Source organism: Phytopseudomonas punonensis, assembly GCF_900142655.1.
Taxonomy (GTDB): domain Bacteria; phylum Pseudomonadota; class Gammaproteobacteria; order Pseudomonadales; family Pseudomonadaceae; genus Aquipseudomonas; species Aquipseudomonas punonensis.
This window is the reverse complement of the sequence record NZ_FRBQ01000002.1, coordinates 310261-538360: the sequence shown is the minus strand read 5'-3', so window position 1 is coordinate 538360 and position 228100 is coordinate 310261. Positions and strand designations below refer to the sequence as shown.

At 61.6% G+C, this 228100-nt stretch carries 222 protein-coding genes, 2 tRNA genes and 1 pseudogene (2 of these 225 running past the window's edge); 123 read left to right on the top strand and 102 right to left on the bottom strand.

Annotation, left to right across the window (positions count from 1 at the left end):
- From glgA to BUC40_RS09125, 16 genes are all read left to right on the top strand, one after another.
- On the top strand, positions 1–1535 hold the 3' portion of the coding sequence (glgA, locus tag BUC40_RS09200) for a glycogen synthase GlgA (protein ID WP_073264887.1). Its footprint begins 4 nt before the window's first position; the window shows 1535 of its 1539 coding nt (coding positions 5–1539); its start codon lies off the left edge, out of view; its stop codon occupies positions 1533–1535.
- A complete protein-coding gene (gene treZ / locus BUC40_RS09195) occupies positions 1535–3271 on the top strand; it encodes a malto-oligosyltrehalose trehalohydrolase (RefSeq protein ID WP_073264885.1) in 1737 nt (578 codons plus the stop codon). Before glgA ends, treZ begins: the two co-directional genes overlap by 1 nt.
- The gene (gene malQ, locus BUC40_RS09190) at positions 3268–5346 is read left to right on the top strand and encodes a 4-alpha-glucanotransferase (RefSeq protein ID WP_073264883.1); all 2079 of its coding nucleotides are present in this window, start codon (positions 3268–3270) and stop codon (positions 5344–5346) included. Before treZ ends, malQ begins: the two co-directional genes overlap by 4 nt.
- Positions 5339–8143 carry a malto-oligosyltrehalose synthase gene (locus BUC40_RS09185; RefSeq protein WP_073264881.1) on the top strand — a complete coding sequence of 935 codons (2805 nt, stop codon included), beginning with the start codon at positions 5339–5341 and terminating at the stop codon, positions 8141–8143. Before malQ ends, BUC40_RS09185 begins: the two co-directional genes overlap by 8 nt.
- Positions 8140–8475, top strand: a complete 336-nt coding sequence (locus tag BUC40_RS09180; protein WP_073264879.1) for a DUF2934 domain-containing protein — start codon at positions 8140–8142, stop codon at positions 8473–8475. The genes BUC40_RS09185 and BUC40_RS09180 overlap by 4 nt, the downstream gene beginning before the upstream one ends.
- Before the next feature lie 18 nt (positions 8476–8493).
- On the top strand, positions 8494–10626 hold the full coding sequence (gene glgX / locus BUC40_RS09175; protein ID WP_073264877.1) for a glycogen debranching protein GlgX: 2133 nt from the start codon (positions 8494–8496) through the stop codon (positions 10624–10626).
- Positions 10623–11657, top strand: coding sequence for an acyl-CoA dehydrogenase family protein (locus tag BUC40_RS09170; protein ID WP_139272145.1), 1035 nt, complete (start codon positions 10623–10625; stop codon positions 11655–11657). The genes glgX and BUC40_RS09170 overlap by 4 nt, the downstream gene beginning before the upstream one ends.
- Positions 11654–12412, top strand: coding sequence for a PIG-L deacetylase family protein (locus tag BUC40_RS09165; protein ID WP_073264861.1), 759 nt, complete (start codon positions 11654–11656; stop codon positions 12410–12412). The genes BUC40_RS09170 and BUC40_RS09165 overlap by 4 nt, the downstream gene beginning before the upstream one ends.
- Entirely contained in the window at positions 12409–13035 is a 627-nt protein-coding gene (locus BUC40_RS09160) for a class I SAM-dependent DNA methyltransferase (RefSeq protein ID WP_073264859.1), read from the top strand. Before BUC40_RS09165 ends, BUC40_RS09160 begins: the two co-directional genes overlap by 4 nt.
- Positions 13032–13676, top strand: coding sequence for a glycosyltransferase family 2 protein (locus BUC40_RS09155; RefSeq protein WP_073264857.1), 645 nt, complete (start codon positions 13032–13034; stop codon positions 13674–13676). Before BUC40_RS09160 ends, BUC40_RS09155 begins: the two co-directional genes overlap by 4 nt.
- A 136-nt stretch (positions 13677–13812) precedes the next feature.
- Positions 13813–14076, top strand: coding sequence for a hypothetical protein (locus BUC40_RS09150; protein WP_139272144.1), 264 nt, complete (start codon positions 13813–13815; stop codon positions 14074–14076).
- 73 nt (positions 14077–14149) lie between these two features.
- On the top strand, positions 14150–15061 hold the full coding sequence (locus BUC40_RS09145) for a DUF72 domain-containing protein (protein ID WP_073264847.1): 912 nt from the start codon (positions 14150–14152) through the stop codon (positions 15059–15061).
- Positions 15058–15837: an endonuclease/exonuclease/phosphatase family protein gene (locus BUC40_RS09140; protein ID WP_073264845.1), complete on the top strand. Its 780-nt coding sequence runs from the start codon at positions 15058–15060 to the stop codon at positions 15835–15837. Before BUC40_RS09145 ends, BUC40_RS09140 begins: the two co-directional genes overlap by 4 nt.
- On the top strand, positions 15834–17066 hold the full coding sequence (gene clsB, locus BUC40_RS09135; protein ID WP_073264843.1) for a cardiolipin synthase ClsB: 1233 nt from the start codon (positions 15834–15836) through the stop codon (positions 17064–17066). The genes BUC40_RS09140 and clsB overlap by 4 nt, the downstream gene beginning before the upstream one ends.
- Positions 17063–18055 carry a lysylphosphatidylglycerol synthase domain-containing protein gene (locus BUC40_RS09130; protein WP_073264841.1) on the top strand — a complete coding sequence of 331 codons (993 nt, stop codon included), beginning with the start codon at positions 17063–17065 and terminating at the stop codon, positions 18053–18055. The genes clsB and BUC40_RS09130 overlap by 4 nt, the downstream gene beginning before the upstream one ends.
- A gap of 76 nt (positions 18056–18131) precedes the next feature.
- Positions 18132–18278, top strand: coding sequence for a DUF3079 domain-containing protein (locus BUC40_RS09125; protein WP_244160626.1), 147 nt, complete (start codon positions 18132–18134; stop codon positions 18276–18278).
- Here the strand turns inward: BUC40_RS09125 and BUC40_RS09120 are convergent.
- Both BUC40_RS09120 and pdxR read right to left on the bottom strand, forming a co-directional pair.
- Positions 18275–19501 (bottom strand): PrpF domain-containing protein, encoded by a 1227-nt coding sequence (locus BUC40_RS09120; protein WP_073264837.1) that lies wholly within the window; start codon positions 19499–19501, stop codon positions 18275–18277. The genes BUC40_RS09125 and BUC40_RS09120 overlap by 4 nt on opposite strands.
- A gap of 274 nt (positions 19502–19775) precedes the next feature.
- Complete coding sequence (gene pdxR, locus BUC40_RS09115; protein WP_073264836.1) at positions 19776–21248, bottom strand: MocR-like pyridoxine biosynthesis transcription factor PdxR; 1473 nt, start codon at positions 21246–21248, stop codon at positions 19776–19778.
- A gap of 90 nt (positions 21249–21338) precedes the next feature.
- Between pdxR and BUC40_RS09110 the strand changes: the two genes are divergently transcribed.
- From BUC40_RS09110 to BUC40_RS09100, 3 genes are read left to right on the top strand one after another with little or no spacing between them, the layout of a single operon-like run.
- Complete coding sequence (locus BUC40_RS09110; RefSeq protein ID WP_073264835.1) at positions 21339–21968, top strand: FMN-binding negative transcriptional regulator; 630 nt, start codon at positions 21339–21341, stop codon at positions 21966–21968.
- Positions 21969–21982: 14 nt separating this feature from the next.
- Positions 21983–22420: a GNAT family N-acetyltransferase gene (locus BUC40_RS09105; protein WP_073264834.1), complete on the top strand. Its 438-nt coding sequence runs from the start codon at positions 21983–21985 to the stop codon at positions 22418–22420.
- A gap of 14 nt (positions 22421–22434) precedes the next feature.
- Entirely contained in the window at positions 22435–23121 is a 687-nt protein-coding gene (locus BUC40_RS09100; protein ID WP_073264833.1) for a GNAT family N-acetyltransferase, read from the top strand.
- A 191-nt stretch (positions 23122–23312) separates the two neighbouring features.
- Here BUC40_RS09100 and BUC40_RS09095 read toward each other — a convergent pair whose 3' ends face one another.
- From BUC40_RS09095 to BUC40_RS09085, 3 genes are all read right to left on the bottom strand, one after another.
- Entirely contained in the window at positions 23313–23918 is a 606-nt protein-coding gene (locus tag BUC40_RS09095; RefSeq protein WP_073264832.1) for a LysE family translocator, read from the bottom strand.
- A gap of 46 nt (positions 23919–23964) precedes the next feature.
- A complete protein-coding gene (locus BUC40_RS09090) occupies positions 23965–24804 on the bottom strand; it encodes an AraC family transcriptional regulator (RefSeq protein WP_073264831.1) in 840 nt (279 codons plus the stop codon).
- Positions 24805–24882: 78 nt separating this feature from the next.
- The gene (locus tag BUC40_RS09085; protein WP_073264830.1) at positions 24883–25971 is read right to left on the bottom strand and encodes a DUF1615 domain-containing protein; all 1089 of its coding nucleotides are present in this window, start codon (positions 25969–25971) and stop codon (positions 24883–24885) included.
- A gap of 228 nt (positions 25972–26199) precedes the next feature.
- Here BUC40_RS09085 and BUC40_RS09080 point away from each other — a divergent pair, with 228 nt between their 5' ends.
- Positions 26200–26484, top strand: coding sequence for a hypothetical protein (locus tag BUC40_RS09080; RefSeq protein WP_073264829.1), 285 nt, complete (start codon positions 26200–26202; stop codon positions 26482–26484).
- A 98-nt stretch (positions 26485–26582) separates the two neighbouring features.
- On the opposite strand, the gene glgB is transcribed toward BUC40_RS09080, so the two are convergent.
- From glgB to BUC40_RS09045, 7 genes are all read right to left on the bottom strand, one after another.
- Positions 26583–28787, bottom strand: a complete 2205-nt coding sequence (gene glgB / locus BUC40_RS09075; RefSeq protein WP_073264827.1) for a 1,4-alpha-glucan branching protein GlgB — start codon at positions 28785–28787, stop codon at positions 26583–26585.
- Positions 28784–30418, bottom strand: coding sequence for a putative maltokinase (locus BUC40_RS09070; protein WP_073264825.1), 1635 nt, complete (start codon positions 30416–30418; stop codon positions 28784–28786). Before BUC40_RS09070 ends, glgB begins: the two co-directional genes overlap by 4 nt.
- A 115-nt stretch (positions 30419–30533) precedes the next feature.
- Positions 30534–32543: an alpha-1,4-glucan--maltose-1-phosphate maltosyltransferase gene (locus BUC40_RS09065; protein ID WP_073264823.1), complete on the bottom strand. Its 2010-nt coding sequence runs from the start codon at positions 32541–32543 to the stop codon at positions 30534–30536.
- A gap of 409 nt (positions 32544–32952) precedes the next feature.
- Positions 32953–35526, bottom strand: coding sequence for a DNA ligase D (gene ligD / locus BUC40_RS09060; RefSeq protein ID WP_073264821.1), 2574 nt, complete (start codon positions 35524–35526; stop codon positions 32953–32955).
- An 11-nt stretch (positions 35527–35537) separates the two neighbouring features.
- Positions 35538–36362 carry a non-homologous end joining protein Ku gene (ku, locus tag BUC40_RS09055; protein ID WP_073264819.1) on the bottom strand — a complete coding sequence of 275 codons (825 nt, stop codon included), beginning with the start codon at positions 36360–36362 and terminating at the stop codon, positions 35538–35540.
- Between the two features lie 118 nt (positions 36363–36480).
- Complete coding sequence (locus BUC40_RS09050) at positions 36481–36723, bottom strand: hypothetical protein (protein WP_073264817.1); 243 nt, start codon at positions 36721–36723, stop codon at positions 36481–36483.
- A gap of 65 nt (positions 36724–36788) precedes the next feature.
- The gene (locus BUC40_RS09045; protein ID WP_425272919.1) at positions 36789–37277 is read right to left on the bottom strand and encodes an MgtC/SapB family protein; all 489 of its coding nucleotides are present in this window, start codon (positions 37275–37277) and stop codon (positions 36789–36791) included.
- A 208-nt stretch (positions 37278–37485) separates the two neighbouring features.
- Here BUC40_RS09045 and BUC40_RS09040 point away from each other — a divergent pair, with 208 nt between their 5' ends.
- The 3 genes from BUC40_RS09040 to BUC40_RS09030 are packed head-to-tail and all read left to right on the top strand — an operon-like array spanning position 37486 to position 38549.
- A complete protein-coding gene (locus BUC40_RS09040) occupies positions 37486–37704 on the top strand; it encodes a hypothetical protein (RefSeq protein ID WP_073264793.1) in 219 nt (72 codons plus the stop codon).
- A gap of 9 nt (positions 37705–37713) precedes the next feature.
- Complete coding sequence (locus BUC40_RS09035) at positions 37714–38304, top strand: NAD(P)H-binding protein (protein WP_073264791.1); 591 nt, start codon at positions 37714–37716, stop codon at positions 38302–38304.
- Entirely contained in the window at positions 38301–38549 is a 249-nt protein-coding gene (locus BUC40_RS09030) for a hypothetical protein (RefSeq protein WP_073264789.1), read from the top strand. Before BUC40_RS09035 ends, BUC40_RS09030 begins: the two co-directional genes overlap by 4 nt.
- A gap of 387 nt (positions 38550–38936) precedes the next feature.
- On the opposite strand, the gene katE is transcribed toward BUC40_RS09030, so the two are convergent.
- The 3 genes from katE to BUC40_RS09015 all read right to left on the bottom strand — a co-directional run bounded on the left by katE (position 38937) and on the right by BUC40_RS09015 (position 44203).
- Complete coding sequence (katE, locus tag BUC40_RS09025) at positions 38937–41108, bottom strand: catalase HPII (RefSeq protein WP_167369147.1); 2172 nt, start codon at positions 41106–41108, stop codon at positions 38937–38939.
- Between the two features lie 220 nt (positions 41109–41328).
- Entirely contained in the window at positions 41329–43785 is a 2457-nt protein-coding gene (locus tag BUC40_RS09020) for a glycogen/starch/alpha-glucan phosphorylase (RefSeq protein WP_073264785.1), read from the bottom strand.
- A gap of 19 nt (positions 43786–43804) precedes the next feature.
- Entirely contained in the window at positions 43805–44203 is a 399-nt protein-coding gene (locus tag BUC40_RS09015; RefSeq protein ID WP_073264783.1) for a DUF2513 domain-containing protein, read from the bottom strand.
- Positions 44204–44423: 220 nt separating this feature from the next.
- Between BUC40_RS09015 and BUC40_RS09010 the strand changes: the two genes are divergently transcribed.
- A complete protein-coding gene (locus tag BUC40_RS09010; RefSeq protein WP_073264781.1) occupies positions 44424–44801 on the top strand; it encodes a Rho termination factor N-terminal domain-containing protein in 378 nt (125 codons plus the stop codon).
- Positions 44802–44812: 11 nt separating this feature from the next.
- Positions 44813–45070, top strand: coding sequence for a YgaP-like transmembrane domain (locus BUC40_RS09005; RefSeq protein ID WP_073264779.1), 258 nt, complete (start codon positions 44813–44815; stop codon positions 45068–45070).
- Between the two features lie 44 nt (positions 45071–45114).
- On the opposite strand, the gene BUC40_RS09000 is transcribed toward BUC40_RS09005, so the two are convergent.
- The gene (locus BUC40_RS09000) at positions 45115–45507 is read right to left on the bottom strand and encodes a hypothetical protein (protein WP_073264777.1); all 393 of its coding nucleotides are present in this window, start codon (positions 45505–45507) and stop codon (positions 45115–45117) included.
- Between the two features lie 220 nt (positions 45508–45727).
- Between BUC40_RS09000 and BUC40_RS08995 the strand changes: the two genes are divergently transcribed.
- A complete protein-coding gene (locus BUC40_RS08995; protein ID WP_073264775.1) occupies positions 45728–46177 on the top strand; it encodes a MarR family winged helix-turn-helix transcriptional regulator in 450 nt (149 codons plus the stop codon).
- A gap of 191 nt (positions 46178–46368) precedes the next feature.
- Positions 46369–46797 carry an organic hydroperoxide resistance protein gene (locus BUC40_RS08990; protein WP_073264773.1) on the top strand — a complete coding sequence of 143 codons (429 nt, stop codon included), beginning with the start codon at positions 46369–46371 and terminating at the stop codon, positions 46795–46797.
- Positions 46798–46856: 59 nt separating this feature from the next.
- Here BUC40_RS08990 and BUC40_RS08985 read toward each other — a convergent pair whose 3' ends face one another.
- Together BUC40_RS08985 and BUC40_RS08980 are read right to left on the bottom strand one after the other, a co-directional pair.
- Positions 46857–47132, bottom strand: coding sequence for a putative quinol monooxygenase (locus BUC40_RS08985; RefSeq protein ID WP_073264771.1), 276 nt, complete (start codon positions 47130–47132; stop codon positions 46857–46859).
- Between the two features lie 59 nt (positions 47133–47191).
- A complete protein-coding gene (locus tag BUC40_RS08980; protein WP_073264769.1) occupies positions 47192–47929 on the bottom strand; it encodes an SDR family oxidoreductase in 738 nt (245 codons plus the stop codon).
- A 276-nt stretch (positions 47930–48205) separates the two neighbouring features.
- Here BUC40_RS08980 and BUC40_RS08975 point away from each other — a divergent pair, with 276 nt between their 5' ends.
- Positions 48206–49117: an AraC family transcriptional regulator gene (locus tag BUC40_RS08975; RefSeq protein WP_073264767.1), complete on the top strand. Its 912-nt coding sequence runs from the start codon at positions 48206–48208 to the stop codon at positions 49115–49117.
- Positions 49118–49341: 224 nt separating this feature from the next.
- Here the strand turns inward: BUC40_RS08975 and BUC40_RS08970 are convergent, their stop codons facing one another.
- From BUC40_RS08970 to dnaX, 6 genes are all read right to left on the bottom strand, one after another.
- Entirely contained in the window at positions 49342–51801 is a 2460-nt protein-coding gene (locus tag BUC40_RS08970) for a TonB-dependent siderophore receptor (protein WP_073264765.1), read from the bottom strand.
- A gap of 115 nt (positions 51802–51916) precedes the next feature.
- Positions 51917–52864, bottom strand: a complete 948-nt coding sequence (locus BUC40_RS08965; protein WP_073264763.1) for a FecR domain-containing protein — start codon at positions 52862–52864, stop codon at positions 51917–51919.
- Between the two features lie 3 nt (positions 52865–52867).
- Positions 52868–53374, bottom strand: coding sequence for a sigma-70 family RNA polymerase sigma factor (locus tag BUC40_RS08960; protein ID WP_073264761.1), 507 nt, complete (start codon positions 53372–53374; stop codon positions 52868–52870).
- A 127-nt stretch (positions 53375–53501) separates the two neighbouring features.
- A complete protein-coding gene (gene recR / locus BUC40_RS08955; RefSeq protein WP_073264759.1) occupies positions 53502–54101 on the bottom strand; it encodes a recombination mediator RecR in 600 nt (199 codons plus the stop codon).
- 262 nt (positions 54102–54363) lie between these two features.
- Positions 54364–54690, bottom strand: a complete 327-nt coding sequence (locus BUC40_RS08950; protein ID WP_042555660.1) for a YbaB/EbfC family nucleoid-associated protein — start codon at positions 54688–54690, stop codon at positions 54364–54366.
- Positions 54687–56759 carry a DNA polymerase III subunit gamma/tau gene (dnaX, locus tag BUC40_RS08945; protein WP_073264757.1) on the bottom strand — a complete coding sequence of 691 codons (2073 nt, stop codon included), beginning with the start codon at positions 56757–56759 and terminating at the stop codon, positions 54687–54689. The genes BUC40_RS08950 and dnaX overlap by 4 nt, the downstream gene beginning before the upstream one ends.
- Positions 56760–57204: 445 nt before the next feature.
- Here dnaX and BUC40_RS23130 point away from each other — a divergent pair, with 445 nt between their 5' ends.
- Positions 57205–57426 carry a hypothetical protein gene (locus tag BUC40_RS23130; protein ID WP_073264755.1) on the top strand — a complete coding sequence of 74 codons (222 nt, stop codon included), beginning with the start codon at positions 57205–57207 and terminating at the stop codon, positions 57424–57426.
- A gap of 93 nt (positions 57427–57519) precedes the next feature.
- Entirely contained in the window at positions 57520–57807 is a 288-nt protein-coding gene (locus BUC40_RS08935; RefSeq protein WP_073264753.1) for a DUF3509 domain-containing protein, read from the top strand.
- Positions 57808–57867: 60 nt separating this feature from the next.
- Here BUC40_RS08935 and BUC40_RS08930 read toward each other — a convergent pair whose 3' ends face one another.
- Complete coding sequence (locus BUC40_RS08930) at positions 57868–58443, bottom strand: DUF1287 domain-containing protein (protein WP_073264751.1); 576 nt, start codon at positions 58441–58443, stop codon at positions 57868–57870.
- A gap of 173 nt (positions 58444–58616) precedes the next feature.
- Between BUC40_RS08930 and BUC40_RS22875 the strand changes: the two genes are divergently transcribed.
- Complete coding sequence (locus BUC40_RS22875) at positions 58617–58793, top strand: PA1571 family protein (RefSeq protein ID WP_167369142.1); 177 nt, start codon at positions 58617–58619, stop codon at positions 58791–58793.
- Between the two features lie 24 nt (positions 58794–58817).
- On the opposite strand, the gene pdxB is transcribed toward BUC40_RS22875, so the two are convergent.
- Positions 58818–59969, bottom strand: a complete 1152-nt coding sequence (gene pdxB / locus BUC40_RS08925; protein WP_073264749.1) for a 4-phosphoerythronate dehydrogenase PdxB — start codon at positions 59967–59969, stop codon at positions 58818–58820.
- 114 nt (positions 59970–60083) lie between these two features.
- On the opposite strand from pdxB, the gene BUC40_RS08920 reads away from it, so the two are divergent.
- Positions 60084–61472 (top strand): MATE family efflux transporter, encoded by a 1389-nt coding sequence (locus tag BUC40_RS08920; protein ID WP_073264747.1) that lies wholly within the window; start codon positions 60084–60086, stop codon positions 61470–61472.
- Positions 61473–61918: 446 nt separating this feature from the next.
- On the opposite strand, the gene tusA is transcribed toward BUC40_RS08920, so the two are convergent.
- Positions 61919–62161, bottom strand: coding sequence for a sulfurtransferase TusA (tusA, locus tag BUC40_RS08915; protein WP_070887113.1), 243 nt, complete (start codon positions 62159–62161; stop codon positions 61919–61921).
- A 70-nt stretch (positions 62162–62231) separates the two neighbouring features.
- The gene (gene rlmM / locus BUC40_RS08910) at positions 62232–63287 is read right to left on the bottom strand and encodes a 23S rRNA (cytidine(2498)-2'-O)-methyltransferase RlmM (protein WP_073264745.1); all 1056 of its coding nucleotides are present in this window, start codon (positions 63285–63287) and stop codon (positions 62232–62234) included.
- A gap of 241 nt (positions 63288–63528) precedes the next feature.
- Here rlmM and acnA point away from each other — a divergent pair, with 241 nt between their 5' ends.
- The 11 genes from acnA to BUC40_RS08860 all read left to right on the top strand — a co-directional run bounded on the left by acnA (position 63529) and on the right by BUC40_RS08860 (position 72722).
- On the top strand, positions 63529–66267 hold the full coding sequence (acnA, locus tag BUC40_RS08905) for an aconitate hydratase AcnA (RefSeq protein WP_073264743.1): 2739 nt from the start codon (positions 63529–63531) through the stop codon (positions 66265–66267).
- A gap of 354 nt (positions 66268–66621) precedes the next feature.
- Complete coding sequence (locus tag BUC40_RS08900) at positions 66622–68187, top strand: methyl-accepting chemotaxis protein (RefSeq protein WP_073264741.1); 1566 nt, start codon at positions 66622–66624, stop codon at positions 68185–68187.
- A 246-nt stretch (positions 68188–68433) separates the two neighbouring features.
- A complete protein-coding gene (locus tag BUC40_RS22665) occupies positions 68434–69069 on the top strand; it encodes a hypothetical protein (RefSeq protein ID WP_139272142.1) in 636 nt (211 codons plus the stop codon).
- 457 nt (positions 69070–69526) lie between these two features.
- Positions 69527–69847: a hypothetical protein gene (locus BUC40_RS22660; protein ID WP_139272141.1), complete on the top strand. Its 321-nt coding sequence runs from the start codon at positions 69527–69529 to the stop codon at positions 69845–69847.
- Between the two features lie 314 nt (positions 69848–70161).
- Positions 70162–70485 (top strand): hypothetical protein, encoded by a 324-nt coding sequence (locus BUC40_RS22655; RefSeq protein WP_139272140.1) that lies wholly within the window; start codon positions 70162–70164, stop codon positions 70483–70485.
- Positions 70486–70665: 180 nt separating this feature from the next.
- On the top strand, positions 70666–70824 hold the full coding sequence (locus BUC40_RS08885) for a DinB family protein (RefSeq protein WP_244160625.1): 159 nt from the start codon (positions 70666–70668) through the stop codon (positions 70822–70824).
- 42 nt (positions 70825–70866) lie between these two features.
- Positions 70867–71205 (top strand): DUF6966 domain-containing protein, encoded by a 339-nt coding sequence (locus BUC40_RS08880; protein WP_073264737.1) that lies wholly within the window; start codon positions 70867–70869, stop codon positions 71203–71205.
- 37 nt (positions 71206–71242) lie between these two features.
- Positions 71243–71575: a hypothetical protein gene (locus BUC40_RS08875; RefSeq protein ID WP_073264735.1), complete on the top strand. Its 333-nt coding sequence runs from the start codon at positions 71243–71245 to the stop codon at positions 71573–71575.
- 77 nt (positions 71576–71652) lie between these two features.
- Complete coding sequence (locus tag BUC40_RS08870; RefSeq protein ID WP_073264733.1) at positions 71653–72075, top strand: GNAT family N-acetyltransferase; 423 nt, start codon at positions 71653–71655, stop codon at positions 72073–72075.
- 38 nt (positions 72076–72113) lie between these two features.
- A complete protein-coding gene (locus tag BUC40_RS08865) occupies positions 72114–72275 on the top strand; it encodes a DUF2986 domain-containing protein (RefSeq protein ID WP_073264731.1) in 162 nt (53 codons plus the stop codon).
- A 141-nt stretch (positions 72276–72416) separates the two neighbouring features.
- Positions 72417–72722 carry a hypothetical protein gene (locus BUC40_RS08860; RefSeq protein ID WP_073264729.1) on the top strand — a complete coding sequence of 102 codons (306 nt, stop codon included), beginning with the start codon at positions 72417–72419 and terminating at the stop codon, positions 72720–72722.
- 246 nt (positions 72723–72968) lie between these two features.
- Here the strand turns inward: BUC40_RS08860 and BUC40_RS08855 are convergent, their stop codons facing one another.
- A complete protein-coding gene (locus BUC40_RS08855; protein ID WP_073264727.1) occupies positions 72969–73349 on the bottom strand; it encodes a hypothetical protein in 381 nt (126 codons plus the stop codon).
- A gap of 202 nt (positions 73350–73551) precedes the next feature.
- Complete coding sequence (locus BUC40_RS08850; protein WP_073265180.1) at positions 73552–74232, bottom strand: alpha/beta family hydrolase; 681 nt, start codon at positions 74230–74232, stop codon at positions 73552–73554.
- A 99-nt stretch (positions 74233–74331) separates the two neighbouring features.
- Between BUC40_RS08850 and ccoN (BUC40_RS08845) the strand changes: the two genes are divergently transcribed.
- The 15 genes from ccoN (BUC40_RS08845) (at position 74332) to hemN (ending at position 88904) form a co-directional block, all read left to right on the top strand.
- Positions 74332–75771, top strand: a complete 1440-nt coding sequence (gene ccoN, locus BUC40_RS08845) for a cytochrome-c oxidase, cbb3-type subunit I (RefSeq protein ID WP_073264725.1) — start codon at positions 74332–74334, stop codon at positions 75769–75771.
- A complete protein-coding gene (gene ccoO, locus BUC40_RS08840) occupies positions 75771–76379 on the top strand; it encodes a cytochrome-c oxidase, cbb3-type subunit II (protein WP_073264723.1) in 609 nt (202 codons plus the stop codon). The genes ccoN (BUC40_RS08845) and ccoO (BUC40_RS08840) overlap by 1 nt, the downstream gene beginning before the upstream one ends.
- Before the next feature lie 4 nt (positions 76380–76383).
- The gene (locus tag BUC40_RS08835) at positions 76384–76569 is read left to right on the top strand and encodes a cbb3-type cytochrome oxidase subunit 3 (RefSeq protein WP_111463437.1); all 186 of its coding nucleotides are present in this window, start codon (positions 76384–76386) and stop codon (positions 76567–76569) included.
- A complete protein-coding gene (gene ccoP / locus BUC40_RS08830; protein ID WP_073264720.1) occupies positions 76566–77495 on the top strand; it encodes a cytochrome-c oxidase, cbb3-type subunit III in 930 nt (309 codons plus the stop codon). Before BUC40_RS08835 ends, ccoP (BUC40_RS08830) begins: the two co-directional genes overlap by 4 nt.
- Positions 77496–77646: 151 nt before the next feature.
- Positions 77647–78096, top strand: a complete 450-nt coding sequence (locus BUC40_RS08825; protein ID WP_073264718.1) for an REP-associated tyrosine transposase — start codon at positions 77647–77649, stop codon at positions 78094–78096.
- Positions 78097–78423: 327 nt separating this feature from the next.
- Complete coding sequence (ccoN, locus tag BUC40_RS08820) at positions 78424–79878, top strand: cytochrome-c oxidase, cbb3-type subunit I (protein ID WP_073264716.1); 1455 nt, start codon at positions 78424–78426, stop codon at positions 79876–79878.
- Positions 79875–80483: a cytochrome-c oxidase, cbb3-type subunit II gene (ccoO, locus tag BUC40_RS08815; RefSeq protein WP_073264714.1), complete on the top strand. Its 609-nt coding sequence runs from the start codon at positions 79875–79877 to the stop codon at positions 80481–80483. The genes ccoN (BUC40_RS08820) and ccoO (BUC40_RS08815) overlap by 4 nt, the downstream gene beginning before the upstream one ends.
- 4 nt (positions 80484–80487) lie before the next feature.
- Complete coding sequence (locus BUC40_RS08810; RefSeq protein WP_073264712.1) at positions 80488–80673, top strand: cbb3-type cytochrome oxidase subunit 3; 186 nt, start codon at positions 80488–80490, stop codon at positions 80671–80673.
- Entirely contained in the window at positions 80670–81617 is a 948-nt protein-coding gene (gene ccoP, locus BUC40_RS08805; protein WP_073264710.1) for a cytochrome-c oxidase, cbb3-type subunit III, read from the top strand. The genes BUC40_RS08810 and ccoP (BUC40_RS08805) overlap by 4 nt, the downstream gene beginning before the upstream one ends.
- A gap of 180 nt (positions 81618–81797) precedes the next feature.
- Positions 81798–83201 (top strand): cytochrome c oxidase accessory protein CcoG, encoded by a 1404-nt coding sequence (gene ccoG / locus BUC40_RS08800; protein WP_073264708.1) that lies wholly within the window; start codon positions 81798–81800, stop codon positions 83199–83201.
- A 339-nt stretch (positions 83202–83540) separates the two neighbouring features.
- Positions 83541–84047 (top strand): FixH family protein, encoded by a 507-nt coding sequence (locus BUC40_RS08795; protein ID WP_073264706.1) that lies wholly within the window; start codon positions 83541–83543, stop codon positions 84045–84047.
- Positions 84047–86485: a heavy metal translocating P-type ATPase gene (locus BUC40_RS08790; RefSeq protein WP_425272924.1), complete on the top strand. Its 2439-nt coding sequence runs from the start codon at positions 84047–84049 to the stop codon at positions 86483–86485. The genes BUC40_RS08795 and BUC40_RS08790 overlap by 1 nt, the downstream gene beginning before the upstream one ends.
- Positions 86482–86685 carry a cbb3-type cytochrome oxidase assembly protein CcoS gene (gene ccoS / locus BUC40_RS08785; RefSeq protein WP_073264702.1) on the top strand — a complete coding sequence of 68 codons (204 nt, stop codon included), beginning with the start codon at positions 86482–86484 and terminating at the stop codon, positions 86683–86685. The genes BUC40_RS08790 and ccoS overlap by 4 nt, the downstream gene beginning before the upstream one ends.
- Entirely contained in the window at positions 86678–87361 is a 684-nt protein-coding gene (locus tag BUC40_RS08780; protein WP_073264700.1) for a sulfite exporter TauE/SafE family protein, read from the top strand. The genes ccoS and BUC40_RS08780 overlap by 8 nt, the downstream gene beginning before the upstream one ends.
- A gap of 160 nt (positions 87362–87521) precedes the next feature.
- On the top strand, positions 87522–88904 hold the full coding sequence (hemN, locus tag BUC40_RS08775; RefSeq protein WP_073264698.1) for an oxygen-independent coproporphyrinogen III oxidase: 1383 nt from the start codon (positions 87522–87524) through the stop codon (positions 88902–88904).
- 40 nt (positions 88905–88944) lie between these two features.
- Here the strand turns inward: hemN and BUC40_RS08770 are convergent, their stop codons facing one another.
- Positions 88945–89427 (bottom strand): hypothetical protein, encoded by a 483-nt coding sequence (locus BUC40_RS08770; RefSeq protein ID WP_073264696.1) that lies wholly within the window; start codon positions 89425–89427, stop codon positions 88945–88947.
- 142 nt (positions 89428–89569) lie between these two features.
- Between BUC40_RS08770 and fnr the strand changes: the two genes are divergently transcribed.
- Together fnr and BUC40_RS08760 are read left to right on the top strand one after the other, a co-directional pair.
- Complete coding sequence (gene fnr / locus BUC40_RS08765; protein ID WP_073264694.1) at positions 89570–90304, top strand: fumarate/nitrate reduction transcriptional regulator Fnr; 735 nt, start codon at positions 89570–89572, stop codon at positions 90302–90304.
- A gap of 26 nt (positions 90305–90330) precedes the next feature.
- Positions 90331–90879, top strand: coding sequence for an adenine phosphoribosyltransferase (locus BUC40_RS08760; RefSeq protein ID WP_073264692.1), 549 nt, complete (start codon positions 90331–90333; stop codon positions 90877–90879).
- Positions 90880–91056: 177 nt separating this feature from the next.
- Here BUC40_RS08760 and BUC40_RS08755 read toward each other — a convergent pair whose 3' ends face one another.
- The 3 genes from BUC40_RS08755 to BUC40_RS08745 all read right to left on the bottom strand — a co-directional run bounded on the left by BUC40_RS08755 (position 91057) and on the right by BUC40_RS08745 (position 94107).
- On the bottom strand, positions 91057–92010 hold the full coding sequence (locus BUC40_RS08755; RefSeq protein WP_073264690.1) for an ABC transporter substrate-binding protein: 954 nt from the start codon (positions 92008–92010) through the stop codon (positions 91057–91059).
- 91 nt (positions 92011–92101) lie between these two features.
- Complete coding sequence (locus tag BUC40_RS08750; protein WP_073264688.1) at positions 92102–93025, bottom strand: ABC transporter substrate-binding protein; 924 nt, start codon at positions 93023–93025, stop codon at positions 92102–92104.
- 17 nt (positions 93026–93042) lie between these two features.
- Positions 93043–94107 (bottom strand): LLM class flavin-dependent oxidoreductase, encoded by a 1065-nt coding sequence (locus tag BUC40_RS08745; RefSeq protein ID WP_139272152.1) that lies wholly within the window; start codon positions 94105–94107, stop codon positions 93043–93045.
- Between the two features lie 399 nt (positions 94108–94506).
- On the opposite strand from BUC40_RS08745, the gene BUC40_RS08740 reads away from it, so the two are divergent.
- The 13 genes and pseudogenes from BUC40_RS08740 to BUC40_RS08685 all read left to right on the top strand — a co-directional run bounded on the left by BUC40_RS08740 (position 94507) and on the right by BUC40_RS08685 (position 108379).
- Positions 94507–95109 carry a cysteine dioxygenase family protein gene (locus BUC40_RS08740; protein WP_073264684.1) on the top strand — a complete coding sequence of 201 codons (603 nt, stop codon included), beginning with the start codon at positions 94507–94509 and terminating at the stop codon, positions 95107–95109.
- Positions 95106–96689, top strand: a complete 1584-nt coding sequence (locus tag BUC40_RS08735) for a rhodanese-related sulfurtransferase (RefSeq protein WP_073264682.1) — start codon at positions 95106–95108, stop codon at positions 96687–96689. The genes BUC40_RS08740 and BUC40_RS08735 overlap by 4 nt, the downstream gene beginning before the upstream one ends.
- A 436-nt stretch (positions 96690–97125) precedes the next feature.
- Complete coding sequence (locus BUC40_RS08730) at positions 97126–98019, top strand: LysR family transcriptional regulator (RefSeq protein WP_073264680.1); 894 nt, start codon at positions 97126–97128, stop codon at positions 98017–98019.
- A gap of 276 nt (positions 98020–98295) precedes the next feature.
- Positions 98296–99495, top strand: coding sequence for an acyl-CoA dehydrogenase family protein (locus tag BUC40_RS08725; protein ID WP_073264678.1), 1200 nt, complete (start codon positions 98296–98298; stop codon positions 99493–99495).
- A complete protein-coding gene (locus BUC40_RS08720) occupies positions 99492–100442 on the top strand; it encodes a D-isomer specific 2-hydroxyacid dehydrogenase family protein (protein WP_073264676.1) in 951 nt (316 codons plus the stop codon). The genes BUC40_RS08725 and BUC40_RS08720 overlap by 4 nt, the downstream gene beginning before the upstream one ends.
- Positions 100443–100473: 31 nt before the next feature.
- On the top strand, positions 100474–101268 hold the full coding sequence (locus BUC40_RS08715) for a class II aldolase/adducin family protein (RefSeq protein ID WP_073264674.1): 795 nt from the start codon (positions 100474–100476) through the stop codon (positions 101266–101268).
- Positions 101269–101350: 82 nt separating this feature from the next.
- Positions 101351–102109: pseudogene (locus BUC40_RS08710) on the top strand (ABC transporter permease subunit); the annotation flags it as partial.
- A gap of 3 nt (positions 102110–102112) precedes the next feature.
- The gene (locus BUC40_RS08705) at positions 102113–102907 is read left to right on the top strand and encodes an ABC transporter ATP-binding protein (protein WP_073264670.1); all 795 of its coding nucleotides are present in this window, start codon (positions 102113–102115) and stop codon (positions 102905–102907) included.
- Positions 102908–102922: 15 nt separating this feature from the next.
- Positions 102923–103057 (top strand): hypothetical protein, encoded by a 135-nt coding sequence (locus tag BUC40_RS23230; protein WP_279627125.1) that lies wholly within the window; start codon positions 102923–102925, stop codon positions 103055–103057.
- Positions 103058–103275: 218 nt separating this feature from the next.
- Positions 103276–104904, top strand: a complete 1629-nt coding sequence (locus tag BUC40_RS08700) for an ABC transporter substrate-binding protein (RefSeq protein ID WP_073264668.1) — start codon at positions 103276–103278, stop codon at positions 104902–104904.
- A complete protein-coding gene (locus BUC40_RS08695; protein ID WP_073264666.1) occupies positions 104901–105851 on the top strand; it encodes an ABC transporter permease in 951 nt (316 codons plus the stop codon). The genes BUC40_RS08700 and BUC40_RS08695 overlap by 4 nt, the downstream gene beginning before the upstream one ends.
- 3 nt (positions 105852–105854) lie before the next feature.
- A complete protein-coding gene (locus BUC40_RS08690) occupies positions 105855–106757 on the top strand; it encodes an ABC transporter permease (RefSeq protein ID WP_073264664.1) in 903 nt (300 codons plus the stop codon).
- On the top strand, positions 106754–108379 hold the full coding sequence (locus tag BUC40_RS08685; RefSeq protein WP_073264662.1) for a dipeptide ABC transporter ATP-binding protein: 1626 nt from the start codon (positions 106754–106756) through the stop codon (positions 108377–108379). The genes BUC40_RS08690 and BUC40_RS08685 overlap by 4 nt, the downstream gene beginning before the upstream one ends.
- Positions 108380–108444: 65 nt before the next feature.
- Here BUC40_RS08685 and BUC40_RS08680 read toward each other — a convergent pair whose 3' ends face one another.
- Complete coding sequence (locus BUC40_RS08680) at positions 108445–109767, bottom strand: LLM class flavin-dependent oxidoreductase (RefSeq protein WP_073264660.1); 1323 nt, start codon at positions 109765–109767, stop codon at positions 108445–108447.
- Between the two features lie 335 nt (positions 109768–110102).
- Here BUC40_RS08680 and BUC40_RS08675 point away from each other — a divergent pair, with 335 nt between their 5' ends.
- The 3 genes from BUC40_RS08675 (at position 110103) to BUC40_RS08665 (ending at position 113613) form a co-directional block, all read left to right on the top strand.
- Entirely contained in the window at positions 110103–111086 is a 984-nt protein-coding gene (locus BUC40_RS08675) for an ABC transporter substrate-binding protein (protein WP_073264658.1), read from the top strand.
- A 19-nt stretch (positions 111087–111105) separates the two neighbouring features.
- Positions 111106–112440, top strand: a complete 1335-nt coding sequence (locus tag BUC40_RS08670) for an LLM class flavin-dependent oxidoreductase (RefSeq protein WP_073264656.1) — start codon at positions 111106–111108, stop codon at positions 112438–112440.
- 66 nt (positions 112441–112506) lie between these two features.
- On the top strand, positions 112507–113613 hold the full coding sequence (locus BUC40_RS08665) for an LLM class flavin-dependent oxidoreductase (protein WP_073264654.1): 1107 nt from the start codon (positions 112507–112509) through the stop codon (positions 113611–113613).
- 89 nt (positions 113614–113702) lie between these two features.
- On the opposite strand, the gene sppA is transcribed toward BUC40_RS08665, so the two are convergent.
- From sppA to rluC, 3 genes are read right to left on the bottom strand one after another with little or no spacing between them, the layout of a single operon-like run.
- The gene (gene sppA / locus BUC40_RS08660) at positions 113703–114680 is read right to left on the bottom strand and encodes a signal peptide peptidase SppA (protein ID WP_073264652.1); all 978 of its coding nucleotides are present in this window, start codon (positions 114678–114680) and stop codon (positions 113703–113705) included.
- A complete protein-coding gene (locus tag BUC40_RS08655) occupies positions 114670–115365 on the bottom strand; it encodes an HAD-IA family hydrolase (RefSeq protein ID WP_073264650.1) in 696 nt (231 codons plus the stop codon). Before BUC40_RS08655 ends, sppA begins: the two co-directional genes overlap by 11 nt.
- Positions 115358–116311, bottom strand: a complete 954-nt coding sequence (gene rluC, locus BUC40_RS08650) for a 23S rRNA pseudouridine(955/2504/2580) synthase RluC (RefSeq protein ID WP_073264648.1) — start codon at positions 116309–116311, stop codon at positions 115358–115360. The genes BUC40_RS08655 and rluC overlap by 8 nt, the downstream gene beginning before the upstream one ends.
- Positions 116312–117052: 741 nt before the next feature.
- Between rluC and rne the strand changes: the two genes are divergently transcribed.
- Positions 117053–120280: a ribonuclease E gene (gene rne, locus BUC40_RS08645; RefSeq protein WP_073264646.1), complete on the top strand. Its 3228-nt coding sequence runs from the start codon at positions 117053–117055 to the stop codon at positions 120278–120280.
- A gap of 236 nt (positions 120281–120516) precedes the next feature.
- On the opposite strand, the gene murB is transcribed toward rne, so the two are convergent.
- From murB to BUC40_RS08590, 11 genes are all read right to left on the bottom strand, one after another.
- Entirely contained in the window at positions 120517–121536 is a 1020-nt protein-coding gene (murB, locus tag BUC40_RS08640) for a UDP-N-acetylmuramate dehydrogenase (protein ID WP_073264644.1), read from the bottom strand.
- Positions 121533–121997, bottom strand: coding sequence for a low molecular weight protein-tyrosine-phosphatase (locus BUC40_RS08635; RefSeq protein WP_073264642.1), 465 nt, complete (start codon positions 121995–121997; stop codon positions 121533–121535). Before BUC40_RS08635 ends, murB begins: the two co-directional genes overlap by 4 nt.
- Positions 121997–122761, bottom strand: a complete 765-nt coding sequence (gene kdsB / locus BUC40_RS08630) for a 3-deoxy-manno-octulosonate cytidylyltransferase (protein ID WP_073264639.1) — start codon at positions 122759–122761, stop codon at positions 121997–121999. The genes BUC40_RS08635 and kdsB overlap by 1 nt, the downstream gene beginning before the upstream one ends.
- Position 122762: 1 nt before the next feature.
- Entirely contained in the window at positions 122763–122948 is a 186-nt protein-coding gene (locus BUC40_RS08625) for a Trm112 family protein (RefSeq protein WP_073264637.1), read from the bottom strand.
- Positions 122949–122989: 41 nt separating this feature from the next.
- Positions 122990–123997 (bottom strand): tetraacyldisaccharide 4'-kinase, encoded by a 1008-nt coding sequence (gene lpxK, locus BUC40_RS08620; RefSeq protein ID WP_073264635.1) that lies wholly within the window; start codon positions 123995–123997, stop codon positions 122990–122992.
- Positions 123997–124425 carry an ExbD/TolR family protein gene (locus tag BUC40_RS08615; protein WP_073264633.1) on the bottom strand — a complete coding sequence of 143 codons (429 nt, stop codon included), beginning with the start codon at positions 124423–124425 and terminating at the stop codon, positions 123997–123999. The genes lpxK and BUC40_RS08615 overlap by 1 nt, the downstream gene beginning before the upstream one ends.
- Positions 124422–125078 carry a MotA/TolQ/ExbB proton channel family protein gene (locus tag BUC40_RS08610; RefSeq protein WP_073264631.1) on the bottom strand — a complete coding sequence of 219 codons (657 nt, stop codon included), beginning with the start codon at positions 125076–125078 and terminating at the stop codon, positions 124422–124424. The genes BUC40_RS08615 and BUC40_RS08610 overlap by 4 nt, the downstream gene beginning before the upstream one ends.
- Before the next feature lie 72 nt (positions 125079–125150).
- Positions 125151–127397: a DNA internalization-related competence protein ComEC/Rec2 gene (locus BUC40_RS08605; protein ID WP_139272139.1), complete on the bottom strand. Its 2247-nt coding sequence runs from the start codon at positions 127395–127397 to the stop codon at positions 125151–125153.
- Positions 127398–127510: 113 nt separating this feature from the next.
- On the bottom strand, positions 127511–128755 hold the full coding sequence (locus BUC40_RS08600; protein WP_073264629.1) for a lipoprotein-releasing ABC transporter permease subunit: 1245 nt from the start codon (positions 128753–128755) through the stop codon (positions 127511–127513).
- Positions 128755–129459, bottom strand: coding sequence for a lipoprotein-releasing ABC transporter ATP-binding protein LolD (gene lolD / locus BUC40_RS08595; RefSeq protein WP_073264627.1), 705 nt, complete (start codon positions 129457–129459; stop codon positions 128755–128757). The genes BUC40_RS08600 and lolD overlap by 1 nt, the downstream gene beginning before the upstream one ends.
- Positions 129452–130702 carry a lipoprotein-releasing ABC transporter permease subunit gene (locus BUC40_RS08590; protein ID WP_073264625.1) on the bottom strand — a complete coding sequence of 417 codons (1251 nt, stop codon included), beginning with the start codon at positions 130700–130702 and terminating at the stop codon, positions 129452–129454. Before BUC40_RS08590 ends, lolD begins: the two co-directional genes overlap by 8 nt.
- A 95-nt stretch (positions 130703–130797) precedes the next feature.
- Between BUC40_RS08590 and BUC40_RS08585 the strand changes: the two genes are divergently transcribed.
- The 4 genes from BUC40_RS08585 (at position 130798) to BUC40_RS08570 (ending at position 133020) form a co-directional block, all read left to right on the top strand.
- Positions 130798–131370, top strand: coding sequence for a PilZ domain-containing protein (locus tag BUC40_RS08585; RefSeq protein WP_073264623.1), 573 nt, complete (start codon positions 130798–130800; stop codon positions 131368–131370).
- Positions 131367–131663 (top strand): phosphodiesterase, encoded by a 297-nt coding sequence (locus tag BUC40_RS08580; protein ID WP_073264621.1) that lies wholly within the window; start codon positions 131367–131369, stop codon positions 131661–131663. The genes BUC40_RS08585 and BUC40_RS08580 overlap by 4 nt, the downstream gene beginning before the upstream one ends.
- 9 nt (positions 131664–131672) lie before the next feature.
- The gene (locus BUC40_RS08575) at positions 131673–132392 is read left to right on the top strand and encodes a glycerophosphodiester phosphodiesterase (protein ID WP_073264619.1); all 720 of its coding nucleotides are present in this window, start codon (positions 131673–131675) and stop codon (positions 132390–132392) included.
- Positions 132393–132501: 109 nt separating this feature from the next.
- On the top strand, positions 132502–133020 hold the full coding sequence (locus BUC40_RS08570) for a P-loop nucleotide/nucleoside kinase family protein (protein WP_073264617.1): 519 nt from the start codon (positions 132502–132504) through the stop codon (positions 133018–133020).
- Between the two features lie 166 nt (positions 133021–133186).
- On the opposite strand, the gene sthA is transcribed toward BUC40_RS08570, so the two are convergent.
- The 11 genes from sthA to BUC40_RS08515 form a co-directional block, all read right to left on the bottom strand.
- The gene (gene sthA / locus BUC40_RS08565; RefSeq protein WP_073264615.1) at positions 133187–134581 is read right to left on the bottom strand and encodes a Si-specific NAD(P)(+) transhydrogenase; all 1395 of its coding nucleotides are present in this window, start codon (positions 134579–134581) and stop codon (positions 133187–133189) included.
- Positions 134582–134707: 126 nt separating this feature from the next.
- The gene (nqrM, locus tag BUC40_RS08560; protein WP_073264613.1) at positions 134708–134941 is read right to left on the bottom strand and encodes a (Na+)-NQR maturation NqrM; all 234 of its coding nucleotides are present in this window, start codon (positions 134939–134941) and stop codon (positions 134708–134710) included.
- A complete protein-coding gene (locus BUC40_RS08555; RefSeq protein ID WP_073265174.1) occupies positions 134938–135861 on the bottom strand; it encodes an FAD:protein FMN transferase in 924 nt (307 codons plus the stop codon). The genes nqrM and BUC40_RS08555 overlap by 4 nt, the downstream gene beginning before the upstream one ends.
- 104 nt (positions 135862–135965) lie before the next feature.
- Positions 135966–137189 carry an NADH:ubiquinone reductase (Na(+)-transporting) subunit F gene (gene nqrF, locus BUC40_RS08550; RefSeq protein ID WP_073264611.1) on the bottom strand — a complete coding sequence of 408 codons (1224 nt, stop codon included), beginning with the start codon at positions 137187–137189 and terminating at the stop codon, positions 135966–135968.
- Between the two features lie 15 nt (positions 137190–137204).
- Positions 137205–137813, bottom strand: a complete 609-nt coding sequence (nqrE, locus tag BUC40_RS08545) for an NADH:ubiquinone reductase (Na(+)-transporting) subunit E (protein WP_073264609.1) — start codon at positions 137811–137813, stop codon at positions 137205–137207.
- Positions 137813–138487 carry an NADH:ubiquinone reductase (Na(+)-transporting) subunit D gene (locus tag BUC40_RS08540; protein WP_208605765.1) on the bottom strand — a complete coding sequence of 225 codons (675 nt, stop codon included), beginning with the start codon at positions 138485–138487 and terminating at the stop codon, positions 137813–137815. The genes nqrE and BUC40_RS08540 overlap by 1 nt, the downstream gene beginning before the upstream one ends.
- The gene (locus BUC40_RS08535) at positions 138484–139272 is read right to left on the bottom strand and encodes a Na(+)-translocating NADH-quinone reductase subunit C (protein WP_073264605.1); all 789 of its coding nucleotides are present in this window, start codon (positions 139270–139272) and stop codon (positions 138484–138486) included. The genes BUC40_RS08540 and BUC40_RS08535 overlap by 4 nt, the downstream gene beginning before the upstream one ends.
- On the bottom strand, positions 139265–140476 hold the full coding sequence (locus BUC40_RS08530; RefSeq protein WP_073264603.1) for an NADH:ubiquinone reductase (Na(+)-transporting) subunit B: 1212 nt from the start codon (positions 140474–140476) through the stop codon (positions 139265–139267). The genes BUC40_RS08535 and BUC40_RS08530 overlap by 8 nt, the downstream gene beginning before the upstream one ends.
- 3 nt (positions 140477–140479) lie before the next feature.
- Entirely contained in the window at positions 140480–141817 is a 1338-nt protein-coding gene (locus tag BUC40_RS08525; RefSeq protein WP_073264601.1) for a Na(+)-translocating NADH-quinone reductase subunit A, read from the bottom strand.
- A gap of 310 nt (positions 141818–142127) precedes the next feature.
- Positions 142128–143102, bottom strand: a complete 975-nt coding sequence (locus BUC40_RS08520; protein ID WP_073264599.1) for an arsenic resistance protein — start codon at positions 143100–143102, stop codon at positions 142128–142130.
- A gap of 128 nt (positions 143103–143230) precedes the next feature.
- A complete protein-coding gene (locus BUC40_RS08515; RefSeq protein ID WP_073264597.1) occupies positions 143231–144679 on the bottom strand; it encodes a glyceraldehyde-3-phosphate dehydrogenase in 1449 nt (482 codons plus the stop codon).
- Between the two features lie 152 nt (positions 144680–144831).
- Between BUC40_RS08515 and mfd the strand changes: the two genes are divergently transcribed.
- On the top strand, positions 144832–148275 hold the full coding sequence (gene mfd, locus BUC40_RS08510) for a transcription-repair coupling factor (protein ID WP_073264595.1): 3444 nt from the start codon (positions 144832–144834) through the stop codon (positions 148273–148275).
- 263 nt (positions 148276–148538) lie between these two features.
- On the opposite strand, the gene nagZ is transcribed toward mfd, so the two are convergent.
- Positions 148539–149549 carry a beta-N-acetylhexosaminidase gene (gene nagZ / locus BUC40_RS08505; protein ID WP_073264593.1) on the bottom strand — a complete coding sequence of 337 codons (1011 nt, stop codon included), beginning with the start codon at positions 149547–149549 and terminating at the stop codon, positions 148539–148541.
- Positions 149550–149857: 308 nt separating this feature from the next.
- Positions 149858–150562, bottom strand: a complete 705-nt coding sequence (locus tag BUC40_RS08500; RefSeq protein WP_073264591.1) for a TetR/AcrR family transcriptional regulator — start codon at positions 150560–150562, stop codon at positions 149858–149860.
- Between the two features lie 272 nt (positions 150563–150834).
- Here BUC40_RS08500 and lexA point away from each other — a divergent pair, with 272 nt between their 5' ends.
- Both lexA and sulA read left to right on the top strand, forming a co-directional pair.
- The gene (gene lexA / locus BUC40_RS08495) at positions 150835–151446 is read left to right on the top strand and encodes a transcriptional repressor LexA (protein ID WP_073264589.1); all 612 of its coding nucleotides are present in this window, start codon (positions 150835–150837) and stop codon (positions 151444–151446) included.
- A gap of 11 nt (positions 151447–151457) precedes the next feature.
- On the top strand, positions 151458–151913 hold the full coding sequence (gene sulA, locus BUC40_RS08490; protein WP_073264587.1) for an SOS-induced cell division inhibitor SulA: 456 nt from the start codon (positions 151458–151460) through the stop codon (positions 151911–151913).
- A 98-nt stretch (positions 151914–152011) separates the two neighbouring features.
- On the opposite strand, the gene BUC40_RS08485 is transcribed toward sulA, so the two are convergent.
- The 6 genes from BUC40_RS08485 to fadB all read right to left on the bottom strand — a co-directional run bounded on the left by BUC40_RS08485 (position 152012) and on the right by fadB (position 159685).
- The gene (locus BUC40_RS08485) at positions 152012–152248 is read right to left on the bottom strand and encodes a hypothetical protein (protein WP_073264585.1); all 237 of its coding nucleotides are present in this window, start codon (positions 152246–152248) and stop codon (positions 152012–152014) included.
- 112 nt (positions 152249–152360) lie between these two features.
- A complete protein-coding gene (locus tag BUC40_RS08480) occupies positions 152361–152882 on the bottom strand; it encodes a DUF6586 family protein (RefSeq protein WP_073264583.1) in 522 nt (173 codons plus the stop codon).
- A gap of 54 nt (positions 152883–152936) precedes the next feature.
- Entirely contained in the window at positions 152937–155540 is a 2604-nt protein-coding gene (gene topA, locus BUC40_RS08475; protein ID WP_073264581.1) for a type I DNA topoisomerase, read from the bottom strand.
- A 268-nt stretch (positions 155541–155808) separates the two neighbouring features.
- Positions 155809–156045 (bottom strand): DUF1653 domain-containing protein, encoded by a 237-nt coding sequence (locus BUC40_RS08470; protein WP_073265172.1) that lies wholly within the window; start codon positions 156043–156045, stop codon positions 155809–155811.
- A gap of 286 nt (positions 156046–156331) precedes the next feature.
- Positions 156332–157507 carry an acetyl-CoA C-acyltransferase FadA gene (gene fadA, locus BUC40_RS08465; protein WP_073264579.1) on the bottom strand — a complete coding sequence of 392 codons (1176 nt, stop codon included), beginning with the start codon at positions 157505–157507 and terminating at the stop codon, positions 156332–156334.
- A gap of 30 nt (positions 157508–157537) precedes the next feature.
- A complete protein-coding gene (fadB, locus tag BUC40_RS08460) occupies positions 157538–159685 on the bottom strand; it encodes a fatty acid oxidation complex subunit alpha FadB (protein WP_073264577.1) in 2148 nt (715 codons plus the stop codon).
- Positions 159686–160114: 429 nt separating this feature from the next.
- On the opposite strand from fadB, the gene BUC40_RS08455 reads away from it, so the two are divergent.
- Positions 160115–160930, top strand: a complete 816-nt coding sequence (locus BUC40_RS08455; RefSeq protein WP_073264575.1) for a hypothetical protein — start codon at positions 160115–160117, stop codon at positions 160928–160930.
- 32 nt (positions 160931–160962) lie between these two features.
- Here BUC40_RS08455 and BUC40_RS08450 read toward each other — a convergent pair whose 3' ends face one another.
- On the bottom strand, positions 160963–161400 hold the full coding sequence (locus BUC40_RS08450; RefSeq protein WP_073264573.1) for a hypothetical protein: 438 nt from the start codon (positions 161398–161400) through the stop codon (positions 160963–160965).
- 87 nt (positions 161401–161487) lie between these two features.
- On the opposite strand from BUC40_RS08450, the gene BUC40_RS08445 reads away from it, so the two are divergent.
- Positions 161488–161931: a universal stress protein gene (locus BUC40_RS08445; RefSeq protein WP_073264571.1), complete on the top strand. Its 444-nt coding sequence runs from the start codon at positions 161488–161490 to the stop codon at positions 161929–161931.
- A gap of 72 nt (positions 161932–162003) precedes the next feature.
- Here BUC40_RS08445 and BUC40_RS08440 read toward each other — a convergent pair whose 3' ends face one another.
- Entirely contained in the window at positions 162004–163929 is a 1926-nt protein-coding gene (locus BUC40_RS08440) for an ATP-binding cassette domain-containing protein (RefSeq protein WP_073264569.1), read from the bottom strand.
- Between the two features lie 377 nt (positions 163930–164306).
- Between BUC40_RS08440 and BUC40_RS08435 the strand changes: the two genes are divergently transcribed.
- On the top strand, positions 164307–166232 hold the full coding sequence (locus BUC40_RS08435; RefSeq protein WP_073264567.1) for a transglycosylase SLT domain-containing protein: 1926 nt from the start codon (positions 164307–164309) through the stop codon (positions 166230–166232).
- A gap of 93 nt (positions 166233–166325) precedes the next feature.
- Here BUC40_RS08435 and BUC40_RS08430 read toward each other — a convergent pair whose 3' ends face one another.
- From BUC40_RS08430 to moaB, 5 genes are all read right to left on the bottom strand, one after another.
- Positions 166326–167132, bottom strand: a complete 807-nt coding sequence (locus tag BUC40_RS08430) for an MOSC domain-containing protein (protein WP_073264565.1) — start codon at positions 167130–167132, stop codon at positions 166326–166328.
- Positions 167133–167204: 72 nt separating this feature from the next.
- Positions 167205–168134 (bottom strand): chemotaxis protein CheV, encoded by a 930-nt coding sequence (locus BUC40_RS08425; protein ID WP_073264563.1) that lies wholly within the window; start codon positions 168132–168134, stop codon positions 167205–167207.
- Between the two features lie 122 nt (positions 168135–168256).
- Positions 168257–169153, bottom strand: coding sequence for a lipid kinase YegS (gene yegS / locus BUC40_RS08420; protein ID WP_073264562.1), 897 nt, complete (start codon positions 169151–169153; stop codon positions 168257–168259).
- 105 nt (positions 169154–169258) lie between these two features.
- Positions 169259–170470, bottom strand: coding sequence for a molybdopterin molybdotransferase MoeA (locus tag BUC40_RS08415; protein ID WP_073264560.1), 1212 nt, complete (start codon positions 170468–170470; stop codon positions 169259–169261).
- Positions 170467–171006, bottom strand: a complete 540-nt coding sequence (gene moaB / locus BUC40_RS08410) for a molybdenum cofactor biosynthesis protein B (protein ID WP_013792019.1) — start codon at positions 171004–171006, stop codon at positions 170467–170469. Before moaB ends, BUC40_RS08415 begins: the two co-directional genes overlap by 4 nt.
- Before the next feature lie 68 nt (positions 171007–171074).
- Here moaB and mobA point away from each other — a divergent pair, with 68 nt between their 5' ends.
- From mobA to BUC40_RS08395, 3 genes are all read left to right on the top strand, one after another.
- On the top strand, positions 171075–171647 hold the full coding sequence (gene mobA / locus BUC40_RS08405) for a molybdenum cofactor guanylyltransferase MobA (protein ID WP_073264557.1): 573 nt from the start codon (positions 171075–171077) through the stop codon (positions 171645–171647).
- Between the two features lie 108 nt (positions 171648–171755).
- Positions 171756–171977 carry a YgdI/YgdR family lipoprotein gene (locus BUC40_RS08400; RefSeq protein ID WP_073264555.1) on the top strand — a complete coding sequence of 74 codons (222 nt, stop codon included), beginning with the start codon at positions 171756–171758 and terminating at the stop codon, positions 171975–171977.
- Positions 171978–172081: 104 nt separating this feature from the next.
- Positions 172082–172158, top strand: a tRNA-Pro gene (locus BUC40_RS08395).
- 220 nt (positions 172159–172378) lie between these two features.
- On the opposite strand, the gene BUC40_RS08390 is transcribed toward BUC40_RS08395, so the two are convergent.
- From BUC40_RS08390 to BUC40_RS08370, 5 genes are all read right to left on the bottom strand, one after another.
- Positions 172379–172546, bottom strand: a complete 168-nt coding sequence (locus BUC40_RS08390) for a hypothetical protein (RefSeq protein ID WP_244160622.1) — start codon at positions 172544–172546, stop codon at positions 172379–172381.
- 245 nt (positions 172547–172791) lie between these two features.
- Positions 172792–174120 carry a dicarboxylate/amino acid:cation symporter gene (locus tag BUC40_RS08385; protein ID WP_073264550.1) on the bottom strand — a complete coding sequence of 443 codons (1329 nt, stop codon included), beginning with the start codon at positions 174118–174120 and terminating at the stop codon, positions 172792–172794.
- Positions 174121–174404: 284 nt separating this feature from the next.
- Positions 174405–175715 (bottom strand): ATP-binding protein, encoded by a 1311-nt coding sequence (locus tag BUC40_RS08380; protein WP_208605764.1) that lies wholly within the window; start codon positions 175713–175715, stop codon positions 174405–174407.
- A gap of 56 nt (positions 175716–175771) precedes the next feature.
- Positions 175772–176449: a response regulator gene (locus BUC40_RS08375; protein WP_013792025.1), complete on the bottom strand. Its 678-nt coding sequence runs from the start codon at positions 176447–176449 to the stop codon at positions 175772–175774.
- Between the two features lie 71 nt (positions 176450–176520).
- Positions 176521–177129, bottom strand: coding sequence for an outer membrane protein (locus BUC40_RS08370; protein ID WP_073264546.1), 609 nt, complete (start codon positions 177127–177129; stop codon positions 176521–176523).
- Positions 177130–177342: 213 nt separating this feature from the next.
- Between BUC40_RS08370 and BUC40_RS08365 the strand changes: the two genes are divergently transcribed.
- A complete protein-coding gene (locus tag BUC40_RS08365) occupies positions 177343–178065 on the top strand; it encodes a 4'-phosphopantetheinyl transferase family protein (protein WP_083593406.1) in 723 nt (240 codons plus the stop codon).
- A 57-nt stretch (positions 178066–178122) separates the two neighbouring features.
- Here BUC40_RS08365 and BUC40_RS08360 read toward each other — a convergent pair whose 3' ends face one another.
- Together BUC40_RS08360 and BUC40_RS08355 are read right to left on the bottom strand one after the other, a co-directional pair.
- A complete protein-coding gene (locus tag BUC40_RS08360; protein WP_073264544.1) occupies positions 178123–179889 on the bottom strand; it encodes a sodium:solute symporter family protein in 1767 nt (588 codons plus the stop codon).
- A 10-nt stretch (positions 179890–179899) separates the two neighbouring features.
- Positions 179900–180166: a DUF4212 domain-containing protein gene (locus BUC40_RS08355; RefSeq protein ID WP_073264542.1), complete on the bottom strand. Its 267-nt coding sequence runs from the start codon at positions 180164–180166 to the stop codon at positions 179900–179902.
- Between the two features lie 272 nt (positions 180167–180438).
- On the opposite strand from BUC40_RS08355, the gene BUC40_RS08350 reads away from it, so the two are divergent.
- The 5 genes from BUC40_RS08350 (at position 180439) to BUC40_RS08330 (ending at position 187154) form a co-directional block, all read left to right on the top strand.
- Positions 180439–181728, top strand: coding sequence for a M18 family aminopeptidase (locus BUC40_RS08350; RefSeq protein WP_073264540.1), 1290 nt, complete (start codon positions 180439–180441; stop codon positions 181726–181728).
- 7 nt (positions 181729–181735) lie between these two features.
- Complete coding sequence (gene lpcA / locus BUC40_RS08345; protein ID WP_073264538.1) at positions 181736–182323, top strand: D-sedoheptulose 7-phosphate isomerase; 588 nt, start codon at positions 181736–181738, stop codon at positions 182321–182323.
- 63 nt (positions 182324–182386) lie between these two features.
- Positions 182387–184549: a mechanosensitive ion channel family protein gene (locus tag BUC40_RS08340; RefSeq protein ID WP_425272917.1), complete on the top strand. Its 2163-nt coding sequence runs from the start codon at positions 182387–182389 to the stop codon at positions 184547–184549.
- A gap of 104 nt (positions 184550–184653) precedes the next feature.
- Positions 184654–185250: a LemA family protein gene (locus BUC40_RS08335; RefSeq protein ID WP_073264534.1), complete on the top strand. Its 597-nt coding sequence runs from the start codon at positions 184654–184656 to the stop codon at positions 185248–185250.
- 17 nt (positions 185251–185267) lie between these two features.
- Positions 185268–187154: a M48 family metallopeptidase gene (locus BUC40_RS08330; RefSeq protein WP_073264532.1), complete on the top strand. Its 1887-nt coding sequence runs from the start codon at positions 185268–185270 to the stop codon at positions 187152–187154.
- A 164-nt stretch (positions 187155–187318) separates the two neighbouring features.
- On the opposite strand, the gene BUC40_RS08325 is transcribed toward BUC40_RS08330, so the two are convergent.
- Positions 187319–188197 (bottom strand): CAP domain-containing protein, encoded by an 879-nt coding sequence (locus BUC40_RS08325; protein WP_073264530.1) that lies wholly within the window; start codon positions 188195–188197, stop codon positions 187319–187321.
- Positions 188198–188303: 106 nt separating this feature from the next.
- On the opposite strand from BUC40_RS08325, the gene stpA reads away from it, so the two are divergent.
- From stpA to BUC40_RS08305, 4 genes are all read left to right on the top strand, one after another.
- Positions 188304–189560 carry a glucosylglycerol 3-phosphatase gene (stpA, locus tag BUC40_RS08320; RefSeq protein WP_073264528.1) on the top strand — a complete coding sequence of 419 codons (1257 nt, stop codon included), beginning with the start codon at positions 188304–188306 and terminating at the stop codon, positions 189558–189560.
- A gap of 83 nt (positions 189561–189643) precedes the next feature.
- Positions 189644–190543, top strand: a complete 900-nt coding sequence (locus BUC40_RS08315; RefSeq protein WP_073264526.1) for a bestrophin family protein — start codon at positions 189644–189646, stop codon at positions 190541–190543.
- Positions 190544–191021: 478 nt separating this feature from the next.
- Positions 191022–191348 (top strand): hypothetical protein, encoded by a 327-nt coding sequence (locus BUC40_RS08310; RefSeq protein ID WP_073264524.1) that lies wholly within the window; start codon positions 191022–191024, stop codon positions 191346–191348.
- A 184-nt stretch (positions 191349–191532) separates the two neighbouring features.
- Positions 191533–192093 (top strand): MFS transporter permease, encoded by a 561-nt coding sequence (locus tag BUC40_RS08305; protein ID WP_073264522.1) that lies wholly within the window; start codon positions 191533–191535, stop codon positions 192091–192093.
- A gap of 87 nt (positions 192094–192180) precedes the next feature.
- On the opposite strand, the gene BUC40_RS08300 is transcribed toward BUC40_RS08305, so the two are convergent.
- On the bottom strand, positions 192181–193227 hold the full coding sequence (locus BUC40_RS08300; RefSeq protein WP_073264520.1) for a DUF2167 domain-containing protein: 1047 nt from the start codon (positions 193225–193227) through the stop codon (positions 192181–192183).
- A gap of 115 nt (positions 193228–193342) precedes the next feature.
- Complete coding sequence (locus tag BUC40_RS08295) at positions 193343–193606, bottom strand: DUF2798 domain-containing protein (RefSeq protein WP_073264518.1); 264 nt, start codon at positions 193604–193606, stop codon at positions 193343–193345.
- Positions 193607–193751: 145 nt separating this feature from the next.
- Here BUC40_RS08295 and BUC40_RS08290 point away from each other — a divergent pair, with 145 nt between their 5' ends.
- From BUC40_RS08290 to BUC40_RS08275, 4 genes are all read left to right on the top strand, one after another.
- Complete coding sequence (locus tag BUC40_RS08290; RefSeq protein WP_073264516.1) at positions 193752–194675, top strand: LysR family transcriptional regulator; 924 nt, start codon at positions 193752–193754, stop codon at positions 194673–194675.
- Positions 194676–194757: 82 nt separating this feature from the next.
- Positions 194758–195039, top strand: coding sequence for a peptidylprolyl isomerase (locus BUC40_RS08285; RefSeq protein ID WP_070886824.1), 282 nt, complete (start codon positions 194758–194760; stop codon positions 195037–195039).
- A gap of 141 nt (positions 195040–195180) precedes the next feature.
- Positions 195181–196323 (top strand): zinc-binding metallopeptidase family protein, encoded by a 1143-nt coding sequence (locus tag BUC40_RS08280; protein WP_073264514.1) that lies wholly within the window; start codon positions 195181–195183, stop codon positions 196321–196323.
- Positions 196324–196355: 32 nt separating this feature from the next.
- Entirely contained in the window at positions 196356–196772 is a 417-nt protein-coding gene (locus tag BUC40_RS08275; protein ID WP_073264512.1) for a GFA family protein, read from the top strand.
- Position 196773: 1 nt separating this feature from the next.
- Here BUC40_RS08275 and BUC40_RS08270 read toward each other — a convergent pair whose 3' ends face one another.
- Positions 196774–197604, bottom strand: a complete 831-nt coding sequence (locus tag BUC40_RS08270) for an inositol monophosphatase family protein (protein WP_073264510.1) — start codon at positions 197602–197604, stop codon at positions 196774–196776.
- Between the two features lie 96 nt (positions 197605–197700).
- Between BUC40_RS08270 and BUC40_RS08265 the strand changes: the two genes are divergently transcribed.
- Entirely contained in the window at positions 197701–198435 is a 735-nt protein-coding gene (locus tag BUC40_RS08265) for a sulfite exporter TauE/SafE family protein (protein ID WP_073264508.1), read from the top strand.
- Positions 198436–198451: 16 nt separating this feature from the next.
- On the opposite strand, the gene dgt is transcribed toward BUC40_RS08265, so the two are convergent.
- The gene (gene dgt / locus BUC40_RS08260) at positions 198452–199924 is read right to left on the bottom strand and encodes a dGTPase (RefSeq protein ID WP_073265168.1); all 1473 of its coding nucleotides are present in this window, start codon (positions 199922–199924) and stop codon (positions 198452–198454) included.
- A 114-nt stretch (positions 199925–200038) separates the two neighbouring features.
- Here dgt and BUC40_RS08255 point away from each other — a divergent pair, with 114 nt between their 5' ends.
- Positions 200039–200227 (top strand): hypothetical protein, encoded by a 189-nt coding sequence (locus tag BUC40_RS08255; protein WP_073264506.1) that lies wholly within the window; start codon positions 200039–200041, stop codon positions 200225–200227.
- 10 nt (positions 200228–200237) lie between these two features.
- Here BUC40_RS08255 and BUC40_RS08250 read toward each other — a convergent pair whose 3' ends face one another.
- The gene (locus tag BUC40_RS08250) at positions 200238–200483 is read right to left on the bottom strand and encodes a DUF2789 domain-containing protein (protein WP_073264503.1); all 246 of its coding nucleotides are present in this window, start codon (positions 200481–200483) and stop codon (positions 200238–200240) included.
- A 144-nt stretch (positions 200484–200627) separates the two neighbouring features.
- Between BUC40_RS08250 and BUC40_RS08245 the strand changes: the two genes are divergently transcribed.
- The 9 genes from BUC40_RS08245 to BUC40_RS08205 all read left to right on the top strand — a co-directional run bounded on the left by BUC40_RS08245 (position 200628) and on the right by BUC40_RS08205 (position 207045).
- Positions 200628–201884: a serine hydrolase domain-containing protein gene (locus BUC40_RS08245; protein WP_073264501.1), complete on the top strand. Its 1257-nt coding sequence runs from the start codon at positions 200628–200630 to the stop codon at positions 201882–201884.
- Positions 201885–201975: 91 nt separating this feature from the next.
- Positions 201976–202485: a hypothetical protein gene (locus BUC40_RS08240; protein WP_073264499.1), complete on the top strand. Its 510-nt coding sequence runs from the start codon at positions 201976–201978 to the stop codon at positions 202483–202485.
- Between the two features lie 227 nt (positions 202486–202712).
- Positions 202713–203414: a YebC/PmpR family DNA-binding transcriptional regulator gene (locus BUC40_RS08235; protein WP_073264498.1), complete on the top strand. Its 702-nt coding sequence runs from the start codon at positions 202713–202715 to the stop codon at positions 203412–203414.
- A 124-nt stretch (positions 203415–203538) separates the two neighbouring features.
- Positions 203539–204129, top strand: a complete 591-nt coding sequence (locus BUC40_RS08230) for a hypothetical protein (protein WP_073264490.1) — start codon at positions 203539–203541, stop codon at positions 204127–204129.
- 3 nt (positions 204130–204132) lie between these two features.
- On the top strand, positions 204133–204555 hold the full coding sequence (locus tag BUC40_RS08225; RefSeq protein ID WP_073264482.1) for an NUDIX hydrolase: 423 nt from the start codon (positions 204133–204135) through the stop codon (positions 204553–204555).
- A 98-nt stretch (positions 204556–204653) separates the two neighbouring features.
- Positions 204654–204908, top strand: a complete 255-nt coding sequence (locus BUC40_RS08220) for a hypothetical protein (protein WP_073264480.1) — start codon at positions 204654–204656, stop codon at positions 204906–204908.
- 143 nt (positions 204909–205051) lie between these two features.
- Entirely contained in the window at positions 205052–205384 is a 333-nt protein-coding gene (locus BUC40_RS08215) for a DUF2025 family protein (RefSeq protein ID WP_073264478.1), read from the top strand.
- A 73-nt stretch (positions 205385–205457) separates the two neighbouring features.
- Entirely contained in the window at positions 205458–205856 is a 399-nt protein-coding gene (locus BUC40_RS08210) for a GNAT family N-acetyltransferase (RefSeq protein WP_073264476.1), read from the top strand.
- A 148-nt stretch (positions 205857–206004) separates the two neighbouring features.
- The gene (locus BUC40_RS08205) at positions 206005–207045 is read left to right on the top strand and encodes a GGDEF domain-containing protein (protein WP_073264474.1); all 1041 of its coding nucleotides are present in this window, start codon (positions 206005–206007) and stop codon (positions 207043–207045) included.
- 359 nt (positions 207046–207404) lie between these two features.
- Here BUC40_RS08205 and BUC40_RS08200 read toward each other — a convergent pair whose 3' ends face one another.
- The 4 genes from BUC40_RS08200 to BUC40_RS08185 all read right to left on the bottom strand — a co-directional run bounded on the left by BUC40_RS08200 (position 207405) and on the right by BUC40_RS08185 (position 210479).
- Positions 207405–209060: a cation acetate symporter gene (locus BUC40_RS08200; RefSeq protein ID WP_073264472.1), complete on the bottom strand. Its 1656-nt coding sequence runs from the start codon at positions 209058–209060 to the stop codon at positions 207405–207407.
- Positions 209057–209368 (bottom strand): DUF485 domain-containing protein, encoded by a 312-nt coding sequence (locus tag BUC40_RS08195; protein ID WP_073264470.1) that lies wholly within the window; start codon positions 209366–209368, stop codon positions 209057–209059. The genes BUC40_RS08200 and BUC40_RS08195 overlap by 4 nt, the downstream gene beginning before the upstream one ends.
- Before the next feature lie 117 nt (positions 209369–209485).
- Entirely contained in the window at positions 209486–209827 is a 342-nt protein-coding gene (locus BUC40_RS08190) for a hypothetical protein (protein WP_073264468.1), read from the bottom strand.
- 79 nt (positions 209828–209906) lie between these two features.
- Complete coding sequence (locus BUC40_RS08185; RefSeq protein WP_073264466.1) at positions 209907–210479, bottom strand: flavin reductase family protein; 573 nt, start codon at positions 210477–210479, stop codon at positions 209907–209909.
- A gap of 208 nt (positions 210480–210687) precedes the next feature.
- Here BUC40_RS08185 and BUC40_RS08180 point away from each other — a divergent pair, with 208 nt between their 5' ends.
- The 6 genes from BUC40_RS08180 (at position 210688) to BUC40_RS08155 (ending at position 217613) form a co-directional block, all read left to right on the top strand.
- Positions 210688–212388 carry an amidase gene (locus BUC40_RS08180; RefSeq protein WP_073264463.1) on the top strand — a complete coding sequence of 567 codons (1701 nt, stop codon included), beginning with the start codon at positions 210688–210690 and terminating at the stop codon, positions 212386–212388.
- Positions 212389–212529: 141 nt separating this feature from the next.
- Complete coding sequence (locus tag BUC40_RS08175) at positions 212530–213243, top strand: AzlC family ABC transporter permease (RefSeq protein ID WP_073264461.1); 714 nt, start codon at positions 212530–212532, stop codon at positions 213241–213243.
- Entirely contained in the window at positions 213240–213551 is a 312-nt protein-coding gene (locus BUC40_RS08170) for an AzlD family protein (protein WP_073264459.1), read from the top strand. Before BUC40_RS08175 ends, BUC40_RS08170 begins: the two co-directional genes overlap by 4 nt.
- 783 nt (positions 213552–214334) lie before the next feature.
- Positions 214335–215267 (top strand): retron St85 family RNA-directed DNA polymerase, encoded by a 933-nt coding sequence (locus tag BUC40_RS08165; protein WP_073265166.1) that lies wholly within the window; start codon positions 214335–214337, stop codon positions 215265–215267.
- Positions 215260–216876: a retron Ec78 anti-phage system effector ATPase PtuA gene (gene ptuA, locus BUC40_RS08160; RefSeq protein WP_073264456.1), complete on the top strand. Its 1617-nt coding sequence runs from the start codon at positions 215260–215262 to the stop codon at positions 216874–216876. Before BUC40_RS08165 ends, ptuA begins: the two co-directional genes overlap by 8 nt.
- Positions 216873–217613 (top strand): retron system putative HNH endonuclease, encoded by a 741-nt coding sequence (locus BUC40_RS08155; protein ID WP_073264454.1) that lies wholly within the window; start codon positions 216873–216875, stop codon positions 217611–217613. Before ptuA ends, BUC40_RS08155 begins: the two co-directional genes overlap by 4 nt.
- A 520-nt stretch (positions 217614–218133) precedes the next feature.
- Here the strand turns inward: BUC40_RS08155 and BUC40_RS08150 are convergent.
- The 4 genes from BUC40_RS08150 to BUC40_RS08135 all read right to left on the bottom strand — a co-directional run bounded on the left by BUC40_RS08150 (position 218134) and on the right by BUC40_RS08135 (position 222247).
- Positions 218134–218952 carry a hypothetical protein gene (locus BUC40_RS08150; RefSeq protein ID WP_073264452.1) on the bottom strand — a complete coding sequence of 273 codons (819 nt, stop codon included), beginning with the start codon at positions 218950–218952 and terminating at the stop codon, positions 218134–218136.
- A 303-nt stretch (positions 218953–219255) separates the two neighbouring features.
- Positions 219256–219417 carry a hypothetical protein gene (locus BUC40_RS22870; RefSeq protein WP_167369141.1) on the bottom strand — a complete coding sequence of 54 codons (162 nt, stop codon included), beginning with the start codon at positions 219415–219417 and terminating at the stop codon, positions 219256–219258.
- Between the two features lie 569 nt (positions 219418–219986).
- The gene (locus BUC40_RS08140) at positions 219987–221933 is read right to left on the bottom strand and encodes a hypothetical protein (RefSeq protein WP_073264447.1); all 1947 of its coding nucleotides are present in this window, start codon (positions 221931–221933) and stop codon (positions 219987–219989) included.
- Positions 221930–222247 carry a hypothetical protein gene (locus BUC40_RS08135; protein WP_073264445.1) on the bottom strand — a complete coding sequence of 106 codons (318 nt, stop codon included), beginning with the start codon at positions 222245–222247 and terminating at the stop codon, positions 221930–221932. Before BUC40_RS08135 ends, BUC40_RS08140 begins: the two co-directional genes overlap by 4 nt.
- A 616-nt stretch (positions 222248–222863) precedes the next feature.
- Here BUC40_RS08135 and BUC40_RS08130 point away from each other — a divergent pair.
- Positions 222864–223106: a hypothetical protein gene (locus tag BUC40_RS08130; protein ID WP_073264443.1), complete on the top strand. Its 243-nt coding sequence runs from the start codon at positions 222864–222866 to the stop codon at positions 223104–223106.
- 885 nt (positions 223107–223991) lie between these two features.
- Positions 223992–224345, top strand: coding sequence for a hypothetical protein (locus tag BUC40_RS08120; protein WP_073264439.1), 354 nt, complete (start codon positions 223992–223994; stop codon positions 224343–224345).
- Positions 224346–224534: 189 nt separating this feature from the next.
- Here BUC40_RS08120 and trfA read toward each other — a convergent pair whose 3' ends face one another.
- From trfA to BUC40_RS08090, 6 genes are all read right to left on the bottom strand, one after another.
- Positions 224535–225401, bottom strand: coding sequence for a plasmid replication initiator TrfA (trfA, locus tag BUC40_RS08115; RefSeq protein WP_244160621.1), 867 nt, complete (start codon positions 225399–225401; stop codon positions 224535–224537).
- Between the two features lie 14 nt (positions 225402–225415).
- The gene (locus tag BUC40_RS08110) at positions 225416–225628 is read right to left on the bottom strand and encodes a helix-turn-helix transcriptional regulator (RefSeq protein ID WP_073264435.1); all 213 of its coding nucleotides are present in this window, start codon (positions 225626–225628) and stop codon (positions 225416–225418) included.
- A 114-nt stretch (positions 225629–225742) separates the two neighbouring features.
- A complete protein-coding gene (locus tag BUC40_RS08105; RefSeq protein ID WP_139272137.1) occupies positions 225743–226465 on the bottom strand; it encodes a hypothetical protein in 723 nt (240 codons plus the stop codon).
- Positions 226462–227679: a phage integrase central domain-containing protein gene (locus BUC40_RS08100; protein WP_073264430.1), complete on the bottom strand. Its 1218-nt coding sequence runs from the start codon at positions 227677–227679 to the stop codon at positions 226462–226464. Before BUC40_RS08100 ends, BUC40_RS08105 begins: the two co-directional genes overlap by 4 nt.
- A gap of 165 nt (positions 227680–227844) precedes the next feature.
- A tRNA-Thr gene (locus BUC40_RS08095) sits at positions 227845–227920 on the bottom strand.
- Positions 227921–227987: 67 nt separating this feature from the next.
- On the bottom strand, positions 227988–228100 hold the 3' portion of the coding sequence (locus BUC40_RS08090) for a CvfB family protein (RefSeq protein WP_073264428.1). It continues 727 nt past the right edge of the window; the window shows 113 of its 840 coding nt (coding positions 728–840); its start codon lies off the right edge, out of view — the gene reads right to left on this strand; it ends in the stop codon at positions 227988–227990.

Genomic DNA, 228100 nt, shown 5'->3' with positions numbered 1-228100 from the left:
GAAACGCTGTTGCGGCAACGCGGTTTGATCAGTCGGTATCGGTAGAAACACCCCTCAAGCCACACAACACAATTACCAATCTGCACGCTGCGAAGAAGAAGGTGCTGTTCGTGAGCCCGGAGCTCGCCGACCTGATCAAGGTGGGCGGCCTGGGTGATGTCTCAGCGTCACTGCCAAGGGCGATGAACGCGGATCACGATGTACGCGTGCTGATTCCCGGCTATCGCCAGGTCATGGAAAGCGGCCACGCCATCCGCGATGTCGGCAGCGTGCCGGGCCATGCTGCGCTGCCGCCGGCACGCATCGGCTGCATGACCCTTCCCGATGGGCTGGTCGTTTACGTACTGATGTGCCCCGAGCTGTATGACCGCGACGGCACCCCGTACGGCGACAGCCAGGGCCGCGACTGGCAGGACAACCACATTCGCTTCGCCCGCCTGGGCTTGGCGGCCGCCGAGATAGCCGCTGGCACCGCGTGCCTGAGCTGGTGCCCCGAAGTGGTCCACGCCAATGACTGGCCAGCCGCGCTGACGCCGGCCTACATGAGCTGGCGCGGGCAGACCACGCCAACCGTGTTCACCATTCACAACCTCGCCTACCAGGGCCTGTGCAGCCTGGAATGCAGCCCGGAACTGGGCCTGCCCTCCTCGGCTTGCGGTCATCAGGGCATGGAGTTCTATGGTCGCCTGTCCTTCCTCAAGGCTGGCCTGGTGTATTCCGACCATGTGACCACCGTGAGCGAGAACTACGCGCGCGAAATCACCACCACCGAGTTCGGCTGTGGCCTGGAAGGCATGCTGCAGTTCAAGGTGCAGCTCAATCAGCTCAGCGGCATTCCCAACGGCATCGACGACAGCTGGGATTCGCTCAACGACCCGCATCTGGTACAGGGTTTCGAAGCCCACGACTGGGAAGGCAAGCGCGCCAATACCCGTCACGTCGAGCAAATGTTCGGCCTCGAGCAAAGCGATGGCCCGCTGTTCGCCGTGGTCTCGCGCCTGGTGCAGCAGAAAGGCATCGACATGACCCTGGAGATAGCTGACGCCATCGTCGCCGAAGGCGGTCGCATCGCGATCATCGGCCGTGGCGAGGAGCATCTCGAAGAAGCGGTTCGCGAGCTGGCCCGTCGTCACCCCGGCAAGGTTGGCGCCAACGTCGGCTTCAACGAGGCCGATGCACGCTGCATGTTCGCCGGCAGCGACTTCCTGCTGATGCCCTCGCGCTTCGAGCCCTGCGGCCTCAGCCAGATGTACGCCCAGCGCTTCGGCTCGCTGCCGATTGCCCGTGCCACAGGTGGCCTGGCTGACACCATCGAGGATGGCGTCAGCGGTTTCCTGTTCCAAGAACCAACCAGCGAGAGCTACCTAGCCGCAGTACGCCGCGCCATGGCGGTGTTCCGCAATAGGGAACTGCTTAACGCCATGCGCGCTCACGCCATGGCATCGCCGCTGTATTGGAAGCAGTCGGTGGAGCCCTATGCGGCGCTCTATCGCAAGTTGCTGGCTGCACAGAGATCAGGTGGGAAATTGGTGTGATGCAAGAAGCAAAACGACGACACGGCGCCTGGCCAGACGACAACGGCCACACCCAGTTTTCACTGTGGGCGCCGGACGCCAAAAGCGTGGCAGTACAACTGCAAGACCAGACTCAGCATGAAATGACAGCCGGCGAAAACGGCTGGTTCACCACCACCCTGCCGGCGCCCGCCGGCACGGATTACCACTACCTGATCGACGGCCACCTGCCCGTGCCAGACCCCGCTTCACGCTGGCAGGCCGGCGATGTGCACGGCCCCAGCCGCGTCATCGACCCAAAGTCCTACCCGTGGCGCAGCAACGATTGGCAAGGCCGCCCCTGGCAGGAAACGGTGCTCTATGAAGTGCATGTGGGCACGCTGGGCGGCTACGCGGCAGCCGCAGACAAACTGCCGGCGTTGGCCGAGTTGGGTATCACAGCCATCGAACTGATGCCGCTGGGCGAATTTCCCGGTGGCCGCAACTGGGGTTACGACGGCGTGCTGCCCTTCGCTCCGGACTCCTCCTACGGCACGCCAGACCAGCTGCGTAGCCTGATCGACCGCGCTCATGAGCTAGGCCTGATGGTCTTCGTCGACGTGGTGTACAACCACTTCGGCCCGGACGGCAATTACCTGGGCCAGTACGCGGGCGACTTCTTCCGCGAAGACGTGCACACGCCCTGGGGCCCGGCCATCGATTTTCGTCGCCGCCAGGTGCGTGACTACTTTATCGACAACGCCCTGATGTGGGTGCAGGACTACCGCATCGACGGCCTGCGCTTCGATGCGGTACACGCCATCGGCGAGCGCGATTTCCTGACTGAAATGGCCGAACGCCTGCACGCTTCGATCCCCTCCTCGCGCCATCTGCATCTGGTGCTGGAAAACGAGCACAACGACGCCGAGTTGCTGCAACAAGGCTTCATCGCCCAATGGAACGACGATGGCCACAACGTGCTGCATCATCTGCTGACCGGCGAGCATGAAGGCTATTACGCCGATTTCGCCGACGATGCCACAGGCAAGCTGGCGCGTTGCCTGCGCGAAGGTTTCATCTATCAGGGTGAAACCACCCGCCATGGCACCGCACGCGGCAGCAGCAGCGGCCACCTGCCACCGAGCGCCTTCGTGCTATTCCTGCAGAACCACGACCAGGTCGGCAACCGCGCTGTCGGTGAACGCCTGCGCACGCTGGCCGATGACGATGCGCTGAAGAGCGCCACTGCCCTGCTGCTGCTCAGCCCGATGATTCCGCTGTTGTTCATGGGCGAGGAATGGGGCAGCGAGCAGCCCTTCCAGTTCTTCACCTCGCACAACGACGAGCTCGGTGAAGCGGTGCGCAAGGGCCGCCAGAAAGAATTCAAGGACTTCTCCAAGTTCTCCGGCCAGGCGATCCCTGCGCCGAATGACGCGAGCACCTTCGAGACCTCGATGCCCGACTACCACAACCGCAACACGGCAGATGGCAAAGCCTGGCTGGCGTTCTATCGCGAGCTGTTGAGCCTGCGCCACCGGCACATCGTGCCGCGCCTGCAAGGCAGCAAAGCACTGCATAGCGAGGTGCTGGGCGAAGCGGCCGTGGCGGCGAGCTGGCAGCTGGGTGATGGGCAAAGGCTGCACATCGCCCTCAACCTGGGCAGCGAGGAGCTCACCGCCGCAGCGCCAGCGCGTGCACAACCGCTGTTCAGCTACCGCGCCAGCGGCGATCAGTTGCCGGCACGCAGCGTTCGAGTTCTGCTGGAGGGCGCAGCATGAGCGATGCACGCCTTGCCGAGCTGAGCAAAGCCGCGGGGCTGAGCGTCGACTGGATCGACGCCGACGGCAACGCGCAATCGGTCAAACCCGAACACCAGCGCCGCCTGCTCGAGGCCCTTGGCTACCCGGCCGCGGACGATGAGCAGATCGAAGCCAGCCTGGCACGCCTGCAACATCAGCATGACACCCTGGCCCTTGGCCCACTGGTCACTCTGGACCAGCAGCAGGCCCTGGATCTGACCCGCTACTTCCCGCCGGGCACGCCGTTCGAGATCCAGCTGGAACAGGGCGAACGCCTGGAAGGCCGCCTGGATGACAGTGGCCGACTGCCGGTGATCGGCACCACCGGCTACCACCAGCTGCGCATCGATGGCGGCGCAGTGACCCTCGCCGTGGCGCCATCCGCCTGCCCGAGCGTGGCGCAACTGGCTGGCCGTGCCGATGCCAAGATCTGGGGGCTGAGCGCCCAGCTGTATTCGCTGCGCCGCCCGGGCGACGGCGGTCTGGGCGATACCCAGGCCCTCGAATCCTTGGTGCGCAGCGCTGCTGCACGGGGCGCCGATGCCCTGGCAGTCAGCCCGATGCACGCCATGTTCAGCGCCAACCTGCACACCTACAGCCCCTACTCGCCATCCAGCCGCCTGTTCTTCAACGTGCTGCATGCCGCACCGGCCAGCGTGCTCGGTGAGGCGGCCGTGCAGCAGGCAATTCGCACTTGCGGCCTGAGCGAGGAACTGGAGCGCCTGGAAGGCCTGGAGCTGATTGACTGGCCGGGCGTTACCAGTGCGCGGATGCAGATTTTGCGTCAGTTGCATGCCGACTTCGCCGCCAGCCTTCACCCGCTACGCGCTGATTTCGAGGCGTTCCGCCAGGCCGGCGGCGATGCTCTGCGCCAGCACTGCCGCTTCGAGGCACTGCGTGGCTTCATGGATCTCAACGGTCTGCCGGTCGATTGGCGCGCTTGGCCGGAACAGTACCGCGACCCGAACAGCGAGGGCGTCGAACAATTTTGCGAAGGCCACGGGCACGAGATCGAATTCCACGCCTTCGCCCAGTGGCTGATTGCCCGCTGCCTGCATGGCGCCCAGAGCGCCGCCCGCGATGCCGGCATGGCGGTCGGGCTGATCGCCGACCTGGCGGTGGGCGCCGATGCGTCCGGCAGCCAGGCCTGGGGCCGGCAGGCTGAACTGCTGCAGTCGGTCAGCGTCGGCGCGCCGCCGGACATCCTCAATCGCTCCGGGCAGAACTGGGGCGTCTCGGCGTTCTCACCACAAGGGCTACAACAAAACGGTTTTCGCGCCTACATCGAAATGCTGCGCGCCAACCTGGCCCACGCCGGCGGTATGCGCATCGACCACGTGATGACCATGCGTCGCCTCTGGGTGATTCCCGAGGGCGCGGACTCCTCTGCCGGCGCCTACCTCAACTATCCGTCCCAGGATCTGCTGCGTCTGTTGTGCCTGGAGGCAGAGCGCCACCGTGCACTGATCATCGGCGAAGACCTGGGCACGGTACCCGACGGCCTGCGCGAGGAGCTCGCTGCGCGCAACATCCTCGGTATGCGCGTGCTGCTGTTCGAGCAGAGCAACGGCCATTTCCACGCTCCTGCCCACTGGCCGCGCGACGCCCTGGCTACCACCACGACTCACGATTTGCCGAGCATTCGCGGCTGGCTCACCTCCCGCGACATTTATTGGCGCCAGGCTGCGGGCCACCGCAGCGACGCCTACACGGATCAGGATCATCAATTGCGCGCCCAAGAAACCCGAGCACTGCACCAGGCCCTACATGAGCATGGCCACGCGACCGCTGAACAGATGGATGACGGCCAGCAACTGGACGCCAGCATCGCCTTTATCGGCAGCACGCCCGCGCCGCTGGTTCTGCTGCCCCTGGAAGACGCCATGGCTGCCAGCGAGCAGCCGAATCTGCCCGGCCCAGGCGACGAACACCCCAACTGGCGCCGCCGCTGGGCCGAGAATGCCGACAGCATGCCCGATGCACCAACCGTAGCCCATCGCCTACAGCGCCTGCAGTGGGCGCGCAATCTGGTCGAGGGCATCGGCCATGACTGAGTTACGTGCCAGCGTTCGCCTGCAGTTTCACAAGGGTTTCACCCTCGATGATGCCGTGCCCCTGGTCGACTATTTCGCGCGCCTGGGCATCAGCCATATCTACGCCTCGCCGCTGCTCACTGCACGGCCGGGTTCGATGCACGGCTATGACGTGGTCGACCCGACCCGCGTCAACCCGGAGTTGGGCGGCGAAGCGGCCCTGCAGCGCTTGGTCAAGACCCTGCGCGGCAAAGGCATGGGGCTGATCCTAGATATCGTTTCCAACCACATGGCGGTCGGCGGCGATGCCAACCCCTGGTGGCTGGACGTGCTCGAATGGGGCGCCAGCAGCGCCCACGCGAAGTTCTTCGACATTCACTGGCAATCCCATGACCCGCTGCTGCGCGGGCAACTGCTGGTGCCGTTCCTGCGCAGCGATTACGGCGAAGTGCTGGCCGCTGGCGAAATCGAGCTGCACTTCGATGCCAAGCGCGGCCTGTTCTACGCCAGGCATTACGACCATCGTTTCCCGATCAACCCGCCGACCTATGGCGACATCCTGCAGCACAGCGGCCACCCGGAACTGCAAGCCCTCGGCAAGCGTTTCGCGGCCCTGGACGACAGCGCCGATGGCCAGCGCCAGGCCGCCGCGCTGTTCCGTGAACTGGTGGCCCTGGCCAGCAAGGCCGGGCATGCCATCGACCGCGCGCTGAACAGCTTGCGTCCCGTTGACGGGCAGAATTTCGAGGCGCTGCATCAACTGCTCGAACGCCAGCACTATCGCCTGGCCAGCTGGCGCACCGCGGCAGACGACATCAACTGGCGGCGCTTCTTCGACATCAACGAACTGGGCGGCCTCAAGGTCGAGCGCCACGACGTGTTCGAAGCGACCCACGCGAAGACTTTCGAGCTGATCGAAAATGGCCTGGTCGATGGCTTGCGTATCGACCACGTCGATGGTCTGGCCAACCCACGCGCCTATTGCCGCAAGCTGCGGCGCCGCGTCGAACGCTTGTTGGCCAAACGCCCTGCCGAGCTGCAGGGCAGCCGCTTTCCGATTTACGTCGAGAAGATTCTCGGCGAAGGCGAACAGCTTGCCCGCGACTGGGGCGTGGACGGCACCACCGGCTACGAGTTCATGAACCAGGTGTCGCTGCTGCAGCATGCGCCTGACGGTGAGCCGGTGCTGGCGCAGCTGTGGAGCGAATCCAGTGGTCGTGGCGCGGACTTCATGGCTGAAGTACGCGAGGCGCGCCAACTGGTGCTGACCACCTCCCTGGCCGGCGATCTGGAGGCCCTGGCTCAAGGCCTGCTGCTGGTCGCCCGTGACGATATCGCCACCCGCGACCTGACCCTGGGCGCCATTCGCCGCGCGCTGCTGGAGCTGATCACCCATTTCTCGGTGTACCGCACCTATGTGTCGGCCGCCGGGCGTAGCGCCAATGATCAGGCAGTGTTCGATCAGGCGCTGGAAGGCGCGCGCACCACGCTCGCCGAAGGCGATTGGCCGCTGCTCGAACACCTCGACAGCTGGCTCGGTGGCCAGGCGCTGTCCGAACTGCCGCCGAGCTCGCAGCGCAAGCGCCGGGCGAAGATGATCGAGCGCTTTCAGCAACTCACCTCTCCGGCTGCCGCCAAGGCCGTGGAAGACACCGCCTGCTACCGCAGCGCGGTGCTGCTGTCGCGCAACGATGTGGGCTTCGACCCGCAACAATTCAGTGCACCAGTGGAGGCCTTCCATGACGGTTGCCTGGAACGGGCCCGGCACTTCCCAGCCAACCTGCTGACCACCGCCACCCACGACCATAAACGCGGCGAAGACACCCGCGCCCGCCTGGCGGTACTCAGCGAGCGTGCCGAGTGGTTCACCGAGCGCTGCCAGCACTGGCGCGAGATGGCCGCACCGCTGCGTGAAGAACTCGACGACGGCCTGGCACCTTCGCCGGGTGACGAGCTGATGCTGCTGCAGATCCTGCTGGCCTGCTGGCCGCTGGACCTGCAAACCGATGACGCCGATGGCCTGCACAGCCTTACCGAACGCCTGACTGCCTGGCAGGAAAAGGCCGTACGCGAAGCCAAGCTGCGCAGCACTTGGAGCAACCCTAACGAGCGCTACGAGCAGGCCTGCAGAAATTACCTTCACACCTTGCTGGGCAGCGATCAGGGCGCCGCGTTGCGCGACGAGATTCGCAGCGCCGCCATGGAAATCGCGCCCGCTGGCGCCCTCAACAGCCTGGCGCAGAGTCTATTGCGTATGTGCGTGCCGGGCGTGCCCGATCTGTATCAGGGTTGCGAGTTCTGGGACTTTTCCCTGGTCGACCCGGACAACCGCCGGCCGGTGGATTACGCCGCTCGCGGGCAGGCTCTGGCAGATGCCGAGCCGCTCGGCCAAGCGCTGGAACACTGGCACGATGGCCAGGTGAAACAGACTTTGATCGCCGCCACCTTGCAAGCCCGCAAGGCCCATCAGCAGCTGTTCGCGAGAGGCGACTACCAGCCGCTCGAGGTTCAGGGTGAACACGCCGAGCGAGTCGTCGCCTTCATGCGCAGCCTCGGCAATCAATACGCGCTAATCGTCGTGCCGCGCCTGACAGCTGCACTGCTCGGCGACAGCACCACGCCACTGATCCGCGCCGAGCAATGGGGCGACACCCGTATCGCCCTGCCCGTCGCGCTGGCCGACAAGGCCCTGCACAGCGCCTTCGATTCCACTGCCCCGTTCGCCCATAGCGGTCACCTCGCGCTGCGCGATGTGCTGCGTGACACCCCCGTCAATTTGCTGATCGCCCATAGCCCATCTCAGGAGTCACAACCATGAGCGCCAAAAAAGAAGACCGCATCCGTGAGTTCGCCTACCAGATCTGGGAATCCGAAGGGAAACCCAATGGCCAGGCCAAACGCCACTGGGAAATGGCCACCAAACTCGTCGAAGCCGAGCAAAGCCCGGACAAAGCCGCGCCCAAACGCGTGAGCAAGCCCAAGCCCACCGCTGGTGAAGCCGCACCTGCGGCACCGATCAAACCGCGCGCCAGCAAGGCAGCGCCAGAGGCTGAAGCCGAAAAACCTGCCCTGCTCAAACCCGCCAAGGCACCTGCCAAGGCCAAGCCCAGCACTACCCCCAAGCCTGCCGCCAAAAAGCCCAAGGCCTGATACCAGGAGCCATCCAGAATGAGTCAACAACGCTCGCGTATAACCGAAGGTCAGCCCTTTCCGTTGGGGTCGACCTGGGATGGTTTGGGCGTCAACTTTGCGCTCTTCTCGGCTCACGCCACCAAGGTCGAGCTATGCATCTTCGATCCCGATGGTCTGGAAGAGATCGAGCGCATCGAATTGCCGGAGTACACCGACGAGATCTGGCACGGCTATCTGCCCGATGCACACCCGGGGCTGATCTACGGCTACCGCGTGTACGGCCCCTACGAGCCGGAAGCCGGTCACCGTTTCAACCCCAACAAGCTGCTGATCGATCCCTACGCCAAGCAACTGGTCGGTGAGCTGAAGTGGTCCGAAGCGTTGTTCGGCTACGAGATCGGCCATCCCGATGGCGACCTCAGCTTCGACGAGCGTGACAGCGCCCCCTTCGTGCCCAAGTGCAAGGTCATCGACCCGGCTTATACCTGGGGCAAGCACCGCAGCCACCGCGTCGACTGGGACAAGACGGTGTTCTACGAAGCCCACCTGCGCGGCCTGACCATGCGTCATCCGTCGGTGGCCGAGGACAAGCGCGGCACGTTCGCCGGGCTGATGAACGCCGACGTGATCAAGCACATCCGCAAACTGGGTGTCTCGTCGGTCGAGTTGCTGCCCATCCATGCCTTCGTCAACGACCAGCACCTGCTGGAAAAGGGCATGAACAACTACTGGGGCTACAACAGCATCGGCTTCTTCGCTCCGCACCCGCGCTACCTGGCCAGCGGCCACATCAACGAGTTCAAGGAGATGGCCGCGCACATGCACGATGCCGGCCTCGAGCTGATTCTCGATGTGGTCTACAACCACACCGCCGAAGGTAACGAGCTGGGCCCGACGCTGTCCATGCGCGGCATCGACAATGCCAGCTATTACCGGCTGATGCCCGACGACAAGCGCTACTACATCAACGATTCCGGCACCGGCAATACCCTCGATCTGAGCCACCCCTGCGTGCTGCAGATGGTCACCGACTCGCTGCGCTACTGGGCCACCGAGATGGGCGTGGACGGCTTCCGCTTCGACCTGGCGACCATCCTCGCCCGCCATCACGATGGCTACGACGAGCGCCACAGCTTCCTGGTCGCCTGCCGTCAGGACCCGGTGCTGAGCAAGGTCAAGCTGATCGCCGAGCCCTGGGACTGCGGCCCTGGTGGTTATCAGGTGGGCGGGTTCCCACCGGGCTGGGCGGAGTGGAACGACAAATTCCGCGACAACGTGCGCAGCTTCTGGAAAGGCGACGAAGGCCAGCTGGCCGAACTGGCCAGCCGCCTTACCGCTTCGGGTGATCTGTACAACCAGCGTGGCCGTCGGCCGTTCTCGTCGGTGAACTTCATCACCGCCCACGACGGCTTCACCCTCAATGACCTTGTCTCCTACAACGACAAGCACAACGAGGATAACGACGAGAACAACGGGGACGGCAGCAACAACAACATGTCCTGGAACCATGGCGTCGAAGGCCCGACCGATGACGAGGCCATCAACGACCTGCGTTTCCGCCAGATGCGCAACTTCATGGCCACGCTGGTTCTCGCCCAGGGCACGCCGATGCTGGTGGCCGGTGACGAGTTCGCGCGTACCCAGCACGGCAACAACAACGCCTACTGCCAGGACAGCGAAATCGGCTGGATCAACTGGGACCTCAGCGAGCGCGGCAAGCAGTTGCAGGCCTTCGTCACCCGGGTGATCAAGCTGCGCATGAGCTACCCGATCCTGCGTCGTGGGCGCTTCTTCGTCGGTGCCTACAACGAGGAGCTGGGCGTCAAGGATGTCACCTGGCTGGCACCCAACGGCGAGGAGATGAGCGAGGAAAACTGGCACGATCCCCATGCGCGCTGCATGGGCATGCTGCTCGATGGCCGCGCGCAGCCGACCGGTATCCGCCGCAGCGGCGCCGACGCGACGCTGCTGATGGTGGTCAACTCGCACCATGACGTGGTCAATTTCCGCCTGCCGGAAGTCGCCCAGGGCAGCCACTGGACGTGCATGCTCGACACCAACCGCATCGACGAGCCGGAAGAAGACGAAACCTTCCAGTTCGGTGACGAGTTCACCGTCACCCATCGTTCGCTGGTGCTGTTCGAGCTGCAGAAGGACAACGTGGCATGACCGGGAGCGGCACCCATCTGCTGGAGCGCCTTGGCGCCCTGCTGGACGAGTGGCCGCACCCGCCCCCGCATTACCCCGTGGCCCTCGTGCGCAACCTGCAATGGTTGTGCAACGAGGGCCTCGACAAATTACCCCCACCCGGCGGTGGCCAGACCCTGCAACGTTGGCAGGCGCTGGCCACGGTCGCCGCACAGGACCTGAGCCTGTGCAAACTCTATGAAGGCCACACCGACGCCCTGGCGATCCTCGAGCACTACGCTGCACAAGTGCCGGCGCAGACGACCTGGGGCATGTGGGCCGCCGAGCCACCCCACGCGCGGGTGACGCTGGACGCCGCGCAGCGCGACGGCAGCGTGCGCCTGCACGGCCGCAAGGCCTGGTGCTCGGGCGCCACGCTGCTCAGCCACGGCCTGCTCACCGCCTGGAACGAGCGCGGCGAACAGCAGCTGGTGGCCGTGGCCCTGCAACAACCCGGCGTGCAGGTCACCGAGGACGGCTGGCAGGCCGTGGGCATGGCAGCCACCCAGAGTGTCGAGATCCTGTTCGATGATGCCACCGGCCTGCCCGTTGGCCCGGCCAATGGCTACCTTGCCAGGCCCGGCTTCTGGCAAGGCGGCGCGGGGATCGCCGCATGCTGGTACGGTGCAGCGAGCCGCCTCGGTGAAGCACTGCGCAGCCATTGCACCGAGCGCGACGAGCCCCACGCCCTCGCCCACCTTGGCCAGGTGGATTGCGCCCTCACCGCAGCCGCCAGCGCCCTGCAGGGCTGCGCCGCGTGGATCGACGCCAACCCCGGAGCCGACGCCGAACTGCCGGTGCGCCGCGTGCGCGCCATCGTCGAGAGCAGCGCCAGCGCGGTGATCGAGCATGTCGGCCGCGCCCTTGGCGCCGCCCCCTACTGCCGTGATGCTGGCTTGGCCAGGCTGTTGGCCGATCTGCCGGTGTTCCTGCGCCAGAGCCATGCCGAACGTGACTTGGCGGCCCTCGGCAGTCTCGCGGCACACCAACTACAAGAGAGCTGGAAGCTATGAACACCAACCCGATCCAGGGCCAGGGTACCTCGCCGCGGGCATGGAAGACCTCCCGACGCCTGGCTCAGGTGGCCGATATCCACTGCACACAGCTGGTGCCCGAAGGCTGCCGCGCGGTGATCATCGCCCCACATCCGGACGATGAAATTCTCGGCACTGGCGGCCTGCTGCAGCTGCTGGCCCAGGCGCAGCGGCAGATCCTGCTGATCTCGGTAACCGACGGCGCGGCCAGTCACCCTGGCTCCACTTACTGGACGCCACAAAGGCTGAGCATCTTGCGCCCGCAGGAAAGCGCCGACGCCCTCAAGCGCCTAGGCCTGCCAATCACCAGGGTGCAATGGGTGCACGGCGGCTTTCCCGATACCGGCGTTGCCGCTGCCGAAGCAGAGCTGCGCGAATTTCTGAAAACCTATCTGCAACCCACCGACGTAGTGTTCACCACCTGGCGCGAAGACGGCCACGCCGACCACGAAGCGGTTGGCCGTGCCTCGCTCAGAGCAGCCCTGGAATGCGGCGCCCGCGCTCACGAAATACCGATCTGGGCTTGGCATTGGGCGAGCCCCGAAGATCCGCGTATCCCCTGGGAGCGTGCCCGCAAGCTGCAACTCGACAAATGGGCACTAGCCCGCAAGCGCCACGCCATCCAGGCCTTTGCCAGCCAACTCTACGAGGACCCCGACACCGGTCACGCACCGGTGCTTTCCAGCACGGCGGTGGAACGCCTGCAGCAGCCGTTCGAGGTGGTGTTTCTATGAGCGTTGCCGACAATTACTTCGAGAAACTCTACAAGGGCAGCGAAGATCCCTGGTCGTTTCGCGAGCGCTGGTACGAGCAGCGCAAGCGCAACCTGACCCTCGCCGCCCTGCCACGCAGCCACTACGGCAGCATCTTCGAACCAGGCTGCGCCAATGGCGAACTCAGTGCGCGCCTGGCCGAGCGCTGCACCACTCTGCTGTGCAGCGACACCTCGGCGATCGCCCTGGAGCTGGCACGCAATCGCCTGGCGCACCGCAGCAACGTGCGCCTGCTGCAGACCCGCCTGCCGGAGCAATGGCCGGCCGGACGCTTCGACCTGATCGTACTCAGCGAGCTGTGCTACTACCTCGATGCACAGGATCTGGATCGCGTCATCGACTGTGCCCGGGCCGCCCTCAACACCGGCGGCAACCTGCTGGCGTGCCACTGGCGCTGGCCGATCGATGAATGCCCGTTGAGCGGTGATGAAGTGCATCAGCGCCTGCACGAACGCCTCGGTCTGCCGCGCCTGTTACGCCATGAGGACGCCGACCTGCTGCTCGAAGTTTGGGGCACCGAGGCCACCTCCGTGGCGCAGCGCGAGGGCCTGGCGCCAGAGACTGCGCAGGAGCCTTTAACTTGATTGGCATCGTGATTCCCGCCCACAACGAAGAGCAGAACCTGGATGCCTGCCTCACCGCCCTGCTCGACGCCGCCGCACACCCGCAGCTCAGCGTGCCGGTACGCATCCTGGTGGTGCTCGATAGCTGCGATGATGGCTCGGCCAGTGTGGTCGCCAACTATCCGGTTCACAGCCTGGCGCTGCAGGTGCGCAATGTCGGTCGTGCGCGTGCGGCTGGTGTGGCCTGGCAGCTGGCCAGAGGCGCCACCTGGCTCGCCTGCTCGGATGCCGACAGCCAGGTCGCCCCGGACTGGCTGCTGCGCCAGCGCCAACTCGGCGCCGACATGGTCTGCGGCATCGTCGAAGTCGCCGACTGGGGCGCTCTCGATGAAGACGTGCAAAACCGCTACCTGAGCGCCTACCAGGATCGTGACGGCCATCGGCACATCCACGGCGCCAACCTGTCGTTTAGCGCCGATGCCTACCGCCGCGCTGGCGGTTTTCAGGACATCGTCGTCGACGAAGACGTACAGCTGGTGGCCGCCTTCGAGCGCGCCGGCGCCTCAATTGCCTGGAGCTCCTTGCCCCGGGTTTATACCAGCGCCCGCCTGGATTGCCGCGCCCGCGGCGGCTTCGGCGATTATCTGCGCTCGCTGCTCTGAACGCGCCGCGCCAGCGGCAAAAACCTTGAACCGCCTCCTCGCCGCTCCAGTCGGAAATTTAACGACGCCCACGCGCCTATTGCGATTGCGCCAGGGCAACTCGCTCAACCACTTCGAGCAGCGCCAGGAGGAAGAAATGAAAGTCAGCGATCTGATGCTTCCCGGCGTGCAGACCGTCACGCCGAGCCAGGCCATTCATGACGCGCAGGCCTTGGTAGCAGACGGCGGTTACCCTGCGCAGCCAGGCGAGTATGACGAGCTGCTAGAGCTGCTCACCGAGCACGGCACCTGCACAGACGGCGTGCCAAACGCCGAGCTGGTCAGTGGCGTGATCGGCGGCGTCTTCGCCAATGAAGACGGCCCGTACAGCGCGCGCAACAAGGCTGGCGAGCACTTATGAACAGTGTGCAAACGCGAGACAGTGACGCGAGCGCGCAACTGCGCATTGGCCGTTCGGCCCATGGTGCCTTTCGATGAAACATATCCATATCGGCATTTCCGGCTGGCGCTATGCGCCCTGGCGCGGCGACTTCTACCCCGACGGGCTGAAGCAGCGCGAGGAACTGGCGTTCGCCTCGCGGGCAGTGAGCAGCATCGAGATCAATGGCTCGTTCTACGCCCTGCAAACGCCCGAGCGTTACGCCGGCTGGGCCGTCGAGACGCCGGACGATTTCTGTTTCGCGGTCAAGGCACCGCGCTATATCACCCATATCCGCCGCCTGGATAACGTAGCCACGCCAATTGCCAATTTCTTCGCCTCAGGGCCGCTGCAGTTGGGCGACAAGCTCGGGCCGATCCTCTGGCAATTTCCGCCGAGCATGGCCTTCGACGAGCAGCGCTTCGCCGACTTTCTCGACTTGCTGCCGAAGGACACCGAGCAGACCCTGCGCAGCGCGAAGAAAGCCGATCGTCTACAGGACGGCAGCCTGGAAGTACGCAATCACCAGAAGCTGCGCCATGCCGTGGAAATCCGCCACGACAGCTTTCGTGATCCGGCCTTTATCAAGTTGCTGCGCAAGCACAAGGTCGCCTTGGTGTTCGCCGACAGCGCCAGCAAATGGCCGTACGCCGAGGACCTTACCGCCGACTTCGTGTACCTGCGCCTGCACGGCAACAAGAGGCTCTACGAAAGCGGTTACGACGCGGACGCCATCGACCACTGGCATCAGCGCATCGCCACATGGAGCCGTGGTCAGCAGCCCGGCGACGCGCAGCTGATCGACAGCCACAAGCCGCGCGCCAGAAAGTCGCGCGATGTGTACTGCTACTTCGATAACGACCTCAAGGTGCGTGCGCCCTACGACGCGTACGCGCTTCTACAGAAGTTCGACCTGGCCAGGGAGCTGCCCAACGCGCCCGGCCGATCGCCAGGAGCAAGCCTATGACCACCCATCAACCGGCACCGACGGAGCTGGCCAGCGCGGTACATACGCTGAAGATTCTCACGGTCAACACCCACAAGGGTTTCACCGCCCTCAACCGGCGTTTCATCCTGCCGGAGCTGCGCGATGCGGTGCGTACGCTGTCGGCTGACATGGTGTTTCTGCAGGAGGTACATGGCACCCACGAGCACCATGCTAAGCGCTACGAGAATTGGCCGCCGACCCCGCAATATGAATTTCTCGCCGACAGCATGTGGCCGCAGTTCGCCTACGGACGCAACGCCGTGTACCCCCATGGCGACCACGGCAACGCGCTGCTCTCCAAATTCCCGATCCTGCGCCACGAGAACCTGGATGTTTCGATCGGTACCCAGGAGCAACGTGGCCTGCTGCACACGGTGCTCGACGTGCCGGGCCACGCCGAGGTGCATGCCATCTGCGTGCACCTGGGACTGCGTGAGGTTCATCGCAAACAGCAGCTCGGTCTGCTCTGCAGGGTCATCGACCGCCTGCCGCCCGATGCCCCGGTGATCGTCGCCGGCGATTTCAATGACTGGCGCCAGCGCGCCGATGGCCTGCTGGCCGCCAGCGGCCTCAAGGAGGCGTTCGTCAGCGAATACGGCAAGCCGGCCAAGAGCTTTCCGGCGCGCTGGCCACTGCTCTGCCTGGATCGCATCTACGTGCGCAACGCGACCACTCAAAACCCGCAGGTGCTCTCGACCCGCCCCTGGTCGCACCTGTCGGATCATGCACCGTTGGCTGTGGAGATACGGCTATGAAGTACGACTGGCGTGATGGCAACCAGGTCGATTTGCTGATCAACGGCGAGGAGTTCTACCCCGCCGTGTTCGAATCCATCCGCAACGCCAAGCAGGAAGTGCTGCTGGAAACCTTCATCATCTTCGAAGACAAGGTCGGCATGGAGCTGCAGCAGGCGCTGATCGCCGCTGCCCGCAATGGCGCCAGCGTGGAAATCACCGTGGACGGCTACGGCACCGCGGACCTGTCCCTCGAATACATTGCTGCGCTCACCGCTGCCGGTGTTCGCGTACACATGTTTGACCCCGGCAAGCGCCTGCTCGGCATGCGCACCAACCTGTTCCGCCGCCTGCATCGCAAGATCGTGGTGATCGACAGCGAAGTCGCCTACATCGGCGGCATCAACTTCGGCGCCGACCACCTCGGCGACTACGGCCCGATGGCCAAGCAGGACTACGCCGTGCGCGTACGCGGCCCGATCGTCGCCGATGTGCACACCGCCGCCGAACGCCTGCTGGAGGCGCGCGATGACCGTGAGGTGGCCAAGCGTCGGGTCAACCAGCCGGGCCAGCACCGGCATGCCGGCAACAGCCGCCTGCTGATGACCATCCGCGACAACGGTGACGACACCAACACCATTGAACAGCATTACCTGGACGCCATTCGCAACGCCCAGCATCGGCTGATCGTCGCCAACGCCTATTTCTTCCCCGGCTACCGCCTGCTGCGCGAACTGCGCAACGCCGCCCGCCGTGGCGTGAAGGTGACGCTGATCCTCCAGGGCCAGCCGGACATGCCGCTGGTGCGCCTGTGCTCGCGGCTGACCTACAACTACCTGCTGCGCGACGGCGTGACCATCTACGAGTACTGCCAGCGGCCGCTGCACGGCAAGGTCGCCCTGGCCGACCACGAGTGGTGCACCGTGGGTTCGAGCAACCTCGACCCACTGAGCCTGTCGCTCAACCTGGAAGGCAACGTGATCATCCGCGATGCGGCCCTCAACCGCCGTCTGTACGAACATCTTTCCGAGCTGGCCGCGTCGAGCTGCAAGTCGGTGCCGCTCAAGCGGGTGATGCGCGGCTACTGGTGGCGCGCGCCGCTGATCTTCCTGTGCTTCCACTTCCTGCGCCATTTCCCGGCCATCGCGGGCTGGTTTCCAGCCCACTCACCGCGGCTCAAGCTGCTCAAGCCCGATATCGAAGCGCCGCAGTGCGGCACCTTGCAGGTCGACCAGGAGAAAGTTTCGTGAGCAACCCCGACGACAAACAGGGCAAACCGGCCTGGCGCTGGGCTAAGCGCCTACTGACCCTGTGCTTTTTCATCCTGGTGCCGGCGCTGTTGTTCATGCTGGTCAAGAACCTCGACTGGCAGGAGGTCAGCCAGGCGCTGCGCAGCTACAGCCCCACCATCCTGCTCGCCGCCGTCGGTGTGACGGTGCTGAGCTACGCGGTGTATTCGAGCTTCGACCTGATCGGCCGCGCCTACACCCAGCACGGGCTGCCTACCCGGCAGGTGCTGCCGCTGACTTTCGTGTGCTACGCCTTCACCCTCAACCTGAGTTCCTGGGTGGGCGGCGTGGCGCTGCGCTATCGGCTGTATTCGCGCCTGGGGCTGAAGGTCTCGACCATCACCCGGGTGCTGAGCATGAGTCTGATCACCAACTGGCTGGGCTACATCCTGCTGGCTGGCGTGCTGTTCACCTTCGGCCTGCTGAAGCTACCGGAGGGCTGGGCGATCGGTGCCACGGGCCTGCGCATCATCGGTCTGCTGCTGCTGGCCATCGGCCTCAGCTACCTGCTGGCCTGTCAGTTCTCCAAGCGCCGCAGCTGGACCATTCGTGGCCACGAGCTGACCTTGCCCGCCCTGCCCATGGCCTTGCTGCAAGCAGGGCTCGGCGCCCTGAACTGGTCACTGATGGCGCTGATCATCTACCTGTTGCTGCCCGAGGAAGCCTTCTACCCGACCATTCTCGGCATCCTGATGATCAGCAGCATCGCCGGGGTTATCACTCATATTCCGGCAGGCCTCGGCGTCATCGAAGCGGTGTTCATCGCCATGCTGCAGCACGAGATGTCCAAGGGCAGCATAGTCGCCGCGCTGATCGGCTACCGGGCGATCTACTTCCTGCTGCCCCTGGCGGTGGCCTGCGTGGTGTATCTGGTACTGGAAAAACGCGCGAAGAAGTTGCGCCAGAACAGCAATCAGCAGGACGCCAACGAGGCAACCGATCCGGCCTGACGGTCATTACGGAACGCGGCCCCTGTCCTGGCAATGCTTGACCCCGGTCAAGGGCCGCGCTGACGAGCGCGCTAGCCTGAGCCCTGTAGCTCAGGAGTGCGGCAACGGCGCCGCGCGAACCCAACACACCAGCGAAATGCTTGGTGATGACTGGTATCTGCATGGCGACTGGGGCATCGAGCCGCCGGATGCGCAGCAAAAACCCAAGCAGCGCAAGGTTTAACGCCCAGTCAGTGGCAGCAATGCGGCAATCAGCTCTGGCGAGGCGCGGTAGAGCGGCACATGCCCCCGTAGAAGCACCTGAGCCGTTCGCCGATAGGCTGCGCTGCTGATCTCCAGCTTGCCGTCACGCTCACGCGCCACCACGGTGGTGGCGAGGATGCCGGCCGGGTTTTCGATGGCCACCTCGATATCGGCGAATTCACCTGACGGCGCGGCAATTCCGGTCGCAACCTGCCAAGCCACTGAGCCTGGGATCAGTGCTGCGGCAGCTAGGCAGCAACCGCCAGAAACGGCCATCGAGGCATGTACCGATTGCGGTGTGAAGTAGCGCACCGCGAGATTCCCCTCGCCTTGCGGCGCGCCAACGATGCACACCTTCGGCTGGGTTTCGCTGCGTGCCAGTTCATCAACGGTCATCAGTTCGCCGTCGCGGCGGCGCAATCCCATGCGCAGGCCCGCCTCGACCCACACAAGGCGCAAGTCCGCCATGAACGCCGTATCGTTTTGCAGCTCATCCAAAGGCTCATGGGCGGTCTTGCCGAAGTCGCTGGCCAGGGCGATGACCATCGGCACGGCCACATCGACACAGGACACAGTACGGCCATCAACCTGCTCGACCACCTGCCCGGTCGGCAGCAATTGCCCGGTCTTGGCGCCCACGGGCTCATGCAGGAACAGATCGACGGCCGGAAATTCACCGTTCACTCCAGGGATAGACGCGCAGGCCAGCGCGCCGTCGGCTACACGCCCGATACGCCCGGTGCTGATCACCCCGGTATTGGTATTGCGGATGCTGAGGTCGCAGGTTTCGCCGGGCGCGGCGGTTGCCAGGCCGACATCCAGCGCCCACAGCGGCAGCGCGCTGGAGAGGTTGCCGCAGTTCACGCTCCAGTCGACCGCCGCATGGTCGCCCGCCAGTTGCGCCAGGGTACTGACCAAGCGCTCACCGTCGCGGGTGGTTTCCCAGTCGGCGAAAAACACTTTGTTGCTGGTCGGCGCGCCTCGCCCCAACCCAGTGATCTGCCGGTTACCAGGCTGCGAGCCCGTCAGCGGCACGCCCATCAGGTGGCGCAGCAGCTCTTCACGCAATACCGTGTCGGCCGGCGCGAACGGCTCCCAGATCACCAGCCCGGTCGAGGTGCCGCCGCGCACATGGTGCACTGGAAACTCGATCAGACCATCACGCACACGGGGCCGGAATTCGGCAGACTGCAGCAGGTGCATGGGCATGTCCTCGTACTTGGGTGGGCGGCTATCTTAAAACCTGTTCACGATCCTTGCTTAGTCGCCAGATGGGAACCCGAATCCGTATGACCCGCAGCAGCAATGCAAAAGCAGACATCCAGCGACTCGTGGGAGCGGCTTTAGCCGCGAGCTCTTTGGCCCTGCATATAAAGTTCGAGGCTAAAGCCTCTCCCACAAAAGCGCTGTTTACCGGCCCCATGCCACGCTGCTGCCATCGCATGTGATACCTCGTCGAAAGCACTCGAGCGGGCCCTTAACCGTGCAGGTTCCACGCACCACGCAAAGCCTGCAGCGCCTCGCCGATGATCCTTTCCGGCACAGCCGCGAAACCGAGTACCAGCCCGGCGCGTTCGTCCGGCACCGTGTCACCGTCAGGTAGCCACTGCACGCTCAGCGGGTTGATCTCCACACCTACCGCCGCAGCGCTGGCAATCAGCTCACGCTCGCGCTTCAGGCTATCGCAGCGCACGCTCAGGTGTAGGCCCGCATGCACCGGCGGCAGTGGCGCGCAGCCAGGCAAATGGGCTGGCCAGCCTGCCAACAGCACATCTCGGCGAGCGCGAGCGGCATTGCGCATGCGGCGGATATGCCGCTGAAAATGCCCGGCGGCGATGAATTCGGCCATCACGACTTGGGTGCCGATTTCGGAATGGCGCATGTCCACCGCACGGCGCCGGGCAAAGTTCTGCGCGAGCCGCGGCGGCAACACCAGATAACCAAGACGCAGCGCCGGAAAGGCGATCTTGCCAAAGGTGCCGACGTAGAGCACACGCTGGCAGCGGTCCAGCGCGGCAAGCGGTGCCAGGGGTGTGCCGCTGTAGCGGTACTCGCCGTCGTAATCGTCCTCGATGATCCACGCATCGTTGCGCTCGGCCCAGTCGAGCAAGGCCAGGCGCCTGGGCAGCGACAGCGTTACGCCGGTCGGGTACTGGTGCGAAGGCGTAAGGTAGGCCAGCCGGCACACCTCGCCCCGCTCCAGCGCCGCGACATCCATGCCATCGGCGTCGATTGCTATGCCACGCAAGCGCGCCCCGGCGACCCGGAACGCATGGGCGGCGGCTCGGTAACCCGGGTCTTCGATGGCCACCGCGTCGCCGGGCTCGATCAGCAATTGCGCGCACAGACTGATCGCCTGCTGAGCGCCGCAGGTGACCACGATCTGCGACGGATCGCACTGCAACCCTCGGCTACTGCGCAAGTAAGCGGCGATCAGCTCGCGCAGCTGCGGGTCACCCGCCGGGTCGCCATAACCGAGCCGCGCCGGCGACGGCTTGCGCCAGAACTTGGCCGACAGCCGCGCCCAGGTCTCGAATGGAAACAGATCGAAGGCCGGCACGCCGACCCGAAATGCCCGTGGCGGCCCGGGCAATGGCGCGGGCAGGCAGTTCGCTTCGAGCAGCTGCATCAGCGCGTTAGCCACAACGGCTGGCGCCTCAATGACTGCGGGCGGCGCTACCGCTGCAATGTCGGCCACATAGGTGCCATCGCCGACCCGCCCCTGCACGTAGCCTTCCGCGTAAAGCTGATCCAGCGCGCGGTTCACGGTATTGCGCGAGATGCTCAGGCGCTCGGCCAATTGCCGGCTGGCGGTCAAGCGAGTGCCGCCTGGCAAGCGCCCATCGAGGATGCGTTCGCGCAATGCCTCATAAAGCTGGCGGGCCAAGCCCTGCCCTGGCTGCAGACGCAGCCCCGACAAATCGACCGGCAACGGTGCTGAAGATGCCATGAATTGGCCTCATGAAATTCACTGATAATGGATCTTACAACAGACCAATAGCAGTTCTAGCATAGGCGCATCCACTGATTGGAACGCCCCATGTACGTACCCGCCGCCTTCCGCCAGAACGACCTTTCTGCCTTACAAGAGGAGATTACCGATTGCCGCCTGGCGACCCTGATCAGCAGTGGCGAGAGCGGCCTGCAAGCCAGCCACCTGCCCTTGCTACTGCGCGCCGACGAAGGCCAGTACGGCACGCTGTACGGGCATCTGGCGCGGGCTAATCCGCACGCGCAGGTGCTGGCCAAAGGCGGCGAAGCGCTGGTGATATTCCATACCACCGATGCCTACATCAGCCCGTCCTGGTACCCGGCCAAGGCCGAGCACGGCAAGGTGGTGCCGACCTGGAATTACATCGCTGTGCATGCTTACGGGCGCGCTGAGGTGTTCGACGATGCCGAGCGCCTGCTGATTCTGCTCCGCGAGCTGACCGACCGCCATGAGAGACCTCGGCCGCAGCCCTGGGCGCTCGACGATGCACCGCGTGACTACATCGACGGCATGCTGCGCGCCATTGTTGGTTTCGCCCTACCCATCGAGCGCCTGGAAGGCAAATGGAAACTCGGCCAGAACCGCAGCGATGCTGATCAGGCCGGCGTAAAGAGTGGCCTCGATGTCAGCACTGATCCTCGCGACCGCGCCCTGGCGCGGCGCATGACTGATCGATAACAGGAGACCGATTCATGGAAATACGCGCCGTAACCGCTGACGATCACGCAGCCTGGTGGCCACTCTGGCAGGGCTACCAGCGCTTCTACGCCACGGAAATCCCGGAGGCTACCAGTGCACGGACCTGGCAGCATTTTCTCGCCGCTGACGAGCCGATGTATGCGGCTCTCGCCTGCCAGGACGGCCGTGCCATTGGCATGGTGCACTGGATATTCCATCGCTCCTGCTGGACGGATGGCGACTACTGCTACCTGCAAGATCTGTTCGTTGACGAAAGCATTCGTGGCAGCGGCGCCGGGCGCGGGCTGATCGAACACGTCTACGCTCAGGCCAGGCTTGCCGGCGCTTCGCGGGTGCACTGGCTGACCCACGAGAGCAACACCACCGCCATGCAGCTGTACGACCGCATCGCCGAGCGCCCCGGCCTCGTGCAATACCGCAAGAAGTTGTGATCAGGAGCCCGACCATGACAAACACCCTGCTCGACTGGAAACCCGTATCACCGCCACCTCGCGCGCCCATTGATGGTCGCTATGTTGGTTTGCAGCCGCTGGCTGTGACGCTCCACGGCGATGATCTGTGGCACGCCCTGCAAGGCCCGGATAGCGATTCGGCGCTCTGGGATTACCTGCCATATGGCCCCTTTACCGAACGCAGTACGTTCGATAGCTGGCTGCAGGACAAGCAAAGCAGCAGCGACCCGCTGTTCTTCACGGTGATCGACAAGGCCACAGAGCGGGCCGTGGGGTTGCTCAGCTTCCTGCGCATCGCACCGGCCGACGGCTGTATCGAAATCGGCCATATTGCTTTTGGCGGCGCCATGCAGCGCTCGCCGGCCTCCACCGAAGCGATCTGGCTATTGATGAGCCTGGCCATGGACGATCTCGGCAATCGCCGCCTGGAATGGAAATGCAATGCGCGCAACGCACGGTCGATGCGTGCCGCCGAGCGCCTTGGCTTCATGCAGGAAGGCCTGTTCCGCCAGCACGCGGTGATCAAAGGCCAAAACCGAGACACTGCCTGGTTCTCGATCATCGACAGCGAATGGCCGCAGTGCCGGGATGCCCTGCAGCGCTGGCTGTCGCCGGAGAATTTCGATGCACAGGGCAAGCAGCGGCAGCGCCTGGAAGAGCTGCGCGAAACTCGTCAGTAGGCTCGCTTTAAAGCGGTGCTCCCAGCCAGGCGGAAGCCAGCAGACCGGTAGGATGGGTGCAACCCATCAACGCCAGATGGGTTTCACCTACGCGGCCCGATCCATCCTACGAGCTATTTCGCGCGCATGGCGCGCTCCCACACAGGGTCACCTTTGCTACTGCCCTGGCAGTAACCTGCACGATCCACCCCTTAAAGCGGTGCGCCGAGCCAGGCCGACGCCAGCAGCAGCACGGCCATGGCCTGATTGAAACGGGTCATGGCGCGCGCCGAGCTGAACAGCCGTGCGGCGCCGCGGCCGAGCAGCGCCCAGCAGCCCAGACATGGCAGCGAGATGGCCAGGAAGATCGCCGCCAACAACGCCACCCGCATGGCCTGTCCAGGGCCGGGGGTGGCGAATACGCTGACCACCGCTAGGGCCATCATCCAGGTTTTCGGGTTGACCAGTTGCAACGCCGCCCCTGCCAAAAGACCCACCCGCCGCTCCTGTGTCGGCACCGCTGAATCATCAAGCGCCGCAGCCGGGCCCGTGAAAATCCGTACCGCCAGATAGCTCAACCACAACACGCCAAACCAGGCCATCGCCCATTGCAAGCGCGGGTGCTGCTGTAGTAATTCGCCCAAGCCGAGGCCGACCGCCGCCACGATGGCCGCCGCGCCCACACAGGCGCCGATCACCAGCGGCAAAGTCGCTGCCACGCCATAGCGGGCGCTGCTGCCGAGCACCAGCACATTGGTCGGCCCGGGCGTGATGGAGGCGACGAAAGCAAACAGCATAAAGGGCAACAACTGACTCATGGACAGGCTCCAGACAAAGCGAGCGCTGATGATGAAGCTGCCGGGCTCAGGCGTCTGGAAGGTTTGAGCAGCGACGCTGGTAATGGGCAGGCGTCATCCCATAAGCGCGGCGAAACCAGCGGCCTAGGTGGCTCTGATCGGCGAAGCCGAGCACCGCCGCTACCTGCACAGGCGGCTCGCCACGGGCCAACAGATGCCGGGCCCGCGCCAAGCGCAGTTGCACCAGATAGGCATGGGGCGCCAGGCCGAAGGCAGCCTTGAAGGCGCGGCTCAGACGAAAACGATCGACGCCGCAGACAGCGGCCAGGTCGTCGAGGCCGATATCGCGGCTGTGCTGATCATGCAGAAAATCCCGTGCCCGTTGCGCAACCAGCGGCAAGCGCGGGTCAAGGTTCAGGCGACGACGCCAGTGCAAGTGTTCGGTCAGACGCGTCAGCAAAGCATCGAGCGAGGCCTGCCTGACCATGCGTATCTCCTGGCGATGCAGCGCGCCGAAGGCGCCGGCCACGGCTGCCAAAAGCGTCGGCTCGCTGGCCAGGGTGGTGCTGAAACCGGGCAGGCAGTCGGCCGGCGCCTGCTCGAACAGGCTACGCAACTCGCGCTCCAGCCACTGGCTATCCAGGTAGAGCATCGAGTAAGTAAAGCCTTCCGGCTCCGGTGCGTGGCCGTCATGCAGCTCGCCAGGTTCGAGCAAGAACACCTGGCCCGCCAGGCTGCTGTTCAATTGCTTGCGGCAATGGAACTGCTGCACACCCTGCTCGGTAAAACCGACCAGATAGGCGTCGTGCCAGTGGGGATCGTAGGCGTGCCCGCGAAAATGCGCGCGGATGGTCTCGATGCCGGTGTCTTCGTCCTGGGCCAGGTCGACCCAACTCTGCGCGCTCATGCCTGCTCCAGCGCCATGCTCTGCGGGTCGCCTATGCTACCTGAGCCGTTGCGCAAATTCTGGAAGGTTTGTGCAGCGCTAGCGCGCCCGCGCCATGCAGCGCTGATGGCGCGTATCGACGCGCTCGGCGAACCAGGCCGTGGTCAGCCGGCGCGTGATCTTCGGGCTTTTCAGCACGATGCCGGGTAGAAGCTCACGCGGCACGGGTTTGCCTTCGGCCTCATCGGCCAGAGCGAACACGCGCTCGTAAAGGCGACTCTCCTCGAAATCCAAGGTATCCCCCTGCTCCAGATCCCGGCGAATCGCCCGCTCGCTCATATTCAGGCGCTTGCCCAGCGAACGCACAGCAAGCTCGGTGGAACCCGCCTTGCTGCTGCCATGAATGATCAGGTCGCCATCGAGCGCCAGGGGGATGCCCGAGGCACTGGTGACGGCATTCTGAAACGCCGCGTTGCGGCTGGCGTACCAGCCGGCGTTGAAGTCGGCGAAGCGGTACAGCGGTTTGGGGTAATTGGCCGGGTAACCGAGCAGATGGGCAATGCCGAAATACATGCCGCCACGGCGGCTGAAGACTTCGCGACGAATCGAGCCGTCCGGCGGATACGGATAGCCCTCGGCATTGGCCTGGGCGAAGGCGATGCTGACCTGCATCGGCCCGCCCGTACGCACCGGATTGAGAGTGCCGAACAGCTGGCGGCCGAGCGGCACCATGCCGGTGAAGTCATCGAATATCTCGCTCAGTTGCTTCTCAGTGCGCACGCTGTCGAGGCGCTGCTGATAGGTCTTGCCGGTTGGCGATTCAATGCGCAGCGCCGCATTCACCAGCAGCCGCGGCACATGCAGGCTGGCGGCGCGGCGGTCGATTTCGGCGCGGGCGATCTTGGCCAAGCCCGGCACCTGCGGGTCGGCGGTAAAGGTCGACTCCTGCTCGGTCACCGCCAGCACGGCGCAGATGTTCTCGGTGGTCGGCGCGATTTCCTGGGCGGCGAAGGCAGCATAGATATCAGCGGCCCAGCCTTCACGATCAGGCGTATTCATCGGCATCAGCCGAACGATCTGCGCGCGCACTTCTGCCGGTTTGGGCGCCGGCTCGCGCGGCTGGCTAGCGCAACCAGCCAGTAGCAGGGCCAGCAGCGCAGCGGGTGAACGCAGGAAAAGAGACGGCACCGAGAAGTCCTCAGAATGGGCAGGTTTGAGCCTCTGACAACGCGGGCGCCGCGCCGTCCGCGATTATTTCCTGGGCGTGCCTGCATGCAGCGCTTTTCTGACCGGAAAAAAGGGTTCGAACCGACTAACAAGCGAAGCGGTCAACCTTTCACAACGGCCGGTATTCTCCGGCCTGCGGACGAGGAGCGAGTTGCGCTCCAGGATCGATATGAGCAAGGAGATCCACCCATGGTTACCCATTACAAGATCGACGGTCATCTCGCCTGCGGCACCCATGGCGAGAAACTCGCCTCCAGCAAGGAACTGAACCAGGTCAAATGCCGCAACTGCCGCAACACTGAGGTGTACAAGCAGGCACGTCGTGATACTCGGAATGCCGCACGGCGAGCCTCCCGCAAGGCCAAGGTCGCGCAGCCGCGTACCGACTGGCGCACCTCCTGGCAGCAGCGCCTGACCGATCTGCCAAGCCGCAACCGCCTGCCGCGTGGTTTCGCCGCGCAGCCATACGTTTAAGGTTAAAAGGCTTCTGAACAAAGCCTGAGGTCGTGGACGATGATCCGCGCCTGAACGAAGAAGGGGTGGGCCGAGAGATCGGCCCACCCCTTCTCGCTTTACTGAGGTTTGAGCACCAGCGTGGCCAGCGGTGGCAGATCCAGGCTCAGCGATTGTGGCTGGCCATGGCTGGCCACCGCCTCGCTGAATAGCCCACCCTGACTGCCGGCATTGGAGCCAGCGTAGCGCTCGGCATCGCTGTTGAGTAACACGTGCCAGGCGCCCTCTTTCGGTACGCCGATGCGATAGCCGTTGCGCGGCTCCGGCGTGAAGTTGTGCACCACCAGCAAGGGTAAGCCGTCCTTGTCGTGCCGCAGCCAGGCGAACACGCTGTTGGTGGCATCGTCACCGATCAGCCAGGCGAAGCCTTCGGCACTGCCGTCGAGCTGGTGCAGCGCCGGCTCATGACGATAGAGGCCGTTAAGGTCGCTGACCAGTTGCTGCACGCCCTTGTGCTCGCCGTAACGCAGCAGGTACCAGTCCAGCTCGTGGTCGTGGTTCCACTCGCGCCACTGGCCGAACTCGCAGCCCATGAACAGCAGCTTCTTGCCCGGGTGGCTCCACATGAAGCTCAGGTACAGACGCAGGTTGGCGAACTTCTGCCAGCGGTCACCGGGCATCTTGTCGAGCAGCGAGCGCTTACCGTGCACCACCTCATCGTGGGAGATCGGCAGCACGAAGTGTTCGGAGAACGCATACAGCAGGCCAAAGGTCAGCTGGTGATGATGATGCTGGCGATGCAGGGGATCTTCGGCTGCGTACTTGAGGCTGTCGTGCATCCAGCCCATGTTCCACTTGTAGGCGAAGCCCAGGCCGCCTTCCTGGGTCGGCCGGCTAACGCCTGGCCAGGCGGTCGATTCTTCGGCAATCACGAGCGCGCCGGGCACTTCCTGAGCGACCACGTCGTTGAGGTGACGCAGGAAATCGATACTTTCCAGGTTCTCGCGGCCGCCATGACGGTTGGGAATCCACTCGCCGTCCTTGCGCGAATAGTCGCGGTAGAGCATCGACGCCACGGCGTCCACCCGCAGCCCATCGATGTGATAGGTGCGCAGCCAGTGCAGCGCCGAGGCCAGCATGAAGCCGTGCACTTCGGTGCGGCCGAGGTTGTAGATGTAGGTGTCCCAGTCCTGGTGGAAGCCCTCGAACGGGTGCGCGTATTCGTACAGCGCGGTGCCGTCGAACTGACCGAGGCCGTGGGCGTCGGTAGGAAAATGCGCCGGCACCCAGTCGAGGATCACGCCAATGCCGGCCTGGTGGCAGGCGTCGACGAACGCGGCGAAATCCGCCGGGCTGCCATGGCGTGCCGTGGGCGCGAACTGCGAGAGGAGCTGATAGCCCCAGGAGCCGCCAAACGGGTGCTCCATGATCGGCATCAGCTCGATATGGGTGAAACCCAGCTGCTGCACATAGGGGATCAGCTGTTCACCCAGCTCCTTCCAGCTCAGCAGGCGGCCCTCTTCGCCGCCCTCGCGGCGCCAGGAGGCGGCGTGCAATTCGTAGATCGACATCGGCGCCTGGTAACCCTGCTGGGCCTGGCGCTGCTGGAGCCACTGATCATCGTGCCAGTCGAACTGCAGCGGTGCGGACACCACCGAACCGGTGGCCGGCGGCAACTCGGTAGCCAGGGCCATGGGGTCGGCCTTCAGCGGCAACAGGCCGTCGCGACCAAGAATTTCGTACTTGTAGACTTCGCCCGGCGTCAGGCGCGGGATGAACAACTCCCACACGCCACTTGGCTGGCGCAGGCGCATCGGGTGACGGCGCCCATCCCAGCCATTGAAGCCGCCCACCACCGACACCCTACGGGCATTCGGCGCCCATACCGAAAAGCGCACGCCCTGCACGCCCTCGTGAGTGGTGAACTGGGCACCCAGGCTCTTGCCAAGCTCGCGGTGATTGCCCTCGGCAAACAGATACAGGTCCATTTCACCAAGCAGTTGGCCGAAGGCATAAGGGTCCTCGGTTTCCTGAACCCCGGAGCTCCAGGTGATGCGGTAGCGATACGGCACCTGCTGCTCGATGCGGATGCTGAACAGCCCAGGCACGCTGGATTGCTCAAGGCTGCCGAGCACCTCGCCGCTCACTGCGTGAATCAGCTCGACGCCCAGAGCGCCGGGCAGGTAGGTACGAATCGTAAGCCCATGGGCGAACGCGTGGGGGCCCAGAATCGAAAACGGGTCGCCATGTTCGCCCCTGATCAGGGCCTCGACGGCAGCGCGCTCGATACCCGCCACCTGGCGATCGGTTTCTCCATTGCTCATCGTTTACCGCTCCCCAAAAGATATTTGCTCAGCTCTATCAACCCTTGCACCGGAACTTCCAGCCAATCGGGCCGATAGCGCGCTTCATAAAGAATTTCGTAAGCCGCTTTTTCGATGCAGAACAGCGCCAGCGCTGCCACTTCACCTTCGCGGTCATGCCAGGCGTGGGGCAGATCAGCTGCCGCCAGCCGGTAGGCTTCGTTGAATGCCGTTCTGGCCTGGCTGCGATACAGCTCGGCGATATGCAGACGAGCCTGCTCGCCCTCAGGCGTTGCCTCGGCGCTCTGGGCGCTGCGCGTGGCCATCGCGGCGGCATAGTCGAAGGAGCGCAGCATGCCGGCGACATCCTTGAGCGGACTGTAGAAAGCGCGGCGCTCTTCCAGCGTGCGTGTCGGCTCACCCTCGAAATCGATCAGGTAGGCATCGCCCTGCACCACCAGCACCTGGCCCAAGTGCAGATCGCCATGCACGCGCATGCGAATGCCGCCCGCCGAACGCTGCGCCAGGTCGTCGACCCGTTCGAGAATCTGCTCGTGGCGCGCTGCCAGCCAGTCTGCTTGGTTGGCCGCCTCGCCCGGCAGATGCCCGCGCCCATCGGCAATCACTTTCAGCGCCTCGCGTACCTGGGCAGTGATGTTCTGCGACCACTCGGCCACTTCGGCGTCGCCGGTTTCACGATAGCCGAAATCCGGGTTGTCACTGGCCTGGCCGAGCGCCACGTGCATCTCGCCCAAGCGCTTGCCCAGCAGGCCCGCGAAGGTTTCCAGCTCGGCCAGGGCACTGTGCGAGTTGCCCTGTTCGGCATGCCCGCCAGCCAGTTCCTCACGGACCGCGCGTTCCAGTTTGTTCAATGTCCACTGCCAGGCATCGCCCTGATTGTTCAGGTAGCCCTGCAGGATCATCAATGTGTGGGGCACGCCTCCCTCGTCCACGCGGCGCACTTCGCCAAGCAACGGCGCGATGTGCTCGAAGCCGGCGGCAGTCAGGTAGCCACCGATTTCCGCCTCGGGGTGGATGCCCGGCAGCACGCGGCGCACCAGCTTGAGCACGGCCTGCTCGTTGATGATCGCCGAGCTGTTGGATTGCTCCGCGGAGATCAGCTTGATCTCCGCGGAGGTCAGGTCGCCCAGTTCCTGCAGGCGCGCGGTGGGCACGAACTGAATCTCGCTGCCCTGCCAGCCCAGCACGCTGCGCTCGCTCAGCTGGCCCATCACATGGCGCACGAAGCCCGGCAGCGTGAAGCCATCGGTGAGCAGCCCCACCTGAACACCGCGACGCAGCCGGGCCAGGGCCAGTTGCTGCGGCAGACCACTGCCCGCTTCTCTCTCGCCAACATAGCCGAGTGGCACTTGGTAGTGCTCGCTGCTACCGGAATGGCGGACGACTTCCACTTCACTAAGCACGTAAGGCTCGTCCGCGCTGCCGAATGGAGTGGCGTACAGCAGCTTGACCTGCTTGACGTCCCCGGCCCCACCGGAGAACCAGCGGCGCTTGGGCAGATAGGCGGGCAGCGATTCCTGCTCAAGGGTCGCGCGGGCGGGTAATTGCAGCAGCTCGCCGAGTTGGTTGTTGATCACCAAAGTGGTCAGCTCCGGCGTGGGGTTGGCCGGTGATATGTGCGAGCTGGTCATTTGCGCCTCCTCGGCGAGAAGAAACCGGAAGCCATAGGGCGGCCAAGTGAGCAGACCATTGAGTGGTCCGATCCGCTGCGGTCATTGAAAAAGGTGCAGGCCATCGACCGCTTCCTCAGCTCGCCACACGGATGCGCCAGATGCCGAACGGCTGGTGCCAGGGCTCGATGCGCATCCATTGGGTCTTGCCGTGCCACTGCCAGGTGTGGCCGGTCATCAGGTCCTCGCCATGGGTGGTGGCGTGGTCATCCAGGCCCAGCTCCCACAGCGGCAGCTCGAAGTGGGCTTCCTGGGCATTGTGTGGATCGAGGCTGACGGCCACCAGAATGAAGTTCTCGCGGTCGGCGGTACGTTTGCCGAAGAACAAGATGTTGTCGTTCCAGCAGGGGTAAGCCTTGAAGCCCAAGTGGGTCTGCAGCGCCGGGTTCTGCCGGCGAATGCGGTTGAGCTGGGCGATCTCGGCAACGATATTGCCCGGCGCCTGGTAGTCGCGAACGCGGATCTCGTACTTCTCCGAGTCCAGGTACTCCTCCTTGCCCGGCACCGGCAGGGACTCGCAGATCTCGAACCCCGAATACATGCCCCACAGCCCCGAGCCCATGGTCGCCAGGGCGGCACGGATCAGGAAGCCGGCGCGGCCCTTGTGGTGCAGGAAGTACGGGTTGATGTCCGGCGTGTTGACGAAGAAGTTCGGCCGGTAGCAATCGCGCCATGGCGCTTCGTTGAGTTCGGTCAGGTAGGTTTCCAGCTCGGCCTTGGTATTGCGCCAGGTGAAATAGGTGTAGCTCTGGGTAAAACCCACCTTGCCCAGGCGCGCCATCATCGCCGGGCGGGTGAAGGCCTCGGCGAGGAACATCACCTGCGGGTGGCTCTTGCGGATGTCGGCGATCAGCCATTCCCAGAACGGCAGCGGCTTGGTGTGCGGGTTGTCGACGCGGAACTGGTACACGCCCAGCTCCACCCAGCCGCGCACCACGTCGCGCAGCGCCAGCCACAGGTCGGGCACGGCGTCCTTGGCGTAGAAGTCGACGTTGACGATGTCTTCGTACTTCTTCGGCGGGTTTTCCGCATGGCGGATGGTGCCGTCCGGGCGCCAGCTGAACCAGCCCGGATGCTGCTGCAGCCACGGGTGATCGGGCGAGCACTGGATGGCGAAATCCAGGGCGATCTCCAGGTCGTGGTCACGGGCTGCCTCCACCAGCGCGACGAAATCCTCGCGGGTGCCGAGCTGCGGGTGAATGGCCTCATGGCCGCCGTCGGGGCTACCGATGGCGTAGGGGCTGCCAGGATCGTCCGGGCCCGCCGTCAGCGAATTGTTGCGGCCCTTGCGGTGGGTGGTGCCAATCGGGTGGATCGGCGGGAAATACAGCACGTCGAAGCCCATGGCCTGGATCGCCGGCAAACGCTTGATCACGTCACGGAAGGTGCCATGGCGCGCCGGGTCGTCGGTTTCCGAACGCGGAAACAGCTCGTACCAACTGGCGAACCGCGCCAGCGGGCGCTCGACGTCGAGCAGATAAGTCGCGCTGCGGGTGCGATGCGGGTGGCCCTCGGCGCGGCGCACCAGCGCCACGGTTTCCGCGGCCAGCAGCAGCGCGACGCGCTCGTCGAGGCTTTGCAGCTCCACCAATTCGTCACGCAGAGCCTGCAGGGTAATGGCCAGCTCGCCCTCGGCGCGCTCGGCAGCCTGGCTGAGCAACGCCTCGCCTTCCTGCAATTCGAGGTTGATGGTCACTCCGGCGCCGAATTTCTTCGACAGCTCGTAGCAGTAGCTGGCGTACACATCCCACCAGGCTTCGATAAGGAACTCGACTTCACCGACGCGCTGCGGGGTGATCTCGGCCTGCCAGCGCTCGAGGCCGACATCCACCAGCGGCTCACGGTGCCAGTCCGTCGCGCCCACGTCGCGCCAGAGTACTTCGCCGGCCAGCTTGTCGTGGCCATCGGCGAAGATCAGCGCGCTGACGGTGACCTTATCGCCGACTATCGCCTTGGCGGCGAAGCGCCCCTGCTCAACCTGCGGCTCGACCTCTTCGATGGCCAGGCGTGGCAATTCCAGCGCGCGCTCCAGCGACAATTCGCCATGGTTCAAACGATCGGGCTCTTGCAGATAAGCGGATGGCATCGAAACGGGCTCCTCACGCCTGGCAGGCGTATAAGCTGTTGCACCGTGGCATGCCACGGGCTGTACGCGACAGTGCGTATCTGAATGCGGGTTGCCGTCGGCACCTGTCGCCCTGCTCTGTCGCAGGGTTTCCCTGGTGCCGCGACCTGTCTATCTCCGAACCTGGCGGCTTTGGCAAAGTTCAGAGTTTCCGAGGCGAGGTAAATGCGCCTTAGAACCTGCGTACGATCGTCAAGGCGACATTGAATAGGCTGCTACAAGGCAAGAGCAGCCGATCCACTGTGGGAGCGCGCCATGCGCGCGAAAAATCGCGGGCATGGCCCGCTCCCACAGGTACTGCGCCGATGACCGCTCCCACTACTTTGCAGTCAAAGCGCTGAAGTCGAGCCCCTAGATCGTAAAAAGGCTCTCAGGGCGCCTCGGTGCCGAGCTTCTTCCACATGCCGTTGGTAATGCGCTGGCGGTTGGCATAACCGGCCCAGGGATCGTCCTCGAGCTTGGCCAGGCGTTGCTGCAGATTGCCGATATGCCACTGCCTGGAGTCACGCAATTGCCCCAACTCCTCGCGGCTGATCGGCACCGATACTGGCAAGCCCGGCCGCGCACGTACCGAGTAGGCGGCCACGGTGCTGGCACCGCGGCCGTTGCGCAGGTAATCCAGGTAGACCTTGCCGATGCGATTTTTCGGCCCCATACGGGCACTGAAGCGATCCGGCAGCTCGCTGGCCATGAATTGCGAGATCGCCTTGCCAAAGGCCTTGAGGGTGTCCCAGTCGACGTGCCGCGCCAGCGGCACCACCAGGTGCATGCCGGCGCCGCCGCTGGTTTTCACGAAGGTTTCCAGGCCCAGCTCGTCGAGTACCGACAGGCTCAGGCGCGTGGCCTCCAGCACGGCGCGCCAGGGCAGCGCCGGATCCGGGTCGAGGTCGAGGATCAGCCGGTCCGGCCGCTCGATGCTCGCGTAGGCGGCATTCCAGGTGTGCAGCTCGATGGTGCACATCTGCACCGCTCCCACCAGGGCCGGCACGCTGTCGATGGTCATCAGCCGGTCATGGCCGGGATCGAGTTCGGCGTCCAGGTGACGGATGTTGGGTATGTCCAGGCGCTCGGCATGTTTCTGGAAGAACTGTTCACCGCCGACACCGCCTGGTGCGCGCAGCAGCGAAACCGGGCGATTGCGTACCTCGGGTAGCACCCAGTCGGCGATCTCGGCATAGAAACGCGCGAGCTGCCCCTTGGTCTTGCCACTCTGCTCGTCGATGACCCGTTCGGGATGGCTGACCGATACCTCGCCAATCTGCTCGCGGCCCTTTCGCGTGCCGCCTTTGCCAGCGGCCTGCCTGCCCGTTGCGCCCTCTTCCACTGCCTTGGCTGGCGCCGCCCGTTCCTCGACGATCTGCTCGGCCGGTTTGTCAGTGCGCTCGCCAACGAAAGCACCCTGGCGTACCAGACCCTCCCCGGTCCAACCGGCGAACGCGACCTCGACCACCAGTTGCGGCTCAATCCACTGCACGCCACGTCGCTGCGCCGCGCTGAGTTGCTTGTGCAACGGCGCGTCGTCTCGCGCCAATGCCTTCATGCGTTTGTGCAGGCTGCCAAGCAGCGCCTCGTTGAAGCCGGTGCCGACCCGCCCGGCGTAGCGCAAGCCCTTGGCCTCGTTGACTGCCAGCAGCAGCGCACCGAACCCCGAGCGGCTGCCCTGGGGTTTGCTGAAGCCGACCACCACGAACTCCTGGCGCTGCCGGCATTTGAGCTTGATCCAGTCGGCGCTGCGCGAGGAGCGATAGGGGCTGCCGGCACGCTTGCCGATCACCCCTTCCAAACCCAATGCGCAGGCGCTGCCCAACACGCTCTGGTGATCGACCTCGAAGGCTTCGGAAAAACGCAGCGGACCTTTGCGTTTCGGCAGTTTCTGTTGCAGCGCCTGACGGCGCTGCTCGACGGGCAACTCCCGCTGATCGACACCATCGAGCCAGGGTGCGTCGAACAGGAAGTACAGGATGTCGCCACTGCGCGCGTCATCGAAGGCGTTCTGCAGCGCTTGAAAATCCGGCATGCCCTGCTCGTCGAGCACCACCGCCTCGCCATCCAGCCAGCTGTCGCCGAGCCCCAGCTTGGCCAGGGCCTTGGCCTGGGGCGCCAGGCGCGCCGTCCAGTCGTGGCCGTTGCGGCTGAACAGGGTCACCTCGCCATCTTTGACGCACGCCATGATGCGGTAGCCGTCGTACTTGATCTCGTAGAGCCAGTCCCCGCCCGGGGGCGACTCGACCAGGGTTGCCAGCTGCGGCGATAGGGTGTCCGGCATGGTCGATTGGGCGGATTTGCTTGCCTTGGTCTTGGTCTTGACCACCTTTGCCGGAGCCTTGCTGCGCGTCTTGGTCTTGCCCGCCTGATTGGCCGCCGGCTTGGCCATGCCGCCGACCAGTTCGCCGCTGATCACGCTGGCTGGTAGTTCGCTGACAATGTCGTACTCGTCGGCCGGCCTGGCCACGTCATCCTGCTCCTTGATCAGCAGCCATTGCTGCTTGTCGCCACTGCCTTTCAAACGCGTGCGTACCAGGGTCCAGGCGCCGCTGAGCTTCTCGCCGACCAGGGTGAACTTGAGCTTGCCGGCCTCGTACGCCGCGACGGGATCGCCTTCGGGCTGCCAGATGCCATGATCCCAGACGATCACATCACCCGCCCCATAATTGCCCTCGGCGATGCTGCCCTCGAAGCTGGCATAGGCCAGCGGGTGATCCTCGACATGCACGGCCAGACGCTTCTGCTTGGGGTCGAGGCTGGGACCCTTGGGCACGGCCCAGCTTTTCAGGGTGCCCTGCAGCTCCAGGCGAAAATCGTAATGCAGGTGCCGCGCATCGTGCTTCTGCACCACGAAACTCAGCGCTCCGGCCTTGGCGCGGCTGCGCCGGCCGGATTCCCGGGGTTCGCTGGTGGAGTCGAAATTGCGCTTGCGGTTGTAATCGCTGGTTGCCTTGGCCATTGCCGCTCACCTCACTTGGATGAGCGTTTGCGCGCAGGCTTGCTGGAATTGCCTTCCAGGCTGCGCTTGAGCAGATCGGTAAGGTCGATGACGTCGGCGCTCTTGCTGGCCGGCTTGCGCTCGCCGCCTTCCACGTCTTCGATCTTGCCGGCCTTGGCCTTCTTCTCGACCAGCTTCATGATCTCGTCGCGGAAGGTGTCCTGGTATTCGTCGGGCGACCACTCGATAGTCATGTCGCGCACCAGGCGCTTGGCCATGTCGCGCTCGCCCTTGCTGAGCTTGGCACCGGTAACCGCCGTGCTGAGTTCCAGGGTATCGAGGCCACGCACCTCATCGGGCCAGCGCAGCATTACCAGAATCAGCGCGTCACCGTCGACCATCAGCGCCGCCAGGTGCTGCTTGACGTGCAACACCACATTGGCGAGCGCTACCTTGCCGGAATCCTTGAGGGTCTGCTGCAGCAGTGCATAGACCTTTTCGCCGCGCTTGTCCGGCGCCAGGTAGTAGGGCCGCTCGATGTTCTGCAGGGGAATGTCCTTGGCATCGAGAAAGCCGAATATATCGATGGTCTGGGTCGACTCGGGGTGGGCGGCGCGAATCTCGTCCTCGCTGATGATCACGTAGCGGCCCTTCTCCACCTGCACGCCCTTGGCGATGTGCTCCTTGTCGACTTCCTTGCCGGTGGCCTTGTTGACGCGCTTGTAGCCCACCGGCTCCATGCTGCGCGAGTCGAGCCAGTCGAAGTCGATGCCCTTGGACTCGGTCGCCGAAACCAGTGATACGGGAATATGGACCAGCCCGAAACTGATCGCCCCTTTCCAGATTGCACGCGCCATGTGGCAGATCTCCCGTGAATTGAATCTGTACGGGTGACTGAGCGGCGAAAACAAAAGTTTCAGTGATCCGCCGGAGGGCACGGCGGCGGCGCAGGATCAGGCCGCGAAGAAAGGGGATCTACAGGGCGACGCCGTCGCGGTAGACCACGTCGCCGTCGATGGTGATGTCACGGATCTGCCGCAGCAGGTTGTCGGCGGCGGTTTCCGCCTCGCTCTCGCACACCGAACCGAAGGCAGGCACCCAGAGCAGCTGCACGGCGGCGCCAGCGCATTTTGGCTGGTACTCGATCAGGCCAACGTAATGCTGGCCATCCTTCATGGCGTCCGTCCAGGCAATGCATCCCTTGAAGTCTCGGAACATCCCAGGCTCCCTTGATTCACCCGATACCCTATAGGAGCGTGGCCGGCGCCAAGACGTTCCCGTATTCAACGCGCGCGCTTTTCCAGCCAGGCAATCAGGTGCGGCACGGTGTTGAAAATGAACAGCGCCATCAGCGTAGCCAGCACTGCGGTGGCCTCGCGGCCCATGCCGATAGTGATGCCGATGGCGGCAGTCAGCCAGATGCCCGCGGCGGTGGTCAGGCCTTTCACCTCTGTCATCGAATCACCCTTGATGATGGTGCCCGCACAGAGGAAGCCAATACCGGCCACCAGGCCTTGAATGACCCGGCTCATGGCATCGTGCTCGGCTCCCATCTGCGCCGGTACCAGCACGAACATCGCCGAGCCGATGGCTACCAGCATATGGGTGCGCACGCCGGCGGCCTTGCCGCTGGTTTCGCGCTCTAGCCCCAGCAAGCCGCCCAACAGCGCCGCCAGCAGCAGGCGCAGGGTGACCTGCGTGAACTGCTCGGGCGAGTTTAGATCGGAAAATTCGTTGGCCAGCGTGGCCAGTACCGCGTCCCAGAAACTCAAGTCGATTGCTCCAGCCTGCTCGATCAGGAAATCAGCGCAGCGCCCGCCACGCTGCTGCAATCGACCCCAACGGCAGGCAGAGGTTTGGCTTTTTTGACGGCATACCGCTGGGCGAAAAACCTGAACGTCGGCCAACGCCGGCCAGTCAGTTGTGATGACAGGCGAACAGCCGACACGCGCTACAAGCGCCAGACGAAAAGAGGTTGGGATGTCCAGAAATCACTACTTTCTCGTCAGCTACCGGCTTGGCAAGCAGAAGAAATCCACCGAGGTGCAAACGGCTGCGCCAGTGCTCACGCCCGAACAGGCGCGCTATCACATCGAATCGCTGCACAGCAGTGAGTTGCCGAGCGAGATCACCGATATCGATGTAAAGCCGTTGGGCGACTCCACCGACCAAGAGCCTGGTCAACAGCGACATACCTGAGCGGAAATCATGAGCGATCAACGCCCCATCGAGAAAATTGCCCTGTACGGCGCGCCGGACAAGATTACCGACGCCCTGCAGGAAACCCTGCTGGAGCGCGGCCTGCAGGTCATTTTGATCGTCGATGACCCAACTGATATCGCCGCGCGCCCAAAGCTCAGTGCCAAGAGCGGCACGCCGTTCAAGGCTGATAGCGTGGCGCGCGCCGTCGCCGGGGTTGATGCAGTCATCGCCGTGCTCAATAGCCGGCAGCTGCGCGCTGGCGGTGATGCGGCAGGCTTCGAGCGCACCTATGACGCCACCATCGCCTTGCTCGAAGGGTTGCCGACCGCGCAGGTGGAACGCCTGCTGCTGATCGGCGTACACGGCTGGCTCGATAGCAACGAGGCGCTGCCCGCTGAGAAAGTCGAACATCTGCAACACAGCCTGCACAAGTCGCCGCTGAGCTGGACGCTGGTCGACGCGCCAGGCACAGAGCCAAATGCATTCATGACGCTGCAACAATATGCCTGCAGCGTGATAGACCAATGCCTGCAGGGCACGAGCGTCAAACAGCGTTTGTACATCGACCCTCGCCTGCAGGCCGAGGAGGCACCATGAGTCCTGAAAGCTACATTCTATTGATGATTTCCGGTTGGCTGCTGGTATCGGCGGCTATGTTGTGGGGTATGTTGCGCCTGCTTAGCCGCTATCAGCTCGAGGCCCAGCTGGCCGAGGAATTCCCACCCCTGCCCGCCTCGCCACGCGATCCAGCTTGGCGCCGTCAGCATGCGCCACGGCGCGCCAAACTGCGCGCTCGCGCCCAGCGTACCTGTCAGCAGCATGCGCATGTGCTGACCAGCTAAGAATCTGTTGACGATCATTAGGCGAAATTAAAGAGACTGCTACAGGTAAAAGGCAGCCGTCACTGACCGATTGTGGGAGCGGGCCATGCCCGCGAAAAATCACGGGCATGGACTAGGCGTCCCCGCCCGTTGCCACGGGATAGTTCGTAGGGTGGATGACGCTCTTTTCATCCACCGTTGCGCTCACGGGGCGGTGGACGGGTGAAGCGTCGTCCACCCTACGAACTAGACGTCCCAGCCCGCTGCCACGGGATAGGGGGACGACCGCTTTCGCCACCTTGCAGGCAAGACGATGAAATCGATCCGACTGGTTGGAAATAGCGTCTGACACCCACTCCCTAAGCAAATGAAAGCCCCTGCACCTTGCGGCGCAGGGGCTTTTTCACATCAGGCCGGAATCGCTTTGGTCAGCGGCTCGCGAGCCCATACACGGTGCTTGGCAATAGCCGCAGTGAACGGCTGCACCAGCGCGCTACCCGCCTGCCCGCTCAGCAAACCGTCATCTTCCTTGAGACGCAACAGCTTGAGGAGGTCGGCCGACTCGCCGCATAGACCGATAGCCTTGAGGTGTTTGTAGGCTTCGAGCAGGTAATGCAGCGCCACGCCATCGCCTTCCAAGGCCTTGGCGAAGCTTGCGCCACCCGGTACCCACACCGCGTCGAAGGCCACCGACGGCAGGCCCTGCATGGAGTCGTTCGGCACCAGTTGCTTGCCGGCATCGCTCTTCACCGGCGCGGCGCTAGGCGCCAGCAGCTTGAACTGCGCGCCCTGCTTGTCCAGCTCGGCAGTGAGCGCATCGATATCGGCCTGCTTTACGCCGTCGCCAATCAGAATCGCCACCTTGCGCGACTTGATATTGCCCGGCAGCAGGTTCATCTGGCTCAGCGCTGGCGACTCTTTCAACGAGATCTCCGGCACCTGCACGGTCGGCCCGCTTGGCGCATCGACACCGATATTGGCCGCCACCTGCTTGGCCAGATCCAGATCGATATTGGCGAGAATCTCGTGCACCTGACGCTTGCGAATATGCATGCGCTCGACCTTGCCCAGCTCGAAGCTGTAGGCCGCGATGATATGGGCTTTCTCGGCAGCGCTCATGCTGTGGAAGAACAGCCGGGCCTGGGAGAAGTGATCACCGAACGACTCGGCGCGCTTGCGGATCTTCGGCCCGGAGACCTCTTCGGGGTAGCTGACGTAACCGCCGCCCTTCGGCGCTTCGGGGGTTTCCTTCGGCCAGCCGCCGTCGATGGAGTTTGGCTCGTAGGAAGCGCGGCCCTTGTTGATGGTCTGGCGGTGGAAGGAGTCGCGGTTATTGTTGTGGAACGGGCACACCGGGCGGTTGATCGGAATTTCGTTGAAGTTCGGCCCACCCAGGCGCAGCAGCTGGGTGTCGGTGTAGGAGAACAGCCGGCCCTGCAACAGCGGATCATTGGTGAAGTCGATACCGGGCACGATGTTGGCCATCTGGAAGGCCACCTGCTCGGTCTCGGCGAAGAAGTTATCCGGGTTGCGGTTCAGTACCAGCTTGCCGACCACGCGTACCGGCACCAGCTCTTCGGGCACCAGTTTGGTGGCGTCGAGCAGGTCGAAGTCGAACTTGTGCTCGTCTTCCTCGGGGATCACCTGCAGACCCAGTTCCCACTCCAGCGGGTCGCCGTTCTCGATGTCGTCCCACAGGGTGCGACGGTGGAAGTCCGGATCCTTGCCGGCGAGCTTCTGCGCCTCGTCCCAGACCAGCGAGAACACCCCGGCCACTGGCCGCCAGTGGAACTTGACGAAGTGCGCACGGCCCTCGGCGTTGACCAGCCGGTAGGTGTGCACGCCAAAGCCCTGCATGCCACGAAAGCCTACCGGGATAGCGCGGTCGGACATGGTCCAGAGCACCATATGGGCCGATTCCGGGGTCAGTGACACGAAGTCCCAGAAGGTGTCATGGGCCGAGGCGCCGGTGGGAATCTCGTTGTGCGGCTCGGGCTTCACGGCGTGCACGAAGTCCGGAAACTTGATGGCGTCCTGGATGAAGAATACCGGCATGTTGTTGCCGATCAGGTCGAAATTGCCCTCGTCGGTATAAAACTTGGTGGCGAAGCCGCGCACGTCGCGCACCGTATCGGCCGAACCGCGCGGGCCCTGCACGGTGGAGAAGCGTACGAACACCGGGGTCTGCTTGCTCGGGTCGGTAAGAAAATCCGCCTTGGTCAGCTCGCTCAGGTCCTCATAGACCTGGAAGTAGCCGTGGGCCGCCGCGCCGCGCGCATGCACCACGCGCTCAGGAATGCGCTCGTGGTCGAAGTGGGTGAGCTTTTCACGCAGCAAGAAGTCTTCGAGCAGCGACGGGCCGCGCTCGCCTGCACGCAGGCTGTTCTGGTTGTCGGCAATGCGCGTGCCGTGGTCGGTGGTGAGTGCCTGGCCGGTGGCGTCTTCACGAAAGCGCTCGAGTTGCTCGAGCTTCTTGTTGCTGTTGCTGCGATCCGGCGTGTCAGTTCCGGCGAGCTCGCTGGTGCGGCCCTTGTCGTTGGCTTCCATCCGTATCTCCTCAGTATTGCTTTGGCCCGCCAGCTCGATCGAGTGACATTGCAAACGGGATGCGGGCGCCCACGCTCAGGCAAAGGTGGATCAGCGCCCCTGGGAATGTGAGGACACCAGTGCCGGGACGTTCGGCTTGTTTACCAGGGTACGGGGCCACTGTGAGACGAACGGCATACTGGCCTTGCGACATACCCCAGACATAGAAAAGCCCGGCGTGGTGGACACGCCGGGCTCTGTTGACCGCGAGGGATCAGTCGTCGATGCCGGAGACCTTCCAGATGTCCTTGGCGTATTCGCGGATGGTGCGATCCGAAGAGAACCAGCCGGTACGCGCGGTGTTGAGCACCGCCGTCTGCCACCAGCGATCCGGCGTGCGCCACAGCATGTCGACTTTGCGCTGCGCGTCCCAGTAGGCCTGGAAGTCGGCGCAGACCAGGAAACGGTCATGGGCCAGCAGGCCATCGATCAGCCCGGCATAACGACCCGGATCATCCGGCGAGAACACTCCGGAGCGAATCGCCTCCAAGGCGCCAGCGAGCCGCTCGGAGGCCGCCACCTCGGCGCTCATGTTCAGGTCTCGCCGCGAGCGCACCGCAACCTGCTGGGCGGTCATGCCGAAGATGAACATGTTCTCGCGGCCGATCTGCTCGGACATTTCCACGTTGGCGCCATCGAGCGTACCTATGGTCAGCGCGCCATTAAGGGCGAACTTCATGTTGCTGGTGCCGGACGCCTCCAGCCCTGCCGTGGAGATCTGCTCGGAAAGATCCGCCGCCGGGATGATCACTTCGGCCAAGCTGACGTTGTAGTTGGGGATGAATACCACTTTGAGCAGCCCGCGCAGCGTCGGGTCGGCATTGACGGTGCGGCTGATGTCATTGGCCAGCTTGATGATCAGCTTGGCCTGGTGATAGCTGGCCGCAGCCTTACCGGCAAAGATCTTCACCCGCGGCGCCCAGTCGGTGGCCGGGTCGTTGCGCATCGCCTGATACAACGCCACGGTGTGCAGCAGGTTGAGCAGCTGGCGCTTGTATTCGTGGATACGTTTGACCTGCACATCGAAGATCGCCTGAGTATCCACGCTGATGCCCATGCGCTCGCGTACCAGCTCGGCCAACGCACGCTTGGCGTGCTGACGCTGAGCGGCAAATTGCTTGCGGAACGGCGCCTTGGCGGCGAAAGGCTCGAGCGAGCGCAGCGTGGTTTCCGGCGAATCCAGCACGCCGTCGCCCAGCGCGCCGACCAACAACTCGGTCAGCTGCGGATTGGACTGATAAAGCCAGCGGCGGAAGGTCACGCCGTTGGTCTTGTTGTTGATGCGTTCCGGGTACAGGTGATGGAAATCGCTGAACACGCTCTTGCGCATCAGGTTGGTGTGCAGCGCCGACACGCCGTTGATGCTGTGCGAGCCGAGAAACGCCAGGTTGCCCATGCGCACACGGCGGCCATGATCCTCGTCGATCAGCGAGATGGAACGCAGCAGGTCGAAGTCGTGGATGTCTTTGGCGCGCAACGAATCGATGTGGTACGCGTTGATCAGGTAGATGATCTGCATGTGCCGCGGCAGCAAACGCTCCATCAACGACACCGGCCAGGATTCCAACGCCTCGGGCAGCAGGGTGTGGTTGGTGTAAGACAACGTGGCGGTGGTCAGCTTCCAAGCCTCGAACCATTCCAGGCGATACACGTCGACCAGCAGGCGCATCAGCTCCGCCACGGCGATGGCCGGGTGCGTATCATTGAGCTGGATGGCGACGCGGTCGGGCAGCGAATGAATGTCGAGGTGCAACTGCAGATGCCGGGCGATCAGGTCCTGCAGCGACGCGGAGACGAAGAAGAACTCCTGACGCAGGCGCAGCTCCTGGCCGGCTTCGGTACTGTCCGCCGGGTATAGAACCCGGGAAATGCTTTCCGCCCTGACCACGTCAGCTACTGCGCCGAAGTGATCGCCGGCATTGAAGCGCTCCAGCTGCAAATCTTCCTCGGCGCGGGCTCGCCACAGGCGCAGGGTGTTGACGCTCGAATGCCGCCAGCCGACCACTGGCGTGTCATAGGCGATGGCGCGAACCTGCTCGTTGGGTTGCCACTCGTGGCGCGAAATGTCGGCGGACTCGGCCAGGTTCACCACGCTGCCGCCGAAGCCGACGCTGTAGCTGACCTCGGGGCGCTCGAATTCCCAGGGGTTGCCAAAATCCAGCCAGGTTTCGGTGTGTTCCTGCTGCCAGCCATCGACCACTACCTGGCGAAACAGCCCGTGCTCGTAGCGAATGCCGTAGCCGTGGGCGGCGATGTTCAGTGTCGCCATGCTCTCCATGAAGCACGCGGCCAGACGGCCCAGACCGCCATTGCCCAGAGCGGCATCAGGTTCGAGATTGCGAATCTGTTCGAAGTCCACATCCAGCTGAGCGAGCGCTTCGCGGGCGGTGTCGAGCAAGCCGAGGTTGCTGAGGTTGTCGACCAACAGGCGACCGATCAGGAACTCCAGCGAGAGGTAGTAGACACGTTTCTGTTCCTGACGATCGACCTGCAGGGAAGCATCTTCCCAGTGGTCGATCAGATGGTCGCGGGCCGCCAGAGCGACCGCTTCGAACCAGTCGTGGGCAAAGGCGTTACCCGGGTCCTTGCCCACCGAATACCTGAGCTTGGCCAGGATCAGTTGTTTGAAAGTATCGACAGTGTCTGTTGCTTTCGCTGCTTCCTCGGCCATCACAGGTTCGCTCCCTGAGTCAGTTGTAGACGTGCCCGTTGTGACCCTCTTCAGCACCGCGGCTGGCGGTGAACATCATGGAATCAGCGGTCGGCGCGTTTTTCAGACCTTCATAGGTGATGCCGCCAGCGCGCGCCTGCAAATAGGCTTTCTTGGCCTGCCACAGCGAGTCTTCGCGAATGCCGTCGAGCAGGTCGTGACCGGTCAGGGTCAGGCCATTGGCGATTGCCACTGGCGCACCGTTCCACGGATGGTGCTGGGAACACTCGATCAGATTGGCCTGGCACATCAGATGAATATGGTAGCTGACCGAATCGGCCGAATGCTCGCCAACGGTCTGCGGATAAAAATGGTGCCCGGTTTCCAACGCTTCGATCTGCAGCAGCAGCTCACGGATCAGTTCCCAATCGCGTTTCATCGTCGATCTCCCAAAAGTAGGTTCAGTGGCTGGCGGGCGCATGCCAGAGCTTGGCGCGCCCTGCCCCCCAAAAGCACTTAGCAATGAGTCTGCGACGTGCAGCAGAGTTCAATCCGTCTGCCCAATTGCTGACGACCACTCATCCAACGCCCTGAACTCAGCCAGTTGCCGACCTGCCAGAGTGGTATCGATTCGCACAGGCGCTGACGAGGAGACCGACATGCCACGTGGCAGCAAAGACAAGTACACCACGGCCCAGAAGCGCAAGGCGGCAGCCATTGAATCGGGCTACGAGGAGCGTGGCATCCCCGAAGATGAGGCTCGGGCTCGCGCCTGGGCAACCGTCAACAAACAGTCCGGCGGTGGTAAGCGGGCCGGCGGTTCAGGTAGTGAAACCAGTGCCTCGCAGAAGGCCAATGCTCGTAAAGACTCCGCGCGCCAGGCAGCCGCCAGCCGTCGCGGCGAAACCCACCCGAGCCGACCGCTGGAAAGTCAGAGCAAGCAGGAACTGCTACGCATGGCGCGCGCTCGACATATCAGCGGGCGCTCTACCATGCGCAAAGATGAATTGATCAGCGCCTTGAAAACAGCCTCTTGATGGAGCAGCCCATGTCTGAACAGCCACTTAAAGTCAGCGCAGTTAACCTGGCGCCAATGGAGCGGGTTATTTCCATCGCCGGCGGCGTTCTGCTGATTCGCAAAGGTCTGGCGATTCGCGGCGTGTTCGGTCTGACCGATATCGCTGCCGGCGCCCTGGGCATCTTTCGCGGCGTGACCGGCATCTGCCCGGCCAAACGGCGCATGGCAGCCCGAGCGCCGAAAGTGACGATAAAACGTCTGCCACCGCCGCGGCGTCTGCTCGGGTAGCTACAGCGGTGCCTTTGCGGCGCCGCTGTAGCTGACTATATCGGTCAGCGATAGGAGCAGATCATCGCCAGAAACTGGTTTTCGGTGCTGGTGCCGTGGGGCGCGGCCTCATCCCAGAGCAGCAGTTCGCCGTTGTAATAGGCGAAGTACAACGACTCTTCCTGATCGTCGCGTTTGGCGAAACCGCATACGGCCAGATCATCACCCGCCGCATTGGCTGCGGTGCCAAACAGCGAATCGAACTCGACACCTTTGGCATCGATAGCCGTGAACAAGCTGGCCTTGGCAGCCTCGATATCGGGGTCGCTCGGGGTTACCTGCACGCGGGTCGGGTTGATCTTGCCAGCCACCGGGACTTGCAGTGCGGCAGGTTTGCCAGGGCTGGTGCAGCCGGCTAGAAGCAGCACAGCGGCGAAACCGGCCATCAGGGTCTTCATGTGTTCACTCCATAGCATCTGATAGGCACCGCACTGCTCTGCAACGAGGCGGCTGGGCATTGTATGCCAGATAGATGACGACACGGCGCCGATGGCTCGATATGCCATGCGGCAGACTGTAGTAGCGTTAAACCGATGCCTTCTGTTTTCCCGCTTTGGCTGGTATCGGCCGGGTCAGCACGCTAAATTGCGCCCTTGCCTGCCCTACTCTGGAGCCTCCATGACCACCGACGACACCTGCGCCGATCTGCTGCTCGACAATCAGGTGTGCTTCGCCCTGCATTCCACATCGCTGATGATGACCAAAGTCTACAAGCCGCTACTCAAGAAGCTCGGCCTGACTTATCCGCAGTACCTGGCAATGCTGGTGTTATGGGAAGGCGATGGCATCACCGTCAGCGAGATCAGCGCGCGCCTGCTCACTGACCCCGGCTCGCTGACGCCGCTGCTCAAGCGCCTGGAAGCCGAAGGCCTGATCGACCGCAAGCGCAGCAGCAGCGACGAGCGCGTGGTGCATCTGCACCTCACCGACAAGGGCCGCGCCCTGCACGCCGAAGCCCGGCAGATTCCCGGCTGCATTCTCGATGCCAGCGCACACACGGCCGAGCGCCTGGCCAAGCTCACCGCCGAGCTGACCGCCCTGCGCAAGAGGCTGCAGGACAGCCTCTGAGCACAGCCGTGCAATCGACAGGTCACACCGCGGGTCTACACTGAGCCTCGTCAATACGGTGCTGGATCTCCCTGTTGAAGCTTTCTTCGAGAAATACCTTGCGCGCTAAATAGATCACGACTAGAGTTCGCCTCGAGCAGTTAAATTGCGCACTAACAAACATCGCACAAACCAAATACGAGGATTTCACCATGTCTATCGAAACCGTTGCCTACCGCGCCTACGCTGAAGCCACTGGTGGCCGTGAAGGCCGTGCCATTTCCTCCGACGGCGTACTTGATGTCGCACTGACCACGCCGAAAGAACTCGGCGGCGCTGGCGGCCAGGGCACCAACCCCGAGCAACTGTTCGCTGCTGGCTACTCGGCCTGCTTCCTGGGTGCGATCAAGTTCGTCGCCGCCCGCGACAAGCACAAGGTGTCGCCGGACAGCTGGATCGAAGGTATCGTTGGTATCGGCGCGGTGCCTACCGGTTTCGCCATCGAGGTGGAACTGAAGATCACCCTGCCGGGCCTGGATCGCGAGGAGGCCAAGGCACTGATCGACAAGGCGCACATCGTTTGCCCCTACTCCAACGCTACCCAAGGCAACATTGACGTGACCCTGACCTTGGTCGAATAAGCGTCCACCGCGATAACGCGAACGCCCCGGCATTGACCGGGGCGTTCTCGTTTCTGTGCTCAGGCGGCGCGACTCAGCATTTGCTGAACTGCACCGCTACGCCAGGCACTGCCGAGCACTTCCTGCAGTAGCGGCTGGGCGAAATAGCGCTCAAGGTCGGTGCTGGTGCGCCAGCGGCTGTGCAACTGCCAACGCCGGCGATCACGCTGCAGCTCGACTGCCAGGCAACCTTCCAGACAACGCGTCGGCTCCAGCAGGTCGCGCAGGTAGCAGCCCAGTTCCTCGCTACGACCTGGAGCGGCTTCAAGCACGGTAATGTGGGTCTGCATGGGCATGATTTTGTTCCCTAGTGGGTGACTGCTACGGCAGTGAGCACCGTGGCAGTGCGGCAATGTCAGTGGATGCTCGCAGTCGGGCGCACCACCAGTTCGCTGACGTCGACATCCGCCGGCTGCTCGATGGCGTAGGCTACGGCACGAGCGATGGCCGACGGGCTGATGGCCACCTTACGGAATTCACGCATGGCGTCGCGGGCGCCCTCATCGGAAATGCTCTCGGCCAACTCGGACTCCACCACGCCGGGCGACACCAGGGTGACGCGAATGTCGCCACCGACCTCCTGGCGCAGACCATCACTGATCGCCCGCACCGCGTATTTGGTGGCGCAATACACCGCGGCGGTCGGCGACACCCGGTAGGCGCCGATCGATGCCACGTTGATGATCTGCCCACTGCGCTGCTTCTGCATCACCGGTAAAGCGGCAGCGATACCATGCAGCACGCCGCGGATGTTGACGTCGATCATGCGGTTCCACTCGTCGAGCTTGAGTGCCTCGAGCATCGACAGGGGCATCACGCCGGCATTGTTGAGCAGCACGTCGATTCGTCCATACTCGGCCATGGCAGCGTCCGCGAAGGCTTGCACGTCGGCGGCATCGGTCACGTCCAGACGGCGAGCGATGGCCTGGCCACCGGCAGCGCGAATATCCTCCACCAGTTGTTCGAGGCGGTCGACGCGGCGGGCGCCGAGTACCACGCGAGCGCCCTTCTCGGCCAGCAAGCGAGCGCAGCCTTCGCCAATGCCACTGCTGGCGCCGGTAATTAGTACGACTTTTTCTTGGATATTGTTCACGGTGCGATCCTCTGGTCAGTGCGGCTCACTGCGCCGCGATGGATCCAGAGTAGGAGCGAGGCACCTTGCGGCGTTAGCCGGATACTGGAACATTCTTGCCTGATCGTGCGAATCGAACAGGAAAGTATCAATCCCTCCCCGACACTTCGCGGCCGACAGGAAAATAATTGCCTATTCCTGTTTTAAGCTTGCCCAATACTCCAAACCCGTGTCGTCATGCAGGACGACCCGGAAATTCCCGGATAGTCTCTGCCGACATCCAGGAGTAAGCGCACGATGCAACCTGAGCAGATTGATGAACTGGCCGTCCGCCAACGCGAACTGGCCAACCTGATACAGCAGAAAACCCCGACCGAGGGCATGCACGAAACCCTTATCGACGGCCTGGGGCTGGCCTACACGACAGCGCCCAGCCTGCCGATGCCGACGCTCTATCGGCCATGCCTGTGCATCATTGCTCAGGGCCGCAAGGAAGTTCGCCTGGGCGCCGAGCGGTATTACTACGACCCGCTCAATTATCTGGTGGCATCGGTAACGCTGCCGGTGACCGGCCAGGTCATCGAGGCGACGCCCGAAGAGCCGTACCTGAGTGTGCGTCTGGACATCGACCCGGCGCTGATCAGCGATCTGCTCTCCGCCGCCGGCCCAATCGGCCTGCCGGCACCCGGCAGCAAACGGGCGTTGTTCGTCGACCGCCTGGATACCGCGATGCTCGACGCGGTGATTCGCCTGCTGCGCCTGCTCGACACGCCGCGTGACGCCGCTATGCTCGCGCCACTGGTGCTGCGCGAAATTTTTTATCGCCTCCTGTGCAGCCCTCAGGGCCAACGTTTGCGTGAGATTGTCATGGCCGATAGCCAGAGCCATCGCATCGCCCGGGCCATCGAATGGATCAACCAGCATTACGACAAACCGCTGCGCATCGAAGAACTGGCCCAAGAGGTCAACCTCAGCGCATCGACCCTGCACCACCGCTTCAAAGCGGTTACGGCGCTAAGCCCGCTGCAGTACCAGAAGCAGCTACGCCTGCAGGAAGCCCGCCGGCTGATGTTCAGCGAAGGCCTGGAAGCCGCCTCGGCGAGCTTTCGTGTCGGTTACGAAAGCCCCTCGCAATTCAGCCGCGAGTACAGCCGCCTGTTCGGCGCCCCGCCGCTACGCGACATGCACCGCCTGCGCAACGCGGGTTGAGCGCTGAAAGGCAAAAGCGGTCGATGACCGTAGGATGGGTGAAACCCATCAAATTGCGATGGGTTTCACCCATCCTACGGCCTGGAGCATGGAAGCCATCGTATAGCAGCCATTCACCGATCCACTGTGGGAGCGCGCCATGCGCGCGAAAAATCGCGGGCATGGACTTGGCGTCCCCGCCCGCCCCCACAGAGGCGGACCGATGACTCAGCTCCAACGAGCTCTCAGAAACGCTGAGTAACGGTCGCCGTCACTGTCCGCTCCTCCCCCAGATAACACGCCACTGCCGAATAGCAGGACGCCACGTAGTACTCGTCGGTGAGGTTGTTGGCAGTGAGCTGCAGCGACGTTCCCTTCAAGCCAACCTGGCTCAGGTCATAACCAACCGACGCATCGAACAACGTGTAGGACGGCACATTGAAGTCGTTCAGCTCGCTGCCCTCGCTGTGGCCGACATAGCGGGCGCCGGCACCGACGGTCAGGCCGGCCAGCGCGCCGTCGCTGAAGCGGTAGTCGGCCCACAGGCTGGCCATGCGCTCGGGCGTCTGCGGCGGCGTGTTGCCTTTGGCGTCCACCACGGCGCTGCCATTGTTGACGAAGTAGGACTTGCTGTAGGAAACGTCCGCGTAGGTGTAGCTGGCGATCAGTTGCAGGTTGTCGACCGGTTTGAAACGCGCCTCCAACTCGACGCCGCGCGACCGGATGCCGCCCACGCCCTTGTAGAAACTGTCCTGCAGCAGGCTGTTTTCCTTGGCGTACAGGTTCTCCATTTCCAGGTTGAAGAACGACAGGGTGTAGAGATCCTCCGTGCCCGGCGGCTGGAACTTGAGGCCGGCCTCCCACTGCTCGCCGGTGGTTGGGTCGAGGATCTGCGCGCCGCTGGAATAGTTGGACGTCGGGTTGAACGAGGTCGAATAGCTGACGTAGGGCGAGATGCCGTTATCAAACGCATAGAGCACGCCGACGTGGCCGCTGAGTTTCTCGCCCTGGTTGTCGTCCTTGCCGCTGATCTCGTCATCGATGGACACGTCGTACCAGTCCTGGCGCAGGCCGAGCGATATGTTCCAGTTACCAATCTCGACCAGGTCCTGCAGGTACAGGCCGGCCTGCTTCTGCCGCCGTAGAGCATCGTTGACGGAGCGCAGGGCTGTCAGGTCGCCGTAATCCTGCACCGGGTCGAACACGTCGATGGGCGCCCCCGCGGTGTCACTCTGGGCGGCGATTTTATTCTTCGAATACTGATAATCCAGGCCGAGCACGACGGTGTGCTGGGCAGCGCCTGTAGCGAAATCGGCCTGCAGCATGTTGTCGACGATCCAGGCATGCAACTGCTCCTGGCCACCACTGTAGCCACGGCGCAGCTGGTTGCCACTGACGTAACCGGAACCCCAGACCTGGCTGTTCGATACCCGCGCATCCAGATAACGGAAATTCTGCCGCGCGCTCCAGGTATCGTTGAAGCGGTGCTCCAGCTCATAGCCGAGCATCTGCTGGGTGCGGGTGAACTCGTCGAGCGCTGGGTCACCTTCGAAGAAGCTGCTCGAGATGCGCTGCCCATTGCGTTTGTGCACGGTACCCGAGGCCGGCAGGCTGCCGTGGTAGCCACCATTGGGGTCGTCCTGCAGGTACGCGTAGAGCGTAATGAAGGTGTCGTCACTGAGGTTCATCGCCAGGCTGGGCATCAGCGCATAGCGCGTCTCGGTAACGTGATCGACCTGGGCGTCGGCGTCCTTGGCCAAACCGACGACGCGGTAGGCAATGTTCTCGTTCAGCGGTCCCGTTGCATCGAAGCCCAGGGACTTGCGGTTGTTGTTACCGTAGGACAGGTCCACGCGGCCGGACTGGGTGAACTCCGGCCGTTTGGTGCTGATGGCCGCCAGGCCGCCGGGGTTGCTACGCCCGTACAGCACCGAAGACGGTCCCTTGAGAATGTCGATGCGCTCGATGAAGTACGGGTCGATCTGCAAGCTGCTGTAAGAGCCCGGATCCCCCATGGACTTCAGCCCATCGATGGTGATGTTGTCCACCGAGCCGTCGTTGATGCCGCGAATCGCCAGGTAGTCGTAGCGATGAGTGTTGCCGTAGGCATTGGTCAGCACGCCCGGGCTGTAGCGCATGGCATCGGCGGCGGTCAGCGCCCCTTGGCGCTCGATCTGCTCGCGGGTGACCACCGACACGCTCTGCGCGGTTTTCGCCAGCGCCTTGCTGGTCTTGGTCGACACACTGCTGTGGGTGGCGTTGTAGCCATCCATGCTGCCCAGCGCATTACCCAGGGCGAAGGCGCGCACATCGGTACTGTCCAGCTCCAGTGTTGCGCCGCCTGCCTGTGCGGCCTGCAGCGAATAACCACCCTGGCCATCGGCAATCGCCTGCAAGCCGCTGCCCTGCAGCAGCCGCGCGAAGCCCTCGTCGACACCGGCCTCGCCCTGCAGGCCTGGGCTCTGCTTGCCTGCGGTCAACCGCGCATCGACCGACAGCAGCACGCCCGCCTCCGCCGCGAAACGGCTCAGCGCCGCCGACAATGGCCCCGCCGGGATCTGGTAGCTGTGCGTCGCCTGCTGGTGGCTGCCGGCATCGATGGCCTGGGCCTGCACGAACAGCGGCGAACAGGCCGCCAGGGCCAGGGTGGCCAGGCGGATCGAGCGGCGCAGATCAAGGGGCGAAAAGCAGAGCGGTGACGACATGCAGCAGTCCTCGAGACATCGCCCGCGCAGGGTGCGCAAGGGCCGGATGCAGGGAGGCCAAGCGAGATCGAAAAAGGGGAACCGCATTCGCAAAAATAATTTCACCGGCAGGCCATCAGCCGGCCAGCGGCTCTACCGTCACCCACCAGGGCAAGCGCCAGTTGACGCGGATCGGCAGGCTGCCAGCCAGGGCATCGAGAATGCGCCCGGTGTCGCCCAGCGGATAGGCGCCGACCAGACGCAGGTCAGCCACCCGCGGGTCGCAGCCCAGGTAACCGGGCACGTAGTCGGCCAGCTCGGCGATGAAATCGCCCAGGCGCCGGTCGTTGGCCAGCAACACGCCGCGGCTCCAAGCCTGACGCGCCGGGTCCGCTGGCTCACTAGCCGAGATATCGCTGGCGCTGAAGCGCACCTGCTGACCGGCCTGCAGCAGCTGGGCGTCGCGTGCGGGCGACGGGTCGATACGCACGGCCCCGGCGAACACGCTGAGTTGGGTGAAACCCTCGCCTTCGCGCACGCTGAACCGTGTACCAAAGGCCTGCAGCCGGCCGTGCCGGGTATCGAACAGCAGCGGGCGCGGGTCCTTGGCGGTATCGAGCAGCACCTCGCCCTGCAGCAGTCGCAACAAACGAGTCGAGGCGCTGTAATTGATGTCCACGGCGGTGCGGCTGCCTAGCCAGAGATGGCTGCCGTCGGCCAGGCGCAGCTCACGGATCTCCCCCGTGCCGGTACGCTCGCTGGCCAACCAGCTGCGCCAGGGCCGGCGCTGCCCGGCAGCCGCCAACAACCCTGCCCCACCCAGCACGGCGAACAGCCCGAGCACCTGCCGCCGACTGCGTGCGGGGCTGCGCAAGGCCTGGGCCGCGGCGCGGCGGTGGGTGTCGGCAGGCAGCCTGGCGAACTGGCTGCTGATCGCCTCGACCCGCTGCCAGGCCGCGGCATGTTCGGGGCGATCCACCAGCCATTGCTGCCAGGCGCGCTGCTGCTGGGCGCTGACTGGCGGATCGGCCAGCACGGCAAACCATTCGGCAGCCTGCTGCAGGGCAGCGTGATCAGGCGCCACGGCTCAGCCCTCGGCCAGCAGCAGGCACTGCAGCATGGCCTGGGCCATGTACTTTTTGATCATGCGCTCGGACACCTGCAGGCGCCTGGCGATGGCTGCGTAGGTCAGCCCGTCGAGCTGGGAAAGCAGGAACGCCTCGCGCACCTTGGCCGGCAGGCGCAGCAACATGGCATCGATGGCCAGCAGGGTTTCGATGATCAGCTCGGTGGTTTCCGGCGACGGTGCATGCGGCTCTGGCTGCATCGCCAGGGCTTCGAGGTAGGCACGTTCGATCGCCTGGCGACGCCAGTGATTGACCAGCAGCGAATGGGCGATGGTCGAGAGATAAGCACGCGGCTCACGCAGTGACGGCACTTCGCGGTGCTTGGCGAGCAGACGCACGAAGGTGTCCTGGGCCAGATCCGCCGCATTTTCCGCGCAGCCCATGCGTTTGCGCAGCCAGCCGTTCAGCCAGCCGCTGTGCTCGAGATACAGCTGCTGCAGGGACTGTTGGGAGGAAACGAATGACATCGAGCACACCATCACCGTCAATGGAAAACGATCAGATGGTAATGCTTCTCAGAAGCAAGTTATAGAAATTCTTGACTAGTATCCACGTGGGCCGCGTGTTGCACACACCGGCACGGTGCGAACCCACTCAGATATTGATCGGCCGCCGCCCCGCCAGGGCGTGAGCCAGCGTGCCACCGTCCACCAGTTCCAACTCACCACCCAGCGGCATGCCATGGGCGATGCGCGATGCGATCATGCCTTTGCCGGCCAGCAGCTGAGCGATGTAGTGGGCAGTCGCCTCGCCTTCCACCGTCGGGTTGGTGGCCAGGATCACTTCACTGAACTGACCCGCCTCGATGCGTACCAGCAACTCGGGAATACCGATGGCCTCCGGCCCCAAACCATCGAGGGGCGACAGGTGGCCCTTGAGGACGAAGTACCGCCCACGAAAACCGGTGTGCTCGACGGCATACACGTCCATCGGCCCTTCCACCACGCAGAGCAGGCTGTCGTCGCGGCGCGGGTCTTCACAAATCTGGCAAAGCTCGCTCTCGCTCAGGCTGCGGCAGGATTTGCAGTAACCCACGCCCTCCATCGCCTGGCTCAGTGCCTGGGCTAGCCGCTGAGCACCATTGCGGTCGCGCTCGAGCAGTTGCAGCGCCATGCGCTGGGCGGTCTTCTGGCCGACACCGGGCAGGATGCGCAGCGATTCGATCAGTTGGCGGATCAGGGGGCTGAAGCTCATGGCTAGTGCTCGAAGAGGCTGAGGCGGGAGACGTGGTGATGAAGCCGTAGGATGGGCCGGGCCGCGTAGGATGGGTGAAATCCATCAATCAACGATGGGTTACACCCATCCTACGGGACTACGGACGCTCCAAGGCGATACCGGCTGTTCGTAGGGTGGACGACGCTTTACCTACGCGGCCCGACCCGTCCACCGCTCTGCAATCGCAATGGTGGACAAAAAGGGCGTTGTCCACCCTACGCAGTGACCGGCAGCTTGTGCCTTAGAACGGCATCTTGAAGCCAGGCGGCAGTTGCATACCGGAAGTCATGCCGGACATCTTGTCCTGGCTGTTGGCTTCGATCTTGCGGACGGCGTCGTTGACAGCGGCGGCGATCAGGTCTTCAAGGATTTCCTTGTCTTCCTGCATCAGGCTGTCGTCGAGACTGACGCGCTTGACGTCATGGCGACCGGTCATCACCACGCTGACCAGACCGGCGCCGGATTGGCCGGTGACCTCAGCGTTGGCCAACTCTTCCTGCATCTTCTGCATTTTTTCCTGCATCTGCTGCGCCTGCTTCATCAGGCCGGCCATGCCACCTTTCATCATGATGTTGTCCTCGTTGGTTCGACGATATCGACGGGTTCAATGCTGCCCGCACGCACGGATGCGGCGAACTGGGAAATCATTTGCTGGATCAGCGGATCGTTCTGGATCGACGCTTCGGCATCACGCTGGCGATTGGCGCGCTTGCGTGCGGCGGCCTGGGCAGGCGTTTCCTGCTCGGGCTTGATCAATTCGATGCTCAGCTGCAATTCGCGGCCATGGTAGGCGTTGAGCGAGTCGTTCAGGCGCCGCTGCTGCGTCGCGTTGAACAGTGCGCTGTGCGCAGGATCCAGGTGCAGCAGCCAGCTGTCGCCATCAACGGCGAACAATGTGCAGTTGGCAGCGATGCTGCCGGTCATGCCGCCCAGGCCGAGCTTCGGGAACAACTCGAGCCAGTCTGCCGCCAGGCCGGTAGCGGGCAATGCCGCAGGCTCGGGCTCAGCTTCCGGCTCATCGGCCAGCGCATCGGCGAAATCGTAATCCAGGTTATCGGCATCCATCGCCACGTAGTCGTAGTCACCGGGTGGTGGCTCGTCATCGCTGTCAGGTGGATTGAGATCGCTGCTGTCGATGACTGGCACGTCGGCCAGCTCGGGAACGGGCAACGCCACCTCGGGTTCTGGCTCGGCAACCTTGAGCAGCTGCTCTGCTTTCGGCTCAGGCTCGATCACAACGGTAGCTGGCGGCGCAGACGCTTCGCTAACCGGCGCTGCGACCTTCTGCTCAGAAGGCGAGTCCTCCCAAGGCGGGATTACCGCAGGTGCAACAACAGGTGCAGCGGGCGCCGGCGAAGCAACTGCCGGAGCAACGACAGGCTGCGGCACAGGCTGTAAGGCTACAACCGGGGCCGGGGCAACTGCAGGCGCAGCACCGACAACAGGTGACGACGCAACAGGCGCTGCATCGGCCACCGGAGTTACCTGGGGATCAACCTTGGCCTGGCTGATCCCCAATGGCTTTAGCGCCACCTTCGGGGCATCGCCCTCGCCCGCCGGCCTGAACGCCAGCATGCGCAGCAGCACCATCTCGAAGCCGCTGCGCGGATCCGGTGCCAGCGGCAGGTCGCGCCGACCAATCAGGCCCATCTGGTAATAGAACTGCACGTCTTCAGCTGGCAGCGCCTGAGCGAGGGCAAGTACGCGATCACGGTCGCCCTGGCCATTGTCCACTGCATCCGGCAGCGCCTGGGCGATGGCTACGCGGTGCAGCACGTTGAGCATTTCGGCCAGCACGCCGCTCCAGTCCGGGCCCTGCTCGGCGAGCTGGCGAACCGCTTCGATCACGCCACGGGCATCGCCTTCGATCAGCGCATGCAACACGCCATACACCTGACCATGGTCGAGCGTGCCAAGCATGGAGCGCACGTCGGCCGCTAAGACCTTGCCTTCGCCAAAGGCGATGGCCTGGTCGGTGAGGCTCATGGCGTCGCGCATCGAGCCGTCAGCCGCGCGGCCGAGCAACCACAGTGCGTCATCCTCGAAGGGAATGTTCTCGGCGCCGAGTACGTGGCTCAGGTGCTCGACCACCCGCTCGGGCGGCATGTTCTTCAGCGAGAACTGCAGGCAGCGCGACAGCACGGTGACCGGCAGTTTCTGCGGGTCGGTGGTGGCGAGCAGGAATTTGACGTGGGGCGGCGGCTCTTCAAGCGTCTTCAACAAGGCGTTGAAGGAACTGGTGGAGAGCATGTGCACTTCGTCGATCAGGTAGACCTTGAAGCGCCCGCGGCTTGGCGAGTACTGCACGTTGTCGAGCAGCTCGCGAGTATCTTCGACCTTGGTACGGCTGGCGGCATCGACCTCGATCAGGTCGACGAAGCGGCCTTCATCGATCTCCCGACATACCGAGCAGGTGCCGCAGGGCGTGGAGCTGATACCGGTTTCGCAGTTAAGGCACTTGGCGATGATCCGCGCGATGGTGGTCTTGCCAACGCCGCGGGTGCCGGTAAACAGATAGGCATGGTGCAGGCGCTGGCTGTCGAGTGCGTTGATCAGCGCTTTCAGCACATGGGTCTGCCCGACCATTTCGCGAAACGAACGCGGGCGCCATTTGCGTGCAAGAACCTGATAACTCATTGAAAACCGTCGCCAGAGGAAAGCAAAAGAGCGCTAATGCTAGCTCAAATCGGCCTATCAGTGCGACGCCGATCAGCGCACATAAAAAGATCAAATCAGAGCTGGCTAATTTTTATACAGCCACGTATAGTTCGCCCCGTTCGTACCACGCTGCAAGTCATACGGCCTTATGGCCTTCTTGATGGTTTCCTGGCAATCGGCATCCAATCGATGCACGCATAGCTGCCAAGACCCCCTCCGCTGACTGATCTGGCCGTCTCGCTCATGTGCTGACCTGCCAGTCTTCCGAAGTACAGACCCGCTGTAGTTTTCACCTCATCGATATAGGTGGAACTTAAAAGCGCGCATTTCGCTCCGATAACCAATCCCGTTGGCATAAGCCCGCGACCGGAGCCCTTTATTTATGGCGCGATCATGCGCCCGCAGTATCAGGAAACACCCGATTATGAATACCAATCAACAAATCCAAACCGCTATCCATACCCTCTCCAACGCTTTCGCACCGCTGGCCTGCCATATTCTGGCGGCGCGCAAGGGCAGCTTCAGCTTCACCGTGGTGGATCACACCGGCGTCGCACAGCACACTCAGCGTCTTTATCCAGGCCAATATTGTGCAGATACACTGCCAGGCCTGATCGAGCGTACGCGCAGGGCGCTGAGCCGTTAATTCGGCGTCCATCGCGCAATAAAAAGCGGCCATCGTCGAACTAAATGATTTCCAGTTACTCATAGGGGTTCCTACTTCAACTGGAGTTCGTCAATGGAAAATAGTCATCGACAGCTGGTCGATCAGCTATTCGCCCCGCTACGCGCCACCTTCAGTCGGCCTCGCCCGGACGGTAGCATCGTTCTTTCCTTGGTCGATGAAGCGGACACCACCGCCTACAGCCGAGTCCTGCAGAAACTGCAGATCAACGACTCGAATGCTTTTGCTCAGAGCCTCGAAGACATCCGCCTGGAGCTGGCCGTTAGAGCCGGTAACATCCCGGCCGAGATGCGCAAAGTGCTCAAGGAGCAGGACAGCGTCATCAGCTATCACCACGCCTGATCGCTGCTCCAAGCCAAAGCCCCACGCTCACAAGGCGTGGGGCTTTGTCGTTTCTGAGCCTTAACCTCGCGCGAAACGGTAATGGCCGATGATGGCAAAGCGAAACAAGATCGCCTCCTCACGAGTACCGGCGCCGATGTTGTGCAGGATCAGCGGCTCACCGGTTGCGGACAGGCGATCAGAGACGATGCCGATATGAGTCTGCCCGCGCCCCAGATCCCAGGTGACGATATCGCCCGAGCGATATTCCTTGGGATCGCGACTGACCTGTAGCGCCATCCCCTGTCGCTTGAACCAGACCATCAAGTTGGGCACGCGGCGATGGTCGATATTGCGGTCAGGTCGGCTCAACCCCCAGTGCTTCGGGTAGGCGGAGAAGTTGGCCGCCATGTCCTCGTGCACCGCTTCCTGCAGGTCCAGCCCCTGAAGGCGCAAGGCGCGGATCACCACGTCGGTACACACGCCGGTCTCCACTGGCACATCACCGCCGGGATAAGCGATGCGTCGGTAAGCGGGATCATAGGACAGCGTCACGCCCACCTGCTGGCGAGCCACGCCCGCCAACTTTGCCGGCTCCACGGCAAGCACTTGCAGGCTCAGCAGACAGCTCAACAGCAACATCAGTGACTTCAGCATTCCATGCCCCTTTTCAGAAGGACTGATTCCGTTCGCCGGACTCTCTTCTTTATCCGGTAATTTTTTGCGACAGTATGACTGGGCACGGTTGAAGCCATATTGGGATGCCCCCATCACTAGTCAAGCACGGATGCCCTTGGACAATGCGCACACCACCTGATGAGGAGACCACAATGAGCAGCCCTGACAAGCAACAGGTACCGCAGTCGAACAACGAATGTGAGCTCGCCCACGGCGCGCTGATCGACCCTAACGGCCGGGAAATTCCGATTACCGAAAGCATGATCCAGCAGGCATGTAGCGAACTCGACAAGGAAGTGGCGGCCAATCTGCAGGACGCGCCCCACTGACACGTCAGTACGCCCTACTCTTCGTCATTCCACGCTGATCACGCGCGCACCCAGCGCGCTGATCAGCGCCCTCAGCGGCTCATCCACGCCGCGCAGTTCGACCTCTAGCCCTTCTATTTCCCGCCGCATCGGATAGCGCTTGCGCAGCAGGTCGAAGCCCGCTTTGCGCGGCCCTTCATCGACCACCAGGCTACGGCGTAAATCCGCATCGTCACGGCGCGGGTCATAGACAGCGAGACAGATAGTCGCCAGCGCCCAGGCCGGATCACTGCCAGCGGCGATACTCAGGCACTGCAGCCAGCGGGCCGGGGTCAGGGAATCCAGCGAGATAGCTGGCTCGAGCCCCTGATGACGGCAGAACGCCTGGTAGATCTGCGCGGTGCCGCGCAACTTGCCATCCAGGCTGTAGCCGGCGATGTGCGGCGTAGCGATATGGCACAGCGCAGCGAGTTCGGGATCGACCAGCGGCTCGCCCTCCCAGACGTCAAGCACCACATGCAGATCGGCGCCGCGCTGCAGGTGCGCACGCAGCGCCACTGTGTCGAGCACCGCGCCGCGGCTGGCGTTGATCAGCCAACTGCCCGGGCGTAACCGCTCCAGCAGATCGGCATCCAGCAAATGCCGGGTGGCGAACTCGCCATCATGCGTCAACGGCGTATGCAGGCTGATCACGTCGCATTGCTCGACGATCTGCTCCAAGCTCACGTAATCGCCGCTTTCGGCGCGCTGCCGGGGCGGATCGCACACCAGCACGCGCCAGCCGAGGGCACGCAGCACCGTGATCAACCGTTCACCGACTTGCCCGGCACCCACCACGCCATAGGTGCGCTGCCTCAGGTCAGCGCCCAGGCGCTCGCCCAGCACCAGCAGGCTGCCGAGCACATAGTCGATCACCCCGCGGGCGTTGCAGCCCGGCGCACTGCTCCAGCCAATACCGGCTTCGGCAAAATAGTCGAGATCCAGATGATCGGTGCCGATCGTGCAGGTGCCGACGAAACGCACGGTGCTACCCTGCAGCAAGGCGCGATCGACCTGAGTAACCGAACGCACCAACAGCACGTCGGCACCGCTGATGGCGGCGCGGTCGATGGCTCGGCCGGGCAGGCGGTGAATCTCCCCGAAAGCGGCGAAGAACTCGTCAAGCAGGGGAATGTTTTCGTCGGCAACTATGCGCATGGCAGCTCTCCACAAACCGGCGTGCATTCTACCTGCAAGCGCGATGATTCGCCTTTCCTGACCGATGCGTCAACGCGTAAACTGCGCGGTTTTCTCTGCCCTGTGAAACTTGTCATGCCTGCCCACCTTCGCTTGCAGCGCGTACGCACCGAACTGCGCACACTGCTGGCTCTGGCCACGCCGATCATCATCGCGCAGTTGGCGTACACCGCCGTCGGCTTCGTCGATACAGTGATGTCCGGTCGCTACAGCGCCCGTGATCTGGCCGCCGTGGCACTTGGCAACTCGATCTGGGTGCCGGTGTTCCTGCTGATGACCGGCATCCTGCTGGCCACCACACCCAAGGTCGCCCAGCGCTTCGGCGCGGGGCAACATACCGAGATCGGGCCACTGGTGCGCCAGGCCCTGTGGTTGGCCTTGGCGGTGGGCGCCCTGGCCGGCACCTTGCTGTGGAACGCCGAGTTCGTACTGCACCTGATGAAGGTCGACGCGGATTTGATCGCGCCCACCATGGGTTACCTGCACGGCGTAGCGTTCGGTATGCCCTGCGTGGCGCTATTCCATGTATTGCGCTGCTACAGCGATGGCCTGGGCCGCACCCGCCCGGCCATGGTAGTGGGCCTGCTCGGCTTGCTGGCAAACATTCCGCTCAACTACGTGCTGATCTACGGAAAACTCGGCTTGTCGCCTCTGGGCAGTACCGGCTGCGGCTGGGCCACCGCACTGGCGATGCTATTCATGCTATTGGGCATGCTCTGGTGGGTTAAGCGCGCGCCGACCTACACCGCGACCACGCCACTTCAACGCTTCGATTGGCCGGACTGGACACTGATCAAGCGCCTGCTGGGCATCGGCCTGCCGATCGGCATCGCGGTATTCGCCGAGTCGAGCATCTTTGCGGTCATCGCCCTGCTAATCGGCGGCCTGGGCGCCACCGTGGTCGCCGGGCACCAGATCGCCCTCAACTTCGCCTCGCTGGTATTCATGATCCCCTACTCCATCGGCATGGCCGCCACCGTGCGCGTCGGCCAAGCACTCGGCCGCGAGCAGCCACGCGAGGCACGCTTCGCCGCCGGCGTAAGCATCGCCACGGCGCTGGCCTACGCCTGCGTGTCGGCGACCTGCATGCTGCTGATGCTGGAGCCCATTGCGCGGATCTACTCCTCGGCACCGGAAGTGATCGAAGTGGCCGTGGCGCTGATCGTGTATGCCGCGCTGTTCCAGTTTTCCGATGCCATCCAGGTTACCGCTGCCGGCGCGCTGCGCGGCTATCAGGACACCCGGGCGACGATGATCCTGACCCTGTTCGCCTACTGGGGCATCGGCCTACCGGTCGGTTACCTGCTGGGCCTGACCGACCTGCTCGGCGCCGCCAGCGGCCCGGCAGGGCTATGGCAAGGCTTGATCGTCGGGCTGACCTGTGCGGCGCTGATGCTCACGCTGCGACTGAAGAGCAGTGCCAGAAGGCGGATTCGGCTGCAACCGATGGAGTCAGCGGCCTAGCGTGGTGACCGCGCCGCGATCGCAATGGTGAGCAGCAGCCAGCAATCCCTGCGGGAGCGGGCCATGCCCGCGAATGGCAGGTGTGGACTAGGTGGTTCTAATCCTTCCCACAAAAGCACGTCGCCCGATACTTCAGGTCACCCGATCAAGCCAGACTTCGCCACGCCCCACTCAACCGAATCGCGCGCATGGCGCGCTCCCACAAAGGCCAGTGGCCGGCCGCCACTATCTCGAACCGCTCAACCAACCTTCTTGCGAATCCAGCTATAAGCGTACCGGGCGGCGTTCCGTTCGCGGAGCGGTACGCCGTTGGAGTGCCGGCCACGGATCGTGGTGCGAACCGGCGTAAAGCGGCCGACCGTGGGAGCGGGCCATGCCCGCGATTTTTTCGCGCGCATGGCGCGCTCCCACATGGGTCTCCGAATACCCGCCTTTACCTCACCCGCTCAATCGACCTTCTTGCGAATCCAATAAAGGTAGGTCTCGGCATCCTGCGCTTGCTCCACCAGCTCGTGGCCGAGAAACACGCAGAACTTGGGGATATCGCGCTGGGTGGAAGGATCGGTCGCGATGACCTTGAGCAGACCACCGGCCGGCAGGTCGCGCACCTTGTTGTGCAGCATCATCACCGGCTCAGGGCAGAACAGGCCGGTGGCGTCGAGGGTGTCGTCAGGGGTCGAATCGAGCATCACGGGCTCCGCGTCATTACGTGCAGTGTTCATGGAGTCGCCACCCGCCTGGGCGGCGTAACTGTTTGGTCTATTTGCTCAGTCGGCGCAGGTGGCAGGTCACTTCCTCACGGTCGTGGTACAGCTGCTTGCAGGCGATGGTCGCCTTGACCTTGCGCGCCGCCAGGCCCTCGGCGATGCGCTCGAGCAAACGCTGCACCTCGGCGTAGCGCTGCTTCATCGGCAATTTGAGATTGACCACCGCCTCGCGGCAATGTCCCTCACCGATCCAGGTTTCCAATAGCGCGGCGCTGCGTGCGGGCTTCTCGACGATGTCGCAGACCATCCAGTCCACCGGCTGCTTGGGCTTCCAGGTGAAGCCGTCGACCATCAGGTGTTTGACCAGGCCGGTGTCCATCAGACTCTCGGCCATCGGGCCGTTGTCGATGGCGGTCACCAGCATGCCGCGACGCACCAGCTGGTAAGTCCAGCCACCGGGCGAGGCGCCAAGGTCGACGCCGGTCATCTCATCAGATAGACGTTCGTCCCACTGCTCGCGCGGGATAAAGGTGTGCCAGGCTTCTTCCAGTTTCAAGGTCGAGCGGCTTGGCGCCTCACGAGGGAACTTGAGGCGCGGAATGCCCATGGGCCAGATCGCCGAATTGTTCGCCTCGGCCATGCCGACGAATACTTCGCGGCCGCTCTTGAAGGTCAGCAACAGGCGCGGCGCGCGGGCGTTCTCTGCCAACCGGCCGGCAGCCATCAGGGCCTTGCGCAGCGGGCCTTCGAACTTCTTGCAGAAGCCGGAAAGCTCCTTGCCATCGTTGGTGTCGAACACCTCCAGCCACAGGCTGCCGAATACCGGCAGCGGCAGCAGATCCTCGAGCAACACGCTGATGCGGTCTTTCTCGGGCAGCTCGATGAAGCGCCCTCGCGCCCACTGGCGGATGAAGATCAGTTGGCTGAAGCGCAAACCCGCCATCAGCCGCTCGGCGCCCGATTCATCGCTGCAGATAAATTCGGCGCAGGCGGTATTCGGCTTGGCCTTGGCGTAACCGGGCACATCAAGGCGCGCTGCATGCTCGGAAATCTCCGAACACACCTCGTTCTCGAAACCGGGGCGGCAGTGCAGCAACAAAGTCTTCATCAGGGCTCCTCTTGGGGCGGGCATGATAGCGAAAACTGGAACCCGGGGCCTCTGCTCCCTGTCCAGAGAACAGCATCCCGGCATCGCCGGCTGCGCCGACGGACTATTCTCGACAGGCGCAAGATCAGGCGACGGCTCACCGCACGCCACACGAGCCGGCCCAGGGAACACTCGCGCAGAGTCGCAGAAGCTCTGCCAAACCAGCTTGGCTTGTACCGTGCAAGCCATAAGGAGATGCACGATGCCTTCCATCGATAGCCTGAACTGCCGCTGCACGCTGACCGTCGACGGCAAATCCTACGATTACTTCAGCCTCCCCGAGGCAGCCAAAAAGCTGGGCGACATCGACAAACTGCCGGTGTCACTGAAAGTGCTGCTGGAGAACCTGCTGCGCTGGCAGGACGACAAGACCGTGACCCAGGACGATCTGCAGGCCATCAGCGACTGGCTGCACAAACGCAGCTCCGACCGCGAGATCCAGTACCGCCCTGCCCGCGTATTGATGCAGGACTTCACCGGCGTACCCGCCGTGGTCGACCTGGCCGCCATGCGCGACGCCATGGCCAAGGCCGGCGGCGACCCGCAGAAGATCAACCCGCTGTCACCCGTAGACCTGGTGATCGACCACTCGGTGATGGTCGACAAGTTCGCCAGCCCCGAGGCCTTTGGCGAGAACGTCGAGATCGAGATGCAGCGCAACGGCGAGCGTTACGCGTTCCTGCGTTGGGGCCAGAGCGCCTTCGACAACTTCAGCGTGGTGCCGCCGGGCACCGGCATCTGCCATCAGGTCAACCTGGAATACCTCGGCCGCACCGTGTGGACCAAGGAAGAAGACGGCGTGACCTACGCCTACCCGGACACCCTGGTCGGCACCGACTCGCACACCACCATGATCAACGGCCTGGGCGTGCTGGGCTGGGGCGTCGGCGGCATCGAGGCGGAAGCGGCAATGCTCGGCCAGCCGGTGTCGATGCTGATCCCCGAAGTGATCGGCTTCAAGCTGACCGGCAAACTCAAGGAAGGCATCACCGCCACCGACCTGGTACTGACCGTCACTCAGATGCTGCGCAAGAAAGGCGTAGTCGGTAAATTCGTCGAGTTCTACGGCGATGGCCTGGCCGAACTGCCCCTGGCCGACCGCGCCACCATCGCCAACATGGCGCCTGAATACGGCGCGACCTGCGGCTTCTTCCCGGTCGATGAAATCACACTGGGTTACCTGCGCCTGTCCGGGCGCCCCGACGAGACCGTCAAGCTGGTGGAGGCCTATTCCAAGGCCCAGGGCATGTGGCGCCAGGCCGGCAACGAGCCGGTATTCACCGATACCCTGGAGCTGGACATGGGCCAGGTGGAAGCCAGCCTCGCAGGCCCGAAACGCCCACAGGATCGCGTCGCCCTGCCCCAGGTTGGCCAGGCCTTCGAAGACTTCCTCGGCCTGCAGCTCAAGCCGCCACGTAAAGAGGAAGGTCGCCTGGAAAGCGAAGGCGGCGGTGGCGTGGCCGTTGGCAATGCCGCGCAGAACGAAATCCACTACGAGATGGATGGCGAACGCCACCCGATCAGCGACGGCGCCGTGGTGATCGCGGCGATCACCTCATGCACCAACACCTCCAACCCGAGCGTGATGATGGCCGCCGGGCTGCTGGCCAAAAAGGCCGTGGAGAAAGGCCTACAGCGCAAACCCTGGGTGAAAAGCTCGCTGGCACCAGGCTCCAAGGTGGTGACCGAGTACTTCGCCGCCGCCGGACTAACCGAGTACCTCGACAAGCTTGGCTTCGATCTGGTGGGCTACGGCTGCACCACCTGCATCGGCAACTCCGGCCCGCTGCCTGACCCGATCGAGAAAGCCATTCAGGATAACGACTTGACCGTGGCCTCGGTGCTATCCGGTAACCGTAACTTCGAAGGCCGCGTGCACCCGCTGGTGAAAACCAACTGGCTGGCCTCGCCGCCCCTGGTGGTCGCCTACGCCTTGGCCGGCAGCGTGCGCGTGAATATCGCCGAGGAGCCGCTGGGCGAAGACCGCGACGGCAAGCCGGTATACCTGCGCGATATCTGGCCGAGCCAGAAGGAAATCGCCGACGCTGTGCAAAAGGTCAGCACCGACATGTTCCGCAAGGAATACGCCGAAGTGTTCGAAGGCGACGAGCAGTGGCAAGCCATCGAAGTGCCCGAAGCCGACACCTACACCTGGCAGAACGACTCCACCTACATCCAGCACCCGCCCTTCTTCGAGGCCATCGACCAGGCGCCGCCGGCGATCACCGACATTGCCAGTGCGCGCATCCTGGCGCTGCTCGGCGACTCGGTGACCACCGACCACATCTCCCCGGCCGGCAACATCAAGGCCGACAGCCCCGCAGGTCGCTACCTGCGCGAGCAAGGCGTCGAACCCCGCGATTTCAACTCCTACGGCTCGCGCCGTGGCAACCATGAAGTGATGATGCGCGGCACCTTCGCCAACATCCGCATCCGCAACGAGATGCTCGACGGCGAGGAAGGCGGCATCACCCTGCACGTGCCCAGCGGCGAGAAGCTGGCGATCTACGACGCCGCCATGCGCTATCAGCAGGAAGGCACGCCGCTGGTGGTGATCGCCGGCAAGGAATACGGCACCGGCTCCAGCCGCGATTGGGCGGCCAAGGGCACCAACCTGCTGGGCGTCAAAGCGGTGATCGCCGAAAGCTTCGAGCGCATCCACCGCTCCAACCTGGTGGGCATGGGCGTGTTGCCGCTGCAGTTCACCGGCGGCGCGGATCGCAAGAGCCTGGCCCTGACCGGCAGGGAAACCCTGGCCATCAAGGGCCTGGACGGCGTCGAAGTGCGCCCGCACATGCCCCTGACCCTGGAAATCACCCGTGAGGACGGCAAGCAGCAAAGCGTCGAGCTGCTCTGCCGTATCGACACCCTTAACGAGGTCGAGTACTTCAAGGCCGGCGGCATCCTGCACCACGTGCTGCGTCAGCTGATCGCCAGCTGATGTTCACTCGCGCAGCGTCGCCACGGGCGGCGCTGTGCAGAACTCTCCGTAGCCCGGGTCGAGCGCAGCGACACCCGGGTTTCTTTTGCGCGCTCGAACGCGCCCCGCTCGGCAAACACAGCATCGACCAATGGACTGCCGTTTAACCGGCGTCAAAAGGTGACGGGCATTGAAAGTTGGTTACACTGCAGGCCTGCCACGCGTAAGCGATAACCATAAAAGCGTTGCCTGTAGGATCGGCCTTGTTAGGCCACATGTGGGCCAGCCCCATAGTAGTAGTCTGTAGGCATTTGGATTCCTCACTCGCCTGCCCTACTTCCTTCCAGGCATCGCACTGACATCAGGGTCGATGCCATGCGTAACAACCAACCCATCACCGGTAACGAGCGGACTTTTCCTGCGCAGCAGCGCCTGATCTCGACCACCGACCTCAAGGGCCAGATCACCTATTGCAACGATGCCTTCGTCGAGATCAGCGGCTTCTCGCGTGACGAACTGATTCGCGCGCCGCACAACATCGTCCGCCACCCGGACGTGCCAGAGGCCGTGTTCGCCCATATGTGGGCCACCCTCAAAGAGGGCCGGCCGTGGATGGGCATCGTCAAGAACCGCTGCAAGAGCGGCGATCATTACTGGGTCAACGCCTACGTGGTGCCGGTGCTGGAAAACGGCCAGGTGACCGGCTACGAGTCGGTGCGCAGCAAGCCCACCGCTGAACAGGTGCAACGCGCCCAGGCCCTCTACTCGCGTATCAACGCCGGCAAGGCAGCGATCCCGAGCCGCGACCGCTGGCTGCCAGTGCTGCAGAACTGGCTGCCGTTCATTCTGGTCAGCCAGGTCGGCTTTCTGGTCGGTGCCTGGCTGGACAGCACCTGGGGCTTCGTCGCCGCCGCCGCGCTGTCGATTCCTCTCGGCCTACTCGGCCTGGCCTGGCAGGGTCGTGGTATCAAACGCTTGCTGCAACTGGCCGAACAAAGTACCTCCGACCCATTGATCGCACAGATGTACACCGACAGCCGCGGCGTCGAAGGCCGCCTGGAACTGTCCCTCCTCAGCCAGGAAGCACGCCTGAAAACCTGCCTCACCCGCCTGCAGGACAGCGCCGAGAACCTCACCAAACAGGCCAAGCAGGCCGACGTACTGGCCCACAACAGCTCCGCCGGGCTGCAACGTCAGCGCGAGGAAACCGACCAGGTCGCCACCGCCGTCAACGAAATGGCCGCCACCACCCTGGAAGTGGCCAACAACGTGGCACGCACCGCCATCGCCACCCAGGAAGCCAACCGCCTCACCCAGCAAGGCCGCACCATTGCCAGCGAAACCCGCGAAGCGATCCAGCGCCTGTCGCTGTCGGTGGGCGAAACCGGCGAAGCGGTCACCCGCCTCGCCCAGGACAGCAACGAAATCGGCGGCGTGGTCGACGTCATCAAGGGCATCGCCGACCAGACCAACCTGCTGGCCCTCAACGCCGCCATCGAAGCCGCCCGCGCCGGCGAAATGGGCCGCGGCTTCGCCGTGGTCGCCGATGAAGTCCGCTCCCTGGCGCAACGCACCGCCCAGTCCACCGGGCAGATCCACGCCCTGATCGCCAAACTGCAACGCACCGCCGACGAAGCCGTAATGACCATGGACATCGGCCGAAAACAAGCCGACGAAGGCGTCGAACGCGTACAGCAAGCCGACCAGGCCCTGGCCGGTATCAGCGACGCGGTGGCCAATATCAACGAAATGGCCGACCAGATCGCCGCCGCCGCCGAAGAACAAAGCGCCGTGGCCGACGAAATCAGCCGCAATATCACCACCATCGCTCAGCTGTCGGATCAGACGGCCGGCGAGGCGCAAAGCACGGCGCTGTTGAGTGAAGAACTGACCAGCACGGCGCAGGGGCAGTATTCGTTGGTGGCGCGGTTTAATCGGTAGGTGGGGTTGGTGAGTGCTGCGCTGTGGGCCTGGGTGCGCATGCGAGGCAAGGAGAATTTTGTACCCTTGCGGGGGTGCAATGAGCGTGGTGTATAACATGCCAAACACCCCAGTGCCTCGCCGTATGCCTCGGACTAGACGGGTTCAGCACAAAGGTCCTGGAATGTTATACACCACGCCCGTCCGGGGAGTTATGCACCAGTTGGTGTCTATTTATAGTTAGAGCACAAGAGAAGGAAATGCGTAATGGCTACACCAGAAAGTATCAGGGACGAATTTTTGGATTCCATTGCTCATATAAGGCAAGCCTTCCTTAAAGTTTCAGGAAACGTAGGCAGAAACGGAATATTTACCTTCCCTGACGTTCATAAACTCAGCGAAGGGCTTTTTATTAGTGCATTAACATACTGGGAGGCTGTCTGCCGAGACCTGCTGATATTAGAGCTCGCAACAGACACTTCTGGAATTCTAAGAAAAGAAATAACTAAATTCAGAACCAAAGGTGCGGCTCTTAGGCTTGCAGAGAGAATTCTCAATCACCCAGACCATCCGGAAAAATTTATCGAGTGGTCAAGCTTCAACTCAATTGAATCAAGGGCAAATATATTTCTTGGGGCGGGCCATAGGTTTAAATTAACCCAGGCAACAAGTGCAGATATCGCAAAATTAAAACGCATCAGAAATGCTATTGCACACAAATCAGATAAGGCATGGAGCAGCTTTGTAAGCTTGATATCGTCCGCCCCATTCAATATGACACCATCTCAACGCAAAGGTATAACGCCAGGGCGCTTTATATACTCAAACCAATGGAACGGAAACACTGTTCTAAGCCAAACATTAAATTTACTAGAAAACGCAGTCCGCGAGCTTGTACCCTAACTACTGGTTCAAATCGCTCACTTCGTTCGCTGGGACGGGCTAAAGCCCGCCCCTTAACCAAACGTTAGGCTACCGCACTGAGATACAGAGGAAAGTGTATATGCGCAATCCCAAGGGTTTCTCACAAGAAAGACTACGAGAGCTCGGAGAGAGTCTTGAGAGTCATACGTGGGGGAACCGCTGCGAAGTTGAAGCAAGCGACATATGCATGTGCACTAATTGCTACAGACGCTTTCCACCGTCGGACATCAAGTCTTGGCAAGATGGGGTATCAGCTGTTTGTCCTAATCCGGAGTGCTGCTTTGGCGGCTCCGTTATTGGCTCAGCTTCCGGGCTCAACTTTGAAGACTATGATTACTCGAAAGCAAATACCTGAGGCGAAAAGGGGACAGATTTATTTATTGAATCACTGGAATGGGTCGCCCCCCTTTTGCACTTTAACTAGCCAAGGAAGAATATGACCAATCTTGAATTAGTAGCCGCTCTCAAAGCTCTTCCAGATGAAGATTTGGCGTTGGTACTTGGAATGGTGCTTCCTGAACGCAACCCGTTCGCCAGCGAGCCCGAAGTGGTCACCTCCAGAATGTTTCTTGGTATATATACAGAATATACGGTCGAACGTTCAATTAGCATCATTGCCTACCCCAAAGATGGGGAGCAAGGGCCTTACTGGGGGTTCTGCCAATCTGTTGACTCACCAATTTCAGGCATAAGTTTCGTCTCACCCAAGAAAGAAGCCATATCCCCTTTGGACGGAACAACAATTAGTCTTACCTAACAAGTAGGATAGATGAGGCATCAGTCGCGCCCCCATTCCCCTACGAAGCTAAGGTAATTTACCCCTGACGATATTTTTAGACTTTCCCCTTCAAAGAGTGCCTAAGGTCAACTCGATGTTCATCCACAACACCCTCCACTATAAAGATTGGGCAGACCGTAGAACGCTCGACGCGGTCGCTCAGCTCGATCCATTGACGCAGCCCGAGAAGCTGGCTTTTAAACCGACGGGGTCAGAGTCATTGATTTAGCCACATGCCATAATCAATGATTCTGACCCCATCGATTTTTGACTTTGTACAGTGAGGCTTTGATGTGAATACTGTTGAAGATGCATACGGAGAGTTGGCTAGCGGGATTGTCGACTTTGCCGCTGGCCGTTCATGGGAGCGGGCGTGCTGCAAGTGTGCGATCTATGACAAGATGGCGAGCGCTACGTACTGGCTTGAAGGCTCTGGCAATATTGATAGGGACGCGCTTGGCTGGCCTGACTCCTCGATTAATATTGGTCAGGCTGCACTTTTTATTAGGGATAATATTCTTGCTACAGGGGGGCAACGTATCTGGGGGCTAACCTTCTCGCTGTTTCCAGATGGTAAATTTGACCTTGAATACGATTATTCTAGGCCGAAAGAATAGATATAGAAGTTAGCAAGTAGGGGGGATGACGCTCTTTTCATCCACCATTGCACGCTGAAACTGGTGGACGGATAAAGCGTCGTCCACCCTACGAAACTGGCTGACCAAGTACCTCGATTGCTTAATCCAGGGCAGCTTCAGAAGCCCATTCGCTTCGTTTTCGTGGATGGCAAGCAGGGCATGTTGAGCCATGAAGAAGCAATTTTTCACCTGGTCAACCACGGCACCTATCATCGCGGCGCCATCGGCCATGCCCTCGAGCGGGCTGACGGCAACCGGCCCGCCGATACCTATACGGTATTTATTCATGGGGCAGAGCCTGAGCGTCGAAACGTCTGAGGCATACTCCCCGTTCGATACAGACTCACCACCCTGCACACCATGACCAATCCGCAAACTCACCTAAATGAACTGATCGCTCATCTCGCGGTGCTCACCGACATTCTCGCCCTCGACGCCGATAGCCACTGGGGCGCGCATTTCCACAATTGCCTGACGACCGCCCGATCGCTGGTGGGCAGCAGTCACGATGGGGAAGAACTGGCGGGCCTGGCGTGTTCGGTGATGTCCGTTTACGGCGGCATGGGCAGCTTCAACGATTACGCGCCGTGGCAAAATGGCCGCTGCATTGCCGGCATGGAGTCGCTGGATGAAGCCTCGAATCGCGTCTACATGGCAGCCCGGGCGATAAGGCTGCGCAACGCCACAGACGCAGACTGACGTCCCGCATACACCACAGCAGAGGCCACCTGAATCAATGTCCATCACTAGCCTATCCGAACTCTTCCAGACCGAGCCCATCAGTTGGGGCTGTCGGGGTGATCCCTATCTGTGGCAGGAAATGAGCGAGGTGCTGGCCACGCAGCCGCTTCCGTCGAGCGAGGCGCAACTGGCCGGAACCCTTGAGGCCATCTTCGAGCGCCTGGTTGGCTTGCCGATAACAGCGCAAGAGTCATCGGTATTCGTTGAGCGGCACGCCCATGGTGGCATGTCGTCGGGCCATATCAGCTTGAAGTTCTGGTGCGAGACGGCCTTGCCGTTGTTGCTCGCGCGCTACCATGCAGCCCTTATCGACGGCGACTCGCGCTGATTCGCCTCAACACATCTTAATCACGTGGCAGCCGTTTATCGCAGGCGGCGTATCATGCCCAGCAAAGGACTCATCGAATGACCGACACCGCCTATTCCCTCGTGCACGCCATTCCGTCGGTGGAAACCTATCGCCATCTGCGTACCGCAGCCGGGCTGAGCGCCAAGACCGTCGAGGCGGCAAGCCGTGGCCTGCCCAACAGTCTATTCGCCGTACAGGTGCTCTGTGCCGGGGAGCCGGTCGGCATGGGCCGGGTGATCGGTGATGGCGGCGCGTTCTATCAGGTGGTGGATATCGCCGTGCTGCCAGCCCATCAGGGCCGTGGGCTGGGCAAACAGATCATGGCCGCGATCAGCGATTACATCACTCACGAAGTGCCAGAATCCGCATATATCAGCCTGATCGCTGACGGTGAGGCCTATCGCCTTTATCAGCAGTTCGGCTTTGTGCTGACGGCACCGGCAAGCCAGGGCATGGGGCTGACGAAAACCGCAGGCTGAGCCACACACCGACCCACGATAGAGACGCAGGTAGCACCATGAATCGCCGCAAGAAGATCAAGCAGTTGCTGGAGGCCCACGCCAAGAAGGCCAACGCCAAGCTGGCACCCAAGAACAGCAAGCCCAAATACATCAGCAAGGCCGACCGAGCAAAACTGGAAGCCGAAGCCGCCGAGAACCAGGACACGGCGGCTAACTAGCGAAACTGCTTCAATTGTTATCGACGCAGGGCCGGGCCATTAAACACTCGCCATACTAGGGTCTGTACGAAGAGTCTTCGAGGGCAGGTGCTTTTAGTACAGAGCCTGGCAGCGTCTCCCCGAAAAACAAGGACTTTTGCCATGGACAAGGATGCCTACAACCGACAGCGCCACCATGTGGACTTCCTGCAGTCGCTGCTTGGCGTACTGGTGATCGCGCTGTTCGTGCTGGTGATCTTCGGCGCCTCTGATGCCGTGGTGATCGCCTTGGCCGTGATCGTTGCCGGTGGACTACTCAATTTGTATCGCCAGCATCAACTGCTGTTGCGCTACACCTGCCCCCAGTGCCGCAATACGCCCCATCACAAGGTCGACGAACGCGCCGGCGACTACCATGACCCGGCAACCGCGAACTGCCTGCACTGCGGGCAGCGGTTGACTGAGTGATTCATCTATTTTGATCGTTGATCGTGCCCACGTAGAGCGTGGGCGCTATCCGCATTCGCGAGAGCAGCCGTTCCGCTTTCACGTGGGAACGGGCGGGGACATCTAGGCCATGCCCGTGATTTTTCGCGGGCATGGCCCGCTCCCACATGAATCAGTGGCGGCCGCCTCTGCGTTTTAGCTGCCGCTTCATGCACATAGAGGTTTGATCGTTCCAGAGCTCTGCGTGAGCCTATCCGCATAAGCGCCCTAAACGATCAAGGCGCCGACCGCGGCCCTGCTGCAACGACTCTTGTTCCACTCGTCCGCCAGCACGCTTGGCGCCACGCCCAGGCCGGGAATGGCGACGAACCCCATGGGCGCCGTGCGCTTTCCGTCTTTACCGATATAACTGAATTGGCCGCAGGTGCCGTGGTGGTCACTGAGGATCAGTGTTGCGGGGTCGGCGCCGGCGCCGCGCACGTAGTCCCTCATCATCTCGACGGATGCTGGATTCGCCGGCACGCCCGCCAGGTACCACTTGCTCTTGCCCAGCAGCATGATCAGGCACAACAGGATGGCGGCCCATAGCGCCAGGCGTTTGAAGCGCTTGGCGCTTCGGTGAATCTGCAGCACGTCGCGGTAATGCATCCCTGATTTCCCTGCCCCAATCACAGCCGCCGATTTGATCGTTCCCACGCAGAGCGTGGGCACTATCCGAAATCCCGTAGGAACGGGCGGGAAAGCCCAGGCCATGCCCGCTATTTTTCGCGGGCATGGCCCGCTCCCACAATTGATCAGTGACAGCTGCTTCTGCCTTGTAGCTGCCGCTTCATGCCCATAAAGATCGTGATCAGGTTTTAAGAAAGCCCGCCACCGCATCCGCCGCCGACTCCAGATGCTGCTCATGGCTGTAGCCGGATACCTTCAGCGGTTTGAGGTCGTGGTCGCCTGCCGTCAGCCAGCACAGTTCGATGGCCGCCGATAGCTGGAAACTGGCCACAGTGTGGCGGTCGCCCATGGCGTCGCGCTCGCCCTGCACGATCAGGGTCGGCGTTTTCAGGTCGGCCAGGTGCGCGGTGCGTGGTTTGTCGGCCTTGCCGATGGCGTGGAAGGGATAGCCCAGGCAGACCAGGCCGTCGGCCTGCAGCTCGTCGGCCAGCAGACTGGCCATGCGCCCGCCCATGGATTTGCCACCGATGGCCAGCGGCCCCGTGACCTGGTGTCGCACGGCGGCGTACACGGCGCGCCAGCAGTCGAGCAGTTTGGCCTGGGGGTTGGGTGGGCGCTTCTTGCCGTCCTGGCGGAGCGCGGCCATATAGTCGAACTCGAAGCGCACCACCGTCAGCCCCCGGGCGGCGAGCTTCTGCGCCATCAGGTTCATGAAGTCGCTGTCCATCGGCGCGCCGGCGCCGTGGGCAAGGATCAGCGTGGCCTGGCTGGCGCCCGTCGGCCGATCCCAGAGCAGCTCTGCTGCCGGGCTTTCCTGTGCCTGTTGACCGGCGTCAATACCGCTTCGCTGCCCTTCTCGCATGCTTGCCTCGCTCATAAAAAAGCCCTTTTCCGTGTACGGATTTTCCCGTGCGTGAGGGCTGCAGATGATCTGCCCATAACCGTGGATGGAAACCCAGACATGAACACAACAACCAGTTCCGCCTATAACTACAAGGTGGTTCGCCAATTCGCCATCATGACGGTGGTGTGGGGCATAGTCGGGATGGGGCTCGGCGTGCTTATCGCAGCGCAGCTCGCCTGGCCGTGGCTCAACTTCGACCTGCCGTGGACCAGCTTCGGCCGCCTGCGGCCCCTGCACACCAACGCGGTGATCTTCGCCTTCGGCGGCTGCGCCCTGTTCGCCACCAGCTACTATGCCGTACAGCGCACCTCCCAAGCCACGCTGTTCGCGCCCAAGCTGGCGGCCTTTACCTTCTGGGGCTGGCAACTGGTGATCCTGCTGGCGGCCATCACCCTGCCGCTGGGTTACACCAGCAGCAAGGAATACGCCGAGCTGGAATGGCCGATCGACATTCTGATCACCATCGTCTGGGTCAGTTACGCGATCGTGTTCTTTGGCACCATCATCAAGCGCAACGTCAGCCACATCTATGTCGGCAACTGGTTCTTCGGCGGGTTCATCCTCACCGTGGCGCTGCTGCACGTGGTCAACAACCTGGAAGTACCGGTCAGCATGACCAAGTCCTACTCGCTGTACGCCGGCGCCACGGACGCGATGATCCAGTGGTGGTACGGCCACAACGCGGTGGGCTTCTTCCTGACCGCGGGCTTTCTGGGGATGATGTACTACTTCGTGCCCAAGCAGGCCGGGCGCCCGGTGTACTCCTATCGCCTATCGATCGTGCACTTCTGGGCGCTGATCACCCTGTACATCTGGGCCGGCCCGCACCACTTGCACTACACCGCGCTGCCGGACTGGGCTCAGAGCCTGGGCATGGTGATGTCCCTGGTGCTGCTGGCACCGAGCTGGGGCGGCATGATCAACGGCATGATGACCCTCTCGGGTGCCTGGCATAAGTTGCGCACCGACCCGATCCTGCGCTTTCTGGTCGTCTCCCTGGCGTTCTACGGCATGTCGACCTTCGAAGGCCCGATGATGGCCATCAAGACCGTCAACGCCCTCTCTCACTACACCGACTGGACCATCGGCCACGTGCACGCCGGCGCCCTCGGCTGGGTGGCCATGGTGTCGATCGGTTCGCTGTATCACATGATTCCCAAGGTGTTCGGCCGCGAGCAGATGCACAGCATCGGCCTGATCAACGCGCACTTCTGGCTCGCCACCATCGGCACCGTGCTGTACATCGCCTCGATGTGGGTCAACGGCATCGCCCAGGGCCTGATGTGGCGCGCGGTGAACAGCGATGGCACGCTCACCTACTCCTTCGTCGAGGCGCTGGAAGCCAGCCACCCCGGTTTCGTGGTGCGGGTGATCGGCGGCGCGATCTTCTTCACCGGCATGCTGCTGATGGCCTGGAACACCTGGCAGACCGTGCGCGCCAGCAAGCCGGAAGAACTCGAAGCTGCCGCCCTGTATTCGGTTGAGGGAGCCCACTGATGAAACACGAAATCGTCGAAAAGAACGTCGGCCTGATGGCGTTGCTGATGGTGTTCGCCGTCAGCATCGGCGGGCTGACGCAGATCGTCCCGCTGTTCTTCCAGGATGTGGTCAACGAGCCGGTCGCCGGCATGAAGCCCTATACCGCGCTGCAGCTCGAAGGCCGCGACGTGTACATCAAGGAAGGCTGTGTGGGCTGCCACTCGCAGATGATCCGCCCGTTCCGCGCCGAAACCGAGCGCTACGGCCACTACTCGGTGGCTGGCGAGAGCGTGTGGGACCACCCCTTCCTGTGGGGCTCCAAGCGGACCGGCCCGGACCTGGCCCGGGTCGGCGGCCGCTACTCGGACGAGTGGCACCGCGCGCACCTCTACAACCCGCGCAACGTGGTGCCGGAGTCGAAGATGCCCTCCTACCCCTGGCTGGTCGAGAACGTTCTGGATGGCAAGGACACTCCCGCCAAGCTCAAAGCCATGCAGTTTCTCGGCGTGCCTTACACGGATGACGACATCGCCGGCGCCAGCGCCGCCGTGAAGGGCAAGACCGAGATGGACGCCCTGGTCGCCTACCTGCAAGTGCTCGGCACTGCCTTGAAGAACAAGAGGTGATTCCATGCTTTTCGACTTTATCGACATCGGCATGGTGCGCGGCATCGGCACCGCCCTGGTACTGATCGCCTTCACCTGCGTGACGCTGTGGGCTTACAGCGGCAAACGCGCCAAGGCGTTCGACGATGCGGCCAATCTGCCCTTCGCCGATGAACCAAAAAAACAGGCTTCGAGGAATGAGACCCCATGAGCACTTTCTGGAGCTGGTACATCACGCTGCTGACCCTTGGCAGCCTGGTCGCGTTGTTCTGGTTGCTGTTCGCCACACGCAAGGGGGAACGCAAGAACACCACCGACCAGACCATGGGCCATTCCTTCGACGGCATCGAGGAATACGACAATCCCCTGCCGCGCTGGTGGTTCATGCTGTTCCTCGGCACGCTGATCTTCGCCGCCGGTTACCTGGCGCTGTACCCGGGGCTGGGCAACTTCAAGGGCCTGCTGCCGGGTTATGCAGACGGTTGGACGCAAGTCGCCCAGTGGGAACGGGAAGTGGCCAAGGCAGACGCCCAGTACGGGCCGATCTTCGCCAAGTACTCGGCCATGCCGCTGGAGCAGGTGGCGCAGGACGAGCAGGCGCTGAAGATGGGCGGCCGGCTGTTCGCCACCTACTGCGCCATCTGCCACGGCTCGGACGCCAAGGGCGCGGTGGGCTTTCCCAACCTGACCGACGAAAACTGGCGCTGGGGCGGCGACGCCGAAACCATCAAGACCACCATCCTCAACGGGCGCATCGGCGTGATGCCGGCCTGGGGTCAGGTGCTCGGTGATGACGGTGTGCGCAACGTGGCTGGCTACGTGCGCCACGAGCTGGCCGGGCTGCCACTGGCCGAGGGCAGCAACGTCGACCTGGAACAGGGCAAGCAGCTGTTCTCCACCACCTGCGTGGCCTGCCACGGTCCGGCCGGCAACGGCATGGCAATGCTCGGCGCACCAGACCTGACTCACCCGGGTGGCTGGATCTACGGCTCGAGCCTGGCGCAACTGCAGCAGACCATCCGCTATGGCCGCAACGGCCAGATGCCCGCGCAGGAGCAGTACCTGGGTAACGACAAGGTGCACCTGCTGGCGGCCTACGTGCTGAGCCTGAGCCGCAAACCGCAACCGGGAAAATAATGCCCACGTGTAGGAGCGGCCGGGCGGCGATCCGCTTTAGCCGCGAGTTCTTTGTTGCCTAGTCGGGCACTAAAGCTCGCGGCTAAAGCCGCTCCTACGCAGGTCTCCATCTTTCAGCTACCGTTGCTTTACCTACTCAGGAGGCAACGGAATGCCCCACTCCGTCGGTTTGCGCAAAGGCCGAATCTCTCTAACCAACCAGATCTATCTGCTCACGGCCACTGTCGAGAATCGCCAGGCGATCTTTTCCGACCTGGCGCCCGCTCGCCTGCTCATTCGCGAGCTGTATAACGCTCAAGCTTCAGGACTGGCAGAGTCGCTCGCCTGGGTGGTCATGCCCGATCACCTGCACTGGCTGGTATCCCTGCAAAAAGGCTCGCTCAGCGAATTGATGCATCGCGTCAAAGGCCGCAGCGCCTTGCAGGTGAACAGTCGGCTCGGTCGCCAAGGCAGACTCTGGCAAGAGGGTTTCCATGACCGAGCGCTACGCCGTGAGGAAGACATACTGCCAACAGCCCGATACATCGTTGCTAATCCGTTACGGGCAGGCCTGGTAACGCGTATCGGCGATTACCCTTTTTGGTATGTGGTGTGGCTCTGAATATCTGCTCAATATTTTCAGCCTGACTACAGAATCTCAATGCACACAATCGTGGGAGGGGCTTTAGCCCCGAGCTCTTTACACAGGTTAAAACTCGGGGCTAAAGCCCCTCCCACAAACCGCCCCGCAGCTTGCAGGCTTCCCCCTCGACACCCTACAGACACATCAGCGCGGCCCAAAGCACTCCTCGAAACACTGCAAGGCTCGCAACAGAGCGCTTTCCGCATATTTCCAACGCATTGCACCACCTGAGCCCGTCGGGGATACTCGCGCCGCCTGAAATGCCTGTCGCCCCGCGGCAGCGCCCAGCCCAGCGTGGAACCCAACATGAGCCCAGCAAGCCGTCCGGCTGCCTACAACTACAAGGTGGTGCGTCAGTTCGCGGTGATGACCGTGGTCTGGGGCGTGGTCGGCATGGCGTTGGGGGTGTTCATCGCCGCGCAGCTGGTGTGGCCGCAGCTGAACCTCGACCTGCCGTGGACCAGCTTCGGCCGCCTGCGCCCGCTGCATACCAATGCGGTGATCTTTGCCTTCGGCGGTTGCGCGCTGTTCGCCACCAGCTATTACGTGGTGCAGCGCACCTGCCAGGTGCGGCTGGTCTCCGACCGCCTGGCGGCCTTCACCTTCTGGGGCTGGCAGGCGGTGATCGTCGCCGCGGTGATCAGCCTGCCGCTGGGTTACACCAGCAGCAAGGAATACGCCGAGCTGGAATGGCCGATCGATATCCTCCTGGGCATCGTCTGGTTCGCCTATATCGGCGTGTTCTTCGGCACCCTGTTAAAGCGCCGCACCCGGCATATCTACGTGGCCAACTGGTTCTTCGGCGCCTTCATTCTGGTCACCGGCATGCTGCACTTGGTCAACAGCGCCGCCGTGCCGGTCAGCCCGTTCAAGTCCTACTCGGTGTATGCCGGCGCCACCGACGCGATGATCCAGTGGTGGTATGGCCACAACGCCGTGGGCTTCTTCCTGACCACCGGCTTTCTGGGGATGATGTATTACTTCGTGCCCAAACAGGCCAACCGGCCGATCTACTCGTACCGACTTTCCATCGTGCATTTCTGGGCGCTGATCACCCTGTACATCTGGGCCGGCCCGCACCACCTGCACTACACCGCCCTGCCGGACTGGGCCCAGAGCCTGGGCATGGTGATGTCGATCATCCTCCTGGCGCCAAGCTGGGGCGGCATGATCAACGGCATGATGACCCTCTCCGGTGCCTGGCATAAGTTGCGTACCGACCCGATCCTGCGCTTCTTGGTCGTCTCCCTGGCGTTCTACGGCATGTCGACCTTCGAGGGGCCGATGATGGCCATCAAGACGGTCAACGCGCTGTCCCACTACACCGACTGGACCATCGGCCACGTGCATGCCGGCGCCCTGGGCTGGGTGGCGATGATCACCTTCGGCTCGCTGTATCACCTGATTCCCCGGGTATTCGGCCGCGAGCAGATGCACAGCCTGGCAGCGATCCATCTGCACTTCTGGCTGGCGACCATCGGCACCGTGCTGTACATCGTCGCCATGTGGGTCAACGGCATCACCCAGGGCCTGATGTGGCGCGCGGTGCATGAGGACGGCACGCTGACCTACTCGTTCATCGAGTCGGTGACGGCCAGTCACTGGGGCTACGTGGTGCGCATGATCGGCGGGACGATCTTCTTCGCCGGTATGCTGCTAATGGCCTGGAACACCTGGCGTACCATTCGCGCCGCCCAACCTGCCGAGTACGACGCCAGCGCGCGGATTCCCCTGATGCAAAACCGGGAGGCCGGCCGATGAAGCACGACCTGATCGAAAAGAACCTGGGCCTGATGACCCTGCTGATGGTCATCGCCGTGAGCATTGGCGGCCTCACCCAGATCGTGCCGCTGTTCTTCCAGGACGTGGTCAACGAGCCGGTGGCCGGCATGCGGCCCTACACCGCCCTGCAACTGGAAGGCCGTGACATCTATATTCGCGAAGGCTGCGTGGGCTGCCACTCGCAGATGATCCGCCCGTTCCGCGCCGAAACCGAACGCTACGGCCACTATTCGGTGGCCGGTGAAAGCGTCTGGGATCACCCCTTCCTGTGGGGCTCCAAGCGCACCGGCCCGGACCTGGCGCGGATCGGCGGGCGCTACTCGGATGAGTGGCACCGCACCCATCTGATCAACCCGCGCGACCTGGTGCCGGAGTCGAAGATGCCCGCCTATCCCTGGCTGGCCGAGCGCACGCTCGATGGCGCCCTGAGCGCCGAAAAGCTCAAGGTCATGCAGGGCTTCGGCATCCCCTACAGCAACGAGGATATCGCCAAGGCCCGTGAGGCGGTGGCCGGCAAGAGCGAGCTGGATGCACTGATCGCCTACCTGCAGGTGCTCGGCACCTCGATTCCCAACAAGCGGTGACGCCATGCCAGCCTTCCTGACCGACATCGGCACCATCCGCGGCATCGGCACCGCCGTGGTGTTCATCGCTTTCGTCGCCGTGGTGCTCTGGGCCTACAGCAGCAAGCGCAAGTCCAGCTTCGACGAAGCGGCCAACCTGCCCTTCGCCGACGAGCAGGATGATGCCAACCAGCGGGACGATAAACCTTGAGCACCTTCTGGAGCCTGTTCATCGCGCTGGCTACCCTCGGCACGCAGCTGGGCCTGGCCTGGCTTCTCATCGCTACCCGCAAGGGCCAGCGGCCGGGCGACAGCGAGCAGACCACCGGGCACAGCTTCGACGGCATCGAGGAATACGACAACCCGCTGCCGCGCTGGTGGTTCCTGCTGTTTCTCGGCACCCTGGCATTCGCCTTCGGCTACCTGCTGCTCTACCCCGGGCTGGGCAACTTCAAGGGCCTGCTGCCCGGCTATGACGAAGGCTGGACCCAGGTCGGCCAGTGGCAGCGCGAGATGGCCGCCGCCGACGCACGCTACGGCCCGCTGTTCGCCGGGTACGCGGCCACTCCCATCAGCAAACTGGCCAGGGACGAGCAGGCGCTGAAAATCGGTGGCCGGTTGTTCGCCAACAGCTGCGCGATGTGCCATGGCGCCGATGCCAAGGGCGCCTTCGGCTTTCCCAATCTCACCGATGACGACTGGCTGTACGGCGGCGACCCGGAAACCATCAAGACTTCCATCCTGCAGGGCCGCCAGGGCGTGATGCCGGCTTGGCAGGCCATTCTCGGTGACGACGGCGTGCGCGACGTGACCGGCTACGTGCGCAGCCTTTCGGGTCTGAACAACCCGCCGGACATCGCCGTGGACGAGCAGCATGGCAAGCAGCTGTTCGCCAGCAGCTGTGCCATGTGCCACGGCCCCGACGGCAAGGGCCTGCAGGTGCTCGGCGCGCCAGACCTGACCGACAAGGTATGGCTGTACGGTTCCAGCTTCGCCCAGGTAGAGCAGACCATCCGCTATGGGCGCAGCGGCAAGATGCCGGCGCAGGCGGATTTTCTCGGCAACGACAAGGTGCACCTGCTGGCGGCCTATGTGTATAGCCTGTCGCAGCACGAAAAGGCGCCGGCAAAAACGCAAAACCGGGAGAAAGATTGAGTGCACTGATCTGGGTCAGGGCGCCTTGATCAGGCAACGCCTAGCATGGCCCTGCACCTACCCTGCGACGGGTAGCCGCAAGCCCGATTCGGCCTGGCGGCGTACCATCGGCGCAGCGAACGATCGCGACCGGCACGTATCGGTCGCGGCAGGCCCGACCAACCGTTGTGGTAGCCCTCGATGAGCCAACAGATCCCCGTCAAGAACGTCACGCCGCCCAGCGAGACCGTCGACCTCTATGCCAGCCGCGAGAAGATCCACACCCGCGCCTTCAGCGGTTTCTACCGCAACCTGCGGCGCGCTGGCGGGGCTCTGCTGTTCATCCTCTACTTCGGCACCGTGTGGCTGAACTGGGACGGCCACCAGGCGGTGTGGTGGAACCTGCCGGAGCGCAAGTTCCATATCTTCGGCGCCACCTACTGGCCCCAGGATTTCGTGCTGCTCTCGGCGCTGCTGATCATCGCCGCCTTCGGATTGTTCTTCATCACCGTGTTCGCCGGCCGGGTGTGGTGCGGCTACACCTGCCCGCAGAGCGTGTTCACCTGGATTTTCATGTGGGCGGAAAAGGTCACCGAGGGCGACCGCAACCAGCGCATGAAGCTGGAAAAGGCGCCGATGAGTGCGAACAAATTCGTGCGCCGCTTCGCCAAGCACAGCATCTGGCTGGGCGTTTCCCTGGTCACCGCGCTGACCTTCGTCGGCTACTTCGCGCCGATCCGCGAGCTGCTCGCCGAACTGGTCACCTTCGAGGCCAGCGGCTGGGCGCTGTTCTGGATTGCCTTCTTCACCCTCGCCACCTATGGCAATGCCGGCTGGCTGCGCGAGCAGGTGTGCATCCACATGTGCCCCTATGCGCGCTTCCAGAGCGTGATGTTCGACCAGGACACCCTGATCGTCTCCTATGACCCGCGCCGTGGCGAAACCCGCGGCCCGCGCAAGAAAACCACCGATTACAAGGCCCAGGGCCTGGGCGACTGCATCGACTGCACCCTGTGCGTGCAGGTGTGCCCGACCGGCATCGACATTCGCGACGGCCTGCAGATCGAGTGCATCGGCTGCGCCGCATGCATCGACGCCTGCGACGCCGTGATGGACAAGATGAACTACCCGCGCGGGCTGATCAGCTACACCACCGAACACAACCTCTCGGGGCAGCAGACCCGCCTGCTGCGCCCACGGCTGATCGGCTACGCCATCGCCCTCCTGGCCATGCTGGCGGTATTCGCCTGGGCGGTGAGCAACCGCCCGCTGGTCGAGCTGGACGTGCTCAAGGATCGGGTACTCTACCGCGAGAACGAGCTGGGCCGGATCGAGAACGTCTACACCCTGAAGATCATGAACAAGGCCCAGCAGGACGTCGTCTACCGCATCGACGCCGACGGCCTGGACGGCCTGGTCTACGAGGGCCGCCGCGAAGTGCGCGCCCTGGCCGGCGAAGTGCTGGCGATCCCGGTGGAACTGTCCATCGACGCCGAGAAACTGCCGTCGAGCACCAACGAGATCACCTTCCACATCCGTGCCACCGATGACGACAGCATCCACAACGACGCCAGCAGCCGGTTTATCGGCCCGAGCGTGAGATAGCCTGAACGTCGGTTTAGGCTTTTTGATGTGATTTCACACAGGGTGCCCAGGCGACAAACAAACGCCCCTTCAGGAGGCCGAGTGGAATCGTTGCGCAGGGGGACGAGCCGCATGGATGCGGCGAGAGGCCTGATGGGCCATGGATGGCCCTTCCAGGCCGGCCCCTGGAGCAATGATGGAGCGAGGGAACCCCGGCGAAGCTGGGGCCGGATGTCGGGGCTAGACCTTTTGGTTTCTTTTGGTGCAATGCCAAAAGAAACCCGCTCGCCAGAGCGGAAATGAATGCACTGACAACACGGTAATTGCCACAAACCGCAAATGTGAAGGATCCATCCAAGCATGAACGAAGACCTCCAACCCGCCCCCTGGTACAAGCAGTTCTGGCCCTGGTTCCTCATCGCCCTGCTCGGCTACTCGGTGATCCAGGGGCTGACCCTGCTGACCGTCGCCACGCGCAACCCGCCGGGGTTGATCTCCGACGACTATTACGATGTCGGCAAGGGCATCAACCAGTCCCTGGAGCGCGAGAACCTGGCGCTGCGCCTGAAGCTGCAGGCGACGCTGAACCTGGATGACCAGCGCGGCATCGCCGAGCTGCAACTGCACGGCGCCAGCGCACCCGCGCAACTGGTGCTCAACCTGGTGTCGCCGACCCAGCCGGAGCGTGACCGCCGCGTGGTGCTGCAACATCAGGGTGAAGGCCTGTATCGCGGCAACCTGCAGGACAGCGTGCAGGGCCGGCGCTTCGTCGAGCTGATCGGCCAGGAAGGCGGCCAGGACTGGCGCCTGTTCGAGGAAGAAACCCTGGAAACCGGCAAGAGCATCAGGCTCGGGGATGAACACTGATCGACACCTCGATTGCCACGGGCGCACCGCTCGAGCGCAGCAGCCCGGCGCCCTGCTACCACTGCGGCCTGCCGGTCCCGGCGGGTAGCCGCTTTACAGCCGTAGTGCTGGGCCAGTCGCGCGAGCTGTGCTGCCCGGGCTGCCAAGCGGTGGCCGAAACCATCGTGCAGAACGGCTTGGAGCATTACTACCGCCACCGCAGCGAAGCGGCCAACAATCCCCAGCAATTGCCCCAGGCGCTGCCCGACGAGCTGGCGCTGTATGACCGCCGCGACGTGCAACAGCCCTTCGTCGAACAAAGCGGCGAATGGAGCGAAACCAGCCTGCTGATCGAGGGCATAAGTTGCGCGGCCTGTGGCTGGCTGATCGAAAAGCACCTCGCTGCCCTGCCCGGCGTGGCCGAGGCGCACCTGAACCTGTCCAACCATCGCCTGCGGGTACGCTGGAGCGCCAGCGCGCTGCCTTTGAGCGAACTGCTCGGCGAAGTACGCCGCATCGGCTACGCCGCCCACCCCTGGCAGGCCGACGCCGCCGCCGAGCAACTGACTCGCGAGAACCGCCGCGCGATGCGCCAGCTGGGCGTCGCCGGGCTGCTGTGGATGCAGGTGATGATGGCCAGCATGGCCACCTGGCCGGAATTCAACGTCGACCTGAGCCCCGAGCTGGACAGCATCCTGCGCTGGGTCAGCCTGTTTCTCACCACGCCCATCGTCTTCTACTGCTGCGGGCAATTCTTCCGCGGTGCGCTGCGCGACCTGCGCACCCGTCACCTGAGCATGGACGTCTCGGTGTCTCTGGCCATCGGCGGTGCCTATGCAGCAGGCATCTGGTCCACGGTCATGGGCCATGGCGAGCTGTATTTCGATGCCGTGGGCATGTTCGCCCTGTTCCTGCTCAGCGGTCGCTACCTGGAGCGCCGCGCCCGCGAACGCACCGCCGCGGCCACCGCGCAACTGGTCAAGCTGCTGCCGGCCTCGTGCCTACGCCTGGACGAGCAGGGCCACAGCCAGCGTATCCTGCTCAGCGAGCTGCAAATTGGTGACCGCGTGCTGGTGGCACCGGGTGCGCTGATACCGGCCGACGGCCAGGTGCTGGCCGGGCAGTCCAGCGTCGATGAGTCGCTGCTCACCGGCGAGTACCTGCCACAACCGCGCAGCGTGGGCGATGCCGTGACCGCTGGCACGCTCAATGCCGAGGGGCCGCTGACCGTCGAAGTGCAGGCACTGGGCGACGCCACCCGGCTGTCGGCCATCGTCCGCCTGCTGGAGCGGGCGCAAGGCGAGAAGCCGCGCCTGGCCGAGATCGCCGACCGGGTGGCGCAATGGTTCCTGTTGATCGTGCTGGTGGTGGCAGCCATTGTCGGGGTTGTCTGGTGGCAGCTCGACGCCTCACGGGCCTTCTGGGTGGTGCTCGCCCTGCTCGTCGCCACCTGCCCCTGCGCCCTCGCCCTGGCCACACCGACCGCGCTGACCACCGCCACCGGTACCCTGCACAAGCTCGGCATGCTCTTGACCCGTGGCCACGTGCTCGAAGGCCTGGAGCAGATCGACACGCTGATCGTCGACAAGACCGGCACCCTCACCGAAGGCCGCCTGACCTTGCGCGCCGTGCAGCCACTCGGCGCACTGGATGGCGACACCTGCCTGGCCCTGGCCGCGGCGCTGGAAAGCCAATCCGAACACCCGATTGCCCGCGCCTTCGGTCATGCCACAGCACCGGTCGAAGCCCTGCAGAACGTGCCGGGCCTGGGCCTCGAAGGTGTCGTCGAGGGGCGCCGGCTGCGTATCGGCCAGGCCGAGTTCGTCAGCGCACTCAGCGCCAGCCGCGCACCGGCCATCGCCGGGGAACAGGGCCAATGGTTGCTGCTGGGTGACGAACAGGGGCCGCTGGCCTGGCTGGTACTCGACGACCGTCTGCGCGACGATGCCCCCGCCCTGATCGAGGCGGCGCGCGGGCGTGGTTGGCAGATTCTGCTGCTCAGCGGCGACAGCTCGCCCATGGTCGGCGAAGTGGCCCGCCAGTTGGGTATCGACCAGGCCCGCGGCGGGCTGACCCCGGACGCCAAGCTGGCCATCCTGCGTGATCTACAGGCACAAGGCCGCCGTGTGCTGATGCTCGGTGACGGCGTCAACGACGTGCCAGTGCTCGCCGGCGCCGATATCAGCGTGGCCATGGGCTCGGCCTCGGACCTGGCCAAGACCAGCGCCGACGCGGTGCTGCTCTCCAACCGCCTGACCACCCTGGTCGATGCCCTGCGCCTGGCGCGTCGCACCCGCACGGTCATCATCGAGAACCTGGCCTGGGCCGGCCTGTACAATGGCCTGGTGCTGCCCTTCGCCGCCCTGGGCTGGATCACGCCGATCTGGGCCGCCCTGGGCATGTCACTCAGCTCACTGCTGGTGGTACTCAACGCACTGCGCCTGGGGAAAGCATCATGACCGCGCTGTATATCCTGATTCCCGTCGCCCTGCTGCTGGTCGCCTTCGCCGTATGGCTGTTCTTCTGGGCCGTGGACAGCGGCCAGTACGATGACCTCGACAGCCCGGCGCACCGCATCCTCTTCGACGACGATGACCCACGCCACCAGGCGGCAGTGAACCAGGCCAAACACGAGCCCGCCGGCAAAGACCATGACTGACCTGCTGCCGCAACTGATCTCCGCGCTGATCCTCGGCCTGCTAGGCGGCGGCCATTGCCTGGGCATGTGCGGCGGGCTGATGGGTGCGCTGACCCTGGCCATTCCCGCCGAGCGACGCCATCAGCGCCTGCGCCTGCTGGTCGCTTACAACGTCGGACGGATTCTCAGCTATACCGCAGCCGGTTTGCTGCTTGGCCTGGCCGGCTGGGCACTGGCCAGCGGCCCGTTAGCCGCTGCGCTGCGCAGCATCGCCGGCCTGCTGCTGATCACCATGGGCCTATACCTGGCCGGCTGGTGGAGTGGCCTGACGCGTATCGAAGCGCTGGGCCGCGGCCTCTGGCGCCATCTGCAACCGATCACCCGACGCTTTATGCCGATCACCAGCCTGCCCCGCGCACTTGTGCTCGGCGGTCTGTGGGGCTGGCTGCCCTGCGGCCTGGTGTACAGCACCCTGCTGTGGGCGGCGAGCCAGGGCGATGCCCTGCGCAGCGCCGCGCTGATGTTCGCCTTCGGCCTCGGCACCCTGCCGGTGCTGCTGGCCACCGGGCTGGCGGCCGAACGCCTGGTCGGTCTGCTGCGTCGGCGCGGCGTGCGCGTAGCCGGCGGCCTGCTGGTGATGCTGTTTGGCCTGTGGACGCTGCCCGGGCCGCACCAGCACTGGCTGATGGGGCACTGAAGCCAGGCGCCCTTTCCAGGGTTGCGCTTCGCTCACCCAGGCTACGGCGCTAATAGCGCCAACGGTTACGCCACCGCTGCGACCCCATGACTCAGATCAAAAAGCCCCGCCACCTCGTTGCCTAGACTGCTGAGCACTCAATGCTGAAGCGGAACTCGCCATGCTCGACGCCATCCAGTGGGATTCCGACCTGATCCGCCGCTACGATCAAGCCGGCCCGCGCTACACCTCCTATCCCACCGCCGTGCAATTTCATGACGGCGTCGGCTCCTTCGACCTGCTCCACGCTCTGCGTGACAGCCGTCGTGCACTGCGCCCGCTGTCGCTGTACCTGCACCTGCCGTTCTGCGCCAACATCTGCTACTACTGCGCCTGCAACAAGGTCATCACCAAGGATCGCGGCCGCACTCAGCCCTACCTGCAGGCGCTCGAGCGGGAAATGGCGCTGATCGGCCACCATGTCGACAAACGTCAACGCATCGAGCAGCTGCACCTGGGCGGCGGTACACCGACTTTTCTTAGCCATGACGAACTGCGTCAGCTGATGAGCAAGCTGCGCGAGCATTTCAGCCTGCTCGATGACGACAGCGGCGACTACAGCATCGAGATCGATCCCCGTGAGGCGGACTGGTCGACCATGGGCCTGCTGCGTGAGCTGGGTTTCAATCGCGTCAGCCTCGGCGTGCAGGATCTCGATCCCAGGGTGCAGCGCGCCATCAACCGCCTGCAGAGCCTGGAAGAAACCCGCGCCATCGTCGAGGCCGCGCGCACCCTGCAATTTCGCTCGGTGAACATCGACCTGATCTACGGTCTGCCGCAGCAAACAGCGGAGAACTTCGCCCATACCGTGCAGCAGGTCATCGCCCTGCAGCCCGATCGCCTGTCGCTGTTCAACTACGCCCACCTGCCGGAGCGCTTCATGCCACAGCGGCGGATCGACAGCGGGCAGCTGCCCAGCGCGGCAACCAAACTGGCCATGCTGCAGGGCAGCATCGAGCAACTGGCCAGTGCCGGTTATCGCTATATCGGCATGGACCACTTCGCCCTGCCCGACGACGAGCTGGCCAGCGCCCAGGAAGACGGCAGCCTGCAGCGCAACTTCCAGGGCTATACCACCCACGGCCACTGCGACCTGATCGGCCTTGGCGTGTCGTCGATCAGCCAGGTCGGTGACCTGTATTGCCAGAACAGCTCGGACCTGGCCGCCTACCAGGCCAGCCTGAACAACGGACAGCTGGCCACCGCGCGCGGCCTGGGCTGCAACGACGACGACCGCATCCGCCGCGCAGTGATCCAGCAGCTGATCTGTCACTTCCAGTTGGAGTTCGCCGATATCGAGCAGCGCTTCGCCATAAGCTTTCGCAGCTACTTTGCCGATACCTGGCCAGCGCTGCAGCAGATGCACCGTGACGGGCTGATCGAATTGGCAGAGCGCGGCATCGAGGTGTTGCCGGCGGGAAGACTGCTGGTGCGCTCGCTGTGCATGCTGTTCGACCGCTACCTGGGTGAAACCAGCCAGCAGCGCTTTTCGCGGGTGATCTAAGCACCGCGCCCGGCAGGGCTGCGATGCAGCCCTGGCTGCATCACTTGGCCATCAACGCGGCGACGGTCGCGCTCTCTTCACTGGTGAGTTTCTGATCACGCATCACCTTCACCAACTGGGCGTTGGCACTACTCAGGGCACTGCCGATCGAGCCGACTTCGGTCTGCAAGGCGCGCACCTTGGCCTGCTGCGCGTCATCCTCCATATCTCCCTGGGCCATCAACGCCTGCAGCTCGGCCATCTTCTCGGCGAGCTGCGCCTTGAGTTCGCGGATCATCTTGAGCAACTGCTTGATCTCGTCAGACAGACTACTCTCGTCGATATCGGCGTTCTTGTTTTCGGCCTCCTTCGAGCGCGCCAGGCCAACAGCAGACAGGCTCACCTTCACGCCCGGCTCGGTGCTCTTTTCCTCGGCAGGCGCGGTAGCGCTTGGCTCTGCCGTCTCGACAGGCGCTGCAGCTACCTGCGCCATACCTGGCGCAACGTAACCGCGCTCAATCGCACCGCTGGTGGCCACTTGCATCACACCGCTCCCTGCCTTCAATTCATCGATACAAGTTTATCGGCAGGCGCATGCGACACTTGAGCACCCTGCGGCAGGTGGCCGCGCACCCCTCTGGTGCGTTACCCTTACAACTTCTGAGTGATTACCTAGGGATAAGGGCATGTCCGAAAGCATCAAGCTGCGCACAACTCATCAGGCACACTGCAAGGATTGCAGCCTCGCCAGCCTCTGCCTGCCCCTGTCTCTGGATCTTGAGGACATGGACGCGCTCGACGATATCGTCAAACGCGGCCGCCCCCTGAAAAAAGGCGAGTTCCTGTTCCGCCAGGGCGACACCTTCAACTCGGTGTTCGCGGTGCGCTCCGGCGCCCTGAAGACCTTCAGCCTGAGCGATGCCGGCGAAGAGCAGATCACCGGTTTCCACCTGCCCAGCGAACTGGTCGGTCTGTCCGGCATGGACACCGAGCTGTACCCGGTATCGGCCCAGGCCCTGGAAACCACCTCGGTCTGCGAAATCCCTTTCGAGCGCCTCGACGAGCTGTCGGTCAGTCTGCCGCAACTGCGCCGCCAGCTGATGCGCGTGATGAGCCGCGAGATTCGCGACGACCAGCAAATGATGCTGCTGCTTTCCAAGAAAACCGCCGACGAGCGAATCGCCACCTTCCTGGTCAACCTGTCCGCGCGTTTCAGCGCCCGCGGCTTCTCGGCCAACCAGTTCCGCCTGTCCATGTCGCGTAATGAGATCGGCAACCACCTGGGCCTGGCCGTGGAAACCGTGTCGCGGGTCTTCACTCGTTTTCAGCAGAGCAAGCTGCTCGAGGCGGAAGGCAAGGAAGTGCATATTCTCGACCCGATCGAGCTCTGCGCGCTGGCCGGTGGTAACCTTAACGGCTGATACTCCCGTTAAGGATTCACGCCTCCATGATCTTTGATGAATTCACCATCAAGACCCTTATTCGCCCGGTCAACGATTTTCCGAAACCGGGCGTGGTGTTTCGCGACATCACACCGCTATTCCAATCGCCCCGCGCACTGCGCATGGTCATCGACAGCCTGATCCAGCGTTACGTCGAGGCCGACTTCAGCCATGTCGGCGCGATGGACGCACGAGGGTTTCTGATCGGCTCGATTCTCGCCTACGAACTGAACAAGCCACTGGTGCTGTTTCGCAAGCAAGGCAAGCTACCCGCCGACGTGCTCAGCCAGGGTTATCAGACCGAATATGGCGAAGCCTTTCTGGAAGCCCACGCCGACAGCCTGTGCGAAGGCGACAAGGTGCTGATCGTCGATGACCTGATCGCCACCGGCGGCACCCTGCTGGCAGCCGTACAGCTGATCAAGCGCATGGGCGCCAGCATTCACGAGGCGGCGGCGATCATCGACCTGCCGGAGCTTGGCGGCTCGCGCAAACTGCAGGACATGGGTATCCCCACCTACAGCCTGACGGCCTTCGCCCTCGACGAGCGCTGAGACCGCTTCCCGGCATGCGCCTATCGACAAGCAAAACGCTCGCTTTGTTGATTGGCGCTTGCCACTCCTGCCCTCCGATGTCCTTTTCTGCGCCATCAGCCACCAGTTTCTTCTGGTAGCCCACTTCAGTCTGTAGACCAGCGACGATCCGCCCCCATCAAACGCCAGGGCCTTTACTCAATGCGCCTTGGCAGAGGCCGGCTGCAACGTCGAGGTGAAGGAGCTGTCGAACAGCCGCTCGGCTGGGTAACCCTTCACCAGCCCCAGGCCAGCGAAAAAGTCGACGGTCTGTTGCGCCTGCTCGATGGCTGCCGGCGTTACCGGGCCGATGTCGGTACGCGCCCGGGCGAACCAGGCTCGGGCGACGGACTCGTCGGCGCGGGTGTGCTTGGCCCAGGCGCTGGCATAGGCGTCGGTGTGGGCCGGATTGGCCAGCGCCCATTCACGGGCGCGTTTCAGGCGCTGCAGAAAGTCGGCGATGATCTCGCGCTTGCCGGCCAATGCCTTGTCGCTGGCCACGGCAAAGCTCTGCGCGGGAATCAGCCCTTCGGCGGTGGTTAGTACGCGCGCGCCATGACGCTCGGCCTGGGTGACGTAAGGCTCCCAGGTGGCGATCACGTCCACTGAGCCGCCCTCCAGCGCATGGGAGGCGTCAAGCGCGCTCAGGTAGCTCAGTTGCAGATCGTCGCGGGCGATGCCTTCACGGTCCAGCGCGATGAACAATAGTTGCTGACTCCAGGAACCCTTCCACACGGCAGCACGCTTGCCGCGCAAATCCGCCAGGCTGCGAATCGACGAGTCCTTGCGCACCAGAATGGCCACGCCTTGCAGATTCTGCTTGGTTACCGCGACTACCTTGATGGGCGCGCCCAGGGCGCCGAGGAACAACGGCGGTGCATCGCCGAGAAAGCCGAGGTCGAGGCTGCCGACATTCAGTGCCTCGGCGACCGGCGAGCCGGCGGTGAACTGTTTCCAGTCCACCTCATAGGACACGTCATCGAGCACGCCGGCGGCCTCCATGACGGTGCGGGTGTTGTAACTCTGATCACCGATGACCAGCGTCTCGGCCAGTGCGGAGAGCGAAAACAGCGCGGTGGCCGTGGCCAGCGCCAGAGAGCGAAAGATGCGCATGCGGGGGCGTCCTGTGGTGTGGGCTACCGATCCGCGCGCGCGGTCTCGTGAAATGGCCGGTTGGGGTGAGTTATTCAAAGGCCTTGTTGAACTAGGTGTCGATGATACTGCTGGTGTCGATTTTCTGCTTCAGCGCACCGGTTTCGACGAGGAAGTCAGCGGTTTCCTGATAGTCGCGCGCAGCCTGCTCGTCGACCGGGCCGACGGTCATGTTGGCGTGGCCGATCCAGTTGCGTGACACGGCCTGATCCAGATTGGCTTTCTTGGCCCACAGGTCGGCGTAGTCTTCCTTGTTGGCTTCGACCCAGGCACGGGCTTTCTGCAGGCGGCCGAGGAAGTCGGCGATGGCGGTGCGCTTGGGCTCGATGGCTTCGGCATTGGCAGCGATGCTCGACAGCCCCGGCATCAGGCCCTTGGCGGTGAGGAGCGGCCTGGCACCAGAGAACAGGGTTTGCTGGGAGATATAGGGCTCCCAGACTGGAAACGCATCGATACTGCCCTGGGGAAAGGCCGCAGCCGCGTCGATGGGCATCAGCTTGACGAACTCGACGTAGTCCTGGGGCAGGCCAGCCTTTTCCAGCGCACGCAAGGTCAGTTGCTGGCTCCAGGCGCCAGGCCAGTAGGCGACCTTCTTGCCTTTGAGGTCTTCGATGGTCTTGGCGGTGGAGTCCTTAGGTACCAGCAAGGCGATGGTCTCCGGGTTCTGCTGCGACACGCCGATGAGCTTGACCGGCGCGCCCTTGGCGGCCAGAAAGATGAAGCCCGAATCACCGAGAAAGCCCAGGTCGACAGCGCCAGCTTCGAGCGCCTCGGCGACCGGCGCGGCGGACTGGAAGTGCTTCCAGCCGACGGTGTACGGCGCGCCCTCCAGCACGCCGGACGCTTCCACCGAGGCGCGCACGTTGTAGTAGTTCTGATCGCCAACGCGCAGCACCGTAGTTTCTGCGGCGTGTGCCAGGGGCGCAGCCACGGCGATGGCCGCCAGACTGCGGCGCAACAGGAAAAGCAGTTTCATTGGGGCAATCTCCAGAGTCAGCCGGCCCGGCGCTGTTGCAGGGTGGCGATATGTTCACGAATCGCCGGGATCAGGCCCCGGCCGTAGAGTTCGGCGTCGTCCAGGGGATCGAAGCCGCGAATCAGAAAGGTGGAAGCGCCATGCTGCCAGTAGCGACCGAGCGACTCGGCGACCTGCTCAGCGGTGCCGACCAGCGCGGTGGAATTCCACTGCGCGCCAGTCAAGCGGGCCACGCCGGTCCACAGTCGCTCATCCAGCACCTCGCCGCGCTGCGCCGCCGCCAGCAGGCGCTGCGAGCCGGCATTGGCCGGCGCGTGGTCATTGATCGGCAGGCCTAGGCGGGTGCGGTTCTCGCGAATGCGTTCGAGCAGTTCGACAGCGCGTTTCCAGGCGGCCTCCTCGGTATCGGCGATGATCGGCCGGAAGGACACCGACACCCGTGGGCTACGCCCTTGACGCTGGGCCGCAGCGCGCACCTGCTGCACGTGCTCGGCGAAATCCGCGAGCGGCTCACCCCACAGCATGTAGGTGTCGGCGTGCCGCGCCGCTACCTGGATGGCGGCAGGTGAGGAGCCACTGAAATAGATGGGGATGTGCGGCTTCTGCAGTGTGCGCACGCTGGGCAGCGCCCCCTTGAAGCGGTAGTAATGCCCGTGGTGATCAACCGGCCCCCGAGCAGTCCAGATCGCCTTAAGGGCATCGAGGTATTCGTCGGTGCGGGCATAACGCTGGTCATGGTTGAGCCAGTCGCCGTCGCGCTGCTGATCGGCATCGCTGCCACCGCTGATCACGTTGAGTGCCAGGCGCCCGTTGCTGAACTGATCCAGAGTCGCCAACTGGCGGGCCGCGAGCGGCGGTGCGATCACCCCAGGCCGGTAGGCCAGCAGGATACCCAGTCTCTCGGTGGCAGCGGCGATGAACGAGCTGACTACCGCACCTTCAGCACCATTGGAGAAGTAGCCGACCAAGGCGCGGTCGAAGCCCGCGCGCTCATGGGCCTGGGCGAAACGCCGGACGAAGTCGGCATCCACCGCGTCGCCCAGAGGTTGGTCCACTTCCGAACTGGGAGTGGCGGTAATCATGCCGATGATTTCCACGCTCATGTCGCGCTCCTGATTGAGATGGGCAAGCGCCAGCACGACAGAGCATTTTCTTTATAAAAGCGCGTCAGTGCCTAACGAATACTTATAACGCTACGCAAGCGGCATTCAGTTAGGAAATTCATTTTAGGCATAACCTAATATGCATAAACAGCAGTCGGTATTTTTCATCGCCTCCTGGCTTGCAGGTTTGCTCAGCGAAAGTATCTGGCGAGCGCTAGCCAGCCGCTGAAGCAGCCAGCAAGCCTTACGAGCCCGCCCAGTAAATTCTTAATTCGCATATTAGCTTATGCATAAATTGAATTTTTATGAGCATAAACGGTTTGCTACCGTGAGCGCTCGATGCCCAGCAGGGCCTTAAGCAAACCACCGGATATCTGCATGAGCGCCCAACCCAATCTGCAACGCCTGCGTCAGTTCATCAATGAACTGGCGCAATTGCTCGACAGCTCGCCCGACGAAAGCCTGGTGCTTGAGCGCGGCGCCGAGCTGCTGCATCAATTGGTTCGCCACGACGACTGGCTACCGCCCGCCTTCGCCCAGCCCGACCCGCAGCGCTATCAGCAATTTCTGCTGCACGCCGATTCGCGCCATCGCTTTTCCATCGTCAGCTTCGTGTGGGGGCCTGGCCAAAGCACGCCGGTGCACGATCACCGCGTCTGGGGCCTGATCGGCATGCTGCGTGGCGCGGAGCTGTCCCAGGGGTTTGTCCGCGATGCCGCCGGGCTGCGCCCCGAAGGGCCGGCGGTGCGCCTGCAACCTGGCCAGGTAGAAGCCGTGTCGCCACGCATCGGCGATATCCATCGGGTCAGCAACGCCTTCGACGATCGCACCTCGATCAGCATCCACGTCTATGGCGCCAACATCGGCGCGGTAAGGCGTGCCGTCTACCTCGACGACGGCAGCGAGAAGCCATTCATTTCCGGCTATTCCAACAGCCTTCTTCCCAACCTCTGGGACCTGTCCAAAGAGAACCCTGCATGAGCCAGATCGCCACCCGCTCCTTCCACGCCATCCGCCAGGCCCTGCTCGACAAGCAGGAAGTGGCGCTGATCGATGTCCGCGAAGAGGCGCCGTTCGCCGAAGCGCATCCGTTGTTCGCGGCCAATATTCCGTTATCCAAGCTGGAACTGGAGGTCTACGCGCGCATCCCGCGGCGCGATACCGCTGTAACCCTGTATGACGACGGCGAGGGCCTGGCGCGGGAAGCGCTCAAACGCCTGGTCGCCTTGGGTTACAGCCAGGTGGCGCTGCTCGACGGCGGCCTGGCGGGCTGGCGTGATGCCGGCGGCGAGCTGTTTCGCGACGTCAACGTGCCGAGCAAGGCGTTTGGTGAGCTGGTCGAGAGCGTGCGCCACACGCCGTCGCTGGCTGCCGAAGAAGTCAAAACCCTGCTCGATGCCAAGGCCGACGTGGTGGTGCTCGACGCCCGCCGCTTCGATGAATACCAGACCATGAGCATTCCTACCGGCATCAGCGTGCCGGGCGCCGAGCTGGTGCTGCGCGCCCGCGAACTGGCGCCCGATCCGGCTACCCGTATCGTGGTGAACTGCGCCGGCCGAACTCGCAGCATCATCGGCACCCAGTCGCTGGTCAACGCCGGCCTGCCCAACCCGGTGGCGGCGCTACGCAATGGCACCATCGGCTGGACCCTGGCCGGCCAGCAGCTGGAGCACGGCCAGGCGCGGCGCTTTGGCGAGGTGAGCGAGCACAATCACCAACAAGCCGCGCAGTCGGCACGCGCCGTGGCAGACAAGGCTGGAGTCGGCCGCGCCAGTCTGCAGGACCTGACACGTTGGCAGGCCGAGAACACTCGCACCACCTACCTATTTGACGTCCGCACCCCCGAGGAATACGAGGCCGGCCATCTACCGGGCGCGCGCTCTACGCCAGGCGGCCAGCTGGTGCAGGAAACCGACCACTTCGCCAGCGTGCGCGGCGCCCGCGTGGTGCTCGCCGACGATGATGGCGTGCGCGCCAACATGAGCGCCTCCTGGTTGGCGCAGCTGGGCTGGGAAGTACACGTGCTCGATGGCCTGCAGGACAGCGACTTCACCGCGCGCGGCGCCTGGCAGCCACCATTGCCGGCCCTGCCGCAACCTGCCGCTATCGATGCGCAGACGCTGGCCGCCCGGCTGGCCGAAGGTGACACCCTGGTACTGGACTTCACTGCCAGCGCCAACCATGTCGCCCGGCATATTCCCGGCGCCTGGTGGGCATTACGGTCGCAGCTACCACAAGCGCTTGAAAAACTACCGGTGGCAGAGCGCTACGTGCTTACCTGTGGCAGTAGCCTGCTGGCCCGCTTCGTGGTCAGCGAACTGGAGGAGCTGACCGGCAAGCCAGTGGCGCTGCTCGAAGGAGGCACGGCGGCTTGGGTCGCTGCCGGCCTGCCGACGGAGAGTGGCGATCAGCACCTGGCAGTACCCCGTAGCGACCGCTATCGCCGCCCTTACGAGGGCACCGATAACCCGCACGAAGCCATGCAGGGCTACCTGGATTGGGAGTTCGGCCTGGTCGAGCAACTGGGCCGCGATGGAACCCATCACTTTCAGGTGATATGAGAACCTGTTCATAATCTTTCAGCCCAGGTTCGTCGACTTTGGCAGCTAAGTGGCGCAAGCGGCCGTAGGAGCATTACCTGTGGGAGCGGGCCATGCCCGCGAAAAATCACGGGCATGGCCCGTTCCCACAATGAATCGCTGAGTGGCCGCTTCTGCCTTGTGGTTGCCGCTTCATGAAAGCTGCACCAGAGGGACTCTCGCCAAGCCCTATTGCTCTCGCCCATCACGTTATCCAATGGCCGCGGTAGAGGCCCCGCACCGCCACCCTATCCGCTCCTTTCCCGGCCACTACGCAAAAGCTGGTTGGAGACTCAGTGCTTCGCCATAACGCCCCAGCCTTGTCGGTCACATTCCCAAATCGATCCGTGCTCTGGTTCGATCCAGCGAGTTATTCTATAAGCGTATTTTTTCCAACTCTTAATATGTGAGCGCAAAGATGAAGATCGATGACATGGATGCATTCGTTGCGGTAATCCGCTGTCAATCGACCAAGCTGGCGGCCGATGCGCTGCAACTGACCCAGCCAGCCATCACCCGGCGCGTACAGAACTTCGAGGAAGACCTGGGCGCCAACCTGCTCGACCGCAACACCAAGCCGCTCAAGCCGACGCCCATGGGCCTGCGCGTCTACGAACAGTGCAAGGCGATCCTGCGCGAAATCGACTCACTGCGTGAGCTGGTCGCCAGCGATGGTTCGCCCAGCGGCTCGCTGCGCCTGGGTGTGCCCCAAACCATCAGTGATGTGGTGCTGCTCGATGCCTTGCAGCAGATTCGCGAGACCTTCCCGGAGCTGAAGACCCAGGTCATCAATGGCTGGGGCAGTAGCCTGATCACGCGCATGGAAAATGGTGAGCTGGATGCGGCCGCGGTGCTCTTCCCTGCCGGCAAGATTTTTCCCGAAGGCATCGCCAGCCGCTCCATCGGCCGCATGCCGCTACTGGTGGTGGCCGCGAAGGGCGCGATGCGCAAGCGCAGCTGCAAGCTCAAGGACTGCTACGCGCAGGGCTGGGTGCTCAACCCGGATGGTTGCGGCTTCCGCGCCGGCCTGCAACGCGCACTGTCCGAACAAGGCCTGTCGCTACAAATCAACCTGGAAACCTTTGGCACCGAATTGCAGCTGGGCTTAGTCGCCAGCGGCATGGGGCTGGGCCTGGTGCCGGCGCCCTTGCTCGAGCGCAGCGGCCATCGCGAGCAACTGGACGTGATCAGCGTTGGCGACTTCAAACCGATGATCGACCTCTGGCTGCTGCATCCGCAGTACCTGGGCAACCTTCAGGATGCCGTGAACCTGTTCAGCGATGTCGCTGCCGAGCGCCTGCGCTCGACTTAACGCAGTAGGCTGTCAGAGCGATTAACGCTTTGATAGCGCTACGCCCTCTACACGACCATGGGTGCAACAGCGCCCTTTTTTTGACCACTAATAATTCCATTAGCGCATAAAGATTAAAATTATAAATCAGCAACGCTGATAATTAGCTTAGAACCAAAAAGACTTTTACAGCGTTAAGTTATAAGAATACGGTCTCACTCAGGCCACCTCATCACCCTGGGGCGCTCAGAAACCAGACAGGCATCGCCTGCCCTCTGCGCTAGTGATGAGAGACCCATGACGCACCTCGCCGACACCCTCGCCTTTACCGCCCAATGCCAAGCCCCTGAGCGAGACGCGGCCCACTTCGCCCGCCTGTTGGCTGAAATAACCCGTACGCTGGCCGCCAGCGCCGAGCGTTTCGACCGCAGTGGCGAGTTTCCAGCGGAGAACTTCGCACTGCTGCAGCACCACGGATTGCTAGCCTTGACGGTACCGAAAAGCCTGGGCGGTAGCGGCGCCGACCTGCTGATAGCGCGGCAGGTCGTCAGTGCGGTGGCCAAGGGCGAGCCGTCTACCGCATTGATTCTAGTAATGCAGTACCTGCAGCATTTTCGCCTGCAGCAGAACCTCAACTGGCCCGAGCATCTGCGTCGCCAGGTGGGTATCGATGCGGTAGAGAACGGCGCGCTGATCAACGCCTTTCGCGTCGAACCCGAACTCGGCACGCCGGCGCGCGGCGGTCTGCCAGCGACGACTGCCCGACGTACCAGCGAAGGCTGGCGCCTGAGCGGCCGCAAGATCTATTCGACTGGCAGCCACGGCCTGACCTGGTACCTGGTGTGGGCGCGCAGCGACGATGCCGACCCACTGGTTGGCGGTTACCTGGTCCATCGCGACACCCCCGGCATTCGTATAGTCGACGACTGGGATCACCTGGGCATGCGCGCCACCTGCAGCCATGAAGTGCAGTTCGACGACGTGCTGATCCCCCTCGAGCACGCTGTCAGTGTCAGCCCCTGGAGCGCACCCAGGCCGGAACTGGACGGTGAAGGCATGTTGTGGATGTCGGTATTGCTGCCGGCCATCTACGATGGCGTCGCCCAGGCGGCGCGGGACTGGCTGGTGGGCTTTCTCGAACAACGTACGCCCTCCAACCTCGGAGCGCCGCTCTCCAGCCTGCCGCGCTTTCAGGAGATCGTCGGGCGCATCGATACCCTGCTGTTTGCCAACCGCACCCTGCTCGATTCGGCTGCCGCCGGCCAGGTCGAGGCGGCGCACGCCGGACAGATCAAGCAACTGGTGAGCAGCAACGCAATCCGTGCCGTAGAACTCGCCATCGAGGCATCCGGCAACCCGGGCCTGTCGCGCAAGAACCCGCTGGAACGGCATTTCCGTGACGTGCTGTGCAGCCGCATCCACACCCCGCAGGACGATGTGGCGCTCAGCGCCGTCGGCCGTAGCGCCTTCGCCCAGGCTCGGGAGGCCGCACGATGAGCCAGACCATCGTCAGCCAGCTAGATGCCGAGGCCAACGCCTATCTGCGCGAGCGCCTGCCGCAACAGCGTATCGTCGAAATCCCCTTTGGCCCGGAAGGCCTGGCGCAAATTCCTGCTGACGCCAGCACGCTGATCGTACGCCCCATCAACGTGCGCGGCGTCGAACTCAAGGATGCGCCAGCCGGTTGGCCGTGGTCGCTGCAGTGGGTGCAACTGGCCTCCTCCGGCATCGATTTCTACCCGAGCTGGCTGTTCGACGTAGAGCAGGTTGCCAGCGCCAAGGGTGCCAACGCCAACCATGTCGCCGAATTCGCCCTGGCGGCGATCTTCAGCGCGGCCAAGCAGCTTCCGGACATCTGGGTAAAGAACGACGATTGGCACTTCACCTACCTGCAGCCGGTCAAGGGCGCGACGCTGGGTATCCTGGGCCTAGGCTCGATTGGCCAGAGCCTGGCGCAAAAGGCGCTGGCCCTGGGCATGCGCGTCATCGCCCTAGGGCGCCCCGGTCACGCCCTCGCCGAAATTCCCGGCATCGAGGCCGCGCGTGATATCCACCATCTGTTCGCCGAAGCCGATCACCTAGTGGTGGTGACGCCACTGACCGCAGATACCCGCCACCTGCTTGACCGCGACGTGCTGGGCAGCGCCAAGCCCGGCCTGCACCTGATCAACCTGGCTCGTGGCGGCCTGCTCGATCAAAACGCCCTGCTCGAGGCCCTGGACAACGGCAGCATCGGCCGCGCCACCCTGGATGTTACCGACCCCGAACCACTACCGAACAATCACCTGTTGTACGTGCATCCGCGGGTACGTATTTCACCCCACACCAGTGCCCTGTCCACCGACGGGAAGCGCAAGTTCGTCGACGATTTCGTCGCCAACTTCCAGCGTTTCCAGACGCAAGCGCAACTGGAAAACCTCGTCGATATCGGACGCGGTTACTAGACAGATTGCCCATCGAGGCCAGGAGATTGCCATGAGTTCACTTGCCACCCTACACAGCACCCCGTCGGTCCGGGAGCGCGTCAGCCCTGAAGAATGGGAAGTACGCGTCAAGCTGGCTGCCGCCTACCAGCTGGCCGCGCTGTTTCGCTGGACGGATCATATCTACACACACTTCTCCGCCCGCGTACCGGGGCCGGACGAGCACTTTCTGATCAACGCCTTCGGCCTGCTGTTCGACGAGATCACCGCCTCGAACCTAGTGAAGGTCGACGTCGATGGCACGATCATAGACGACCCGCTGAACCTGGGCATCAACCAGGCTGGCTACGTGATCCACAGCGCCATTCACCGTGCACGCCCTGATTTGCAGGCGGTGCTGCACACCCACACCCGCGACGGCGCTGCGGTCTCCGCTCAGCGCGGCGGCCTGCTGCCGCTCTCGCAACACGCGCTGGGCTATTACAGCCGGGTGAAATACCACGACTACGAAGGGGTGGCGCTGGATCTCGACGAGCAGGAACGGCTGGTCGCGGACATGGGCGACAGCAACATCTTCATCCTGCGCAACCACGGACTGCTCACCGGCGGCATCAGCGTCGAGCATGCGTTTCGCGAGCTGCATGGGCTGGAGCGCGCCTGCAACATCCAGATCGCCGCCCAGGCCGGCGGTAACGCCGACCTACTGCACGCGCCGGCCGAAGCCATCGAGAAGGTGCGCCAGCAGTCGGCGCGCTTTTCCGACGGCAAGGGGCCGGGCATCAAGCTGCACTGGGACGCGCTGATTCGTCAGCTCGAGCGCGCCTCGGGCCATAGCTACAAACACTGAGTGGCGGGAGATCCTGATGAGCGATACCAGCACCATCACCGTAAGCCGCGCGACAGCGTCCGCCCACCGCCGGACATGGACGGCACCGGATTTCGTGCTGCGCCTGCTCAGCCCCCTGGCCATTCTGCTGCTCTGGGAAATCGCCTCGCGGACCGGGCTGATTCCCACCCGGGTGATCGCCGCGCCGAGCGAAATCAGCACCACGCTGTGGGAGCTGATCCGCAGTGGTGAGCTGCTGCGCCATCTGCTGGTCTCGCTGCAGCGCGCCGTCACTGGCTTGAGCATCGGCGTGGCCATTGGCGTCAGCGCCGCGCTGATCACCGGCCTGTCGAAACGCGGCGAGATCGCCCTCGACTCGCCCATGCAGATGCTGCGCACCATCCCGTCCCTGGCTCTGGTGCCACTGTTCATCCTGTGGTTCGGCATCGGCGAGTTCACCAAGGTGGCGCTGATCGTCATGGGCACCACCTTTCCGATCTACCTCAACCTGTTCGCCGGCATCCGCAACATCGACCCGAAACTGGTGGAGGCGGCCAACACCCTTGGCCTAAACCGTCGCGAGCTGATCTGGCACGTGATCCTGCCCGGCGCCCTGCCCTCATTCTTCGTCGGCCTGCGCTATTCCCTGGGCATTTCCTGGCTGGCGCTAGTGTTTGTCGAGCAGATCAACACCACCGCTGGCATCGGCTTCCTGGCCAGCGATGCGCGGGATTTCATGCGCACCGACGTGATCGTCATCTGCCTGCTGATCTACAGCTTGTTGGGTCTGCTCATCGACGGTTTGATCCGCACTCTGGAACGCCTGGCCCTGGCCTGGCGCCCATCGTTCATAAGGACCTGATGCATGAATGCGCACAGCAAGATCGATTTCTCGCCGGCCGTCAGCCTGCGCGGCGTGGTACGTCAGTTCGGCGACAACCGGGTGATCGATGAACTGGACCTGGACATCGCTCCAGGCGAGTTCGTCGCCCTGCTTGGCGCCAGCGGCTCCGGCAAGACCACTCTGTTGCGTTCCCTGGCCGGCCTCGACCCCATCGAGGGCGGCGAACTGACCGCCCCGCAGGCCCGCGCCGCGGTGTTCCAGGAGCCACGGCTGATGCCCTGGAAACGTGCCTGGAAGAACGTCACCCTCGGCCTGCGCGTGGCCAACCCCAAGGAGCGCGCCGTGCAGGCGCTCACAGAAGTCGGCCTGGCTCATCGCCTGGAGGCGTTTCCCGCCACTCTTTCCGGCGGTGAATCCCAGCGTGTGGCACTGGCGCGTAGCCTGGTTCGCGAACCCAAACTGCTGCTGCTCGACGAACCCTTCGCCGCCCTCGATGCGCTGACCCGCATCCGCATGCATCGGCTGATCATCGACCTGTGGCAGAAGCACACACCGGCGGTGCTGCTGGTCACCCACGATGTCGACGAAGCCATTCTGCTCGCCGACCGCATCATCGTGCTGCAGGACGGTCGCATCGCCGAAGAGCTGCGTGTCGATCTGGATCGCCCGCGTGACAACGGCCAGGCCGGTTTCAACGCCATCCGCACACGCCTGCTGGCACTGCTCGGTGTGGAAAAGGACGACCCGCAAAGCATCGGTCGTGACCACAACCCGTTTCTGGCGCAGGGCTACCCGCTCAGCGCCATCGCAATCTAGGGCAGGACGTACCTCATGAAACGCTATCTCTCACGTCTAGTCAGTCGCCTGCTCGACAACCTGCATGGGAACAGCGCCAGCGTCCTGATCGGCTGGCCGGGGCTGCCGCCGGCCCAGCGTGACGATGAACGAATGTGTCGCCGACAGTGATCGTCTAACCGGATATCCCGCCGGACAGACCTGCAACACCTTGAGCGATCTACCACCGTCTTGTCGCTCCCACCAAAGCCACGAACCGCACCTGTGAAAGCCGGCGCGTCGAGGCTTCGTACGCCCATGTACAGCAGCGCCCCCCACCGCGGACGCAGCCTTACAGGTGGCCGCCCTCAGCCTTGCATGCACCTCATTAGAAAAATCGGGACAAATAGATGAAAAAAACTTACTCCGCGCTCCACCTGCTCGCTTCCTGCGCTATCGCCGCCGCGCTGATCGGCTGCTCGCCTGCTGACGACGAAGCCGCCAGCAAAACCCTGAACATCGCCTTCTTCGGCGACAACACCACGCTGGTCAGCGTCGACCCGTTCCAGGTCTATTGGCTGGAGCACCGCGTGCTGCTGCGCAATGTCGCCGAAAGCCTGACCGATCAGGACCCGAAGAATGGCGAGATCATTCCCTGGCTGGCGAAAAGCTGGACCATCAGCGACGACGCCCTGACCTACACCTTTCAGTTGCGTGACGACGTGACATTCAGCAATGGCGAACGCTTCGACGCCAGGGCCGTGAAGACCGCCTTCGACAGTAACAAGGCGCTGGCCACCGACCAGCCAGCGACCTTTGGCGCCACCTACCTGGCAGGCTTTGATCACGCCGAAGTGGTCGACGACTTTACCGTCAAACTGATGCTGTCTCGGCCCAACGCCGGCTTTCTGCAGGCCACCTCGACCACCAATCTGGCGATTCTCGCACCAGCGTCCTACGCACTGACACCAAAGGAGCGCTCGCTCGGCAAGATCATCGGCAGCGGCCCATTCGTGCTAGAGCATTACACACCGGAGGTGGGTGCCAAGCTGGTCAAGCGCAGCGGCTACGCCTGGCCGTCAGCCAACGTCAGTAACAAGGGTGAAGCCCATCTCGATACCGTGGAGATCAGCTACATCCCCGAGGAAAGTGTGCGCAATGGCCTGTTCCTGCAGGGCGAGGCCGACATCCTGTGGCCTCGCAACCCGTTCTCGGAAGTGGACCTGAAGCTGTTTCAGTCCAAGGGCGCGACCATCCAGAGCCGGGCGCTGCCGGGGCCGTCGCTGAACCTGTTCCCCAACACCCGCAACGGCCGCGTGCTGGAAGACAAACGCGTGCGCCTGGCACTGCAGAAAGGTATCGACCGCAAGACCTACGCCAGCACCGTGTACAACGCCGAGTTTCCGGTGGTGCGCAGCATCTATGACGTGACCACGCCGTTCTTCAAGGATCAGAGTGCCAAGCTGGCGTACGACCCACAGGGCGCCGAGCAGTTGCTCGACGAGGCGGGCTGGAGCAAGGGCGTCGATGGTTACCGCAGCAAGGACGGCAAGCGCCTGAGCCTGAGCTACAACATCAATGGTGCGGAAACTGCCGGCGATGTGTTGGTGCAGGATCAACTGCGCAAGCTCGGCATCGAGCTGAAGCTCGCCGTAGTCACGCGCGCCGAATGGGTCACGGCCAACGCTCAAGGCAACTATGATCTGACCTCCACCTATATGACCCGCGCCGACCCGATCATCCTGCAGACCATCCTCGATCCGCGCACCGCCAACAGCTCGACGCTGGCCACCAACCTCTACGAGCCGCAAACCCTGGAACGGGCCAAGGCGCTGTTCGATGCTGGCATCACCGCCACCCAGGCCGAGCAGCGCGCCGAGGCCTACGGGCAGCTGCAGGACTTGCTGGTCGACGAAGCCTCCGCATTTCCAATCTACGAACGCGTCTGGCAGGCCGCCACCGCGCCGCGGGTGAAGAACTTCCGCTGGACCGCCGAAGGCTTCGCGCTGCTGGGCGATATCGAGGTGGATGAACCATGAGCCGCTACCTGATCGGCCGCGTCGGCCAGGCGCTGCTGGTGCTCTGGGGCGCCTACAGCATCACCTACTTCATCCTTTACCTGCTGCCGGGTGACACCCTGTCGATCATGCTCAGCGCCTCGGGCATGGAAGTCGATTCGCTATCGCCCGAGGACCTGGCCAGGGCACAGGCCTACTACGGCCTCGACAAGGGTATCTTCGAGCAGTACTTCAGCTTGCTGTGGAACGCCGTGCAGGGCGACTTCGGGCAATCGCTGTCGCTCAACCGCCCGGTCAACGAGCTGCTGGTGCAGCGCCTGCCACAAACCCTGTCGCTAGCCGGCCTGGCCATCGTGCTGTCGCTGATCGGCGGCATCGGCCTGGCCTACCTGACGGCCTACACCCGCTGGCGGCCGTTGAAAGTCGCACTGGCGCGCCTGCCGTCACTGGGTTTCTCGGTGCCGGTGTTCTGGATGGGCCTGCTGCTGATTCAGGTATTCGCGTTCAGCCTCGGCTGGTTTCCGGCCACCGGCAGCCGCGGCTTCGACAGCCTGATCCTGCCGGCCGTGACCCTGGCTATTCCCAGCGCCGCGGTGTACGCCCAGGTGCTGCAACGCGGCTTTCAGGGCGTGTGGCAGGAGCCCTACATCGCCACGGCGTACGCCAAGGGCCTGAGCCGTGCTCAGGTGCAGGCGCGCCATGCGTTCAAGAATGCCGCGCTGCCGATTCTCACCCTGATCGGCCTGCAGGTCGGCAACACGGTATCCGGCGCGGTGCTAGTGGAAACCATCTTCGCCCGCAACGGCGTCGGCCGCCTGGCCCAGGAAGCGGTGTTGCGCCAGGACATTCCGGTGGTGCTGGCCATCGTCGCGGTGTCCGCTGCGGCCTTCGTGCTGGTCAACCTGATCGTCGACCTGCTGTATCCCTACTTCGATCCGCGCATCGCCCACACGCCAAAGGTGTCCTGACCCATGAACGCCGACAGCCGCATTGCCTCGCTCTCCCATTCGCCCGCCAACGTGTCGCTCACCTGGCGGCGCCGCAGCCGTTTACAGCGCGCGGTCACCGCGTTACGCCCGTTGCTGCGCCGCCCCGGTTTCAGCCTGGCGGCGCTGATCGTGCTGTTCGCACTGGTTTCGGCGCTGGTGCCGCAATTGCTGACGGGTTTCGACCCCTACGCCACCTCGCCCACCGACAAGCTCACCGCACCGAACCTGGTTCACTGGTTCGGCACCGATGAGTTGGGCCGCGATCTGTATACCCGGGTGGTCTACGGCTCCAGCCTGTCGGTGCAGGCTGCGTTGCTGGCCGTCGGCATCGCCCTGGTCGGCGGGCTCGGCCTCGGTGTGCTGTCCGGGTTTGCCGGTGGACGTATCGATGCCGTGATCATGCGTTTCGTCGACGTGCTGCTGGCCCTACCCGGCCTGCTGCTGGCCCTGGCCATCGTCACTGCCATCGGCTTTGGCACCATCCCGGTGGCCATCGCCGTGGGCGTTGGCATCATTCCCGGCTTTGCCCGCACCACCCGCGCCGAAGTGCTGCGGGTGAAAACGCTGCCTTATGTGGAAGCTGCAAGACTGGGCGGCGCCAGCTGGGGCCGCACCTTGCTGCGGCACATTCTGCCCAACGCCTGGGGCCCGGTGGCGGTGCTCGCCACCCTGGATTTTGGCGCGGCGATTCTGGCCACCGCCGGCTTGTCGTTTCTTGGGTTTGGCGCCGCGCCACCCGCTGCCGAATGGGGCACACTGATCGCCAACGGCCGGCACTTTCTGATCACCGCACCCTGGGTGTCGTTGCTGCCGGGGCTGTTCGTGGTCGCAGTGGTGTTCAGCCTCAACCACATCGCCCGCACCTTCGAGGAGAACACCCGATGAGCAGCCTGTTGATCAATATTCGCAATCTGGCGGTCAGCTACCGCATCGCCGGGCAGACGAACCAGGCGGTGCGTAACGTTTCATTCAGCGTCGACCAGGGCGAGACCGTGGCCATCGTTGGCGAATCTGGCTCGGGCAAGTCGACCCTGGCCAACGCCATTCTCGGCCTGCTGCCGGAAAATGCGCAGATCACCGATGGCCAGTTGCTGGTCGATGGCACCGAGCTAAGCAGCGCCAGCGAGAAACAGAAGCTTGCCCTGCGCGGACGTACCATCGGCCTGGTACCGCAGGACCCGATGGTCAGCCTCAACTCGACGCTGCGTATTGGCCAGCAGATCGGCGAAGCGCTGATTCTTGCCCATGGCCGCCGTTATCCGGGCGTAGACGCCGATATCGTCGAGTTGCTGGAACAGGTCGGCCTCGACAAACCGGTGCTGCGCGCCCGCCAATATCCCCATGAGCTGTCCGGCGGCATGCGCCAGCGTGTACTGATTGCCATCGCGCTGGCCGGCAACCCGCGGCTGATCATTGCCGACGAGCCGACCAGCGCCCTGGACGTTACCGTGCAGCGCAAGATTCTCGACCACCTGCAGCGCCTCGTCGCCGAGCGCGGTATTTCATTGCTGATCATCACCCATGACCTGGGCGTGGCAACGGACCGCGCCGATCGTATCCTCGTGATGAAACAGGGCGAGTTGGTCGAACAGGGCCAGCCAAAGCAGATTCTGGATGCGCCGCAGCATGACTACACCCGTGCCCTGCTCGCCGCCGCACCGGCTTTTGCCAATCGGCGCAAGCCGCGCGCGACTATTAGCCACGCCGAGCAGACACCAATCCTCAGCCTGAATAATGTTGGCAAAACCTTCGAGCTGCCGAGGGTCAAGGGTGAAGACAGCCAGTTCATCGCTCTGCAGAACCTCAGCCTCAACGTTTACCCCCGCCAGACCCTAGCCATCGTCGGTGAATCCGGCTCGGGCAAGAGCACCGCCCTGCGCATAGCCCTCGGTCTGGAAAAACCCAGCCAGGGTCGCGTGCAGTTCGAGCAGCGGGACGTGACCAATCTCAGCTGGCGTGAATTCCGCCCGCTGCGCCAACGTATTCAGCTGGTGCAGCAAAACCCCTTCGCCGCCCTCGATCCGCGTTTCACGATTTTCGACAGTATCGTCGAACCGCTGGTGTCCTTTGGCCTACTCAAGGGCGAAGCGTTGGAAAAGGCCGCGCGCGAGCTGATCAGCCGCGTGCACCTGCCCGTCAGCTATCTGGATCGCCTGCCTCGCGAACTCTCCGGCGGCCAGCGCCAGCGCGTCGCTATCGCCCGTGCCCTGGCGCTGAAACCCGACCTGCTGCTCGACGAGCCGGTATCGGCGCTCGACGTTTCCGTGCAGGCGCAGATTCTCGACCTGCTCGACGAGCTGCAGCGCGAACTGGGTATTGCCTATGTGCTGGTGTCCCACGACCTGGCAGTGGTCGCCAACGTCGCCGATCAGATACTGGTGCTGCGCAACGGGCAAGTGGTCGAGCAAGGCTCTGTGGCGCAAGTGTTCGACCATCCGGCCAGCGACTACACCCGGGAGCTGATCGCGGCCATACCAGGCCATCACACGGCTGGCGTGGCGGCCTGAAGGCTCGACACTCTCTGCCCCCAGCGACTGGGGCGGGTAATACCCCTGCCCCGGTCGTGAGTAAGTCACCGAAGATTGCGAGGAATCTCCAGCCCCAGGCTCTCACGCAAGGTGCTGCCCTCGTACGCACGGCGATAAACCCCACGCTCCTGCAGGATCGGCACCACCTCCCTGGTGAAGCGCCGGAACTGCTCCGGGTGGCCGATGTAGAGGTTGAAGCCATCCAGTGCCCGCGCCTCGAACCAGCGAATCATCTCGTTGGCGACCGTCTCGGCCGACCCGACGAAGGCGTTGGGCCTCAGCTGCAAGCCGGCGGCCACCGCCTGGCGCAGCGTCCAGCCATTGGCGACGGCCTGGTCGGTGGCAGCCTTGGCGGCGGTGTAGAAACTGCTGCGGGCATGTTCGAGCGCCTCAACCGGGAACGGTGCGTCGAGGTCGTACTGGCGGAAATCGTGCCAGCCGAAGCTGCGGCCATATTCGGCCAGCGCCTGCTCGAAGCTGTGGTCGACGGCATGATAGTGCCGCTCGATCTCACGCGCCTCGGCGTCGGTGTCACCGATGTAGATCTGCGCACCTGGCAGGATGATGATGTCATCGGCATTACGCCCCAGGCGCTCGGCGCGGGCCTTGATATCACGGTAAAAGGCCTGGCCTTTCTCCACGCTCGGTGCATGGGTGAACACCACATCGGCGACGTTGGCGCCCAGGTCGCGCCCCTGGTGCGAGTCGCCCGCCTGGAAGATCACCGGTTGTCCTTGCGGCGAGCGCTGGATGTTCAGCGGGCCAACCACCGAGAAGTGCTCTCCCTTGTAATGCAGCGCATGCAGCTTGCTGCGGTCGAGGAATTGCCCGGTCTCGCGGTTGCGCACCAGCGCATCGTCCTCGTAGGAGCGCCAGAGCTTCTGCACCACTTCGACATGTTCCAGCGCACGCCCATAACGGGTGTCGTAGTCGTAATGCTCGTCGCGCCCGTAGTTGCCCGCGGTGCCGGCATCGCCACTGGTGACCACGTTCCAGCCCGCCCGCCCCTTGCTGATCAGATCCAGCGAGGCCAGCCGGCGCGCCACGTTGAAAGGCTCGTTGTAGGAGGTGGTCAGGGTACCGACCAGGCCGATGTGGCGGGTAGTCACCGCGAGGGCCGAGAGCAGCGTCAGGGGTTCCAGGCGGTTGAGGTAATGGGGCGGCGAATCCGGCGTGATGAACTGGCTGTCGACGATGAAGATCAGATCGAACAGCGCGGCCTCGGCCTGCTGCGCCAAGTCGATGAACCACTCGACACTGACGCTGGCATCGGCCGGCACTTCGGGGTCGTGCCATAGATTATGGCGTCCTGGCCCGCCCACCCCCATCGGCACCGCGCCCAGTTTTATCTGCCTCTTGCTGCTCATGGGAGAACTCTCGAACACTCTAAAGATACCCGCATTAAATACCCATTACTGATATTTCAAAACAGATTAGATAATGAAATTACATAATTAGCTTAGAACCAAAAAGACTTTCACAGCCCTTTCTTAGCTCTATAAGGTCGATTGCAGACCGACCCCTTTCCTGGCGGAGGCCGCACCCCGACCCATGCCAGGAGCGCTACGCCCATGCCTGACCCCGCCTTCATTCCCGCAGATTTCCCGTGGCGCAATCCGTGCCCACGACGACGCGGCATCGCTCACGCGCACCCTTTATTTGACCAACTTGGCCGTGCTGGCGGCCTGACCGGAGCTCACCCATGCTGATCCGTACCCTCCTCACCACTCTGCTGGGCAGCAGCCTGCTGCTCGGCGGCTACGCCAGCGCCGCGGACCTCGAGCCGCTACGTGTCGCCAATCAGAAATCGGGCATCAAGCTGCTGCTGGAGGCCGCCGGCGAACTCGACGACGTGCCGTACGAAATCGACTTCTCCGAGTTCCCGGCCGCAGCTCCCTTGGGCGAGGCGCTGAACGCTGGCGCAGTGGACATCGGCGGCCTGGGCGATGCGCCCTATGTGTTCGCCCTGGGCGCCGGCGCGCCACTCAAGGTGGTGGAAATCATCAAGCGCGATGGTCGCTACACCACTTCGATCCTGGTGCCGAAGGATTCGCCGCTAAAGACCGTGGCCGACCTCAAGGGCCAACGCATCGTCACCAACCGCGGTTCCATCGGCCACTTCCTGGTGATCCGCGCGCTGCGCGAAGCCGGTTTGAAAACCTCCGACGTAACCTTCGTCAATCTGCTGCCCACCGATGCCCGCAGTGCTCTGGAAAGCGGCGCCGCCGATGCCTGGTCGACCTGGGACCCGTACACCACCATCGCCATCACCCAGAACGGCGCACGCATCCTGCGCAGCAGTGACAACCTGCTGACCAACCATTTCTACCTGGCCGCCACGCAGACCGCCGTCGACGACAAGCGCGTGCAGCTCGAAGACTTCGTCAAACGGGTCGAACGCGCCTTCCTGTGGGCTAACGACCATCACCAGGCGTACGCAGAGGCCCAGGCGCGGGTGACCGGCCTGCCGGTCGAGGTGCATCTGGAATCGGTCAAGGCCACCGTCCATTCGCGCGCGGAAATCACCGACGAGGTCATCGCCGGTCTGCAGCAGGTTTCCGACATCTATCTCGAAGAAGGCGTGCTGGCCCGCGCCGTGGACGTCTCCCACGGCTTCGATCCGAGTTTTAACGCTGCCCGCGCCGACCAGCCGGGCAAAGCGGTTGCCCAAGTGCAACCTCAGTAAACCGGCAGGAGCATTCTCCATGAGCAAACGACAGATCAAACTGGGCGCAATGATTCACGGTGTCGGCCACGGCTGGGGCGAGTGGCGCCACCCGAACGCGCTGGCCGATGCCAGCGTCAATTTCGGCTTCTACAAACAGCAGGCCAAACTGGCCGAAGGCGCCAAGTTCGACTTCGCGTTCATCGCCGATAGCCTGCACATCCATGCCAAATCCAGCCCGCATTACCTCAACCGCTTCGAGCCGCTGACCATTCTCTCGGCGCTGGCCGCTGTGACCGAAAACATCGGCCTGGTGGCCACCGTGACGGTGAGCTATAGCGAGCCGTTCCAGGTCGCTCGTCAGTTCGCCTCGCTCGATCACATCAGCGGCGGGCGCGCTGGCTGGAACGTGGTCACCTCGTGGCTCTCCGGCACCGCCGACAACTTCGGCAAGGCCGAGCACCCGCCCCACGCCACCCGCTACCGCATCGCCCGCGAGCACGTGAACGTGGTCAAGGGCCTGTGGGACTCCTGGGAAGACGACGCCTTTACCCGCGACAAGCAGAGCGGCGAATTCTTCGACCCAAGCAAGCTGCACACCCTCGATCACCAGGGCGAATTTTTCAAGGTCAAAGGCCCGCTCAACATCCAGCGCTCGCGCCAGGGCCAGCCGCTGATCTTCCAGGCCGGCACCTCCGAGGACGGCCGCAATTTCGCTGCCCAGAATGCCGATGCGATCTTCGTCAGCCCGGAATCCTTCAGCGAGGCACGCGCCTACTACGCCGATCTCAAGCAGCGCGCTGCCAAGGCTGGCCGCAACCCGGACGAGCTGTTCATCCTGCCGGGCATTCGCCCGATCATCGGCCGCGATACCGAGGAAGTGGAGAGTCGCTACCAGCAGGCCGTCGAACTGGTCAGCATTGAGGACGCCATCGTCGCACTTGGCCGCCCATTCAACGACTACGACTTCAGCCGTCACGAACTGGATGCGCCCTTCCCTGACCTGGGCGACCTGGGCAGCAACAGCCACAAGGGCATGTCGGAACAGATCAAGCAGCGTGCCCGCGACGAGCACCTGACCCTGCGCGAAGTGGCCTTGCAGTTCTCGCGCCCGCGTCGCGATTTCGTCGGCACCCCGCAAGCGGTCGCCAACGCCCTGCAGGACTGGTTCGAGGACGGCGCCGCCGATGGTTTTATCGTCAACTCGCTGCTGCCCGACGGCCTGCAGTATTTCACCGAGCTGGTAGTGCCCTTGCTGCAGGAGCGCGGCCTACTGCGCCGTGAATACGCAGGCCAGACACTGCGCGACAACTTCGGCCTGGCCGTACCCGCCAACCGCAACACGGAGCGCCGCCTGGAAGGCCGAGTGGCCTGAGCATCGCCCGCCGCTGAGCTCGCCAGGCGGGCCGGTGGCAGCCCACTTCGATTGAAAGGAGCAACCATGAGCCTCGAATTCATCGGCCTGATCGGCCCTCAGGAAAGCAGCGAGTCCCAGGCGCCACGCGGCCCGGTGGTGGACATCGACTTCATCAAGGCCTTCGCCCAAGCCCAGGAATATGGTGGTTTCGACAAAGCCCTGCTGGCCGTCAACACCAGCGCAGCGGACTCGATGATCCTGGCCAGCTACGTGGCCGCGGTGACGGACAAGCTGGGCCTGCTGGTCGCCCACCGCCCGGGCTTTCAGGCGCCTACCTTCGCCGCCCGGCAGTTCGCCACCCTCGACCACCTGAGCCGCGGCCGCGCCTCGATCAACGTGATCACAGGCGGCGACAGCGGTGACCTGCAGCGCGACGGCGACTACCTCGACAAGGACGCTCGCTACGCCCGCACCGAGGAATACCTGGACATCTTCCGCAAGACTTGGACGAGCACCGAGCCCTTCGATCATCAGGGCGAGCACTACCGGATCGAAGACAACCTGACGCTGGTCAAGCCGGTCCAGAAACCACACGTACCTATCTACTTCTCCGGCGCATCCGACGCTGCCGTGGAGGTCGCCGCCAAACACGCCGACGTGTACATGATGTGGGGCGAACCGCTGGAACAGGTCCGTGAGCGGATCGCCAAGGTGCGCAAGGCCGCGGCCAGGTACGGCCGCGAAAAGCACATCCGCTTCAGCCTGTCGCTGCGACCGATCCTCGGCGCTACCGAGGAAGAAGCCTGGGCCCGCGCCGAGCGCACCCTGCTTGATGCACGCGAGCTGATCCATCTGCGCCAGGGCAAACGGCGCGACAAGAACTTCGGCACCAGCAACGCTGGCTCCTCGCGCCTGGTGGAACTAGCGGGCCAGCGCAAGGTGCATGACAAACGCCTATGGACCGAGATCGCCGCACTCAGCGGTGGTGCTGGCAACTCAACCTCGCTGGTCGGCACAGCGGAGCAGGTCGCCGAGGCCGCGCTGGAGTACTACAACATTGGCGTGACCACCTTCCTGTTCCGCGGCTTCGAGCAAATGCGCGACGCCGTGGAATACGGTCAGAATCTACTACCGCGCATTCGCGCATTGGTCGAGCAGCAGAACAACGCCAAGAGCATCAGCAACGCCTGACGCTCTCTATCTAGGCAACGTGTGTTGATCTTCGAAACCAATAAAAAGCCCCGGCACCTGGCCAGGGCTCTTTATTTACAAAGCCGCCATCAACGCAGCGTTGGGCCTTGGAAGCCCATCCATAAGGCCAGATGCTCTGCCACGCTGGCACCGAGCTTCTTGGTGAAGCGGTCCAGCGGGCTTTCCTGCACGGTGAAGTCGACCATTTCTTCCTGGCCGATCACCTCGCGGGCCACGTAGCTAGTGCTGCCCAGCCCGTCGATCAGACCGAGGCTCAAGGCCTGCTCGCCAGACCAGATCAGGCCGGAGAACAGCTCGGGATGCTCGGCATCCTTGAGTCGATCGCCACGCCCCTTTTTAACGCTGTCGATGAACTGCTTGTGGGTGGTTTCCAGCACCGTTTTCCAGAAACGGGTTTCCTCGTCCTTCTGCGGCTGGAACGGGTCGAGGAACGCCTTGTGCTCACCCGAGGTGTACACGCGTCGCTCGACGCCGAGCTTCTCCATGGTGTCCACGAAGCCGAAACTTGCCGCCGTGACACCGATGGAACCCACCAGGCTAGCCTTGTCGGCGTAGATCTGATCGGCGGCGCTGGCGATGTAATAAGCACCCGAAGCGCCGAGGTCGGAAATGACCGCGTACACCTTGATGTTCGGGTTCTCGCCTCGCAGGCGGCGAATCTCGTCATAGATGTAGCCAGACTGCACCGGACTGCCACCCGGGCTGTTGATGCGCAGGATGATACCCTTGGTGTTGGGATCCTTGAACGCGGCGCGCAGGCTGCCGACGATGTTGTCGGCGCTGGCCGCTTCCTTATCGGCGATCATGCCACGCACTTCGACGACGGCCGTGTGAGGCGAACTGCTACCGCCACCCTGGGTGCTGAGCAACGGCGAGAACAACGCCAGTGCACCAAACAGGTAAATAAAGGTCAGCAGCTTGAAGAAAATGCCCCAGCGGCGCGACCGGCGCTGCTCGTGAACACTGGCCAGCAACGTCTTTTCGAGAAGCTTCCAGCTCTTCGGGTCGCTCTCGGAGACCGACGACGTCTTTCTCTCACCCCACATGCTCACTCTCCTCGGTTCGGGTCTCGGCTACTCGGCTGCTCAGCCAGGTACTCAATTGCATGAAATGGTCGATCGACAACTTCGGTTGATAGGCGCTCAATGCCGACAGCGTTTGTGCACCATAGCCCACGGCTACCGAATCCATACCCGCTCGCTGTGCCATCAGCAGGTCGAACGAAGAGTCGCCGACCATCAGCGCCTGCTCAGCAGGCACACCGCAGTGCTCAAGGATCTCCTGCAACATCATCGGGTCAGGCTTGCTCGCGGTTTCATCGGCGCAACGGGTGATATCGAAATAATCCTGCCAGCCCAGCGTGTCGAGAATCCGCTGCAGGCCACGTCGGCTCTTGCCAGTGGCAACCGCCAATTGGTAACCCTGCTGGCGAAAGCTCGCCAGGCTCCGTTCCACATCAGGAAAGAACGCTGACGGAGTCTGATCCATCGCCACGTAACAGTCGCTGTAGCTGGCCTGGATGCGTTCGACGTGCGCCGCTTCGTCGAGTTCCGGATAAAGCGTGGTGATCGCCTGAGGCAGCGCCAGACCGATGATGCCCTTGACCGCTTCGTCACTACGCCGCGGTATGCCACATCGGTCTGCCGCCTGATGCATGGCGGCGACGATACGGCCGATGGAATCGACCAGCGTACCGTCCCAGTCGAAGATCAGCAGGCTGTAGTCACGCACTCAGGCGCTCCACGGTGCGTGCCCACATCTCATCGACCGGTGCCTCGAGCTTCAGCACGCCACCCTCGGGCAGCGGGATGTTCAGCTCGTAGGCATGCAGGAACAGGCGCTTGCCGCCCAGCTCGCGGATCTCGCGGGTGAAGTCGTCATCTCCGTATTTGCTGTCCCCGGCGATGCAGTGCCCGCCGTACTGGGCATGCACGCGAATCTGGTGGGTGCGGCCGGTCACCGGCTTGGCTTCGACCAGGGTGGCGAACTCGCCGAAACGGCGCAGCACTCGGAACACGGTCAATGCTTCCTTGCCCTCGGGGTTGACCTCGACCATACGCTCGCCGGAGCGCAGGTTGCTCTTGAGCAATGGCGCGTTGATCTGCTTCTTGGCGGTCGCCCAGTGGCCGCGCACCAGCGCCATGTAGCGCTTGTCGACGCCGTCGCCGCGCAGTTGCTCGTGCAGATGACGCAGCATGCTGCGCTTCTTGGCGATCATCAAAAGGCCGGAAGTGTCGCGGTCGAGGCGGTGTACCAGTTCCAGATCCTTGGCGTCCGGACGCAACTGGCGGAAGGCTTCGATCACCCCGTAATTGAGACCGCTGCCACCGTGCACGGCGATACCGGCCGGTTTGTTGAGCACGATCAGCGCCTTGTCTTCATAGACGATGGCGGCTTCGAGGCGCTGCAACAGGCCCTGGGCCAGCGGCTCGGGCTCGTCGCGCTCGGCCAGGCGCAGCGGCGGAACCCGCACGATGTCGCCAGCCTGCAGCTTGTATTCGGGCTTGATTCGGCCTTTGTTGACCCGCACCTCACCCTTGCGCAGGATGCGGTAGATCAAGGTCTTGGGCACGCCCTTGAGCTGGGTACGAAGGAAGTTGTCGATGCGCTGACCCGCGAGTTCAGGCGCAACCTCAATCAGCTGAACGCCGGAGGTAGGAGTAGTGGGTGTCGTCATGCCGCGATCATACAATTTTTATGGATTTGAAGCACTTAATCATTGCTGCTATAGTCGCGAATGCCGCCAAAAGCGGCCTGATTCGCGGATGTTGCCAAACCGCCATCGTGAATCAAGCAACCCATTCAGGACGTAAGGCCGTCCGACGGGCATCTCAGAGAGCAATTAGGCCAGCATGGCTGCTCGAGAAACTCGGAAATTAGGCCTGAGACACAAGATGCGTGACCTGCCCATTTGGACGGTCGCGGTAATGCCAACCCGCTGCGGATTTTCGTGAGCGGCACCCGATTTTCAGCGATACGTGTAGGGTGGAGATGCACAACGGTCGGCCTGCGTAGCAAACAGCTTTATACGAGACGCTTCATATCGTCCGCTACCGACCCTTGATTCCTCCTCCTGACTGAGAACCTGTTTACGGTCTCGCAAGTTAGCGCCACGCAAGACGCTACGTTACTGACAGCCTCCATATCGAGGCGGGCAAAGAAGCGAAGTTTACGGATGTAAACGAGCACTCCAAGCCGGTTTAACGCAGCAGGCCATGCTTAGCCGATCGCCAGCGAGTTCTGAGTGCTTTCTGTCACATACAGCAAGCAGGAGACGTCCGTCGCGGCCCAGCACAACTGGCTGCTGCCGCTAGACAATGAAGCGATTTACGCCCGCTTCTGACGCACCTGACACCGACCCTGAGCGTCGTGTGTGCCTAACGCGGCTTCCGGCAGCACCGGAAACCACTGGTACCACATGAAAAGAATGCTGATTAACGCAACTCAACCCGAAGAGTTGCGTGTTGCGCTGGTAGATGGCCAGCGCCTGTACGACCTGGACATCGAGTCCGGCGCCCGTGTACAGAAGAAATCCAATATCTACAAAGGTCGTATCACCCGCGTAGAACCCAGCCTCGAAGCGGCATTCGTCGACTTCGGCTCCGAGCGTCACGGCTTCCTCCCCCTCAAAGAAATTTCCCGCGAATACTTCAGCAAGGCTCCCGAAGGCCGCGTCAATATCAAGGACGTGCTCAAGGAAGGCCAGGAAGTCATCGTTCAGGTCGAGAAAGAAGAACGTGGCAACAAGGGCGCAGCCCTGACCACCTTCATCAGCCTCGCCGGTCGTTACCTGGTGCTGATGCCCAACAACCCGCGTGCCGGTGGCATCAGCCGCCGCATCGAAGGTGAAGAGCGCAACGAACTGCGCGAAGCGCTGAACGGTCTGGATATCCCCAACGACATGGGCCTGATCGTGCGCACCGCCGGCCTGGGCCGTTCCAGCGAAGAAATGCAGTGGGATCTCGACTACCTGCTGCAACTGTGGAGCGCCATCAAGGAAGCTTCCCTCGATCGCCCTGCCCCGTTCCTGATCTATCAGGAAAGCAACGTCATCATCCGCGCCATCCGCGACTACCTGCGCCAGGACATCGGCGAAGTACTGGTCGACAGCGTCGAAGCCCAGGAAGAAGCCCTGACCTTCATCCGCCAGGTGATGCCGCAGTACGCCAGCAAGATCAAGCTGTACGAAGACAGCGTGCCGCTGTTCAACCGTTTCCAGATCGAAAGCCAGATCGAAACCGCCTTCCAGCGCGAAGTGAAGCTGCCGTCCGGTGGTTCGATCTACATCGACCCGACCGAAGCCTTGGTGTCCATCGACATCAACTCGGCGCGCGCCACCAAAGGCAGCGACATCGAAGAAACCGCGCTGCAGACCAACCTGGAAGCCGCCGAAGAAATCGCCCGCCAGCTGCGCCTGCGCGACATCGGCGGCCTGATCGTCATCGACTTCATCGACATGACGCCGGCCAAGAACCAGCGCGCCGTCGAAGAGAAAGTTCGCGAAGCCCTGGAAGCCGACCGTGCCCGCGTGCAAGTCGGCCGCATCTCGCGCTTCGGCCTGCTGGAAATGTCCCGTCAGCGCCTGCGTCCGTCCCTGGGCGAAAGCAGCGGCATCGTCTGCCCGCGCTGCAACGGTCAAGGCATCATCCGTGACGTCGAGTCGCTGTCCCTGGCGATTCTGCGCCTGATCGAAGAAGAAGCCCTGAAAGACCGTACCGCTGAAGTACGTGCCCAGGTGCCAATCCCGGTCGCCGCCTTCCTGCTCAACGAGAAGCGCAACTCGATCACCAAGATCGAACTGCGTACCCGTGCGCGCATCGTCATCCTGCCGAACGATCACCTGGAAACGCCGCACTTCGAAGTGCAGCGCATCCGTGACGACAGCCCGGAAGCCCAGAGCACCCAGACCAGCTACGAAATGGCCACGGTCGAAGTCGAGGAAGAAAAACCGGCAGCCGCTACCCGCACCCTGGTTCGCCAGGAAGCCGCCATCAAGGCCGCGCCGCCGCGTAGCGCGCCAGCCCCGGTCAGTGAAGTCGCTCCAGCCGCCCCGGTTGCCGCAGCTGCTGCACCGACCGGCGGCCTGTTCAAAGGCCTGGTGAAGTCCCTGGTCGGCCTGTTCGCCAGCGCCGAAGAGCCGCAGAAACCTACCGTGGTCGAGAAGAAGCCGGGCGAGCGTCAGCCGCGTGGCGACGAGCGTCGTAACGGTCGCCAGCAGAACCGTAACCGTAGCAACCGCCGTGACGACGACCGCAAGCCCCGTGAAGAGCGCGCACCACGTGAAGACCGCGCCCCGCGCGAGGAACGTGCGCCCCGCGAGGAGCGTGCACCGCGTGAAGAGCGTCAGCCACGTGCGCCGCGTGAAGAGCGCGCACCGCGTGAAGATCGCCAGCCGCGTGAGAACGTGGAAGTCCGCGAGCCCCAGGAAGTGCGTCAGTCCCGTCCGCCGCGCGAAGGCCAGGAAAACCGTCGCGAGCGTCGCCCGCGTGAAGAGCGTCAGCCGCGTGAACTGCGTGCCCCGCTGGACGCCGAGCCGCAGAACGAAAATGCTGCCGTAGCCGTCAGTGAAGAAGCCCGCGCCGAGCGTCCGCAACGTGAACCGCGTCAGCCACGCCAGCCGCGCGAAGAGCGTCAGCCACGTGCCGAGCAGGTTCAGACCGACAGCGCTGAAGAAGAAGTGCTGAACAGCGAAGAGCAGCAAGACGACGATCAGGACGGTAACGAAGGTGGTGACCGCCCACGTCGTCGCTCCCGTGGCCAGCGTCGCCGCAGCAATCGTCGTGAGCGTCAACGTGATGCCGACGGCAACCCGATCGAAGGCAGTGACGACAACAACGAAGAGCCGGTAGCGGGTGCAAGCATCGCTGCGGCCGCCACCGTTGCCGCCGTGATCGCGGAAACCGAGCAGCCTGCCGAGCAACAGCCAGCAGCTGAAGTCAGCGCACCTGTCGCTGCTGAAGCCGCCGAGCCTGTCGCTGTCCAGCAAGCCCCGGTCGCTGTCGAAGCGGAGCAAGCTCCTGCCGACGCAGCCGCAGTAGAAGCAGCTCCAGCGGTTGTCGAGGCTCCGGCCGAAGCAGTTGCCGAGCGTGCTGATGCAGTGATCGAACCGCTCCCGGAAATCGAACGCCCACGCGCTTCCGCGCCGGCATTCGAACCCGCGCCGCAGGACGCGTTTGTAGCCGCTGAGCCAGTAAGCGAAGCAGTCGTTGTCGAAGCGGCTGCTACTGAAACGCCTGTTGCCGAAACGCCAGCTGTCGAAACGAAGAGCATCGAAGCGCCAGTCGCCGAGACCACCTTCACTGCTCCCGAAGCTGCTCCGGCAGTGCAAGAAGCAGCGGTACAAGCTCCGGTAACCGAAGAACCAGTTGCCGCAGCCGCACCGGTGGCAAGCAACGGGCGTGCGCCGAACGACCCGCGTGAAGTGCGTCGCCGCAAGCGTGAAGAAGAGCGTCTGGCTCGCGAAGCTGAAGAGGCCGCCAAGGCTGCTCCAGCTGCAGCGGTAGTCGAAGCTGCTCCGGCAGTTGAGAACGAAGCCGTTGCCGACACTCAGCCGGCCAATGCGCCAGCTGAGCAAGCCGAGGTTATCGTCACGCCGGTCGACGAAAGCGCTCAGCGCGATCAGGATGCGCCCAAGCCGCAAGCCTGATAGCTAACGCGCAAAACAAAAAGGGATGCTTAGGCATCCCTTTTTTATTGCCTGGGATTCCTGAAAACGGCGCCTATGGCTATAGCCGACCCTGGGTATCGCTCTGCTCAACCCAAGCTACGAACAGCAAAACTCTGTAGCCTGCGGTTGAGCGCAGCGATACCCGGGAGCAACAAGAAAGATGGGATAAGGAGACCTACGTAGCCCCACCAATGCGGCTGGGCTACGCAGAAGAGTCAGAGCACGTTCGGCTCTATTTCCAGGCTTACGCCAAAGCGCTCGGCGATATCCGCCTGAATGCGCTGGGCCAGCGCGAGCAGTTGCTGCCCGGTGGCGTTGCCGTAGTTGACCAGCACCAGGGCCTGCAGCCGGTGGACGCCGGCATCGCCGTCGCGAAAGCCCTTCCAGCCAGCCTTCTCGATCAGCCAGCCGGCAGCCAGTTTCACCTGGCCATCGGCCTGCGGGTAGGCCACCAGGTCGGCATACTCGGCTTGTAGCCGCCCGGCGAGCTCGGCCGGCACCAGCGGATTCTTGAAAAAACTCCCCGCGTTGCCGAGCACCGCAGGGTCCGGTAGCTTCTCGCTGCGGATCGCGCAGATGGCCCGACTGACATCACTGGCGCTCGGCGACTCGATGCCCTGCTCCGCCAGGCGCTGACGCACCGGGCCGTAATCGAGATGCAGGGCTACGGCGCGGCTCAGGGCGAAGCGCACGCGCAGAATGATCCAGCGCCCGCTTTCACGCTTGAACAGGCTGTCGCGATAGGCGAAGGCGCATGCCTGCAGATCGAACGCGCGGATCTCGCCGCTCTGCCGATCCAGCGCCGTCAGGCCGAGGAAGCAATCCTTCAGTTCGACGCCATAGGCACCGATGTTCTGCACCGGCGAGGCGCCGACCGTACCGGGAATCAGGCTGAGGTTTTCCAGCCCGGCAAAGCCTTGCTGCAGGGTCCACTGCACGAATGGGTGCCAGGGTTCCCCTGCCTCCGCCTCGATCTCCACACGCTGACCATCATCGGCCAACAGGCGAATACCACGGCTGGCCATGCGCAACACCAGGGCATCGACATCGGCAGTCAGCAGCAGGTTGCTACCACCGCCCAGCACCAGCAATGGCACCTGCCGCTCGCGGGCAGCGTCGAGCGCCTGGCGGACCTGCCCATCGTCATCCGCCTCGGCAAAGTAGCGCGCTGCCACATCCACAGCAAAGGTGTTGTGGGCCTTGAGCGACACATCAGAGCGTACCTGCAGGCTCATAAACGCCCCTTGAGCTCGACCAGCAGGGCATCGCTGGCCTGCTCGAGCAGATCCAGCACCTGCTCGAAACCTTCGCTGCCGCCGTAATACGGATCCGGCACCTCGTCCTCGGTCAGGCCGAAGCGGCGCAGATACAGATCCAGCTCGCCCTTGGCCTGGGCCGGGCGCAGTCGTTGCAGATCACGAAGGTTGGCGGCGTCCATGGCCAGGATCAGGTCGAAGCGCGCGAAGTCGTCAGCCGAGACCTGGCGACCGCGCAGGCTGGACAGGTCATAACCACGATGCTTGGCCGCCTCCTGGGTCCGCGAGTCCGGCGCCTTGCCGATGTGCCAGTCGCCGGTGCCGGCAGAGTCGACTTCGATACGCTCGGCCAACCCAGCCTGCTGCAGCCGCTGCCGCATGACCGCCTCAGCGGTGGGCGAACGGCAGATATTACCCAGGCAAACGAACAAAACGCGCATCAGGCACCCAGCAGCCGGCGTACGCGGTCGAGGTCTTCCTGGGTATCGACACCGGCGGGCGGCGCTTCCAGCGCATCGGCGACATGAATGCGCACGCCATGCCAAAGCGCGCGCAGCTGCTCCAGGCATTCGGTGTCTTCCAGCCAGCACGGCCCCCAGGCGACGAAGTCCTGCAAAAAGCCCGCGCGATAAGCGTAGATGCCGATATGCCGGCGATAGGGAACACCAGCCGGCAAGCTGCCGCGATCAGCGGCAAAGGCATCACGCGCCCAGGGCAGCGGCGCGCGACTGAAGGTCAGCGCCAGGCCATTCAGATCGCTGGCGACCTTGACCACATTGGGGTTGAACAGCGCAGCGACATCTTCGATCGGCTCGGCCAGGGTGGCGATGGCAGCCTGGGGATTGCCAGCCAGGTTGGCCGCTACCTGGTCGATTATCGCTGGTGGCACCAGCGGCTCATCGCCCTGCACGTTGACCACGATGGCATCGGCGCCCAGGCCCAGGGCAGCAGCCACTTCGGCCAGACGGTCAGTGCCGGAGTTGTGATCGACGCGGGTCAGCAACACCTTGGCACCAAAGCTCTGGCAGGCCTCGACGATGCGCGCGTCGTCGGTGGCGATCACCACCTGGGCCGCGCTGCTTTTGCAGGCCTGCTCCCAGACGTGCTGGACCATCGGTTTGCCAGCGATATCCTGCAGCGGTTTGCCGGGCAGGCGTGTGGACGCGTAACGCGCCGGAATCACCACGGTAAAGGCGTTGCTCATCTTACTTGTCCAGGCGTTCGTCGTCGGTGAGGGTGCGGGCTTCGCTTTCCAGCATCACCGGAATGCCATCACGAACCGGATAGGCCACACCGGCGCCTTTGCTGATCAGTTCGGTCTTGTCCTGACTGAGCTTGAGCGGGCCTTTGGTGATCGGGCAGGCCAGGATATCGAGCAGTTTCGGGTCCATGGGAAATCCTTGAGAACAAGAGAGGTAAGCGCGTGACGCGGTTACTGCCGCTCGCCCAGCAGACGCTCCAGGCGAGCATCGAACCAGGCCCGGAACGTCGCAGAGGGCTGAGCATCGACGGCCAGATACCACCAGTCGTCAGCCGCGAAGGCCCGGCATTTCACCGCGTCCTTCTCGGTCATCACCAACGGCAGCGCCGGCGAGAAATTCAGCAGCTCGGCGCTGTAGGCGGCGTGGTCGGCGAAGGCATGTGCGACAGGCCGCCAGTGTAGCGCCTCGAGGGTCGTGAAGAAACGCTGCGGGTTGCCGATACCGGCTACCGCGTGCACGGCCTGACCGGGCGGAAAGTGATCGAGCGGGCGTCGCTCGCCGCTGCGCAGGTTGACCAGCGCGCTCGGCATTAAGCTGAAGGCATAGCCGCCTGGAGGATCCTCGGGCGCACCGTTATAGAGGCAGGCATCCACGCTCTGCAGGCGCTCGGCCGGCTCGCGCAGCGGCCCGGCCGGCAGGCAGCGGCGGTTGCCGAGGCCGCGCGCGGCGTCGATCAGCACCAGCTCAACGTCGCGGGCCAGGCGGTAGTGCTGCAAACCGTCGTCGCTGAGCAGCAGGTCCAGCGGCTCCTCGGCTAGCAAGGCGCGAGCGGCACGACTGCGATCCGGGTCGATCATCAGCGGCACGCCGCTGCGCTGCACGATCAACAACGGCTCGTCGCCTGCCTGCTCGGCACTGTGCTCGGCGCGAACCCGCCAGGGTAGGCTCGGCGGCTTGGCGCCATAACCGCGGCTGATCACGCCCACACGAAGGCCGCGGGCCTGACACCGCTCGACCAGCCAGAGAATCAGCGGTGTCTTGCCAGTGCCGCCGACGGTAACGTTACCCACCACGATCAGCGGCACGGGTGCGCGATAAATCTCCCCATCGCCCGCCAGGAAGCGCGCGCGCTTGCGCGCCACCACGCCACGGTACAAGGCCTCCAGCGGACGCAGCAGCGCCAGCGCCGGATGCCCTTCATACCAGGCTTTAACCAAGCGGTCGGCAAAGCTCGCCATCAGGGCGCTGCCTGGGTCTCGACCGTGGTCATGCGCAAGTGTGCGAAGCCCAGTTTGCCGGCGGCGTCCATGGCAGTGATCACCGACTGGTGGCTGGTCTTGCCGTCTGCGCTGATGGTCAACGGCAGACTGTTGTCACCGCCGGATTCCTTCTGCAAGGCAGCCATCAGGTTATCCAGATCATTCTTGATCAGGGCCTGGCCGTTGAGCGAGAAGGTGCCATCTGCCGAGATCACCACTTCCAGCTGCTTGAGCTCGCTCTGCTCCGGCGGCGTGCCGCTGGCAGCCTCGGGCAGGTCGACCTGCATGCGGGTTTCGCGGGTAAAAGTGGTGGTCACCACGAAGAACAGCAGCAGGATGAACACCACGTCGATCAGCGAGGCGAGATTGATCTCGACCTGCTCGCGCCGTCTACGCCTGAACTTCACGCCTTCTTGCTCCCCTTGGCCGGTTTGGGCTCCTCGGCCAGGTCGACATCGCGCTCGCCCTGCACCATTTCCACCAGCTTGATCGCTTCCTGCTCCATGCCGACCACCAGCTCATCGACGCGGCGCTGCAGGAAGCGATGGAAGAACAGCGCCGGAATGGCCACAACCAAGCCTGAGGCCGTAGTGATCAGGGCTTTGGAAATACCGCCCGCGAGCAGCGCAGGGTTGGCCGTACTGCCGCCCATGAACGAGCCGAAGATATCGATCATGGCGATCACCGTGCCGAGCAGACCGAGCAGCGGCGTGATGCCGGCGATGGTGCCCAGAGCATTGAGGTAGCGCTCCATCTCGTGGACCACACGGGCCGCAGCCTCCTCGATGCACTCTTTCATGATCTCACGACCATGTTTGGAGTTGGCCAGACCTGCCGCGAGAATCTCGCCCAGCGGCGAGTCGGCGCGCAGCTCCTTGAGCTTCTGACTATTGAGCTGCTTGTCCTTTATCCAGCGCCATACCTGCCCGAGCAGATGCGGCGGTGTAACTCGACTGACGCGCAGCGTCCACAGGCGCTCGGCAATGATGCCGAGGGCGGCAATTGAACACAAAATGATCGGCAGCATCACCCAGCCGCCAGCTTTAACCAGTTCCCACACGGTGGCAGATCCCCTTCGCAAAAGTGGCGCCACTCTAGCATAGGGTCGTGATGTCGCCGACGGCTGCGGTTCTCATTTTTCCCGCCAGAAACGCGGTATTTCACGCAAGGCGTACGGTGCGTCGAAAGCACCGAGCCGGATACGTAGCGCACCGGTCTCGACGCTGTCGTAAGCTGTGGCGCTGAACGCCTGATAACGCGAGACAACCGTTGGATGGGGATGGCCGTATGCGTTGTGCTTGCCACGCGAATACAGCACCGCAGCGGGCGCGGCCGACTTGAGCAACGCCCAGGATGACGAGCTGCGGCTGCCATGATGCGGCGCCAACAACCAGTGCGCCTGCAGCTCAAGGCCACTGTCAGTCAGCGCGCGCTCGGCTCGGCTGTCGATATCGCCGGTAAGCAGCATGCGCTCGCCGCCCGCCTCGACTATCAATACGCAGGATGACTGGTTGCTATCCGTCGCATCGGCCCAGCGCCAGGTGCGGAAGCTCACGCCGTCCCATGTCCATTTCTCATCTACGCAAGGCTCGGCGCTGAGCGCAGCTGGTAGCGCCGGCGCTTCGCCGCTGCCTACACGCTTCACCGGTATACCGCGCGCAACCGCCTCGGCTCCGCCGGAATGGTCATTGTCTGAATGACTGATCAGCAGCATGTCCAGTGCACGTACATCCAATGCCCGCAACGACGGCAGCACGACTCGCTCGCCCATGTCGAAATCGCCAAAGCTGGGGCCGGCGTCATACAGCAACGCGTGGTTGCGGGTTAGCACCAGCATCGACAGACCTTGGCCGACATCCAACATCCATACCTCGGCACGCCTCTCGGCGGGCCGCTCTACCGGCGTGAACAATAGAGGCAACAGCATAATCAGCCCCAGGCTGCGAAACGGCACACCGACCGGCAAAAGAATCAAAAAGGCGCCCAGCGCAACCAATAGCCACGCCCAGAACGGCAAGGCACTGGGCAGCCAGGCTGGCAGCCAGTCGGCTATCAGCCCAAGCAGGTGGAACAACCACTCCAGAGAAAAGCCGGCAACCCAGAGCAGCGCCTCGCCCAGCCAGGGCACCGGCAACAACACCGTGCCGAGCAACGCCATCGGCACCACGACGAAGCCGACCCAGGGCACAGCGATCAAGTTGGCCAACGGACTGCTGGCACTGACCGGCAAGCCGAGCGCCAGCAGCATCGGCAACAGCCCCACGGTCATCGCCCACTGCGCGCGGCCCAGCGTCCGCCACCAGGCCCAGGCGCCAAGGCGTGCGGCAAAGATCAGAATCAAAAGGCCAACCGCGCCGAACGACAGCCAGAAACCAGGCTGCAGAACGGCCAAAGGCTCAAGCAGCAGCACAGCGGCCAGCGCCACCAGCAGCGGCAAGGTGATGCCCAGGTGGCGAAAGCGCCAACGCCAGAGCAGTACCAGGCCGATCATCGCGCAGGCGCGCTGCACCGGCACTTCGAAGCCGGCCAGCAGGCTGTAACTCAACGCCGACGAAAACGCCAACAAGCAGGCCACTGGCAGCCACGGCAGGGATCGCGGCCACCAGCCCATTCGAGCCAACCAGGACACTAATCCGTAGAACATACCGGCGACCAGTGTCACGTGCTGACCGGAGATCACCAATAGATGCACCGTGCCGGTGTCCTGCAGCACACGCCAGTCGGCTACCGAGAGGCCAGAGCTGTCGCCCAGCACCAGCGCAGCCAGGCCACCGGCGCGGCCATGGGGATCGTCGGCCAGCATGTGCTGACGTAGCCTGTCGCGCCAGGCCGCACTACCGTCAGCCTCGCTCAGGCGTTGACCTGATTTGACTGTACCTACGCCGCCGATACGCTGCGCCAGCAACCAGGCCTCGTAATCGAAGGATTGCGGATTGACCAGCCCATGGGGCCGCTTGAGGTTCACCGCCAGCCGCCAAGTTTCACCAGCGCGAATCTCTGGCCCGTCGTACCACGACAACCGCAACAGCTGCGGCAGCTCGGCCCTACGCGAATGCGGCTCGGCCAGCTGAAAACGCACTACACCTTCACGCACATCCGGCAAGTCGACCACCCGGCCCTCCAGCCACAGCGTGCGGCCGTCCAGCGTGTGGTCGAGGCGATCGTCCAGCGCCCACTGCGCAGACGTGCAGGCCCAACTGAAACCGAGCAGAAACAGGCCAAGCGGATAACTGCGAAACGGCAACAACGCCAGCCCGAGCAGCGCCAGCACCGCGACTGCGGGCACCGGTGGCAGTTGCGGTACGAAGCGCAGTAAAAACAGCCCTGCTGCCAGTGCCAGCAACCCGGTACGCAGGTTGCCTGATCGAGTCCCGTCCATGGGCGCCCTATTCTTGAAAACCAAACCTTGGATATAAAGGTGCAGAAACGCAAAGGCCGCTATTTTCATAGCGGCCTTTCGAGCCTAGCAGGTAGATGACCAACGGGCGGCCATCACTCGTAACGCAATGCCTCGGCAGGCTGGGTGCGCGACGCGCGCCAGGACGGGTATAGCGTAGCGAGGAAGCTCAGGGTCAGTGCTGCAGTGCAGATCAACACCACGTCGGCGACCTGCAGCTCCGACGGCAAGGTACTGATGAAGTACACATCCGAGCTGAACACATGCTGGCCGCTGACCCGCTCCAGCCAGCCCACCAGCTCACTGACATTCAGCGCCGCCAGTACACCGAGTACGCCGCCGATCAATGTACCGATCACCCCAATCACCGTGCCCTGCACCATGAAAACACCCATGATCTGCCGTGGGGTGGCGCCCAGCGTGCGCAGGATTGCGATGTCGGCGCCCTTGTCGGCAACCACCATGATCAGCGTGGCGATGATGTTGAAGGCCGCTACCGCGACGATCAGCAACAGCAACAAGCCAATCATGGTCTTTTCCATCTTCATAGCGCTGAACAGACTGCCCTGGGTCTGCGTCCAGTCGCTGGCGTGGTAGCCCTCGCCCAATTGTTTGGCGATCGCCGCAGCAACCTGAGGCGACTGATACAGATCCTTCAGTTTGAGGCGAATGCTCTGCACCGACCCCGGATCCAGACGCTGAATCTGCGCCGCATCGGCGACGTTGATCAGTGCCAGCGAGCTGTCCAGATCGGCGCCGACCTTAAAGATGCCAACCACGTTGAGGCGTTGCATGCGCGGCGTGATCCCGCCGGGCACCGAGCTAATTTCCGGCACGATCAAGGCCAGACGATCACCAATTTGCAGCTGGAAGCGCCGCGCAGTGATTTCGCCGATGACCACCCCGTACTCGCCTTCGCGCAGATCACTGAGGCGGCCCTGCACCATATGGTCGCCAATGATCGACACCTTCGGCTCCAGCACTGGATCAATGCCGTGCAGCTGAATCGGCTGCATCACGCCGCGGTAGGACAGCATGCCTTCCAGCTCGGCAAAGGGTACCGCTGCCTCGACCTGCGAGTTTTGCAGAGCAACCTTGGCAGGCGCCTGCCAGTCCGCCAGGGCTGGCGAGCCGGCGATGGTCGCGTGGGGCACCATGCCGAGAATCCGCGAACTCATTTCCCGGTGAAAACCGTTCATCACCGACAGCACCACGATCATCGCCAGCACGCCGAGCGACAGGCCGATCATCGAGGTCAGCGAAATGAACGAAATAAAGTGGTTACGGCGCTTGGCACGGGTGTAACGCAAGCCGATGAATACACTCAGCGGGCGAAACATCAGGCGTGCACCAGCTTGCCGTCTTCCAGGCTCAGCACCCGGTCCATCTGCCGGGCCAGTTGCAGGTCGTGGGTCACCACCAGAAAAGCGGTCTGCGACTGCGAACTCAGCTCACGCATCAGATCCTGAATGCCTTGCGCGGTATGGTTGTCGAGGTTGCCGGTCGGCTCGTCGAGCAGCACCAGACCAGGACGATTGACCAGCGCCCGGGCAATCGCCACACGCTGACGCTCGCCACCGGACAACTCTGCAGGCTTGTGGCTCAGGCGATGGCCAAGGCCAACGCGCTCGAGCAGCTCAGTAGCACGCTGGCGCGCCTCGCCTATCGAGGTCTTGCCGATCAACAGCGGCATGCACACGTTTTCCAGCGCAGTGAACTCGGCCAGCAGGTGGTGGAACTGGTAAACGAAGCCCAAGGCGCGATTGCGCAGCAGGCCGCGCTGCTTCTCGTTGAGCGCAGACAGTTCTTCACCAGCCAGCCACACGCTGCCGCTGCTCGGCGTATCGAGGCCGCCAAGCATGTTCAGCAGGGTACTTTTGCCCGAGCCGGAACTGCCGACGATGGCAACACGCTCGCCGGGCAGCAACTCCAGTTGCAAATCATCGAGCACGGTGACCGACTGCGGGCCTTCTTCGTAGCGCTTGCTCAGGTTGCGGCAACTGAGCACGGCATTCGCCTGCGCCTGCACGACCGGATCACTCATAACGTAATGCCTCCGCGGGCTGGGTGCGCGCCGCGCGCCAGGCCGGATAAAGAGTAGCGAGAAAACTCAACACCAATGCCGCACCACAGACCTGCACCACGTCGGCGAGCATCAGCTGCGACGGCAGATAGTCGATGAAGTACACATCGGCGTTGAGAAACTTGAAGCCGAGCAGGCGCTCGACACCAGCGATGATCGAACTGATGTTCAGCGCAGCAAGAATGCCCAGCACCGCGCCGATGGCGGTACCGATCACGCCAATCACCGTGCCCTGCACCATAAAGGTGGCCATGATCTGCATCGGCGTGGCGCCGAGGGTACGCAGGATGGCGATATCGCCCTTCTTGTCGGTAACCACCATCACCAGCGTGGAAATGATGTTGAACGCAGCAACGGCGACGATCAGCAGTAAAAGCAACCCGATCATGGCTTTTTCCATGCGGATGGCCTGGTAGAGGTTGCCGTGGGTGCGGGTCCAGTCGCGGGCCAGGTAATCCTGCTGGCCGAAGCTTTCAGCCAACTGCCAGGCAGTACGCGGCGCCTGGAACAGATCGGCGAACTTCAAGCGAATGCCCTGCACCTGATCCGGTTGATGGCGCTGCAGACGGGCCAGATCCTGGATATGGGTCATGGCCATGAAGCCGTCGATTTCACCGGCACCGACATGGAAGATGCCGACCACGGTAAAGCGCTTCAGACGCGGGAATACGCCGCCCGGGGTGACGGTCACTTCCGGCGCCACGAAGGTGAGCTTGTCGCCCAGGCCAACGCCGAGCTTGTTTGCGGCCTTGTCGCCGATGACGATCCCGAAGGTGCCGGGCTGCAAATCCTGCAGGCTGCCCTCACGGAAGAAGTCGCCGATGATCGACACCTTGGGCTCCTCGGTGGGATCCACGGCATTGATCAGCACTTTCTGCACCTTGCCATCGTTGGTCAGCAGCCCTTGCATCTGGCTGAACGGGGCCACGGCGAGCACCTGAGGATTCTTCAGCGCACGGTCGGCCAGGCGCCGCCAATCGGTGATCGGCGTGGCGCTCTCGATGGTCGCGTGGGGCACCATGCCCAGCACACGAGTGCGCATTTCATGGTCGAAGCCGTTCATCACCGACAGCACCAGGATCATCACCAGCACACCGAGTGCCAGCCCGATCATCGAGGTCAGGGAAATAAACGAAACGAAGTGGTTGCGACGCTTGGCCCGCGTGTAGCGCGTACCGAGAAAAACGGACAGGGGTCTGAACATGTGGGGCGCTTGTTCGAGGGAAAGAGAAACGTCCTTGTGGCGGGGCCTGGCGAGCGGCCTTACACTCTGACTACCACTGCTGCCATGGGTTCGCCATGTCGACTCAAGACGAAAACGATCGCCGCGAATACTACCGTATCGAGGACACGATCGCACTGGATTTCACCCCGTTGGCTGGCGCCGAAGCCCTGGCCAGTGACGAGCTTCACGACGCCTCGCCGCTGTTCAACTTGCTCAGCGAACTGCATGTGATGGATTTCGAATCCCAACACCTGCTGCGCAACATCAGCGAGCGTGATCGCACCCTGGCCAATTACCTGAAAGTGGTCAATAAACGTATCGACCTGCTTGGCCAGGCCATGGCCCAGAGCCTGCTGCGCGATATCGGCCCGCCCAAGCGGGTGACGCTGTCCGAAGGCGGCATCAGTTTTCTCAACACACAACCGGTAACAGTCGACAGCCACCTGGCCATGAAGATGGTGCTCATGCCCCAGGCGCTCGGCCTGCTGCTGCGCGCCAAGGTACTGCATTGCAACGAGCGCGAAGGCCAATTCGAGATTGGCGCCGAGTTCGAAGCGCTGACTGACGCACAGCGCCAGTTGCTTGCCCGGCATATTCTGCAGCGTCAGGCGCAGGAGCGCCGCCAGGCCCGCGAGGAACTCACGTGACCCCTTCCCGACTGCTGCTTTCACTGGTTCTGTTGCTGCCGCTGGCCGCTCAGGCCGACACCCTGAAAATCCCCATTGGCCAGCAAGGCGCGGACCTCACGAATCTACCGGAAAAAGGCCAGTCCAAGCTTTCGGTGCTGGAGCGCTTTGGTCTGGCCGATGAAGAGCATCCCGCAGTCGGCAAGCCGCCAATAACCCGCTGGGACTACCGCGAGTTCAGCGTTTATTTCGAATACGACCACGTGATCGACAGCGTGCGTCATCAGCAACCGCGCACCAACGCCACCGAGTAAGGAGTAACCGTGACCCTGATCTACGGCCATCGCGGCGCCAAAGGCGAAGCCCCGGAAAATACCCTGGTCAGTTTTCAGCAGTGCCTGGAGCACGGCGTACGCCGCTGCGAACTGGATCTGCACCTGTCACGTGACGGTGAGCTGATGGTCATTCATGACCCAACGCTCAAGCGCACCACCGGCCAGCGTGGCAAGGTCGTCGAGCACGACGCCGCCGACCTGGTGCACTACGACGCTCGCCGTGGCGGCCCGGGCTGGCGTCACCCCTGCCCCATTCCACGGCTGAGCGAATTGTTCGAGCAATGCGATTTCGAACATTGGCAGTTGGAGGTCAAGAGCGCCTCCAAGGTACGCGCCGCGCGCACGGTGGAAGCCATCGCCCTGCTCAGCCGGCGCTTCGGGCTGGACGACAAGATCACCATCACCTCCAGCTCCCGCGAAGTGCTCAGCGCCGCCAAGCGCCTGACGCCGCACCTGGGCCGCGGCCTGGTCGCCGAATACGCCTGGCTGGACCCCATCAAGGTCGCCCGCAACTACGGCTGCGATTTGCTGGCTCTGAACTGGACGCTGTGCACCCCGGAACGCCTGCTCAAGGCGCAGAAAGCCGGCTTGCACGTGTCGGTGTGGACAGTCAACGAGCCTGCGCTGATGCGTCGCCTCGCCGACTTCGGCGTGGACAGCATCATCACTGACTTTCCCGGTATCGCCGTCAGTACGCTGCGCGGCTAAGCGATACGGCTACTTATGTGGGAACGGGCCATGCCCGTGATTTCGCGGGCATGGCCCGCTCCCACTTCCTGCCCCAAGATAGATGCGCTGGCAACAGAAGGATCGAAGCATGCTGATCGTCTTCAGCGGCCTGCCCGGTACGGGAAAGACCACCGTAGCCAAGACCCTGGCCACTCATCTCGGCGCCGTCTACCTGCGCATCGACAGCATCGAGCAGGCACTGCGTAACAGCGGTGCGCTGGGGCAGGACGTCGACGCCAGCGGCTATCAGGTGGCCAACGCCATCGCGCTGGATAACCTCAAGACTGGACTTAGCGTGGTCGCCGACTGTGTCAATCCGGTATCGGAAAGCCGCGAGGCATGGGCTGACACCGCCGCACATGCGGGATGCCAGTTGCTGAATGTGCAGATCATCTGTTCGGACGCGATCCAACATCGACAGCGAGTAGAGTCGCGAGTCAGCGACGTACCTGGCCTCGTGGTTCCCGATTGGCAATCGGTCGTGGCTCATGAATACGAGCCCTGGGAGCAGGCACCGCTCACCATCGACACTGCGCTGACTACACCCGAAGCAGCGCTGGCGTTACTGGCAGAGTATCTAGCCACTTCCCCGCCAACAGGCGACTAAACAGCCGAGCGCACCAGGAAGCAAACACACGCGGAGCCCATAAAAAACCGATCCACCAGGGATCGGTTTTTATGGCCTGCTTAGAAGCTCTCGCGGTTTGGCCAGCGCCAGTCGCGGGAGTCGGCGAAAGGATCCCCGACCGGCTCAGGCCACCGGCCGGAGCCGCTCAAAAAAGCCGGTTGAGGCCATCGAACGCGGCTACCCGGTAGGCTTCCGCCATAGTCGGGTAGTTGAAGGTGGTGTTGACGAAATACTTCAAGGTATTCGCCTCTCCCTTCTGGTTCATGATCGCCTGGCCGATGTGCACGATCTCCGACGCCTGATAACCGAAGCAGTGCACGCCGAGCACTTCCAGGGTTTCACGGTGGAAAAGGATCTTCAGCATGCCGACCGGCTCGTGGGAGATCTGCGCCCGCGCCATGCTCTTGAAGAACGCCTTGCCGACTTCGTACGGCACCTGGGCCTTGGTCAGTTCGTGCTCGTTCTTGCCGATCGAGCTGATCTCGGGAATGGTGTAGATGCCCGTCGGGATGTCGTCGACCACACGCCAGCTGCCGTTGTCGACGATGCTGCCCGCGGCAGAGCGGCCCTGATCCGCCGCGGCACTGGCAAGGCTCGGCCAGCCAATCACGTCACCCGCGGCATAGATGTTGTCGACTTCGGTACGGTAGTACTCGTTGACCTGCACCTGGCCGCGGCTGTTGACGCCGATGCCGATGTTTTCCAGGCCCAGCTTGTCGGTATTGCCGGTACGCCCGTTACACCACAGCAGCGCGTCAGCCTTGATCTTCTTGCCGGATTTGAGGTGCAGGATCACACCGTTATCCAGCCCCTCGATGCGCTCGTACTCTTCGTTGTGGCGAATCAGCACGTTGTTGGTACGCAGGTGGTAGCTCAGCGCATCGGAAATTTCCGAGTCGAGGAAGCTCAGCAGTTGATCGCGGTTGTCGATCAGGTCGACCAGCACGCCCAAGCCACTGAAAATCGACGCGTACTCGCAGCCGATCACCCCGGCTCCGTAGATGATCAGACGGCGCGGCGTGTGGCTGAGGGTCAGGATGGTGTCACTGTCATACACGCGCGGGTGATTAAAATCGACGTCCGCCGGACGATAGGGGCGCGAGCCGGTGGCGATGATCACCTGCTTGGCCGACAGGGTTTCCACCACGCCATTGGGGCAGACCACTTCGATGGTCTGCTCGTCGGCGAAACTGCCGGTGCCGAAGAACACATCGATACGGTTGCGCGCGTAGTAACCGGTACGCGAAGTGACCTGCTTGGCGATCACCCGCTCAGCGCTTTTCAGCACGTCAGGAAAGGAGAACCAGCGCGGCTCACCGATCTGGCGGAACATGGGGTTGGTGTTGAACTGCATGATCTGCCGCACCGAGTGGCGCAGCGCTTTCGAAGGGATGGTGCCAAGGTGGGTGCAATTACCGCCAACCTCGCGGCGGTCGTCGACTACCGCTACTTTGCGACCGGCCTTGGCCGCGTTCATCGCTGCCCCTTCTCCTGCCGGGCCGGAACCCAATACCACCACATCGTAGTTGTAGACCGCCATGTTTACTCCTCAGATCACGCCGGAGCGCTTATGCCACGCTCTCGGAACAACCAGGCCGAAGGGGCGGCCTGGCATGCAATATCTTGCAAAGGCGCATAGGGTAACGCTCAATGCGCCAATTGGCGATCAGCGCTTGGTAGCGTCATAGGCTTGCACGCCCGCGTCACTGCCCTGCCTTGCCTCGCTTGTCACTTCATCGCATTTTTGCCGGTCACCGCCACAAATCGAGCACTCTTTTTCGATGCCCAGATTGGCGATGCCGCCGCAGGAACCTGCTATAGGCTTGCGGCCCATGATCACGCCAATGGCCATCATGCCGACGACCAGGGCCATGACTAGAAAGACGATTACGAATGTCATTGCTCATCTCCTGCAGCGAAAAGCTGCTCGAATTCGGTTGTGCTGTACGTGGCAAAGCCATCACCCTCTCGGGTCACGAAGAACGCTGCGAGCTGGTTGCGCTCGGCAAACGCAATGCCTGCCTGCGGACCGAGTACCATCAACAGGGTGGATAGGCCATCGGCACGTAAGGTCGATGGATCCGCCACCGTCACCGCTGCCAACGTGTGATTGACCGGTTTGCCGCTCATGGGATCGAGCGTGTGGGAATAGCGTTGGCCGCCCTCTTCAAAGTAGTTGCGGTAATCCCCTGATGTGGAAATACCATACCCGTCGAGTTGCAATATACGTTGCGCCACCCGCTGATCATCGCGCGGCTCTTCCAAACCGATGCGCCAGTGCTTGCCATCCGGCTTCAGGCCGGCGGCCTTGAGCTCGCCAGTGGCCTCGACCAGGTAGCTGCGCACGCCCAGCTCGCCCAGCCTGGCGATGATCCGGTCGACCGCATAGCCGGCAGCAATGCTATTGAAATCCACCTCGATGTCGGCGTCTTTGCACAGCTTGCCGTCTTCGATACGCAGATGTTGCTGACCAACCCGCTGACGTACCTCGGCCAACTGCTGTTCGCTCGGCACTGCTTCGCCTTGGCCCTTAGGGCCAAAGCCCCAGAGGTCGAGCAAAGGCTCCAAAGTCAGGTCGAAGGCGCCACCGCTCTCCTCATGCAGACGATTGCCAGCAGCCACCAGATCTAACACGCCCTCGGGCATGTCCTGGCAGCTTCCGGAAGGCGAGCGGTTGAACACCTCGATCAGCGAATCCGAACGATACGTGGACATTTGCTCGTCTATCTCGGCGAGAATCGCCTCGGTCGCGGCCTGCAGCTCGGCCTTGGGAGCGACGCCCTCGGCCTGCACGTACTTGACCGAATAAGTGCTGCCCATGGTCGGGCCACCGAAGCTTTCGATTTTCTCCGAATGCAAGCAGCCCGTTAGGGCTGCCACCAGGGCGACAGCGATAACGGGCTGAAGTACAGCTCTACTCATCCTCAACCGCCGAAGTCGTCGAGAAGGATATTCTCGGACTCCACACCCAGCTCGGTGAGCATCTTGATAACCGCAGCGTTCATCATGGGCGGACCGCACATGTAGAACTCACAGTCTTCCGGTGCCGGATGATCCTTGAGGTAGTTCTCGTACAACACGTTGTGGATAAAGCCCGTGAGACCGGTCCAGTTATCTTCCGGCTGCGGGTCGGACAGTGCCAGGTGCCATTCGAAGTTTGAGTTCTCCGTCTGCAACTGGTCGTACTCTTCGTTGTAGAACGCTTCGCGCATGGAGCGTGCGCCGTACCAGAAGCTGATCTTGCGCGTCGACTTGAGGCGCTTGAGCTGGTCGAAGATGTGCGAGCGCATTGGCGCCATGCCGGCACCACCACCAATGAAGATCATCTCGGCATCGGTATCCTTAGCGAAGAATTCGCCAAACGGTCCGTACACGGTGATCTTGTCGCCTGGCTTGAGGCTGAACACATAGGACGACATTTGGCCTGGTGGCAGATGATCCTTGCCTGGCGGTGGGGAGGCGATACGGATGTTGAATTTAACCAGACCGCGCTCTTCGGGATAGTTGGCCATGGAGTAAGCACGAATCACGGTCTCGTTGACCTTGGATACGTACTTCCATTGATTGAACTTGTCCCAATCGCCGCGATATTCCTCCTGGATATCGAAGTCCTTGTAGTGCACTTCGTGCGGCGGGCATTCCAGCTGCACGTAACCGCCCGCACGGAAGTCGACGTTCTCGCCTTCCGGCAACTTGAGCGTCAGCTCCTTGATGAAAGTGGCGACGTTGGGGTTGGACTCCACCGTGCACTCCCACTTCTTGACGCCAAACACTTCTTCCGGTACTTCGATCTTCATGTCCTGCTTGACCGCGGTCTGGCAGGAAAGGCGCCAGCCCTCGCGGGCCTCGCGCTTGGTGAAGTGCGATTCCTCGGTAGACAACATTTCGCCGCCACCGCTCTCGACGATACATTTGCACTGCGCGCAGGTACCACCGCCACCACAGGCTGAAGACAGGAACACGTTGTTCGCTGCCAACGTTTGCAACAGCTTACCGCCGGCAGGCACCACGATGGTTTTTTCGCCGTTGATCTCGATGTTCACGTCGCCGCTGGAAACCAGCTTGGCGCGGGCCATCAGGATCAGCAACACCAGCGCCAAGACGATGGCCGTGAACATGCCGATCGCCAGAAAGATTTCATAGTTCATCTGTTCATCCCTTCCTTACAACTGCACGCCGGAGAAGGACATGAAGCCTAGCGACATCAGACCGATGGTGATGAAGGTGATGCCCAGGCCTTGCAGGCCTGCGGGCACATCACTGTACTTAAGCTTCTCGCGGATGCCTGCCAACGCGGCGATAGCCAGCGCCCAGGAAAGACCGGAGCCGAAGCCATACACGGTACTTTCCGCCAGGTTGTAGTCACGCTCGACCATGAACAGGGTGCCGCCCATAATGGCGCAGTTAACCGTGATCAGCGGCAGGAACACACCGAGCGCGTTGTAGAGCGCTGGTACGTACTTGTCGAGGAGCATTTCGAGAATCTGCACGATAGCGGCGATCACACCGATATAGCTGAGCAGACCAAGGAAGCTCAGGTCCACGTCCGGCAGACCGGCCCAGGCCAGTGCACCGTCCTTGAGCAGGTAGGTATAGATCAGGTTGTTGGCCGGCACGGTGATGACCTGCACCACGATCACGGCGATGCCGAGGCCGATGGCCGTTTCTACCTTCTTGGAAATGGCGATGAAGGTACACATGCCAAGGAAGAAGGCGAGTGCCATGTTCTCGACGAACACGGCCTTGGCCAGCAGGCTGAGATAGTGTTCCATTAATAGGCCTCCTTGCTGGAAACCTGAGGCGCCATTTTGAAGCTGGTTTTCTCGACCTGATCCTTCTTCCAGCTACGCAACGCCCAGATGAACAGGCCGATCAGGAAAAACGCTGAAGGTGGCAACAGCAACATGCCATTGGGCTGGTACCAGCCGCCATCGTTGACCACCGGAATGATGGTGTAACCCATCAGTTTGCCGGCGCCGAACAGCTCACGCACGATGCCCAGCATGACCAGCATGGCGCTATAGCCCAGACCATTACCGATACCGTCGAAAAACGACAGCATCGGCGGGTTCTGCATGGCGAAGGCTTCGGCACGGCCCATGACAATACAGTTGGTGATGATCAGACCGACGAACACCGACAGCTGCTTGGACAGACTATAGGCGTATGCCTTGAGGACCTGATCGACCACGATCACCAGCGAGGCGATGATCACCATCTGTACGATCATACGGATCGAACTGGGAATCTGGCTGCGGATCATCGAGATGAACAGGTTGGAAAAACCAGTAACCAGCGTCAGCGCAATGGACATTACCAGCGCCGTCTTCAGGTTCGAGGTTACCGCCAGGGCCGAGCAAATCCCGAGAATCTGCAGGCCAATGGGGTTGTTGTTGAATATCGGGTTAAGCAGGACTTCTTTGATGGTTGGCTGCGACATGATCAGGCCTCCCCTTTCTGCAGATTGGCCAGGAAACGGGCAAAGCCGTTTTTGCCGAGCCAGAAGTGCAACAGATTATTCACGCCGTTGCTGGTCAGCGTGGCACCGGCCAGGCCATCGACCTGGTGAGTAGCCTGCGGACTCTGGGCATCGACGTTACCCTTGATGATGCGAATGACCAGGTCGCCCTGATCGTTATAGAGGGTCTTGCCCGGCCACAACCCTACCCACTTGGGATTGTCGACTTCGCCGCCCAGCCCGGGTGTCTCGGCATGCTGGTAGAACCCGAACCCGGCCACGGTATTCAGGTCACCCTCAAGTGCCATGAACCCGTGCAGCGTCGACCAGAGGCCGTAGCCACGCACCGGCAGCACCAGCGTTTCCATCTGACCATCGCGCTCCACCAGGTAAACGGTGGTGAGATTCTCGCGACGCTTGATGGAAGCAATGTCCTCGCTGCCACTCAGGGCTTCGGACTGTTGCGGATCTTTGGCAGCGGCCAGAGGATCGAACGTCAGCGGGTCTTTGACATCACTGAACTTGCCACTGTCCAGATCCACCAGGCGAGCACTGATGCGCTCGTCAAACACGGCCTTGACTTCAGCACCGCTCATGCCTGGCTTGGCCAGCCCGGCAATCGCCAGGATGCTGCGCTGCTTGTCGAGCAGGCGATTTTCCACTTGAGTCGGTTTCAGCGCGATGGCTGCACCGGCAACAAACACCGAGCACACCAGGCAGACCAGCAGAGCGACGGTCAGCGTGCGAGCGGTGGATTCTTTTTGACTAGACATTACGTGCCAGCCTCCGCTTGATGTTGGCCTGAACCACGTAGTGGTCGATCAGAGGAGCAAACAGGTTGGCTAGCAGAATCGCCAGCATCATGCCCTCGGGGAACGCCGGGTTGACCACCCTGATCAGCACGACCATCACACCGATCAGAGCACCGAAGATCCACTTGCCGGTGTTGGTCATAGAAGCTGATACCGGATCGGTGGCCATGAAGATCATGCCAAAAGCAAAGCCGCCGACCACCAGATGCCAATACCAGGGCATGGCGAACATCGGGTTGGTATCCGAACCGATGGCATTGAACAGCGAGCTCAAGGCGATCATGCCAAGCATCACCCCGGCGACGATGCGCCAGGACGCAATCTTGGTCAGCAACAGCACCGCACCACCGATGAAGATCGCTAGCGTGCTGGTTTCGCCCATGGAACCGTGAATGGTGCCGATGAAAGCGTCCATCCAGGTAATGCCACTGTTGATGACATTGTCCATGCCACCGGAAGCCGCAAGGCTCAGCGAAGTGGCACCAGCGAAGCCGTCGACTGCCGTCCACACCTGATCACCAGACATCTGCGCCGGGTAGGCAAAGAACAGGAAAGCACGGCCGGTCAGTGCAGGGTTGAGGAAGTTCTTGCCAGTACCGCCGAATACTTCCTTGCCGATCACCACGCCAAAGCTGATACCCAGCGCTACCTGCCAGAGCGGAATGCTCGGCGGCAGAATCAGCGCGAACAGCACGGACGTGACGAAGAAACCCTCATTGACCTCATGGCGCCGGATCGAAGCGAACAACACTTCCCAAAACCCGCCAACGATGAAGGTCACCGCATACACGGGCAGGAAGTACGCCGCCCCCTGAATGAAGTTATCCCACAGGCTGTTCGGATCAAACCCGGCAAGCGCGCCAATCAGGCCGAAACGCCAGCCATCCTGTGCAGCCAGTAGCTCAGGGCTCTGAGCGAAGATCAGGTTGGCCTGATAACCGGTGTTCCACATACCGAAGAACATCGCCGGGAAGGTACAGGCCCATACCGTGATCATCATGCGCTTGAGGTCGATGCCATCACGCACATGAGCGGTGGTCTTGGTCACGCTGCTTGGACGGTAAAAGAAAGTGTCAGCCGCCTCGTAGAGGGCGTACCACTTCTCGTACTTGCCACCCTTCTCGAAGTTATGCTCGATCTTGTCGAGAAATGCACGGATACCCACGGATTAACCCTCCTTTTCGATACGGCTGAGGTTGTCCCGCAGGATCGGACCATATTCATACTTGCCGGCACACACGTAGGTGCACAGCGCCAGGTCTTCTTCGTCGAGTTCTAAGCAACCCAGTTTCTGAGCCATTTCCGTATCACCGACAATCAGATAGCGCAGCAACTGGGTCGGCAGGATATCGAGGGGCATCACCACCTCGTAGTTGCCTACCGGCACCATCGCTCGCGGGCTGCCGTTGGTAGTGGTGGAAAAAGCGAACCGCTTGGCAGCGTTCAACTTCGACACAAAGATGTTGAGCACCGAGTGCTTGTTCACCCCAGCCCGCAGGTAATGCATCATTTCGCGATCATTACCTTCGCGCAGGCAAGATACCTGCACATGGTAACGGCCAAGAAAATCACAGGCCCCGCGAGAGGTTCGCCCGCCCAGCAGCGAGCCGGACACCACACGGTTATTGCCAGGCTGCAGTTCACCTGCGGTCAACTCACTGAGGTTGGCGCCCAGACGGGTACGCAGCAGACGCGGACGCTCGACGACAGGCCCCGCCAGCGCAACGACACGTTCCACCGACAATTGCCCGGTGGAGAACAGTTTGCCGATGGCGATGGCATCCTGATAGTTGATCGTCCATACGCTCTTGCTGACGCTCACCGGATCGAGGAAATGAATATGAGTGCCCGCTAGGCCCGCAGGGTGTGGGCCGGCGAAGGATTCACTGGTCACGCCAGCCACGGCCTCGCCGGGTAGCGTCACGCCCTCGGCCTTGCAGAGGAAAACGCGAGCCAGGCGGCTGAGCACTTTGAGCCCATTTTCGAAATGGACGGCCTGCTCGGCGATAACCACGGCCGGATCAGCAGCCAGCGGATGAGTATCGATTGCGGTGACGAATATCGAGTTGGGCACGGCATCGGCCGCAGGCACCTTGCTGTAAGGCCGGGTGCGCAGAGCAGTCCAGAGACCGGAACGCAGCAGGTTATCTCGCACCTGCTGGTCACTCAGGCTGGCAAGCTGCTCCTGAGTATATTGAGCGAAGGTTTCCTGCTCGTCACCGTCCAGCTCTATGACGACCGATTGCAGCACCCGCTTCTCACCGCGATGAATAGCACTCACTACACCAGCACCAGGGGCGGTGTAATGCACCCCCTGCAGCTTTTTGTCGGAGAACAAAACTTGGCCCAGCTTGACCCGATCCCCGACCTGAACCGCCATGGTAGGTTTCATATCGTGATAATCGAAGCCTATGACAGCGACACTGCGCACCGGCCTGGCTGCTTCGATCTGCTGAGCCGGCGCGCCTGTTATGGGCAAATCAAGCCCATGTTTTATTTTGATCATAGGTCTGCCTAACCACTGTTTTAAGCTTTCTTAGAATACGTCCGCAGCCTGAAACGCAAATGCTCGTCACACATTGAACTAGTGAATAGCCAATGCAAACGAAGGGCGGACGCGGGTAAAAATCGACGGAATTATACGGTTGTGCGACAACCCGACGCTACCCAAGCTGTTGCTTCTTGTAGAACTTACGTTACAGGACGCAACAGCTGAGCGGACATTTAAGGCGTGCAACCCACGGCAAACTGCCCAGCCAAATGGCCACTGCCGGCTCATCCTCGGCGCGATACGGCAGAATTGTTGCGAATGTACTTCACCGAGGTGGCCTGCGCTTGCGCCAGATCAGCGCCGGCACTGCACGGATATAGATCAGCTCACTTATCAGCTCTATAAGCGTTTGGGTAATGACAGCCGCTGCGGCCAACTCGCGAACGCCTTCGGGCAGCGCCAGCGCCAGCGGCAATACCACCAACGAGTTCCGCGTCGAGCTGCTGAACACCACCGAGCGTGCCGTCCCAGCCGGTAGCCTGGCAATCCAGGCGGCCAAGGCACCAAGCAAAGGCGCCAGCAACATGAAACCGAGATAGACGGGCACGACTGGTAGAAGCTTGCCAAGTTCTTGCATGACGAAGTCGATCTGCGAGCCGATCACAACAATTAACACAATCGCCATGGCAGGTACCGGAGCCCAGGCCCATGCATCGTTCCAGCGCTGCACAGCTTGCCGTCTACGCCCTACCCCACAAGTGACAACAGCCAGCACCAGCGGCAGAACAATCAGGACAAGAAACGCCTGTACGAAGGGCTCGATGGCAATAACCAGTGGAGCCCCCGCCTCCAGCATGAGGCTCAAATACAGAGGCAGTAACAGCAACTGGAGCAACAGCAGTAAGGGTGTCGCCGCCAACATCCGCTGCGAATCACCCTTACCGATGTGCGTGAACACCACGACATAGTCGATACACGGAGTGAGCAGAACCAGCAAGGCACCTACCAACAACGCAGGCTGGTCGACCAGACTTCGGGTCAACATCCAGACGAGCATCGGGACCAGAATGAAATTGGCGACCAGCAGCGCCGCCAAAAAACGCCTGTTGCTCAAGCCTTTTCGCAGATCCAGAAATGGAATCTGCAGAAACATGGCGTACATCAGCAGCGCAATAGAGGGCGTCACCAGAACCGCCATCCCCTGAAACACAACTGGCGCCAGCGTTCCACCAAGAGCCGCAACCGCGATAGCAGCGAAGTAGACCGGAATCTGCTGCTGCTCCAGCATTTCTCTGTTCATATGCCTCCTGGTTCGCCAATAGCTCCCTCTCCGAACACTATCGCGAGCCGAGTCCAGCAGCTCGACTTGCTCGCGGAATACCAATAAAAATGGGAGCCCAAGGGCTCCCATTTTTCATGCCAATGCAATCAACGCGGGAAAGCCGGCGGGTTGACCCCAGCCATTTCTTCCATCACGCGAATCACCTGGCAGCTATAGCCAAACTCGTTGTCGTACCAAACGTACAGCACAACACGGTTGTCGTTGGAGATGGTCGCCTCAGCGTCCACTACACCGGCATGGCGCGAGCCGACGAAGTCGGTAGAAACCACTTCCTGAGAGCTGACGAAATCGATCTGCTTCTGCAGGTCGGAGTGCATGGCCATCTGGCGCAGGTACTCGTTGATTTCTTCGCGACTGGTGGCTTTCTCGAGGTTCAGGTTGAGAATGGCCATCGACACGTTTGGCGTCGGCACGCGAATCGCGTTACCAGTCAGCTTGCCCTTGAGAACCGGCAGTGCTTTGGCAGCAGCAGTGGCAGCACCAGTTTCGGTGATGACCATGTTCAGCGCGGCGCTGCGGCCACGACGACTGCCCTTGTGGAAGTTGTCGATCAGGTTCTGGTCGTTGGTGTACGAGTGAACGGTTTCAACGTGACCGTTGACGATGCCGTACTTGTCGTTGACTGCCTTGAGCACCGGCACGATGGCGTTGGTGGTGCACGAAGCCGCCGAAACGATCTTGTCGTCAGCAGTGATTTCACCGTGGTTGATGCCATGCACGATGTTCTTCAGCGCGCCTTTGCCCGGAGCGGTCAGAACCACACGATCGATACCCGGGCACTTGAGGTGCTGGCCAAGACCGTCGGCATCACGCCATACACCAGTGTTATCGACCAGCAGTGCATCCTTGATACCGTACTGGGTGTAGTCGATAGCCGACGGGTCCTTGGCGTAGATCACCTGAATCAGGTTGCCGTTAGCAGTCAGTGTGCTGTTTTCTTCATCAATGGTGATGGTGCCATTGAACTTGCCGTGTACCGAGTCGCGGCGCAGCAGGCTAGCGCGCTTGACCAAGTCGTTTTCGGCGCCTTTACGCACGACGATCGCACGCAGACGCAGGCCGTCGCCACCACCGGTGTGTTCAATCAGGATGCGAGCCAGCAGGCGGCCGATACGACCGAAACCATAAAGAACAACGTCGGTGCCCTTGCGTGGCGAAGCGTTCTGCTGGTTGGCTACGTCAGCCAGTTCGTCCTTGACGAACTGCTCGATGCTGCGGCCGTTACCTTCAGCCTTGAACTTGCCGACCATCTTGCCCAGGTCGACGGACGCGGCACCCAGCTTGAGCTCGCTCATGGCTTTGAGTACGGCGTAGGAGTCATGCACAGCCAGGCCGCTCTCGTCAGCCTGACGGTGACGGGCGAAACGGTGCGCCTTGAGAATCTCGATGACCGAGCGGTTGATCAGGCTGCGGCCATGGATCGACAGCACCACGTTGTTGTTGCGGTACAGCTGACCAATCAGCGGAATCATCGCCTCGGCGAGAGCTTCACGGTCAATCCATTCACCAAGACACTGGTCGGGCTTCTGAGTCACGGCAATACCTTCCACATGTAGGGGCTGAAAAAAGGGGCTACATTATGACGACACAGGGATTGGTCGGCAATCTGCAGCGGTCGAAACACTGACAGTCATCCTCGCGGATAGTTACAATCGGGGGCCAAATCGTTACCAATCGCGAGCCACCTGTGCCTGTACTGCGTCTGCCGTCCTTGCCGGCCACCGCCGGTAAACAACACTGGGGCAACCTGCCCGGTGCCGCACTGAGCCTGGCCGTTGCCGAAGCGGCCAGCGCTGCCAAGCGCTTCACCCTGCTGCTCACCGCCGATAGCCAGAGCGCCGAGCGCCTGGAGCAGGAGCTGAGTTTCTTCGCGCCGGAGTTGCCGGTACTGCATTTCCCCGACTGGGAAACGCTGCCCTACGATCTGTTCTCGCCGCACCAGGACATCATTTCCCAGCGCATCGCCGCGCTGTACCGCTTGCCGGAGCTCAAGCACGGCATTCTCGTCGTGCCGATCACCACGGCGCTGCATCGCCTCGCGCCCACACGCTTTCTGCTCGGCAGCAGCCTGGTGCTGGATGTCGGTCAGCGCATCAATGTCGATGACATGCGCGCGCGTCTGGAAGCCACCGGTTATCGCTATGTCGATACCGTCTACGAGCATGGCGAATTCACCGTGCGTGGCGCGCTGATCGACCTGTTTCCGATGGGCAGCAAGCAGCCGTTTCGTATCGACCTGTTCGACGACGAGATCGAAACCCTGCGCACCTTCGACCCGGAGACCCAACGCTCGATCGACAAGGTCGAGTCGATCAAGCTGCTGCCAGCCCGCGAATTTCCGCTGGAGAAAAAAGCCGTCACCGATTTCCGCGGACGCTTCCGCGAGCGCTTCGACGTCGACTTCCGCCGCTGCCCGATCTATCAGGATCTTTCCACCGGCATCACCCCAGCCGGTATCGAGTACTACCTGCCGCTGTTCTTCGAAGAAACCGCCACACTCTTCGACTACCTGCCCCAGGACACCCAGGTGTTCTCGCTGCCCGGTATCGAAAAGGCCGCGGAACAGTTCTGGACCGATGCGCGCAACCGCTACGAGGAGCGTCGCGTCGATCCCGAGCGGCCGCTGCTGCCGCCAGCCGATATCTTCCTGCCGGTCGAAGACTGCTTTGCGCGCCTGAAAGACTGGCCGCGGGTAGTCGTCAGCCAGGATGACATCGAGACCGGTATTGGCCGCACGCGCTTCGAAGCCAGCGCCCTGCCCGACCTGGCGATCCAGGCGAAAACCAGCGAACCGCTGGCAGCGCTGCGCCGTTTTATCGAGGAATATCCCGGGCGCGTGCTGTTCTGCGCAGAATCTGCAGGTCGCCGTGAGGTGCTGCTGGAGCTGCTCGCACGCCTCAAGCTCAAGCCCAAGGAAGTGGATGGCTGGCCGCAGTTCTGCGCGAGCAAGGAACGCCTGGGTATCACCATCGCGCCGCTCGATGAAGGCCTGCAGCTAACCGACATCGCTCTCATCGCCGAAAGCCCGCTGTTTGGTCAACGCGTCATGCAGCGCCGCCGTCGTGAAAAGACTCGAGACGCCGGCGACAACGTGATCAAGAACCTCACCGAGCTGCGCGAAGGCGCGCCGGTGGTGCATATCGATCATGGCGTAGGCCGCTACCTGGGCCTGGTGACGATGGAGTTCGACGGCCAGGCCGCCGAATTTCTCGCCCTGATGTACGCCGAGGAAGCCAAGCTCTACGTACCGGTCGCCAGCCTGCATCTGATCGCCCGCTACACCGGCAGTGACGACGCTCTGGCACCGCTGCATCGGCTGGGCTCGGAAGTCTGGCAAAAGGCCAAGCGCAAAGCGGCCGAACAGGTTCGCGACGTGGCTGCCGAGCTGCTCGACATCTACGCCCGCCGCGCAGCACGCGAAGGCTACGCCTTCAACGACCCGAAAGCCGACTACGAGACCTTCAGCGCCGGCTTCCCGTTCGAGGAAACACCGGACCAGCAGAGCGCCATCGAAGCGGTGCGCGACGACATGCTCGCGCCCAAACCAATGGATCGCCTGGTGTGCGGCGACGTCGGCTTCGGCAAGACCGAAGTGGCTATGCGCGCGGCCTTCATCGCCGTGCACGGCGGTCGCCAGGTGGCGATTCTGGTGCCGACCACCCTGCTCGCCCAGCAGCACTACAACAGCTTCCGTGACCGCTTCGCCGACTGGCCGGTAACGGTCGAGGTGATGAGCCGTTTCAAAAGCGCCAAGGAAATCAGCGCGGCCGTGCAGCAACTGGCCGAGGGCAAGATCGACATCATCATCGGCACCCACAAGCTCTTGCAGGACGACGTCAAGATCAAGAACCTGGGCCTGGTGATCATCGACGAAGAACACCGTTTCGGCGTGCGCCAGAAGGAAGTGCTCAAGGCGCTGCGCAGTGAAGTGGACATTCTCACCCTCACCGCCACGCCGATTCCGCGCACGCTGAACATGGCGGTGTCGGGCATGCGCGACCTGTCGATCATCGCCACGCCGCCGGCACGGCGCCTGTCGGTGCGAACCTTCGTCATGGAGCAGAACAACCCGACGATCAAAGAAGCACTACTGCGCGAACTGTTGCGCGGCGGCCAGGTGTACTACCTGCACAACGACGTGAAGACCATCGAGAAGTGCGCCGCCGATCTCGCCGAACTGGTGCCGGAAGCACGCATCGGTATCGGCCACGGGCAGATGCACGAGCGCGAGCTGGAACAGGTGATGGGCGACTTCTATCACAAGCGCTTCAACGTGCTGATCGCCTCGACCATCATCGAGACCGGTATCGACGTGCCGAGCGCCAACACCATCATCATCGAGCGCGCCGACAAGTTCGGTCTGGCCCAGTTGCACCAGCTACGGGGCCGGGTCGGCCGTAGCCACCACCAGGCCTACGCCTACCTGCTGACGCCACCACGCAAGCAGATGACCGACGATGCGCAGAAGCGCCTCGAAGCCATCGCTAACGCTCAGGATCTCGGTGCCGGTTTCGTGCTGGCCACCCACGACCTGGAAATCCGCGGTGCCGGCGAACTGCTCGGCGACGGCCAGAGCGGGCAGATCCAGGCTGTCGGCTTCACGCTGTACATGGAAATGCTCGAGCGCGCGGTCAAATCGATCCGCAAGGGCGAACAGCCGAACCTCGACCAGCCACTCGGCGGTGGGCCGGAAATCAATCTGCGCGTACCGGCGCTGATTCCCGAGGATTACCTGCCAGATGTACATGCGCGGCTGATTCTCTACAAACGTATCGCTAACGCCACCGACGAGGACGGCTTGAAAGAGCTGCAGGTGGAGATGATTGATCGCTTCGGCCTGCTCCCCGACCCGACCAAACATCTGGTACGCATCACGCTGCTCAAGCTGCAAGCCGAGCGCCTGGGCATCAAGAAGATCGACGCAGGGCCGCAGGGTGGGCGAATCGAGTTCGCCGCCGAAACGCCGGTCGATCCGCTGACGCTGATCAAGCTGATCCAGAGCGCGCCGAACCGCTACAAGTTCGAAGGCGCCACCCTGTTCCGCTTCTCGGTGCCGATGGAGCGAGCAGAGGAACGCTTCAACACGCTGGAAGCGCTGCTCGAACGCCTGCTGGCGACAGTGAAGAGCTGAAAACAATCAGGGCCGCTTGCGCGGCCCTGATTGTTTGTGGCGCGGCCCTGGCGAACCGATACGCCGAGCCTGCTTGCTGCCCTATAACGACTGCTACAAGGCAAAAGCGGACATCCAGCGATCTCGTGGGAGAGGCTTTAGCCTCGAGTTTTTAGCAAGACAAACGAAGAGCTCGGGGCTAAAGCCCCTCCCACGATCGCGAACGGCCGGCTGAATCCGCCCCACTTTGCAGCAGCCGGGTAAACCAGACAAATGCTCTCGCCTCACTCCACCAACTGCGCCGCCCGCAACGCCGAAAGCGCCTGCGCCCAACGCGGATCCTGGCGATAGTCGACGCCCGGAAAAGCCCGGCGACGCATACGCTCCAGGCCTTTCGGTGCAACAACCTTGAGACGCTGCGCTGCCGACAATGCCAGCTCAGCTGCCGCCCGATCATTGCACACCAGGCCCATGTCGCAGCCGGCGCTCAGCGCTGCTTCGATGCGGCTGGCGGCGTCGCCGACCACATGGGCGCCGGCCATCGACAGGTCATCGCTGAAAATCACCCCCTCGAAGCCCAGCTCGCCTCGCAGAATGTCCTGCAGCCAGCGGCGCGAGAAACCGGCTGGCTGGCTGTCGACCTGCGAGTAGATGACGTGAGCCGGCATCACGGCCGCCAGGTCACGACTCAGCGCCGCGAAGGGCCGCAAATCGTTCTGGCGGATTTCCTCCAGGCTGCGCTCATCAAGGGGAATCGCCACATGGGAGTCGGCCTCTGCCCAACCATGCCCCGGAAAATGCTTGCCGGTCGCCGCCATGCCCGCCTCAGCCATGCCACGGATAAAGGCGCCAGCGAGCTGCGTAGCACGCTCGGGGTCGCCCTCGAAGGCGCGATGACCAACCACCGCGCTGCGCTCATGATCCAGATCCAACACCGGCGCGAAGCTAAGATCCAGCCCCACCGCCAGTACTTCGGTGGCCATCAACCAGCCGCATTGCCGTGCCAGGTTTTCTGCATCGGCGCAGCCGGCAATGGCACGCATGGCTGGCAACTTTACGAACCCCTCGCGCAGCCGCTGAACACGACCGCCCTCTTGATCCACTGCAAGCAGCAGATCAGGACGTACAGCACGAATGGCCTGGGATAGCTCACGCACCTGACGCGGATTTTCGATATTGCGGGCGAAAATTATCAGGCCACCGACCTCGGGCTGGCGCAGCAACTGCCGGTCTTCGGCGGTCAGCCAAGTGCCAGCGATATCGACCACCAGGGAGCCATACAAAAGTGTACTCACAACGGGGAATCCTTAATTGAGTGACCGCGCCGACCAGTTGGAACGACGCGCTTCATCGATAGCGCCAGGCAAATAGAGCGGGCGCCAGAAAAGGTTTGCAGCAGACAACGATGTGCACAGCCATGGGACATTGCGGTGGACACAGGTTCCGTACTCGCCAAGCATACGAGAGATTAAGACGCTCAGTTGCAGGCAAAACTACTCCATCTCTTGATAGAGATACGCGAATGCGGAGCTATGGGGATTGGCTGCTGGAATGTGCGCTAGCTTAGGGGCAGCAGCGAGCCCCTCGCAAGCCGGGCAAGGCATCAGCCCTTGATGATGGCAGGCCCCTTACTGCGGGGAATCACTTGTGCGGCTGCCAGGCGTTCATCGGTTACACCGCTTTCCGAGCGCATGCCGGCCGCCAGGAACGGCACCATCAGGCGCATCACCTGCTCGATGGAGGTGTCGACGCCAAAGTCACTTTCGGCCATGGCTCGCAACGCCTTGATACCGGACATGCTGAACGCCGCGGCGCCCAGCATGAAGTGCACGCGCCAGAACAATTCGAGAGGTGGAATGCCAGGCGCAGCTTCGTGCACCAGCAGCATGTAGCGGCGGAACACCTTCCCGTACACTTCTTCGAGGTATTTGCGCAGGTGACCCTGGCTCTGGCTGAATGCCAAGCCGAGCAGGCGCATGAAGATGGACAGGTCGTTGCCACTACGCGGCTTTACCGCCAAGGTCTGTTCGACGAGCAGCTCGAGCAGCTCTTCGAGGCTGAAGGTCACCCCTGGCTTGCTTTGGCGCTTGTCCAACTCGCGTTCGAGGCTGGTGCAGAACGGCCCGAGGAAGCGGGAGAAGACTGCCTGAATGAGCGCCTTCTTGGAACCGAAGTGATAGTTGACGGCAGCCAGGTTCACCCCAGCCTTGCTCGTAATCAGGCGCAGCGACGTTTCGGCAAACCCTTTTTCCGCGAACAACTGCTCCGCGGCATCCAGAATGCGTTCAACGGTTTCCGATTGCGCCATGACATCCATCCGACAAACAAGTGTTTGAAACATACGTTTTAGCGCGATCTTCTGTCAAGTCGCGATAGCCGTATTCTGGATGCCTAGTCATCATTTGGCGATAGCGTCGACGTGACGGCATACCTGCCAGATGAGCTGGCTGAGCATAGCTCGTTGCACTGCCTTTATCAGCCGTCTGGCGAATAACAGCTCGCCACGCGCATCTGTGGATTGCCAATCGGAACTTACTGTATATAATCCCAGCAACTGTATAAAAAGACAGAGCCATCTACATGATCAAGCTGACGCCCCGCCAAGCCGAAATCCTCGCCATCATCAAGCAGTGCCTGGAAGATAACGGTTACCCGCCGACTCGTGCAGAGATCGCTCAGGCGCTCGGCTTCAAGTCACCAAATGCTGCCGAAGAGCACCTCAAGGCGTTGGCGCGCAAAGGCGCTATCGAAATGACCCCTGGCGCCTCACGCGGCATCCGTATTCCTGGCTTCGAACCCAATCAGATCGAGGAAGAAGGCCTGCCGGTGATTGGCCGCGTGGCAGCTGGCGCGCCCATCCTCGCTCAGCAGCACGTCGAGGAAGCTTGCCGGATCAACCCGGACTTTTTCCGCCCCAAAGCCGACTACCTGTTGCGCGTACGCGGCATGAGCATGAAGGACATCGGCATCATCGACGGCGACCTTCTAGCCGTGCACGCCACCAGCGAAGCCCGTAACGGCCAGGTGGTAGTGGCGCGCATCGACGACGAAGTCACGGTCAAGCGCTTCAAACGCGAGGGCAATACCGTCTGGCTGCTGGCGGAAAACCCCGAGTTCGCGCCGATCGAAGTGAACCTGGAAGAACAGGATCTGATCATCGAAGGTTTGAGTGTCGGCGTCATCCGCCGCTAATTGGAGGCGTCATGCAGTTCCCCCAGTCGTTGAGCCGTAACCAGTTGCCCCTGTTCGATGCATTTCTGGCATCGACCATAGCATTCGCAGAGGATCCAGCAAGCCAGGAAGAAACCTTCAGCGAAGTCTCTCTGCGTGGTGCGGCTGGGCATTGTCTGACGCTACTGGCGCCCATGCTAAGGGAACTGAGCGAGAAGAATGACGAACGCTGGCTGACTCTGATCGCACCACCGGCCAGCCTGACTCAGAGCTGGCTGCGCGATGCGGGCCTCAATCGCGAGCGGATTCTGCTGCTGCAGCCACGAAGCGGCCAGAGTGCGCTGCAACTTGCTCAGGAAGCATTGAAGCTTGGCCGTAGCCATACCGTTGTCAGCTGGCTGCATCCCCTGCCCCAGCACGCACGTCAGCAGCTGGAAGCAGCAGCCCGCACCGGCAAGGCGCAAAGCCTGAATATCAGCCTAGGTTGAGATAGCGGCGGCGAGCAAGAATCCGCTAAAAAGCAAAGGCCAGCGAATCATGCTGGCCTTTTATTTATCTGTTTTCGCTTAACCGGGGCTAGGGTCTGTCAGTGAAGGACGCGAGGCTGTTCGTCTTCGTGCTCGAAATCGCCCTCTGCCATTTTGCCGGCCATTTGCACGCCGACATTGAGCATCGCTTTGGCGACTTCCACATGCTGGCCCTGGAGAAAGGCCTTGGCATCTTCGGAGAAATCCAACACCACCAGCGCTTCCTCATCATCGGCTCGACGCAGGGCGATACGCCCATCGGGCAGTTCGACGATTTCAAGGAAGGAAGTAGGCATAAATCGGTTTCTCCACGAAAGGCCGCGCATTGTAGCAGCCGCTCCGCTCAGTCGCTTGGCGAAAAGCCCACCAGGCGCTGAACGGACTTTCAAAGTTTGGCAGGCTTCCCTTCTACCACTCGCTCAGGCCAACTCGAAAACGCTGCGCCAGCACCTTGAGCTCTTGCCGCCAGCTTTCCAGCGTTTCACGAGACAACAACGGTGCTTCCTCATCGAGGCTGACAGCCTGAATCAGCGGTGAAGCGGCAGGGTCTGCCTTGGCCTCTCGCGGTGGGCGCGGCGGCTTGAACAACTCGGCATGAGCAGACAATAGCTGCCCCAACCAGGTGTGGGTGTTTTCGGACAGCTCAATCAACTCGGCCAATTCAGGGCTCGGCGCAGCAGCCAGACTCTGCCTATCGAGCAGTACTTCAGCTCGCGGCGCAGTGCTGTTGGCCAGCCGATAGAAGCCAGCGATCTCGTGACAGAGCCCCAAAAGCGCGCCATAGAGGTGAAATAGCGTGGCTTCTCGCTCGGCCTGCACCAGCGCCTGAGCATTCATCGCCCGACCTTCTTCGGCCTTGCGCCAGGACTCCAGAGAGAGCCCGGCGTAGAAAATCTTCTGATTGGTGCGGGTGTACAGTTCGCCAGCCATATGCACTCTCCAGATAACGCCCGGCACGCTCCACCAGAGCGTGCCGGGCGCCGATCAACGCTTGTCTTCGACCTTCCACTTGCCGCCGTCGTAGAACGCTTTCCAGCCGGTTGGCTTGCCGTCCACCTCGGTCTGCACGTATTGCTCCTTGGTCTTGCGGCTGTAGCGGATCACCGCCGCACGGCCCTCAGGGTCCTTGGTTGGCGCCGAGAATAGGAACTCATACTTCGGGTCGATCTCGTCCTTGTGCGGCAACAGCTCGAGCACCAGCGGCGCACGAGTCTCGCGGTTTTTCGGGAACTGGCTGGCAGCCAGGAACAGCCCCGACGCCCCGTCGCGCAGTACGTAGGTGTCGTCGACTTTCTCGCACTTGAGCTCTGGCATCTTCACCGCATCCATCTTGGGTGGTGCGGGTTCGCCATTGCGCAGCAACTTGCGGGTGTTCTTGCATTCGCTGTTGGTGCAGCCGAAGAACTTGCCGAAACGGCCGGTCTTGAGCTGCATCTGGCTACCGCACTTGTCGCACTCCAGGCTCGGGCCTTCGTAGCCCTTGATACGGAATTGACCCTGCTCGATCTCATAACCGGTGCAATCCGGGTTGTTACCACAGATATGCAGTTCGCGGGTTTCATCCAGCAGGTAGGCGTCCATCGCAGTGGCGCAGATCGGGCAGCGATGCTTGCCGAGCAGCACGCGGGATTCCGACTCACCCTCGTCATCGGCAGCGATCTCGTCGCCCGGCACCAGGTTGACCGTGGCCTTGCAGCGTTCTTTCGGCGGCAGGGCGTAGCCCGAGCAGCCGAGGAAAACGCCCGTGGAGGCGGTACGAATCATCATGTGCCGGCCGCAATCGCGGCAGGGAATGTCGGTTGGCGTCGGCGTGTTGGCACGCATGCCATTGTCACCATCGGCCGCCACTTCGAGCTTCTTCTTGAAGTCGCCATAGAACTCGTCGAGCAGGTGCTTCCACTCGCGCTCGCCCTGGGCCACATCGTCGAGGTTCTCTTCCATGCCGGCGGTGAAGCCGTAGTCCATCAGGTCGGAGAAGCTTTCGCTGAGGCGCTCGGTGACGATGTCGCCCATCTTCTCCGAGTAGAAGCGGCGGTTATGCAGCGCCACGTAGCCACGATCCTGAATAGTGGAAATGATCGCCGCGTAGGTGGACGGACGACCGATTCCACGCTTTTCCATTTCCTTGACCAAGCTGGCTTCCGAATAACGCGCCGGCGGCTTGGTGAAGTGCTGGCTGGGGTCGAGCTTGATCAGCTTGAGCGCTTCGCCTTCCTTCATTTCCGGCAGCACGGCGTCATCGCCCGGCTTGCTGATTTGCGGCAACGCACGGGTATAACCGTCGAACTTGAGGATGCGGCCCTTGGCGCGCAGCTCGAACCTGGCAGCGGTGACCGTGACGGTAGTCGACAGGTACTCGGCCGGCGGCATCTGGCAGGCCACGAATTGGCGCCAGATCAGCTCGTACAGACGCTCGGCATCACGCTCCATCCCCGACAGCTGAGTCGGACGCAGGTTGACGTCAGAAGGACGAATCGCTTCATGCGCCTCCTGGGCGCCTTCCTTGCTGGAGTAGAAGTTGGGCTTCTCCGGCAGGTATTTCTTGCCGTACTCGCTGTCGATGAAGCCGCGTACCATTTCGATGGCATCGGCCGACAGGTTGGTCGAGTCGGTACGCATATAGGTGATGTAGCCGGCCTCATAGAGACGCTGGGCCATCATCATGGTTTTCTTCACCCCAAAGCCCAGGCGCGTGCTGGCGGCCTGCTGCAACGTGGAGGTGATGAACGGCGCCGATGGCTTGCTGCTGGTCGGCTTGTCTTCACGCTTGGCGACGCTGTAGCTCGACGCCTTGAGGGTCGCCAGCGCAGCCATGGCCTGTGCTTCGTTCAGCGGCTTGAAGGCAGCGCCATTTTCGCGAGCCACTTCGAAGCGCACGTTGGCGTCCTTGGCGGTACCGAGGTCGGCGTGCACTTCCCAGTATTCTTCGGGTACGAAGGCGCGGATTTCCTTCTCGCGCTCGACCACCAGCTTGACCGCAACCGACTGCACGCGGCCCGCCGACAGGCCACGGGCGATCTTCGACCACAGCAGCGGCGAGACCATGTAACCCACTACGCGATCGAGGAAGCGGCGCGCCTGCTGGGCGTTGACACGATTGATGTCCAGCTCACCCGGCGCGGAAAACGCCTCCTGAATGGCCTTTTTGGTGATCTCGTTGAACACCACGCGCTTGTAGCGGCTGTCATCGCCACCGATGGACTCGCGCAGGTGCCAGGCGATGGCCTCCCCCTCTCTATCCAAGTCGGTCGCGAGATAGATGGTGTCGGCTTCCTTGGCGAGGCGACGCAACTCCTCGACCACTTTTTCCTTGCCGGGCAGGATCTCGTACTTGGCCTTCCAGCCGTGCTCGGGATCGACACCCATGCGGTTGAACAGCTGACGCTTGGCTTTTTCCTTGGGCGACAGAGCAGGCGCTTCGCCGGCAGCAGCCTTGCCGCGTTTGGCAGGCTCCTTGGCAGCGCCGCCACTGGTGGGCAGGTCGCGGATGTGGCCGATGCTCGACTTCACCACGTACTGGCTACCCAGATACTTGTTGATGGTCTTGGCCTTGGCCGGGGATTCCACGATGACCAGCGATTTACCCATGGATTGGAAAATTCCTGAATTCGATAAATTGAAAGGCAAGCAACTGCCTGAAAACACTATGAGGCGTATCGAGTCAACGCCTAACGCGTCGACGATGACGGCGCTCGCCCGAAAGAGCGAACGCCAAGAAACGTGGCGCGGCCGCTGGTGCTACCCCAGTCTTGCCGTCATGCGGCGGACTGCAAGAGCGCCCTGCGACCTGCTTTGGCCCCGCTATATATAGTGGCGGTCGCAGCAAGGTCAAGGGCGAGTATCTTCGAGATCGACCTCAGGGACGACGCAGAACGCTCGTTTCGGCTTCGACAAAAGCAAAGCGCGGAACGTGCTTGCCGTCCAGTTCGACCTCGCCGGTAAACATCTCCAGCGGCCGCACCCAGAGCCCAAACTCGCCATACAGCGCCTGATAGACGACAACCTGCTCTTGCGTCTCCGAGTGCCGGGCCACACCCAACACACGGTACTCGGGACCTTTGTAATGACGGTAGAGACCGGGCTGCAGCGACATCATTCAATTTCCTGGAAATATTTTTCGTTCGATAGAAAGGTCGGCCGGTATTTCGTGCAACGGGCCGAACCTGGGTAGCCATGCGACATGGCAGGCTCCTAAAAACAAAAGCCGGGGCAGAAGCCCCGGCTGTGCAACAGATACCGCGAATCCGTTCAAAGGTGCGCGAGCTAGAGCTATGCAAGGCAAAATCAGGCGAGAAAAGCGCAGTTTACTGATGTAAATGAGCATTTCGAGTCTACTTTTAACGCAGCAGAGCCGACGCGCAGCAGCCTTTGGCGGATTCTCAGATGCGCTCGAACACCGTGGTGATACCCTGCCCCAGGCCAACACACATGGTCGCAACGCCGAAGGTGCCGTTGTTCTGCTTCATCACATTCAGCAGGGTACCGGAGATACGCGCCCCGGAACAACCGAACGGGTGGCCCAGTGCGATAGCGCCGCCGTGCAGGTTGACCTTCTCTTCCATCTTGTCGAGCAGCTTGAGGTCTTTCAGCACGGGCAGGGCCTGGGCAGCGAAGGCTTCGTTGAGCTCGACGAAATCGATGTCATCGATGGTCAGCCCGGCGCGCTTGAGGGCCTTCTGGGTCGACGGTACCGGGCCGTAACCCATGATCGCCGGATCGACACCGGCCACGGCCATGGCGCGAACTACGGCCATCGGCTGGATACCCAGATCCTGGGCGCGCTGAGCGCTCATGACGATCATGCAGGAGGCGCCATCGGTGATCTGCGAGGAAGTACCCGCCGTGACGGTGCCGCCCTTGGGATTGAACGCCGGCTTGAGGTTGGCCAGGCTTTCCAGGGTGGTTTCCGGGCGAATGGTCTCGTCGTAGTCGAAGACCTTGAGGAAGCCGTTCTCGTCATAGCCCTGCAGCGGGATGATCTCGTCCTTGAACTTGCCTTCCAGCGTGGCCTTGTGGGCCAGCTGGTGCGAACGTACGCCGAACTTGTCCTGGGCTTCGCGGGTAATGCCGTGCATCTTGCCCAGCATCTCGGCGGTCAGGCCCATCATGCCGGACGCCTTGGCGGCATACAGCGACAGGTGCGGGTTCGGGTCGACGCCATGCATCATGCCGACGTGGCCCATGTGCTCAACGCCACCGACCACGAACACATCGCCGTTGCCGGTCTGGATCGCCTGCACGGCGGTATGCAGGGCGCTCATCGACGAGCCGCACAGGCGGCTGACGGTTTGCCCGGCACTGGTGTGCGGGATCTGGGTCATCAGCGACGCCATGCGCGCGATGTTCCAGCCCTGCTCCAGGGTTTGGTTGACGCAACCCCAAATGACGTCTTCGACTTCTTTAGGGTCGACCTTGCTGTTGCGCTCCAGCAGTTTGCTGATCAGCTGCGCCGACATCGTTTCGGCACGGATATTACGGTGCATGCCGCCCTTGGAACGTCCCATCGGGGTACGGCCGAAGTCGACGATGACTGCATCTCTTGGATTCAGGCTCATAAATTCACTCTCGCTCCAATCGTTGCGCGATTAACCAAAGAAGGTCTGGCCGTTTTTGGCCATTTCACGCAGTTTCTCGGTCGGCTTATACAGCGCGCCCAGATCGGCGTACTTGTCGGCCAGGGCCACGAATTCGGCAACCCCGACACTGTCTATGTAGCGCAGCGCACCACCGCGGAACGGTGGGAAACCGATGCCGTAGATCAGGCCCATATCAGCCTCGGCAGCCGTTTCGACGATACCGTCTTCCAGGCAGCGTACGGTTTCCAGGCACAGCGGGATCATCATGGTGTTAATGATGTCCTCGTCGCTCAGCTCACGCTGCTCGACCACGATCGACTTGAGCAGTTCGTAAGCCTCAGGGTCGGTGACCTTCTTCGGCTTGCCGCGCTTGTCGGTCTCGTAGGCGTAGAAGCCCTTGCCGTTCTTCTGGCCCAGGCGGTTGGCTTCGTACATCACGTCGACCGCGGTGCGGCCTTCGACTGCCATGCGATCCGGGAAGCCCTCAGCCATCACGTCACGGCCGTGGTGGCCGGTGTCGATACCGACCACATCGGACAGGTAAGCCGGGCCCATGGGCCAGCCGAACTTCTCCATCACCTTGTCGACGCGGGCGAAGTCGACGCCGAAACTGAGCAGCTTGGCGAAACCGCCAAAGTACGGGAACAGGATGCGGTTTACCAAAAAACCCGGGCAGTCGTTGACCACGATCGGGTTCTTGCCCATCTTCTTGGCGTACGCCACGGTGGTGGCAACGGCCTTGTCGCTGGACTTCTCGCCACGGATGACTTCGACCAGCGGCATCATGTGCACCGGGTTGAAGAAGTGCATGCCGACGAAGTTTTCCGGACGCTTGAGCGCCTTGGCCAGCAGGCTGATGGAAATGGTCGAGGTATTGGACGCCAGAATGGTGTCTTCCTTGACCGTAGCCTCGACCTCGGCCAGTACAGCCTGCTTAACCTTGGGGTTCTCGACTACGGCTTCGACGACAATGTCGACGTGGCCGAAATCACCGTAGGACATGGTCGGACGAATGGAGCTCAGCGATTCAGCCATCTGCGCGGTGGTCATGCGGCCTTTCTCGACGCGCTTGCCGAGCAACTTGGAGGCCTCATTGAGGCCCATCTTGATGCCTTCTTCGCGGATATCCTTCATCAGGATCGGCGTGCCTTTGGACGCTGACTGATAGGCGATACCGCCACCCATGATGCCGGCACCGAGCACGGCGGCCAGTTTCACATCCTGGGCAATAGCGTCGTGGGCCTTGGCTTTCTTCTTCAGTTCCTGGTCATTGAGGAACAAGCCGATCAGGCTTTCCGCAACCGAAGTCTTGGCCAGCTTGGCGAAACCGGCGGCTTCGACTTCGAGCGCCTTGTCACGGCCAAAGTTGGCGGCTTTCTGAATGGTTTTGATCGCTTCGACCGGCGCCGGGTAGTTCGGGCCAGCCTGGCCGGCAACGAAACCCTTGGCGGTTTCGAAGGCCATCATCTGTTCGATGGCGTTGAGCTTGAGCTTTTCCAGCTTCGGCTGACGCTTGGCCTTGTAATCCAGCTCGCCGGAGATGGCGCGCTTGATCAGGTCCAGAGCACCGGCCTGCAGTTTGTCAGCACTGACCACAGCGTCCACTGCACCCACCTTGAGGGCTTCTTCGGCGCGGTTTTCCTTGCCGGAGGCAATCCACTCGACGGCGTTGTCGGTACCGATCAGACGAGGCAGACGCACGGTGCCGCCAAAGCCCGGATAGATACCCAATTTGACTTCAGGCAGGCCGATCTTGGCGCCTTCGGCCATGACGCGGTAATCCGCAGCCAGGCACATTTCCAGACCGCCACCGAGGGCGATGCCGTTGATGGCGACGACGGTAGGCACGCTCAGGTCTTCGAAATCGCTGAAGATTTTATTGGCTTCCAGACTGCTGGAGACCAGTTGCTCTTCAGGCAGTTTGAAGTTGTCGACGAACTCGGTGATATCGGCACCGACGATGAATACGTCTTTGCCGCTGCTGACGATTACGCCTTTGATCGAGGCATCAGCCTTGATCGCGTCGACGGACTGACGGAGCTCGCTCAGGGTCAGACGATTGAATTTGTTGACGGACTCACCCTTGAGATCGAACTTGAGTTCGACGATGCCGCTTTCAAGAGCCTTAACCGTGATGGCTTTACCTTCGTAAATCATCAACTGATCTCCACGCTAGGGAATCTGAACAGTACACATCGAGCCAACCAGCCAACTCGCGTCACGAAAACCGTAGACGAAAATCCGCTACCCACCGATGCGATATTCGGACTGGATTGGGCACTGCCAAAGCGGCAAACGCTCAATTCATACGCCCGTTTGATTTGGGTGAGCACACATTCACGGAAAAGCCGTGGATTGTCAAATGGCGTTATGTAGCCGCCTGCGAGCGCCACTACGCAGACCATACAGTCACGCGAGCCTGCAGCGAAAAGCCAATCATCGGCGCCGATAACCCATCATTCGCCAGGCATGTGCCGGCTTCATCTGGCCGCTAGCCAAACGGCGCGACCGCGGGTACAGTCGCGCCGTCCGGCTGCCACCGGCCAATCAAAAACAACAAGAACGATAGAACACCGAGGTTTCAGCATGCCGACACCGTTGCGTGCCTTCTCTCTGAATATTCTCCTGCTCGCCGCCCTGCTGGCACCTGGCGCCACAAAGGCCGACACCACTGGCGCGCTGCGCGGGCTACAGAGCTTTCATCTCGCCACCCAGAAAAGCCTTGCCGACTTCTACATGTACAACAGCATGGAAGGCGACCAGCGCTATGCGCGGATGATCGACACCTCCCGCCAGGAAGCTCGCGAGCAACTGGGCAAGCTGGCGGACCTGCCTGACGTGGGCGCCGCTCGCCTGCAGGCTCAGCTTCAGCAGCAATGGCAAGCCTATGACCAGGAGCTGACGACCCTGATGACGGCGCTGCAAAAACAGGGTTTCACGGATTTGCAGCCGGTGGCTGACATGGCCGCGCGCAACCGCCAGGTGCTGGCAACCGCCCAGGCGCTCTACGAAGCCTTGCTGCGTATGGACGGCAATGCCGTCAGCGAGCAGATGAACAGCACCCGGCAGCTCAGCCTGCTGATGCAAAGCATCGCCGTGAACTACGCAGCGCGCAGTGCAGCGGTAGGTGCGAGTTTCTCGGCAGATAGCAGCGAACGCCCCATCGAAGAGCTGGTCGCCGACTTTGCCGCGCGCCTGATCGCATTGCGCGGCCAGGCGGGTAACAGCGCAGCGATCAATACGACGCTCGACGGCGTGGCCACCAAATGGCGATATATCGAGAACTCACTGCGCAACTACAACGAGAAGAGCGTGCCCTTCGTCGTCAGCAAATACTCGGACAGCATCATCCGCAGCCTGACTGAAGCGGGTGAGCTGTATGCGCAGCAAGGCAATTCCTGATGACCGGCTATCTGTGCTTCGCCTGGCAAGGCTCAGGCACGCGCCTTGAGAAAGGCCGCAATCGCGGCCAGGGACTCTGGATGCGCCCGCTCACCCCAGAACAAGGCGATCATCTGCGGCGTGGCTTCCGCCTTGTAGACATCCGCCGGCAAGGTCGCGAGCTGAGCCGCCAGCGGCGCGTCCGCACAGGGCTCCTGCCATTTATTCACCCAAACACCGGGCTCACGCTGCCAGTAACACCAGCTGTCCTGCCGCCCACGCGGACGCGGGTGATGGTATTGCGGGCACGGGCTGGGCGGCGTTTTGCTCAGCCAGTACGGCCATTCTTCACGCGCCAGCTGCATCGCCAGCCCCATGCGCCGCGCCTCGAGGCGAACGTCCATCTGCCCGCGTTGACGCCGCGATGGCACCAGCCAAACCAGCGGGCTAAGCGCAACGATGAGTAAGGCGACAACGATCCAACCCGTCATATTTTCTATCTCGACTGCGCAACCTGTGGTAAATGCTCAAACCAGCCATACTTGAAATCACTGGTCACCCTTAAAGGAGACAACCCCATGTCCTACCAGCACATTCTGGTCGCCGTCGATCTGACCGAGGAGTGCGACCCGGTAATGAAGCGCGCCCAGGCTCTGGCCGGCAGCACTCAAGCCAAACTCTCCGTGGTGCATATCGTCGAGCCGATGGCCATGGCCTTTGGCGGCGACGTACCGATGGATCTGTCGATGCTGCAACAGCAGCAGTTCGAACAGGCCAAGGAGCGCCTTGACGCTTTTGCCGTCAAATACCCTCAACTCAGCGCCGAGAGCCGCCACCTGGCTTACGGCCAACCGCGCCAGGAAATTCATCGCCTGGCATCCGAACAGCACTGCGACCTGATCATCGTTGGCAGCCATGGCCGTCACGGCCTGGCTTTGCTGCTCGGCTCCACCGCCAACGACGTACTGCATGGCGCCCCCTGCGACGTGCTGGCGGTCAGCCTGAAGAAACCAACGGCCTGATCAGCCTGCAGTACAGCGAACAACGCCGGGCAAAAGCCCGGCGTTTTCATATCCGCGAGTTGCTCACCGGCATCAGCCTTCCAGCTCAGCCCAACGCTCGACCAGCCGCTCCAGCTCTTCCTGCTGCGCCTGCAACTGCGCCAATACTGCCGCAGTTTGCTCACCGGACTGCTGATAGAACGCAGGGTCCGCGATCTTGGCTTCCAGCTCGGCGATCTTCTGTTCAGCGACATCGATCTGCTCGGGCATCGCATCGAGCTCACGCTGGTGCTTGTAGCTGAGTTTCTTCTTGGCTGCAGGAGCGCTGTCTGCCGGCTCGGCAACGGGTGCAGCGACAGGTGTTTCGACGACCGCAGAGCCCAGCTCGGCCTTGCCTGATTTGGTTTCGCCCACGCCGAGCAGGCGTGGCGAGCCACCCTGACGCAGCCAGTCCTGATAACCACCGACGTATTCGCGCACCTTGCCTTCACCCTCGAAGACCAGCGTGCTGGTGACCACGTTGTCGAGAAATGCCCGGTCGTGGCTGACCATTAGCACAGTGCCCTTGAAGTTCGACAGCACCTCTTCGAGCAGCTCAAGGGTTTCCACATCAAGGTCGTTGGTCGGTTCGTCGAGTACCAGCAGGTTGGCTGGCTTGCTGAACAGCTTGGCCAGCAGCAGACGCGCACGCTCGCCACCAGACAACGCCTTGACCGGCGTACGAGCACGCTGCGGACTGAACAGGAAGTCGCCCAGGTAGCTCAGCACATGGCGGTTCTGGCCGTCGATCTCGATGAAATCGCGACCCTCGGAGATGTTGTCGATCACGGTCTTTTCCAGATCGAGCTGATGGCGCAGCTGATCGAAATAAGCCACTTCGATCTTGGTGCCCTGTTCAACCTTGCCGGCGCTAGGCTGCAGACCATCGAGCATCAGCTTGAGCAGCGTGGTTTTGCCGGTCCCGTTGGCGCCGAGCAGACCGATGCGGTCGCCACGCTGCAGCACCATGGAAAAGTCCTTGATCAGCAGCGGGCCATCCGGGTGAGCGAAGCTGACGTTCTCCAGCACCATCACCTGCTTGCCAGACTTGTCCGCCACATCCAGCTGAATATTCGCCTTGCCGGTGCGCTCACGACGCTCGCTGCGCTCCATACGCAAGGCTTTCAGGGCACGCACGCGGCCTTCGTTACGGGTACGGCGGGCCTTGATACCCTGGCGGATCCACACCTCTTCCTGGGCGAGTTTCTTGTCGAACAGCGCGTTGGCGGTTTCTTCGGCGGCCAGGGCGGCTTCCTTATGAACCAGGAAGCTGGCGTAATCGCCGTTCCAGTCGATCAGGCCGCCGCGGTCCAGCTCAAGAATGCGCGTGGCCAGGCTCTGCAGGAATGCCCGGTCGTGGGTGATGAACAGCACCGCGCCCTGGAAGTCCTTGATGGCCTCTTCGAGCCAGGCGATAGCGCCGATGTCCAGGTGGTTGGTAGGCTCGTCGAGCAGCAGCAGGTCCGGCTCGCTGACCAGTGCCTGAGCCAACAGCACACGTCGACGCCAGCCACCGGATAGCTCGGCCAGGGTTTTGTCGGCCGGCAACTGCAGGCGGCTCAGGGTGCTGTCTACCAGCTGCTGCAGGCGCCAGCCATCCTTCGCTTCGAGCTCCTGCTGTACATGCATGAGCTTGTTGAGGTCGTCTTCGGTCACGCAGTTCTGCGCCAGATGGTGATACTGGGCGAGCAGCTCGCCAACGCCATCGAGACCTTGGGCGACCACGTCGAATACCGTACGGCCGTCGGCCACCGGCAACTCCTGGGGCAACTCACCAATCTTCAGGCCCGGCGCGCGCCAGACAGCGCCGTCATCGGGTTTCTGATCGCCCTTCACCAGTTTGAGCATGCTCGACTTGCCGGTGCCGTTACGGCCGATGATGCACACCCGCTCGCCCCGGGCGATCTGCCAAGACACCTTGTCCAGCAGCGGCATGGCGCCAAAGGCCAGGGAAACATCGGTGAACTTGAGCAGGGTCATGAAGGTTGCCTCGACAATACGCAGGAGTGGTGGGCGAAAACCTGTGCGAACGCGACCAGGGGCTCGCTGTAGCCGACCACGAAACTGATCTGACCGACGCATGCGCCAGCCAAAAACGGGGACGTATTCTAACCGAGAAGGCCGGCGGCGTCTGTTGGCCTCGGCACCGGTCATCGACGTGACATAAACAGACATGCGCAGAGAGCCGGCGGCCCTTTCGCGTCAACCCGGCAAAAGGCTAAGCTAGCGACCGTTGCCATGGCCGCGCCCGATGGTTACTACACAACACGGCGCTTACCGGCACCTGCCCCAAGGGCACACCAGGCGACCTGCATCAGCTAGATCGCGCCCGCTCACGAGATCACCCCGGAAGTACCATGCGCTGTCGTTTGCCCAGTCTGCTGTCCTGCCTGATTCTTTGCGCCGCTGCATCCACGCTCAGCCAGGCCGCGAGCCTGCAACAGCAGCGCCAGTACTACGACGAAGCCAAAGCCGCGCTCGCCAAAGGCGACAAAGGCCCCTATGAGCGATACGCCGGCGCCCTGCGCGATTACCCGCTGACGCCTTACCTCGCATACGACGAGCTAACCGCACGCCTGAAGTGGGCTAGCAATCAGGAAATCGAAGGCTTTCTCGCCGCTAACGGCGATCTACCGCAAGCGAGCTGGATGAAGTTGCGCTGGCTGCGCTGGCTGGCCGAGCGTGGTGAATGGCAGACCTTCGCCAAGTACTACGATCCGGCGCTCAACTTCACCGAACTCGACTGCCTCAACGGCCAGCGCCAGCTCATTCAGGGCCAGCGCGCCGAAGGCTACGCTACCGCCGAGAAGCTCTGGCTGGTTGGCAAGTCGCAGCCTGAAGCCTGTAACCGCCTGTTCGAGCGCTGGGCGGCAGAAGGCCAGATGACCGAGCAGCGCCGCTGGCAGCGCACCAAACTGGCCGCCGAGGCGCGCAACTACAGCCTGGCAACTGTCCTGAGCAAGGACCTGCCAACGCTCAGCAACCACGGCAAGCTGCTCGTCGAGGTCGCCCAGAAACCACAAATGCTTACCCAGACCGCGCGCTTCACGCCGGCCGACGACGCCATGGGTGACGTGGTAAGCCTAGGCCTGCGGCGCCTGGCTCGTCAGGACCCGGAACAGGCACTGAGTCTGCTCGAGGGTTACTCGCAGCGCATGCGTTTCTCCGAACAGGAAAAGGTCGCCATCGCCAACGAGATAGGCCTGACTCTGGCACGACGTTTCGACCCGCGCGCGCTCGATGTGATGGCCAAGTACGATCCCAACCTACGCGACGACACCGTCAGCGAATGGCGCGCTCGTCTGCTGCTGCGCCTGGGCCGCTGGGACGACGCCTACAAGCTGATCAACCGTATGCCCGAATCCCTGGCCACGACCAATCGCTGGCGTTATTGGCAGGCACGCAGCCTGCAGTTAGCGCAACCGAACAGCAAAGCCGCCCAACCGCTATTTCACGAACTGGCCAAGGAGCGCGACTTCTACGGCTTCATGGCGGCCGACCAGGTCAAAGAACCCTACTACCTGAAAAACGCGCCGCTGCAGCTCAGCCCGGCGGTAATGAAAAAGGTCCGGAATGCGCCCGGCATCCGCCGCGCCATGGAGTTTCACGACCGCGGCCAGGTCGTCGACGGCCGCCGCGAGTGGTACCACGCCAGCCGCCATTTCGACCGCGACGAGCTGGTCGCTCAGGCGCGTCTGGCTTACGACATGCAGTGGTACTTCCCGGCGATCCGTACCATCAGCCAGGCAAAGTACTGGGACGATCTGGACATCCGCTTCCCGATGGCTCATCGCGAGCCACTGACGGCCGAGGCGAAGAAGCGCGGCCTGCACTCCAGCTGGGTATTCGCCATTACCCGCCAGGAAAGCGGCTTTATGGCTGACGCCAAATCCCATGTGGGCGCCATGGGCCTGATGCAGGTGATGCCGGCCACCGCCAAGGAAACCGCACGCAAGTTCGGCATTCCACTGAGCAACCCGAACAATGCCCTGCTGCCCAGCGTCAACATCCAGCTGGGCGCCGCCTATCTGAGCCAGATCTACGGTCAGTTCAATGGCAATCGGGTGCTGGCGTCGGCGGCCTACAACGCTGGCCCGGGCCGCGTTCGGCAGTGGCTGCGCGGTGCCAATCACCTGTCCTACGACGTGTGGGTAGAAAACATTCCGTTCAACGAAACCCGCCAGTACGTGCAGAACGTGCTGTCCTACGCGGTGATCTACGGCGACAAGCTCAACGCTCCGCAGCCGCTGGTGGGCTGGCACGAGCGTTATTTCGATCAGTAGAAGCGCTGCATCGCGTCTTCATATCGGCACCCGAGGCAATCCCCAGGTGTCGCTGCGCTCGACACGGGCTACATCCAGAATGAATGCATCAACCTACGCCAGCACCTCGATCGGCATGCCGACCTGCAGCTCGAGCTCGCCGCTGCCGTGGTTGATCAGGTTTTGCCCGAACAGAATGCCACCTTCGCCCTGGCGATAGCTGCGCAGCGTGGTGAGTGGCTCACGGTCAGCACTGCGCTCACCGGTCTGCGGGTCGATAGTGGTGATCACGCACCGCGCACAACGCTTGGCGAGAGTGAATTCGACACCGCCGATGCGAATGCGCGTCCAGCTGTCCTCGGCGTAGGGCTCACTGCCTTGCACCACCAGATTGGGGCGAAAGCGCAGCATCTCCAGCGGTCTGCCGACACGGGCGACCAAGTCATCCAGTGACGCCTGGCCGATCAATAGCAACGGGAAGCCATCAGCGAAGCCGACCTTCTCGTCATCATTGAGGTTGCCTTCGATGTAGCGCGCCCGATCTTCCGGCACGTGAACCAGGCGGCAGGCTTTGCCCAGAAACTCACTGCCCCAGACCGCGGCCTCGTCGCCAGCATCCGGCACACGCAGGGTATCGCGCCAGATGATCACGCCACGCAATGCTTGATCAGGTTCTGGCAGCGCCACCTGCAGCGCGGGCATGCCAGGCGCTTCGAGCGAGAGACCGCCAGAGGCATTCCAGCGCGCCTGCAGTTGGCTCATATGCGGGAAGGTACGCTGCGTCATGAACCGTCCGTTCTGCGCATCGACGAACATCCAGCGGCGATCGCCAGCCACGCCCAAAGCGTCGAGCTGCAGGCTTGGCATGGATTCACCCATGGCGGATTTCAGAGGGAAGCGGTACAGCGCGGAGAGATGCATGGCTCGGCGTCCTGACTTGAGCGAAACGGCGGTTATACGCAAACCGCCGTAATGGCTCAAGCTGCCGGAGTTTTACTTTTCGTCGAGAGCAAGACGCTGACGAATTACATCCACCAGCTTGTCGGGCTGGAATTTGGACAGGAAGTTGTCGCAACCCACCTTCTTGACCATGGCATCGTTGAAGCTGCCGGACAACGAGGTGTGCAGCACGACATACAGATCACGCAGGCGTGGATCCTGGCGAATTTCGGTGGTTAGACGGTAGCCATCCATTTCCGGCATTTCGGCGTCGGTGAACATCATCAGCAACTTGTCGGTGATGACCACGCCGGAATCTGCCCAGGCCTTGAGCATCTGCAGGCCTTTGAGCCCGTCGGTGGCGATGTGCATTTTCATGCCGAGTTGCGAAAGGGTATCGCGCAACTGCGCCAGGGCCACGCTGGAGTCATCGACCAGCAGTACTTCGCGACCGCGGGCTTTTTCCAGCAGCGGGTCGGCCAGGCGGTCACCGGAAATGCGCGTGTCGTAAGGCACAATCTCGGCCAGTACCTTTTCGACGTCGATGATTTCCACCAGTTGGTCATCGACCTTGGTGATCGCCGTCAGGTAATGCTGGCGCCCTGCTCCGCCCGGTGGCGGCAGGATGGATTCCCAGTTGAGGTTGAGAATGCGGTCGACGCCACCGACCAGGAACGCCTGAATCGAGCGGTTGTATTCGGTGACGATGATGGTGCTGCGCTCGTCCGGCACGATCGGGCGCATGCCGATGGCCTGGGACAGATCGATGACCGGCAGAGTCTGGCCACGCAGGTGGATCACCCCGCAAACGAACCGATGCCGATGAGGCATCAAGGTCAGCTTGGGCATGTGCAGCACTTCCTGCACCTTGAACACGTTGATGGCGAACAATTGCCGGCCTGCCAGGCGGAACATCAGAATTTCCAGGCGGTTCTCACCTACCAGCTGCGTCCGTTGATCAACGGTGTCGAGAATACCGGCCATTATTCGCTCCTGTGAGGCGTAGTGTTCGTATGAAGCTATCGGCCAGTCGTGCAATTACTGTAGCGGGCATGGCGCAACGCCATCTTGCACCAGCGCACTGCGCCGCACCAGTGCCAGCGTACTCAGTCTTGTAATAAAGGTGAGGCGGCCGGCAAATGCAAACGCAACGCCCGTGGCCGCGCGGCAAAACGCAGTTTATGGCCGCCACGAGGCTCTCCGTCGAGGTTCAGATCCAGTCCTTCTGGCGCATCGATTTCCAGCCATGGCAGCCGCGCGCTGATCGATACGCCCTCGATGCCTTTCAGGCCGCCGGACAACAGCGTGCCCAGAGTACCAACCACATCCGGCGCAGCCGGCACGATGCACACATCCAGCAGGCCATCGTCTATCCGGGCATGCGGGCACAGCACGTGGCCGCCACCGGCCTGGCGGCCATTGCCGATGCCCAGAGCGAGAAACTCACCTTCCCACTCGAAATCAGGCCCTTTGAAGCGACCAAAGGCCGAACGAACCTCAGCGAAACGGGTCAGGCCGGTGAGCATGTAGGCCGCGCCACCCAGAAAGCGCTTGAGGTCTTCGGAGGTGTTGGCAGTGATATTGGAGCCGAAACCGCCGGTGGCCATGTTGAGGAAAAGCTCACCATCGACTTCACCCAGGTCGATGGGCTGCGCTGGCGTGTCGAGCAAACGCAGCGCTTCGCCCGGCGCAAGCGGAATACCGGCGGAGTTGGCGAAGTCATTGGCGGTGCCCAGGGGCAGCAGCACCAGACTAGCATCGGCGTCTGCCTTGGCCATTGCCTCGGCAACGTCACGCAGGGTGCCGTCGCCGCCGCCGGCAATCAGCGTCGGGTAACCGGCCTGCAAGGCTTCGGCGACAAGACGCTGGGCATCACCCGCTTCCCAGGTCAGCCGCACGGCAAGATCCCAACCGCGCTCACGCTGGGCCTTGACCGCCGCACGCACCTCTTCATTGAGGGACTGCTTACCATGCAGGATCAACAGTGCTTTACGCTCTTGCATAACGGCTCCGAAAACGCGATTGAGGACAGTGCTGCCTATGCAGACAGCAGGCCGGCGAAATAATCACGTTTATCGCTGCTGCATTGCGGCCTGTAGCTCAGAGTGTCAGCCGAGCAGCTCACTCATTGGAATGAAGCGCAGGCTGTCGCCTTCGGCAAGGCTATGGCCTTCCAGCACTTCAGCCAGTCCTTCGGCCCAAGCGGCGCTACGCAGTACCCCGGAACTCTGGTTCGAGTAAGGCACCACACGTCCGTTCTCTAAGCGCGCACGCAGGAACTCGCGGCGCTTGCCTGGCTTGGGCCAGGAAAAGCCCGCTGGTACGTGAAAGCCCAGCGGGCTGACTTTCTGCACACCAAGGCGGCGCAGCAGATAAGGCCGCGCCAACAGTCCGAAGGTCACTAGCGTCGACGCCGGATTGCCCGGCAGGCCGATTACCGGCCGCCCGCGGAACTCGCCAACGGTCAGCGGCTTGCCCGGTTTGATTGCCAGCTTCCACAGGGCCAGCTCGCCGGCCTCGCGCAGCGCAATACCGAGAAAGTCCGCCTCGCCGACTGACACGCCACCAGTGGACAGAATCAGGTCGACATCCTGCAGCGCGCCGAGCGCTTCGCGCGTGCGTTCAAGGTCATCGGGCAGGATGCCGCCATCAATGACTTCACAGCCCAGGCGCTGCAGCCAGGCCACCAGCAGGTAGCGGTTGCTGTTGTAGATCTGCCCGGCGCCAAGTGCCCGGCCAGGCTCGACCAGCTCGTCACCGGTGGACAGCACGGCCACCCGCGGCCTGCTGCGTACCGGCAATTGCGCCAGGCCAATGGACGCTGCCAGCCCCAGCTCGATCGGCCCCAGCCGCATACCCGCGGCGAGCAGCGTTTCGCCAGTGCGGGTTTCCTGCCCTTGAGGGCGGATGTTATGCGCAACTTTCAGCGGCTGATTGAAATGCACGCGGCCGTCATCCGTAAGGCTGACGTTCTCCTGCATTTCCACGGTATCTGCGCCAACCGGAATCGGCGCGCCAGTGAAAATACGCGCGCAGGTACCCGGCTGCAGTGCGTCGGGCGCGGTGCCAGCAAGAATGCGCTGGCTAACCAGCAGCGCCTCGCCCTGCCAGTCCGCCAGGCGCAAGGCATAGCCATCCATGGCGCTGTTCGCCCAGGGCGGCAGATCCAGGCCAGCGATCATCGGCTCGGCCAGTACGCGCCCGTCAGCATCGGCCAGATCAACAGATTCCTGACCACGTATAGGCGTAGCCTCGGCCAGCGCAAGCAAGCGCTCCAGCGCCTGCTCCATCGACATTAATGGCGCATGGGGCTCGCTCATCCGCGGCTCTCGCAAGGTGCTGCGAGCTTGAGGTGTGGCACGAAATTACACGGGCGATGGCGAGCATCGAGCTGCTCGGCAAGGATGCCGTCCCAGCCGGTGCGACAGGCATTGGTCGAGCCCGGCAGGCAGCACACCAGCGTGCCATTGGCCAGGCCGGCCAGTGCCCGAGATTGAATGGTGGAGGTGCCGATATCGGCCGTGGAGATCTGTCGAAACAGCTCACCAAAACCGTCGACCTGTTTGTCCAGCAGGCAGGCTACCGCTTCTGGCGTGCTGTCACGGCCAGTGAAGCCTGTGCCACCAGTGATCAGCACGACCTGCACTACGTCCTCGGCGATCCAGGTCGCAACCTGCGCGCGGATCTTGTAGAGGTCGTCCTTGAGCAGCACTCGCTCGGCCAAGTTATGCCCTGCCGCTTTCAGGCGATCTACGAAAAGTTGCCCGGAGGTATCGGTTTCCAGCGTGCGGGTATCGCTAACGGTCAAAACGGCGATATTCAGGGGCACGAATGGCGCATCGGCCTTGTGGCTCATGGCAGGCTTCCAGTTGTCGTGAACAATGGCTGGTGTTATACCACAGCGCCATCTCCGGAGACCCCGCCATGCCCGCCCCAGACCCGTCTCAGCCCTTCTCGGTGGCCGTGCTCGCAGGCGGGCGCGGCCAGCGTATGGGCGGGCTCGACAAGGGTTTGGTGGCCTGGCAAGCGCGACCAATGATCGCATGGCTGCACGAGGTAGTAAGGCCGCTGACGGATGATCTGATCATCTCCTGCAACCGTAATCAGGATACCTACGCTGCCTACGCCGACCGCCTGGTTGGCGACGACAGCGCCGATTACCCCGGCCCGCTGGCCGGCATACGCGCAGCGCTGCAAGTGGCCCGCCATCCCTTACTGCTGGTACTGCCTTGCGACGCGCCCAGAGTGGATCGTGCGCTAATCGAAAGCCTGCTGGCAGTGGCGGCCGATGGCCCTGTCATGGCACAACGCGGCGGCTACTGGGAGCCACTGTTCGCTGTTATCCCGCGCAGCTTGCTGCCATCGCTCGAACAGGCCTGGCAGGCGGGAGAGCGCAGCACCCAACGCTGGCTGCGCCATCATCAGCCCGCTGCACTGCTCTGCGATATCGACGATCCGCGCCTGAGCAACCTCAATTCGCCGGAGCTGCTCCAGTAACGCACTTGCAGCGAGCGCGCCCCGGGTGGATAAATACCGTGGAACTTGGGTTCGACATGCTCGTCTGAGCCAAGGTAATCACTCAGTTTCGATTTAAGGAGACATGCCATGAAGCAACGGACTACCGCTGCGTTTCTACTCGCCTTCGGCCTGGTTACCCTGGCTGGCTGTTCCACGCCATCGGTGATCACCCTGAATGACGGCCGGGAAATCCAGACCGTAGATCGTCCTGATTTCGATAGCGACTCGGGCTTCTATGAGTTTGAGCAACTGGACGGCAAACGCACCAAAGTCAACAAAGATCAGGTTCGTACCGTCAAGGAACTGTAAGCGCCCTGCTCTTCAGCTGGGCGCTCGTGCAGCCACGGCGCCCAACTAAATTTTTTTGCTAACCCCTTGTGTTGCAAAAGTTTTTGAGTAGAATTTGGCGAATTCGGAGTGTAGCGCAGCTTGGTAGCGCGTCTCGTTCGGGACGAGAAGGTCGCAGGTTCGAATCCTGTCTCTCCGACCAAATCCCAAAAAACCGGCCCTTGTGGCCGTTTTTTTCGTTTTGGCACTTTCACGTCCACCCCAACCAGAAGCCATCCGTGCTTAGAGTCATGGAGCTGACTGTGCCAAAGCCAGCCCTCGGCTGGACGATGACTTTCTACAGAGCATGAAAAAGCCCGCTCAAGAGCGGGCTACTGGGGAAGCATTGGCTGCTGAAACATGGCGAACCGACTGTTCGCGAATCAGCCCCCACCGCCGCAGGCAATCAGCTCGATCAGGCCCATCTCATACCACTTGTTCTCGCAGCTCCAGCCACGCTCGAACGTCCAGGCACTGGCGGTGCTGCTGAACGCAATGCCCGCGAGCAGCAGTGCGGCCAGCTTCACGCTGCGTGAGCGAGTCTTTTTCATGTTGTCTTTCATAGAAACCTCACCGTCCATTTGGGTTGATGAGCAGCACCACGCACTAAACCCTTGGTCGCGCGCGACGCTAGCTGCAATGAAATTTTCTGACCGAACCGAGCTTGACTCAATAGAACAGGTTACCTAAAGGCCAAGTGCCAGCCTTGCTGCAGTTTCAACCACCCATAAAAAAGCCCGCCACAAGGGCGGGCCAGGTGACCTTCCCTAGCCGGGAAGGTCGACGACATCAGCTATCAGGAGGCCTTGCCAGTGCTATCGACAGGCGCGCCGATCACGTCAGGACGACCACCGGAAGCCAGCTCGCGCTGCAGGGTGTCTTCGTCCAGCTCTTTGCACCACTTGGCAACCACGATGGTGGCCACACCGTTACCAACCAGGTTGGTCAACGCACGGGCTTCGGACATGAAGCGGTCAATACCGAGAATCAGTGCCAGGCCAGCAACAGGCAGATGGCCGACAGCAGACAGGGTGGCAGCCAGGACGATGAAGCCACTACCAGTCACGCCAGCAGCGCCTTTGGAAGCAACCAACAGCACCAGCAACAGGGTGATCTGGTGGGTGATGTCCATCGGGGTATCGGTGGCCTGGGCGATGAACACCGCAGCCATGGTCAGGTAGATCGAAGTACCGTCGAGGTTGAACGAGTAACCGGTAGGGATTACCAGGCCAACGACCGACTTGTTGGCACCGAGTTTTTCCATCTTGGTCAGCATGCGTGGCAGTGCCGACTCGGACGACGAAGTACCCAGCACGATCATCAGCTCTTCACGGATGTAACGGATCAGGCGCAGAACGCTGAAACCGTGGGCGCGACAGATACCGCCCAGCACCACGAGCACGAAGAAGAAGCAGGTGATGTAGAAGCAGAGCATCAGCTGGCCCAGCTGCACCAGCGAGCCGACACCGTACTGGCCGATGGTGAAGGCCATGGCGCCGAAGGCACCGATAGGCGCGAGCTTCATGATCATGTTGATGATGCCGAACATGACGTGAGCGATGCGATCGATGAACTCGAGTACCGGACGACCGAACTCACCCATGCGCTGCAGGGCGAAGGCGAAGATCACCGAGAAGAACAGCACTTGCAGGATGTCGCCGTTGGCGAACGCGCCGACCACGGTGGCCGGAATCACGTTGAGCAGGAAGCCGATGGTGGTCTGCGCTTCACCGGCCTGGGCATAGGCTGCGATCTTGCTGGCATCCAGTGTACTTGGATCGATGTGCATGCCGACACCCGGCTGCACGACGTTGACTACTACCAGACCGATGATCAGGGCGATGGTGGAAACGATCTCGAAATACAGCAGCGCGTAGCCACCGGTCTTGCCGACTGCCTTCATGTCCTGCATGCCGGCGATGCCGCTGACTACGGTACAGAAGATGATGGGTGCGATGACCATCTTGATGAGCTTGACGAAGCCATCACCAAGCGGTTTTAGGGCAACGCCCGTCTCAGGATAGAAGTGACCGAGGAGAATACCGATGGTGATGGCAGCCAACACCTGGACATAGAGCATTTTGTAAAACGGTTGACGGACAACTTCATGCGTTGTGGCAGTCATGGTGAATCCTCTTGGGCGCGGCAATGACATCCAGCGACGTCCGCACCACCTTTCTTGTTTAGGCGCCAACCCTCCTGACCTGGAGGGATTTGTTATAGGGCGCATCTCGCGACCTTGACGCTGCAAAAGCAAGCGCCATGCCACACAAGAAAAATCCTGCCAGAGCTTTGCTACAAGGGGTTTTCAACAGGAGGAGTAAAGCGCCCGGCGCTCGCCGATGGCGGTTTTCCGCACGGGTACTCAGGCGAGCCTGGCGGATTCCCACCAAAACGCTGGATTAGTGCTCAGATGCGTACCCGAAACGCCGCGCCGCCGAGCTCGGACTCTTCGAGAAACAACTCGCCTTCATAGCTTTCGATGATGTCCTTGACCACCGCGGTACCGATGCCCTGCCCCGGGTGCTGGGCATCCAGCCGCTCGCCACGGCGCAGGATGCGCTCACGCTGATCAACCGGCACACCTGGGCCGTCATCCTCGACACACAGCTGGCAGGCGCCATTTTCGATACGGGCGCTGATGCGTACCTGCCCCAGGCACAGCCGGTAGGCGTTTTCCAACAGGTTGCCGAGCAGTTCGAGCAGCGCGACCCGCTCCATGGGTATTTCCAGCCAGGCATCGAACTGCCGCTGCACGCTGACCTGCTTGTCGCGATAGACCTTGTCCAACGCTCCGCAGAGGTTGTCCACCACGTTGGCCAGCGGCACGCGGTGGCGCACCAGACCGCTCTTGCGCAGGCTGGCACGCTGCAGCTGATAGCCGATCTGCTGGCTCATACGTTCGATCTGTCCCTGCAGAATCTGCGACTGCTCACGGTTTTCCGGTTTGGCGGCAATCACCTCGACAGCGCCTTGCAGCACCGACAGCGGCGTTTTCAGGCTGTGCGCCAAGTCATCGAGGGAATGGCGATAGCGTTCGCGCTGCTGGCGTTCGCTGTCCAGCAGACGGTTCAGCGAGCCGGTCAGGCGCAGCAGTTCGCGGGGGTGATCGTCGCTCAGCCGCTCGCGGGTGCCGCCCTCGACTTCATCGAGCTCTTCGCGCAAGCCACGCAGGCTGCGAAAGCCCCAGGTCAGCCCGAACCACAATAAGCCCAAGAGCAGCAACAAAGCACATCCAAGCCACAGGTAGAGCTGCTTCATGAAATCGTTGTACAGCGCCTGGGTTTCGCTGGCCGGTTGCATGGTGACGATACTGAACGCCGCGCTCTGCCCACGCAGCAGCTTGATTTCCACGTCGTAGATATAGAACTCGCGGCCTTGACGGTCCATGGTGCGCAGCAACTCATCGCCACGCCCGTCGTAGCGCGGCATGTAGGAAACGCTGATATCGCGCGTGGAGGGTGACTGCCAGACCAAGTTGCCGTCGCGGTCGTAGATGTAGCCCAGCAACTGGGCATCCGGCAGATCGAATTCTTCGTCGGGCAATTTGCTGGGCATGCGCAACTTGCCGTCATCGGTACGAGCGGCGGAGATCAACGCGCCGGTATCGGCGGCCAGGCGCTTCTCGACGGATTTTTCCAGGGCGATCACGAAGGCCCCGCGCAGCGCCGGTAACAGCGCCAGCATGAACAGCACAGCGATCACGGTGCTGCCGAGCATCAAACGCAAACGCAGAGAGGACACCCAGCGCGTTTTCAACTGTGCAACGCGTGAGCTCACCGGCAGCGCTCGGTAAACAGATAACCCTGGCCGCGTACCGTTTCGATCGGTTTGAAGCCGTTGCAGCTCTCCAGCTTGCGCCGCAGGCGGCCAACCAGCACTTCGATCACATTGGGATCGCGTTCTTCGTCGTCTGGGTAGAGCTGCTCGATCAGACGTTCCTTGGGCACCACCTGCTGATGGTGGCGCATCAGGTATTCGAGGATGCGATATTCGTAGGCGGTCAGGCCCATGCCAGCGCCATCGATCAGCGCCTGCTTGCGGTTCATGTCGAGCAGCAAGGGGCCCGCTTCGATGGTCGACTGGATAAACCCGGAGGAGCGCCTCAGCAGCGCATTGAGGCGCGCTTCGAGCTCTTCGAACTGGAAGGGTTTGACCACGTAATCGTCGGCGCCAGAGGCCAGGCCTTCGACCTTGTCCTGCCAGTTGCCGCGCGCGGTGAGAATCAGAATGGGAAAGGTCTTGTCGCGGCTGCGCAACTGACGAATCAGGTCCAGCCCGCTGATGCCTGGTAGACCGAGATCGATCACAGCCAGATCATGGTGGTATTCATCGACGCGATACAGCGCCTCCTCGGCGTTGGCGACCGCGTCTACCACGTGGCCTTGTTCGCCGAGTCGGGTATAGAGATGGTGACGCAATAACGCCTCATCCTCCACGACCAGCAATTTCATCGTTGCATGCCCTCTTCATCAGGAGTGAAGCCGGGCCGCCCAGCGGGCGACCCGAACCCTCTACAACAGACTTAGAACTTGTAGTTGGCACCCAGGTACCACTGCCCGCTGCTATGCAGGTCGAGGGAGCCGACCTTGCCTTCGCCGTGCGGCGCGAACTCGGTGCTGGCGTTGGTGCGCAGGTAACGGTAGCCACCTTCGATGGAGGCGTTCTCGTTGACTTCCTGCAGCAAGCCTGCCTGCAAGCCCGCAGCATACCCGACATTGGTGTCACGCGAGACACCTGGGCTGTTCTGCTCCAGCTTCACCAGACCCAGGGTGCCACCACCGAACAGCTTGGTGCCGTTCTCGTTCAGTGGCAGGAAGGCGTCATAGCTGCCGAGCAGGTTCTGCTGGCGCAGCTTGAGGCCGTCGTTGCTGCCGGAGATGTATTCGTAGGTGGCGTAGTAACGACCGACATCGTTCTGCTGGCCGGCACGGATGCCCCAGGTGCTTTCATTGTTGATCACGCTGTCGAAGTTCGGATTACCCTGATTGGCGTTCAGCGCCGAAGACTTCTGAATGTTGTTGCTGGTCTGGCCCCAAGTGAAACCAGCGAAATTGTTGTCGGCATGGGCGGTGGCCGCAGCGCCGAATACCAGGGAAGTTGCCAGAGCCAGTTTGGTCAGAGTCGCTTTCATGGAGATGCCTCTCGATTGGCAGTGGGTTAATGAAAAACTCGAGAGTTATCCTGCCCGCTGGCTACTGAACCCATCCTGAACCCTCGCTGAACCTCACCTGAACGGCGGGCCTGACCCGGACATTGCCTTGTGCAAGCTTATTCGCAGCCGTCACATTGACCAACCGAGCACTGCTGTTTATCCGGCTGGTAAGCCGCCGGCAGGCGCGGCAGAATGCCGGCCATGATTCGGACCTACCTGCCTCGCTGCTGCAGCCCCCTCGACGATCATTGGCCGTTCACGCGGCCAATGACCGGTGCGCAGTTGATCAGCACCCATTTCGATCCCAGCCGACTCGACGAAGGCGATTACGCCGTCGTTGGTGTGCCGCCGGTTCGCGGTGTCGCCAAGCGCCAGGCCGAGCATCTGGCCGGGCGTGTCTGCGCGCGCGAGGCGCTGTATCGGGTCACCGGCGTGGCCAGCGTGCCCGCAGTCGGCGAAGACCGGGCGCCGCAGTGGCCAGCGCAGGTCAGCGGCTCGATCACCCATGGCCAGGACTGGGCAGCGGCCATCGTCGCGCCAGCCAGCGAGTGGCGCGGCCTGGGCCTGGATGTCGAGCGGCTTTTACCGAGCCAACGCGCCGAGCGGCTGGTGGAGGAGATTCTCACCCCTGCTGAGCTGAGCCGCATCGCGCAGCTGAGCCCCGAGCAGCGAGCCTGGCGGATCAGCCTGACTTTCTCTCTCAAGGAGAGCCTGTTCAAGGCGCTCTATCCGTTGGTACTCACGCGCTTCTATTTCCAAGACGCGGAACTGCTGAGCCTCGATACGCAGCCAGGCACCGCCACCTTGCGCCTGCTGCAAACGCTGAGCCCCGACTGGCCAGCCGGCAGCCAGCTGTCGGGCCTGTATGCCGAGATTGAAGGCCGCGTGCTTAGCCTGGTGGCGATCGCCAACTGAAGGCATAAAAAAATCAGGCGCCGATTGCCGGCGCCTGGTTCTGTTTTCTCAGCGTTATCAGTGATCGACTGCAGCGCCAGCGCCACGGGGAACACGAATGTCCTCGACCAGGTGCTGGATATGCTCCGGTGGTGGTGCGGTCATGCGCGACACCACGAAGGCCACGACGAAGTTGAAGATCATCCCCAGGGTGCCGATGCCTTCCGGCGAGATGCCGAACCACCATTCATTGGCGGTCGCCGTCGGGTTGATGAACTTGAAGTAGATGATGTATGCGAAGGTGAAGGTGAGGCCCACGACCATCCCGGCAATCGCCCCTTCCTTGTTCATGCGCTTGTAGAAGATGCCCATGACGATGGCCGGGAAGAACGAAGCGGCCGCCAGCCCAAAGGCGAATGCCACCACCTGAGCGACGAAACCCGGCGGGTAGATGCCGAACAGACCAGCGATCACCACAGCCAGCCCCGCCGCGATCCGCGCGGCCAGCAGCTCCTTCTTCTCGCTGATGGTGGGCATCAGATTGCTCTTGAGCAGGTCATGGGAGATCGAGGTGGAGATCACCAGCAGCAAACCGGCTGCGGTGGACAAGGCCGCCGCCAGACCACCAGCAGCGATCAGGGCGATCACCCAGCCCGGCAGGCCAGCGATTTCCGGGTTGGCTAGTACCATGATGTCGTTGTCGACGTACACCTCGTTACCCGCTGCAGTCGGCTCGTTGGTCAGCATGCGCTGGCCCACATCGCCGCGCTCGGCGCTGTAGGTCGGCTTGCCGGCGAACGCCGCGCCCGGGCCGTACTGAATGACGCCGTCGTTGTTCTTGTCCAGCCAGCCGATAAGGCCGGAGTTCTCCCAGGTCTTGAACCAGTTCGGCGCCTCCTCGTAGCTGGTGTTGGGGATGCTGGTCAGCAGGTTGGTACGGGCGAACGCTGCCACTGCAGGCGCGGTGGTGTACAGCACGGCGATGAACAGCAGCGCGTAACCGGCCGACTTGCGTGCATCCTTGACCGTCGGCGTGGTGAAGAAGCGCACGATCACATGTGGCAGACCGGCGGTACCGACCATCAGCGCCATGGTGATGAAGAACACGTCGGTGGTCGACTTGCTGCCATCGGTGTACGGCGTGAAACCCAGCTCCGCGCCCAGCCCGTTGAGGCGTTCGAGCACGCTCTGGCCGGTGCCGGTGACCTCGCTGCCGAAGCCCAGCTGCGGGATCGGGTTGCCGGTGATCATGATCGAGATGAAGATCGCCGGCACCATATAGGCAAAGATCATCACACAGTACTGCGCCACCTGGGTGTAGGTGATGCCCTTCATGCCGCCGAGCACGGAGTAGAAGAACACGATGGCCATCCCGATGACCACGCCGGTTTCGATGCTCACTTCCAGGTAACGCGAAAAGACGATGCCAACCCCGCGCATCTGCCCGGCCACATAGGTGAAGGAAATGAAGATCACGCAGACCACTGCCACCATGCGTGCAGTCTGGGAGTAGTAACGGGTGCCGATGAACTCCGGCACCGTGAATTTACCGAACTTGCGCAGGTACGGCGCTAGGCACATGGCCAGCAGTACGTAACCGCCGGTCCAGCCCATCAGATAGACCGAGCCGTCATAACCGGCGAAGGCGATGATGCCAGCCATGGAGATGAAGGATGCCGCCGACATCCAGTCCGCACCGGTGGCCATGCCATTGAGCACCGGGTGGACGCCCTTGCTGGCCACGTAGTATTCGCTGGTGGAGCCGGCACGTGTCCACAGCGCGATACCTATATAGAGCGCGAAGGTAGCCCCCACGAACAGGTAGATCAGAAATTGCGTACTCATGTTCGCGGCCTCATTCTTCGTGGACGTTGTACTTGCGATCGAGGCGATTCATCTTCCAGACGTAGAAGAAGATCTCGAGCACGAACACGTAGATGGAGCCTTGCTGGGCGAACCAGAATCCCAGCGGGAAACCGAAGGCGTTGATGGTGTTCAGCTGATCGACGAAGAGCACGCCGCAGCCGAACGAGACGGCGAACCAGATCACCAGCAGCCAGAGCATCAGCCGCAGGTTCTCCTTCCAGTAGGCCGTAGCGGCCTCTTGCTTGGACATGGCCATGATTTTTCCTCGGGGTTGTTATTGTTCTAATGGCGTTTTGAACCTAGCAGCCTCGAACCACCCCGTTGTTCGACTTTAGTCGCATGGCTCCGCGCGCCCGCAAACATGCCTGGGCACAGCCCTTCTAGCTCGCGGCCTGGCCGCCTAACATGCCAAATTCAGGCGCTGAACCAAGACGTGACAGGATGTGACGACAGCGGCCGAACGCATCGCGTCCCACCGACGGTAGGGCAAATCCGATAAACTCGGCAGATTGCCGTCCGGAGTGCCCCATGCGCGAAGAATTGAATCAAGGCCTGCTCGACTTTCTCAACGCCTCCCCTACCCCCTTTCATGCCACCAGCAGCCTGGCCATGCGCCTCGAAGCCGCCGGTTACCGTCAGCTCGACGAGCGCGCGCCCTGGCACACCGAAGCCGGTGGCCGCTATTACGTAACCCGCAACGATTCGTCGATCATCGCCTTCAAGCTCGGCACCCGCTCGCCGGTCGAAGGCGGCGTGCGCCTGGTCGGCGCCCATACCGACAGCCCGTGCCTGCGCGTCAAGCCCAACCCCGAGCTACAACGCCAGGGTTACTTCCAGCTTGGTGTGGAGGTTTACGGTGGCGCGCTGCTGGCGCCCTGGTTCGACCGCGACCTGTCGCTCGCCGGCCGGGTGACCTATCGCCGCGACGGCAAAGTGGAAAGTGCGCTGATCGACTTCTACCAGCCCATCGCCGTGATCCCCAGCCTGGCCATCCACCTCAACCGTGAAGCCAACCAGGGCTGGGCGATCAACGCGCAGAACGAGCTGCCGCCGATCCTCGCCCAGCTCGCTGGCGCAGAAGGCGCCGACTTCCGCGCACTGCTCAGCGAGCAGCTGGCGATGGAGCACGACTTCAACGCCGACGCGGTGCTCGACTACGAGCTGAGTTTCTACGACACCCAAAGCGCTGCCGTTGTGGGCCTGAACCAGGACTTCATCGCCAGTGCGCGCCTCGACAACCTGCTGTCCTGCTACGCCGGTCTGCAAGCGCTGCTGGATTCCGGTGACGAAGAAACCTGCGTACTGGTCTGCACCGATCACGAAGAAGTCGGCTCCAGCTCGGCGTGCGGCGCCGATGGCCCGATGCTCGAGCAGGTGCTGCGCCGCGTGTTGCCGGAAGGTGACGGCTTCGTGCGCACCATTCAGCGTTCGCTGCTGGTTTCGGCTGACAACGCCCATGGCGTGCACCCGAACTATGAAGCCAAGCACGACGGCAACCACGGCCCTAAGCTCAACGCCGGCCCGGTGATCAAGATCAACAGCAACCAGCGCTACGCCACCAACAGCGAAACTGCCGGCTTCTTCCGCCACCTGTGCCTGGAAAACGAAGTGCCGGTGCAGAGCTTCGTGACTCGCAGCGACATGGGTTGTGGCTCGACCATCGGCCCGATCACCGCCAGCCAGCTCGGTGTGCGCACCGTGGATATCGGCCTGCCGACCTTCGCCATGCACTCGATTCGCGAACTGGCCGGCAGCCAGGACCTGGCACATCTGGTGAAAGTGCTCAGCGCCTTCTATAACAGCCATGACCTGCCCTGAGGCGACCATGATCGAACATATCCGCAACAGCCTGATCGAAGCCCAGCGCGCGCTCGACGCCTTTATCGGCAATACGCAGACGCTGGCCAATATCGAACGCGCCGGCGACCTGCTGGTCAGCAGCTTCGAAGCCAAGGGCAAAGTGTTTTCCTGCGGCAACGGCGGCTCGATGTGCGACGCCATGCACTTCGCCGAGGAACTGACCGGCCGTTATCGCAAGAACCGCCCGGGCATCGCGGCGGTGTCGATCAGCGACGCCAGCCATATCAGCTGCGTGGCCAACGACTTCGGCTACGACCACATCTTCTCGCGCTACGTGGAATCCCACGGCCGCGAAGGCGATGTGCTGCTGGCCATCAGCACCAGCGGCAAGAGCCCCAACGTGGTCAAAGCCGCCGAAGCGGCCAAGGCATTGGGCATCAAGGTCATCGCCCTGACCGGCAAGCCGGGCTCGCTGCTGGAAAGCCTGGCTGACGTGTGCATCTGCGCGCCGGGCGGCGACTTTGCTGACCGCACTCAGGAGCTGCACATCAAGGTCATTCATATCCTCATCGAGCTGGTCGAGCGCCGTCTCAGCCCGGAAAACTACGCCTGAGCGAGAGGCGGCGTCGCCTGACGTCGCTTCCTGACGCTCGCCCGCGTGATGGAGAGTTCGCGCGTGATTCGCCTCAACACTCTGCTCTGCCATTTGCTGTTGCTCGCCTCCATCGCCCTGGGTTGCTCCACTGCCCAGGCGGCGGGCATCCCGACGCTGTTCGGCAACAGTGCCCCATCAGCCACCCAGCCCCAAGCGGATCAACCGCTGGATCGTTCGCTCGATGAAGTGATCCAGTCGCTGGAGAACGACAAGCAACGCGCGCAGTTGCTCAATGACCTGAAAACCCTGCGCGACACCACCCAGAAAGCACAGCCAGAGAGCCACGACGGCGTGCTGGGGTTGATCGGCAGCACGCTGACCGGCATTGAAAGCCAGTTCTCCGGTGACCACAGCCCCCTGGCGCGCTGGCAACTGGAGCTGTCCCGCAGCAGCGACGAGCTGGAGGCGCTGCTACCTGAAGCGAGCGAGCTCTTTGCATTGGTCAGCAACTTCGCGCTGATCATCGGTGTGTGGAGCCTGCTGGCCTTCGGGCTAAGGGCACTCAGCCATCAGGTGCGCCTGCGCTTCGGGTTGGCTGAGGAGCTGCCACAAAACCCGCGCCCAAGCGACCTGCTGCGTTTCGCCCTGCGCAAACTCGGCCCCTGGTTCGCTGCGCTACTGATCACCGGCTACCTGAGCTACGTGCTGCCGGCTTCCCTGGGCCGCGACCTGGCCATGGTGCTGGCCTATGCGCTGGTGGTCGGCACCTGCTTCTCGGCGATCTGCGTGATCGCCTTTTCGCTGCTCGACGGCCCGCACCGGCGCACCGCACTGAATATCCTGCGCCGCCGCGCGTTTCGTCCGTTATGGTTGATCGGCAGCTTCGCCGCCTTTGGCGAGGCGCTCAATGATCCGCGCCTGGTGGCCAGCCTCGGCGCCAACCTGGCACACACCACCGCGACGCTGACCAACGTGCTGGCGGCGCTGTGCACCGGCCTGTTCATCCTGCGTTTTCGTCGCCCGATCGCCCACCTGATCCGCAATCAGCCCCTGGCGCGACGCCTCAGGCAGCGCGGCATCAGCGAGACCGTGGAGCTGCTCGGCAGCTTCTGGTACCTGCCGGCCCTGGCCCTGGTAGCCATCTCGCTGTCAGCCACCTTCGTGTCCGCCGGCGATACCAGCACCGCCTTCCGCCAGTCGCTGGTCTGCACCGTGTTGTTGGTCACCTGCATGGTCATCAACGGTCTGATCCGACGGCGGCTATTCAAAAATCGTGCGCGTCACCGCCGCCACGCTGCCTACTTCGAGCGCTTTCGCAATTTCTTCCACACCATTATCAGCCTGGTTATCTGGCTGCTGTTCATCGAACTGGGGCTGCGCGTTTGGGGGCTTTCGCTGGTGCGTTTCGCCGAGGGCGATGGCCATGAGATCAGCCTCAAGCTGATCGGCCTGAGCGCTACGCTGGCCTGCGGCTGGCTGGTGTGGATTCTCGCCGACACCGCGGTCCATCACGCGCTCACTCGCTCGCGCAAAGGCCAGACCAACGCCCGCGCGCAGACCATGATGCCGCTGATCCGCAACGTGCTGTTCGTCAGCATTTTCATCATCGCGGCCATCGTCGCCCTGGCCAACATGGGCATGAACGTCACGCCACTGCTGGCCGGTGCCGGCGTCATCGGCCTGGCCATTGGTTTTGGTGCGCAATCGCTGGTGGCGGATCTGATCACTGGCCTGTTCATCATCATCGAAGACTCGCTGGCCATCGACGACTATGTCGACGTTGGCGGCCACCTTGGTACCGTCGAGGGCCTGACCATTCGCACCGTGCGCCTGCGTGATATCGACGGCATCGTGCACACCATCCCGTTCAGCGAAATCAAGAGCATCAAGAACTACTCGCGCGAGTTCGGCTACGCGATCTTTCGCGTCGCGGTGCCCCACGACATGAACATCGACGAGGCCATCAAGCTCTTGCGTGAAGTCGCCACCGAGCTGCGCAACGACGTGCTGATGCGCCGCAATATCTGGTCGCCCCTGGAGATCCAGGGCGTGGAGAGTTTCGAGTCAGGCAACGCGGTGCTGCGTGCGCGTTTCAAGACCGCGCCGATCAAGCAGTGGGAGGTGTCACGGGCCTTCAACCTTGGGCTCAAGCGCCACCTGGACGAGTCCGGCCTGAGCCTGGCGACGCCGCGCCTGACCGTGCAAATGACCGCGCTCAGCCCGAACAAGCCAGACGAACAGTAACGGGAACCACCGCACATCCAGGCAGGCCCGGCAGCCATGGCACGCCCGACCCGATGCACTTTCCGTTACCATGCCGCCACGCTCACAACCGATAGGGACATCTCATGGATATCTCCACACTTATCATCATCGCCGTACTGGTCGTGGTGGTTTTCTACGTGATCAGTGTCTACAACCGCCTGGTCGCCCTGCGTAACCGCTACCAGAACGGTTTCGCGCAGATCGAGGTGCAGCTCAAGCGCCGCTACGACCTGATTCCCAACCTGGTGGAAACCGCCAAGGCTTATCTGGCCCACGAGCGTGAAACCCTGGAAGCGGTAATCGCGGCCCGTAACGGTGCAGTCGACGGCCTCAAGCAGGCCTCGCAGAACCCTGGCGATGCGCAGAGCATGAACCTGCTGGCCAATGCCGAAGGCGTGCTGAAGAACGCCATGGGCCGCCTCAACGTGACAGTCGAGGCCTATCCGGACCTCAAGGCATCGCAGAACATGCAGCAGCTCAGCGAAGAGCTTTCCAGCACCGAAAACAAGGTGGCCTTCGCCCGCCAGGCCTACAACGACGCGGTCACCGCCTACAACGCTTACCGTCAGAGCTTCCCGCCGGTGGTACTGGCAGGTGCCTTCGGCCATGGCACCGACGCAGCGCTGCTGGAATTCGCCGACAGCGCGGCGATTCAGGACGCACCCAAAGTCTCCTTCTGAGCACGGGGCGTATCTAGATGGATTTCTTCGAGCATCAGGACCGGGCCAGGCGCAATACCTCGCGCCTGGTGATACTGCTGATTCTGGCAGTGGTCACTCTGGTAGTCAGCACCACGCTGGTGATCGCCGTCTCCTGGCAGGTTTACCAGTACGGTAACTACAGCCTGCAGTCGCTGAGCAAAGAACTGTTGCTCAGCGTGGCAACCGTGGTGGTCGGCGTGGTGTTTCTAGGCTGGGCATTCAAGGCAGTGCAGCTGAGCGCGGGCGGCAAGGTGGTCGCCGAGCGTCTTGGCGGCCGGCTGATCAATCTCAAGCCCGAAGGCCTGCACGAACAGCGCGTGCTCAACGTGGTGGAAGAAATGGCTCTGGCAGCTGGTGTGCCGGTGCCGCCGGTTTACCTGCTCGAAGAGCCTGCGATTAACGCCTTTGCTGCGGGCTTGCGGCCGCAGAACGCAGTGATCGGCGTGACCCGCGGCGCCATCGAAAAGCTCAGCCGCGATGAACTACAGGGCGTCATCGCTCATGAATTCAGCCACATCCTGCATGGCGACATGCGCCTCAATACCCGCCTGGTGGCGGTGCTGCACGGCATTCTGCTGCTCGGCCTGATCGGCGAGTTGATGATGCGCGGCGTCAGCCACACCGGCTCTAGCCGCTCCTCCAGCCGCTCGGACGACAAGGGCCGTGGCAATGTCGTTGCCCTGGTGATGGTGGTCGGCCTGGCGCTGCTGGTGATCGGCTATGCCGGGACCTTCTTCGGCAACCTGATCAAGGCTGCGGTCAGCCGCCAGCGCGAGTTTCTCGCCGACGCCTCGGCGGTGCAGTACACCCGCAACCCCAACGGCATTGCCGGCGCCCTCAAGAAGCTCGGCGGTGGCTCGCAAATCGAGGCCAGCCACGCGGCGGAGTACAGCCATATGTACTTCGGCCAGGGCTTGTCGCTGAGCAAGATGATGGCCACTCATCCGCCGCTGGAAGAGCGCATCCGCCGCGTCGACCCGAACTGGAAAGGTGTGGTGCTTGGCGACGAAGTGTTCGAGCCGCCTGCGCAAGCCACCGTGCCACAACAAGAGGCAATCGCAGGCTTCAGCGCCGCGTCTGCCAGTGCTGCTATCGCCAGCATCGGCGAGCCACAGGCACTGCATCTACAAGAGGCTCGCGAGAGCCTGGCGCAGATCGATGATCGCCTGCGTAGCTCCGCCCACGATCCGCACGGTGCTCTGGCGATTCTCTATGGTTTGCTGCTTGGCAGCGACGGCAACACACGCCAGCAACGCATGACGTGGATGCAAAGCAACCTGCCGCCGCTGCTTGCTGACCAACTACAGGAGCTGGATGAGCCGCTCGGCCGCTTGCCGGCTGGCCGGCGTCTGCCGCTGCTGGAGCTGATCATCCCGGCGCTCAAGCAACTCGAACCTCAGGATTTCGTCAGCCTCAAGCGCGATATCGGCACCCTGCTGATCAGCACGCAGCAATTGGGCTTCATGGAATGGGCGCTGCTGCGCATCGTCGAACGCAACCTGGGTATGCAGCGCAGCGTGCAGGGTCGCCTGCCGCTGGCCGCGCTCGGCAATGAAAGCTGTGTACTGTTGACGGCGCTGGCGCGTGCCGGCAATACCACGGAACAGACTGCGGCAGAGGCCTTTCAGGCGGCCTGGAGCACACTGCCCTTCACTGCCCGGGTATTTGCCGAACAGCCCAAGGCCGGCATCAGCGAATTGAACGAGGCACTCAATCGCCTCAACCAGATGCGCCCGCTGCAGAAGCCGCAGCTACTCAAGGCAATGGCCCGCTGTATCGAGCAGGATGGACGGATCAGCGCCAGCGAAGCGGAATTGATGCGCGCCGTCGCCGATACACTGGACTGCCCGATGCCGCCGCTGTTGAGTGATAGTCAGGCTTAACACTTATAAAGACCTACTGTGGGAGCGAGCGGGGACGCCTAGTCCATGCGCGCAAAATCACGGGCATGGACTAGACGTCACCCGCCCACTCCCGCAATAGACCTTCGAACAACTGACAGATTAGGTTGGCCGCGAGCCCACTATCGCTAAACCACTAAACCCGCCTAGAGCCCCGAACGCCCTACTGCGCCGAACACCTGCGTCCAGTAGATGGTCGCCTGGCTCTGCGGGTTGCTAGCGTAGGCCGCACCCATTTCGTGGAAATCCGGGTTCATCAGGTTGTAGCAGTGCGAAGGGCTGGCCAACCAACCCTCGACCACCTGCTGGGCACGCCCTTGGCCGGCCGCGATGTTCTCGCCAATTACCGTCCAGGAATAACCAGCGGCCGTTGCCCGGGCGCCGACCAGGCTGCGGTCGCTGCCCTGGTGACTGAACAGGCTGTTCATCGCCATATCGCGACTGTGGGCCAGCGCGGCCTGGCCAAGCGCGTCGTTCCAGCTCAACGGCTCGGCGGCATCGAAGGGCTGGTCGCCACATTGGCGCGCCGTGCCACGGGCCTTGTTGACCGCTTCCAGAATCGCCTTGCCTTCCTCCTGCCAGTCACCCAGGCGAGCAGGCAGCAAGGCACGGCCGAGCACCACCTGCCAGCTATTGCCCTCGTGCAGCACACCGATATCGGCAAACTGTGCATCCTGCAGTTGCTTGCAATAGGACTGCTGCAGCATGGCCATGGCCGCCTCAGGCGTGTCCGGGCCGGTCACGCGGATAAGCTGCACGGCAGCCGCTTGATAGCCAGCCTGTTGCAGCGCCAGCTGCAGCTGATCGGAGGAGTTAACCTTCTGCCCAGCCAACCGCCGATCCGGCGCTAGCGGGCCAGACGCTGGGCTGGCTTGCCCGCCACATCCATGCCCCGCCTCGCGGTAGCTGTTGATCAGTTTGGTCAATTGCGCGGCTTCATCGCCCCTTGCAGTACCAGCGGCACTCGCGCAAAGCAGCAACGCTGCCGTAACGATCTGCCGAACCCGCTTGGGTGAATCACTCATCCGTGCTTCCTCTTAAATCCACTCTGCCAATGATCATGGACAACCAGTTGGCCCAAATGCTTCAGCCAATCGCCCGATTAGCAAAAAGCGCGTTAGACTCGGGCTCATGATTGTGACCGAAACCGCTTATTCGCTCGACCCCACCTCCCTGCTCGACAGCCTCGCTGGCACCGAAAACCTGCTGATCATCCAGGATCTGGATGGCGTATGCATGGACCTGGTGCGCGACCCTCTCACCCGCACACTGGACCGCAATTACCTGCATGCGGTGCGTGACCTGACCGGCCATTTCCAGGTGCTGACCAACGGCGAACATATCGGCAGTCGTGGCGTTAATGCCCTCGTCGAAAGCGCCGTAGGCACGCGCCAGCAATGCCAGGAACAGGGACTGTATCTGCCGGGCCTCGCTGCCGGTGGTGTGCAATTGCAGGATCGCCATGGGCAGGTTTGCCATCCTGGCGTCAGCGCGGCAGAGCTGGCTTTTCTCGCGGCAGCGCCAGCCCAGTTGAGCAACTCGCTAAGGGCATTGCTGGCTCAGCCACCCTACAACCTGCCTGCCGCCGACATCGATCACTTGCTGGCCAGCAGCGTGCTCGACAATCCGGTTTCTCCGACCCTCAATCTCAACGCCTTCCATCATTACTGGCGCGAGCAGCCGGCGCTGTATGCACGCATCCAGGCAGATGGCGCTGGGCTGATACGGCAGTTGCTACAGGGCGCTGCAGAGCAAGGCATGGAGCACTCGTTCTTCATTCACTACGCCCCCAACCTGGGCCGTGACAAAAACGGCCAAGAACGCATGCGACCCGCTCAGGGCAGTGCTGCCGGTACTACCGACCTGCAGTTGATGCTGCGCGGCGCCGTCAAGGAAGCCGGCGTGCTGGTGATCCTCAACCGTTACTATCACCAGCGCACCGGCCACTATCCGCTCGGCGAAAACTTCAGCGTCCGCCAGGCGCCTACCGAGCTCGACGCCTTGCTGCAACTGGCTATCGAGCACTTCCCCCCTGAGCACATGCCGTGCCTGGTCGGGGTTGGCGATACGCTGACCAGCTCGGCGGCCGACGAACACACCTGGCTACGCGGCGGCAGCGACCGCGGCTTTCTGACTCTGGTGCAGCGGCTCGGCACCGCGTTCGGGCAGGACAACCGAGTGCTTTACGTTGACAGCAGCCGCGGAGAAGTTCAGCGCCCGGGTGTGGACGCAGCCTATCTGCGTGCGCATCCAGAGGCGCCATGGCCGGCGCTGAGCGGTATCACCGATGCCGACGATCCACTGCGCCTGAACAGCATTTTCACCGATGGCCCCAGGCAGTACATCGCGTTCTTCTGCGCCCTGGCGCAGGCCCGGCAGCGGCGCTGATTAGCACCTGCCTGCGAACCTTTCACTCGCGTCCACGTCGGAATCTCAGCGCTTTCGCTTTCCTCTCCCGCGGAGAATTCCACGTGACGCAATCCTTCACCCGTGGTTATCGCTACCTTCTAAAAACCTTCGGCTACGTCGGCTGGGCGCTATTCTGGCTGCTGATCTGGGACATTGTCGTCACCGTCGACTACATGCTGTTTCTCGAGCGCAAGATCAGCCTGCCAACGATGCCGCTCACCCTGCTCGGCTCGGCGCTGGTGGTGTTGATCAGCTTTCGCAACAGCAGCGCCTATAACCGCTGGTGGGAGGCACGCACCATCTGGGGCGCAATGATCAACAGCTCACGCAGCTTCGCCCGGCAAGTGCTGACGCTGATCGACGATAACGACGACGGCAATCCGGTCAAGGCCGTGCTCCTGCGCCGGCATGTGGCGTATGTCCGCAGCCTGTCCGCCAGCCTGCGTAACGAGCCCTGCGATGAGGAAGTTCGCGCCTTTGTGTCGGCCGAAGAGTTCGAGCGGCGTGGCACCACCAACAACTTCCCCAATGACATCCTCAACGGTTCTGCCTCCATTCTGGCAGGCGAGTACAAGGCTGGTCGCCTGGACAGCATTCGCCTGGCGCGTCTGGAAACCACGATGGTCGACATTTCCAATTGCCAGGGCGGCCTGGAGCGCATCGCCAATACCCCGCTGCCCTATCCGTATGTGTACTTCCCGCGCCTGTTCCTCAGTCTGTTCTGTCTGATCGTACCCATTGGTCTGGTGGAAACCCTTGAGTGGTATACGCCACTGGCCTCGACGGTAGTCGGTTTCATGCTCCTGGCTATCGAGCGGGTGGGCAGCGATCTGCAGAGCCCGTTCCAGGTCAGCGAGCACCAGATCCAGATGGATGCGCTGTGCGAGACCATCGAAAAGAACCTCGAATCGATGCAACGCGATGCCCAGCGCGAGCGTGACGGGCGCCTTTTCGCGAGCTGACTTTTCGGTCATTTTCTGGCGCTACAGACGCTTTCCAGAGTGTTTGAATATTTTTTGTAGCGACCAAAATAAATCACTACAAAACTATTGACGCCCCCTTTTCACTTTTGCATGATGGGCTCGCCTCCCCTGACGGGAGCCCTGACAAGGGCACTTGGGCGAGCTCGGTAATACCAGCCGAGCGTTCCACGATATGTACTGCCCACAAGGCAGATTGATGAAGTCGAGCGTCCTGCAAGGACGAGAGCGTTAGCGAGACGTTGTCATGATGCCTGTGGCTGATCCTGCGGATCACCTGCATCCGGCCCCGCCTTCCCTGACATTCTCCTCTTAGCGATTTCGGCTTCTGTTAGCCGCCACTGCGTAGCGATATTCACACATCACTACACGGCCACCGGCAGCACTCAAACGCCACGGGCAATGACGACTGCACTGCAGCAGTCGCCCTAGACAGATCAGAGAATAAAGGGGTAACGCCATGAACCTGAATCAGCAACCGACCATCGAAGACCTCGCCCAACTGTTCGGCGGCCAGAAAGACAGCCTGCACAACCACATCCTGTGGGTATGCGAGTCAGGCGAGGTTCGTATCGACCGCTTGCCAGCGGACCAAGCCGAGCACGAATTCGTCAGCCAACGCCCGAACATGCGTACCCGCCTGCGCACCTACCGCCGCGGCCAGGGCTACGTGGGCCGTCGCGCGGCTGCTGATCGGGATTTCATCGGCAATGTGCTGAACACCCTGCAACACGACTGGGCACGCCCTCGCGCCCAGAAGCAGGAACTACTCGACAGCTACTGCTAAGCACTTCAAACAGGTGGGCCACTGCGGCCCACCTTCCCGAAAGCTACGACACGCCACATTCTGGCAATACCCGGTAAAATCTCTCGCGCTCCTGGAGGAGCCGTTCGCCACCGACGTAATGTAGGTGATGAGCGCTAAACCACTACGCCGCTAGCCGAGGCGGTGTCTGCGAGAATAACGGTCAATGGATAACCTGTATCAAACGCCCAGCGCCGAACTTCTAATCGAAGAACGCCCTCGCAACCTGTTCTTCGTCACCTCTCTAAACAAGCTATTCACCCTGTACTTCGCGACACTCGGGCTCTATTCGATTTACTGGGTCTACAAACAATGGGATACGCAAAGAGCAGCTATGCGCCCCAAGAAGATCAGCCCGGCAGCGCGCTCGATCTTCCAGATTTTCTTCATTCATTCGCTGTGCAGGCTGATCGCCAAGCAGTTGCAGGCCAAAGGTCTGGAGGAATGGAAGTACGCGGGCGTAGCGTGGGCGTACATTGCCCTGATTTTCGTCAGCAATGGGCTTTCGCGTTTCGACGGTCACCTCGGCGTGCCCCTGGAACTCATGCTGCTGCTAGTGGGTACTATCCTCCCGGCTTGGCCGCTTTCGATCATTCAAGCTAAAGCCAACTTGGTCAGCGGTGATACCGAGGGCAGTAGCAATAGCCGATTCAGTATCGCGAACTATCTATGCATGGTACCGGGCGTACTGCTTTGGCTATTGGTGTTCATAGGCTATTTCCTCTGAGTGAGGACCTTTGCGGCGGCGAGCCAGTTGAGCAAACCAATAAAAAGCCTCGGTCAATGCCGGGGCTTTTTTCTACGCGGACGACTGCTACTTCTGCTTGTCGTCAGGCTGGTTGTTCAGATCCATCACGCTGGACACCTGCGGAGGCGTCTCGTCTGGAACACGCTCAGCCTTCGGCTCGGGCTGCGGCTCAGGAGCGACTACCGGCTGAGGTTTTTCCTTGCGCTTACCAGTCACGCGTCGCCATACCCAGCCGATCAACAGCACGGGCAGCAGCCAGAGCTTCTTAAGCAGCACCAGGGCCGCTGCGAGCAGGCCGACCTTGGCGGCCGCTTTGCCGGCAATCAGTGCGCCTAGGCCGTAGGCAGCCACTTCATCGAGATCCGGATTGAAATCGGCATAGCGATTGCCATCGTTGAAGTCGGTCATGGCCAGCACCGCCGGAACGTTCTGCTCGATCTGCGGCAGTTGGTGCATGCCGGCGATGAAATTGAGCACCAGCACGCCTTTGCGGCCCAGCACGCGGATGTTGTAGTTGAGGATGTGCTCGTCGCTGTCGCCGAACTTCACTTCCTTGGCCCAGTGCAGCTTCTTGCCCTCTGCATCGTAGTGCGGCGCCGAGGCCCAGCCGACGATGGCGATCGGCTCGTAGCCGTTTTCCGCGCGCCACTTGTTGTCGGTCTCTGCGCTTTGCTGCAGATCCTTGAGCATGTCGCTGTAATCGATATCCGCGGCGTCCTCGTCGGACACATAACCGCTGGCTTCGTACTCGACGGTCACTGCCCAGGATTCATCGGCCAGCGGCGACACGTCCTTGGGCAGAATCATCCCCAGTGGCGGCTTTTCGTCCGGCGGGTTACCCCAGGCTTCGACCAGCACGCGCTCGGCGTCGTCGCCATTCAGAAAGACCATATTGTCCGGAAGATTCAGGGTCGCAAGGTTATCGCCAACCACCACCTTGCCGGAACGGAAGTTGAGGCTGTCGAGAAACTGCTGCTCGCTGATGTGCTCCCCCTCAGCAGCATCGGCAGCCGAGGCTTGCTGCTCGGTCTGAGCATCTGGCGCCTGGGCGGCCCAGGTCAGCGGGGCGACGACCGACAGCATGCCGGCCAGTAACAATTCCTTGTAGAACATCTGTAACTCCATGAGAGCGGCTGAATTTCAGGGCGTCAGCCTACCACTCATCACGGAATTATTTGGTAACTCCCTGTAATTTTTGGATACATCTCACATTCTGCAGCACGATCATTCATGCCCTGACGGTGAGCCGCACCAGCCAGATCACCACGGGGCGAACGCCCATCACGCAGACGAATGCCACCGGCATGGCCAGCCGGTAAGCCTCCAACACCGCGCTCAGATAACCGTCACTCAGCCCACGGTTGGTGGCGGTGATCACCAGGCACATCAGAAACGCCATGATGCTCGACATGAAAAAGGCAAAGGCTACCGGCGACAGCTTGGCTGGCAGTTTCCACTTTGTTTGGCTGGAGGTGAATGTGGATTCAGGCATTGGCAAAGTCCTTTAATTGAAGCGCCGTCATCTGCGGCGAGAGGGGGCGATTATCCCGACACACTGTTGCCCCGTGTAGCGCACTGCGGATAAGGTCAGTACCAAGCAAAACTTATCAATCCAATAGCCAGTAGAAAGATTTAGCATGGATACCCTACGTGGCATCGAGAGTTTCGTTAAGGCAGTGGAAAGCGGCAGCATTGCCGCAGGTGCGCGCCTGCTGGGCATCAGCGCTGCTGCGGCCAGCCAGAACATCGCCCGCCTGGAGGCGTCGCTGGGCATCCGGTTGTTGACTCGTACCACGCGCAGCTTGGCGCTCACCGAAAGTGGCGAAGCGTATTTCGCTCAGGTGCGCAACGTACTGCGCGACCTCGAACTGGCGCGCAGCAACGCCACCTTGCAGCACGACCAACCTCAGGGGCGCCTGCGCATCGCCTCCAGCGCCGCCTTCGGGCGCTACGTGTTGGCGCCGATGCTGCCTGCTTTCACGGCACGTTACCCGCGGATCGCCTGCGAACTCACCACCACGGATCGCAGCGTCAATCACATCCAGGAATCGGTGGATATCAGCATCCGCATTCCGCAACAGCTGGAAGACGGCCTGGTCGCGCGACATATCGCCAGCGTGCCTTCTGTCTATTGCGCCTCGCCGGCCTACCTGCGCAAAGCTGGCATACCTCAAACACCGGAACAGCTGAGCGAACATGATTGCCTGGCATTCAAGGTTGCCGTGGATGGCCGGCTAATGCCCTGGCGCTTCGTGCGCGACGGTGTGCGCTTCGAGGCGCAGCTGCGTGTTGCGCTGGTCAGCGACGATATCGACGTACTCGCCAGGGTCGCCGCCAACGGCGGCGGCATCACGCGCCTGGCCGCTTTCGTCGCCGAACCGCTACTGGCCAGCGGGCAACTGCAACAGCTGTTCGCGTCCCCTGAAGAAACCGGTGGCCAGGCGCTGTTCGAGCCGCTCGACTACTACCTGTGCGTGCGTGACCGTTACGAGCTGACGCCCAAAGTGCGCGCCTTCATCGATCATCTGCTGCAGAGTTTGCGTGTTGACTGGCGGGCTTAGCGCCTGCCGAAGCCCCAAGCAATTTGACTCACAGGGCGAATCCGGTACGCTCGGCAGCTCATTTGAACGGAGTGTTTCCCCCATGGCCAAAGCCACTGCCCGCCACATCCTGGTTGCCACCGAAGAGAAGTGCAACGAACTGAAAGCTGCCATCGAAGGCGGTGCTGATTTCGCCCAGGTCGCCAAAGACAACTCCAGCTGCCCATCCAGCCGTGACGGCGGCAACCTCGGCTCGTTCGGCCCAGGCCAGATGGTCAAGGAATTCGACACTGTAGTGTTCAGCGCTCCGGTCAACGTCGTGCAAGGCCCGGTGAAGACCCAGTTCGGTTATCACCTGCTCGAAGTGACCAGCCGCCAAGACTGATTCACGCCACGCCTGGTGCCGCAATGGCGCCAGGCGTTCCGTCTGCCGTACCTCTGATCACCTGCCCTTCGAAAACCCCTGAACCCCTGCCGCTGCCTACCACTCTATCGCTGCGTCAATCCGCGTGGGCGAGGCTTTCAAATGAATCGATTCTTTCAGGCCCTCGGCCTGCGCATTGGCGACTCTGCCAGACACAGCCGCACGCCCAGCCAAAAGGCGCTGGGTAAATGCACCTGTGGCCAGCCGATCTTCTTTCGCAACAGCAGGTGCCTGGCCTGCCAGTCACAGCTAGGTTACGAGCCAGAGCGCGGTCAGGTGGTAACCCTCAACGCGGATGAAGATACGCACACCTGGCACATCGGCGCAGAACCTCAGCGCTACCGCCGCTGTAGCAACCTGCATACGGCTGCCGGCTGCAACTGGCTGGTTCCGCTTGCCAGCGGCGCGGAGCGCTGCGTCGCCTGCCAGCTCAACCGCACCATCCCCGACCTCTCGGTGCCCGGCAACGAGCAACGCTGGGCGCGCCTGGAAGTAGCCAAACGCCGGCTGGTTGCGCAACTACTGAACCTTGGCCTGCCGCTGTTCAGCAAACACGACGACCCGGACCGCGGCCTGGCATTCGACTTTCTCGGCCCGGACCTCAACGGCCAACTCCCAGTAACCGGCCATGCCCACGGCTTGATCACCCTGAACATCGCCGAAGCAGATGACGACGTACGCGAACAGACACGCATCCAGCTGCAGGAACCCTATCGCACCCTGCTTGGCCATTTCCGTCACGAGGTCGGCCACTACTATTGGGATCGGTTGATCGCCGGCAGCCCATGGCTGGAGGACTATCGCCGTCTGTTCGGTGATGAACGTGCCGACTATGGCGCCGCGCTACAAGGTCACTATGAGCGGGGCGCGCCGGCCGACTGGCAAACGTCCTTCGTTAGTGCCTACGCCACCATGCACCCCTGGGAAGACTGGGCCGAAACATGGGCCCATTACCTGCACATGATGGACACCCTCGATACAGCACTGAGCTTCGGCATGCGCGCCGGCGACGTGGAGCTGGAGTTCCGGCCCTTCACCAAGGCCGCGTTGTACGACCCGAACGACCCTCAGACTGAAGAGTTCTTGCAGTTCATCAATGCCTGGATCGAACTCGCCGCTATGCTCAACGAGCTGGCGCGCAGCATGGGCCACAAGGATGTTTATCCTTTCGTGCTGTCCGCTGCGGTAGTCGGCAAGTTGCAGTTCATCCATCGGGTCGTCGAGGCGGCCTCGCCGGTCAAGTAAGGCCTGTGGGCCTCTTTCAAGGAGAACCTTGTATGGCTCATTTCGACAAACACGGCAGCTGCCTCTGTGGCGCGGTCAACCTGACCTTGCGCATCGCCAGACCGAGCGTCAGCGCCTGCCACTGCGCCACTTGCCGCAAGTGGGGCGGCGGCCCGCTGCTGGTGGCCGAAGGGGAATTACTGCAGCTCACTGGCGAGCAGCATGTGTGCATCCATGATTCATCGGACTGGGCCGAGCGCGGCTTCTGCGGCCAGTGCGGTAGCCATCTGTTCTATCGTCTGAAAAGCAATGGTCACCATGCGGTACCGGTCGGCCTACTCGATGGTGACGATGACTGGCAGTTCGACAGTCAGATCTTCATCGAATCCAAGCCCGCCTATTACTGCTTCGCCAACCAGACGCGCGAGCTGACCGGCGAACAGGTATTCGCCGAGTTCGCGGGCAGCTGATTCAGGGCGAATCCAGCGACGGACCGACCATCGCCGCCATCTGCTCATAAACGCCAGGCGCGGCGACCAGATAAGGGTTGCCGCCGAGCAGACCATCTCCACGCAGGAAATCGTTGCTGCGCCCGCCGGCCTCGCGTACCAGCACCAGGCCGGCCAGGCAATCCCAGCTTTTCAGGTGAGTTTCGTAGTAGCCAATCAGCCGCCCGGCCGCGACGTAAGCGGTCATTAGGGCGCCGGAGCCGTTGCGCAGGAACATGCCGCCATCGTCCAGCAAACGACTGATGAATGGCAGAAAGTTTTCTTTGCCTGGGCGATGGGTGGTGCCGACACCGACCAGCCCTTCACGCACATGGCTGGCACGGTGAGCCTGCAGTGGCGTGTCGTTGACGAAGGCGCCACGGCCGATAAAGCCATGAAACAGCTCATCATGATTGGGATCGGCTATCGCGCCGAGCAGCGGCTCACCATCCACCATTAGGCCGATGGACACGCACCAGTTGTGCAGACCATTGAGAAAACATGCGGTGCCGTCGATGGGGTCGATCACCCAGATGCAGCGCGCCTGCAGCCCGTCACTGCCGCCTTCCTCGCCGATGATGCCGTCGTCCGGAAAGTGGCGGGCCAACTCGCCACGAATGAACGCCTCGACATCCTGATCGGCGATGCTGACCACATCCTGCAAGTCGCCGCCCTTATGCTCGACGATCAGACTACTGCGCCGCGCATAGAAGGCCATAGCCCGCCCTGCCGCATCTAGCGCCACACGTTTGGCGAAGGCATAGCGCTCGGCGAATTCATCATCCTGGTGGCTGGGCTGCTCAATGGTGGGCATGTGGCAAACGCTCCTGAATGGGGGATAACAATGACCCGCTTGCGGTGCAGTGGCGACAGCCCTACGCTGCGCACTCGCTGATAGGGCTAACCTGCAATGCCCCTCGTCGACCTCTTGTTGTTCGCCATTCCTGCTGTCTTTCTTACCGGCCTGTCCAAAGGCGGCTTTGGCGGCGCGCTGGGCGGCATCGCCGTACCGCTGCTGGCACTGGCTACATCGCCGATGCAGGCAGTTGCCGTGATGCTGCCGATTCTCTGCCTGGCCGACGTCGTGGGGCTCAAGGCCTACTGGGGCAAATGGGATCTGGCCAACCTCAAGGTCATGCTGCCTGGCGCGGTGATCGGCATCGTCATCGGCTCGCTGACCTTCGAGTTGCTCAACGAGAACCTGATCGGACTGTTGATCGGCATCATCGCCATATCCTTCGTGCTCCTGGGCCTGCTCAAGACCGACAGCAAACCGCGCCCGCTGCAACCCAAGCGCGGCCTAATCCTGTCATCGATTGCCGGCTTCACCAGCTTTGTCGCCCACGCGGGCGGGCCACCGGTGATGATGCACTTGCTGCCACAGCAGCTGGAAAAGGTGCGTTACGTAGCCACCATCAACATGTTCTTCCTGCTGACCAACGCCATAAAGCTGATCCCCTACACCTGGCTCGGCCAGTTCAGCCGGGAAAACCTGCTGCTCAGCCTGATGCTTGCGCCTGTCGTACCGCTCGGCGTGTGGACGGGCCTGTGGCTGCAATCGCGCATCAACCACACCTGGTTCTACCGCATCGCCCGGCTGGGCATGCTGATGGCCGGGCTGCAGCTGATCTGGAAGAACATCTGAACTGCTGCCCTGCCGCTTACAAGGCAGACAGTGTACGGTACTCATCATGGGCGTGCTGGTCGGTCATGCCGCTAATGAAATCCTGGATCAAGCGGCAGCGATGGTAGAACTCCCAGGCCGCGCGCTCCGCCTCATCGCACTCACGCACCGCCTGGCGGTAGGCCTTGATCAGCTGGCCCGGCAGGCGGCGTACCAGCATCTGCAAATAGGCCTCACGGCGACAGTTGCCCTCGGTCAGCTCGACGAAGGTCTGGGCATCGACGCGTAGAAGCGCACCGTAGCTGTCCAGCAGGCCCTGAATGATGCGGTGGCCCTGCAGCTGCAGAGTTTCCACTTCGCGGTGGCAGAACACCCGCGCCATGGCCACATCCTTGAAGGTCTGCACGATGGCGTGTGGCAGGCTGTCATCCTCGATCAGCGCGCGATCCAGGGTGCCGGCGTGGACTGCCTCGATATTGTCGATGAACTGCCGCGCGGCATGCTGCACCAGCGGGTGAATCATGCTGACCCGCAGCCTGACAAAAAACTCGCCGGCCTTGTTGATCTCTTCCTGGTGATAGCGTTGCAGGGCCTGATCGACCAGGCCACGAAACGAGTGCTGCGAGCCTGGAATCGGCGTGTCCGGGGATTGTAGCTTTTCGAACGTCGACACCAGCAGCGGTGCCAGCTCGGTCACGCTGAGGATGCCCTTCTCTACCGAATCCTCGATGTCGGCCAGACAATAGGAGATGTCATCGGCCGCCTCCATGATGTACGCCACCGGATGGCGAGTATCCGGCGCCTGGCCCAGCACCTGCTGCAACTCGGCGACGAAGCCCTCCTCGGAGAGATAGAAGCCGGGTTTCTTGTTCAGGTAAGCACCGACCGCGCCCTTGCCTGGCTTGGGCTCGTAGGCCGGGCGCAGGTATTTGAGCAGGCCCGCGGTTTGCGTGTAGGTCAGCCGCAGGCGCTGCAGGCTCACCACCAGGCGCACGGCCTGAGCATTGCCTTCGAAATTGCGCAGGTCAGCGCGCATGCGCGCGTGCAGTTCGTGATTGCCCTGCGGGTGCCCTACGGCGACGGCAAACAGCCCATCCAGCGCCCGATCAAACCACTCACCAATGGCGAATTCACCAAAATGCCCGAACGGAGGATTGCCGATGTCGTGCATCAGGCAGGTCATTTCCACCAGGCTTTCCAGTGCGCCCTGCAGGCCGTCTAGCCCGTAATCCGCAGCGCGCTCGCCCAACTGAGCGTACAGGGTGCGAACGATGAAGCGCCCGGTCTGCTGCACTTCCATGGAATGGGTCAGGCGGCTGCGCACCGCCGCATTGCGCTCGAGGGGAAACACCTGGGTGCGCTGTTGCAGACGGCGAATGGCGGCCGAGTTGATGATCCGCCCGCGGTCGCTTTCGAAGGCATACAAAAGATCGACATCGCCTGCGCCGCCCACCTGATCGCCGGGGCGCAACGCGCAGATTCGCTCTTTGAAGTTCACCGCTGTTGGCATCGTCAGGCTCTCGAACTGGCACACAAGCCGCGAGCCTAACGCGCAGGGACCGGTTTACCAAGCGCCGAGCAGTGCGGACAATAAGCGCCTGCCCGCCATTAACGAGACTTCGCCATGAGTCGCGCCGACTTTCACCAACAACGTGCCGCCCAGGCTACTGCCGAAGCCGAACGCTTATTGGCTCAGCAGAGCAGCCTGGGCGCAGGCTGGCTGACCTGGGTGGCCAGCGAGCTCTACAGGCTTTCACCGCCGGAATATGTGGCGATGGTCAGGCGCGAGTTGCAGCGCCTGAGTTCAGCCTGAGTAAGCGGCGTTATGCCAACTTGTTCTCGTGCAAGCGCACATTCAGCTCATCGACTACCGGCGCCCACTCGGCATCTTCCAGCAGTTCATCCTTAAGGAATGTGGCCTGAGCCTCGTTCCAGAACGGCGCTTCAGACACTTTCATGTCGTCGGGCAGCGGGTAATGCTTGGCGATGAATGCGTCGATACTGGCCGGATCGGACTCCAAACCCAGCTGTTCGAACAGGGTGCCGAGGTCTTTGTTAGGCAGTTCCATGGGACTCTCCTTCAGGTTGATCCTACGTGGTGTGTAGAACCGTGCCCGCAAACGACAGTTCAACCTCTCGGCCGTGCTGCAATCAGCTGTAGCCCGTCGTTATCGGCTATGGTTGAGCGATCGACCATCCCCAGGGGACGCCCCATGACCACCGTCCAATACTGCCGCAGCGCCATTCTGCCAACCGCCATCGCCCTGCTGCTCAGCGCCTGCACCAGCTCGCAGACACCACCTGCCGAGAAGCCGGAGCGCATTGGCCGGGCGCAGGATTTTTACGAGCTGCCTCAGGCTTACCAGGCCGGCACCTACCGGCATATGGACGAGCTGTTCTTCACCCGAACGGTGCACCGCGGGCCACAGGTTTCCCCTCTGCCGACGCGCAGTGAAGTGGCCGTCCAGTACGAAGTAGACGGCCAGCGCCTGGATGTGGATGCGTTCATGAAGCGCAATCAGGTCAGCGGCCTGCTGATCATCAAGGACGGCAAGGTCGCCCTGGAAAAGTACGCCATGGGCAATGATGCCAACACGCGCTGGACCTCCTTCAGCGTGGTGAAGTCGATCTCCTCGACGCTGGTCGGCGCCGCCGTTCAGCAGGGCAAGATCGCCAGCGTGAACGATCCGCTCACCCGCTACCTGCCGCAGCTCAAGGGCGGAGCCTACGATGGTGTGAGCGTCGAGCAGGTGCTACAGATGAGCTCGGGGGTAAGCTGGGACGAGACCTACCGCGATCCGAAATCTGACCGGCGCCGCATGTTCGAACTGCAATTGGCCAACAACCCGGGCGCCCTGCTCAAGCAGATGGCGAACCTAAAGCCGGCCCACAAGCCGGGAACAGCGTTCAACTACAGCACCGGCGAGTCGCACCTGCAGAGCGAGCTGATCCACGCGGCAACCGGCATGACCGCCAGCGATTACCTGTCCGAGCGGATCTGGGCGCGCCTGGGCATGGAGCGTGATGCGTTCTGGCAGCTCGACAGCCGCGCCGGCCAGGAAATCGGCAGCAGCGGCCTGTCCGCCACACTGCGCGATTACGGCCGCTTCGGCCAATTCATCCTCGATGATGGAGTGATCAATGGCGAACGCATTCTGCCGGCAGGCTGGCTGCAGCGTGCTACTCGCGCCACGCCTGGTTCACACTTGGAGCCAGGCAAGCTGTACGACGGTGAATACGCGCTCGGCTACGGCTACCAATGGTGGCTGTTCCCGACTGGCGCTGCCGCCCTGCCGAACCACGATGGCGGCGTTTTTGAGGCACAGGGAATCTTCGGTCAGTTCCTTTACATCAATCCAGCGGAGAAGGTCATCGCGGTGGTGTGGAGCACCTGGCCAAAGCCTGAAATGGACGAGCGGGAAATGGAAACCTATGCCTTCATTGGCGCTGCGGTGAATGCGCTGCGCTGAACCGCTAGCGGGAGAACCCAGAAAAGTACCGATGAGCCGAACCAGAAGCCGGCATGTGGGTCGATACATCAGATTTGCCTGAGGGATACCTATGATTGACTGCCGACACGGCGTTGGCTGCCTGCTTCTGAGCCTGTTGCTCGGTGGCTGTGCTTCCCCGACCACCTGCGACGAGCCGCTAAGCGGCGACAGCTGCCGCGACCGCCAGTTGCTGTACCAGAACGACATGCTGCAGGCCAAGATGCTGGTGATGTCCGGCGACATGGAAAGCCATGAGCTGGCCAATGCCCTGCTGCGCCGCGCAGCGAGCGAGGACGAGCGTGGTGAGGTGGAGTTCTACCAGGCGATTCTGATGATCCGTGAAGGCCCGCAAACCGAGGAGGTGCTCAGCAAGCTCGAGGCTGCCGCCGAAAAGCAGCAGCCCTATGCCGTAGCATTGCTGTACCGCATCTGGTCGCAACCTTATCTGGTTCCGGAAGCCGACCCCATTCGCGCCGAAGAGTACCGCGCCGCCTACGCCGATCTGGATGTCGCCAAAAGCGGTTATCCATCCTTCCAGAAAGCCCTTGATCTGGTCGATCAGCTGATCCAGACGCCCTGAAACACCGCCCTCGATCGGCCTGCCTACTCGGCTTCACATTAGGGCGGGCCTGACTTTTGGCAGGCTCGCCCTACATCCCGATGCCATGCCCTGCGCCTAAATTCGATTTGCCGGGTGCCAGCACGACGCCGAGCGATTAAAATCGGCCGCCTCATTCGTCGCACAGCCTTTGCCGATGCTTCACAAGGCTGCGCCACGCCACCATCCGCATAGTCGAGAGAACCGTCATGGGCGCCCAGTGGAAAGCCAAACCTAAAGAAGCCGCCGCCAACGCCAGGGGCAAGATTTTCGGTCGCTTGGTCAAGGAGATCATGGTCTGCGCGCGCAACGGCGCTGATCCGGACATGAACCCCAAGCTGCGCCTGGCCATCCATCAGGCCAAGAAAGCCTCGATGCCCAAGGACACTTTGGATCGCGCGATCAAGAAAGGCGCTGGGCTGAGCGGCGAGACCGTTAACTTCGAACGCACTACCTACGAAGGTTTCGCGCCGCACCAGGTGCCGCTGATCGTCGAGTGCCTGACCGACAACGTAAACCGCACCGTGGCGGAAATCCGCGTGCTGTTCCGCAAGGGGCAACTCGGCAGCAGCGGCTCGGTAGCCTGGGACTTCGACCATGTCGGTTTAATCGAAGCCTCCAGCGAAAGCGGCGCCGACCCTGAGCTGGCCGCCATCGAAGCCGGTGCTCAGGATTTTGACGAAGCCGATGAAGGCAACACCCTGTTCATCACCGAGCCCACCGATCTCGACCTGGTCAGCCGCGCCCTGCCCGAGCAAGGTTTCACCGTGAACTCGGCCAGCCTCGGCTATCGCCCGAAGAACCCGGTTTCCAACCTGACGCCTGAGCAACGCGAAGAAGTCGAAGCCTTTCTGGAAGCTATCGACAACCACGATGACGTGCAAAACGTTTACGTGGGCCTCGCCGGCTAATTGAGCCGAAGCGGCGAATTGCGGCAATCCATCACGGTATTGCCGCAATAACCCGGTATACTGTCCGGCTTCCTTCTTTGCCGATTAATGGCCGAGCGGAACACAGCCTTACAGGAGTTTCATCGTGCACAAGTCCCTCATTCTCGTCGCCTGCCTTATGCTCGGAGCTTGCAGCAGCGCGCCCCATTCGACCTCGGCGCCCGCCGCCCCGGCCGAATACGACAGCGTCGTGCGCAGCAATCTGGAGGCGATCCATAACGCCCAGGTCGTACCGCTGCCCCTCGACCCGAACAGCAAAGTGCCTCACGGCCTGGCTAGCGACGCCAACATGCAGTTCGGCAGCTCGCTGTCCAACTACCGCGTTTACTCGCTGAAGCTCAAACAGGGCGAGCGCTACCGCCTGAACGTCAACTCGTTCTGCGACCACACCTGCTTGGGCATCAACAAGTTCGCACTCAAGCCTCGCGCCGTGCTGATGGATGCCTACGGAACAGTGATTCCCACCAAACCGACTCGCCCTTCTACAGTGATCGGCATGACCAGCCTGGGCTGGGATGGTGAAGCGCTGGAAGATGGCACCTACTACCTCCTGGTAGCTGCCGACAAGGAAGACGTAGGGCGCACCATCGTCATCGACGATGTGTGGATAAACAATTCGCCGCTGATGGCGGTAAAAGTCGGCTCGCTGGAAACCGCTCCTCGCCAGCTGCGCTGAGCCATGGCGCTCCAACTGTTGCGCATCGCAGCCGCCTGTCTGTTCGACGATACCGGCCGCCTGCTGCTGGTGCGCAAACGCGGTACCCAGATGTTCATGCTGCCAGGCGGCAAACGTGAGCCCGGTGAAAGTGCCCGGCAGACACTGGCTCGCGAGCTCGATGAAGAGCTGAATCTGCAGTTGCCCGCAACTGCCTTTACACCGCTAGGCCAGTTCAACGAAGCGGCCGCCAATGAAGCGGACACCCGAATCGAAGCCGATATATTCCGCGCCTCACTGGGCCAGCCGGTTGCGGCAGCGGCCGAACTCGAAGAGCTGCGCTGGCTGCACCCACATGACGAGAGAGGCGCTGACCTGGCACCTCTGCTGCGAAGCCACGTGCTACCGCTGATATGGCTAAAGGTCCGAACACCGCAGGCTACCTAAGACGCCGATAGCCACTATCGAAGTGAATGATTTCTGCACCACGCAGCCAGCCAATAGCCTATGCGCTATCCCAACGGCTTCGCTAACAGGTGCCTCCCATGCAACGTCCACTGGTTCTCCTGCTCACCGTTTTCACCCTCGCACTTGCTGGTTGCGCCAGCCCACAGTCGGCTGCCGAACGCCCTTATACCGACGCCGAGATCAAGCAATTCGCGCTGGAAATGCTCAGCCGCAGCGGCCTGCAGTACGAGGACTACGAAAAGATTCGCAGCGCCCTGCAGGCACCCAGCTACCGCGTATCCAACTCGATTAGCGATGGCGGCACGCTGCCAGGCATCGAACCCGAGGGCTGAGGCCACTCAAGGCGCCGAGCACCTGCGGCAAAGTACCCTGAGAGCGCCACAGGGCAGCACGACCGTTCATTGATCTGCGGCAACGCCCGCCCTGATGCAACACCTAGCCTGTGCTGATTCCTTCCGCTACCGCGAGGCTCACCATGGCTATCACTTCTGCCGGTATCTGCGCCGCTGCTGACCAACTGCAAGGTTTCGTCGGCTACAACACCAAGACCGGCCAGCATATCGTTCGCTTCAGCGAAGATTCGTTTGGCATGGACATCGCCGAAGACAGCATCACCCCGACCAGTGAGTTCGTATGGGAAGCCGCTGATGCGGCCGAGCTGATGACCCTCAAGCGCGAGCGCCTGCGCATGCTGGTCGATTTGCATATCGACGAGCGCCTGGCCATCAGCGAACCGCTGCATGTTTATCTGCGCCGCGCAGATCTGCCGGAAATCAGCGCGGTGCGCCTGCTGCAGCGCAGTGCCTGAATCGCTCGAGGCTGGTGGCGCCGCAGGCTGAAACGTAGACTGGCGCCCCTGCCTTCCATCACCTCCAACATCGATGCCAGAGTTTCGCTGCCTGCCTGACCACCTGCGCCCCTTGGCCGACAAGTTCTACCGCAGCCAGCGCTCGGCCATGCGTACCCGCTCGGCCCATCAGGTGTGGGTCGCCCAAGATCCGCACATCATCGCAGCGCTATGCCTACAACCCGTCGCTGGCGGCCAATGGCTGACCAGCTTGCTGGTCGATGCCGAGCATCGTCACAGGGGCGTCGCCAGCGCTCTCCTCGAAAATGCTCTTGAGGCGCTCGACATGCCGGTATGGCTTTTCTGCCACCCGAATCTTGAACCGGTCTATCAACGCCAGGGCTTTCAGGCCTGTGAACAGCCGCCGCCAGAGCTCGCTGAGCGCTTGCGCCGTTACAGAATGAAAAAAGAATTGAACGTAATGGCACGTTGATATCTCCTATAAGCTGACGTGACGCTGGCTTGCGAGCAGCCTCCTCCGCGATAGTGTTTACTGCCCAGCATGGCTCAGAGCCATGCTTCTAAACGCTAACGGCGAGCGATGGCTGCCAGGCGAACACGCGATTATTGAGAAAATTGCCATGGGCAGACGTTTCAATCGTGTACTGGCGCGGCTGCGCAGAGATTTTCAGCTTTCCATCATTACCCTGATGGGCTTCTTTGGTGTGCTCGGCATTACCCCCTATGCGGTATACCGGTTCTCGCAAGGAAATTATCCGGTCGCTATCGCCGATACGGTGATCGTGCTGTCGACCATCTTCGCCGTGGCCTACGCCTGGCGCACCGGTGATACCCGCAAACCGGGGCTCTGTCTGGTCGTCATCGAATCCTTGTGCGCTACCCTGATCGCCATCAAGCTGGGCATCAACGGCTTGTTCTGGATCTATCCGCTGATCCTTCTCAACTTCTTCATGGTGACACCGCTGATTGCGCTGCTGGCCACGGTAGCGGTGCTGGTGATGCTGGTGGCCTACGCCAGCGTGATGCCGGGCACGGTCTTCGAGAGTCACTACCAGATGCTGTCGTTCATCGTCACCGTGATGATGGCCAGCATCCTCAGCTTTATCTTCGCCCAGCGCGCCCACTACCAACGCAAACAGCTGCAATCCTGGGCAACGCGCGACCCGTTGACCGGTGCCCGTAACCGCCGCGTGATGGACCAGGAACTGAAGATTGCGGTGGCCAACCAGCGCCGCCACAACATCAGCAGCGCCGTACTGGTTATCGACATGGATCATTTCAAGCAGGTCAATGACCGCTTCGGGCATCAGGTCGGTGATCAGGTGCTGGTGAGTTTCGTGCAACTGACCAATCGCTGCATCCGCCATGAAGATCGCTTGTTCCGCTTTGGCGGCGAGGAATTTCTGCTGCTGCTCTGCAACACCAACGAAAAAGGCTTGCGAGCCGCCGCTCAGCAGTTACAGGCACAGATTTCCGCACATCTGAAAAGCCCCGGTGGCCCGGTGACCGTCTCGATGGGCGGCGCCGTGCTGTATGCCAACGAACGCTGGCAGGATTGGTTGGAACGCGCCGACCAGCAGCTCTATGAGGCCAAACGGGCCGGACGTAATCGCATCCATATCGATACGTATCAGGTTGCGGAAACAGCCAAGACCGCCTAGCGAACCGTCCTGCTGTCAGCAGATGGAGGCAGGTACTCCCCTTCGCTACAAAATCCTCGCTTACCACCACCCAAGTCGCAGCGCTGTCTTGGTCGCCCGTTCGCTCCAAGCTGACGGTGCCACATCTACAGAGGCCGCTCAGGTCGACCAACTCAAATGCACTGCGGTACAGCGCACTGATACATGCCCGGCCTATGGCTAGCGGTCAGAGGCGTAAGGCTATTTAGCAACGAGCACGGTAATGCCCTGCCCCACCAAAAACTCCAGGCTCTCAAGCGAAAGGTGTAGGTATTTCAGGACGGGACACACGCAAAAAAAGGGCGACCCGAAGGCCGCCCTTTTCATGCCCAGCAGACCGATCAGTGAGACGAAGCGCCACTGGCGCCGAGGCCGGTATGCGAACGTACGAACTGCGGCAGGAACAGAGCGCGTTCCTCTGCAGCCGATTCGGACTTGTCGGTGATTGAGAAGAACCAGATGCCGACGAACGCCACGATGATGGAGAACAGCGCCGGGTATTCGTACGGGAAGATCGCCTTCTCGTGGCCGAGCACCGTGACCCAGATGGTTGGGCCGAGCACCATAAGCACCACCGCAGTGATCAGGCCGAGCCAGCCGCCGATCATCGCGCCACGGGTGGTCAGGTTCTTCCAGTACATGCTGAGGAACAGCACAGGGAAGTTACAGCTCGCGGCGATGGAGAACGCCAAGCCCACCATGAAGGCAATATTCTGCTTCTCGAACAGGATACCCAGGCCGATTGCCAGGATACCCAGGCATACGGTGGTGATCTTCGATACGCGCAGTTCATCCTTCTCGTTGACGTTACCTTTCTTGATCACACTGGCGTACAGGTCGTGAGACACCGCCGAAGCGCCAGCCAGCGTCAGGCCTGCAACCACCGCGAGGATGGTGGCGAAAGCCACGGCCGAGATAAAGCCCAGGAAGATGCTGCCGCCCACGGCGTTAGCCAGGTGCACAGCCGCCATGTTGTTACCGCCCAGCAGCGCGCCAGCAGCGTCTTTGAAGGCCGGGTTGGTGCTTACCAGCAGGATCGCGCCGAAGCCGATGATGAAGGTCAGGATGTAGAAGTAACCGATGAAGCCAGTGGCATAGAACACCGATTTACGGGCTTCTTTGGCATCACCAACGGTGAAGAAGCGCATCAGGATGTGCGGCAGACCGGCAGTACCGAACATCAGCGCCAGACCGAGGGAGATCGCCGAGATAGGATCTTTCACTAGGCCGCCGGGGCTCATGATGGCCTCGCCATTGGCGTGAACCTTGATCGCCTCGGTGAACAGGGTGTTGAAGTTGAAGCCAACGTGCTTCATCACCATGAACGCCATGAACGATGCACCGGACAGCAGCAGCACTGCCTTGATGATCTGTACCCAGGTGGTGGCCAGCATGCCGCCGAACAGCACGTACATCACCATCAGGATACCGACCAGTACCACAGCAACGTGGTAGTCGAGGCCGAACAGCAGCTGGATCAGCTTGCCGGCACCCACCATCTGCGCGATCAGGTAGAAGGCCACTACCACCAGCGAGCCACTGGCCGACAGGGTGCGGATTTCTTTTTGCTTGAGGCGATAGGACGCCACGTCAGCAAAGGTGTACTTGCCCAAGTTACGCAGGCGCTCGGCGATCAGGAACAGGATCACCGGCCAGCCGACCAGGAAGCCGATGGAGTAGATCAGGCCATCGTAGCCCGAGGTGAACACCAGGGCAGAAATACCCAGAAAGGACGCCGCCGACATGTAGTCACCAGCGATTGCCAGGCCGTTCTGAAAACCGGTGATACCGCCGCCTGCGGTATAGAAGTCCGACGTCGATTTGCTGCGTTTGGACGCCCAGTAGGTGATGCACAGCGTGCCACCAACAAACGCCAGGAACATCAGTATCGCGGGGGTGTTGACGGCCTGACGCTGCACGTCGCCAGTCAACGCATCGGCCCACAAGGTCGGAGCCAGGGCCATCAAGGCCAAAGTGGAGAGGATGCGGCCGATCATTTGCCCACCTCATCCAGAATTACCTGGTTCAGTTGGTCGAACTCGCTGTTGGCGCGGCGCACATAGATGCCAGTCAACACGAAGGCCGAGAGAATCACGCCAACACCTACGGGAATGCCCCAGGTGATCGGGGAGCCTTCGCTGATGCGGGTTCCAAGCCAGGTAGGCACAAAGGCAATGAGCAGGATGAAACCTACGTAAATGCCAAGCATGAAGGCGGAAAGTATCCAGGCGAATCGCTCACGCTTGGCTACTAGCTCCTTGAAGTGCGGACTTTGCTCGATCCGCCGATAAATGCTGTCGTTCATTTTATTGTTATCCTCCACAGCAGGATGCTGGTACGGATAACTGTATGTGAGCCTTAAACTTCTGACAGACGACCTTAGTCGAAACCCCGCCCTTTTTAGACCAAAGTCTAATGCGACCTAGCGCCGCTGCTGGTACTGCTGCGTGCCCTGCCCTGGATAACGCTGCACTTCGTAGCCATTGGGGTATTCGGTGCTCTGGCGAATGCCGCCACGGGTCTCGAATGTCGAGCTGCGCTGCCCACTTTCATAGCTGCGTGAATCGATGCCTTGCGGTATGCGCTGGCCGCCATAGAGGTTGTAGCTCTCTTGGCGCTCATAGGTGTCGACGCTGCCACTGGCGCCTGGGCTTACGTAGGCCTTGGGAATCACGCGAATGGTTTGCGGCGCCCGCTCGTCCGCAACCGCTGCGGTGCCCGCCAAAACGGCTAGCACCAGGGTAAGGCTGATCAGTGCTTTCATCTCGAGCTCCGGTTACGGCGCTGGTCAATATCGCCAGCGCCTCTATCGCGTATCTGAGTGAGACAACGGCCGACACCCATTATTCGCGGCTCAGCGCTTCGCCTATGCCATAAAAGTGACCACCGGCCACATGGTGAATGCTGCGCCAGCTCGGATCAGCATCTTCGAAGTGCCAGCGGCCGTCGCGGAACACCCGCTCATCGGCCCAGGCGGCGGTCACTTCGCCAATGAACAGGTCGTAGGTCTGCTGGTTATGCGGCTCGGGGATCAGACGACAAGCCAGCCACGCCGAACAACCGGAAACGAACGGCAGGTTCTGATCACCCAACGAGATCAGCTTGACACCGCTATCGGCCAGCTTGTTGGGATGCTCATTGAGGCTCCGCGAACCCACCTGCCTGGTGAGTTCCAGCTGCGCGGCGGTGGGAACCTGAATGACGAACTGCCCGCTGCCTTCAACCAGCACGCGTGTAGCGGTGATTTTATCGAGCACCACGGTGAGCTTCGGCGGATCGAAGTCCAGGGCACAGGCCCAGGCTGCCGCCATCACTCCATCGACGCCGTCGTGGCGTGCGGAAACCAGCACCGTAGGGCCGTGGTTGAGCAATCGGTAGGCTTTGTCCAGGCTCACAGGCTTGATCGAATTGTTCATCGCGGCACCTCGATAGAATCCATGGCGCCACTGTACAACATCGCGTCTGTGGCCTCGAACTGTGCAAGAAATTGAACGCCAGGGGCTGCCCCTTCTGCACGGCCGGCACTAGAATCGGCGGTCGACCGGCTGCAAATCAGCCGCCATTCAATCGGGCACCAGGCACACAAACAACATCGCCTGCCCGCGAGCCATCAGGGGTGAAAGCATGTTCGAGGTAACCGAAGTCTCCATCGCCGAGCTGCGCGCCGCGCTCGAGACCGGCCGCACGACGGCGGTCGAACTGGTGAAGGCCTACCTCTCGCGGATCGACGCCTACGATGGCGCAGATACGCCCACCAAGCTCAATGCCGTGGTAGTTCGCAACCCGGACGCGCTGAAAGAGGCCGAAGCCTCCGATGCACGTCGCGCTCGCGGCGAAACTCTGAGCCCGCTGGATGGCATTCCCTATACCGCCAAGGACAGCTACCTGGTCAAAGGCCTGACCGCCGCCTCCGGCAGCCCGGCGTTCAAGGATCTGGTCGCCCAGCGTGACGCCTTCACCATCGAGCGCCTGCGCGTCGCCGGCGCCATCTGCCTGGGCAAGACCAATATGCCGCCGATGGCCAATGGCGGCATGCAGCGCGGCGTGTATGGCCGTGCGGAAAGCCCCTACAACGCCAATTACCTCACCGCACCGTTCGCCTCAGGCTCCTCGAACGGTGCTGGTACGGCGACAGCGGCTAGCTTCGCCGCCTTCGGCCTGGCCGAGGAAACCTGGTCAAGCGGCCGCGGCCCGGCCTCGAATAACGGTCTGTGCGCCTACACGCCATCGCGCGGGGTGATTTCGGTGCGCGGCAACTGGCCGCTGACCCCGACCATGGATGTGGTAGTGCCCTTTGCCCGCACCATGGCGGACCTGCTGGAGATCCTCGAAGCAGTCGTCGCCGACGATCCTGATACACGCGGCGATCTGTGGCGCCTGCAGCCCTGGGTGCCGATCCCGAAAGCCTCCGACGTACGCCCCGCTTCCTACCATGAGCTGGCCGCACAGGCTGATGCGCTCAAGGGCAAGCGTTTTGGCGTGCCGCGCATGTACATCAACAAGGATGAGCTGGCCGGCACCAGTGAAAAGCCTGGCATTGGTGGCCCGACCGGGCAGCGCATTCACACCCGCGCCTCGGTGATCGCGCTGTGGGAACAGGCCCGCGCCGCGCTTGAAAAAGCCGGTGCGACGGTGCTCGAAGTGGACTTCCCGCTGGTGTCCAACTGCGAAGGCGACCGCCCCGGTGCGCCGACCGTTTACAACCGTGGCCTGGTCTCCCGCCAGTTCCTGCATGACGAACTGTGGGAGCTGTCCGGCTGGGCCTTCGATGACTTCCTGCGCGCCAATGGCGACCCAAAACTCAATCGCCTGGCCGACGTCGACGCCCCGCAAATCTTCCCTCACGCCCCCGGCACCTTGCCCAACCGTGAAGACGACCTGGCCGCCGGCATGGACGAGTACGTGCGCATGGCCCAGCGCGGCATCAAGGCCTGGAACGAGATCGCCAGCGTGCCGGACGGCCTGCGCGGCCTGGAAAAGACCCGGCAGCTCGACCTCGAACAGTGGATGGACGAACTCAAACTCGACGCCGTGCTGTTCCCGACCGTCGCTGACGTCGGCCCGGCCGATGCCGATGTGAATCCGCAGTCTGCCGATATCGCCTGGAGCAACGGCATCTGGGTCGCCAACGGCAACCTCGCCATTCGCCACCTCGGTGTACCGACGGTCACCGTGCCGATGGGCGTGATGGTCGATATCGGTATGCCGGTTGGGCTGACCTTTGCCGGCCGCGCCTACGACGACAATGCCCTGCTGAAACTAGCCTCGGCTTTCGAGTCGACCGGCAGCAAACGGCAGATCCCGCCACGCACCCCGCCGCTGTAAACGAGCGAGAGCACATACGAGATTGGTAGACTATGCCAATCCCGGTGCCTCTCAGCACGCGGTCAACAGTTGTCGAGACGTGCACCACGGATAGGGACAACACCGTCGGCCGGCGGTGTTATTGCAACAACCAGGATCGTTATGCCCGTTCACGACGAAAAACAGCTGCAAGCACTCAACGTCGCCCTCACCTGGAGCGGCTTTCGACAATTCCTGCCGATCTCGGCCTTCGTGGTGCTGTTCGGACTAGCGTTCGGGCTGGCCGCCACGCAAACAGGGCTCAGCACCGAGACCAGCCTGGTGATGAGCGCGCTAGTGTTTGCAGGTGCCTCGCAATTCGCCGCGCTGGACTTGTGGGGTACGCACATACCGCTGGTGCCGCTGGCTCTCACGGTGTTCGCCATCAACGCCCGCCATCTTTTGATGGGCGCCACCCTTTATCCCTGGCTCAGCACGCTGCCGCCGGCCAAGCGCTACGGCGTCATGCTGGTTGCGTCCGATGCCAACTGGGCCATGTCGATGCAAGCTTTCGGTGCCGGCAAACCCGGCCTCGGCTTGCTGCTCGGTGGTGGCCTTGCATTGTGGCTGGCCTGGCTGCTGGGTACCTGGCTGGGCATCTATTTCGGCAGCGCCATCGATGACCCGGTGAGCTTCGGCCTCGACATGGTAATGGGCTGCTTCCTGCTGGCCATGGTGGTCGGCGGGCAGAAGAACCTGCGCATCCTGATCATCTGGGCGGTGGCAGCCGGCGCTTCGCTGCTGGCCTATTGGTATTTGCCCAGCAACAGCCATGTAGTGGTCGGCGCATTCGCCGGCGGCGCACTCGGCGCGTTGTGGATGGAGAAGAAAGCATGATGCTCGAAACCGCTGGTTCCGGCGCCCTGATTATCGTGGTCATCATGGCGGTAGTCACCCTGGCCACCCGCTGGGGTGGCGTGTTCGTGATGTCCTTCGTGCCGATCAACCTGAGAACCCAACAGTTCATCAGCGCCATGTCCGGCTCGGTGTTGGTGGCCCTGCTCGCGCCACTGGCAATCGAAGGCGATGCAGGCGCCAGGCTGGCGCTGCTGAGCACTGCTATCGTCATGCTCCTGGTCAGGAAACCGCTTGCCGCCATTGCCGCGGGGATACTGGTGGCAGCTCTGGTTCGCCACCTGGCATAACTTGCAGTCATGACTGCTCAATCTGTTGAGCCGCAACAGGTAAGTGCTAGTGAAGATAACTTGGGAAATAAAGGGCTGTACCTAACGACTGAATCGTCCTGCTTCAATCGACACTGGAAACAGCACTGTTCAAGCGCCCTGAGCTATCTTGAGGCCGTTCTAGAGATCAAAAAAAGGCCCGCATTGGTAAATGCGGGCCTTTTCAATTTTTTTGGTGCCGGAGATAGGAATCGAACTAAAAGCCAATAACCCTATAAAAATATGAACATGAGAAAAAATCTAGAATAGAAAGGTACTCAAATAGATACTCATGCATTTTAGTCTGACTACAATTTCGCTTGAAGCGAACGCAGACCTTTTTAATTGTTTAAAATTTGAGCAAACGCAGCGTTTTTAGCTCTCACGCACAGCTTTGAGGGGGAGTATCTAAAGCATGCTCACCATGCAGCTTCGGGGGCTGTTTTAGAGCGCCACCGAGGTTTGGCCCGCGACCACTGGCAGCTAAAACCGATTTTCCCTGTATCTACCCCGCTAGCAACTACTGGCACAAATCAAACCGATTGCAGAAAATTAATAAATACGATAAAATGACTAAGCTCTTTAGCTTAAGACGAATCCGTCTAGTCGGGTGTTTAGCCAGACTCTAAGTTATTGAACGACATTGTGGTTGCGATAGTCTCGCAACCTGATCTCGTTCCTCAATCAGGTTGCGAGACTATCGCTTCCTCTAGTAAAGAGTTAAGCCCAAGAGTGATGCTCTTGGGCTTTTTTATGGAAGCCACAATGAGTCTGATTGAGAAACTTGCATCAGCACTTAAGAAAAGCGAGGCGGAAGTCTTAATCTTCTTAAAAAATGCACCCAAAAAATATAAAGTTTACACAATCCCCAAGCGCACATCAGGCCACAGGGTCATCGCCCAGCCCTCAAAAGAACTAAAAGAATATCAGCGCAAATATCTAGAGCTACAAGACTTTCCCATACATAACTCCGCAATAGCTTATCGTAAAAATTTTAGCATTAAAGACAACGCTAACGCACATAAGAAAAACCGCTACCTCCTAAAGCTCGATCTGGAAAATTTTTTCAATTCTATCAGCAACCATCTGTTTTGGAGAGTTTGGGAATCCATTCTACCTATGCCGCCAGAAGCTGATAAACGAATATTAGAGAACCTACTTTTCTGGTGTCCGAGCAAAACAATCGGAGGACGCCTAATTTTAAGCATTGGCGCACCAAGCTCCCCCCTTATCTCCAACTTTTTCATGTATAAATTCGACGACGCTATCTATGAAATATGTATGGAAAGAGAGATCAAATACACAAGATACGCAGACGATTTAACTTTCTCCACCAATAGAAAAAACATCCTTTTTGAACTTCCGCACCTTGTTGAGACCTTACTATTTTCGTTATTTGGAAGCGCAATAAGGATAAACAAGAAAAAGACAAAGTTCTCATCCACAGGTCATAACAGACACGTTACCGGAATTACAATCAGCAATAACCAAAAGCTTTCACTTGGACGCGACCGCAAAAGATACATCAAACATTTAGTACATCACTACATGTTAGAAAAGCTGAGCAATGAGGACACACAACACCTTAGAGGCCTACTATCTTTTGCCAAACATGTAGAACCATTATTCCTACACTCATTAGAAAATAAATATTCGACCGGACTAATACATAAGATAGTCGAGGGACGAGATGACTGACCAACACAAAGATCATAGAAAAACCATTAAGCTCCTTACTCAAAAAGCTGAAAAGGGCATATTAGAGGCCCAGCACCAGCTGCACGAATACTTCAGCAAAGGGAAATATGTTGCAAAAGACGAACAAGAAGCCCAAAAATTTCTCACAATTCTTGAGAATACAATCAAAGACAAGAGCATCCATTTAAAGTCACTACAAATTTCTGGCTTTCGGCGCTTTCAAAATATAGACATAGACTTTGATGAAAAAATAACCGTAATCGTCGGAAACAATGGCGCGGGTAAAACCACTATAGCAGATGCAATATCAAAACTTTTCTCATGGTTTAATAACAACCTAGAGAAAGACGGCATCAACGGCAAACCCATAATGCCTAGCGATATAAATATCAAAAATTTGGATTTTGCCGAGATAATAGGGAAATTTCAACTCGACAAAATCAACTTATTCGATGCTTCCCTTGTACGCACAGTAAGTGGCTTTACAGGAAGCCACTCAAGTGAAGTAAACCTTATAAAACAGTTTGGCTCCATGTATAGGAAAACCGCCAAAAATTCCGCTATAGCTGTCCCACTCTTAGCATTCTACTCAATTGAGCGCTCATGGCTAAATCTAAAGCAAGAGATGCCAGAAAAAGCAACCGACGATACAGCAATTAATCGATTCACTGCCGTAAGACATGCTGCAGATGGAAACGAAAGGCTTGATAATTTCTCAGAAAATTACATTGAACTAGTCAACCTAGCACAAGGAGAAGAAACCAAAGAAAGCAACGATATTAAAATGCAAATCGCCACCTTGGAAATGTTAATTAGAGAGGAAGACAATAGCACTCAACAAATAACTGAAAACTCTCTCATTCATAAGCTAATATCAAAAAAAGAAGAATTAGAAAGGATACGGGATCGGACGCCCTCAGCTGGATACCAAAGACAGCTAAAATTCGTAAATCTCGCTATCGAATCTTTGGTACCTGATGTTAAAAATTTAAGAGTCGAAAGACGTACTGGAAAAGTCCAACTCTTAGTAACAAACTTCGGCAATGAAATAAATATAACCCACCTATCTCAAGGACAAAAAGCTCTAGTTGCTTTAACCGGAGATCTAGCTAGACGACTGGCCACATTAAACCCCGACGCTCAGAACCCTTTAAACTGCCACGGGATAGTAGTGATTGACGAGATTGAACTGCACTTACATCCTAAGTGGCAACAAGAAATTCTAGGAGGCCTACAGCGTACATTCCCTGGCCTTCAATTTATTGTTACAACGCACAGCCCGCAAGTGCTAAGTACTGTACACAAAGAAAACATCCGAACCCTTGAACTAGATGCTAGCGGTAATATTATCGCAACGAAACCTATTGCATCGACTTATGGCGAGCCCAGCGGCGACGTATTACATAGTGTCATGCAGGTTGATCCTCAACCGCCTATTTTAGAAAAACCAGACTTGCAGCGACTGACGGAGCTTGTTGATCAGGGACTTCAGGAAAGCCCTGAGGCCGAAAAACTTATGCAGAGTTTGCGTATTGCTCTCGGCGAAAATCACCCCCAGCTATTGCGATTGCAGCGCAGTATTCGCAGACACAGAGCGCTCAAGGAATGAGATATATTCAAAAACAAGGGGATGGCGGATATCATTTAAACCAGTCAAATAATACGCCACCACAAACCAGCGGCAACGCAACCAGTCGCTGGGGAAGCTTTGGACATAAAGCTAAAGTGATTGAGCACCTTTTATTTGAGCAGTACAATTTGTGCTGCTATAGCGAGCTACGTGCGGACCATCATCAAATCGGATACCATATTGAGCATGTAGAAAACAAAAATCAAAACCCACAACGGACTTTTGACTATACCAATTTAGCAGCGAGTGCATTTAGCAGTAACAACATTTCACAGTTCAATTACGCACATCAGACAACCAATCAATCACAGTCAATTTTCGGCGGCCATGCTGCTGGCAAGCAAAATGCTGTCGATATGCAACGCTTTATTTCTCCGCATCAAATCGGCTGCGCCCGTTTTTTTGCATATTTATCAGATGGTCGAGTTGTGCCGGCTGCCGGTCTAAATGAAGTAGACAATGAGCGTGCTAGATACACGCTCGCCCTATTAAACCTTAACAGCCCATACTTATTGACACAGCGTCGCCGATGGTGGGATGAATTGGAAAATCTATATGATGGGCATATGAACGATGAAATGGACTTATATTGTCTAGCCCGTATAGATCTAATACCAATTAACCAATCACTGAACCCCTTCTTTAGTCTTACTCGACAGTTCTTCGGTCAGATTGCAGAGTATGTCTTGCAGCAAGATGCACCTGAGCTGAAATGAGCAGTTCGAGTTTAATAACTTATCAGAGAATACTGCCTCAACAAGCATAGGACCGAGACAGCTGGGAGACTTAATTATGCCAAGACTAAAGCTAGAACTCACCTACGATATTGACCATAGTAAAAAATTTACCTTTTACTTTACCAGGACACAGTTGCAGAAACTCCACTCATTACTTAGCGGCCCAGAACCAAAGACTAGTAAAATAGAAAACAATTATTTTTCTTACCATGGTAGCTATTTAGGACACAACACTGACAAAACGCATGCATCTAAATATAGCTTCCATGAGGATCCCAGCGAAATCAAGAACAAGATAAAAGAGCTACTCCTTCAGTAAATAGAGATTTCACCTTGAAACCACAAGTCCCTGAAGAAGGACAGCCTTCAAAGTAAAAATAATATTTACTTTTGCGTACTATCCGAGTAACTATCTGGCATTGCACTTATAAGATACTACCCGCAACTCGCGGACGAAGAGCAGGACAACCTTGGCACCCGCTCTTATAGACTGAGCAACTCAGTGGTTGCCAGCCAATTTCCTTGCGTAATATCGATCACTGAGGTCTTTGTTTGGATCGGCCTTAACCCAGCGCTCAGCCTTTGCGCAGCCCACACATGTCAATGTGTTCTTGTCTGAGCTGAGGGTATAAACACGAGCATTACCCTCTTCTCCAATCCTCAACCCAGCATCAGCCACCTCGAAACCTGGCGTTTTCTTCCCACGTGGGTTGAAGCTGGCGAAGTCGAACGTCCAAACCCTGATCTGCTTCTCACGCCAAATACCCATAATGATTAGCGGATCAGTTTTTGAGGTGCGCTGATACACCCAATCACCCTCATAAGGCGTTAGCTTTGGAGCTTCGGAGTTCCGACGGCCCTGCTCCATTGCCTCATCACGAACTCTTTCCAGCTCTGCATTCATTGCCTCTTCACGTTTGCGAGCTTGTTCCTTAAGCAACTCGTCAACGTCATATGGCCCTTTAGGGTCATACTGCCAAACGTGCTCATCTGTTTTCATGCCGAGCACTTTACAATTAAGACAGTCAAGACTGCGCTCATCGACATTACGTTTCATGGCTAATCGCAAAGAGCTATTCACGTCATCGAGAAGAAGCTTTCCGTCTTTTACGGACACACGCATTTTCCCAAGAGGCCGGATACCGTCCTTTCCGTAGTCTCCGAAAAGTTCTGCTTCCTCGCCATGAATATTTAGAACCATCGGTCCCTTCAAGTTTGAATCCTTAAAGCGATAGGCTCCGGTAAAATCCTCATCTGCACAAGCAACAAGTGCTATGCCGGCAAGCGCGACAACAACTGACTTTAATAGAATACGCATAACATCCTTTCTTTCGATGAATGACGCCTCATTCCTGGCATCGTGAGAGAACACTTGTGTCTGGCAGCGGCCAAAGCGGCATGCCGCAGAGTCATTTTGCCATCACTGCCGCCTGCTGACCATTTAGCTCAGAAACGAATAGGTCAGCACGTAACGGATCAAGCCTCAGCAAGACAGGCATCCAATAAATCCTCAACACCACTCCGTCTCTAGCAACAAGCACATCTCGAGTCGGGGACAACGACCACTGCCAGCGCGGAAAAAGGCAGCTGACAACCACTAGGTCATTCAGGTCTGCGCGAATCATGGTTCGCGCCTATCTTTGCGCTCCATCCACTCCGCTACCAGCCAGCACACGACGCCAAGCCCTCCCATCACCACGATGAGCCACAGTGGCACGAGGCGGTGGGTGCCAATCCAGAAACCAAGCCCCGCGAAGAAAATCGTCATCATCAACTGCTTCATCTCACACCTCCGATTCATTAGAGGGGCAGACGCTAACCGTGAAATGGTAGGTGTCATCGAGACTCGGGAAAAAATCGTCAGCTCTCAATCTGGGATTCCGGGCGGTCGCGGCCATTTTCTTGGAATGCCAGTGAACCGCCATGGCAATCTAGTGAACGACGATGGAGCGGCATTGATTGCATGAGTACTCGCCGGCGAAGCGCGCGGTGATATCAGTGAACGGCTGTGCCACCAGGACGATTCGCGAAGATGTCAAAAATGCTGGCGATGGAAACTGGCCGGCAAGAAAACGATTCCCAGAGATCACCTGTTGATCTCAGAAATTACGCTGAAGGTTTTTCAGTGGTTTTTGTGTGATTTCTAATGAGTATCGACGACGACAACTGACAGCCAAACATTACTTACCAGCGGCTAGCCGTTATACTCGCCACAGGGCAGAGGGCCACCCACAGAGGTAGGCTGGTGAGGCTGAGGATGTCGGGATACCTACACACAGCCTCACGCGCCCAATCAATCAACCAGGATCACTGGCACTGCGCATTCTCAAGCGAATAACACTCAGCACCAGCTCACTCAAGCGGTTTGTCCGGAGGTGATTGTTTTGGGGGTACTAGCGGTTTTCGACTTTCCCGATTGCCTTTTGATGGGTTAGGCACAGTAGGCCAATAGGCTCTGGCCACACTGCTGGGAATGCTGGAGGTAGATGCAGAATTGTACCGAGGTGCCTCGCTTGTACCTTGCGGACTAGGTGGCACTGGGCGTGGAGATGGCGAACCACCACCCCGTCCACCGTGACCTCGCCCTCTTCCTCCCGCAGCACCTAAAGCACCGAGTCGGCTGAGTGCCACAACAGTTCCGACAGCACGTGCAGCGAAGCCGCCAACCCCGGTAGCGGTGGCCATTGCGCCAGTGAGACTACCTGCTAAACCGCCTAGAGAAACACCTGTCAGGCTCGATGCTATCCAAGTTGTGATGGCCAGCAGCATGGCCGCAATTGCGCCCATGAATCCACGCACGGCCTCGAAATCTGCTCCCGATCCTGACCAGCCGCTAGCAGCTGCTGCTTGGCCAATGGCGACAGACGCCATGACCAGAGAAACAGCGACGATCAGCGCATGCGCAAAAAGCATCGAAATAACTGGGAAAAACAGCAGCGATACCCAGCTCACCAGAACGCCCATACCTCGCAGCGGTGCCAGCAGTAGTGCTAAAGGTGCGGCAAGCAATACGATCCAGAATAACCAGGCGGACAGGAGAACGTATCCCGGTAATAGCGTCTGCAAATCCAGCCAGCCGCTGAGATCCTTGGCCATCTGAACACTAGCGAGAATCCCTGCACCTACCGCCGCGCCTTCAGATGACAGCCCCGTCGTCCTCTCCAGTGAACGGGCCATGAATCGTTGCCACGCCACAGCTGTACTCACGGCACCTACCTCAGCGCTTACTCGCTGCCCTCCTGCAATCGTTCCGCCTGCCTCGCCCAGCGCTAGATAGGCCTGCTCGGCCCCCAACTGAGCAATCCTGTACGCCTCTACGCAGTTGCGGGGTTGAAACATGATGGCTTGGTTATCGTCACCGACCAGCTGCGACGTCTGCCCAGGCATCAGGGTGATAGGTAGGTATGAGGGCGACGCGTCTGGCTGCCCTGAGAAGAGCGCCGTCCAATGCGTCTTAGTTGGCAATGCATAGCGCCCGCCCATGAATGGGCCAGCGCTTTCCAAGGCAGCAATCCCGGCCTCACGGCGTGACTGAATCGCTCCAAGGTCGAGCGCCTGCTCAAGCCCACGCCTGGCGGCACCACCACCCAGAAGGTAATTCAACCAACCGCCGTTTTCCTTCTTTGATCCGGTCATATAGGTTGCAATACCGCCTCCAGCCGCGCGTGCTTGAGCTATCAGACCAATCTGCTCATCTGGAATACCAAGCCCGCCGCCCCCGATGAGGCCAACCGCATGCATCGCCTCAATTTTCGAGCCGTGATTGGCACCTACCAGCTCCGCTCGGTCGGGCGCACAGCTGGCGTTGTAATCCTGGATGAGCCTCGCGAGATCAGTACCCTGATAAATCTGCGCACCTCGCGCGGCTATATCGTCCACTGCCGCCTGCGCAGGCACTATCGACCCGGCAATGGTGTGCTCACTCAGCACACCGTCGAGCGCAGAGCGGTAGATTTTATGCACGGCCATCGCAGCTCTGAGCGTCGTGGCCTGTGCGTCGATGAGCGTGACGGAGACGCCACTGGGCAGTTGAACTACAGCTGGGCTCATCCCCAGCAGCATCATGAAAAAGATCACAAACCCGCCCACAATGCCGCGAGCGATCCCACCATCAGCGACTCGTAGCAGGATCATGAACAGCCAAAGAACCCCCACACCGAATACGAGCCCGCTGCTGCTGTTGTTGAGCGCAATGAAAATTGGCTCTGTTGCCGCCAGCAACGTGACGCCTACGTCCTCCCAGATCGCAAAAATCCAGCCGAAACCTGCATAACCCTCTGGTGTAGCGGAGGCACTCATTTGAAACGCCCCGCGAGGCGACTGTATGCGATCAGCACGAGGCGTAAGCCCCATACCGAGAACCACAGCAGGCACAGGGCGAACCCGATTGTGATGAGGTACTGAGCGAGTGGTGCAGCCAGCAGATTCCCCGTTCGCTGCAGTACATCGTATTGCTCAAGCGCTGGACGGCCGTATGCAGTTGGCATCAAAAGCATCGCCGTAACGTGCATCACCCCGAGCACAGGGCCCAGCAGTAAACCAGCCCAGCCTAGCCACTTGGTGACCGCCGGCATGTGCCTTTGTGCTGCGCAAAATATCGTTGTTCCGATCATCCTAACCTCCCCCTTTGCTGTGAATAGAGAGAGGCTACTGATGCCCTCGTGCACTCACCACCCAAGTCAGTGCACTTGCTAAGGGGGGCCGAATACGCGGCTGCAAGCCCGCTATGTAACGCGCCTCAACGGCGCTCTACATAGCGGGCTTGCCTGATGACCTCCTTTTCGCGCAACAAATACAACGCAGCGGCATTGCGTTGTTTGCCCATGCCCATTTTCGTAAGCTGATCAGGCACCAACCGCACTGCCCGGCAGTTCCACTATCCGTGTGATTCATGGGGCGGAACAATGGTAGTGGGCCCTTCCCGCGTCATCGCGAGCAGACGCCCATCGGCTACACCCGCGTCATCGCATGTGTATCCGGCCTAACGCCGACTATGCGTCGGAAACCACCAACCCTAACCGTAGGAGAGAAATAACCCAGAACGTGACAACTGCACCTGAGCTGATAATCAGGAACTGACTCGGAGGCTCCGAGTAGGCGTGAACAGTCCCCGCCAGCATCTGATGCGAAGGGGGGCGAATAGGCACAACGAACCAGTCTACGGATGGTGTGTCGCTGAACCGGCAACGGTCAGGAGTTCTTACACTGAAACTGAAATCGAGAAACCCCATGAGCGAATTCGATGCGCACAGCATTACTGCACGCCTCAAAGCCGAGACTCGGATTCGGAGAAAACCCCGAACCTACGCTCAGCGTCGCTCATTGCTGGACAACTACAAATTCGAGCTTCTACAGCTCGATTCAGCAGGTTGCAATGGCAGCGAGCTGCAACGCTGGGTAGCTGAGAAAGGCATCAGGATACAACGCTCAACCGTGTATCGCTGGCTACATCGAAACCGCCAAAGTGGCTAAGTTTGCCAAGCCTGCGAAACAGGCCGCGTCTGTGATGAAGCGGCTTCAAGGTACACATATCCGCTCAATCGGTACGGTTCGAAACTACGAACAACGCCTGGTACAAATCACCGCCTACCTTCAGGAACACCGGTTGGGTAGCCTCCGAGAGATGACAGCTAGCCGCGCCCGAGACTATCTCCAGCGCCGTGCACCAGAGGTTGGCCAAAAAACTCTCGACATGGAGCGCCAGGCTCTTCAGGCGATGATGACGCACGTCACTCACCAGCTCTTACCAGGTCAAACGCTTGAGGTCATCAAAAGCTCGGCTACGGAGGGGCGCCGCCTAGCTGATCAGTCCAGGGCATATAACCGCGAGCAAGTGCTATCGATCGCATCTCGCCAAGCACCGCACAATGCGCTTGCCACGGAAATCGCACATGCTGCCGGCCTCCGTGCTCACGAACTGCTAGGACTCCGCAGAACGCACCAGCGTGTACCGGATAAACGCCCTGCTCATGGAATGAAATTCCTAGGAACTCGTGCGACGACGATTAGCTATACCGTCCATGGCAAAGGCGGCCTTGTCCGCGAGGTGCGAATTCCGACTCCCCTAGCCCAACGGCTAGAGCGGACGCGGCTAGCAGAGCCACGAATCGTTAGTGATCGTGGCATCAACTACCACCAATTTTACGGAATTGGAGGTGGCCAGCCCTGGAGTAAAAGCGTGGGCGCCGCTTCCAAGTCAGCGCTCGGCTGGTCAAACGGCGCGCACGGGTTACGGCATACATATGCCCAGGAACGAATGGCTATGTTGCAGCGCCACCTCACGCGAAGGGAGGCCTTGACGGTGGTATCGCAGGAAATGGGCCATTTCCGCCCTGAAATCACTGAGGTGTATCTACGTTGAAAATTGACCCCATTTGGATCAATAGCAGTTTGCTGTTTGGGACTGGCGCGCTTCTGGTTGTGATTGGTGTACTGGTGTTGCTACTAATTGAAGGTAGGAAAACAAGAGTAAAGCTTGCTGCCGTCCTCGATGCCAGCGTGGCTCGTCAGAACGCATTGCGCCAAGAACATTGCTCAGAAATTGAGGAAATCGAGCAGCAGCATCTCGACAGGATGGCTGCCGTGGCTACGGATCATCGCTTTGAGATTGAGAACCTTAGAGTGATGCTTTCTATCGCTGACCAAGAGCGAGACGCAGCGCTTGCCCGTTGCGATGACATTGCTGCAACGGCAGTGATTAGAATTGATTAAAAACTGATTAGTGCCTTGCAGCTGGAATCTCTGAACCACCTACCGCTACTGAGCTGGAGAGCTATTTTGGTAGTCGATTCTAGGGAGTGCCAGAACGGTATCGCCGGGAGCGCCAGAACGGCATTGACGGGGTGCTGGAACGGTAGCCGGGGGCGTTGGAACGGTATGTCCAGGGGCGTGCGAACGGTATCAGCTCTTTCTAGCCAAATGACGCTGCTGTGAAGTGCTAGGAGTGGTTTTGACACGAACCAAGTTGCCATCTAGAAAATAACTAAACGGCTGCCCTGCAACTGCCGCTGCCAGCGCGACAGACTCGAGGGATCGGCGTAGATCCTTTTTGAAGTCAGTTAAAGAGGCCGCACGGCTTCCGCATAGCTGATGCAACGTCTCAACTTTTAGGTCATAGGGCCTTGCATGGGTCGAATAGAATCCGTGCACCCATTGCGCAAGCGGCTTTCCATTTAATGCTTGGCGAATAGACCAGTTCACATCGGTGTACTGATCCCCGTTGAACAGCACATAAAGCTTTGGATTCAATCGAATCACGTATAAACGTTCACTACGGTCATTCTGGGCACGATAGACGTCATGAAACAAACTCCCCTCATATGAATGTTTTCCTACCTTAACCTGCAATGCAGTAGCCTTAAGCCTACTGACATGCTTATCTAAGATTTTTCGATTTTTCCCCGTATCTGTTTTGCCTAAGACTTTTAAAAGTCGATACGCTGTCACTCTGCACTCCGAGCCCAACTCCTGCATTCTCGCCATATGCAATACAGCCTCCCAAACATCCAGATCACCTTGATCGAGTAGCGCTCCTGTATAAAAAATACTGATGCCACCTAAAGAGTTTATTTCTACCTGCTCAACATATGGTCTATACCCCTTTGCAACTGCACCAAAGAGCGCTGATCGAAGAGCGAAATTAGGAACACGACGTACGGAATCAGACCAGTTAGGCAGTGAGACAACCTCCTCCTCGACCTTACCCTCTTTATGCTGTGCGACAGACCGTTTCCTGTTTTCCTCCACCCGGGCCATCAGGCTAGCCATTGAGGCATTTACAGTCATGGTTGTTGAGGAGCAGATGCGCTGATCTTTTCTGCCACCCAGGCACGGACTTGCTCGGTGGGCCACGCCACTGAGTTCGCACCTAGGGAGATACCAGCAGGAAATTCTCCAGCCCGGATCAACCGATATATCTGGCTCTTACTGAGCCCTACCAGAGCACATACGCCAGGCAAACGGAGCAATAGAGGTGAGAGAGTTTGACTAGCCATCAGGACGGGTCTCCTTAGAACCGGATTAGATGGCTATGGATTAAATGGCACTCTTCAAGGGCTTTCTGGCAATTGCCAAAAATCTAGGAAATACCCAAATTGAGATGTTGAGTCCTAGTCACCAACATACTTTTCAAGCGTTCGGCGGTTGCCCCGGAAATCCTCGACCTCTGCTGCGGCAGCTAGATCATTAAGAGCCGCGCGCCACTTTGAAGGTCTCTTATTTAGATCAAGCTGAGAAGCAGCGAGCAAAATGGCCGCCGGATTTGTTTTTTTCGAAAGACCACGATGGGCTTTATCGACCTCGATAATCATTTCTATAAGTCCGCGTGCGAGCCCCTGAATCGAAACTAGTTCCTTGCCTTGGAAGGCTTTAGTTTCCTTTTCACTAGACATGCACGGATTTTTCGCAGAATCTTCATTGAAGAGGAAGCCAAGGGATTCATTGACGGTCTCATGGATAAGCTCTCCAAGTAGAGTTTTAGATAAATACACCATGCTAGGCATAATATCCTTACTCTCATAGGGCTCACCAACATAGAGACATCGCACAAACCTAGGCTCGGATTCAACACTTAAACCAATCAAGCTATTAAAGTACTCAGCAAGCACTGAGAAATATAGCTTATATGGCTTGAGCGAGCGCGTAGTGCTCCCTACCCTTCCTACCCAAATAACTTGATCGGAAATAGCTTCATGCGGCTGTTTAGATTGATAATTAAAGTTCAGCTCAATAAATAGCTCATGCAACGCATAGGCAGCATCATGAAGACTGACCCTATAGAAGCGAGCGTACTCCGACACCAAATCAGAAAGGCGCATTACATCATTACTCATGCGACTGCCTCCCCCAGTGCTTTGGAGACTCCGGCTCCGCCGCATGACAAAGCTTCCAAGTGACCGGCATACCACTGAATCATCTCTCGCCTCCCATCCAGGTACTGAGCATGGTTATAGGTGCCGCGAATACTGTTCTTGTCCACATGCGCCAACTGGGTTTCAACCCATTCGCTGGGATAGCCCTGCTCATGCAAAGTGGTGGACATCGTATGGCGGAACCCATGGCCTGTGGCGCGGCCGTCGTAGCCGGAACGCTTCAGCAATTGATTGATAGCAGCCTCGCTCATGGGCTTGGCCGGATCGTTGCGGCCAGGAAAAGCGAGCGTATAGCCACCAGTAATATCTTCCAGCTCACGAAGTGCGGCCACTGCTTGCGTTGAAAGAGGGACTAAATGGGGGCGACGCATCTTCATACGTGAAGCAGGGATCTGCCAAAGAGCATTATCAAGATCAAACTCCGACCACGGCGCTCCTCTCAGCTCAGCTGTACGTACACCTGTCAGGATCAGCAGACGAGTAGCGATTTTCACCACGTCATGCCCAGGACACGCCTGAAAGTCACGGATCAGCTCTGGGAGCTCTGCAATTGGTAAGAAGGGGTAATGTCGGGACGTGGGAGTCTGGAGTGCTCCCCCGATATCTGCGATTGGGTTGTACTCAGCCCGGCCAGTGGCAATCGCGAAACGGTAAACCTCTTGGCAGCGTTGCCGGACCTTGCGCAGCTTCTCCAGAGCCCCGCGCGCCTCGATGCGACGGAAAACTTGCAGCCAGTGCATGGGCTTGATGTCGGTGAGCGGCAGATTCCCCACCTGGGGAAAAATGTCCAGCTCGAAAGCCTCCATCACGTCACCGGCATAACCGACCGACCATCGCTGCGACTTATGCTGATGCCACTCGAGCGCAAGGCTTTTGAACGTATTAGCACGTGAGATCGCCGCTTGGGCACGTGCAACCTTCCGCTCAAGCCCAGGGTGCCGCCCCTGCGCCACAAGCTGGCGAGCGTCAGAAGCAAGCTGTCTCGCCTGCGCGAGCGTCACCTTGTCGATGGTGCCAAGGGAAATATGCGACTGCTTGCCATCCAGGCGGAATCGAAAGCGCCACGATTTGCCGCCCGCGGCGCGAATCCAGAGGAACAGACCGCTTCCATCGGCAAGCCCATAGTCCGCTTCACGTGGTGCAGCATTCTTCACCTGCAGAGCCGTCAACGGCATATTGAGTACCCATAGATTATTGAACAATCTAAAGGTACTCGGACAGGTACTCAGAACACAAGCGCCTGGATGAGACCGGGTGGCACCACATGAAACAAGAAGCCCGCACTAGGCGGGCCTCCTGGGGAATCATGCAACCGCTTGGCACTGCATGAATCTATTTTATGGTGCCGGAGATAGGAATCGAACCTACGACCTTCGCGTTACGAGTGCGCTGCTCTACCGACTGAGCTACACCGGCGGGACGCCCGCATTATTGGCAAGCGCCGCACGCCACTCAAGCGCTTTCTTCGCCAACGGGAGCGGGCTTACTTCACCAGTTCGATGCGGTCGTCATGAATATGGATCAGGCCCTGCTTGTAGAGGCCGCCAATGGCTTTCTTGAAGTTGCCCTTACTGACCCGGAACATCGCGCTGATGC

Coding starts and splice junctions, on each gene's coding strand:
- treZ (WP_073264885.1), top strand. CDS start 1,535: ATGCAAGAAGCAAAACGACGACACGGCGCCTGGCCAGACGACAACGGC.
- malQ (WP_073264883.1), top strand. CDS start 3,268: ATGAGCGATGCACGCCTTGCCGAGCTGAGCAAAGCCGCGGGGCTGAGC.
- BUC40_RS09185 (WP_073264881.1), top strand. CDS start 5,339: ATGACTGAGTTACGTGCCAGCGTTCGCCTGCAGTTTCACAAGGGTTTC.
- BUC40_RS09180 (WP_073264879.1), top strand. CDS start 8,140: ATGAGCGCCAAAAAAGAAGACCGCATCCGTGAGTTCGCCTACCAGATC.
- glgX (WP_073264877.1), top strand. CDS start 8,494: ATGAGTCAACAACGCTCGCGTATAACCGAAGGTCAGCCCTTTCCGTTG.
- BUC40_RS09170 (WP_139272145.1), top strand. CDS start 10,623: ATGACCGGGAGCGGCACCCATCTGCTGGAGCGCCTTGGCGCCCTGCTG.
- BUC40_RS09165 (WP_073264861.1), top strand. CDS start 11,654: ATGAACACCAACCCGATCCAGGGCCAGGGTACCTCGCCGCGGGCATGG.
- BUC40_RS09160 (WP_073264859.1), top strand. CDS start 12,409: ATGAGCGTTGCCGACAATTACTTCGAGAAACTCTACAAGGGCAGCGAA.
- BUC40_RS09150 (WP_139272144.1), top strand. CDS start 13,813: ATGAAAGTCAGCGATCTGATGCTTCCCGGCGTGCAGACCGTCACGCCG.
- BUC40_RS09145 (WP_073264847.1), top strand. CDS start 14,150: ATGAAACATATCCATATCGGCATTTCCGGCTGGCGCTATGCGCCCTGG.
- BUC40_RS09140 (WP_073264845.1), top strand. CDS start 15,058: ATGACCACCCATCAACCGGCACCGACGGAGCTGGCCAGCGCGGTACAT.
- clsB (WP_073264843.1), top strand. CDS start 15,834: ATGAAGTACGACTGGCGTGATGGCAACCAGGTCGATTTGCTGATCAAC.
- BUC40_RS09120 (WP_073264837.1), bottom strand. CDS start 19,501: ATGCACCTGCTGCAGTCTGCCGAATTCCGGCCCCGTGTGCGTGATGGT.
- pdxR (WP_073264836.1), bottom strand. CDS start 21,248: ATGGCATCTTCAGCACCGTTGCCGGTCGATTTGTCGGGGCTGCGTCTG.
- BUC40_RS09110 (WP_073264835.1), top strand. CDS start 21,339: ATGTACGTACCCGCCGCCTTCCGCCAGAACGACCTTTCTGCCTTACAA.
- BUC40_RS09105 (WP_073264834.1), top strand. CDS start 21,983: ATGGAAATACGCGCCGTAACCGCTGACGATCACGCAGCCTGGTGGCCA.
- BUC40_RS09100 (WP_073264833.1), top strand. CDS start 22,435: ATGACAAACACCCTGCTCGACTGGAAACCCGTATCACCGCCACCTCGC.
- BUC40_RS09095 (WP_073264832.1), bottom strand. CDS start 23,918: ATGAGTCAGTTGTTGCCCTTTATGCTGTTTGCTTTCGTCGCCTCCATC.
- BUC40_RS09090 (WP_073264831.1), bottom strand. CDS start 24,804: ATGAGCGCGCAGAGTTGGGTCGACCTGGCCCAGGACGAAGACACCGGC.
- BUC40_RS09080 (WP_073264829.1), top strand. CDS start 26,200: ATGGTTACCCATTACAAGATCGACGGTCATCTCGCCTGCGGCACCCAT.
- glgB (WP_073264827.1), bottom strand. CDS start 28,787: ATGAGCAATGGAGAAACCGATCGCCAGGTGGCGGGTATCGAGCGCGCT.
- BUC40_RS09070 (WP_073264825.1), bottom strand. CDS start 30,418: ATGACCAGCTCGCACATATCACCGGCCAACCCCACGCCGGAGCTGACC.
- BUC40_RS09065 (WP_073264823.1), bottom strand. CDS start 32,543: ATGCCATCCGCTTATCTGCAAGAGCCCGATCGTTTGAACCATGGCGAA.
- ligD (WP_073264821.1), bottom strand. CDS start 35,526: ATGGCCAAGGCAACCAGCGATTACAACCGCAAGCGCAATTTCGACTCC.
- ku (WP_073264819.1), bottom strand. CDS start 36,362: ATGGCGCGTGCAATCTGGAAAGGGGCGATCAGTTTCGGGCTGGTCCAT.
- BUC40_RS09050 (WP_073264817.1), bottom strand. CDS start 36,723: ATGTTCCGAGACTTCAAGGGATGCATTGCCTGGACGGACGCCATGAAG.
- BUC40_RS09040 (WP_073264793.1), top strand. CDS start 37,486: ATGTCCAGAAATCACTACTTTCTCGTCAGCTACCGGCTTGGCAAGCAG.
- BUC40_RS09035 (WP_073264791.1), top strand. CDS start 37,714: ATGAGCGATCAACGCCCCATCGAGAAAATTGCCCTGTACGGCGCGCCG.
- BUC40_RS09030 (WP_073264789.1), top strand. CDS start 38,301: ATGAGTCCTGAAAGCTACATTCTATTGATGATTTCCGGTTGGCTGCTG.
- BUC40_RS09020 (WP_073264785.1), bottom strand. CDS start 43,785: ATGGCCGAGGAAGCAGCGAAAGCAACAGACACTGTCGATACTTTCAAA.
- BUC40_RS09015 (WP_073264783.1), bottom strand. CDS start 44,203: ATGAAACGCGATTGGGAACTGATCCGTGAGCTGCTGCTGCAGATCGAA.
- BUC40_RS09010 (WP_073264781.1), top strand. CDS start 44,424: ATGCCACGTGGCAGCAAAGACAAGTACACCACGGCCCAGAAGCGCAAG.
- BUC40_RS09005 (WP_073264779.1), top strand. CDS start 44,813: ATGTCTGAACAGCCACTTAAAGTCAGCGCAGTTAACCTGGCGCCAATG.
- BUC40_RS09000 (WP_073264777.1), bottom strand. CDS start 45,507: ATGAAGACCCTGATGGCCGGTTTCGCCGCTGTGCTGCTTCTAGCCGGC.
- BUC40_RS08995 (WP_073264775.1), top strand. CDS start 45,728: ATGACCACCGACGACACCTGCGCCGATCTGCTGCTCGACAATCAGGTG.
- BUC40_RS08990 (WP_073264773.1), top strand. CDS start 46,369: ATGTCTATCGAAACCGTTGCCTACCGCGCCTACGCTGAAGCCACTGGT.
- BUC40_RS08985 (WP_073264771.1), bottom strand. CDS start 47,132: ATGCCCATGCAGACCCACATTACCGTGCTTGAAGCCGCTCCAGGTCGT.
- BUC40_RS08975 (WP_073264767.1), top strand. CDS start 48,206: ATGCAACCTGAGCAGATTGATGAACTGGCCGTCCGCCAACGCGAACTG.
- BUC40_RS08970 (WP_073264765.1), bottom strand. CDS start 51,801: ATGTCGTCACCGCTCTGCTTTTCGCCCCTTGATCTGCGCCGCTCGATC.
- BUC40_RS08960 (WP_073264761.1), bottom strand. CDS start 53,374: ATGTCATTCGTTTCCTCCCAACAGTCCCTGCAGCAGCTGTATCTCGAG.
- recR (WP_073264759.1), bottom strand. CDS start 54,101: ATGAGCTTCAGCCCCCTGATCCGCCAACTGATCGAATCGCTGCGCATC.
- BUC40_RS08950 (WP_042555660.1), bottom strand. CDS start 54,690: ATGATGAAAGGTGGCATGGCCGGCCTGATGAAGCAGGCGCAGCAGATG.
- dnaX (WP_073264757.1), bottom strand. CDS start 56,759: ATGAGTTATCAGGTTCTTGCACGCAAATGGCGCCCGCGTTCGTTTCGC.
- BUC40_RS23130 (WP_073264755.1), top strand. CDS start 57,205: ATGAATACCAATCAACAAATCCAAACCGCTATCCATACCCTCTCCAAC.
- BUC40_RS08935 (WP_073264753.1), top strand. CDS start 57,520: ATGGAAAATAGTCATCGACAGCTGGTCGATCAGCTATTCGCCCCGCTA.
- BUC40_RS08930 (WP_073264751.1), bottom strand. CDS start 58,443: ATGCTGAAGTCACTGATGTTGCTGTTGAGCTGTCTGCTGAGCCTGCAA.
- BUC40_RS22875 (WP_167369142.1), top strand. CDS start 58,617: ATGAGCAGCCCTGACAAGCAACAGGTACCGCAGTCGAACAACGAATGT.
- pdxB (WP_073264749.1), bottom strand. CDS start 59,969: ATGCGCATAGTTGCCGACGAAAACATTCCCCTGCTTGACGAGTTCTTC.
- BUC40_RS08920 (WP_073264747.1), top strand. CDS start 60,084: ATGCCTGCCCACCTTCGCTTGCAGCGCGTACGCACCGAACTGCGCACA.
- tusA (WP_070887113.1), bottom strand. CDS start 62,161: ATGCTCGATTCGACCCCTGACGACACCCTCGACGCCACCGGCCTGTTC.
- rlmM (WP_073264745.1), bottom strand. CDS start 63,287: ATGAAGACTTTGTTGCTGCACTGCCGCCCCGGTTTCGAGAACGAGGTG.
- acnA (WP_073264743.1), top strand. CDS start 63,529: ATGCCTTCCATCGATAGCCTGAACTGCCGCTGCACGCTGACCGTCGAC.
- BUC40_RS08900 (WP_073264741.1), top strand. CDS start 66,622: ATGCGTAACAACCAACCCATCACCGGTAACGAGCGGACTTTTCCTGCG.
- BUC40_RS22665 (WP_139272142.1), top strand. CDS start 68,434: ATGGCTACACCAGAAAGTATCAGGGACGAATTTTTGGATTCCATTGCT.
- BUC40_RS22660 (WP_139272141.1), top strand. CDS start 69,527: ATGACCAATCTTGAATTAGTAGCCGCTCTCAAAGCTCTTCCAGATGAA.
- BUC40_RS08885 (WP_244160625.1), top strand. CDS start 70,666: ATGTTGAGCCATGAAGAAGCAATTTTTCACCTGGTCAACCACGGCACC.
- BUC40_RS08880 (WP_073264737.1), top strand. CDS start 70,867: ATGACCAATCCGCAAACTCACCTAAATGAACTGATCGCTCATCTCGCG.
- BUC40_RS08875 (WP_073264735.1), top strand. CDS start 71,243: ATGTCCATCACTAGCCTATCCGAACTCTTCCAGACCGAGCCCATCAGT.
- BUC40_RS08870 (WP_073264733.1), top strand. CDS start 71,653: ATGACCGACACCGCCTATTCCCTCGTGCACGCCATTCCGTCGGTGGAA.
- BUC40_RS08865 (WP_073264731.1), top strand. CDS start 72,114: ATGAATCGCCGCAAGAAGATCAAGCAGTTGCTGGAGGCCCACGCCAAG.
- BUC40_RS08860 (WP_073264729.1), top strand. CDS start 72,417: ATGGACAAGGATGCCTACAACCGACAGCGCCACCATGTGGACTTCCTG.
- BUC40_RS08855 (WP_073264727.1), bottom strand. CDS start 73,349: ATGCATTACCGCGACGTGCTGCAGATTCACCGAAGCGCCAAGCGCTTC.
- BUC40_RS08850 (WP_073265180.1), bottom strand. CDS start 74,232: ATGCGAGAAGGGCAGCGAAGCGGTATTGACGCCGGTCAACAGGCACAG.
- ccoN (WP_073264725.1), top strand. CDS start 74,332: ATGAACACAACAACCAGTTCCGCCTATAACTACAAGGTGGTTCGCCAA.
- ccoO (WP_073264723.1), top strand. CDS start 75,771: ATGAAACACGAAATCGTCGAAAAGAACGTCGGCCTGATGGCGTTGCTG.
- BUC40_RS08835 (WP_111463437.1), top strand. CDS start 76,384: ATGCTTTTCGACTTTATCGACATCGGCATGGTGCGCGGCATCGGCACC.
- ccoP (WP_073264720.1), top strand. CDS start 76,566: ATGAGCACTTTCTGGAGCTGGTACATCACGCTGCTGACCCTTGGCAGC.
- BUC40_RS08825 (WP_073264718.1), top strand. CDS start 77,647: ATGCCCCACTCCGTCGGTTTGCGCAAAGGCCGAATCTCTCTAACCAAC.
- ccoN (WP_073264716.1), top strand. CDS start 78,424: ATGAGCCCAGCAAGCCGTCCGGCTGCCTACAACTACAAGGTGGTGCGT.
- ccoO (WP_073264714.1), top strand. CDS start 79,875: ATGAAGCACGACCTGATCGAAAAGAACCTGGGCCTGATGACCCTGCTG.
- BUC40_RS08810 (WP_073264712.1), top strand. CDS start 80,488: ATGCCAGCCTTCCTGACCGACATCGGCACCATCCGCGGCATCGGCACC.
- ccoG (WP_073264708.1), top strand. CDS start 81,798: ATGAGCCAACAGATCCCCGTCAAGAACGTCACGCCGCCCAGCGAGACC.
- BUC40_RS08795 (WP_073264706.1), top strand. CDS start 83,541: ATGAACGAAGACCTCCAACCCGCCCCCTGGTACAAGCAGTTCTGGCCC.
- ccoS (WP_073264702.1), top strand. CDS start 86,482: ATGACCGCGCTGTATATCCTGATTCCCGTCGCCCTGCTGCTGGTCGCC.
- BUC40_RS08780 (WP_073264700.1), top strand. CDS start 86,678: ATGACTGACCTGCTGCCGCAACTGATCTCCGCGCTGATCCTCGGCCTG.
- hemN (WP_073264698.1), top strand. CDS start 87,522: ATGCTCGACGCCATCCAGTGGGATTCCGACCTGATCCGCCGCTACGAT.
- BUC40_RS08770 (WP_073264696.1), bottom strand. CDS start 89,427: ATGCAAGTGGCCACCAGCGGTGCGATTGAGCGCGGTTACGTTGCGCCA.
- fnr (WP_073264694.1), top strand. CDS start 89,570: ATGTCCGAAAGCATCAAGCTGCGCACAACTCATCAGGCACACTGCAAG.
- BUC40_RS08760 (WP_073264692.1), top strand. CDS start 90,331: ATGATCTTTGATGAATTCACCATCAAGACCCTTATTCGCCCGGTCAAC.
- BUC40_RS08755 (WP_073264690.1), bottom strand. CDS start 92,010: ATGCGCATCTTTCGCTCTCTGGCGCTGGCCACGGCCACCGCGCTGTTT.
- BUC40_RS08750 (WP_073264688.1), bottom strand. CDS start 93,025: ATGAAACTGCTTTTCCTGTTGCGCCGCAGTCTGGCGGCCATCGCCGTG.
- BUC40_RS08745 (WP_139272152.1), bottom strand. CDS start 94,107: ATGATTACCGCCACTCCCAGTTCGGAAGTGGACCAACCTCTGGGCGAC.
- BUC40_RS08740 (WP_073264684.1), top strand. CDS start 94,507: ATGAGCGCCCAACCCAATCTGCAACGCCTGCGTCAGTTCATCAATGAA.
- BUC40_RS08735 (WP_073264682.1), top strand. CDS start 95,106: ATGAGCCAGATCGCCACCCGCTCCTTCCACGCCATCCGCCAGGCCCTG.
- BUC40_RS08730 (WP_073264680.1), top strand. CDS start 97,126: ATGAAGATCGATGACATGGATGCATTCGTTGCGGTAATCCGCTGTCAA.
- BUC40_RS08725 (WP_073264678.1), top strand. CDS start 98,296: ATGACGCACCTCGCCGACACCCTCGCCTTTACCGCCCAATGCCAAGCC.
- BUC40_RS08720 (WP_073264676.1), top strand. CDS start 99,492: ATGAGCCAGACCATCGTCAGCCAGCTAGATGCCGAGGCCAACGCCTAT.
- BUC40_RS08715 (WP_073264674.1), top strand. CDS start 100,474: ATGAGTTCACTTGCCACCCTACACAGCACCCCGTCGGTCCGGGAGCGC.
- BUC40_RS08705 (WP_073264670.1), top strand. CDS start 102,113: ATGAATGCGCACAGCAAGATCGATTTCTCGCCGGCCGTCAGCCTGCGC.
- BUC40_RS23230 (WP_279627125.1), top strand. CDS start 102,923: ATGAAACGCTATCTCTCACGTCTAGTCAGTCGCCTGCTCGACAACCTG.
- BUC40_RS08700 (WP_073264668.1), top strand. CDS start 103,276: ATGAAAAAAACTTACTCCGCGCTCCACCTGCTCGCTTCCTGCGCTATC.
- BUC40_RS08695 (WP_073264666.1), top strand. CDS start 104,901: ATGAGCCGCTACCTGATCGGCCGCGTCGGCCAGGCGCTGCTGGTGCTC.
- BUC40_RS08690 (WP_073264664.1), top strand. CDS start 105,855: ATGAACGCCGACAGCCGCATTGCCTCGCTCTCCCATTCGCCCGCCAAC.
- BUC40_RS08685 (WP_073264662.1), top strand. CDS start 106,754: ATGAGCAGCCTGTTGATCAATATTCGCAATCTGGCGGTCAGCTACCGC.
- BUC40_RS08680 (WP_073264660.1), bottom strand. CDS start 109,767: ATGAGCAGCAAGAGGCAGATAAAACTGGGCGCGGTGCCGATGGGGGTG.
- BUC40_RS08675 (WP_073264658.1), top strand. CDS start 110,103: ATGCTGATCCGTACCCTCCTCACCACTCTGCTGGGCAGCAGCCTGCTG.
- BUC40_RS08670 (WP_073264656.1), top strand. CDS start 111,106: ATGAGCAAACGACAGATCAAACTGGGCGCAATGATTCACGGTGTCGGC.
- BUC40_RS08665 (WP_073264654.1), top strand. CDS start 112,507: ATGAGCCTCGAATTCATCGGCCTGATCGGCCCTCAGGAAAGCAGCGAG.
- sppA (WP_073264652.1), bottom strand. CDS start 114,680: ATGTGGGGTGAGAGAAAGACGTCGTCGGTCTCCGAGAGCGACCCGAAG.
- rluC (WP_073264648.1), bottom strand. CDS start 116,311: ATGACGACACCCACTACTCCTACCTCCGGCGTTCAGCTGATTGAGGTT.
- rne (WP_073264646.1), top strand. CDS start 117,053: ATGAAAAGAATGCTGATTAACGCAACTCAACCCGAAGAGTTGCGTGTT.
- murB (WP_073264644.1), bottom strand. CDS start 121,536: ATGAGCCTGCAGGTACGCTCTGATGTGTCGCTCAAGGCCCACAACACC.
- BUC40_RS08635 (WP_073264642.1), bottom strand. CDS start 121,997: ATGCGCGTTTTGTTCGTTTGCCTGGGTAATATCTGCCGTTCGCCCACC.
- kdsB (WP_073264639.1), bottom strand. CDS start 122,761: ATGAGCAACGCCTTTACCGTGGTGATTCCGGCGCGTTACGCGTCCACA.
- BUC40_RS08625 (WP_073264637.1), bottom strand. CDS start 122,948: ATGGACCCGAAACTGCTCGATATCCTGGCCTGCCCGATCACCAAAGGC.
- lpxK (WP_073264635.1), bottom strand. CDS start 123,997: ATGGCGAGCTTTGCCGACCGCTTGGTTAAAGCCTGGTATGAAGGGCAT.
- BUC40_RS08605 (WP_139272139.1), bottom strand. CDS start 127,397: ATGGACGGGACTCGATCAGGCAACCTGCGTACCGGGTTGCTGGCACTG.
- BUC40_RS08600 (WP_073264629.1), bottom strand. CDS start 128,755: ATGTTTCGCCCGCTGAGTGTATTCATCGGCTTGCGTTACACCCGTGCC.
- lolD (WP_073264627.1), bottom strand. CDS start 129,459: ATGAGTGATCCGGTCGTGCAGGCGCAGGCGAATGCCGTGCTCAGTTGC.
- BUC40_RS08590 (WP_073264625.1), bottom strand. CDS start 130,702: ATGTTCAGACCCCTGTCCGTTTTTCTCGGTACGCGCTACACGCGGGCC.
- BUC40_RS08585 (WP_073264623.1), top strand. CDS start 130,798: ATGTCGACTCAAGACGAAAACGATCGCCGCGAATACTACCGTATCGAG.
- BUC40_RS08570 (WP_073264617.1), top strand. CDS start 132,502: ATGCTGATCGTCTTCAGCGGCCTGCCCGGTACGGGAAAGACCACCGTA.
- sthA (WP_073264615.1), bottom strand. CDS start 134,581: ATGGCGGTCTACAACTACGATGTGGTGGTATTGGGTTCCGGCCCGGCA.
- nqrM (WP_073264613.1), bottom strand. CDS start 134,941: ATGACATTCGTAATCGTCTTTCTAGTCATGGCCCTGGTCGTCGGCATG.
- BUC40_RS08555 (WP_073265174.1), bottom strand. CDS start 135,861: ATGGGCAGCACTTATTCGGTCAAGTACGTGCAGGCCGAGGGCGTCGCT.
- nqrF (WP_073264611.1), bottom strand. CDS start 137,189: ATGAACTATGAAATCTTTCTGGCGATCGGCATGTTCACGGCCATCGTC.
- nqrE (WP_073264609.1), bottom strand. CDS start 137,813: ATGGAACACTATCTCAGCCTGCTGGCCAAGGCCGTGTTCGTCGAGAAC.
- BUC40_RS08535 (WP_073264605.1), bottom strand. CDS start 139,272: ATGTCTAGTCAAAAAGAATCCACCGCTCGCACGCTGACCGTCGCTCTG.
- BUC40_RS08525 (WP_073264601.1), bottom strand. CDS start 141,817: ATGATCAAAATAAAACATGGGCTTGATTTGCCCATAACAGGCGCGCCG.
- BUC40_RS08520 (WP_073264599.1), bottom strand. CDS start 143,102: ATGAACAGAGAAATGCTGGAGCAGCAGCAGATTCCGGTCTACTTCGCT.
- BUC40_RS08500 (WP_073264591.1), bottom strand. CDS start 150,562: ATGGCGCAATCGGAAACCGTTGAACGCATTCTGGATGCCGCGGAGCAG.
- lexA (WP_073264589.1), top strand. CDS start 150,835: ATGATCAAGCTGACGCCCCGCCAAGCCGAAATCCTCGCCATCATCAAG.
- sulA (WP_073264587.1), top strand. CDS start 151,458: ATGCAGTTCCCCCAGTCGTTGAGCCGTAACCAGTTGCCCCTGTTCGAT.
- BUC40_RS08485 (WP_073264585.1), bottom strand. CDS start 152,248: ATGCCTACTTCCTTCCTTGAAATCGTCGAACTGCCCGATGGGCGTATC.
- BUC40_RS08480 (WP_073264583.1), bottom strand. CDS start 152,882: ATGGCTGGCGAACTGTACACCCGCACCAATCAGAAGATTTTCTACGCC.
- topA (WP_073264581.1), bottom strand. CDS start 155,540: ATGGGTAAATCGCTGGTCATCGTGGAATCCCCGGCCAAGGCCAAGACC.
- BUC40_RS08470 (WP_073265172.1), bottom strand. CDS start 156,045: ATGTCGCTGCAGCCCGGTCTCTACCGTCATTACAAAGGTCCCGAGTAC.
- fadA (WP_073264579.1), bottom strand. CDS start 157,507: ATGAGCCTGAATCCAAGAGATGCAGTCATCGTCGACTTCGGCCGTACC.
- fadB (WP_073264577.1), bottom strand. CDS start 159,685: ATGATTTACGAAGGTAAAGCCATCACGGTTAAGGCTCTTGAAAGCGGC.
- BUC40_RS08455 (WP_073264575.1), top strand. CDS start 160,115: ATGCCGACACCGTTGCGTGCCTTCTCTCTGAATATTCTCCTGCTCGCC.
- BUC40_RS08450 (WP_073264573.1), bottom strand. CDS start 161,400: ATGACGGGTTGGATCGTTGTCGCCTTACTCATCGTTGCGCTTAGCCCG.
- BUC40_RS08445 (WP_073264571.1), top strand. CDS start 161,488: ATGTCCTACCAGCACATTCTGGTCGCCGTCGATCTGACCGAGGAGTGC.
- BUC40_RS08440 (WP_073264569.1), bottom strand. CDS start 163,929: ATGACCCTGCTCAAGTTCACCGATGTTTCCCTGGCCTTTGGCGCCATG.
- BUC40_RS08435 (WP_073264567.1), top strand. CDS start 164,307: ATGCGCTGTCGTTTGCCCAGTCTGCTGTCCTGCCTGATTCTTTGCGCC.
- BUC40_RS08430 (WP_073264565.1), bottom strand. CDS start 167,132: ATGCATCTCTCCGCGCTGTACCGCTTCCCTCTGAAATCCGCCATGGGT.
- BUC40_RS08425 (WP_073264563.1), bottom strand. CDS start 168,134: ATGGCCGGTATTCTCGACACCGTTGATCAACGGACGCAGCTGGTAGGT.
- yegS (WP_073264562.1), bottom strand. CDS start 169,153: ATGCAAGAGCGTAAAGCACTGTTGATCCTGCATGGTAAGCAGTCCCTC.
- BUC40_RS08415 (WP_073264560.1), bottom strand. CDS start 170,470: ATGAGCGAGCCCCATGCGCCATTAATGTCGATGGAGCAGGCGCTGGAG.
- moaB (WP_013792019.1), bottom strand. CDS start 171,006: ATGAGCCACAAGGCCGATGCGCCATTCGTGCCCCTGAATATCGCCGTT.
- mobA (WP_073264557.1), top strand. CDS start 171,075: ATGCCCGCCCCAGACCCGTCTCAGCCCTTCTCGGTGGCCGTGCTCGCA.
- BUC40_RS08400 (WP_073264555.1), top strand. CDS start 171,756: ATGAAGCAACGGACTACCGCTGCGTTTCTACTCGCCTTCGGCCTGGTT.
- BUC40_RS08390 (WP_244160622.1), bottom strand. CDS start 172,546: ATGAAAAAGACTCGCTCACGCAGCGTGAAGCTGGCCGCACTGCTGCTC.
- BUC40_RS08385 (WP_073264550.1), bottom strand. CDS start 174,120: ATGACTGCCACAACGCATGAAGTTGTCCGTCAACCGTTTTACAAAATG.
- BUC40_RS08380 (WP_208605764.1), bottom strand. CDS start 175,715: ATGCTCGGCAGCACCGTGATCGCTGTGCTGTTCATGCTGGCGCTGTTA.
- BUC40_RS08375 (WP_013792025.1), bottom strand. CDS start 176,449: ATGAAATTGCTGGTCGTGGAGGATGAGGCGTTATTGCGTCACCATCTC.
- BUC40_RS08370 (WP_073264546.1), bottom strand. CDS start 177,129: ATGAAAGCGACTCTGACCAAACTGGCTCTGGCAACTTCCCTGGTATTC.
- BUC40_RS08365 (WP_083593406.1), top strand. CDS start 177,343: ATGCCGGCCATGATTCGGACCTACCTGCCTCGCTGCTGCAGCCCCCTC.
- BUC40_RS08360 (WP_073264544.1), bottom strand. CDS start 179,889: ATGAGTACGCAATTTCTGATCTACCTGTTCGTGGGGGCTACCTTCGCG.
- BUC40_RS08355 (WP_073264542.1), bottom strand. CDS start 180,166: ATGGCCATGTCCAAGCAAGAGGCCGCTACGGCCTACTGGAAGGAGAAC.
- BUC40_RS08350 (WP_073264540.1), top strand. CDS start 180,439: ATGCGCGAAGAATTGAATCAAGGCCTGCTCGACTTTCTCAACGCCTCC.
- lpcA (WP_073264538.1), top strand. CDS start 181,736: ATGATCGAACATATCCGCAACAGCCTGATCGAAGCCCAGCGCGCGCTC.
- BUC40_RS08335 (WP_073264534.1), top strand. CDS start 184,654: ATGGATATCTCCACACTTATCATCATCGCCGTACTGGTCGTGGTGGTT.
- BUC40_RS08330 (WP_073264532.1), top strand. CDS start 185,268: ATGGATTTCTTCGAGCATCAGGACCGGGCCAGGCGCAATACCTCGCGC.
- BUC40_RS08325 (WP_073264530.1), bottom strand. CDS start 188,197: ATGAGTGATTCACCCAAGCGGGTTCGGCAGATCGTTACGGCAGCGTTG.
- stpA (WP_073264528.1), top strand. CDS start 188,304: ATGATTGTGACCGAAACCGCTTATTCGCTCGACCCCACCTCCCTGCTC.
- BUC40_RS08310 (WP_073264524.1), top strand. CDS start 191,022: ATGAACCTGAATCAGCAACCGACCATCGAAGACCTCGCCCAACTGTTC.
- BUC40_RS08305 (WP_073264522.1), top strand. CDS start 191,533: ATGGATAACCTGTATCAAACGCCCAGCGCCGAACTTCTAATCGAAGAA.
- BUC40_RS08300 (WP_073264520.1), bottom strand. CDS start 193,227: ATGTTCTACAAGGAATTGTTACTGGCCGGCATGCTGTCGGTCGTCGCC.
- BUC40_RS08295 (WP_073264518.1), bottom strand. CDS start 193,606: ATGCCTGAATCCACATTCACCTCCAGCCAAACAAAGTGGAAACTGCCA.
- BUC40_RS08290 (WP_073264516.1), top strand. CDS start 193,752: ATGGATACCCTACGTGGCATCGAGAGTTTCGTTAAGGCAGTGGAAAGC.
- BUC40_RS08285 (WP_070886824.1), top strand. CDS start 194,758: ATGGCCAAAGCCACTGCCCGCCACATCCTGGTTGCCACCGAAGAGAAG.
- BUC40_RS08280 (WP_073264514.1), top strand. CDS start 195,181: ATGAATCGATTCTTTCAGGCCCTCGGCCTGCGCATTGGCGACTCTGCC.
- BUC40_RS08275 (WP_073264512.1), top strand. CDS start 196,356: ATGGCTCATTTCGACAAACACGGCAGCTGCCTCTGTGGCGCGGTCAAC.
- BUC40_RS08270 (WP_073264510.1), bottom strand. CDS start 197,604: ATGCCCACCATTGAGCAGCCCAGCCACCAGGATGATGAATTCGCCGAG.
- BUC40_RS08265 (WP_073264508.1), top strand. CDS start 197,701: ATGCCCCTCGTCGACCTCTTGTTGTTCGCCATTCCTGCTGTCTTTCTT.
- dgt (WP_073265168.1), bottom strand. CDS start 199,924: ATGCCAACAGCGGTGAACTTCAAAGAGCGAATCTGCGCGTTGCGCCCC.
- BUC40_RS08255 (WP_073264506.1), top strand. CDS start 200,039: ATGAGTCGCGCCGACTTTCACCAACAACGTGCCGCCCAGGCTACTGCC.
- BUC40_RS08250 (WP_073264503.1), bottom strand. CDS start 200,483: ATGGAACTGCCTAACAAAGACCTCGGCACCCTGTTCGAACAGCTGGGT.
- BUC40_RS08245 (WP_073264501.1), top strand. CDS start 200,628: ATGACCACCGTCCAATACTGCCGCAGCGCCATTCTGCCAACCGCCATC.
- BUC40_RS08240 (WP_073264499.1), top strand. CDS start 201,976: ATGATTGACTGCCGACACGGCGTTGGCTGCCTGCTTCTGAGCCTGTTG.
- BUC40_RS08235 (WP_073264498.1), top strand. CDS start 202,713: ATGGGCGCCCAGTGGAAAGCCAAACCTAAAGAAGCCGCCGCCAACGCC.
- BUC40_RS08225 (WP_073264482.1), top strand. CDS start 204,133: ATGGCGCTCCAACTGTTGCGCATCGCAGCCGCCTGTCTGTTCGACGAT.
- BUC40_RS08220 (WP_073264480.1), top strand. CDS start 204,654: ATGCAACGTCCACTGGTTCTCCTGCTCACCGTTTTCACCCTCGCACTT.
- BUC40_RS08215 (WP_073264478.1), top strand. CDS start 205,052: ATGGCTATCACTTCTGCCGGTATCTGCGCCGCTGCTGACCAACTGCAA.
- BUC40_RS08210 (WP_073264476.1), top strand. CDS start 205,458: ATGCCAGAGTTTCGCTGCCTGCCTGACCACCTGCGCCCCTTGGCCGAC.
- BUC40_RS08205 (WP_073264474.1), top strand. CDS start 206,005: ATGGGCAGACGTTTCAATCGTGTACTGGCGCGGCTGCGCAGAGATTTT.
- BUC40_RS08200 (WP_073264472.1), bottom strand. CDS start 209,060: ATGATCGGCCGCATCCTCTCCACTTTGGCCTTGATGGCCCTGGCTCCG.
- BUC40_RS08195 (WP_073264470.1), bottom strand. CDS start 209,368: ATGAACGACAGCATTTATCGGCGGATCGAGCAAAGTCCGCACTTCAAG.
- BUC40_RS08190 (WP_073264468.1), bottom strand. CDS start 209,827: ATGAAAGCACTGATCAGCCTTACCCTGGTGCTAGCCGTTTTGGCGGGC.
- BUC40_RS08185 (WP_073264466.1), bottom strand. CDS start 210,479: ATGAACAATTCGATCAAGCCTGTGAGCCTGGACAAAGCCTACCGATTG.
- BUC40_RS08180 (WP_073264463.1), top strand. CDS start 210,688: ATGTTCGAGGTAACCGAAGTCTCCATCGCCGAGCTGCGCGCCGCGCTC.
- BUC40_RS08175 (WP_073264461.1), top strand. CDS start 212,530: ATGCCCGTTCACGACGAAAAACAGCTGCAAGCACTCAACGTCGCCCTC.
- BUC40_RS08170 (WP_073264459.1), top strand. CDS start 213,240: ATGATGCTCGAAACCGCTGGTTCCGGCGCCCTGATTATCGTGGTCATC.
- BUC40_RS08165 (WP_073265166.1), top strand. CDS start 214,335: ATGAGTCTGATTGAGAAACTTGCATCAGCACTTAAGAAAAGCGAGGCG.
- ptuA (WP_073264456.1), top strand. CDS start 215,260: ATGACTGACCAACACAAAGATCATAGAAAAACCATTAAGCTCCTTACT.
- BUC40_RS08155 (WP_073264454.1), top strand. CDS start 216,873: ATGAGATATATTCAAAAACAAGGGGATGGCGGATATCATTTAAACCAG.
- BUC40_RS08150 (WP_073264452.1), bottom strand. CDS start 218,952: ATGCGTATTCTATTAAAGTCAGTTGTTGTCGCGCTTGCCGGCATAGCA.
- BUC40_RS22870 (WP_167369141.1), bottom strand. CDS start 219,417: ATGAAGCAGTTGATGATGACGATTTTCTTCGCGGGGCTTGGTTTCTGG.
- BUC40_RS08140 (WP_073264447.1), bottom strand. CDS start 221,933: ATGAGTGCCTCCGCTACACCAGAGGGTTATGCAGGTTTCGGCTGGATT.
- BUC40_RS08135 (WP_073264445.1), bottom strand. CDS start 222,247: ATGATCGGAACAACGATATTTTGCGCAGCACAAAGGCACATGCCGGCG.
- BUC40_RS08130 (WP_073264443.1), top strand. CDS start 222,864: ATGAGCGAATTCGATGCGCACAGCATTACTGCACGCCTCAAAGCCGAG.
- trfA (WP_244160621.1), bottom strand. CDS start 225,401: ATGGCTAGCCTGATGGCCCGGGTGGAGGAAAACAGGAAACGGTCTGTC.
- BUC40_RS08110 (WP_073264435.1), bottom strand. CDS start 225,628: ATGGCTAGTCAAACTCTCTCACCTCTATTGCTCCGTTTGCCTGGCGTA.
- BUC40_RS08105 (WP_139272137.1), bottom strand. CDS start 226,465: ATGAGTAATGATGTAATGCGCCTTTCTGATTTGGTGTCGGAGTACGCT.
- BUC40_RS08100 (WP_073264430.1), bottom strand. CDS start 227,679: ATGCCGTTGACGGCTCTGCAGGTGAAGAATGCTGCACCACGTGAAGCG.